This is a genomic window from Pseudomonas sp. NFACC13-1, from assembly GCF_900104425.1.
Lineage (GTDB): Bacteria > Pseudomonadota > Gammaproteobacteria > Pseudomonadales > Pseudomonadaceae > Aquipseudomonas > Aquipseudomonas fluorescens_AA.
Genome location: NZ_FMXV01000002.1, coordinates 286,422 through 495,133 on the forward strand (window position 1 = coordinate 286,422; position 208,712 = coordinate 495,133).

198 protein-coding genes and 4 pseudogenes (1 of these 202 only partly in view) are annotated in these 208,712 nt (G+C 61.3%); 100 read left to right on the forward strand and 102 right to left on the reverse strand.

All coding sequences use genetic code 11. The annotated features are described in order from the left end of the window. The 3 genes from BLQ55_RS03700 to BLQ55_RS03710 all read left to right on the forward strand — a co-directional run. On the forward strand, positions 1-127 hold the 3' end of the coding sequence (locus BLQ55_RS03700) for a LysR family transcriptional regulator (RefSeq protein ID WP_092252440.1). 758 nt of this gene lie to the left of the window's left edge; only the last 127 of its 885 coding nucleotides appear in the window; its start codon lies beyond the left edge, outside the window; its stop codon occupies positions 125-127. 145 nt (positions 128-272) lie between these two features. Continuing rightward, positions 273-2,132: an ABC transporter ATP-binding protein gene (locus BLQ55_RS03705; protein ID WP_092252442.1), complete on the forward strand. Its 1,860-nt coding sequence runs from the start codon at positions 273-275 to the stop codon at positions 2,130-2,132. Positions 2,133-2,235: 103 nt separating this feature from the next. Next, complete coding sequence (locus tag BLQ55_RS03710) at positions 2,236-3,129, forward strand: LysR family transcriptional regulator (protein WP_092252444.1); 894 nt, start codon at positions 2,236-2,238, stop codon at positions 3,127-3,129. Here the strand turns inward: BLQ55_RS03710 and BLQ55_RS03715 are convergent. The 11 genes from BLQ55_RS03715 to BLQ55_RS03765 all read right to left on the reverse strand — a co-directional run bounded on the left by BLQ55_RS03715 (position 3,117) and on the right by BLQ55_RS03765 (position 15,363). Further along, positions 3,117-4,328 (reverse strand): (R)-mandelonitrile lyase, encoded by a 1,212-nt coding sequence (locus BLQ55_RS03715; RefSeq protein ID WP_256326519.1) that lies wholly within the window; start codon positions 4,326-4,328, stop codon positions 3,117-3,119. The two genes, BLQ55_RS03710 and BLQ55_RS03715, sit on opposite strands and share 13 nt — an antisense overlap. 122 nt (positions 4,329-4,450) lie before the next feature. Continuing rightward, on the reverse strand, positions 4,451-4,969 hold the full coding sequence (locus tag BLQ55_RS03720; RefSeq protein ID WP_092252446.1) for a hypothetical protein: 519 nt from the start codon (positions 4,967-4,969) through the stop codon (positions 4,451-4,453). A gap of 246 nt (positions 4,970-5,215) precedes the next feature. Beyond that, positions 5,216-7,996 carry a cystathionine beta-lyase gene (metC, locus tag BLQ55_RS03725; RefSeq protein WP_092252448.1) on the reverse strand — a complete coding sequence of 927 codons (2,781 nt, stop codon included), beginning with the start codon at positions 7,994-7,996 and terminating at the stop codon, positions 5,216-5,218. A gap of 46 nt (positions 7,997-8,042) precedes the next feature. Next, positions 8,043-8,642, reverse strand: coding sequence for a cysteine dioxygenase family protein (locus BLQ55_RS03730; protein WP_092197935.1), 600 nt, complete (start codon positions 8,640-8,642; stop codon positions 8,043-8,045). A gap of 11 nt (positions 8,643-8,653) precedes the next feature. Then, a complete protein-coding gene (locus BLQ55_RS03735; RefSeq protein ID WP_060741888.1) occupies positions 8,654-9,490 on the reverse strand; it encodes an amino acid ABC transporter ATP-binding protein in 837 nt (278 codons plus the stop codon). Next, positions 9,477-10,265, reverse strand: coding sequence for an amino acid ABC transporter permease (locus tag BLQ55_RS03740; RefSeq protein WP_092197932.1), 789 nt, complete (start codon positions 10,263-10,265; stop codon positions 9,477-9,479). Before BLQ55_RS03740 ends, BLQ55_RS03735 begins: the two co-directional genes overlap by 14 nt. Next, positions 10,255-10,989, reverse strand: coding sequence for an amino acid ABC transporter permease (locus tag BLQ55_RS03745; RefSeq protein WP_092252450.1), 735 nt, complete (start codon positions 10,987-10,989; stop codon positions 10,255-10,257). Before BLQ55_RS03745 ends, BLQ55_RS03740 begins: the two co-directional genes overlap by 11 nt. After that, positions 10,986-12,197 carry an aminotransferase class I/II-fold pyridoxal phosphate-dependent enzyme gene (locus BLQ55_RS03750; RefSeq protein WP_092252452.1) on the reverse strand — a complete coding sequence of 404 codons (1,212 nt, stop codon included), beginning with the start codon at positions 12,195-12,197 and terminating at the stop codon, positions 10,986-10,988. The genes BLQ55_RS03745 and BLQ55_RS03750 overlap by 4 nt, the downstream gene beginning before the upstream one ends. After that, a complete protein-coding gene (locus tag BLQ55_RS03755) occupies positions 12,194-13,618 on the reverse strand; it encodes an FAD-binding oxidoreductase (protein WP_092252454.1) in 1,425 nt (474 codons plus the stop codon). Before BLQ55_RS03755 ends, BLQ55_RS03750 begins: the two co-directional genes overlap by 4 nt. After that, the gene (locus BLQ55_RS03760; protein WP_092252456.1) at positions 13,615-14,466 is read right to left on the reverse strand and encodes a transporter substrate-binding domain-containing protein; all 852 of its coding nucleotides are present in this window, start codon (positions 14,464-14,466) and stop codon (positions 13,615-13,617) included. Before BLQ55_RS03760 ends, BLQ55_RS03755 begins: the two co-directional genes overlap by 4 nt. 54 nt (positions 14,467-14,520) lie before the next feature. Continuing rightward, a complete protein-coding gene (locus tag BLQ55_RS03765; RefSeq protein WP_092252458.1) occupies positions 14,521-15,363 on the reverse strand; it encodes a transporter substrate-binding domain-containing protein in 843 nt (280 codons plus the stop codon). Between the two features lie 242 nt (positions 15,364-15,605). Here BLQ55_RS03765 and BLQ55_RS03770 point away from each other — a divergent pair, with 242 nt between their 5' ends. Further along, positions 15,606-16,463, forward strand: coding sequence for a LysR substrate-binding domain-containing protein (locus BLQ55_RS03770; protein WP_092197917.1), 858 nt, complete (start codon positions 15,606-15,608; stop codon positions 16,461-16,463). 35 nt (positions 16,464-16,498) lie between these two features. On the opposite strand, the gene BLQ55_RS03775 is transcribed toward BLQ55_RS03770, so the two are convergent. The 11 genes from BLQ55_RS03775 to BLQ55_RS32395 form a co-directional block, all read right to left on the reverse strand. Then, on the reverse strand, positions 16,499-16,942 hold the full coding sequence (locus tag BLQ55_RS03775; RefSeq protein WP_092197914.1) for an HIT family protein: 444 nt from the start codon (positions 16,940-16,942) through the stop codon (positions 16,499-16,501). 258 nt (positions 16,943-17,200) lie between these two features. Continuing rightward, the gene (locus BLQ55_RS03780) at positions 17,201-17,602 is read right to left on the reverse strand and encodes a response regulator (protein ID WP_092197911.1); all 402 of its coding nucleotides are present in this window, start codon (positions 17,600-17,602) and stop codon (positions 17,201-17,203) included. Further along, positions 17,599-19,782, reverse strand: a complete 2,184-nt coding sequence (locus BLQ55_RS03785; RefSeq protein WP_092197908.1) for a PAS domain-containing sensor histidine kinase — start codon at positions 19,780-19,782, stop codon at positions 17,599-17,601. The genes BLQ55_RS03780 and BLQ55_RS03785 overlap by 4 nt, the downstream gene beginning before the upstream one ends. 110 nt (positions 19,783-19,892) lie before the next feature. After that, complete coding sequence (locus BLQ55_RS03790) at positions 19,893-20,723, reverse strand: amidohydrolase family protein (protein WP_092252460.1); 831 nt, start codon at positions 20,721-20,723, stop codon at positions 19,893-19,895. Between the two features lie 28 nt (positions 20,724-20,751). Further along, on the reverse strand, positions 20,752-22,041 hold the full coding sequence (locus tag BLQ55_RS03795; RefSeq protein WP_092252462.1) for an MFS transporter: 1,290 nt from the start codon (positions 22,039-22,041) through the stop codon (positions 20,752-20,754). A gap of 122 nt (positions 22,042-22,163) precedes the next feature. Continuing rightward, entirely contained in the window at positions 22,164-22,895 is a 732-nt protein-coding gene (locus BLQ55_RS03800; RefSeq protein ID WP_092252464.1) for a GntR family transcriptional regulator, read from the reverse strand. A 159-nt stretch (positions 22,896-23,054) separates the two neighbouring features. After that, positions 23,055-24,071: an alpha/beta hydrolase gene (locus tag BLQ55_RS03805; RefSeq protein ID WP_092252466.1), complete on the reverse strand. Its 1,017-nt coding sequence runs from the start codon at positions 24,069-24,071 to the stop codon at positions 23,055-23,057. A gap of 56 nt (positions 24,072-24,127) precedes the next feature. Continuing rightward, positions 24,128-24,880, reverse strand: coding sequence for an SDR family oxidoreductase (locus tag BLQ55_RS03810; RefSeq protein ID WP_092197893.1), 753 nt, complete (start codon positions 24,878-24,880; stop codon positions 24,128-24,130). Positions 24,881-24,944: 64 nt separating this feature from the next. Beyond that, positions 24,945-25,466 carry a DJ-1/PfpI family protein gene (locus BLQ55_RS03815; RefSeq protein WP_170847556.1) on the reverse strand — a complete coding sequence of 174 codons (522 nt, stop codon included), beginning with the start codon at positions 25,464-25,466 and terminating at the stop codon, positions 24,945-24,947. A gap of 743 nt (positions 25,467-26,209) precedes the next feature. Continuing rightward, entirely contained in the window at positions 26,210-26,515 is a 306-nt protein-coding gene (locus BLQ55_RS32390; protein ID WP_371128512.1) for a LysR substrate-binding domain-containing protein, read from the reverse strand. 11 nt (positions 26,516-26,526) lie between these two features. Beyond that, positions 26,527-27,195, reverse strand: a complete 669-nt coding sequence (locus BLQ55_RS32395; protein WP_371128516.1) for a LysR family transcriptional regulator — start codon at positions 27,193-27,195, stop codon at positions 26,527-26,529. A 189-nt stretch (positions 27,196-27,384) separates the two neighbouring features. Here BLQ55_RS32395 and BLQ55_RS03825 point away from each other — a divergent pair, with 189 nt between their 5' ends. Together BLQ55_RS03825 and BLQ55_RS03830 are read left to right on the forward strand one after the other, a co-directional pair. Beyond that, positions 27,385-28,293: a LysR family transcriptional regulator gene (locus BLQ55_RS03825; protein ID WP_092252468.1), complete on the forward strand. Its 909-nt coding sequence runs from the start codon at positions 27,385-27,387 to the stop codon at positions 28,291-28,293. Between the two features lie 221 nt (positions 28,294-28,514). Next, positions 28,515-29,858, forward strand: a complete 1,344-nt coding sequence (locus tag BLQ55_RS03830; RefSeq protein WP_092252469.1) for an OprD family porin — start codon at positions 28,515-28,517, stop codon at positions 29,856-29,858. Between the two features lie 78 nt (positions 29,859-29,936). Here the strand turns inward: BLQ55_RS03830 and BLQ55_RS03835 are convergent, their stop codons facing one another. After that, on the reverse strand, positions 29,937-30,197 hold the full coding sequence (locus BLQ55_RS03835) for an Lpp/OprI family alanine-zipper lipoprotein (protein ID WP_092197880.1): 261 nt from the start codon (positions 30,195-30,197) through the stop codon (positions 29,937-29,939). A gap of 277 nt (positions 30,198-30,474) precedes the next feature. On the opposite strand from BLQ55_RS03835, the gene fnr reads away from it, so the two are divergent. Further along, positions 30,475-31,227 carry a fumarate/nitrate reduction transcriptional regulator Fnr gene (gene fnr / locus BLQ55_RS03840; RefSeq protein WP_092252471.1) on the forward strand — a complete coding sequence of 251 codons (753 nt, stop codon included), beginning with the start codon at positions 30,475-30,477 and terminating at the stop codon, positions 31,225-31,227. Between the two features lie 378 nt (positions 31,228-31,605). Beyond that, entirely contained in the window at positions 31,606-32,145 is a 540-nt protein-coding gene (locus tag BLQ55_RS03850; RefSeq protein ID WP_092252473.1) for an Hsp20/alpha crystallin family protein, read from the forward strand. 340 nt (positions 32,146-32,485) lie between these two features. On the opposite strand, the gene BLQ55_RS03855 is transcribed toward BLQ55_RS03850, so the two are convergent. Beyond that, entirely contained in the window at positions 32,486-34,858 is a 2,373-nt protein-coding gene (locus BLQ55_RS03855) for a phosphoketolase family protein (protein WP_092252475.1), read from the reverse strand. Positions 34,859-35,019: 161 nt separating this feature from the next. On the opposite strand from BLQ55_RS03855, the pseudogene BLQ55_RS32400 reads away from it, so the two are divergent. After that, positions 35,020-35,127 (forward strand): annotated as a pseudogene (locus BLQ55_RS32400) (alcohol dehydrogenase); the annotation flags it as partial. A gap of 120 nt (positions 35,128-35,247) precedes the next feature. Then, positions 35,248-35,811, forward strand: a complete 564-nt coding sequence (locus tag BLQ55_RS03860; RefSeq protein ID WP_092197870.1) for a GNAT family N-acetyltransferase — start codon at positions 35,248-35,250, stop codon at positions 35,809-35,811. Here BLQ55_RS03860 and BLQ55_RS03865 read toward each other — a convergent pair. Beyond that, positions 35,789-35,995, reverse strand: a complete 207-nt coding sequence (locus BLQ55_RS03865) for a hypothetical protein (RefSeq protein WP_092197868.1) — start codon at positions 35,993-35,995, stop codon at positions 35,789-35,791. The genes BLQ55_RS03860 and BLQ55_RS03865 overlap by 23 nt on opposite strands. Before the next feature lie 258 nt (positions 35,996-36,253). Here BLQ55_RS03865 and BLQ55_RS03870 point away from each other — a divergent pair, with 258 nt between their 5' ends. The 3 genes from BLQ55_RS03870 (at position 36,254) to BLQ55_RS03885 (ending at position 38,319) form a co-directional block, all read left to right on the forward strand. After that, entirely contained in the window at positions 36,254-37,177 is a 924-nt protein-coding gene (locus tag BLQ55_RS03870; protein WP_092197866.1) for a universal stress protein, read from the forward strand. Positions 37,178-37,435: 258 nt separating this feature from the next. Further along, entirely contained in the window at positions 37,436-37,870 is a 435-nt protein-coding gene (locus BLQ55_RS03880; protein ID WP_092252477.1) for a YeeE/YedE family protein, read from the forward strand. 2 nt (positions 37,871-37,872) lie between these two features. Beyond that, the gene (locus tag BLQ55_RS03885; protein WP_092252479.1) at positions 37,873-38,319 is read left to right on the forward strand and encodes a DUF6691 family protein; all 447 of its coding nucleotides are present in this window, start codon (positions 37,873-37,875) and stop codon (positions 38,317-38,319) included. Between the two features lie 89 nt (positions 38,320-38,408). Here BLQ55_RS03885 and BLQ55_RS03890 read toward each other — a convergent pair whose 3' ends face one another. Genes BLQ55_RS03890 through BLQ55_RS03920 form a run of 7 tightly spaced genes read right to left on the reverse strand, consistent with a single transcriptional unit; the run spans position 38,409 to position 44,703 of the window. Then, positions 38,409-39,776 carry a sensor histidine kinase gene (locus tag BLQ55_RS03890; protein WP_092252481.1) on the reverse strand — a complete coding sequence of 456 codons (1,368 nt, stop codon included), beginning with the start codon at positions 39,774-39,776 and terminating at the stop codon, positions 38,409-38,411. After that, positions 39,773-40,435, reverse strand: a complete 663-nt coding sequence (locus tag BLQ55_RS03895) for a response regulator (RefSeq protein WP_092197858.1) — start codon at positions 40,433-40,435, stop codon at positions 39,773-39,775. The genes BLQ55_RS03890 and BLQ55_RS03895 overlap by 4 nt, the downstream gene beginning before the upstream one ends. 11 nt (positions 40,436-40,446) lie before the next feature. Next, complete coding sequence (locus BLQ55_RS03900; RefSeq protein WP_092197856.1) at positions 40,447-41,091, reverse strand: tetratricopeptide repeat protein; 645 nt, start codon at positions 41,089-41,091, stop codon at positions 40,447-40,449. Further along, complete coding sequence (locus BLQ55_RS03905) at positions 41,088-41,897, reverse strand: SDR family oxidoreductase (RefSeq protein ID WP_092252483.1); 810 nt, start codon at positions 41,895-41,897, stop codon at positions 41,088-41,090. The genes BLQ55_RS03900 and BLQ55_RS03905 overlap by 4 nt, the downstream gene beginning before the upstream one ends. Next, positions 41,884-42,558, reverse strand: coding sequence for an iron-containing redox enzyme family protein (locus BLQ55_RS03910; protein ID WP_092197852.1), 675 nt, complete (start codon positions 42,556-42,558; stop codon positions 41,884-41,886). Before BLQ55_RS03910 ends, BLQ55_RS03905 begins: the two co-directional genes overlap by 14 nt. Continuing rightward, complete coding sequence (locus BLQ55_RS03915) at positions 42,555-44,036, reverse strand: AMP-binding protein (protein WP_092252485.1); 1,482 nt, start codon at positions 44,034-44,036, stop codon at positions 42,555-42,557. Before BLQ55_RS03915 ends, BLQ55_RS03910 begins: the two co-directional genes overlap by 4 nt. Next, on the reverse strand, positions 44,026-44,703 hold the full coding sequence (locus BLQ55_RS03920) for a thermostable hemolysin (protein WP_092252487.1): 678 nt from the start codon (positions 44,701-44,703) through the stop codon (positions 44,026-44,028). The genes BLQ55_RS03915 and BLQ55_RS03920 overlap by 11 nt, the downstream gene beginning before the upstream one ends. A 245-nt stretch (positions 44,704-44,948) precedes the next feature. On the opposite strand from BLQ55_RS03920, the gene BLQ55_RS03925 reads away from it, so the two are divergent. Further along, positions 44,949-46,655: an amidase gene (locus tag BLQ55_RS03925; protein WP_092197846.1), complete on the forward strand. Its 1,707-nt coding sequence runs from the start codon at positions 44,949-44,951 to the stop codon at positions 46,653-46,655. 40 nt (positions 46,656-46,695) lie between these two features. On the opposite strand, the gene BLQ55_RS03930 is transcribed toward BLQ55_RS03925, so the two are convergent. Next, positions 46,696-47,550 (reverse strand): LysR family transcriptional regulator, encoded by an 855-nt coding sequence (locus BLQ55_RS03930; protein ID WP_092197844.1) that lies wholly within the window; start codon positions 47,548-47,550, stop codon positions 46,696-46,698. 74 nt (positions 47,551-47,624) lie between these two features. Here BLQ55_RS03930 and BLQ55_RS03935 point away from each other — a divergent pair, with 74 nt between their 5' ends. The 4 genes from BLQ55_RS03935 (at position 47,625) to BLQ55_RS03950 (ending at position 50,965) form a co-directional block, all read left to right on the forward strand. Beyond that, positions 47,625-48,563: a DMT family transporter gene (locus BLQ55_RS03935; RefSeq protein ID WP_092252489.1), complete on the forward strand. Its 939-nt coding sequence runs from the start codon at positions 47,625-47,627 to the stop codon at positions 48,561-48,563. Positions 48,564-48,626: 63 nt separating this feature from the next. Next, a complete protein-coding gene (locus tag BLQ55_RS03940; RefSeq protein ID WP_092252491.1) occupies positions 48,627-49,508 on the forward strand; it encodes an AraC family transcriptional regulator in 882 nt (293 codons plus the stop codon). Between the two features lie 216 nt (positions 49,509-49,724). Next, on the forward strand, positions 49,725-50,192 hold the full coding sequence (cynS, locus tag BLQ55_RS03945) for a cyanase (protein WP_092252493.1): 468 nt from the start codon (positions 49,725-49,727) through the stop codon (positions 50,190-50,192). A 113-nt stretch (positions 50,193-50,305) separates the two neighbouring features. Beyond that, positions 50,306-50,965 (forward strand): carbonic anhydrase, encoded by a 660-nt coding sequence (locus BLQ55_RS03950; protein ID WP_092197834.1) that lies wholly within the window; start codon positions 50,306-50,308, stop codon positions 50,963-50,965. Between the two features lie 15 nt (positions 50,966-50,980). Here the strand turns inward: BLQ55_RS03950 and cynR are convergent, their stop codons facing one another. The 3 genes from cynR to BLQ55_RS03970 all read right to left on the reverse strand — a co-directional run bounded on the left by cynR (position 50,981) and on the right by BLQ55_RS03970 (position 52,792). After that, positions 50,981-51,931: a transcriptional regulator CynR gene (gene cynR / locus BLQ55_RS03955; RefSeq protein WP_092252495.1), complete on the reverse strand. Its 951-nt coding sequence runs from the start codon at positions 51,929-51,931 to the stop codon at positions 50,981-50,983. An 88-nt stretch (positions 51,932-52,019) separates the two neighbouring features. Further along, positions 52,020-52,244, reverse strand: a complete 225-nt coding sequence (locus tag BLQ55_RS03960; RefSeq protein ID WP_092197830.1) for a hypothetical protein — start codon at positions 52,242-52,244, stop codon at positions 52,020-52,022. A 200-nt stretch (positions 52,245-52,444) separates the two neighbouring features. After that, positions 52,445-52,792, reverse strand: a complete 348-nt coding sequence (locus BLQ55_RS03970; protein ID WP_092165140.1) for a carboxymuconolactone decarboxylase family protein — start codon at positions 52,790-52,792, stop codon at positions 52,445-52,447. A gap of 110 nt (positions 52,793-52,902) precedes the next feature. Between BLQ55_RS03970 and BLQ55_RS03975 the strand changes: the two genes are divergently transcribed. After that, entirely contained in the window at positions 52,903-53,826 is a 924-nt protein-coding gene (locus BLQ55_RS03975; protein ID WP_092252497.1) for an AraC family transcriptional regulator, read from the forward strand. 3 nt (positions 53,827-53,829) lie between these two features. On the opposite strand, the gene BLQ55_RS03980 is transcribed toward BLQ55_RS03975, so the two are convergent. The 5 genes from BLQ55_RS03980 to BLQ55_RS04000 form a co-directional block, all read right to left on the reverse strand. Next, positions 53,830-54,741 (reverse strand): LysR family transcriptional regulator, encoded by a 912-nt coding sequence (locus BLQ55_RS03980; RefSeq protein WP_092252499.1) that lies wholly within the window; start codon positions 54,739-54,741, stop codon positions 53,830-53,832. Beyond that, positions 54,741-55,661: a LysR family transcriptional regulator gene (locus tag BLQ55_RS03985; protein WP_092252501.1), complete on the reverse strand. Its 921-nt coding sequence runs from the start codon at positions 55,659-55,661 to the stop codon at positions 54,741-54,743. The genes BLQ55_RS03980 and BLQ55_RS03985 overlap by 1 nt, the downstream gene beginning before the upstream one ends. Before the next feature lie 98 nt (positions 55,662-55,759). Continuing rightward, positions 55,760-56,389, reverse strand: a complete 630-nt coding sequence (locus tag BLQ55_RS03990; RefSeq protein WP_092252503.1) for a glutathione S-transferase family protein — start codon at positions 56,387-56,389, stop codon at positions 55,760-55,762. A gap of 129 nt (positions 56,390-56,518) precedes the next feature. Further along, positions 56,519-58,573, reverse strand: a complete 2,055-nt coding sequence (locus BLQ55_RS03995) for a 2Fe-2S iron-sulfur cluster-binding protein (RefSeq protein WP_092252505.1) — start codon at positions 58,571-58,573, stop codon at positions 56,519-56,521. Between the two features lie 174 nt (positions 58,574-58,747). Next, positions 58,748-60,355, reverse strand: a complete 1,608-nt coding sequence (locus BLQ55_RS04000; RefSeq protein WP_092252506.1) for an ATP-binding response regulator — start codon at positions 60,353-60,355, stop codon at positions 58,748-58,750. A gap of 100 nt (positions 60,356-60,455) precedes the next feature. Between BLQ55_RS04000 and BLQ55_RS04005 the strand changes: the two genes are divergently transcribed. The 3 genes from BLQ55_RS04005 to BLQ55_RS04015 all read left to right on the forward strand — a co-directional run bounded on the left by BLQ55_RS04005 (position 60,456) and on the right by BLQ55_RS04015 (position 62,384). Beyond that, a complete protein-coding gene (locus BLQ55_RS04005) occupies positions 60,456-61,094 on the forward strand; it encodes a response regulator (RefSeq protein ID WP_092252509.1) in 639 nt (212 codons plus the stop codon). 316 nt (positions 61,095-61,410) lie between these two features. Beyond that, positions 61,411-61,917, forward strand: a complete 507-nt coding sequence (locus tag BLQ55_RS04010) for a hypothetical protein (RefSeq protein WP_092197812.1) — start codon at positions 61,411-61,413, stop codon at positions 61,915-61,917. Between the two features lie 44 nt (positions 61,918-61,961). Beyond that, a complete protein-coding gene (locus tag BLQ55_RS04015) occupies positions 61,962-62,384 on the forward strand; it encodes a hypothetical protein (RefSeq protein WP_092252511.1) in 423 nt (140 codons plus the stop codon). Positions 62,385-62,446: 62 nt separating this feature from the next. On the opposite strand, the gene BLQ55_RS04020 is transcribed toward BLQ55_RS04015, so the two are convergent. Further along, complete coding sequence (locus BLQ55_RS04020; protein WP_092197810.1) at positions 62,447-62,836, reverse strand: hypothetical protein; 390 nt, start codon at positions 62,834-62,836, stop codon at positions 62,447-62,449. A 131-nt stretch (positions 62,837-62,967) separates the two neighbouring features. On the opposite strand from BLQ55_RS04020, the gene BLQ55_RS04025 reads away from it, so the two are divergent. Then, positions 62,968-64,605, forward strand: a complete 1,638-nt coding sequence (locus tag BLQ55_RS04025; RefSeq protein WP_092197808.1) for an ATP-binding response regulator — start codon at positions 62,968-62,970, stop codon at positions 64,603-64,605. Here the strand turns inward: BLQ55_RS04025 and BLQ55_RS32740 are convergent. The 3 genes and pseudogenes from BLQ55_RS32740 to BLQ55_RS04035 form a co-directional block, all read right to left on the reverse strand. Further along, the gene (locus tag BLQ55_RS32740; protein ID WP_371128517.1) at positions 64,586-65,200 is read right to left on the reverse strand and encodes a methyl-accepting chemotaxis protein; all 615 of its coding nucleotides are present in this window, start codon (positions 65,198-65,200) and stop codon (positions 64,586-64,588) included. The two genes, BLQ55_RS04025 and BLQ55_RS32740, sit on opposite strands and share 20 nt — an antisense overlap. Then, positions 65,174-65,941: pseudogene (locus tag BLQ55_RS32745) on the reverse strand (PAS domain-containing protein); the annotation flags it as partial. The pseudogene BLQ55_RS32745 and the gene BLQ55_RS32740, both read right to left, overlap by 27 nt. 85 nt (positions 65,942-66,026) lie before the next feature. Then, a complete protein-coding gene (locus tag BLQ55_RS04035) occupies positions 66,027-66,932 on the reverse strand; it encodes a transcriptional regulator GcvA (RefSeq protein ID WP_092252513.1) in 906 nt (301 codons plus the stop codon). 112 nt (positions 66,933-67,044) lie between these two features. Between BLQ55_RS04035 and gstA the strand changes: the two genes are divergently transcribed. Together gstA and BLQ55_RS04045 are read left to right on the forward strand one after the other, a co-directional pair. Then, entirely contained in the window at positions 67,045-67,644 is a 600-nt protein-coding gene (gstA, locus tag BLQ55_RS04040) for a glutathione transferase GstA (RefSeq protein WP_092198550.1), read from the forward strand. Positions 67,645-67,767: 123 nt separating this feature from the next. Next, positions 67,768-68,718, forward strand: a complete 951-nt coding sequence (locus BLQ55_RS04045; RefSeq protein ID WP_092252515.1) for a DNA/RNA non-specific endonuclease — start codon at positions 67,768-67,770, stop codon at positions 68,716-68,718. Positions 68,719-69,173: 455 nt separating this feature from the next. Here BLQ55_RS04045 and BLQ55_RS04050 read toward each other — a convergent pair whose 3' ends face one another. Further along, positions 69,174-70,121 (reverse strand): ABC transporter substrate-binding protein, encoded by a 948-nt coding sequence (locus BLQ55_RS04050; protein ID WP_092252517.1) that lies wholly within the window; start codon positions 70,119-70,121, stop codon positions 69,174-69,176. A 303-nt stretch (positions 70,122-70,424) separates the two neighbouring features. Here BLQ55_RS04050 and BLQ55_RS04060 point away from each other — a divergent pair, with 303 nt between their 5' ends. The 5 genes from BLQ55_RS04060 (at position 70,425) to BLQ55_RS04075 (ending at position 73,974) form a co-directional block, all read left to right on the forward strand. Continuing rightward, positions 70,425-71,417, forward strand: a complete 993-nt coding sequence (locus BLQ55_RS04060; protein ID WP_092252521.1) for an aliphatic sulfonate ABC transporter substrate-binding protein — start codon at positions 70,425-70,427, stop codon at positions 71,415-71,417. Positions 71,418-71,479: 62 nt separating this feature from the next. Next, entirely contained in the window at positions 71,480-72,325 is an 846-nt protein-coding gene (locus tag BLQ55_RS04065; RefSeq protein WP_092252523.1) for an ABC transporter permease, read from the forward strand. Between the two features lie 3 nt (positions 72,326-72,328). Further along, positions 72,329-73,042 carry an ABC transporter ATP-binding protein gene (locus BLQ55_RS04070; RefSeq protein WP_092204362.1) on the forward strand — a complete coding sequence of 238 codons (714 nt, stop codon included), beginning with the start codon at positions 72,329-72,331 and terminating at the stop codon, positions 73,040-73,042. A gap of 126 nt (positions 73,043-73,168) precedes the next feature. Continuing rightward, the gene (locus BLQ55_RS32115) at positions 73,169-73,330 is read left to right on the forward strand and encodes a hypothetical protein (protein WP_170847644.1); all 162 of its coding nucleotides are present in this window, start codon (positions 73,169-73,171) and stop codon (positions 73,328-73,330) included. A gap of 53 nt (positions 73,331-73,383) precedes the next feature. Continuing rightward, positions 73,384-73,974 carry a helix-turn-helix domain-containing protein gene (locus BLQ55_RS04075; protein WP_371128518.1) on the forward strand — a complete coding sequence of 197 codons (591 nt, stop codon included), beginning with the start codon at positions 73,384-73,386 and terminating at the stop codon, positions 73,972-73,974. A gap of 42 nt (positions 73,975-74,016) precedes the next feature. On the opposite strand, the gene BLQ55_RS32405 is transcribed toward BLQ55_RS04075, so the two are convergent. Further along, on the reverse strand, positions 74,017-74,526 hold the full coding sequence (locus BLQ55_RS32405) for a hypothetical protein (protein ID WP_256326521.1): 510 nt from the start codon (positions 74,524-74,526) through the stop codon (positions 74,017-74,019). A gap of 291 nt (positions 74,527-74,817) precedes the next feature. Continuing rightward, positions 74,818-75,774, reverse strand: coding sequence for a threonine dehydratase (locus tag BLQ55_RS04085; RefSeq protein WP_092252525.1), 957 nt, complete (start codon positions 75,772-75,774; stop codon positions 74,818-74,820). 94 nt (positions 75,775-75,868) lie between these two features. Here BLQ55_RS04085 and BLQ55_RS04090 point away from each other — a divergent pair, with 94 nt between their 5' ends. The 13 genes from BLQ55_RS04090 (at position 75,869) to BLQ55_RS04150 (ending at position 92,907) form a co-directional block, all read left to right on the forward strand. Beyond that, positions 75,869-76,684 (forward strand): helix-turn-helix transcriptional regulator, encoded by an 816-nt coding sequence (locus BLQ55_RS04090; protein ID WP_092204359.1) that lies wholly within the window; start codon positions 75,869-75,871, stop codon positions 76,682-76,684. Between the two features lie 228 nt (positions 76,685-76,912). Beyond that, positions 76,913-78,787: a 3-dehydroquinate synthase gene (locus BLQ55_RS04095; RefSeq protein ID WP_092252527.1), complete on the forward strand. Its 1,875-nt coding sequence runs from the start codon at positions 76,913-76,915 to the stop codon at positions 78,785-78,787. Next, entirely contained in the window at positions 78,784-79,674 is an 891-nt protein-coding gene (locus BLQ55_RS04100; protein WP_092165105.1) for a UbiA family prenyltransferase, read from the forward strand. The genes BLQ55_RS04095 and BLQ55_RS04100 overlap by 4 nt, the downstream gene beginning before the upstream one ends. Then, a complete protein-coding gene (locus BLQ55_RS04105; RefSeq protein WP_092252529.1) occupies positions 79,671-80,444 on the forward strand; it encodes an EboA domain-containing protein in 774 nt (257 codons plus the stop codon). The genes BLQ55_RS04100 and BLQ55_RS04105 overlap by 4 nt, the downstream gene beginning before the upstream one ends. 38 nt (positions 80,445-80,482) lie before the next feature. Then, complete coding sequence (locus BLQ55_RS04110) at positions 80,483-81,367, forward strand: TatD family hydrolase (RefSeq protein WP_060741816.1); 885 nt, start codon at positions 80,483-80,485, stop codon at positions 81,365-81,367. Continuing rightward, positions 81,364-82,593 carry a metabolite traffic protein EboE gene (gene eboE / locus BLQ55_RS04115; RefSeq protein WP_092252531.1) on the forward strand — a complete coding sequence of 410 codons (1,230 nt, stop codon included), beginning with the start codon at positions 81,364-81,366 and terminating at the stop codon, positions 82,591-82,593. The genes BLQ55_RS04110 and eboE overlap by 4 nt, the downstream gene beginning before the upstream one ends. Further along, a complete protein-coding gene (locus BLQ55_RS04120; RefSeq protein ID WP_092204354.1) occupies positions 82,583-84,028 on the forward strand; it encodes an alkaline phosphatase family protein in 1,446 nt (481 codons plus the stop codon). Before eboE ends, BLQ55_RS04120 begins: the two co-directional genes overlap by 11 nt. Then, entirely contained in the window at positions 84,007-85,149 is a 1,143-nt protein-coding gene (locus tag BLQ55_RS04125) for a hypothetical protein (RefSeq protein WP_092252533.1), read from the forward strand. Before BLQ55_RS04120 ends, BLQ55_RS04125 begins: the two co-directional genes overlap by 22 nt. 10 nt (positions 85,150-85,159) lie before the next feature. After that, positions 85,160-87,541, forward strand: a complete 2,382-nt coding sequence (locus tag BLQ55_RS04130; RefSeq protein WP_092252535.1) for a hypothetical protein — start codon at positions 85,160-85,162, stop codon at positions 87,539-87,541. Positions 87,542-87,756: 215 nt separating this feature from the next. Next, on the forward strand, positions 87,757-88,677 hold the full coding sequence (locus BLQ55_RS04135; RefSeq protein ID WP_092204351.1) for a hypothetical protein: 921 nt from the start codon (positions 87,757-87,759) through the stop codon (positions 88,675-88,677). A gap of 19 nt (positions 88,678-88,696) precedes the next feature. After that, complete coding sequence (locus BLQ55_RS04140; protein ID WP_092204350.1) at positions 88,697-90,001, forward strand: hypothetical protein; 1,305 nt, start codon at positions 88,697-88,699, stop codon at positions 89,999-90,001. Between the two features lie 3 nt (positions 90,002-90,004). Further along, on the forward strand, positions 90,005-91,819 hold the full coding sequence (locus BLQ55_RS04145; RefSeq protein ID WP_092252537.1) for a hypothetical protein: 1,815 nt from the start codon (positions 90,005-90,007) through the stop codon (positions 91,817-91,819). A gap of 32 nt (positions 91,820-91,851) precedes the next feature. Further along, positions 91,852-92,907 (forward strand): hypothetical protein, encoded by a 1,056-nt coding sequence (locus tag BLQ55_RS04150; protein ID WP_092252539.1) that lies wholly within the window; start codon positions 91,852-91,854, stop codon positions 92,905-92,907. Between the two features lie 59 nt (positions 92,908-92,966). Here the strand turns inward: BLQ55_RS04150 and BLQ55_RS04155 are convergent, their stop codons facing one another. The 5 genes from BLQ55_RS04155 to BLQ55_RS04180 form a co-directional block, all read right to left on the reverse strand. Continuing rightward, complete coding sequence (locus tag BLQ55_RS04155) at positions 92,967-93,731, reverse strand: SDR family NAD(P)-dependent oxidoreductase (protein WP_092204347.1); 765 nt, start codon at positions 93,729-93,731, stop codon at positions 92,967-92,969. Between the two features lie 279 nt (positions 93,732-94,010). Beyond that, positions 94,011-96,380: a CehA/McbA family metallohydrolase domain-containing protein gene (locus tag BLQ55_RS04165; RefSeq protein WP_092252541.1), complete on the reverse strand. Its 2,370-nt coding sequence runs from the start codon at positions 96,378-96,380 to the stop codon at positions 94,011-94,013. Between the two features lie 52 nt (positions 96,381-96,432). Continuing rightward, a complete protein-coding gene (locus BLQ55_RS04170; RefSeq protein WP_060741800.1) occupies positions 96,433-97,182 on the reverse strand; it encodes an ABC transporter permease in 750 nt (249 codons plus the stop codon). Between the two features lie 7 nt (positions 97,183-97,189). Beyond that, positions 97,190-98,191: an ABC transporter substrate-binding protein gene (locus tag BLQ55_RS04175; protein ID WP_072347757.1), complete on the reverse strand. Its 1,002-nt coding sequence runs from the start codon at positions 98,189-98,191 to the stop codon at positions 97,190-97,192. Next, complete coding sequence (locus tag BLQ55_RS04180) at positions 98,188-99,027, reverse strand: ABC transporter ATP-binding protein (protein ID WP_092252542.1); 840 nt, start codon at positions 99,025-99,027, stop codon at positions 98,188-98,190. Before BLQ55_RS04180 ends, BLQ55_RS04175 begins: the two co-directional genes overlap by 4 nt. Before the next feature lie 134 nt (positions 99,028-99,161). On the opposite strand from BLQ55_RS04180, the gene BLQ55_RS04185 reads away from it, so the two are divergent. Continuing rightward, on the forward strand, positions 99,162-99,905 hold the full coding sequence (locus BLQ55_RS04185; protein WP_092204342.1) for a GntR family transcriptional regulator: 744 nt from the start codon (positions 99,162-99,164) through the stop codon (positions 99,903-99,905). A 6-nt stretch (positions 99,906-99,911) separates the two neighbouring features. Here BLQ55_RS04185 and BLQ55_RS04190 read toward each other — a convergent pair whose 3' ends face one another. Further along, on the reverse strand, positions 99,912-100,877 hold the full coding sequence (locus BLQ55_RS04190; RefSeq protein WP_092252674.1) for a bifunctional helix-turn-helix transcriptional regulator/GNAT family N-acetyltransferase: 966 nt from the start codon (positions 100,875-100,877) through the stop codon (positions 99,912-99,914). A 124-nt stretch (positions 100,878-101,001) separates the two neighbouring features. Beyond that, on the reverse strand, positions 101,002-101,793 hold the full coding sequence (locus BLQ55_RS04195) for a GntR family transcriptional regulator (RefSeq protein WP_092204340.1): 792 nt from the start codon (positions 101,791-101,793) through the stop codon (positions 101,002-101,004). A 246-nt stretch (positions 101,794-102,039) separates the two neighbouring features. Here BLQ55_RS04195 and BLQ55_RS04200 point away from each other — a divergent pair, with 246 nt between their 5' ends. From BLQ55_RS04200 to hisM, 5 genes are all read left to right on the forward strand, one after another. Continuing rightward, entirely contained in the window at positions 102,040-103,053 is a 1,014-nt protein-coding gene (locus tag BLQ55_RS04200; RefSeq protein WP_092252544.1) for an SIS domain-containing protein, read from the forward strand. 2 nt (positions 103,054-103,055) lie between these two features. Further along, on the forward strand, positions 103,056-103,910 hold the full coding sequence (locus BLQ55_RS04205; protein ID WP_092252546.1) for a PfkB family carbohydrate kinase: 855 nt from the start codon (positions 103,056-103,058) through the stop codon (positions 103,908-103,910). Positions 103,911-103,971: 61 nt separating this feature from the next. After that, positions 103,972-104,742, forward strand: a complete 771-nt coding sequence (locus BLQ55_RS04210) for an ABC transporter substrate-binding protein (RefSeq protein ID WP_092252548.1) — start codon at positions 103,972-103,974, stop codon at positions 104,740-104,742. A gap of 24 nt (positions 104,743-104,766) precedes the next feature. Next, positions 104,767-105,456: an ABC transporter permease gene (locus BLQ55_RS04215; protein ID WP_092252550.1), complete on the forward strand. Its 690-nt coding sequence runs from the start codon at positions 104,767-104,769 to the stop codon at positions 105,454-105,456. Next, positions 105,453-106,154: a histidine ABC transporter permease HisM gene (gene hisM / locus BLQ55_RS04220; RefSeq protein ID WP_092252552.1), complete on the forward strand. Its 702-nt coding sequence runs from the start codon at positions 105,453-105,455 to the stop codon at positions 106,152-106,154. Before BLQ55_RS04215 ends, hisM begins: the two co-directional genes overlap by 4 nt. Before the next feature lie 10 nt (positions 106,155-106,164). Here the strand turns inward: hisM and BLQ55_RS04225 are convergent, their stop codons facing one another. Continuing rightward, positions 106,165-106,761, reverse strand: a complete 597-nt coding sequence (locus BLQ55_RS04225; RefSeq protein ID WP_092252554.1) for a TetR/AcrR family transcriptional regulator — start codon at positions 106,759-106,761, stop codon at positions 106,165-106,167. Between the two features lie 515 nt (positions 106,762-107,276). Between BLQ55_RS04225 and BLQ55_RS04230 the strand changes: the two genes are divergently transcribed. The 9 genes from BLQ55_RS04230 (at position 107,277) to BLQ55_RS04270 (ending at position 120,163) form a co-directional block, all read left to right on the forward strand. Then, the gene (locus tag BLQ55_RS04230; RefSeq protein ID WP_092252556.1) at positions 107,277-108,290 is read left to right on the forward strand and encodes an SDR family oxidoreductase; all 1,014 of its coding nucleotides are present in this window, start codon (positions 107,277-107,279) and stop codon (positions 108,288-108,290) included. An 80-nt stretch (positions 108,291-108,370) separates the two neighbouring features. Continuing rightward, positions 108,371-109,891: a class I adenylate-forming enzyme family protein gene (locus tag BLQ55_RS04235; protein ID WP_092204332.1), complete on the forward strand. Its 1,521-nt coding sequence runs from the start codon at positions 108,371-108,373 to the stop codon at positions 109,889-109,891. Then, positions 109,881-110,492 carry an HAD-IB family hydrolase gene (locus tag BLQ55_RS04240; protein WP_092204331.1) on the forward strand — a complete coding sequence of 204 codons (612 nt, stop codon included), beginning with the start codon at positions 109,881-109,883 and terminating at the stop codon, positions 110,490-110,492. The genes BLQ55_RS04235 and BLQ55_RS04240 overlap by 11 nt, the downstream gene beginning before the upstream one ends. Positions 110,493-110,495: 3 nt before the next feature. Beyond that, positions 110,496-112,259, forward strand: a complete 1,764-nt coding sequence (locus BLQ55_RS04245; protein ID WP_092252558.1) for an FAD-dependent monooxygenase — start codon at positions 110,496-110,498, stop codon at positions 112,257-112,259. A 119-nt stretch (positions 112,260-112,378) separates the two neighbouring features. Continuing rightward, entirely contained in the window at positions 112,379-113,458 is a 1,080-nt protein-coding gene (locus BLQ55_RS04250) for a phosphopantetheine-binding protein (RefSeq protein WP_092204329.1), read from the forward strand. Positions 113,459-113,532: 74 nt separating this feature from the next. Next, positions 113,533-116,943, forward strand: coding sequence for a beta-ketoacyl synthase N-terminal-like domain-containing protein (locus BLQ55_RS04255; protein ID WP_092252560.1), 3,411 nt, complete (start codon positions 113,533-113,535; stop codon positions 116,941-116,943). A 7-nt stretch (positions 116,944-116,950) separates the two neighbouring features. Continuing rightward, positions 116,951-117,472 carry an SRPBCC family protein gene (locus tag BLQ55_RS04260; protein WP_256326523.1) on the forward strand — a complete coding sequence of 174 codons (522 nt, stop codon included), beginning with the start codon at positions 116,951-116,953 and terminating at the stop codon, positions 117,470-117,472. Between the two features lie 56 nt (positions 117,473-117,528). Continuing rightward, the gene (locus BLQ55_RS04265; RefSeq protein ID WP_092204327.1) at positions 117,529-118,227 is read left to right on the forward strand and encodes an outer membrane protein; all 699 of its coding nucleotides are present in this window, start codon (positions 117,529-117,531) and stop codon (positions 118,225-118,227) included. Between the two features lie 280 nt (positions 118,228-118,507). Then, positions 118,508-120,163, forward strand: coding sequence for a sensor domain-containing diguanylate cyclase (locus tag BLQ55_RS04270; RefSeq protein ID WP_176814177.1), 1,656 nt, complete (start codon positions 118,508-118,510; stop codon positions 120,161-120,163). Between the two features lie 4 nt (positions 120,164-120,167). Here the strand turns inward: BLQ55_RS04270 and BLQ55_RS04275 are convergent, their stop codons facing one another. Then, on the reverse strand, positions 120,168-120,833 hold the full coding sequence (locus BLQ55_RS04275) for a LuxR C-terminal-related transcriptional regulator (RefSeq protein WP_092204326.1): 666 nt from the start codon (positions 120,831-120,833) through the stop codon (positions 120,168-120,170). Then, positions 120,820-121,620 carry a DUF3108 domain-containing protein gene (locus BLQ55_RS04280; protein WP_256326524.1) on the reverse strand — a complete coding sequence of 267 codons (801 nt, stop codon included), beginning with the start codon at positions 121,618-121,620 and terminating at the stop codon, positions 120,820-120,822. Before BLQ55_RS04280 ends, BLQ55_RS04275 begins: the two co-directional genes overlap by 14 nt. 225 nt (positions 121,621-121,845) lie before the next feature. On the opposite strand from BLQ55_RS04280, the gene BLQ55_RS04285 reads away from it, so the two are divergent. From BLQ55_RS04285 to BLQ55_RS04295, 3 genes are read left to right on the forward strand one after another with little or no spacing between them, the layout of a single operon-like run. After that, entirely contained in the window at positions 121,846-122,274 is a 429-nt protein-coding gene (locus BLQ55_RS04285) for a DUF1810 domain-containing protein (RefSeq protein ID WP_092252562.1), read from the forward strand. Further along, positions 122,267-122,746 carry a DUF4760 domain-containing protein gene (locus tag BLQ55_RS04290; protein WP_092252564.1) on the forward strand — a complete coding sequence of 160 codons (480 nt, stop codon included), beginning with the start codon at positions 122,267-122,269 and terminating at the stop codon, positions 122,744-122,746. Before BLQ55_RS04285 ends, BLQ55_RS04290 begins: the two co-directional genes overlap by 8 nt. Before the next feature lie 14 nt (positions 122,747-122,760). After that, positions 122,761-123,516, forward strand: a complete 756-nt coding sequence (locus tag BLQ55_RS04295) for an SIR2 family NAD-dependent protein deacylase (protein ID WP_092252566.1) — start codon at positions 122,761-122,763, stop codon at positions 123,514-123,516. A 105-nt stretch (positions 123,517-123,621) separates the two neighbouring features. On the opposite strand, the gene BLQ55_RS04300 is transcribed toward BLQ55_RS04295, so the two are convergent. The 4 genes from BLQ55_RS04300 to BLQ55_RS04315 all read right to left on the reverse strand — a co-directional run bounded on the left by BLQ55_RS04300 (position 123,622) and on the right by BLQ55_RS04315 (position 128,005). After that, entirely contained in the window at positions 123,622-124,149 is a 528-nt protein-coding gene (locus BLQ55_RS04300; RefSeq protein ID WP_092252568.1) for a GNAT family N-acetyltransferase, read from the reverse strand. 301 nt (positions 124,150-124,450) lie between these two features. Continuing rightward, entirely contained in the window at positions 124,451-125,695 is a 1,245-nt protein-coding gene (locus tag BLQ55_RS04305) for a saccharopine dehydrogenase family protein (protein WP_041476374.1), read from the reverse strand. Positions 125,696-125,720: 25 nt separating this feature from the next. Then, complete coding sequence (locus BLQ55_RS04310; protein WP_092252570.1) at positions 125,721-126,818, reverse strand: carboxynorspermidine decarboxylase; 1,098 nt, start codon at positions 126,816-126,818, stop codon at positions 125,721-125,723. A 251-nt stretch (positions 126,819-127,069) separates the two neighbouring features. Further along, entirely contained in the window at positions 127,070-128,005 is a 936-nt protein-coding gene (locus BLQ55_RS04315; protein ID WP_092204321.1) for a Ppx/GppA family phosphatase, read from the reverse strand. Positions 128,006-128,227: 222 nt separating this feature from the next. On the opposite strand from BLQ55_RS04315, the gene ppk2 reads away from it, so the two are divergent. The 6 genes from ppk2 to phnE all read left to right on the forward strand — a co-directional run bounded on the left by ppk2 (position 128,228) and on the right by phnE (position 134,349). After that, entirely contained in the window at positions 128,228-129,145 is a 918-nt protein-coding gene (gene ppk2 / locus BLQ55_RS04320; protein ID WP_092252679.1) for a polyphosphate kinase 2, read from the forward strand. Positions 129,146-129,212: 67 nt separating this feature from the next. After that, positions 129,213-130,832: an inorganic phosphate transporter gene (locus tag BLQ55_RS04325; protein WP_092252573.1), complete on the forward strand. Its 1,620-nt coding sequence runs from the start codon at positions 129,213-129,215 to the stop codon at positions 130,830-130,832. 283 nt (positions 130,833-131,115) lie between these two features. Continuing rightward, the gene (locus BLQ55_RS04330; protein ID WP_092204319.1) at positions 131,116-131,967 is read left to right on the forward strand and encodes a putative selenate ABC transporter substrate-binding protein; all 852 of its coding nucleotides are present in this window, start codon (positions 131,116-131,118) and stop codon (positions 131,965-131,967) included. Then, on the forward strand, positions 131,964-132,764 hold the full coding sequence (locus tag BLQ55_RS04335; RefSeq protein WP_092204318.1) for a phosphonate ABC transporter ATP-binding protein: 801 nt from the start codon (positions 131,964-131,966) through the stop codon (positions 132,762-132,764). The genes BLQ55_RS04330 and BLQ55_RS04335 overlap by 4 nt, the downstream gene beginning before the upstream one ends. Further along, a complete protein-coding gene (locus BLQ55_RS04340; RefSeq protein ID WP_092204317.1) occupies positions 132,758-133,585 on the forward strand; it encodes a PhnE/PtxC family ABC transporter permease in 828 nt (275 codons plus the stop codon). The genes BLQ55_RS04335 and BLQ55_RS04340 overlap by 7 nt, the downstream gene beginning before the upstream one ends. Then, positions 133,582-134,349 (forward strand): phosphonate ABC transporter, permease protein PhnE, encoded by a 768-nt coding sequence (phnE, locus tag BLQ55_RS04345; RefSeq protein ID WP_092252575.1) that lies wholly within the window; start codon positions 133,582-133,584, stop codon positions 134,347-134,349. The genes BLQ55_RS04340 and phnE overlap by 4 nt, the downstream gene beginning before the upstream one ends. 80 nt (positions 134,350-134,429) lie before the next feature. Here the strand turns inward: phnE and BLQ55_RS04350 are convergent, their stop codons facing one another. Together BLQ55_RS04350 and BLQ55_RS04355 are read right to left on the reverse strand one after the other, a co-directional pair. Then, positions 134,430-135,089 (reverse strand): NADPH-dependent F420 reductase, encoded by a 660-nt coding sequence (locus tag BLQ55_RS04350; protein WP_092252577.1) that lies wholly within the window; start codon positions 135,087-135,089, stop codon positions 134,430-134,432. Positions 135,090-135,125: 36 nt separating this feature from the next. Beyond that, positions 135,126-135,851 carry an SDR family NAD(P)-dependent oxidoreductase gene (locus BLQ55_RS04355; RefSeq protein ID WP_256326525.1) on the reverse strand — a complete coding sequence of 242 codons (726 nt, stop codon included), beginning with the start codon at positions 135,849-135,851 and terminating at the stop codon, positions 135,126-135,128. 184 nt (positions 135,852-136,035) lie between these two features. Between BLQ55_RS04355 and BLQ55_RS04360 the strand changes: the two genes are divergently transcribed. Next, on the forward strand, positions 136,036-136,647 hold the full coding sequence (locus BLQ55_RS04360; protein ID WP_092252581.1) for a TetR/AcrR family transcriptional regulator: 612 nt from the start codon (positions 136,036-136,038) through the stop codon (positions 136,645-136,647). Between the two features lie 7 nt (positions 136,648-136,654). Here the strand turns inward: BLQ55_RS04360 and BLQ55_RS04365 are convergent, their stop codons facing one another. After that, on the reverse strand, positions 136,655-137,578 hold the full coding sequence (locus BLQ55_RS04365) for a LysR family transcriptional regulator (RefSeq protein ID WP_092252583.1): 924 nt from the start codon (positions 137,576-137,578) through the stop codon (positions 136,655-136,657). Positions 137,579-137,692: 114 nt separating this feature from the next. On the opposite strand from BLQ55_RS04365, the gene BLQ55_RS04370 reads away from it, so the two are divergent. The 5 genes from BLQ55_RS04370 (at position 137,693) to yghU (ending at position 142,561) form a co-directional block, all read left to right on the forward strand. After that, complete coding sequence (locus BLQ55_RS04370) at positions 137,693-138,688, forward strand: aldo/keto reductase (protein WP_092252585.1); 996 nt, start codon at positions 137,693-137,695, stop codon at positions 138,686-138,688. Between the two features lie 123 nt (positions 138,689-138,811). After that, positions 138,812-139,570: a substrate-binding periplasmic protein gene (locus tag BLQ55_RS04375; protein WP_092165057.1), complete on the forward strand. Its 759-nt coding sequence runs from the start codon at positions 138,812-138,814 to the stop codon at positions 139,568-139,570. 1 nt (position 139,571) lies between these two features. After that, entirely contained in the window at positions 139,572-140,915 is a 1,344-nt protein-coding gene (locus tag BLQ55_RS04380; protein ID WP_092204310.1) for a GGDEF domain-containing protein, read from the forward strand. A gap of 28 nt (positions 140,916-140,943) precedes the next feature. Continuing rightward, positions 140,944-141,678 (forward strand): substrate-binding periplasmic protein, encoded by a 735-nt coding sequence (locus BLQ55_RS04385; RefSeq protein WP_092252587.1) that lies wholly within the window; start codon positions 140,944-140,946, stop codon positions 141,676-141,678. A 43-nt stretch (positions 141,679-141,721) separates the two neighbouring features. Further along, on the forward strand, positions 141,722-142,561 hold the full coding sequence (gene yghU / locus BLQ55_RS04390) for a glutathione-dependent disulfide-bond oxidoreductase (RefSeq protein WP_092252589.1): 840 nt from the start codon (positions 141,722-141,724) through the stop codon (positions 142,559-142,561). A 451-nt stretch (positions 142,562-143,012) separates the two neighbouring features. Here the strand turns inward: yghU and BLQ55_RS04395 are convergent, their stop codons facing one another. The 4 genes from BLQ55_RS04395 to BLQ55_RS04410 all read right to left on the reverse strand — a co-directional run bounded on the left by BLQ55_RS04395 (position 143,013) and on the right by BLQ55_RS04410 (position 145,095). Then, on the reverse strand, positions 143,013-143,192 hold the full coding sequence (locus BLQ55_RS04395; RefSeq protein ID WP_256326526.1) for a hypothetical protein: 180 nt from the start codon (positions 143,190-143,192) through the stop codon (positions 143,013-143,015). A 117-nt stretch (positions 143,193-143,309) separates the two neighbouring features. Beyond that, positions 143,310-143,600: a DUF3077 domain-containing protein gene (locus BLQ55_RS04400; RefSeq protein WP_069970907.1), complete on the reverse strand. Its 291-nt coding sequence runs from the start codon at positions 143,598-143,600 to the stop codon at positions 143,310-143,312. Between the two features lie 574 nt (positions 143,601-144,174). Next, positions 144,175-144,597, reverse strand: coding sequence for a hypothetical protein (locus BLQ55_RS04405; protein WP_143011690.1), 423 nt, complete (start codon positions 144,595-144,597; stop codon positions 144,175-144,177). A gap of 207 nt (positions 144,598-144,804) precedes the next feature. Beyond that, positions 144,805-145,095: a DUF3077 domain-containing protein gene (locus BLQ55_RS04410; RefSeq protein WP_069970907.1), complete on the reverse strand. Its 291-nt coding sequence runs from the start codon at positions 145,093-145,095 to the stop codon at positions 144,805-144,807. A gap of 478 nt (positions 145,096-145,573) precedes the next feature. On the opposite strand from BLQ55_RS04410, the pseudogene BLQ55_RS04415 reads away from it, so the two are divergent. Beyond that, positions 145,574-145,816: pseudogene (locus BLQ55_RS04415) on the forward strand (transposase); the annotation flags it as partial. A gap of 524 nt (positions 145,817-146,340) precedes the next feature. Here BLQ55_RS04415 and BLQ55_RS04425 read toward each other — a convergent pair. The 4 genes from BLQ55_RS04425 to BLQ55_RS04440 form a co-directional block, all read right to left on the reverse strand. Next, the gene (locus BLQ55_RS04425) at positions 146,341-146,835 is read right to left on the reverse strand and encodes a hypothetical protein (protein ID WP_176814178.1); all 495 of its coding nucleotides are present in this window, start codon (positions 146,833-146,835) and stop codon (positions 146,341-146,343) included. Positions 146,836-146,997: 162 nt separating this feature from the next. Then, complete coding sequence (locus tag BLQ55_RS04430; RefSeq protein ID WP_176814179.1) at positions 146,998-147,261, reverse strand: hypothetical protein; 264 nt, start codon at positions 147,259-147,261, stop codon at positions 146,998-147,000. A 160-nt stretch (positions 147,262-147,421) separates the two neighbouring features. Beyond that, positions 147,422-147,781, reverse strand: a complete 360-nt coding sequence (locus tag BLQ55_RS04435) for a hypothetical protein (protein WP_256326527.1) — start codon at positions 147,779-147,781, stop codon at positions 147,422-147,424. Between the two features lie 409 nt (positions 147,782-148,190). Further along, entirely contained in the window at positions 148,191-148,385 is a 195-nt protein-coding gene (locus BLQ55_RS04440) for a hypothetical protein (RefSeq protein ID WP_092252599.1), read from the reverse strand. Between the two features lie 450 nt (positions 148,386-148,835). Here BLQ55_RS04440 and BLQ55_RS32750 point away from each other — a divergent pair. Continuing rightward, positions 148,836-149,942: pseudogene (locus BLQ55_RS32750) on the forward strand (FIST signal transduction protein); the annotation flags it as partial. A gap of 3 nt (positions 149,943-149,945) precedes the next feature. Further along, positions 149,946-150,863 (forward strand): methyl-accepting chemotaxis protein, encoded by a 918-nt coding sequence (locus BLQ55_RS32755; RefSeq protein WP_371128519.1) that lies wholly within the window; start codon positions 149,946-149,948, stop codon positions 150,861-150,863. Between the two features lie 172 nt (positions 150,864-151,035). Here the strand turns inward: BLQ55_RS32755 and BLQ55_RS04450 are convergent, their stop codons facing one another. Next, the gene (locus tag BLQ55_RS04450; RefSeq protein ID WP_092204865.1) at positions 151,036-151,431 is read right to left on the reverse strand and encodes a DUF4280 domain-containing protein; all 396 of its coding nucleotides are present in this window, start codon (positions 151,429-151,431) and stop codon (positions 151,036-151,038) included. 195 nt (positions 151,432-151,626) lie between these two features. Between BLQ55_RS04450 and BLQ55_RS04455 the strand changes: the two genes are divergently transcribed. The 3 genes from BLQ55_RS04455 (at position 151,627) to BLQ55_RS04465 (ending at position 154,831) form a co-directional block, all read left to right on the forward strand. Beyond that, the gene (locus BLQ55_RS04455; protein ID WP_092252603.1) at positions 151,627-152,694 is read left to right on the forward strand and encodes a phosphotransferase family protein; all 1,068 of its coding nucleotides are present in this window, start codon (positions 151,627-151,629) and stop codon (positions 152,692-152,694) included. 23 nt (positions 152,695-152,717) lie between these two features. Next, positions 152,718-153,485, forward strand: coding sequence for an SDR family oxidoreductase (locus tag BLQ55_RS04460; protein WP_003180553.1), 768 nt, complete (start codon positions 152,718-152,720; stop codon positions 153,483-153,485). A gap of 230 nt (positions 153,486-153,715) precedes the next feature. Then, positions 153,716-154,831 (forward strand): Gfo/Idh/MocA family protein, encoded by a 1,116-nt coding sequence (locus tag BLQ55_RS04465; RefSeq protein WP_092252605.1) that lies wholly within the window; start codon positions 153,716-153,718, stop codon positions 154,829-154,831. A 213-nt stretch (positions 154,832-155,044) separates the two neighbouring features. On the opposite strand, the gene BLQ55_RS04470 is transcribed toward BLQ55_RS04465, so the two are convergent. Next, positions 155,045-156,484: an FAD/NAD(P)-binding protein gene (locus BLQ55_RS04470; RefSeq protein ID WP_092252607.1), complete on the reverse strand. Its 1,440-nt coding sequence runs from the start codon at positions 156,482-156,484 to the stop codon at positions 155,045-155,047. Positions 156,485-156,501: 17 nt separating this feature from the next. Further along, positions 156,502-157,077: a helix-turn-helix domain-containing protein gene (locus BLQ55_RS04475; RefSeq protein ID WP_371128513.1), complete on the reverse strand. Its 576-nt coding sequence runs from the start codon at positions 157,075-157,077 to the stop codon at positions 156,502-156,504. Between BLQ55_RS04475 and BLQ55_RS04480 the strand changes: the two genes are divergently transcribed. The 7 genes from BLQ55_RS04480 to BLQ55_RS04510 all read left to right on the forward strand — a co-directional run bounded on the left by BLQ55_RS04480 (position 157,078) and on the right by BLQ55_RS04510 (position 164,429). Further along, complete coding sequence (locus BLQ55_RS04480) at positions 157,078-158,082, forward strand: DMT family transporter (RefSeq protein WP_175497009.1); 1,005 nt, start codon at positions 157,078-157,080, stop codon at positions 158,080-158,082. Positions 158,083-158,359: 277 nt separating this feature from the next. Next, the gene (locus BLQ55_RS04485) at positions 158,360-161,284 is read left to right on the forward strand and encodes a monovalent cation/H+ antiporter subunit A (RefSeq protein WP_092204859.1); all 2,925 of its coding nucleotides are present in this window, start codon (positions 158,360-158,362) and stop codon (positions 161,282-161,284) included. Next, positions 161,284-161,628 carry a Na+/H+ antiporter subunit C gene (locus BLQ55_RS04490; RefSeq protein ID WP_003202835.1) on the forward strand — a complete coding sequence of 115 codons (345 nt, stop codon included), beginning with the start codon at positions 161,284-161,286 and terminating at the stop codon, positions 161,626-161,628. The genes BLQ55_RS04485 and BLQ55_RS04490 overlap by 1 nt, the downstream gene beginning before the upstream one ends. Continuing rightward, positions 161,625-163,310: a monovalent cation/H+ antiporter subunit D gene (locus tag BLQ55_RS04495; protein WP_092204858.1), complete on the forward strand. Its 1,686-nt coding sequence runs from the start codon at positions 161,625-161,627 to the stop codon at positions 163,308-163,310. The genes BLQ55_RS04490 and BLQ55_RS04495 overlap by 4 nt, the downstream gene beginning before the upstream one ends. Continuing rightward, complete coding sequence (locus BLQ55_RS04500; protein WP_092252611.1) at positions 163,307-163,795, forward strand: Na+/H+ antiporter subunit E; 489 nt, start codon at positions 163,307-163,309, stop codon at positions 163,793-163,795. The genes BLQ55_RS04495 and BLQ55_RS04500 overlap by 4 nt, the downstream gene beginning before the upstream one ends. Further along, positions 163,792-164,070 (forward strand): K+/H+ antiporter subunit F, encoded by a 279-nt coding sequence (locus BLQ55_RS04505; RefSeq protein WP_003202841.1) that lies wholly within the window; start codon positions 163,792-163,794, stop codon positions 164,068-164,070. Before BLQ55_RS04500 ends, BLQ55_RS04505 begins: the two co-directional genes overlap by 4 nt. Further along, complete coding sequence (locus BLQ55_RS04510) at positions 164,067-164,429, forward strand: Na+/H+ antiporter subunit G (RefSeq protein ID WP_092252613.1); 363 nt, start codon at positions 164,067-164,069, stop codon at positions 164,427-164,429. Before BLQ55_RS04505 ends, BLQ55_RS04510 begins: the two co-directional genes overlap by 4 nt. A gap of 194 nt (positions 164,430-164,623) precedes the next feature. Here BLQ55_RS04510 and BLQ55_RS04515 read toward each other — a convergent pair whose 3' ends face one another. From BLQ55_RS04515 to BLQ55_RS04525, 3 genes are all read right to left on the reverse strand, one after another. Further along, entirely contained in the window at positions 164,624-165,061 is a 438-nt protein-coding gene (locus BLQ55_RS04515) for a DUF3995 domain-containing protein (RefSeq protein ID WP_092204856.1), read from the reverse strand. A gap of 137 nt (positions 165,062-165,198) precedes the next feature. Continuing rightward, positions 165,199-166,209 carry an ABC transporter substrate-binding protein gene (locus BLQ55_RS04520; RefSeq protein WP_092204855.1) on the reverse strand — a complete coding sequence of 337 codons (1,011 nt, stop codon included), beginning with the start codon at positions 166,207-166,209 and terminating at the stop codon, positions 165,199-165,201. 152 nt (positions 166,210-166,361) lie between these two features. Further along, positions 166,362-166,811 (reverse strand): hypothetical protein, encoded by a 450-nt coding sequence (locus BLQ55_RS04525; protein ID WP_060741745.1) that lies wholly within the window; start codon positions 166,809-166,811, stop codon positions 166,362-166,364. A gap of 428 nt (positions 166,812-167,239) precedes the next feature. Between BLQ55_RS04525 and BLQ55_RS04530 the strand changes: the two genes are divergently transcribed. From BLQ55_RS04530 to BLQ55_RS04540, 3 genes are all read left to right on the forward strand, one after another. Next, positions 167,240-167,476: a hypothetical protein gene (locus BLQ55_RS04530; RefSeq protein ID WP_092252615.1), complete on the forward strand. Its 237-nt coding sequence runs from the start codon at positions 167,240-167,242 to the stop codon at positions 167,474-167,476. Positions 167,477-167,606: 130 nt separating this feature from the next. Continuing rightward, the gene (locus BLQ55_RS04535; RefSeq protein ID WP_092204853.1) at positions 167,607-167,837 is read left to right on the forward strand and encodes a hypothetical protein; all 231 of its coding nucleotides are present in this window, start codon (positions 167,607-167,609) and stop codon (positions 167,835-167,837) included. Between the two features lie 88 nt (positions 167,838-167,925). Then, positions 167,926-168,162: a DUF2789 family protein gene (locus BLQ55_RS04540; RefSeq protein WP_092204852.1), complete on the forward strand. Its 237-nt coding sequence runs from the start codon at positions 167,926-167,928 to the stop codon at positions 168,160-168,162. A 262-nt stretch (positions 168,163-168,424) separates the two neighbouring features. Here the strand turns inward: BLQ55_RS04540 and BLQ55_RS04545 are convergent, their stop codons facing one another. The 14 genes from BLQ55_RS04545 to iolC all read right to left on the reverse strand — a co-directional run bounded on the left by BLQ55_RS04545 (position 168,425) and on the right by iolC (position 185,541). After that, positions 168,425-170,092, reverse strand: a complete 1,668-nt coding sequence (locus BLQ55_RS04545; protein ID WP_371128514.1) for a methyl-accepting chemotaxis protein — start codon at positions 170,090-170,092, stop codon at positions 168,425-168,427. A gap of 116 nt (positions 170,093-170,208) precedes the next feature. Further along, the gene (locus tag BLQ55_RS04550; protein ID WP_003202859.1) at positions 170,209-170,613 is read right to left on the reverse strand and encodes a TraR/DksA family transcriptional regulator; all 405 of its coding nucleotides are present in this window, start codon (positions 170,611-170,613) and stop codon (positions 170,209-170,211) included. 327 nt (positions 170,614-170,940) lie between these two features. Beyond that, complete coding sequence (locus BLQ55_RS04555; protein ID WP_092204850.1) at positions 170,941-171,963, reverse strand: ABC transporter permease; 1,023 nt, start codon at positions 171,961-171,963, stop codon at positions 170,941-170,943. Between the two features lie 34 nt (positions 171,964-171,997). After that, positions 171,998-173,551: a sugar ABC transporter ATP-binding protein gene (locus tag BLQ55_RS04560; protein ID WP_092252618.1), complete on the reverse strand. Its 1,554-nt coding sequence runs from the start codon at positions 173,549-173,551 to the stop codon at positions 171,998-172,000. A gap of 74 nt (positions 173,552-173,625) precedes the next feature. Then, a complete protein-coding gene (locus BLQ55_RS04565; RefSeq protein ID WP_092252620.1) occupies positions 173,626-174,552 on the reverse strand; it encodes a sugar ABC transporter substrate-binding protein in 927 nt (308 codons plus the stop codon). Positions 174,553-174,603: 51 nt separating this feature from the next. Continuing rightward, positions 174,604-174,756: a hypothetical protein gene (locus tag BLQ55_RS32125; protein ID WP_170842345.1), complete on the reverse strand. Its 153-nt coding sequence runs from the start codon at positions 174,754-174,756 to the stop codon at positions 174,604-174,606. Positions 174,757-174,898: 142 nt separating this feature from the next. Continuing rightward, on the reverse strand, positions 174,899-175,951 hold the full coding sequence (locus BLQ55_RS04570) for a Gfo/Idh/MocA family protein (RefSeq protein WP_092252622.1): 1,053 nt from the start codon (positions 175,949-175,951) through the stop codon (positions 174,899-174,901). 283 nt (positions 175,952-176,234) lie between these two features. Further along, positions 176,235-177,245, reverse strand: coding sequence for a bifunctional inositol 2-dehydrogenase/D-chiro-inositol 1-dehydrogenase (locus tag BLQ55_RS04575; protein WP_092252624.1), 1,011 nt, complete (start codon positions 177,243-177,245; stop codon positions 176,235-176,237). Between the two features lie 29 nt (positions 177,246-177,274). Beyond that, the gene (iolD, locus tag BLQ55_RS04580) at positions 177,275-179,206 is read right to left on the reverse strand and encodes a 3D-(3,5/4)-trihydroxycyclohexane-1,2-dione acylhydrolase (decyclizing) (RefSeq protein WP_092252626.1); all 1,932 of its coding nucleotides are present in this window, start codon (positions 179,204-179,206) and stop codon (positions 177,275-177,277) included. A gap of 151 nt (positions 179,207-179,357) precedes the next feature. Next, positions 179,358-180,179 (reverse strand): TIM barrel protein, encoded by an 822-nt coding sequence (locus tag BLQ55_RS04585; protein WP_092204844.1) that lies wholly within the window; start codon positions 180,177-180,179, stop codon positions 179,358-179,360. Between the two features lie 32 nt (positions 180,180-180,211). Then, a complete protein-coding gene (locus BLQ55_RS04590; protein WP_092252628.1) occupies positions 180,212-181,714 on the reverse strand; it encodes a CoA-acylating methylmalonate-semialdehyde dehydrogenase in 1,503 nt (500 codons plus the stop codon). A 30-nt stretch (positions 181,715-181,744) separates the two neighbouring features. Next, entirely contained in the window at positions 181,745-182,554 is an 810-nt protein-coding gene (iolB, locus tag BLQ55_RS04595) for a 5-deoxy-glucuronate isomerase (protein ID WP_092252630.1), read from the reverse strand. Beyond that, a complete protein-coding gene (iolE, locus tag BLQ55_RS04600; protein WP_092252631.1) occupies positions 182,551-183,444 on the reverse strand; it encodes a myo-inosose-2 dehydratase in 894 nt (297 codons plus the stop codon). Before iolE ends, iolB begins: the two co-directional genes overlap by 4 nt. 150 nt (positions 183,445-183,594) lie before the next feature. Next, entirely contained in the window at positions 183,595-185,541 is a 1,947-nt protein-coding gene (gene iolC / locus BLQ55_RS04605; protein WP_092252633.1) for a bifunctional 5-dehydro-2-deoxygluconokinase/5-dehydro-2-deoxyphosphogluconate aldolase, read from the reverse strand. 313 nt (positions 185,542-185,854) lie between these two features. Between iolC and BLQ55_RS04610 the strand changes: the two genes are divergently transcribed. Both BLQ55_RS04610 and BLQ55_RS04615 read left to right on the forward strand, forming a co-directional pair. Then, entirely contained in the window at positions 185,855-186,778 is a 924-nt protein-coding gene (locus tag BLQ55_RS04610) for a MurR/RpiR family transcriptional regulator (RefSeq protein WP_003202885.1), read from the forward strand. 29 nt (positions 186,779-186,807) lie between these two features. Further along, the gene (locus BLQ55_RS04615) at positions 186,808-187,419 is read left to right on the forward strand and encodes a glutathione S-transferase (RefSeq protein WP_092252635.1); all 612 of its coding nucleotides are present in this window, start codon (positions 186,808-186,810) and stop codon (positions 187,417-187,419) included. Between the two features lie 225 nt (positions 187,420-187,644). Here BLQ55_RS04615 and hcnC read toward each other — a convergent pair whose 3' ends face one another. Genes hcnC through hcnA form a run of 3 tightly spaced genes read right to left on the reverse strand, consistent with a single transcriptional unit; the run spans position 187,645 to position 190,629 of the window. Then, positions 187,645-188,907, reverse strand: a complete 1,263-nt coding sequence (gene hcnC / locus BLQ55_RS04620; RefSeq protein WP_092204838.1) for a cyanide-forming glycine dehydrogenase subunit HcnC — start codon at positions 188,905-188,907, stop codon at positions 187,645-187,647. Next, positions 188,900-190,309: a cyanide-forming glycine dehydrogenase subunit HcnB gene (hcnB, locus tag BLQ55_RS04625; protein WP_092252637.1), complete on the reverse strand. Its 1,410-nt coding sequence runs from the start codon at positions 190,307-190,309 to the stop codon at positions 188,900-188,902. Before hcnB ends, hcnC begins: the two co-directional genes overlap by 8 nt. Continuing rightward, a complete protein-coding gene (gene hcnA, locus BLQ55_RS04630; protein WP_092252681.1) occupies positions 190,306-190,629 on the reverse strand; it encodes a cyanide-forming glycine dehydrogenase subunit HcnA in 324 nt (107 codons plus the stop codon). The genes hcnB and hcnA overlap by 4 nt, the downstream gene beginning before the upstream one ends. Before the next feature lie 276 nt (positions 190,630-190,905). Here hcnA and BLQ55_RS04640 point away from each other — a divergent pair, with 276 nt between their 5' ends. Both BLQ55_RS04640 and BLQ55_RS04645 read left to right on the forward strand, forming a co-directional pair. Then, on the forward strand, positions 190,906-191,589 hold the full coding sequence (locus tag BLQ55_RS04640) for a response regulator transcription factor (protein WP_053122824.1): 684 nt from the start codon (positions 190,906-190,908) through the stop codon (positions 191,587-191,589). Continuing rightward, entirely contained in the window at positions 191,567-192,952 is a 1,386-nt protein-coding gene (locus BLQ55_RS04645) for a sensor histidine kinase (RefSeq protein ID WP_092204835.1), read from the forward strand. The genes BLQ55_RS04640 and BLQ55_RS04645 overlap by 23 nt, the downstream gene beginning before the upstream one ends. A 34-nt stretch (positions 192,953-192,986) precedes the next feature. Here BLQ55_RS04645 and BLQ55_RS04650 read toward each other — a convergent pair whose 3' ends face one another. Continuing rightward, complete coding sequence (locus BLQ55_RS04650) at positions 192,987-193,232, reverse strand: DUF1652 domain-containing protein (protein WP_092204834.1); 246 nt, start codon at positions 193,230-193,232, stop codon at positions 192,987-192,989. A gap of 239 nt (positions 193,233-193,471) precedes the next feature. Next, positions 193,472-194,956 (reverse strand): PAS domain S-box protein, encoded by a 1,485-nt coding sequence (locus BLQ55_RS04655; RefSeq protein WP_092204833.1) that lies wholly within the window; start codon positions 194,954-194,956, stop codon positions 193,472-193,474. A gap of 340 nt (positions 194,957-195,296) precedes the next feature. Between BLQ55_RS04655 and BLQ55_RS04660 the strand changes: the two genes are divergently transcribed. Further along, on the forward strand, positions 195,297-195,755 hold the full coding sequence (locus BLQ55_RS04660; RefSeq protein WP_092252641.1) for an REP-associated tyrosine transposase: 459 nt from the start codon (positions 195,297-195,299) through the stop codon (positions 195,753-195,755). Between the two features lie 64 nt (positions 195,756-195,819). Here the strand turns inward: BLQ55_RS04660 and BLQ55_RS04665 are convergent, their stop codons facing one another. Both BLQ55_RS04665 and BLQ55_RS04670 read right to left on the reverse strand, forming a co-directional pair. Continuing rightward, the gene (locus BLQ55_RS04665) at positions 195,820-197,103 is read right to left on the reverse strand and encodes a Zn-dependent hydrolase (RefSeq protein ID WP_092252643.1); all 1,284 of its coding nucleotides are present in this window, start codon (positions 197,101-197,103) and stop codon (positions 195,820-195,822) included. A 151-nt stretch (positions 197,104-197,254) separates the two neighbouring features. Then, positions 197,255-198,733 carry an NCS1 family nucleobase:cation symporter-1 gene (locus BLQ55_RS04670; RefSeq protein ID WP_092252645.1) on the reverse strand — a complete coding sequence of 493 codons (1,479 nt, stop codon included), beginning with the start codon at positions 198,731-198,733 and terminating at the stop codon, positions 197,255-197,257. A 608-nt stretch (positions 198,734-199,341) separates the two neighbouring features. Here BLQ55_RS04670 and hydA point away from each other — a divergent pair. The 3 genes from hydA to preA all read left to right on the forward strand — a co-directional run bounded on the left by hydA (position 199,342) and on the right by preA (position 203,604). After that, a complete protein-coding gene (gene hydA / locus BLQ55_RS04675) occupies positions 199,342-200,781 on the forward strand; it encodes a dihydropyrimidinase (protein ID WP_092252647.1) in 1,440 nt (479 codons plus the stop codon). Between the two features lie 180 nt (positions 200,782-200,961). Next, positions 200,962-202,329 carry an NAD(P)-dependent oxidoreductase gene (locus BLQ55_RS04680; RefSeq protein WP_092252649.1) on the forward strand — a complete coding sequence of 456 codons (1,368 nt, stop codon included), beginning with the start codon at positions 200,962-200,964 and terminating at the stop codon, positions 202,327-202,329. Further along, positions 202,330-203,604, forward strand: coding sequence for an NAD-dependent dihydropyrimidine dehydrogenase subunit PreA (gene preA, locus BLQ55_RS04685; protein ID WP_092252651.1), 1,275 nt, complete (start codon positions 202,330-202,332; stop codon positions 203,602-203,604). It abuts the gene before it with no gap. A 143-nt stretch (positions 203,605-203,747) separates the two neighbouring features. Here the strand turns inward: preA and BLQ55_RS04690 are convergent, their stop codons facing one another. Further along, complete coding sequence (locus tag BLQ55_RS04690) at positions 203,748-204,368, reverse strand: TetR/AcrR family transcriptional regulator (RefSeq protein ID WP_092252653.1); 621 nt, start codon at positions 204,366-204,368, stop codon at positions 203,748-203,750. Positions 204,369-204,586: 218 nt separating this feature from the next. Here BLQ55_RS04690 and BLQ55_RS04695 point away from each other — a divergent pair, with 218 nt between their 5' ends. After that, positions 204,587-205,660, forward strand: a complete 1,074-nt coding sequence (locus BLQ55_RS04695) for an RHS repeat-associated core domain-containing protein (protein WP_092252654.1) — start codon at positions 204,587-204,589, stop codon at positions 205,658-205,660. Between the two features lie 216 nt (positions 205,661-205,876). Then, positions 205,877-206,920 (forward strand): RHS repeat-associated core domain-containing protein, encoded by a 1,044-nt coding sequence (locus BLQ55_RS04700; RefSeq protein ID WP_092252656.1) that lies wholly within the window; start codon positions 205,877-205,879, stop codon positions 206,918-206,920. Between the two features lie 94 nt (positions 206,921-207,014). Here the strand turns inward: BLQ55_RS04700 and BLQ55_RS04705 are convergent, their stop codons facing one another. Further along, positions 207,015-207,383: a DUF6124 family protein gene (locus BLQ55_RS04705; RefSeq protein ID WP_092252658.1), complete on the reverse strand. Its 369-nt coding sequence runs from the start codon at positions 207,381-207,383 to the stop codon at positions 207,015-207,017. An 814-nt stretch (positions 207,384-208,197) separates the two neighbouring features. Here BLQ55_RS04705 and BLQ55_RS04710 point away from each other — a divergent pair. Next, positions 208,198-208,712, forward strand: a 515-nt coding sequence (locus BLQ55_RS04710; RefSeq protein ID WP_143011691.1) for an OprD family outer membrane porin, incomplete at its 3' end; no start/stop codon positions are given.

The window sequence follows — 208,712 nt, forward strand, 5'->3', positions numbered from 1 at the left end:
CCGGATCGTCATGCGGCCATTAAAGCCCTTGTTGTGGCGTCAACTGGGTATCGCCCACCGCAGTCTGGACATCGAGAGGCCTACGCAACATGTACTGGATGTGTTGTGGGAGTTGAGTGCGCAGTGATGCCCTCGAATGCGTCTGCGCACGGCGATCCGCCGCCGGATGAGTGCCAATCCCTGAGAGCGCTCGATTCGACCACAGCGCCACAGAACCCTCAAGGCAGCCTTTAAGTGGCAGAATCTCCTGATCGATCGTTTCGGAGACCCCCATGCTTCGCGTATTTGAACAAAGGCTCGACCCTTTCCCGCCCGACGAGGTACCGCCGCCGCCCGAAGGCCTGGCTCGGTTTCTCTGGGCCTGCACACGGGGCGCCCGCGGTTACATCCTCGCGTTTGCACTGCTCAGCGCCGGTGTGTCGATCTATGAAGCCTGGCTGTTTTCCTTCCTCGGCCAGGTCGTGGACCTGCTCTCGACCTGGCAGGCCGGCGGTGAGGCGGCGGCGCAGGAAAGTCGCGTGCTGTGGGGCATGGGCCTCGTCATGCTGGCCAGCATCGGGCTGGTAGCGTTGCGTACCATGGTGCAGCACCAGATATTGGCGATCAATCTGCCGTTGCGGCTGCGTTGGGACTTTCACCGCCTGATGCTGCGGCAAAGCCTGTCGTTTTTTTCCGACGAGTTCTCAGGCCGGGTCACCACCAAGGTGATGCAGACTGCGCTGGCCGTGCGTGACGTGCTGTTCACCCTGATCGAGATCGCCCCCGGAATCGGCGTGTATTTCATCGCGATCATCGCATTGGCCGGTGGCTTCGCCCTGAAACTGATGCTGCCTTTCGTGGCCTGGATCGTGCTGTTCGGGCTGGCCATGCTCTACTTCGTACCCCGCCTGGGGAAAGTCGGGCAGGAACAGGCCAATGCGCGCTCTTCGATGACCGGGCGTATCTCGGACGCCTACACCAACATCACGACCGTGAAGCTGTTCTCCCATTCCAATCGTGAAGCGCACTTCGCCCGCGCGGCCATGGAGGATTTCAAACAGACCGGCTTTCGCCAGATGCGTCTGGTCAGCCAATTCGAGATCGTCAACCAGGCGTTGGTGGTGGGCTTGATCATGGCGGCAGGCGGTTATGCCCTCTGGCTGTGGCACCAGGGCGACGTCGGCGCCGGTGCCGTGGCGGCGATCACCGCCATGGCGTTGCGTATCAACGGCATGTCGCACTGGATCATGTGGCAAATGACCTCGCTGTTCGAGAGCATCGGCACCGTGCAGGATGGCATGGCCACCCTTACCCGCGGCCCCAAGGTGCAGGATGCGCCGGACGCGGGGGTGCTGGTGACCTCAGGCGGAGCGGTCACCTTCGACAATGTGAGCTTCAACTACAATGGCGAACGCCAGGTGCTCGATGGCTTGAGCCTGAACATTCGCCCGGGGGAGAAAATCGGCCTGGTGGGCCGCTCCGGCGCGGGCAAATCCACGCTCATCAACTTGCTGCTGCGCTTCTATGATGTCGACAGCGGGCAGATCCGCATTGACGGGCAAGACATCGCCCGCGTGACGCAAGACAGCCTGCGCAGCGCTATCGGCATGGTCACCCAGGATACGTCCCTGCTGCACCGCTCCATTCGCGACAACATCGCCTATGGCCGACCCGATGCGAGCGACGCACAAATCCGCCGTGCCGCAGCCAATGCCCAGGCCGATGAGTTCATCAGCCAACTGAGCGACCGCCAGGGTCACACCGGCTACGACACCTTGGTCGGCGAGCGCGGCATCAAACTGTCGGGCGGCCAGCGCCAGCGCATCGCGATTGCCCGAGTGATGCTCAAGAACGCCCCGATCCTGCTCCTTGACGAGGCGACCAGCGCGCTGGATTCGGAAGTCGAAGTGGCCATCCAGGAAAGCCTAGATGAAATGATGCAGGGTAAAACCGTCATCGCCATCGCCCATCGGCTGTCCACGATTGCGGCGATGGATCGACTGATCGTCATGGATGATGGACGCATCATCGAACAGGGCACCCACACCGAATTGCTCGCCAAGAACGGCATCTATGCGCGGCTGTGGCACCATCAGAGTGGCGGGTTCCTGGGTGAGGACCGGTGGGTGAGCGAGGCGATGGATCAGGTATGAGCATGGATGGCCCGGAGAGCAGCGTTCACTTCACCCCGATGGCCCCAGCCGATGACTGGCACCAGTGCCATAATCCCTCCCTGCTCATGCCAGAGACGGATCAATGACCACCGAACGCTACGACCAACTCGCCATCTTCGCCGCCGTCGCCCAGGAGCGCAGCTTCACCCGCGCAGCGGCCAAGCTGGGCATGTCGCAACCGGCGCTGAGCCGGGCGATGCGTCAGTTGGAGGAGCAGCTGGGGGTCAGGCTGCTCTCGCGAACCACGCGAAGTGTCGCCCCGACCGAAGCCGGTGAACACCTGCTGCGGGTGGTCGCGCCGCGATTCGAAGAAATCGATAACGAGATAGCGATGCTCAGTGAGTTTCGCGATAAGCCGGCGGGTAAGTTGCGCATCACTGCCGGTGAGCACTCCGCGATCACGATCTTGCAATCCGTTCTCGCCAGGCTGCTGCCAAACAATCCCGATCTCAATATCGAAATCATCGTCGACTACGGTTTTACCGATATCGTCGCGGAGGGTTTCGACGCCGGTGTACGGCTGGGCCCACAGGTCGCCAAGGACATGATCGCCATGCGTATCGGCCCTGACATGCGCATGGCGGTTGTGGGCTCGCCAGCGTATTTCGGCCGATATCCCAAGCCAGTCATCCCTGACGACCTCACGGCGCACAATTGTATCAACCTGCGCTTGCCGACCCATGGCGGCCTTTACATCTGGGAGTTCGAGAAAAACGGTCAGGAAGTGAAAGTCCGGGTGGAAGGCCAGTTGGTGTTCAACACTATCGCGATGCGCCTGAAGGCAGCCCTTCAAGGTTTGGGACTGGCCTTCATGCCGGAGGACCTGGTGCAGGACGCTGTCGCGCAAGGCCGGTTGATTAGGGTGCTGGAAGATTGGTGCGAGCCGTTTTCCGGCTACCACCTCTACTATCCCAGTCGCCGCCAAAGTTCACCGGCCTTTACGCTGCTGCGCGAAGCCTTGCGCTACGTGGGCTGATTGGCCTGGACGGTGTCCAACGCTTCACTGGCACGCTTGGCCGCGGCGGCGTCGCCCTGCTCGTCCAATAGCTGGATCAATTGCCGCAGCTGTGCAGCGCTCAAGCCGACTCGCAGGCTGGCGGCCATGTGCGAGCGCAGTTGCGACTCCACGCCGGGAGTGACCGCCAGCGCGGCGACTGTCGCCAGCTCGCGGCTTCGCCAGTCCAGGTTGTCACGCTCGAAAATGTCGCCGAACAGGTGCGCCTGCAAGTACTGGTTGATGACCGGGACGAAGTCGAACAACGGCCCCTGGACGGGCGCACCGGCAATGCGCGTCTGATTGGCCGTGCCCGCCGCCAGCAGCGCATCGCCGGTAGGAATCAGGCGAGCGGGCTCGCGTCCCGGGTCGTCCTGGACGCCGCGTTGCTTGCGGGCCTCGACCACTTTCATCAATTCACCGAGGGCGTTGAGGCTGCGGGGAAAGCCGCTGTAGGCGTAAAGCTGCACCAGGATTTCCTTCGCCTCGCTGACGGTGAGGCCGGCATCCAGCCCTTGATTCAAAGCCGTATCGAGGCCGGGCATGTTGCTCGTCGCCATGGCGGCGGCAATCAACGGGATGGCTTGCTGCTTGGCTGATAGGGTTTGTGAAACCGCCACGGCATCCGGCTTGGCCGTTGTCGTAGACGTTCCAGCGGCGCCGTACTGTTCTTCGCTGACCTTCTCCATCCACTCCACGTTCTTGCCCTCCACCGTACCAGTGACGGCCAGGTGGGTCATGGCGCTCGTCGGCGCGGCGCCATGCCAGTGCTTGACGCCTGGCGGACAAACGATCACGTCGCCCGGACGGATCTGCTGCACGGGTTTGCCCCACTCCTGCGTCAGGCCGACACCGGAAATCACCACCAAGCGTTGTCCGGCGGGATGGGTATGCCAGGCCGAGCGCGCGCCCGGTTCGAAGCTGACGTAGGCGCCGGAGGCATTGAATTCATCGGTGGCGGGGAACAGAGGATCTACCCGTACTCGCCCGGTGAAATAGTCCGCCGGGCCTGCGGCGGCGGCCTGGCTGCCGGCCCGGCTGATCTGCTGCGAAACCCGGGATTCGCTGGAGCTTTGCGTACTGGCGGCGTCGGCAAAAGGCGCCGCCGCGCATAGCGCAAAACAGAGGCTACCCGCCTTGGCTGCGGCGGGTACTTTCGGTGGGGTCGAACGCAAAGTCATTTGGCTTTCCTCTCGATTGATATCGCAGAGAAGCAAACTACCCTTGCCGCATTAATCGATAAACCAGGCCAGTTAAATAGCACTCATATCGCAATCGCATAAATACGACTGGACAAACCGGCTTACCTTTTCTCAACCAATCGCAGCGACTGCGCCCCCTCCAGCGATAGGTGAATCACAGCAGCCCTGCTCGGGAAGTTCGGCGCATCGTCATCGGTATTTTCCATCACAGGAATGTCGATCAGCGTCTGCTCACCCGTCGGGTCGCTGACCAGCCTGGCATCCAGTTTGTCGATGGCACGCCAGCTGTCGCCCCCGATGCGCATCACGTCCAACAGGCTGTAGTGCGGCACGCCTTCTTCGTTCTCTTCGGGCGTAAAGGCCGCCAGGTATTGGCTGTAGTTGTTGCCCATACCGAAACCCTCGATGGTGAAGACCGCGAGGGTGACCTGGCTGTCCTCACCAGTGTCCAGCGTCTGCACCAGCGTCGCTTCCGGGTAGCCGGTGGCATAGCTGTCCTTGATCAGCGCTACCAAGTGCCCGATCTGTGCTTCCAGGGCTTTCGGAACGGCTTTCGATTCAGCGGCGTGAGTCAGGGTGCAGGTGAAAAACAAGGCAGCGGTCAGCAGGCGCAATTTCATGAAAGTGAATGTCCAGGGGCGTCGGGAGGTCTGCGCCCAATGGTAGCGGTTGCCAAGGGATTTGGTAGCCCAGTGTCGATAGGTTTTGTGCTTGGGTGCACAACCTTGCTCACCAAAACCCTGGGTCAGTATGTACTGCCGCCATCGCAAGCAAGCTCGCTCCCACACTGGATTTGTGGTGCTGCACAGTATTTGAAACCTGTGCAGGCCCCTTGTGGGAGCGAGCTTACTCGCGAAAGCGGTGGATCAGTTCGCAATCGATGTTGGATTCGATGCGCTGGCAGCAGCCTGCGCAAACCCCCGCCGCAAGTCCTCGATCAACACCTCGACATCCTCCAACCCCACATGCAAGCGCACCACCGGATTCAATGCCCGGTCCTCGGCGCGTTGCCGATCCTGGGTATCAGCAACGGTCACCAGGCTCTCGAATCCCCCCCAGGACGCGCCCAACCCAAACACTTGCAACGCGTCGATGAATCGCTCCAGGTAAGCGTCGTCATGTTCGCGAAGCTCAAAGGACAGCAGCCCATTGCTGCCCTTGAAATCCCGCAGCCACAACCCGTGGCCGGGATGCTCGGGCAGCGCGGGATGGAAGACCCGCTTCACCTGCGGTTGCGCCTGCAACCAATGGGCGATTTCCAGGGCCTGGCGCTCATGGGTGTCCAGGCGGGGCACGAGGGTGCGCGCGCCACGCAGGACCAAGTAGGCGTCGTCGGGGCTGACGGTGTTGCCGAAGCTGTCGCTCATGGCCGCCAGTGCCGGCCAAGCTTCCTGACGCGTACACACGCTGCCCATGACCACGTCGCTGTGGCCGCTCAGGTATTTGGTCAGGGCCATGATCGAGATGTCGGCGCCTAATGCCAGTGGCCGGTACAACACGCCCGAACCCCAAGTATTGTCCACCGCCAGCAAGATGCCGCGCGGCTTGCAAAGTGCGGCGATGGCCGGCAAGTCGCAGAGCTCGTACAGCAATGAACCGGGCACTTCGGTGTAGACCATTTTGGTGTTGACCTGCAACCGTCCGGGCAGGTCGCTGCCGTCGGGGGCGAAGTAGTCGACGGCTATGCCGAAGGCCTCGAGGAAGTCCCGGGCCACACGCCGTACCGGGGCATACACCGCATCGGTGATCAGCACATGATCGCCAGGCCGCAGGTAGGCCAGGAAGGTTTGCGCCACGGCAGCCAACCCGGTGCCAAACAGCCGAGTGCGGTAGCCACCTTCCAATTCAGTGACGAGGTCTTCCAGGGCGAAGGCCGTCGGATTGCCCCGGGCGCCATAACTCAGGACTCGCTCGCTGTCGCGCCGGGCACGGGCGTCACGCATCTGGGCCAGGTTGTCGAACAGCACCGTGCTCAGGCGGCTGACCGGTACGTTGACGGGCCTGGCACCGCCGCCCTTTGCGGTGCGCGCGCCATGGACCAGACGAGTCCGCAGCCGCTCAGCGACAGTGCTTTGAGGCAGTCCCTGCAATGGCTTGAGACTGGCGACCTCCTCCTCGCTCATTTGCGCCAGCAGACCGATTTCCCACGCCAGGTATTGGCGCGCCGCGTCTTTGTTGCCAGCGTGGCGGTCGTGGGTGAAGAACAGGAAATCGATGCACTGTGCATCCGGCAATGTATCGGCGCCTTCTTGCAGCGCCAGGCCCACCCGGCGCCAGGCATCTGGACCGCCGTCCAGCAAACGGACCTCCGCTTGAGGCAGCTCCAGTGCCGCCAGGGCGGCGAGTCGATCGTCATCGGCCACCAGCACCAGCGGCCGCTGCTCACCCGCCAGCGCACGGGCCAATAATGGCCGGATCGACCAACGCGCCCCGGCGATATGACCTTTGCGATACGCCCGGCTCGAACGCAGGTCGATCAAGGCCACTGCGTCATCCTTCAGGGCATCGGCCAAGGCCTGCACGCTGATCAGCGACAGCTTTTCAGGCGCGACGCCGGCTCGTGCCGGTAATGCCAGGCCACTGCTCAACCCACCGGACAACACAAAGGCCTCGTGCCCCAGCTGCCGCAACCAACTGGCGATGATCGGTGCGCGTACACCGTCGTTGTCGAACAACACCACCCGCGCCTGGCGCACGCCCACGTACAGATCGGTGGATTGAATCAACTGCCCGCCCGGCGTGTGTTGCGCGCCCGGCAACGTGCCAGCGGCGAACTCTTCGGCGGTGCGCACGTCGCAGAGGAACAGACTGCGCCCGCCCTCCGCGGCCCACTGCTCGACCTGGGCAGCCCCGACGGCGGACGCTCCGGCCCGCTCGGCCAGGCGTGCCGCCGCCAGGCGCTGCCCCGGCAACGTGCTGCTCGACACCTCATCGGCATAGCGACGCTCGCTGCCGTGTTCCAGTTGAAGATCTTCCAGGTGCCAGCCTTGCGTACCGTTTTCCAGGGCATAGATCGGGTTTTTCAGACCCAGGTCGATCAACGTCTGCGCGCCGATGATGCTGCGGGTCCGGCCGGCGCAATTGACCACGATGGGGGTCTGCTCGTCCGGCACCAGGTCGTGCACGCGGTAGCCCAGTTCGCCATTGGGGCAACAGATCGAACCGGGAATGGTCATCTTGCGATACTCCTCCAACGGTCGGCCGTCGAGTATCACCAGCGGCTCACCCCGGGCCTGCCACTGCGCCAGTTGACGGGCGCTGACGTGAGGCGTGTGACGGACCGCTTCCACCTGCTCGCCAAAGGCCTTGGACGGCACGTGCACACCAGCGAACAGCTGATAGCCGGCGGCCTGCCAGCCATCGGCGCCGCCCTCCAGGATGTGCACATTGACATAGCCCAACGCTTGCAGGCGTTGCGCCGCACGGGCCGCCAGATCCCCGCCATCCTGATCATGGAGCACCAACCGCACCTGGAGGTTCGGCGCCAGCCGCCACACTTCCAACTCCAAACGGCTATAGGGCAGGTTCACCCCGAAAAACAGATGGGCTTCGCCATATTGGCCGTGCTCACGCACATCAAACAGGGCGATTTCCTGCCCGTCGAACAACCACTGCTGCAGTTGCTGGGGAGTTAGGGTCTGGCTCATGGGAGTCCCGCTGGAAAAATGGAGTGACTGGAACGCAAGGTTGGCGTCAGTGGGCATAGGCCTTGATCGAAGGGGCCATTTGCGAGGCGTTGTAATTGAGGATGCGCCCGTCGGCTTCGACGCCGTAACGGCCGTTGAGTGACTCCAGCGGCAAGCCATAGAGATGGAAATGCAGGGTCGGTTGCTCGCCTGCGACCCGAATGCCATGCAGGTCCTCACCCAGGAACGCGATGGATGTACCGGGCTGCACAATTACCTCTTTTTCCAGGTGCAAGGTGGTGTATCCCGGTTCGCGACCTTCGTCATCGCGTTGATAGACGTAGTTGATTTCCTGGCCTTCAATGGCGCTGATGATGGCCCAGGTCTCGTGGTTGTGGGGGATGGTGCTTTTGCCCGGTAGCAGCGAGTTCAGGTACAGCGTCGGGGTGTCGCCGTCGTCATTGAGGCGATAGCGAAACGCGGTGCTGCCCTGCCCCGGCTCCGGTGCCGGAAAGGCCTCGAAGTTGAACAGGTCGCGGCGCTCGGCCAGGGCTTCCAGCAGCACGACAATCTGCTTGAGCGCGGCTCGGTCGACGCCACGCTGGTGAATGACGCGCACTTGCTTGAGGAAGTTCTCGATGATATCGGCACGATCAGGGGGGGTCATGGCAGGCTCCTTTAGACGGACAGGCTGTAGCGACTCAGGTTGGTCAACAGGTAAGGATCATCGGCGATGGGCGGCCGTCGCCCCGGGTCACCCAAGGCATGGCGCAGAAACTCCCGGGTGCGCTCGCTGGTGGGGTGCTGGAAAATCCGCGCGGCGCTACCGTGCTCGACAATCACGCCATTCTCGGTGAAATAGACGACATCGCTGATCTCCTCGGCGAAACGCATTTCGTGGGTCACCAGCACACAGGTCATGCCCTCTTCGGTCAGCTCGCGAATCACCGTCAACACCTCGCCGACGGTTTCCGGATCCAGGGCCGAGGTCACTTCATCGAACAGGATCAGCTCTGGTCGCATCGCCAGGGCGCGGGCAATCGCCACCCGTTGTTGCTGGCCACCCGAGAGTTGTCCCGGATAGGCATCGGCCTTGTGCTCCATGCGCACCTTGGCGAGCAAGGCGCGGGCATCTTTCTCGGCGTCGGCCCGATTGCGCCCCAGGACCTTGCGCGGCGCAATCACTAGGTTCTCCAGCACCGACAGATGCGGGAACAGGTTGTACTGCTGGAATACGAACCCCACGCGCTTGCGCAATTCGATGCGCTGGGCTTCCTGGGCCAGGGTGTGAACCTCGGTGGCACCGACACGGATGCTGCCCCGCTGGGGTTGCAACAGGCCGGTGATGCAACGCAGGATCGTCGATTTGCCCGAGCCGGACGGGCCGATGATCGACACCGCTTCGCCACGGCGCACGTCCAGGTCAATGCCCTTGAGCACCGGGTTGCTGCCGAACGACAAGTGCAGGTCGCGCAGGCTGACCAGGGGTTCGGCGACGGTTTCAGTAGAAGGCATAACGTCGCTCCAGGTATTGGGTAAGGCGGGAAATCGGGTAGCAATAAGCAAAGAACAGCACCAGCAGACTCAGGTAGATCACCACGGTAAAGCCGGTCAGGTTCACGGTGTTGCTGGCGATCTGCGCGGTGTCGATCACGTCGTGCACACCCACCAGGGAGGCCAGTGCGGTGCCCATGGTGATCACCGCGTAGAGGTTCATCCACGGCGGCAACATGCGCTTGAAGCACTGCGGCAGGATGATCGAGCGGAAAATCTGCCCACGGGTGAACGCCAGGGAACGCGCCGCCTCCCATTGGGTGCTGGGAATTGAGGCGATGGCGCCACGGAAGATTTCCGCGACATTGGCGCTGGCGGGCAAAGCCAGGCCGAGGGTGACCTTGACCCAGTCGGGGAACGCGACGTAGGCACTGCCGATACGAACCTCGAACGGGAACACATACGTAGTGAAGTAGATCAGCACCAGCCAGGGCGCGTTGCGAAAGACCTGCACCCAGATCCGCGCCGGCCAGCGCAGCAAGCGCAGGGGCGACAGGACCATGGCGCCAACCAGCAGCCCCGCCGCGGAACCCAGCCCAATGGCCAGCAGGCTGATGAGAATGTTCTGGCCGAACCCCGCGGCCAGGGCCGGCGACCATTGCAACAAGGCCTTGAACACCGGACTGTGCGGGGCGACATACACCAGCCAGGACAACGTCGCCAGCCCCAGCAGCACTTTGCCGAAATGTCGCCGCGGCCAGGCCAGTGGCGCGATGACGGACGAATCAATGGCCATAGCCGGGCATCCTCAGGCGCGCTTCGAGGTAGCGCCCCACGCAGTTGACGGTGAAACTCAGCAGGCCGAAAAAACCCAGGATCAGGATCATCAGCTCCAGCACGTTATCGCTCTGGGTCCAGATCATGATGGCCGCATAGGTGATGTCGCCCACGGCGATGGCCGAGGCCACGGCGGTCATTTTCACCAGGTCGATCAGGTTGTTGATCAGCGACGGCAAGGCAAAACGCAGGGCCAGGGGCAGTTGAACGTTCCATAACAATTGGCGGCTGTTGAAGGCCAGCGAACTGGCCGCCTCCAGGGTCACCGTGGGCACGGCCTCGATACCGGCCCGCAGCGCCTCGGCATGGAACGCGCCCTTGTGCAACGAGATCACGATCACCACCCAGGCGAAGGGGGTCAGCGGGTTGGCCGCACCGACGGCCTCGGTCAGCAGCATGTTCAGCACCAGGAAGGCGCAATACAGCTGCACCAGGGTCGGCGTGTTGCGCGTGACTTCGACAAACATCCGCGCAGGCCTTGCAAGCCAGGCCTTGCCCGACGTCAACAGCGCCGCCAGGCCGACGCCCGCCAGCAGGCTGCCGACGATGGTCAGCAGGCACAGCAAGACCGTGGTCAATGCGCCCTGCTCCAGCGTGCCGCGCTGATAGGCATCGAGCAGAAAGTTGTAGTTGAGGCCGAGGCCGGCGCTCCAATGGACGAATTGCTCCAGCCAATGGGTCATGGTTCGCCCCTCAATTGGCCGCAGGCGTGGGCAATGCGGCGGCCCGCTTCGGCGACGGTTTCGGTCGCCGTGGCGATGGACAGGCGAAACCACGGCGACAAACCATAGGCACTGCCCGCAACGCCAGCCACGCCCTCGTCCAGCAGGTACGCAACGACATCGGCATCGTGCTCCAGCCGCTGACCGTCCGGGCGATAGCGCCCCAACAACCCGGTGCAGCACACAAAGACGAAAAAACCACCGTGAGGCTCGAGGACTTCAAGGCCCTCGACATTGCGCAAGGTGTTCACCAGCACATCACGGCGCTGACGATAGGCCGCGACCTGTTCCGGCAAGAAATCCAGCCCGCCCTCGAACGCCGCCAAGGCCGCCGCCTGGCCGACCGAGGACGCCCCGGAGGTCGATTGCGATTGCACCACGGTCATGGCATCGGTCAGCGCTTGTGGCCCGGCACCGAAACCGATGCGCCAACCGGTCATGGCATAGGTTTTCGACACCCCGCCCACCAGCAGGCAGCGCGATTGCAGATCCGGCGCGACGTTGAGCAGGTTCTGGGACGGGCGCCCGTCAAAGCGAATATGTTCGTAGAGTTCATCCAGCAGAATCAGCACGTGGGCATGCCGGCGCAGCACCTGGGCCAAGCCTTGCAGTTCTGCCTCGCTGTACACCGCGCCACTGGGGTTGCCGGGGCTGTTGAGGATCAGCCAGCGCGTGCGTTCGCCGATGTGCCGCTCCAGTTGGCGAGGCGTGAGCTTGCAGCCTTGGTCCAGCCCACATTCGATGAACACCGGCTCACCACCGTTGAAGCGCACGCTGTCCGGAAAGGACGGCCAGTATGGCGTCGGTACCAGCACTTCGTCGCCGTCATCGAGGGTCGCGGCGAAGGCATTGAAGATGATCTGTTTCGCGCCGTTGGCCATCGCAATGGATGCCAGCGGATAGTCCAGCCGGTTTTCGGTGCTCAGCTTGCGTTGCACCGCCACTCGCAAGGCCTTCACCCCCGGCGTCGGCGTGTACTTGGTGGCGCCGGCGGCAATGGCGGCATAGGCGGCCTGCTTGATGTGCGCCGGCGTATCGAAGTCCGGCTCACCGGTGGTCAGGTCGAGAATGTCGCGACCGGCTTCACGCAGGGCCGTGGCCCGGGACTTGGCGGCGGCATTGGCGGACAGCGAGACACGCTGCACGCGCTTGGACAGGTAAAGCGTCATGGCTGCATTTGCTCCAGGACCTTGCCCGGATTGAGCAGATTGCGCGGATCCAAGGCCTGCTTGATCCGGTGCATCAGGTCCAGTTCCACGGTACTTTTGTAGCGCCCCAACTCGTTCGCCTTGCGCTGGCCGATCCCGTGTTCGGCACTGATCGAACCGCCATGGGCGTGGGCGCTGTCGTGGACCAGTCGGCTGAGGGCGGCGTAATGGGCCATGTGCGCGTCGACCGTGGAGTCCAGCGGATGGGCGACGTTGTAATGCAGGTTGCCATCCCCCAAGTGACCGAAGGTGTAATGCCGCACGCCGGGAAACCGCTCCTGCAACAGCGCGTCGGTATGGGCAACGAACGCCACGACCTGGGAAATCGGCACCGAGATATCATGCTTCATGTTGCGACCGGCACGCTTTTGCGCATCGCTCATGTTTTCCCGCAGTTGCCAGAATGCCTGGCTCTGGACGAGGTTTTCGGCAATCAGCGCATCGGCCAGCAGGTGCTGCTCGAAGGCTTCACCCAGTACCTGCTCGAAGACTTCCCGTGCATGGCTTTCACTGCGGTTATCGGACAGTTCCAACAGCGCGAACCAAGGCTGGCGAGCACTGGCGAAGGGGCGCGGGCCGTCGGGAAACTGCTCGCGCAATAGCGCAAGGCACTCGGTACTGAGCAACTCGAAGGCCGTCAGGCTGGCACCAAAGCCGGCGCGGGCATGGGACAACAAGGCCACGGCCTGCTCCAGGGAGTCGAACGCCAGAAGCGCGGTGGCCTGGGCCTTGGGCAGCGGAAACAACTTCAGGGTCGCGGCGGTGATGATGCCGAGCGTGCCTTCACTGCCGATAAACAGGTCCCGCAAATCGTAGCCGGTATTGTCCTTGCGCAAGCCGCGCAGGCCATCCCAGACTTCACCCTGGGCGGTCACGACTTCCAGGCCCAGGGTCAATTCACGGGTATTGCCGTAGCGCAGCACCGCGGTGCCGCCGGCATTGGTGCCCAGGTTGCCGCCGAGGGTGCAACTGCCTTCGGCACCGAGGCTCAAGGGGAACAAGCGACCGGCTTGGCGGGCAACGTCCTGGACGGTTTGCAGGATGCAGCCCGCCTCGACGGTCAGGGTGTCGTTGTCGGTGTCCACTGCGCGTACCCGATTCATTCGGTCGAGCAACAGCAACACGGCACGGCCGCTGGCGTCCGGGGTGGCGCCGCCCATCAGCCCGGTGTTGCCGCCCTGCACCACCACCGGTGTGTCAGCCGCGGCGCAAGCCCGGACCACCGCCGCGACCTCTTCGGTACTGGCCGGGTGTACTGCGGCAATCACCTGGCCGACGTAGCGGCCCTGCTTGTCGGTCAGGTACGGTGCGGCCTCCTCGCTGCCCTGCACATGCCTGGCGCCGACCAGTGCCTGTAACGTCAAAAACAACGACTGGCTCATGGTTGCGCGGCCAGGGGGGCCGCATGGCTGTACTTGGCATGCAGATCGCGCAGGGCCTGGGACGGCGCCATGCCGGTGCGCTCGCCCAGTTCGATCAGCCAGCCGCTGCGGTGCCAGTCGCGCACGATGGCATCGAGTCTGGCCTGGGTGTCGTGCTCGCCCTTGCGCAGCCAGATCACCGAATTCGATGGGATCAGATCCCCCGGCAGCGGGATTTCATAACCGGCCCATTCGGCTTCGCTCAACAACGCATGCAGGGTCGGGCTCACATGGACCGCTGCCACGCAGCCATTGCCGCGCAACGACAGCAGCGACTCGGACTGGCTGCGAAAAGCCTTGATCTGTGCGCCGTAGGTTTCCTGCAGGGGCTTGATGAAGTTGCTGCCCTGGGACACGCATACCGGCTTGCCTTTGAGGTCGGCCCACTGGCTGATGCCGGAACCCTTGCGAATCAGCGCCGCCCCACCGACCTCCTCATAAGGCGTCGGCACGTAGTCGAGAATCTCGCCACGCTCTTGGGTGAACTGCATGTTGGCGATCAGGATGTCGACTTTGCCCTGTTGCAGGAATTGCACACGGTTTGGCGCCAGCACCGACACGGTCTGGGTCTCCACGCCCAGCGCCTTGCCGATGCCCTGGGCCAACTCGACGTTGTAGCCCAGGTGCTCGCCTGTCTTGGGATCGATGGTGCCGAACGGCGCGCCACTGAGCATCACCCCGACGCTGATGGCATGCCGTTGCTCGATCCGGTCCAGCGTGGCATCGGCGTGGGCCAGGCCGGCCGCGCAGCCGACGGACCACGCCAGGCACAGGCTGACCAGGGTTCGTGGGGCGAAAAATGAAATCATGGGCAATGACCTTGAACGTCGGTGGTTGAAGATAGAAAACAGGCGCGACGATCCTCAGGCGCCGTTGGCCTGGAACTGTTTCTGCAGCTCCACCAAGGCGGGTGACGCCGGGGTGATGCGGTTACGGGTCTGGGCCTCGATCAGCCAACCGCTGCGGTGCAATTGCTTGATGATCGGGTCGAGCCTGGCCTGGGTATCGCTTTCACCCTTGCGCGTCCAGATCACCGAGGGCGCCGGGTTCAGCTCCGGGCTCAGGGCGCGGTAACCCTGCCATTCGGCGTTGTCGGCAATCAGTGGATTGATCAGCGTGGCATCGTGCACCGCCGCGACGCAGTTATTGCCACGCAGTGCCAGAAGTGATTCCGAGGAGCTCTTGAAAGCCTTGATCTGGACGCCCAGCTCGGTGAGCGGCTTGATGTAGCTGCTGCCCTGGGAGGTGCACACCGGTTGATTCTTCAGGTCTTCCCAGCGGCTGATCGTGCTGTCCTTGAGCACCGCCGCGGTGCCACCTACACGGTAGAACGGCGTGGGTACGAACCCGAGGATTTCACCGCGCTCGGCGGTCCATTCCATATTGGCGATCAGCACATCGACTTTGCCCTGTTGCAAGAACTGCACGCGGTTGGCGGGCAATACCGGCACCAGTTGCACCTCGGCGCCCAGTTGCCGGCCCAATTCCTGGGCGAGCTCGACGTTCAAGCCGCGCGGTTTCTGGGTGGCGGGGTCGATGCTGCCGAACGGGCCACCGGACAGCAGCACACCCACCGCCAGTTCGTGGCGCTGTTCGATCTTGTCCAGGGTGGCATCGGCCTGGGCCATGTTGACGGCTGACAACGAAATCAAGGCGCCCAGCATGACAGGCAGCAATCGTTTTATGGGTGAGCGCTCGAGCAACATGGATTTCCCCTCATGGATGGCCGGCGTCCCCCGACCTGATGAATGGGCATCCTAGGTAGCACTTGGAGGCAAAGGAAATTCAAATATCTAATATCGTTATAACTCTCAGGGTTTGGTTTCCAGGCGAAAAACTTATAACCGCTGTTTTACTGGCCTACAGTCAAGCACCCGCCGCAATGCTCCCATCAACTCATAAAAATCTGTAATGTTTAGGTTTACACCCTTGATGTGAAACAACCGCCATGTCGACCCTCGATCTCGAATTACTGCGCACCTTCATCGCCGTGGTCGATCACCACAGCTTTGCCGAAGCCGGCGCCCAGTTGTCTCGCACACAATCTTCAGTGACCCAGCACATGCAACGCCTGGAGCAGCAAGTCGGGGTCAGCCTGTTCGAAAAACGCGGACGGCAAAAACAGCTCACGGAAGCCGGCCGGCAATTGCTGCGGCATGCGCGACAGATGCTATCGCTCAATGACGATGTCCTCAGCTCCCTGCGTGAGAGCAGCCTCAGTGGCGTGCTGCGCATCGGTTCGCCCCACGACATCGCCGACACCATCCTGCCCCCGATCCTCAGTCACATTGCCCGCTCGGCCCCGCGCTTGCGCCTGGAAATCGATGTCGGACGCAGCCCGTTCCTGATGGACGACCTGCATCGAGGCAAGGTCGACATGATCATTTCTACCCGCCAGGATCCGAGCCTTGAAGGCTTCGCCTTGCGCACCTCGCCGGTGTGGTGGATCTGCTCGGCCCAGTACCTGCACAACCCCGGCGAACCGTTGCCGCTGATTCTGGTGGATGAGCCCAGCATCTATCGCCGCTATGCCCTCGAGGCGCTCGAACGCGCCAAGATTCCCTGGCGCCAGGCCTACCTGGCCTCGAACCTGATCGGCATCAAGGCCGCGACCCGCGCGGGTCTAGGGGTGACCCCACGCAGCATGGAAATGCTCGGCCCGGACATGCGGGTGTTGGGGGAAAACGATGGTTTACCGCGGCTCCCGGACGTGACTTATCACCTGTGGATTCGACCCAATACCGTCAACCCATTGGTACGCCGGGCTTACGAGTTGATCCGCAGCAACCAGGGGCACGGGAACTGATACGCCCGTGCCCCTTCGCAGGACTTTGACCGGCGTCAGGCCCCTGAGCGAATGCGCTCGACCAGGCGAGCCTGGAGTTTTTCCAGCTCCTCGGGATCGGCCTTGCCCCGGCCATGCACACCCGGCTCCTCGCCTTCCCAGCGAGGAATGATGTGCATGTGAATGTGAAAGACCGTTTGCCCGGCCACAGCACCATTGAACTGCGCAACCTGGACCCCGTCCGGCTGCAACTCTTCCACGATGATGCGCGTCAGGCGCTGTACGGCAGACATCATCGCGCCCAGGACAGCGGGCTCGACTTCGAGGATGTTGCGCGCCTGGGAGGCTTTGGGGATGACCAGCACATGGCCGCGCGATTGAGGAAAGATATCCAGGAAGGCCAGCACATCGGCGTCTTCGTAAATCTTGTAGCACGGCGCATCGCCGCGAAGGATCAGCGCAAAGATGTTCTGCGGATCGTAGTGACCGTGGAGACTCATGTTCACTCCTTGAATGGGTGTGGAGAGGTGGGTTGCCGGTAAGAGATTTAGCACAGTCCAGTGGCAACGTCTCGTAGAGGCCTGCTTGAACGTCAGAACTGGGGTTGCTGGGGAGGGTGTCGTATCCGTCGGTATCGGTGCTGGATGCCGGACCGCTATCGCGAGCAAGCTCGCTCCCACAGGGGATTTTCGGGGGGCACTCCATCACGGTTCGCCGCCGGCCATTGTGGGAGCGAGCTCGCTCTCGATGGCGGTGGGTCAGTGGGCGTCAGGGCTGGTTGCCGGGTCACTTTCGCGGGCTTCCTTCAGCGTAACGGCAATTTTCCGCTGCAATTCACTTTCCGAAAACGGCTTGTGCAGAACCGGCCGCGCGGCGTACTCGGCCGGCAGCCCGCTGGCGCCGTATCCGGTGCTGAACAGGAAGGGGATTTGGCGACCGCGAAGAATGTCGGCCACCGGGAACACACGCTCGCCGGCCAGGTTGACGTCCAGGATCGCCAGGTCCACCTGCACCGAGCCGGCGATTTCACATGCAGCAGCGAGCCGGGCGACCGAGGCCACCACTTCGCATCCGAATTCTTCCAGCATCTCCTCGATCAACAGGGCGATCGCGCCTTCGTCTTCGACGACCAGCACCCGGATTCCAGCCAATGGGCTCATGCCCCGCTCGCTCCAATCGGGAACGAAAAGCGACAGTAAACGCCTTGTGGGGCATAGGTGAGGTCAAACGTGCCACCCAGGTCGCGCTCGATGCAGCGCTTCATCAGGCGTGAACCCAGCCCTTCCCGTTCCGGCGGGGATACCTGCGGCCCTCCACGCTCCTGCCAGTCGAGGGTCAGCCATGTTCCGTCCGCTTGGGTCTGCAGGTGCCAGGTGACAGCAAGCGTCCCCGTCTCGACCGACATGGCCCCGTACTTGAGCGCGTTGATCGCCAATTCATTGAGGGTCATCGTCAGGTTGAGCGCCACGCGGGTGCCGATGTCCACGCAAGCGCCCTCGATCGCGACACGGCCAGGCTCATGCCCAAAGACCGGCAGCAGCACTTCATGGGCCAGGGTGTCGAGTGGCGTCTGCCCCCAATGGCGCTTGGTCAAGAGGTCATGTGCACGGGACAATGCCAACAGCCTGGCTTCGAAACGCCTGTAGCCGTCCTTCGCATCCTCTGCATTGCGCGCGGTCTGGGCCGCCAGCGATTGCACCGTGGCCAGGGTGTTCTTGACCCGGTGATTGAGCTCGTCGATCAGCGTTTTCTGCCGGTTCTCCGCCTGTTTTCGCTCGGAAATATCGACCAGCATGTTGATGGCGCCCACCAGGTTTCCATCGGCGTCATGCAACGGCGTGGGAAACGGCGTGAACGGTACATGGCTGCCATCCGGCCGCTCCGCGATGGCCTCGACCCCGCGTATCGGCCGGTTTTCCTTCAGCGCCACCGCCATCGGGCATTGATCGTGGGGAAGCGCGGTTCCGTCCGTATTGAACAGCTTCCAGGTCACACACCACATGTCGCCCAACTGCGGGGTGCGCCCCGACAGTTCGACAGCGGCGCGATTGTAGAACGTGATGCGACCCTCGGCGTCGGTGGTGTACACCGCGGCAGGCAATGCTTCGAGCAGATTGCGCATGTGCCGTTCGCTTTCGCGGATCTGGTTTTCCATCCGCCGCGCCAGCGTGACGTCCTGCAGCACCCGCACGCCATAACGAAACGCACCGTTGGCGTCCCTCACCGACGAGCTGTGGATGTCGAGGTAGACCACCTCGCCATCGGGCTTCAGGGCGCGCTTGCGCAGCACGTAGTTATCCAGTTCGCCAGCCACCTGGCGGGCGTACAACCCCGCATCCTGCGCGATGCAGTCCGGGTGGGTGTAGTCCAGGAACGTCATCGACAGGAGCTCCTCCCGCGACCGACCCAGCATGTTGCACAGAGCGTCGTTCACCCGGAGCAAGCGACCGTCGATATCGACCTCGGAAATTCCGATGGTCACCGCCTCATAGGTCGCCGAAAGCCGCTCATCGCTCTCCTGGCGCGCCACCTCGGCCGCATGGACACAGCTCCTGTCAATCGTGAAGCAACGGGTGTTGAAAAGCCTTCCGTCCTCGAAGCGCCCGTTCGAAGTGATGGTGACATGCTTGATCGAGCCGTCTTTCGCCCTCAGCCGCGCCGGATAACTCTCCAGGCAGTCGCCACTGCCCAGCTTGGCGAGGATGTCGCCGATAACCGGTTCGTCGACATGAAACTCGGTGATGTGCCGCCCGATGTATTCCTCTGCCGGATAACCCAGCAGCGCCAGCTCCGCCTTGTTGGCACGCAGGATGATGCCCTCGCCACTGACGATATGCAGGCCCACGGCGCTGTTTTCGAAAAAGTCTTCCAGGTCGGCACTCTTGCGCCGAAGCTCCTCGGCCATGGCATGGTGCGCCGAAACATCCTGGAAGCAGTTGATCACCCCTTGAATGACGCCCCGCCGATCCCTGAGGGCGCGGATGTTCATCAGCGCCACGAACCGCGAGCCATCCGGGCGTTGGATGATCACTTCCTGGTTGCGCGGCGCAATGCCTGTATTGAGCGCCGTAGCCGTCGGGCAGTGTTCGAATGCCAGCGGCGTGCCATCGGCCAGGAACAATCGATAGGCACCGCAAAAACGGTCGCCGCGCTCACCGAGTGCCGGCGCCCTTCCCCACAGCTCGGCCGCCTCGCTGTTGTACCGGACAAGCCACCCCTGGTGATCGCAGAGGTACACCGCACCTGGAATGGCATCGAGCGCGCTCGTCCCCATTGCGATCAAGCTTTCGTATTCGCTCGGCGCATGGGTTTGCGTGGGTAGCTCTTCAATGTTCGACATCTGTCATCCTCAAACCGCCTGGCTGAAACCTTTCGCAGGGGCATCAATGGAGTCTAGATCCCTATTCATCGAACGAGTTCAGCAAAACTCGACACCACAACCTCCGCGCCTCAAAACTTGAAGAGCGCCTGGGGTGTCTGGACCATTAACGCATGCATCAGCGACGCCGAACACTCCAACGCGCGCAATTGCGCGATGACCGTCTCGAAGCCGACATGCGCTTCATGCTGAGTGTGTGGCCAATCGCTGCCCCAGACCAGGCGTTCGGGGCCGAAACTGCGTTCCAGCAGCGCCAACGAGGCGCGGGCGAATTCAAGGTTGCGCGGGGCCGTTGCGCCCAATCGATAGATACCGGACACCTTCATCCACACCTGCCCGCCCTGCCCCAGCGCCATCAATTGGGCGAAGCCAGGCTGATCCAGCCCCGAACGCGCATCCGGGCGGCCGAAATGATCGACCACCAACTTGATGCCCAACGGCAACAGCTGAGCCATCAACCCCGGCAAGTCCACCAGATTGGCATGCAACTCGACATGCCAATCGAGTTCCGCGATGTGGCCCAACAAGCCGCTCCAGGCGATGTCACGAAAATCAGGCAAGGCTTTGCCCATCAGGTTCAAGCGCACACCGACCACGCCCGACCGGGCCATGTCCTCCAGCTCGGCGCGGCTGACGTCTCGCTCCACCACCACGACCCCGCGCAACTGCTCTGGTGCTTGCCGTAGCGCGGCCAGCAGGTAGCGGTTATCGGTGCCGAGAAAGCTCGGCTGCACCAACACGCCATGGCTCAAGCCATGGGCGTGCAAGTGGCCCAGGTATTGAGCGAGCGTGGCGTCATAGTCGGGTGTGTAGCGCCGGACAGCGGCCAGTTCCAGCTCACGAGTGAACACGTGGGCGTGGCAGTCAATGCCGGTCATCGGTTTGGTACAGGTATCAACCATGGGTTTCATCTATCGACAATAAGGGAAATCAGGCCCGGGCGCTTTGGCTGTCAGGCTCAACCACAGGCGCCGATGCAGCGGTGGCTTCCAGGGTGCGGCCGCGGGTTTCCGGCAGGCACAGCGCCGCGATCACCGCCACGCCGTAGGCAATCCCGGCGTCGATGCCAATGGCCGAGCCCAAGGACATGGAATCGCTCATGTGGCCGACCAGGAACGGGAACACCGACGAGAGCACCCGGCCGAAGTTGTAGCAGAACCCCACACCGGCGCCGCGCACATCCGCCGGGTACAGCTCGTTGAAAAACGCCCCGAGGCTCGCCGGAATACCGGCCGCGAAGAAGCCGAGCGGGAACCCCAGGAACAACATCTGGGTGTTGGTCAACGGCAGGAACACATAGCACTGCACAGTGACCACGCAGCACAGCGCGAACAACACGATGTTCTTCCGACGTCCAATGCGATCGATCAACAGGCCACTGACTACGCAGCCGCACCAGAAGGCGAAGATGATCACCGCCAGGTAGCCGCCGGAGTTGAGCACCGACAGGTTGCGCTCGGTCTTGAGGAAGGTCGGCAGCCAGGTCATCACGGCATGGTAACCACCGTGCGCCCCTAGCCCCAGCAACCCGCCAAACAAGGTCACGCGGATCAACTCGGGGCGAAAGATACCGGCCAGGGACTTGAAGAAACTTTGCGGGATGACGTTGTCTTTTTTCAGGCGCTGGAAACTGTCGGGCTCTTCAACGTTGCGTCGCACCCAGATGATCAGGAACGATGGCAGCAGGCCCACGACGAACATCACCCGCCAGGCCATGTCCTGCGGCACGAGGGAATAGATCAAGGTAAAGACGCCGACCGCCAGCCCCCAACCCACCGCCCAGGCGCTTTGCACCGTACCCATGACCTTGCCACGGTACTTGGGGTTGATGGTCTCGGCCATCAATACCGCGCCGGCGGCCCATTCCCCGCCAATCCCGAAGCCTTGCAACGCCTTGACGATCAACAGCTGGTGGAAGCCCGTGACGAACGCCGACAGGAAGGTGAAGAACGAAAACCACATGATCATCCATTGCAACGTGCGCACCCGACCGTAGCGGTCCGACAGCGTGCCGCCGACCCAACCGCCAATGGCCGAAGTGACCAGGGTCACACCGCTGACCAGCCCGGCATCGCCCTTGGTCAGGGCGAACGCGGCGATCAATGCCGGTATCGCCAGGCCGAACATCTGTACTTCCAAGGCGTCGAGCGACCATCCGCCGAAACAGGCCCAAAACGTTTTGCGCTCCCGCGCAGTGACTTGGCGATACCAACTGAACATGATTCTTATCCTTGTAAGTGGAACGAAAGGCAGCCGAGAGCGAACCGCGCCGCTACAGGGCCAGTCATGACAAACAAAACGGTAAGGACAGCGGCGATCGACTCGCCGCTAGCCGGGTCGGGTCAGCGAATTTCCACGCGGTAGCGGAAGTGCTCGGCATGCCCGCGGGAGCGTCGCCACTCCAGGGGATTGCCGGCGTAATCCCGTGCCAGGCGCTCGATCACCACCACCGGGCTGTTGACCGGCACCTGCAGCAATCTTGCGTGCACCTCATTCACCGATTCGGCGGTGAGGGTTTCTTCGGCATAGGCGACAACCTGGCCGCAAACCTCTTCATAAATGGGGTAAAGCAACGGGCCCTTTTGGCTCAGGTCGATGTCGAGCAAGGTTTGGAAGCGGCTACGGGGCAACCAGATTTCTTCGGCGAGCACCGGCTCCACTTCCAGCAGACGCACCCGCACCAGGCGAATCACCGGCGCATCCACCGGCAACCCCAGCGCCTGGGCCACCGCCGATGGCGCGGCCACCGGTTCCACGGACAAGATCCGGCTCTCGGGGACCCGGCGTTCACCAGAAGCGCTTTGAAAACGGAAGAAACGGAACAACGACGACTGAAACTGCGGCCGGCGAATGAAAGTACCGCGCCCCTGCTGGCGCTCCAGGATGCCCTCGCTGACCAGCGCATCGATGGCCTTGCGCACTGTGCCGGTCGACAACTGGTACTCCGCTGAAAGGACGACCTCGGTCGGAATCGCCTCCCCCGGGCGCCAGCGGTTATTGGCGATCTGCTCAGCCAATTGGTCACGCAAACGTTGGTAAAGCGGCAGACGGACATCGCTGGAGAGAGAGCTCATTGACCTTATTCACCTTGTTATCTAGTCATATATATGAATATGAGCGACGAGTATTTACCCAGGCTCGATGGCTGTCAAGAAGTGCCAGGGTGTCTCGTTGACGAATGGTGAATCCAACTACGCAGCCGCCCGCAATCTGCCGGGCGGCGTGCGGCCAACTCAGTTGAGATGAGCCTTGAGCTCAGCCCCGGCCTGCCTCATCGCGGCCTTCACTTCCGGTACCTGGCTCAGCGGATTGAGCAAGCCATAGTCATGAATCATTCCGTTGTAACAAACCGCCGTGACCTCCACGCCGGCAGCATCGAGCTTGCGGGCATAGGCTTCGCCCTCATCCCGCAGAACATCGAGCCCTGCGGTCTGCACGAGGGCCGGTGGCAGCCCTTCCAACTGATCGAGGCTTGCCTTGAGTGGCGAGGCATGAATCTGCGTACGCTCGTTCGGGTCTGCCGTGTAGCTATCCCAGAACCAAGTCATCATGTTCCTGGTGAGGAAGTGCCCTTCGGCGAATTGCCGGTATGAATCGGTATCGAAGCTCGAGTCGGTTACCGGCCACAGCAGCAGTTGGAAGCGAAGCTTCGGCGTGGCTTTTTCCTTCGCCATCAGGCTCACGACCGCCGCCATATTGCCTCCGACGCTATTGCCGGCCACGGCCAATCGCTTGCCATCCACGTTGATCTCCTGACCATGCTCGGCGACCCATTTGGTCGCGGCGTAGGCTTGGTTTATCGCGGTAGGGTAATGGGCTTCGGGAGACGGCGTGTAATCGACATACACCGCGACGGCGCCCGAAGCGACGACCAGGTCGCGAATCAATCGGGCATGGGTCGGGTAATCCCCCAACACCCAACCACCGCCATGAAAAAACATGAACACGGGCAGCGGCCCCTTGACCTTCTGCGGCCGTACAACCGTCAACTTGATCGCCTTGCCGTCGGCCATGATCGTTTTGTCACTGACCTCGATGCCCGACATATCGACCTGAACCGACTTCTGGGCGCCGGTCAGGACCGCACGCGCCTCCTGCGGGCTCAACTGCTCGAGAGGTTTGCCACCCCCTGCCGCCAACGCGCTCAAGAACGCCTGGGTCTGATGCTCAGGTACCGGATTCGCGGCAGCCATGGTTGCCCCCACAGACAGCGCGATCATTGCGGGCACAGCTTTCGATAGATGTTTCATGTTTGCTCCTGGAGCGATGGGTTTTATGTGAAGCGATTGAGGTGGCCTTCCCTGACTCAAACCAGGCGAGCTCCACCGTCAACATTGATCGTGGCGCCGTTCATGAAGCCGTTGCTCATCAGGAACACCACCGCCGCACCTGCTTCGTCAGCGGTCCCCAGGCGATGCAGCGGCAGGGTCCGCTCAAGTGCAGCAACGAAGCCATCGCGCGCGTCCCCCATGGCCTTAGCGAGGATGGGGGTATCGATCGGACCGGGTGACAGCGTATTGACGCGGACAGGCGCCAGCTCCAGGGCGAGACCACGGGCAAGGGCTTCCATGGCGGCAGATGCGGCGGCAAGCACGGCGGTACCGTAGGCATTCGGGCGATCCGCCAGAGAACCGGAAATGAAGGTCACCGAACCATCCCGGGAGAGGCGATCCCCCAGGGCCCTCAAGACATGGATCGCGGCCCAGATTCGCTCGTCAAAGGCGCGACGCAGGTAGGCAATGTCCGCATCCAGGGTCTTGCCAGCCACAAAGGTTCCGGCCAGGAGCACCAGGTGGTCCACTTTTTCGATATCCGACAAAGCGTCATACAGGGTTTCACTTTGGGTGACGTCCGCAACCCGCCAGCTTTCAAAACCATGCTGCGCAGCAATCTTTTGCGCGCGGACGGCGTCCAGGCCCACTACACGGACCTTGCCTCCAGATTGTTTCGCCTGGATGGCAGCAGCCAGACCGATCCCGGAGGTGCCGCCAAATATGACGATACTCTTACCCGTCAAGTCGCCCGCTCCGCTTATGTTTGTCGAAAGAATGGATTTCATTTGATTTTCCTCATGCACGGGTTATCAGATTGAGCAACTTGCCAATCTGCTTCGAATAACCTCACTAGTTACCTGATCGGTTGCGTAGCCAACTGGATACTGCCTGGGCAAATGCTTCAACGTCTTTTCCGCTACCGGTAATGATCCACTTCAACATCACGACATCATCAGGGACGAAAATCGCCCCATAACTTGCCAACTTAACCATCAACTCGACCGACTCACCGCCTGCGGCCTGTTTACCAACCAGAACACCCGATTGAGCGAGAACAATGGCGCCCAGCCCTAGCCCCGCAATTAACTTGCGCGCCTTGTCGAAACGTTGAAGTTCAGCGATGACTTTTATATCGTCCCACAGGTAGTCTTTTGTACCGACCCCATCCATGACCGCCACCGCATCGAAACATTCGCTGTGCAGCTCTTCCAGATCCTCGGCTTTAACATCATCGAATGTCATTACACCGACACGGCAAGTGTCGGCAGAAAAAATCCTGAGGTCATATTCCTTACGCCACACCCCCATACAGGTCACCAACATCGCGACGTCAAGCCGCTGTGGCGGGACAATAATGGCTAAACTTTTCATCATGGTGTCCTTGCAAACGCAGCCCTGACTGGGCGTGCCACTTAAGAAGCACGTAGGCATCGGGTAACGCTGCCCCTTTCAGCCACTGCGCCGACTGCCGGGGTTGAAAGAGCATTGACCAGAGGACTTTTAAAATACAGCCGCCCAAGGGCTTAGGAGCTAAACCGTAGCGGTTTAAATGGTTCCAACCCAAGACTGCCAGGGCCTGATGTTACTTACGCAAATTTTGTGCAAGTGTTAAACCTCTCGGCCTATTCCTTTTCCGGCGATCAAGCAAATATGATCAAGCCGCGCAGTGAGTCGCGCACGACGCCTTATATGTAACCGGTTTTTTCAACCAGCGGCGCCGTTCCAATCAACTACATTACGCCTGCGGGGTGTTAAATGGACAGGACCATGGCGAGGCATCGGACCTTATACAGTTACAATCAAATCAGTATTCGCTTCCCTATTCTCCCCCCGCTGTCTTGTCCAGAAATCCAAGCAGCCCTGGCACATATTGCACTTCTTCCCGGATGTCTTGATTACGCGCTGACGTGCCGGGAACAAGAGGTCTTCCAGTGGTCGATTTCAGGCATTTGGGTGAACGAAGAGGACCGGCACCGTCATTATCGCAGTGAGCAGATACAAGTCTTGTTTCGCTGCCTCATCCAGCGAAACGCTTCGTTGATCTGCTGCAGCGAGGGCCAAACTGAACATCTCTGGTCAACCTGCCTTGGCAAACAGTTAGCCGTAAGGCAACGCTAGCGATGAACATCCCTGACCACTTCGATCAGCGAATCCCAAGGCGTGGGTGCAGGGAATATCTCCTGCAGGAATTCCAAAAATGCCTTGACGTTCGGACTGCCCCGTCGGCTCTCTGGCCAGAGAGCGGTAATGGTGAACCTGTCCACGGCGAATTCCGGGAATACGGGGACCAGTTCGCCCCGCTGGACATAAGGTGCAGCCACGTAGGTCGGAGAAATGCCTATGCCTGCGCCTGCCGCGAGCACCACGGCGACAGCATCGCTGACATCAATGATCATGCTGGCGTTGGGCGTAATCTCCACCACGCGCTCCCCTACCTGAAACGGCCAGCGCAGGGCCTGCCCAGTGCTTTGATAGCGAAGTTGACGCAGTCGTGATTGACCAGATCGTCGATGCTGCGCGGCATGCCTTTCCTGGCAAGGTACGCTGGCGAAGCGAAGGTGCAGATTCGATGAGGACCGAGCGGCCTGGAAACAAGCCTTGAATCAGCCAGGTTTCCGACGCGAATCGCTACGTCGATGCCCTGTTCGATGATGTCTGCAAATTGATCGCCTAAACGCAAGTCCACCGTCAGTTCAGGGTAGCGTTCACGGAACGCCGGGAGCGCTGGCGCGAGGATGTTGACACCGATGGGCAGGGGCGCAGTCACCTTTAACGTCCCGGACGGTTCTCCTCGCGCTGCAACGGCGGCCTGCTCGATCTGTTCCACTTCGCGAATCACACGCAAGGCACGCTCGTAGAGCTCGCGCCCTTCCGGTGTCAGGACCAATGCACGGGTGGTGCGACTGAAAAGCCGCAGTCCAAAGTGTTCCTCCAATCGTTGGACACTTTTACTGACGGCCGAAGGCGATACGGAGAGATCCCGGGCAGCAGCCGAGTAGCTACCCAAGGATGCCGTGCGTGCAAACGCTATGAGACCGGTCAATCGGTCTAGACCCATTTGTGCTTTCATGGAACAAGAATACGCATTGCAACGCCCCATTATCAAACTGGTCGCAGGGAAGCCTTCGAAACACGACTCCCACCCATTTGTGCCATTGCGGCACGTCTGATTTTCCGTTGAAGCAGGTTTCAACGACCTGCGTAAATCCCTATGTTGTCGCCGTGCGCCATGCCGTCTTTGCGGGTCTGAAAGCGCCTCTGTGGATACCAGGCAAAGGGTGCTCGGGAAATGATAAGAATTAATGACCTCGCCATTTTTGTGCGAGCGGCGACCGTTGACAGTTTTTCGGTCGTGGCACGGGAAATGGATTTGTTTCCTGCGCAAATAAGCGCCGCCATCAAGCGCCTGGAGTGCGAGCTCGATACACGCTTGTTTGCCCGCTCCACTCGCAGCCTTCGACTCACCGCTGAGGGGGAACGCTACCTGCCCTATGCCCGGGACGTTTTGAATACGCTGAATGAGGGAAAAGCGGGACTGCAGCAAAGCGACCCGCAACTGCGTGGGGTCTTGCAAATCGCCAGCGCCTCGGACTTCGGAAGAAATGTCCTGCTGCCCTGGCTGATCGATTTCCGGCGGGACAACCCTGGCCTGGTTCTTCGAATCATGCTTTCAGACCAGGTTTCGGACATATTCCGCGATCCGATAGACGTCGCGGTCCGCTATGGCACCCTACAGAATGCGGACTTCATCTCCATGCCGCTGGTACCCGCCAACCGCCGGGTAGTTGCAGCCTCACCTGCCTATCTGGATGAGCATGGACGGCCTGAGACCGTGCAGGATTTAATCGGGCACGCTTGCCTGCGTTTTCATTTGAACGGCAAGCTGTACGACCGGTGGATATTCCCCAAAGAGCCGCAGAGCGATTGCATCATCATCAACGGTCCAGTGCTGAGTGACGATGCGGATGTCATTCGACGATGTGCGATCGCGGGAGAAGGCATCTTGTACAAATCGTGGCTGGACATTTGCGAGGACGTACGGGCTGGAAGGCTGGAGGTCTTGCTGCCTGACGTCGCGGGCGAGCCTTATCCTCTCAACTTCGTTTGCCCCCATCGAAAGCAATTCACTCCCGCCATACGCACGCTGCACGCCTACTTGAAGGACCGGTGTGAAATGCTGTTGAAGGAACCTTTGTAGCCCTGTGCTGAGTGAGTGCAGCGTCCGGTGCCGCACCTGAGCGCAATTAACAACGTTTAACTCGCACGCTCGCGCCCCGCGCCCAAGAATGAAGCCCTCTGCCAAGACCTGTTTTCTCAAGCGGGGAGCTGCCGGCCCATCTTGCGGTGCGCCGGACATTTCCCTGCTGGCTACGGGTAGTACCGCCCCTTCGCCCGCCCAATTTCACATGGAAATGAAGCATGTTGCCTGCACCCCATCACTCAACCGCCGCCCTGAAGCCACTCTGGCTGCTTGCCCTGCTCACAGGCAGCGCCGCACCGGCGATGGCAGCGGAACTCGCGCAAAGCACACCCGGCTTTCTCGACGGGGCGACGCTGCAAGTCCTCAGCCGCAACTTCTACCTCAACAATGACTATCGCGCCCCGACCCCGGCAGGCAAAAGCTACAAACAGGAATGGGCCCAGGGCTTCATCGCCTCGTTCGAGTCCGGCTTCACCCCCGGCACGATCGGCGTAGGCATCGATGCCCACGGGTTCCTGGGGTTGAAACTGGACGGCGGCAAGGGGCATTCCGGAACGGGATTATTGCCGCTGGATGAGGATGGGCGAAGCGAGGAGCATTACTCCAGCGCGGGCGGCACGCTGAAATTCAACACCTCACGCACCACCCTGGCGGTCGGCGAAATGACCGTGCAGAGCCCGGTATTCGATACCGCAGACAAGCGCCTGCAACCCGAATACGCCAGCGGCCTGCTGCTCTCCAGCCGCGAATACAACGGGCTCGACCTGCAGGTGGGCCACTTCAGTGCGTTCAAGAATCAGGACGCCTCGACCAGCAAGGGTGATTTTTCCGGGTACGGCGCGACGACGCGCAGCAGCGCCATCGACTTCATCGGCGCCGACCTGTTTACCGGGCAAGCCCTGGGCGGCGCGCTCTACGCCTCCGAACTGAGCGATACCTGGCGCCAGTACTATGCCAACCTGCATGCCACCCTTGGCGAACTGTTCCTTGACGGCAACCTGTACCACACCCGCGACTACGGCAAGGCCAACGCCGGGGCCATCGACACCACGGCCTATAGCCTGAGTGGCAAGTACCGGCTCAACGCCCAGGCGTTCACCCTGGCCTATCAGAAAATCAACGGCGACACGCCCTTCGATTTCGTCGGCGGCGACTCCATCTACCTGGCCAACTCGATCAAATATGCCGACTTCAACGGCCCGGGCGAGCGCTCATGGCAAGCGCGCTACGACCTCGACCTGGACACCTTGGGCATCCCTGGCTTGAGTTTCATGGCCCGCTATGTGACTGGACGCGGGATCGACGGCAGCCATGCCCCCCAAGGCGGTGCCTACAACCCGTTCGATACCGACACCGGCACTTACAGTCCGCAACAAGGTGCTGGCGGACGCCATTGGGAGCGCGACCTGGACCTGCACTACATCGTGCAGTCAGGTCCGGCCAAGGACCTGTCGTTGCAACTGTCCCATGTCACCCATCGCGCCAACAGCGCCCAGGCCGGAGACGACATCGACCGGCTGTATATCGTCATAGAGTACCCGCTCAAGCTGGGGCCGTTCTGACCCTCGCACGTCAGGAAACCGAAGGTCGACGAACCCGCTCAGCGCCAGCCTCTTGCCCATGTTCCATACATCCGCGAATTACTTGCGCGAGGCCTTCTCGGTCATCCGAGTGGCACGTATGCTCGCCTCTTCGGCGGTACGTTGCGCCTGCTCGGCCATTATCTGCGCCTGCTCAGCCTTCCTGTAGGCCTCATCCGCCCTGAGCCTTGCCGTTGCGGCGTTATTTTCCGCCGATTCCAGTCGGGCCTCCACTTCCTGGGCAAGCTTATTGCTGCACCCGGCGGTGGTTGCCAGAAAAAAAATCATTAATACGACAGGCAAATATCTATTCAGGGCCATGGTTATTTCCTCGGTCTAGCGCTGCAGGAAAAACGTCTAACAACTGGCTTGAGTATCTGACACCCCCCCTTGCCCACTCTGATCTTTGTCAACTGTATGGCTCGTCCAACGCCGCACATGGGTTCACTTCGTCCTGTAGACCGATAGTGAAGGTATGCAACCCATCCATTGCGCCCCCACTGCGCCAATCGACAATCGGTATCGCTTTAGGCGACAAAAAACAGGAATGGACGAGTTGTTCTTCTATGCTTGCTCTCCTACTAAAGGAGTTTTCCCCATGGACGAGTCCGAACCCCGACTCCTGGGGGTGCATGCCCTCAAGACCCCTTGCTCGAACTGCAGCGTGCTTGAACTGTGCCTGCCCATTGGCCTGACGGGGGGTGAAGTCGAGCGCCTCGACAGGCTGATCACCCGGCAGGTGAAGGTCAAGAAAGGCGCAGCGCTGTATCGCACCGGCGACCCACTGCGCTCGCTGTATGCAGTGAGATTGGGCTTCTTCAAGACCAGCGTCCTTTCGGTAGACGGTCGCGAACAGGTCACTGGTTTCCAGATGCAAGGCGAAATGCTTGGCCTGGACGCTATCAGTACCGATCACTACGCCTGTAATGCCATTGCCCTGGAAGACAGCGAAGTCTGCCCGCTGCCTTTCAACCGCCTGGAAAAACTGGCCCACGACTTGCCGTCGTTGCAGCACAACCTGAACAAACTCCTGAGCCAGGAAATCGTGCGCGACCACAGCATGCTGTTGATGCTCGGCAACATGAACGCCGACGAACGCCTGGCGGCGTTTCTATTGAACCTATCCCAGCGGCTCAACATGCGAGGTTATTCCTCCAGGAAATTTGTGCTGCGCATGAGCCGCGAAGCCATCGGCTCCTACCTGGGCCTGCGCCTGGAGACCATCTGTCGGGGAATCGCCCACCTGCGCCAGGAGGAGCTGGTGGACATGCATGGGCGCAATGTCACGATTCTGGATTTGCCTGGTCTCAAGCAAAAATTCGCCGGTTGTCATCGTCATTCGGAACGGTGATACCTGCTCTGCATGACATCTGATCTACATCAATACCACTCAACGCCTCCAAGCCGAAATTAAGACTCAGCGTTCGAACCTTTGCATCGACGAAGGTTACCGAACCTCCCGTCTCATGGAGGCCTTGATCATGGCAACGCACCTGCAAGGTACAAAACCGGTCATCCCGACCGTCACACCTCACCCTTCGGCCGACAGCTTGCGAAAGGTCGAGGCCAGACGCCTGTCGCTGGGTTTGCCGATCGCTCGCTCAACGGGCCATGACGGGACGGGTCGTCAATGGTTTGGGCTGGAGCCTGCTGCTGGTGATCTGGGTGGCTCCGGTACCTGGTCATCAGGCCAAGTACCCGCCCGGACATCACCAAAGAGGAAAATCAAATGTCCAATTCAGTGAAAAAAATGCCGGTCAAAACCGAAGAAAACGCTCCGCATCCCGCCAAGGCTCAGCTCAGGCATCCATTTGAAAAGCTCCGCCAGCAGGTGGATCGCCTGTTCGATGACTTCAACCGGGGCACAGGGCTTTCGCCCTTCAGTCGCGGATTGTTCGATGTCGAACCCTTCTGGCGTAGCGAGTTCTTCACCAGCAGCCTGCCGGCCGTTGACATCAGTGAGAAGGAAGAGGGCTTTGAACTCACCGCCGAGTTGCCCGGCATGGATCAGAAAGACATCGAAATCCGTCTGGCCAACGGCAACCTGATCATCAAGGGGGAGAAAAAAGACACCAAGGAAGAAAAAAGAAAGGGTTATCACCTGTCCGAGCGCCATTATGGCTCCTTCGAACGCGTGTTCAACCTGCCAAAAAGCGTCGACAGCGACAAGATCGAAGCCCAGTTCAGCAAAGGCGTGCTGACGCTGACACTGCCTAAAAAACCGGAAGCACTGAAAGCGGAAAAGGTCGTGTCAATCAAGGCCGATTGATCGCTTTGAACCCTGCCCCTCGCCGGCCAACGACGAGGGGCTTTTCTTGCCTGTGCTTATTTCAGGCCGAATGCGTCGTTGAAGCTGCCAGCCCCATTGCCTGGCGGATGATCCGGTCATTCAGCTTCAAGCAGCGAAAGAATGTCCAGCGAGGTATCGAGGCGGTGACATGCAAGTGCACCCCACGGGCCGCCGCCAGGGCTGCGGTGTGATGCAGGGCGAATGACGTTGTGCCAGGTTGAGAATCAGCAACAGGCTGTGGGTACCGGCTCATGATGGATCTTCCAAGTCGGGCTCGAACGCCACGGCGCAACGTCGATGCCATGAGGCATGTTGGCCGTCATAGCGGCGTCGGCGTCCAGCGCCAATTCAAGACTTCGGGTATGTCCTGCCCATGCTCGATGAGGTACAGCTGGTGCTTTTCCATGGTTGCCCAGTAGCGATCCCGAGCGCTGTCCACCAGCGGCTGCAACCTTGGCACACGCTGGATGACATCGAGCGCCAGTTGGTAGCGGTCCAGGTGGTTGATGACCGCCATGTCGAACGGCGTAGTGGTGGCGCCCTCCCCCATGAAACCGCGGACATGAAAGTTATCGTGGCCGCGACGCTTGTAGACCAGCCGATGGATCAGCGACGGATAGCCGTGGAAGGCGAAAATCACTGGCTTGTCCACGGTAAACAACCCATCGAACTCGGCGTCCGGCAACCCGTGGGCATGCTGTTGCGGCGGTTGCAGGGCCATCAGGTCCACGACATTCACTACCCGCACGCGCAGGTCGGGTACGTATTCACGTAGCAGCGTGACAGCGGCCAAGGTTTCCAACGTCGGCACGTCACCGGCACAGGCCAGCACCACGTCCGGGTCTTCGTCGTTGTTGCAAGCAAAGGCCCAGCGGCCGATCCCGATCGAGCAATGCCGAATGGCCGAATCGATGTCCAGCCACTGCCATTCCGGCTGCTTGCCGGCCACGATCACATTGATGTAATCGCGACTCTTGAGGCAGTGATCGGCAACGGACAGCAGGCAATTGGCGTCTGCTGGCAGGTAGATGCGCACCACATCGGCGCTCTTGTTCGCCACCAGGTCGATGAACCCCGGGTCCTGGTGGGAAAAGCCATTGTGGTCCTGGCGCCAGACATGGGACGTGAGCAGGTAATTGAGCGAAGCAATCGACGCGCGCCACGGGATCTGGGCTGCGGTCTTGAGCCATTTGGCGTGCTGATTGAACATCGAATCGACGATATGGATGAATGCCTCATAGCAGGAAAATAGCCCATGTCGACCAGTCAGCAAATACCCCTCCAGCCAGCCTTCGCACACTTGCTCGCTGAGGATTTCCATCACCCGGCCATCGCATGCCAAGTTCGTATCGCTTGCCTCCAGGGCCGCCATCCAGGTTTTGCCACTGACCTCGTACACCGCATCAAGGCGATTGGAGGCGGTTTCATCGGGGCCGAACAGACGGAAATTGCCTGCCCGCAGGTTGTGCTTCATCACATCACGCACGAAACCACCCAATACCCGGGTAGCCTCTGCCTGCACGCTGCCGGGCGCGCAGAATTGCACGGCGTAATCGGTAAACCGTGGCAATTCCAGGGGTTTGAGGAGCACGCCACCATTGGCATGGGGATTGGCGCCCAAGCGCCGATGTCCCGTCGGGGCCAACGCGGCAATATCCGGCAACAACGCACCGTTGTCGTCGAACAATTCCCGCGGTCGGTAACTCTGGAGCCACTGTTCCAGTTGCGTCAAATGCATGGGCAGCTCGAAGTGGCTCAGCGGCACCTGGTGGGCCCGCCAGGTGCCCTCAACCTGCTGGCCATCGACGAATTTAGGACCGGTCCAACCCTTGGGCGTGCGCAGCACCAGCATCGGCCAGAGCTGGCGTTCCAGGGTACGTTCCGACGAATCCGTGCGGGCCATGCGCTGGATTTCGCGAATCTTGAGCAACATGCCGTCCAGGGTCCTGGCCAGCTGTTGGTGCACCGCTTGCGGATCGTCGCCTTCGACAAAATAAGGATCGTAGCCGTAGCCATACATCAGGGCCGACAGCTCGTCTTCACTGATGCGCGAAAGCAGCGTGGGGTTGGCGATCTTGAAACCGTTGAGATGAAGAATGGGCAGCACGGCCCCATCACGCCTGGGGTTGAGGAATTTGTTGGAGTGCCAGCTCGCCGCCAACGTGCCGGTTTCGGCCTCACCGTCGCCGATGACGCAAGCCACGATCAGGTCCGGGTTGTCGAACACTGCGCCATAGGCATGGGCCAGGGAATAACCCAACTCCCCACCTTCATGGATGGAGCCGGGAATCTGCGCAGAGACATGGCTGGATAAGCCATAAGGCCAGGAAAATTGCCGGAACAGGCGCAGCATTCCGTTTTCATTCTGCTCCACCGAGGGGTAACACTGGGTGAAGCTGCCCTCCAGGTAACTCTGGGCGACGATGGCGGGGCCGCCATGACCGGGGCCGGTGATCAGGATCATGTTCAAGTCACGGGCCTTGATCAGGTGATTGAGGTGCACGTAAATCAGGTTCAGCCCCGGCGTCGTACCCCAGTGGCCCAGCAATCGCGGCTTGACATGATCGCGTTGCAGCGGTTTGCGCAGCAACGGGTTGTCCTTGAGGTAGATCTGCCCCACAGCCAGGTAATTGGACGCACGCCAGTAGGCGTCAATGCCTTCCAGCTGGTCAGGGCTGAGAAAATCGCTCATCACGTCCTCCGCAAAAAACAGGATTGGCTGGTAGAGCCCGTGCCCTGGGCTGATTCCATTGGCGGGTCACTTGAACCGTTATTCATGCCTGATTCTGGAGCGCGGAAACAAAGGTGACTTGATTTACATCAGAACCAGGGACACTAAGTTCGTACCAGCCCTTGCAACTGGAAGAGCGCCCTCAACCGACGCCAGCTGCAGGGCATTGCTTGATCAAGATGCAAGCCAGCGGTGTGTGCCGTACCGACTTACATCTGTTCGACGGTGAAGACGACGGATACGCGGGCACTGATCCAGATCAGAATCGATCGCCATGGCGGGCGTAGAACTGTACCGAATGCATAGCTTTTTCTCGCACCGCACGCGTACATCCGAGAGAGGATCGCACCATGCTCACTGTCAAAGACCACAACGAACGCGCCGCTGCCCTGTATGCCAGCATCAGTGGCAAACACTGGATCCAGGCACTCAAGGACGGCCGGCATGTCTTGATCCGCCCGCTAAGGGAGCAGGATCGCCAGCGCGAATACGACTTCATCATGCGCCTGTCACCAGAGTCCCGGCACATGCGCTTTCTGGCGCAGATCAATGAGCCAGGCGCGGCGTTGCTCGATCATTTGATGGACGTCGACTGCAAGACACGCATGGCCTACATCGCCCTGGTCCATGACAACGGCGAGTTGATCGAGATCGGAGTCAGTCGCTATTGCGCGACCCAGGAACACGAATGCGAGTGCGCGGTGACGGTCGCCGACCCTTGGCAACACCTGGGGCTGGGGACGTTGCTGATGGAGCACCTGATCGACACCGCGCGTAAAAATGGCTACCGCCAGATGTACTCCGTCGATGCGGCCAGCAATGCCCCGATGCGGGATTTGGCCCATAGCCTGGGTTTTGAAACCCACAGCGATCCCGACGACACCCGGCAGGTCATTCACCGGCTCTACCTTTAGCTCCGGACGCTGCACGGGGCCTTGGTATGGCCTGCCCCAGCGCACCCACCGCCATCAGCATGACGGTGAGCGTGCACAGGTTGCGCAGGTTGATTGCGTCATAAGGCCCGAGGAATCGATCCGGCGCCAGCGGGAGCACGACCAGCGCGGCGGCGGCATTGGCGAAGGCCAGGGTTTCAGTCATGGTTACGGCTCTCTGGCACTGCCTGCGGTTGTCACTCAATCCAGAGGTCCGAGCCGGTTCTCGCTCCTGCCCTGAGGCGACTGATCATGTCCAAACATAGCGCGATTGCCGCGCCGTTGCCGCCTTCGGTGCAACGCGTTGAAGCGTGTTTGATGCAAATCAAGTTACCGGGTGCCATGACGCTCATGATCGATGACAGACACCACGCCGCGCGAAATGTCGCCCGGCGCCAACAGGTCCTTGCCCGGGAGGTTTGTCATGTCTACGCAATCACGCTTGATGCTGGTCGTCTCGTCACTGATGGAACACAGCCCGGCGTTCGACCGGGCCGCCGCACTGGCCAGGGCCGAAGGCGCGGCGCTGCATATTGTCGCGTTTGACTACCTCGAAGGCCTGGCCACGGCGGGCCTGGTCAACGAGCAAGCACTGGAGCAGATGCGCCTGGGCTACATCGAGCGCCATCGGCAGTGGCTGGAAGAACAGGCCAGGCCCCTGCGCAACCTCGGTATCGAGGTCACGACAGAAGTGACGTGGGTCGAGCGCCCCTTGCAGGAAATCCTGGTCCACCTCAAGGAAGCGCCTATGGAGGCGCTGATCAAGTCGGTGGACCCTGAGTCATGGTTTTCCCGACTGATGTTCACACCGCTGGACGTGCACCTGCTGCGCGAATGCGCAGTTCCACTGCACTTCGTCAACAAGGTCAACCACGCTCGTCCGCGCAAGATCATGGCCGCCATCGACCCGTTCCATCAGGACGGACACTACGAAAGCCTCAATGACCGTATCCTGAGCGAAGCCAACAAGCTGGCCACCCGCTGCGACGCGACGCTGGAAGTCATCTACGCCTATGACCTTTCGTCCATTACCGCCGCCGAATACGGTTTCGGCAACGGTTCGATGTTCTTCTCCTCGACCCTGGCCCGCCAGCTCTACGAATCCCAGGGCGCCGCCTTCGATGCATTGGCCGAACGTAATGGCATCGCTCCGGACCAGCGACGCATGATCATGGGTGACCCGGCCAAGGTGCTGGCGAGCTACGCCGCGTCCCGTGACATTGATGTCATCGTCATGGGGCGCGTGCGCTACGGCAGCCTGGACAAGCTGATCGGCAGTACCGTGGAAAGCCTGCTGTACAAAATGCCCTGCAGCCTGTGGGTGATTGCGCCGCAGCGAGTTGGCTGAGGCACAACTGCGCGCCAACGGTACACCAATCTGACCACGCAATCGGTGCTCGCCACGTCGCTGACCGTTATCGCTTTGGTTGCCCTGCCAGGGGTGCTGGCGAGCTCGGCGGGCGCCTGGTCGTTGCCAGGTTGCCGGAACCCATCTGCAAAGATGGCTTCGTCCTTGTGTCGACGCTGGTAGCGGCCGTGCTGCTGGTAAAAGCCCTGGGTTGAATCGCATAGTGGGATATCAACGATTGTGTACCGGAGAACGCTGATGAATCTTGACTGGCTCAACTTTACGCCTTGGTCATCCCTTGCCGGCGGTATGTTGATTGGCTTGGCGGCCAGCCTGTTCGTGGTCGCCAACGGCCGGATCGCCGGCATCAGTGGGCTGATCGGCAGCCTGCTGCAGCGTGGCAGCGAAGGGCTGGGCGAGAAGGCTCTGTTTCTTCTGGGCCTGCTCGTCGCGCCGCCATTATGGGGCGTGTTTGCCACCTTGCCGCCGATCGAGTTCCAGAACGGCGGGTTCGGCCTCACTGTCGCGGGCCTGTTGGTGGGGGTCGGCACTCGCTACGGTTCGGGCTGCACCAGTGGCCATGGCGTGTGCGGCCTGTCACGACTTTCACCGCGCTCGATGGTCGCCACGGCGTGTTTCATGCTCAGCGGTTTCGCCACGGTATTCGTCCTGCGTCACGTGATAGGGGTTTGAACATGCGCAAACTGACGGCATTCATCGCCGGCCTGCTCTTTGGCTTCGGGCTGCTCCTGGCAGGCATGGCCAACCCGAAAAAAGTATTGGGTTTCCTGGACCTGGCCGGCGCCTGGGACCCGTCCCTGGCGCTGGTGATGATCGGGGCGATTGGCACCGCCATCGTCCCCCTGGCCTGGGCGCGCCAACAGACTCAGTCGCTGCTGGGCAGCCCCATGCAGTTGCCGGTCAAGCGAGAACTGGACCCACGCCTGATCGGTGGCAGCCTGGTGTTTGGTATCGGCTGGGGCATCGCCGGCATCTGCCCCGGCCCCGCGGTGGCCATCCTGCTGACCGGACACTGGCAAGCCTTTGTCTTCATGCTGGCCATGTTGGCGGGCATGTTGGTGTTCAGCGCCCTGGAAAACCGCGCGGCCATTGATCGGGAGGCAGCACGGCCGACGAGATAGTCGCCTTTCTCGCCGGACAATCTACGACCGATGCGCCTGCTTGAAGCACCCTACGAGGCCGGCCACCGGTCATGGCACCGGGTAATCGCTTAGAAGCGCCCTATTTCCATGGTCGCGCACAGCCCACCCTCAGTACGATTCTCCAAGCGTATGTGCCCCCCCAGTTGATCCGCGATGGTGCGCACGATCGTCAGCCCCAACCCGGCGCCCTGGTCGTTGCCACGACTGTAGAAGCGTTCGAAGAGCCGCTCACGCTCGGCCTCGTCGATACCCGGCCCCTGGTCTTCGACGGACAGTTCGTAGTGATCGCCCTTCCTGGCCAGGCGTACGGTGATCGTGCCGTTGGCCGGCGAAAAATTGGCCGCATTGGTCACCAGGTTGTTCAAGGCGATGTCCATAGCCACCGGGTCGATTCGAACCGGACCGATGTCATCGCTGACATCCAGCACCGGCTCGAGCCCCTTGCTCAACAACCAAGGCGTCATTTGCACCAGGCTCGCCCGAACCGTGGTGGCCAGGTCGATGACCGCAGGCGTCGGAACGCCTGCCTGCGGTTCGAGCCGCGCCATGGTGAGCAATTGGTTGACCAGGCGCGTGGTGCGGTCGACCCCGGCAATCAGGTGTTCCAGGGACTCGCGACGGCTTTGCTCGCTCCCCGCCTCCATCAGGTTCTGTGCATGCACCCGCAGTACGGCCAAGGGCGTACGCATTTCATGGGCGGCGTCGGCGATGAAACGCCGCTCACGGCCCATCACCTCCTGGATCTGCGCCAAGACACGGTTGAGTGCCGCCTGCATGGGCTCAAGCTCCGTAGGGAGCGGCATCATTTGCAAGGGTTCCAGGGAGCCGGGATGCCTGGCGCGCAACTTCGCCGCCATATCGACCAGGGGCTTGAGCCCCCAGCCGATGGCCAGCCAGATCACTGCGGCAAGCACCACGCTACCTATCAGATTGGGCACAACGGTGTGACGAACAATGCGGTCGACCAGGTCGGCACGCACGTCGTCGCGCTCGCCCACCCAGATCTTCAAGCCGTATTGCGCGTCGTCCAGGACAAACGCCCGCCACTTACGGCTCTTCTGGTCCACGATGTCACTGAAACCGGGTGTGCCCGGCGGTGAGGTGAACGACGGTGCGCTGGAGGTATGAACCAGCACCGAACCTTGTGAGTTCCAGACCTGGAAAGCGATCTTGCTTTCATAGGGATGACCGTCGACTTTAGGCATCGCCTGCCCCAACGCCGAATTGAACGCCTGATACAGCTCGGCGTGTTCCTTGCTCGCCATCGGCATGCGCATCACACCCTGCAGCAGCCGGGCATTTTGCGCCAATTGGGCATCGTAGACCTCGGCGATTTCGTGGTTGCTGTCATGCAGGTTGAATACCGTGATGATCAACAGGCCAAGGAATAGCAAGCCGAGGATCAACGTGAGGGTACGCCGCCGGATCGAACTCATCGACGCTCCTCCACCAGGTAACCGACACCGCGAATGGTACGGATCAGGTCGGCGGAGAATTTCTTGCGCAGGTGATGGATGTGCACTTCCAGCGTGTTGCTCTCGGCCTCCTCGCTCCAGCCGTAGAGCAACTGCATCAAATGATCGCGAGTCATGACGCGGCCCGGCGGCGAGAGCAGTTCATGGAGCAGCTGATATTCCTTGGGCGTCAGGGCCACCGGCTTGCCCTGGTAACTGACTTGCTGGGTGCCGGGGTTCAGGCTGATGCCGGCGTGTTCGATCAACGCCTGGGCGCGGCCGGCGCTGCGGCGCAACAAGGCCCGTAGCCGGGCCTTGAGCTCCGCCAGGTCGAAGGGTTTGACCAGATAGTCGTCAGCCCCGGCGTCCAACCCGGCGATGCGATCCTCGGTGGCATCCCGGGCGGTGAGGATCAGCACCGGCAGGTTGGAACCACTGTCACGCAAGCGCCGCAACACCTGCAGGCCGTCCAAGCGTGGCAAGCCAAGGTCAAGCACCGCCAGGTCGAAAGTCTCACTGAGCAGCGAATGCAAGGCGCTGCTGCCGTCCTGCAACCAGTCGACGGTATAGCCTTCGCGACTCAGGGCCTGATGGATGCCCTCCCCCAAGGCCACATCATCCTCGATCAGTAATAAACGCACACGCGCTCCTGTCAGTTCAGTTGCTTGTTCACATCCACCAGTAACGCGTCGATCTCCTTGCGGCGCCCGGCATCGGCCGTTTCCCGACCCGGCCGCGGCGCCGCCTGCAAGGCTTTTTGCAGCGCTGCCTTGGCTTCGCTGTAGCGCTTCTGACGGTAGAGGTGATCGCCCCAAAAGTACAGGCTGTCGATGCCGTTCGGGTTGAGTTGCAACGCTTGCTTGAGCAATTGCTCGGCCTTGTCCGAGTCGCCGAAACCCAGGGGCCAGCCCGGCACCCGGTCGTAGAGTGCGCCGAGGCTGGTGTAGGCCGAGCCTTGCAGGGCCTTGGGGTCCAGGGTCAGGGCTTTTTCCAGGTCGCCCTTGGCGTCCTTGACCTTGCCCAGCGCACCGAGCCCACCCTTGGCACCGGCCCAACTGCTGTTGACGATGCCGGACCAGATCCATGCTTCGGCCACCGATTGGCGCTCCTGCTTGAATGCCGAGGCCTGGGTCGCGAGTTTTTCGAACGCGTCGGCGCGTTGGCCTTCGGGCACTTCATATTGAATGTGGGCCCAGCGCTGCTGGATGTCGCTGAGACGTTGCTGGTCGGCCGCCTCCAATGCCCAGACGCTTTGGCTCAGGGTGCCGATCAATAGGCAAGCGAGAATTTTTTTCATGGCTTGAGGTGCTCGTTTTCAGGTTTGCGACTGAGGCGGCGCACCAGTGGCAATTGCTTGCGCAAGCCACGGTCCACCAGATTGGGCAACAGGCTGTTAAGACCGACGAAAAAGCGTTCAGGCCAGCCCAGATACAGCTCGCGCCGGTCGCCGATAATGGCGTGGATCACCGCCGCCGCCACGGTTTGCGGGTCGTCGACGCTGGCCTTGAGGGCCTGGTTGAGCGCGTCGGCTGCCGGGCTGTTCATCGAGGTTCGGGTGGCCCGGGGCGCCACGTAGAGCACTCCGACACGGGTGTCGGCCAACTCCCGACGCAAGGCTTCGGAAAATCCGCGCAAGGCAAACTTGCTGGCGCAGTAGCTGGCGTAGCCCGGGTAGCCGATTGATCCATAGGTCGAACCGACGTTCACCACCATCGCGCTGTCGGCGTGCTTGAGCAGCGGCAACAGTATTTTGGTCAGGCAGATCGGCGCACTGATGTTCAGCGCCAGCATGGCGTTGATCTCGCTGTCGTCGAGCTGTTCGAGCATGGCGAAGTGGTTCACGCCGGCGGCATTGATCAGCAGGTTGAGGCCGCCCTGGGCCTCGGCGGCGACCAACACTTTGCGTCGGTCAGCGAGGAAGGTCAGGTCGGCTTCGACCCAGCTCAAGTGCTGCGGATAACGCTCCAGCAACGGCTGCAAGGCTTCGCGATGCCTGGCCACGGCCAGCACCCGCGCGCCACTGGCGCACAGGGCAGCGGCAATGGCCTGGCCGATTCCACCGCTGGCACCCGTCAGCACGACACGCGCATCACACAGGCGCATGTTGAGGCTCCCCGTCACGAGGCAGGCCCCGGAACATATCGGTGTACAACCGGTACACCACCTTGGAGGCATGGATCACCGCAGCCTGGTCCGCCGGATCGTCCAGGCGGTTCATCAGGCCGCGATAAGTCTGCATATGCTCGATGTCGAGCGATCCATGGGAGCTGAGGTAACTGAACGCCGTGGGCGGCAGTTCCAGGCGCTGGCGGATGCTGTCGGCGGCATGGGTCGCCAGGGCGATACTGGTGCCTTCCAGCACATTGACCATGCCGAACAGGCCCACCGGGTTGCCTCGGGCGATCAAGTCATAGAGGTAACTGACCATCAGTTCGATGGGCAACGATGGCTGGCCGTTGCGCACCGCCTCCTTATCGCCACCGCACACGGCAATGTCATCCAGCACCCATTGCTCATGGCCGTACTCTTCGTCGATGTATTCGCACACGGCCTTGCGCAGCCATTCCAGGTGCGTTGGCAGGCGCGCCCCGCACGCCATCATCAACGGCACCGTATGGCGCACGTGGTAATACGCCTGAATCAGGAAGCCCCGGTAACTGGCCAGGCTGACCTGGCCGTCGAGGGCGTCGCGGATGATCGGCAGATTGAACAGGGTCTGGCGCTCTTGCTGGGTGGCTTCTTGCAACGTGTCAAAAAAACTCATGATGAGGATTCCTCGGACAAGACAGATGAAGTGAGCTGCGCGCGGTAATGCTCGACGATGGCCTCCCGGCGTGGTCGACCATTGGCGGTGAGCATGCCGTTGGCAGCGCTGAAGGGTTGGTCCAGGCGCGTCCAGCGATGGACCCGCGCGTAGTCGGGCAGCGTGTCGTTGGCCTTGGCCACGGCCAGCTCCAGCGTTTGATCCGTGCAGTCGGCACGGGCGGGCCAGAGCAGAGCATGGTTGTGCGGCAAGGCTTCGCCATAAACGAAGGCCTGGGCAATGTCACCGCCCTGGGTGAGTTCGGCTTCAACCCATTCGGGGTTCACATTGCGACCGAAACTGGTCACGAATTGGTGTTTCTTGCGACCGCGCAGGTAAAGGAAACCGTCCTCGTCGAACGCCCCCAGGTCGCCGCTGGGCCACCATTCGCTGGCGTGCGGTGGCTCACCCAGGTAACCGAGCAGCGTCGAGCCCTTGATCAGGACTTCGCCGTCATCGGCCAAGCGGACCTCCACATGGGGCAGCGGCTGGCCGACACTGCCGGCACGATGAGCCTGTGGCCGATTGAGGCACACCACCGAGGCGCATTCCGACAACCCATAGCCTTCAAACACCGGCAGGCCAACACGCTGGGCCCGCTGCAACAAATCGTGGGACACCCGTGCCCCGCCAACGGCGGCGAATCGCACGACGTGCGGGTTGAACATCTTTTGTTCGGCAGCCATGACCAACATCAGCAGCAGCTGCGGAACCAGGATCAGGCTCTGCGCCCGGCGCTCGGCCAGGCATCCCAGCAGCCGCGTCGGGTCGACCTCGCTGGCGCCCTGAATGCCGAGCGTCCTCTGGCTGGGCAGGCTCAGCATGGCACCGGCATACAACGCCGCGTAGCAGCCAAGGTTTTCCAGCAGAATCGCCAGGGGCAGTAACGCCAGGTGATGCCTGGCCTCGACCGGTTGGCTGGCCTGCTCCAGTTCGCGAGCCACCCGCAACAGGCTGTCGGCGCTCAGGCAGACGCCCTTCGGTGTGCCGGTGGTGCCAGAGGTGAACGTCAGCTTGGCGGTGCCTGCCGGCAGACGGCTCGGTCCGTCGAAGTGCCGTCGCCAGAACTCGCCACCATGCTGGTATCCGGCGGCTTGCAGTTGCGTTTCGAACGCAGGCTCGGCGATCACCCGCTCGGCCTGGCTCTGCTCCAGGCAGTGCCGACGTTGAGCCTGGCTGAAAAAACCGGGCAGGATGACGCAGGCCAGCCCTTCGAACAGCGCGGCAAGGTCCCATAGCATCGCTTCGATACCATTGTCCAGGGCCAGGGCGACAACGCTGATGTGTTCATCGCGCAGGCGTTGCTGGCGGTACACCACTTCGGAATAAAGCGTCGCGTAGTCGAGCTGCGAACCGTCGCCCCACAGTGCCACGGCATGGCCCCTGCGCTCGGCATGACCACGCAGAGTGCGCTTGAAGCGTTCCAATTCAGGCGACATGGCTGGTTTCTCCGAGGTCCGTCGGCAGTCCCAGGCGATTGAACACGCCGGTATTGCGCAGATGAATGAAACCGGCGCGGATGTTTCCGACATGAACCCACGGCTGGCTTTCGTAGTAACGCCCCCAGAGGTGACGCTCCTCGCCAAGGCGCTGCGGGTCGGCCGGGCACAGGGTCACGGGCTTGAGGCCCAGGCGATGGAAGCTGTTGACCAGGCCGATATTGCCAGTGAAGGCAACCCACTCCAGGCCGCCCATGGCCAACAGATAAGTGATCGCGATGATGCTCAGCCGGGCGCTGCCCGTGTCGCTGGCGGCCAGGTTGCCAACCTCGACGATGCCAGCGCGGTCCACCATTCGATCGGCGGCGGCACTGATCAAAGGCTCGATGGGGCTGTCCAGATAATGTTCGAGGAACAGCGCCCCCTGGGCGGCCCGGCGCACGCCAGAGGCTGCGCAGAGCGTGCCATGGACATCGTCGAGCCCGAACAGCTCCGGCATGAAGTGACGAATATCGGCACCGTGGACCTGGCGAAAACGCTGCTGGATGAACGCCTCGAACTCAGCTCGCCGGGCTTGTCCCGGCAACGCCCGGTGCAAGTGCCGAACCGGCGGGCCGGCATCGCCGAAGGCCAGCGGCAAGTGGATGTTCCAGTCAAAATCGGGCATGGCGCAACGTTCTCCCTCGGGCTATTGGGGAGAAGTATCGAGGCCGTTTCTTAACGAAGTCTGAAGATGGGAAGCTTGCGCATGCTTGAGAAATAATCCGATCAAACCTGGGCTGCCCTTGATCGTTCTTCCGTAGTACAGTAGGCAAAACCCGATAAATATCCACCTTTAGATGACCTGAAGTGCCAGGCCCCAATGTCAATGGACCCGCACAGCCGTCATCCTTCCACCGCGGCGGTAACTGCATGATCGACATCACCGAAGTTTCCATTGCCCAACTGCGCGCCGCGCTGGAATCGGGCCAGACCACGGCGGTAGCGCTTGTCCAGGCCTACCTCGCCAGGATCGATGCCTACGACGGCCCCGACACCCCCACGGCCCTCAACGCCGTGGTGGTGCGCAACCCGGATGCGCTGAAGGAAGCGCAGGCCTCCGATGCCCGCCGGGCCAGTGGCCAGACCCTCGGCCCGCTCGACGGCATTCCCTATACGGCCAAGGATAGTTATCTGGTCAAGGGGCTCACCGCCGCCTCCGGAAGCCCGGCGTTCAAGGACTTGGTGGCCTATCGCGATGCGTTCACCATCGAACGACTGCGCGCCGCCGGGGCCATCTGCCTGGGCAAGACCAACATGCCGCCCATGGCCAATGGCGGGATGCAGCGCGGGGTGTATGGCCGTGCGGAAAGCCCGTACAACGGCGACTACCTCACCGCGCCCTTTGCCTCCGGCTCCTCGAACGGTGCGGGCACGGCAACCGCCGCCAGTTTCGCGGCGTTCGGCCTTGCCGAGGAAACCTGGTCGAGTGGACGCGGCCCGGCGTCGAACAACGGCCTGTGCGCCTACACGCCGTCGCGCGGGGTGATTTCGGTGCGGGGCAACTGGCCGTTGACGCCGACGATGGACGTCGTCGTGCCCTTCGCCAGGACCATGGCCGACCTGCTCGAAGTGCTGGACGTAGTGGTCGCCGAGGACCCGGACACCCGTGGCGACCTGTGGCGGTTGCAACCCTGGGTGCCGATTCCGAGCGTCGAATCGGTTCGTCCCGCCTCGTATCCGAGCCTTGCCAGCAACCCGACGGCGCTGGCCGGCATTCGGTTCGGCGTGCCACGGATGTACATCAATGCGGACCCTGAAGCCGGCACCGCCGAAGCCCCCGGCATCGGTGGCCCGACCGGGCAGCGAATCGTCACCCGCGCCTCGGTGATCGACCTTTGGGAACAAGCCCGCAAGGCCCTTGAGGCTTGCGGCGCCGAAGTGATCGAAGTGGATTTCCCGCTGGTGTCCAACTGCGAGGGCGACCGTCCCGGCGCACCGACGGTGTTCACCCGCGGCCTGGTTTCCAAGGAGTTCCTGCACCATGAGTTGTGGGACCTGTCGGCCTGGGCATTCGATGACTTCCTGCGGGCCAACGGTGATCCGAAATTGAATCGCCTGGCCGATGTCGACGGACCGAAGATCTTCCCCCACGACCCGGGCACCCTGCCCAACCGGGAGGACGATCTGGCCGCCGGCATGGACGAGTATGTGAAGATGGCCCAGCGCGGCATTACGCCCTGGGACCAGATCCCGACGCTGCCCGACGGGTTGCGGGGGCTTGAAGCGACACGCCGGATCGACCTGGAAGACTGGATGGAGCGGCTGGGCCTGGACGCGGTGATTTTCCCGACCGTCGCCGACGTCGGACCGGCGGATGCGGATATCAATCCGGAATCTGCCGATATCGCCTGGAGCAACGGGGTCTGGGTCGCCAACGGCAACCTCGCCATCCGCCACCTGGGCGTACCCACGGTCACCGTGCCAATGGGCGTCATGGCGGACATCGGCATGCCCGTCGGGCTGACATTCGCCGGGCGTGCCTATGACGATTCGAAGCTGTTGCAACTGGCGTCGGCGTTCGAGTCGATTGGCTCCAAGCGCCGGGTCCCGCCTCGGACACCGCCATTGTCGGCTTGACCCGGTCCTTAGGGCTGCGCAGCGGCGCCCGACTCCATGCCTACAGCCGGAAATACTGCTGCATGGCACGGGCCAGCAGGCTAACGGCTTCGTCGTTGCGTGATGCCTGGGCGCGCATGAACACCACTTCATGCTCCGCGATCACCGGCAGGCCTTCGAGGATCCGCATGGCATCCGTCACCCGCCCACGGTCGATCAGGCTGATCGCCAGCCCGGCCTCCACACAGGCCTTGACGGCCTGGTTGGAGGGGCTTTCCAGGACGATGCGGGTCTTGCGTCCGCTTTGCCTGAGGGACTCCAGCATCGCTTGTCGATAAGGGCATTGCGCCGCATGCACCGCCAGCGGCAGCGGCTCCATCGAGGCCGCCGCCGTGTGGGCCGGCCCGACCCAGACCGGCGTGGTGGACACCAGCACTTGCACCTCTGCATTCGCCTGCCCCTTCGGCTGGGCGACCACCGCCGCCTGGAGCTTGCCGCGCTGCACCAGGTCGCGTAGCGCGTAACTTGGCGCAGTCTTGAGCTCCAGCACCACATTGGGCCACGCGGCGGCGAAGGTCGGGAGGATGTCGCGGATCACATGGTCTGCGTACTCATCCGGCACCCCCAAGGTGATACGTCCCGCCAAACGGGTTCCGTGCAGGTCGGCCAGCACCCGGTCATGGGTGCTCAGCAGCTCTGTCGTCGCCACGAGCAAACGCTGGCCCAACGCGGTGAGGGATACCGATTGATTGTCCCGGTTGAGCAACCGCCCGCCAGCGACCGCTTCCAAACGCTGGATATGCACGCTGACCGCCGCCGGGCTTTTGTGCAGTTGGTCTGCCGCCGCACTGAACTTACCGATCCGCGCCACCGCATGAAAAGTACGTATCAAGTCGATATCGAGTATGGCCGTCATGATTCAATCTTCGTGAACAACTGATGCATTACATTTTGATTTATTAGATTAGCCGGGTTTCGTAGCCTGTGGCCATGAACCCGAATAAGTCGATGACCTGCACTTCCCTGCCCCGGCCCGCCTGGTACTGGCTGATTCCATTGCCGTTGCTCGAAGCGGCATTGCTGGTGTCGTGGAGCTCGGGTTTCGTCGGTGCGCGCTTTTCCATCGATTACGCGCCGGCCCTGCTGGTGGTCTTCTGGCGGTGTGTCGTGGTCACGCTCGTCCTGTTTCCCTTCGTCGCCAGGTCGCTACGCCGGACCTCGCCCATCGCACTTTTGAAGAATGCCGGCATCGGCCTCCTGGCGATGGCGGGCTACCTGGGCGGCATCACCCAAGGCATTGCCCTGGGCGTGCCGGCGGGCCTGGCCGCGCTGGTCGCCGACCTGTTGCCGATGGGCATGGCGCTGCTGGCCGCAGGCGTACTCCGGCAACGACTGGCCTGGCAGGTCTGGACGGGGCTGCTGATCGGCCTGCTCGGCGTCGTTCTGGTAACCCAGGGCGCACTGGCGTGGGGCAATGCGCCCTTGTGGGCCTATGGCCTGCCGCTGCTTGGCATGCTCTCGCTCGCCGTCGCGACCCTGTGGCAGAAACACTTGCCCGCCGAACAATCGCTGGGGCTGCTGCCCAACCTGTGGCTGCAGTGTTGCGTGTCGGGCCTGGCCTTCGCCCTGGTCGAGGGCGCCCATGGCAGCCTGGCCCCGCTGCCCAGCACAGGCTTCGCACTGAGCGTATTGTGGACCGCGGGCCTGTCGACCATGGGCGGCTACGGCCTCTATTGGTTGTGCCTGCGTCGCGCGACCGCCACCCGCGTCGCCAGTGTCCTGTACCTCAGCCCGCCCATTACGATGCTCTGGGCCTGGGCCATGTTCAACGAACCGCTTTCCTGGCAGATGGTGGTGGGGATGGCGGCGTCCGGGATCGGCATCTGGCTGGTCGTTGGCTCCGAGACCCGGCAGGCTGCGAGAAGATAGCAAGATCGGTCGAGCGCATTGTGCTCGCCGGCCTCATGCTGGTGGCCTTTACTGGGAAAGACCATGACCGACACAAAAAAGCATTACCAATCCCGCATGCAGAAGGTGCTCGATTACATCGACCTGCACCTTGATGACTGCCTGGACCTGGACACGTTGAGCGGCGTTGCGGCTTTTTCGAAATACCATTTTCACCGGCAGTTCATCGCGACGTTCAGCTTGCCCTTGAATCGCTACGTCCAACTCGCGCGCCTGAAACGCGCCTCCTACAAACTGGCGTTTCGCGAACATGAAACGATTACGCAGATCGCCATGGACGCCGGTTACGCAGCGCCTGACGCCTTTGCCCGTGTATTTCGACAACGGGTGGGACAACCGCCTTCGCATTTCCGCAAGTCTCCCGACTGGCAGCGCTGGAACACCCTTTTCACGCCATTGCACACTGCGAGGAACCGCCTCATGCCCACGCCCTATCAGCCCAGTGACGTACGGATCCGTACGGTTCCTGCAACCCCCGTCGCCATCATGGAACACCGAGGCGATCCCTCGACGATCGGTACGACCCTCCAACGCTTCATTGCCTGGCGGCGAAGTGTCGGCCTGATCCCCTCGATCAGCCCGACGTTCAATGTATTTCACTCCGACCCGCGCACGACGCCGCCGCAAGACTATCGCCTGGATTTATGCGCGGGGACGGGCCGACCTGTCGTGCCGAACGGAGAAACGATCAAGGCTGGCAGTATTCCCGCCGGACGTTGTGCAGTGCTGCGGGTCGAAGGGGGCGCAGACAACCTCGAGCCCGCCGCGCTGTACTTATACAGGGACTGGTTGCCGGCCAGCGGTGAGGAGCCAGGAGATTTCCCCCTCTACTGCCAGCGTATTACGTTCTTTCCGGACGTTGCGGAGAACCAAGCCATTACCGAGCTCTTTCTGCCACTCAGGTGATCGGAAGCGGCGAACATCGCTTGTACGATCGGTAGGTCGGCCTTCAAGTGCAGGTCAACAATTACAGGATTTATACCTCGACAACGTGGGGCTCCAATTCATAGGCAACACCAATACATTGCATTGCATATCGGTCTTGGACGCTATAACCAAAGCGGCAGATGATGGCTTCAACCAAGCGACATCAACCCGATCCAAACCGATAGGAGCTACGCCATGCAACAGTCCCACGCCTACAACGACATCAGCCTGGCCCTGACCACCGAAGTACTGGATGCCAAGGCGCGCAAGCACCTTTCCTGGCAGGACTTGGCCGATGGCACCGGCCTGAGCCTCGCCTACGTCACCGCCGCCCTGCTCGGCCAGCATCCATTGCCGGAACGCGCGGCGAAGGTGATTGGCGGGAAGCTCGACCTGACCGCTGACTCGGTCGCCCGCCTGCAGATCATTCCCCTGCGCGGCAGCCTCGCTGGCGTGCCGACCGATCCGACGATCTATCGCTTCTACGAAATGATCCAGATCTACGGCACCACCCTCAAGGCACTGGTTCATGAGCAGTTCGGCGACGGCATCATCAGCGCGATCAACTTCAAGCTCGACATCAAGAAAGTCGAGGACCCTGAAGGCGGCTCGCGTGCGGTGATCACACTGGACGGCAAGTTCCTGCCCCTGCGTCCGTTCTGACCTGTCGCGATTCCCAAGGTGAAACCCACATTCCTGAATACAGCCTGGTCGGCGACAGCTGCACGAACTGATACTCGGCTGGGCAAACAACCCATTCATTGGAGGCAAGCAGCATGAAAGCGCTGATCGAAGGTTTCCTGAAGTTCCAGCAAGAGGTCTTTCCACAACGCACGGACCTGTTCAAACACCTGGCCACCACGCAACACCCGGGCACGTTGTTCATCACCTGTTCCGACAGCCGCGTTGTACCGGAGCTGCTGACCCAGCAGGAACCCGGCGAACTGTTCGTGATCCGTAATGCCGGCAATATCGTGCCGTCCTATAGCCCGCACCCGGGCGGTGTTTCCGCGACGGTGGAATATGCCGTCGCGGTGCTGGGCGTGAGGGATATCGTGATCTGTGGTCATTCCGATTGCGGTGCCATGACCGCCGTCGCCAAATGCGCCTGCATGAATCACCTGCCAGCGGTCAGCGGTTGGCTGCAACACGCCGAGTCGGCACGGGTCATCAATGAGTCACGGCCTCACGTCGATGACGCGGCGAAAGTCAGTTCGATGGTGCGTGAAAACGTCATCGCCCAATTGGCGAACATCCAGACGCACCCGAGTGTGCGGCTGGCCCAGGAGAAGGGCTTGCTCAACCTGCACGGCTGGGTCTATGACATCGAGACCGGCTCCATCGACGCCCTGGACGTCGACAATCGCAGCTTCAGGTCCTTGGCGGACAACCCCCAGGCGTGTGCCGTACCGGCCCGGACGGCGACTGCCGCGTGAGGGTCGCTGTTTTGTCTAGGGCAACTGCCCACCTCGATCACGGTGGCGAGGGCGCTTGCTCCCGCTGGGCTGCGCAGCGGCCCCAAAGCCATCCATCCCGTGCAACAGTGTCTCCATGAAAGCCACGGACGCCGCGCTGTGATAGTTGTTCTTGCGCCGCAACAGCGAAGCTCCACGCCGTGGCGCCGCGTCCTGCAGCGCCAGCTTGCGCAGTGCGCGCTCCTGGGTGGCGATGGGTTCCGGAAGAATGGTGGCGACGGACGAATGCCCGATCACTTCCAGCAACGTGCTGACCGAGTTGACCTCAATGCTCACCTTGGGCGTGATCCGAGCCTGGACGAAGTAGTCATCGATGCACGTACGGGTGGCAAAGTCCGGGCTCAACAAGGCGAACTCCAGTTGCCCGACCTGCTCAGCCGTCAGCGCGGCCTGGCAGTCATACAACGGGTGATTGCGCCCCACCATCAGCCCCAGGGTTTCGGTGAACGCCGGGATCGATTCGATATCGGCGCTCCTGACCTGATCGAATGCGATGGCGATGTCTAACGTGTCATTCGCCAAGCCCTCCTCGATATCAACCATCGACAATTCGAAGATTTGCAGATGGATATTCGGGTATCGCCCGCGGTAGTCACGCACCAGCGGCCCGACCAGGTAAGCCATGAACGTCGGGGTCATGGCCAGCCTCAAGCTGCCGCGGGACAGGTCCTTGACGTCATGCAGCGCGCGCTTGCCGGCGGCCAGTTCCACCAGTACCCGCCGGGCGCATTCGATATAGGCCGCCCCGGCGTCCGTGGGCCTGACCGTGCGAGACGTGCGGTCGAACAGACTCACCCCGAGGGTTTCTTCCAGTTGCCGGATCTGTTGCGACAGGGTCGGCTGCGACACGTGCAGCACCTCGGCGGCACGCGTGAAACCGCCGTGGTCAGCGACCGCCAACAGATAGCGCAAGTGACGTAGCAACATCGGAACCACCACCTGGAGCTTGGGTAATTGCGATGCATTGTATAGGGGACATGCCGCATCCACATCCGCCACGGGCTCAGCGTTGTGTTTAGCGGGTCGGCGTCAGCCTCAGCACCCGCATCACAAAAGCGCCCGCCTTCGCCAGCATGGCGCCGCTCGTACTGGGCTGGCACACGGCGTTCGAAACCGGTGCTGCGGACTCGCTGGCCAGGGCGCCCATCAACTGGGGCAGCAGGAATCCGCCTTCGTATTCTGGGTGAATCGCGACAGAGGTGTCCGACCAAGGGTTGCCGGTGCAGGTGACGTCGATCATGGGAAATCTCCTGGAGAATGGAGAACGCTGCGACGGCCCGAAACGGTCGATCGCTTCTGGGATCAGTTTCACTGGCGAACGGTTTTTAGAGAATGCCCAGGAGTCTGATGACTCGATTGCGTTATCTGAAACAATCGCCCCGGGCAGCCAAAAAAGCCCCGGAACCGTTGAGGGAACCGGGGCTTGGGACCGGCTATAAGTCACGCCGGCTTTTGCAGCGTGTCGTACGCTTCAAGCGAGCGCAGCGAGTAGATGTAGGCAGCCCCCGCATTCAACGAAATCGCAGTGGCCAGGGCCGCTGCGACCTCCTCACGGCTCGCCCCCGCCTTGATCGCCGCATCCGTGTGGGCGGCGATACAACCGTCGCAACGGGTGGTCACGGCGATGGCGATCGAGATCAGCTCGCGGGTCTTGGCATCGAGCACGTTGTTTTCGCTGGCGGCTTCCCCGAGCGCCATATAGGCCTTGACCATTTTCGGGTTGCTGCGGCCCAGCGCGCCAAACGCTTTCTGAATGGTGGGCAACAATTCGGACCAGTTATTGAACATGGCATTAACTCCTGAGTGGGTTGGGTGTACTGTTTTGACGCCCTCAGTTTTTCACCCTGGCGCCACTCGGTTTTGCTCAATCCGCTCAGTTTTTTTGGCGAAACGCTCAAATGAATGCGATCGATAAACTCATCAGCCTGGCCAACGTTCGCGGCAGCCTGGACCTGCGCTGTCAGTTCCAGGGCGACTGGGCCCTGGAACACGGCCAGCAGGCCCTGGGCACCGCGCCCTATCACATCGTGCTGGCCGGCGAAGGCCGCGTCGAGTTTGCCGATGGGCAGCGCTTGCCCATGCGCGCCGGTGACATCCTGCTGCTGCCGCGAGGCGCCCCGCACCTCATGCACAGCCCTGGGAAAATGGTGACGCCGACCTTACCCCGGATCGTGACCGGGGGCGCCCTGCCGATTCACCGCATTGGCGGTGCCAGTGCGGAGCTGGACATGCTTTGCGGTGGTTTCCATTTCAATCGGGCTTCGTTGCTGTTCAGTGCCCTGCCCGACTACCTGGTGATTCCCAGCGGCGCATTACCGGCCAACGGACCTTTGCCGGCGTTGGTGGAAATCCTTCGCGGGGAAGCGGATGGGAACCAGCCCGGCGCTCGCTTCTTGCTCGACGCCTTGTCCCAGGCCCTGTTCACCCTGATCCTGCGTGCGCACCTGGCGAGCCATGGCCAGGACAGCGGCTCGCTGGCCCTGCTCGGCGACAAGCGCCTGGGCCGGGCCTGGCAGGCGATGCTGGCGGCCCCTGCACACGAGTGGACCATTCAGGGCCTGGCGGACCTCGCGAGCATGTCCCGGGCCAATTTCATGCGGGCATTCGTCAAGCTGGCCGGCGTCTCGCCGTGGGTACTGTTGACGCAAGTGCGAATGGAGCTGGCCTTCAGTCTGCTCAGCCACTCACACCTGGGGCTGAGCGATATTGCCGTACAGGTCGGCTACCAATCCCAGGCTGCGTTCAGCAAGAAATTCAAGGAAATCTACGGCGAGGCGCCAGGGCGGGTGCGGCGTGGGATCCAGGCCCCGAATGCGCGCTGACAATCAACAGATATCCGCTCGCAGGGCCGGGTGCTCGCGCAGGTGCTCGACGATGTAGTCCACGAAACTGCGCACACGCATCGGCGCCTTGCGTCTTTCACGGTAGACCACATGCACGGGCATGGAGGGCGGCTCATAGGCTTGCAAGACCCTGCGCAAGCGTCCGCTGCTCAGATAGTCGTACAACGGATAGCTCAAGCAGCGCGTCAACCCGGCCCCATGAGCCGCAGCGTCGATGGCCGCCTGTAGCGTGGCGCAACTGAGGCGCGTGCGTGCCTTGAAGCCGTTGGCCTCGCCCTGCTGTTGAAAGGACCACTGGACCCAGTCCTGGTTGGCCTGCGTGGCGATCAGTCGGTGATCGTGCAGATCCTGCGGCACAACCGGCTCACCATGCCTGGCCAGGTAACCAGGACTGGCGCAGACGAGCGAGCGAACACTGCCGACAGGCCGTGCGATCAATGAGCAACTGGGCAGATGCCCGACCAGCACCGCGACATCCAGCCCTTCCTCATGCATGTTCGGGAAACGATCATGGTAGTGGGCGAATACCCTGATCTCGGGAAAGTGATCCATGTAGCCGGCCAATACCGGGGCCATGACATAACGGCTGAACAACGTGGGCAACAGAATCGTCAAATTGCCCTGCGCCTGGACATGCCAGCCCCTGGCCGATGCTTCAGCCTCGTCAACGGCCTTGAGAATGCGTGAACAATCGACCATGAAGCCGACCCCGGCTTCCGTCAACACCACCCCGCGCGTGCTTCGTGACAGTAACTGCACCCCCAGCCGCGCTTCCAGTCGAGCGACCGCACGCATCACGGTCTGTCCGGAGACGTTGAGGCGCTGGGCGGCCGAGGCAAGGCTGGAGCACTGCGACAGCGCGTGGAATACCAGCATTTCATGGTGGCGCGCCATCAGCCGGTGCCTTTCACGACAGGCTTGAGCGTGACGTCGTTCCCCAGCCGATCCGCGAGGAAATCCACGAACGTACGCACCTTGGCCGGCACTCGATTGCTCTTCTGATACACCACGTGAATCGGCAACGCCGGTGGTTCGAAAGCCTTGAGCACCACTTCCAGTTCACCGGCGGCGACCTGCCGGGCCACTTGATAAGACAATACCCGGGTAACGCCCCAGCCTTGGCGGGCGATATTGATCGCAGCCTGATTCGCGGTCACCACCAGGCGTGGATCAACCCGCAGGCTCAGCGAGTTTGCTTCGTCCATGAACTGCCAGTGGCTCAGCAAATGACTGGCCGAAGACATCACGACATTGGCCTTGCTCAACTCACCAGGATGGGTTGGCCGTCCATGGCGCTGGAAATAGGCCGGGGCGCCGCAAATCACTTGGCGTACCTCACCGACCTTGATGGCGTGCTGATTGTTTTCCTGCAAATGGCCGATGCGGATCGCCACATCGATGCCCTCGTCCGCGATATTCACCACACGGTCGACCAACAAGGCATTGAGGTGCACCGAGGGAAACTGATCCAGGTAATCCGTCAGCAAAGGCGCGATGTACAACTCGCCAAACAGCACCGGCGCGGTGACCGTCAGATACCCGCCCGGGATCGAGTAGCTGCCGGCGGCGGCCTCCTCGGCCTCTTCGAGCTCACTCAGGATCCGCCGGCAATCTTCCAGGTAGCGTTGCCCCGCCTCGGTCAGGTGCACATTGCGGGTGGTACGGGACAACAGCTGGGTGCCGATCCGTTCTTCCATCGCCGCAATGGCTCGCGTCACGCTCGGTGGCGAAATGCGCAAGCGCCGGGCGGCAGCGGCGAACCCTTCCTCCTCGGCCACCACCATGAAAATCTGCATTTCCTGAAAGCGATCCATGGGTGATCCAGCCTTGCTTGAGGGAGATTGAACATACGTGGCGGTTACGGCCTCAAGGCTTGCCGGAAGATGGCCCCGGCAAGCGCCTGCGGTTTGACTCAGGCTTGCTGCAAGCCCTTGGCGGTGCGCTGCATGCCGACGAAATTCGGCAAGGCTTCGATGCTGCCCAGCCAGGCACGCACGTTCGGGTAGTCGGTCAGCGCGACGTTGCCTTCCGGTGCGTGAGACACATAGGTGTACGCGGCCACGTCAGCGATGGTCGGTTGCTCACCGGCCAGGAACCGGCTTTGTCCCAGCTCCGTCTCCATCACCTTCAACAGGGCGTGGGAACGCTTGATGGCGTCTTCGGCGTCATAGCCGGCGCCGAATACGGTGATCAATCGGGCGTTGGCCGGCCCCTGGTTGATCTGGCCCGCGGCCACCGAAAGCCAGCGCTGCACCCGGGCCTGGGCGAGCGGATCGCTGGGCAACCACTGGCCCTTGCCGAACTTGGCCGCGAGGTAAACCAGGATCGCGTTCGAGTCGGCCAGCACCACACCGTTGTCATCGATCACCGGCACCTGGCCGAAGCTGTTGATGGCGAGGAACTCCGGGGTCTTGTGCTCGCCTTTCATCAAGTCCACGAATACCAGCTCGGTCGGCTGGCCCAGCAGCGAGAGCATCAGCTCGACACGATGGGCGTGACCCGACAACGGGTGGCGATAAAGTTTGATCGCGTTCTCAGGCATGACGTACTCCATGTTGTTTGGGCTCGAAGCGGTGATCGCGTCGATGGCGCTATCCTCTGCTCCTGCTCCGGACAGTGGAATAACCAGCTTTTACAATCCAGCATTTCACCCCGTGAAACGATCGCAAGCCTAGACCTCAAGCACCAACGGCTCGCTGCCTTGGGCCGGCACCGCGCAGCAGATCAGCACTTCGCCTTCGCCAACCGGTTCGGCCGGCTGGCTCAGGTAATGCACCTGGCCGCGGCTCAAGCGGGTTTTGCAGGTGCCGCAGGAACCGCCGCGGCAGCTGAATTCCGGGTTCAAGCCGCGCGCTTCGGCCAGTTCCAACAGCGTTCCGCCGCCGGGTTCCCAACGGGCCTCCTTGCCGGAACTGGCGAACAGGACCTTCACCGCTTCAGTCGCGGCCGGCACTTGCTGGGGCGCCGGCATGCTGACTTCGACATCCCGCACAAGGGTGGACGGACCGAAGGTTTCCGCGTGGATGCGATCGTCAGGGATGCGCAATTTGCGCAGCCCGTCGTACAGCGCCTGGGTAAAGCTGCCCGGCCCGCACAGATAGAAGTCGTAGTCGTTGAGCGGCAGCAGTTTCTTCAGCAGTTCCACATCGATCCGGCCCGCCAGGTCATAGCCTTCACCGACCTTTGCTTCGGTGGGCGGTTGGCTGACCATGCGCACAACCTGGAGCTTGTCGCCGGCACGGGCGGCCAGTTCGTCGATCTCTTCACGGAACGCCAGGTCGGCCACCGAGCGGGCGCTTTGCACCAGCCAGACCGGGCGCATGCGGCTGATGCGTTGCCCCTGGTAAACCACCTCGCGCAACATCGACAACAGCGGCGTGATGCCCACCCCCGCGGCCAGCAATACCAACGGACGCCGCTCGGTGGCCTGGACGGTGAAATGGCCCTGGGGCGCCCGCGCTTCGATCTCGTGCAGCGCCCGCACCTGCTCATGCAGGTGGGACGACACCGATCCATCGCGCTTGACGCTGATGCGCAGGAAATCATCCGACGGTGCACTGGAAACGCTATAGGTCCGGATCGACGGCGCTTTCTGCCCCTCCAGCTGGATCCGCACCGGCAAATGTTGCCCGGCTTCAAACCGGGGCAAACCCAAGCCATCGCTCGCCTGCAGGTAGAACGAACGAATGTTGTGGCTCTCATCCACGACTCGCGCAACCCGCAACGAACGCCAGCGGCTACGCAGCGCCTCGGCCTGCAAACGCTCGGCGGCTTGCTCCCAACTGCCGGTCATCAATGAATTGGGCGAGTCGCCTTCCTCCTGATCCTTCCAGCGCAGCGCGATGGCGGCCGGACGATAGACGATGCGTTGCGGTGTGAAGCGCAGCAGCCGCTCGGCGCCCTGGAAGGCATTGATCTCGGGATCGTCCAGCAGGACTTGCGCCGAGCCACTCATTTGCAGCAGATCGCCGGTCTGGAAATCGACGAACACCAGCCCGGCCCGTGGGTTGAGCAGGATGTTGCCCAGGGTGTTGAAAAACAGATTGCCGGAAAAATCCGGAATGGTCAGCGACCCGTCTTCATCCATGCGCACGAACCCCGGCTTGCCGCCACGGTGAGAAGCATCGACCTGCCGCTCGCCATCGCGCACCACGTAGGTGGCGATGTAAAACGAATCGGCCGCCGTCACCAGGCGCCGCACCAGCGGGTCTGACACGCTCAACTGACGCGGCGCGACCGCCTGTGCGTCGACAAATTGATACTGGCGCAGGTTGATGTAGCGAGGGCAGTTGCCATAGGCCTGGCTCACTGCGATCTCCAGCCCTGGGGCAAGCTGACGGCGCACGACGCCATTCATGCGATTACGCCGACGGGTGTGCAATTCGATCCCCAGCATGCCGATGGCATCCCCCTCGCCCATGCCCTCCTGGGCCGGATCGTTCGGCTCGGGCTCGAGGTTGATGTGCAGGGTCTGCGGATCGGGCGAATTCATGAAACCTGGCTGCCCCGTGCGCAGGGTCGCCCACACGTCGCCTTGCCGATCCACCGCCCCCAGCACCACGAAAGGCAACTGGGCGTAGAACTCCCGGTGCTGATCCGGCATCCACGTACGCGCCAGTTGCCGTTGGCCGACACTGGCCATCATGTCGACCGCGCCGACGGAGCGCTGCAAGGTCAGCTCTCCTTCGTGCCAGGGCGAGTTTTTTGTTTGCAAGGCTTCGTCCATCAGCTACTCCTCGCGCTCGCAGCATGAACGCCTGCGCCAGTGCGCTACGGTTAGGGATTCTCCGCCACTTTCTGCACGGGTGTGCAAGTGGCTGGGGTCATCTTCTGCCCAAAGCGGTTGCGCAGGAATACGCACAAACTGCAATCCACCGTTTCATAAAGTGGAATGGTGAGCTCATGGCCTGACACTGGCGAAATGCTTGGTCAATTCGAGCAAGGTCGCCCGCAACTCCGGAGGCCGCACGGGCTTGGCCAGGATCGAAATGTTCATGTGGTGCAGCGCGTGGCGAATTTTTTCGATTTCATGGCCGGTCATGATCATGGCGGGGACTTCCCAGCCCCGCTGTTCGCGAATGGCGGCGATGCATTCGGCGCCCGAGACTTTCGTACCCAGGTCGAAGTCGGCAATGATGATGTCGCAGTCACTGGTCACACCCACCCCGTCGCTGTGGGTTTCCACTTCGCATCCCCACTTCTCCAACAGCGCAGACGTCGCCATCAGCACGTTGGCGTCATCCTCCACCAGGCACACCCGCAAGCCGTGCAAACGGCTTTGCGTGGGCACCGGTCTGTCCACCACTGTCCTTGGCGCGACCCTTTCCAGCCCTTGGATCATGGCGCGCGTGCCCTGGCCGAGCCGGGAGTGCAGCTGGATGTCCAGGTTGATCAGGTGGCTGATCCGCTTGACGATGGACAACCCCAGGCCCAGTCCCTCGACATCCTTGTCACGGACGTGGCGTACCCGATAAAACTCCTTGAACACCTCAGGCAGATGCTCGGCGGCAATGCCCCGGCCCTTGTCGTAGATGACGATGGCCAGGCCACTGCCTTTCGGACGTACACCGATCAACACCGGTTGGCCGGGGGCATATTTGAGCGTATTGGAGACCAGGTTCTGCACCATGGTCGCCAACAAACCGGCATTGACACTGACCCAGTGCCGGCAAGGCCGCAGGCGCAACTCGACACCGGCCCAGCGGGCGGCTTCGGTGTTCTGCTTGACCACGTCCTGGAGCAACGCGCCCAGGTGCACGGGTTCGGCTTGCGGTTCAAGCTGCCCGTTGTCGAGGGTGTAGATGTCCAGGATCGAACGGAACAGCTGCGACACGATGTGCAGCGAACGGTCGATGTTGTCCACCAGTCGCAGTTCTTCCTGTCCCAGCCGGGCATCGCGCAGGCAGGCGGTGAACAGGCCGATCGAGTGGATCGGCTGGCGCAAGTCATGGCTGGCCTGGGCCAGGAAGCGGGATTTCTCCTGGTTCGCGGCAATCGCCTCTTCCGAAGCGATGCGGGTACGGGTCAGCAGGATATGCGCATAGGCCGGCACCACGATGGTGGTGACGATCAACGTCAGGAACAGATAGGGCTGGCCACGCCAGAACGGCGTGAGCATGAAAATCACCCCCAGGGTCGACAGCGCCAGAACGGTTGCCAGCGCCAGGTAGCGCGAGCCGAAGCGCATGCCATTGCCCAACGTGACCCAGAGCACTGCCGCGTACACCGGCAGCGTGCCCTCTCCACCGACGATCAAGGCAAAGGCGAGGCTGGCATAATCCAGTGTCATGGCAAAAAGACGACGCAGGAAAAAGTGCCCGGGCCAGCGCTTGACCGCCATGCGCAGCGGGACCGCGGTGCCGAAGAAAAAAACCATGTACCACAGGATCGGTACATAGGTTTCGAAGTCGCTGGCCAGAAAGGCCACCACGATGACGTAGAGCGCAGTACACGCCCCGACCGTCAATCTCAATGTAGCCTGATCAAGCTCGCTATTCTTTTCCGTCATATTCACAGGACTATTCCAACATGAAAGTTTGTTTCAAACTGAAATCCGAGGGGCAGTTTGGGTTACGATGCGCGAACTTGAAGTCAGAAGGATCTGAAGCATGACGTGCAGAGTCATTGTGGCAGATGACCATCCTTTGTTTCGTGAAGGGATGTTGAGAACCATCGAACGGCTTCTGCCGACAGCCATCATAGAACAGGCGGGCAATCTGGATGAAGTATTGGCGCTGGCGCGTTCCGGGGTGGAAGTGGACTCCCTGATACTCGACTTGCGCTTTCCCGGGATCAAATCGCTGCAAGTCATAGGCCAGTTGCGCAGTGAATTCAAACGGACCTCCATTATTGTGGTTTCAATGATGGATGACATCGATGTTATTTCCCAGGTGATGGCGCTGGGCGCCGACGGCTTCATCGGCAAGAATATCGACCCCTCCGATATTGCCGACGCCATCATGGCAATACGCGAAGGCGAAGTGGTGGTGAAGTATCAAGCCGAAAGCTCGGTACTGGACGACGCGCTTTCCCAGCTGACCGTGCGCCAACGGCAAGTGCTTGGGTTGATCGCGGCCGGCAAGACCAACAAGGAAATAGCCCGGGACCTTGGCATTTCCCCCTTCACGGTGCGCATCCATGTCTCGAGCCTGCTCAAAGCCCTGGGTGTCCCCACGCGCGCGGCGGCCGCGGCGCAATTTTCCAACTTTCCAAACAATGGAGGATGGTCGGAAAAACAAGACAATTAAATGTATGACGGCCGCCAATATTCATTGAGCGTTACCCTCCCTGCTCGCCTCCCAAGCCATAGCACACTTGTACTATAGCTTCGCCCAGTACTCTCCCCCTAAGCTGTGGGCGTTCCATACAAAGGCTGTTCGAACAGCCAATCATAAAGAAAGCCAACGCGCCATTCGCCGTGCAGTATCACTGTGCCTATCGAAACGTCATGGCGTGCGAAGCCTATGGATTAAATAAGTCCACAGGCGGCGCAATGCTGGGTCAACTTCACCGTCTGCGCGGTTGAAATGGAATGGTCCTGACATTAACTCAAGGTAAGTCATCATGTCCTTCGAATATGGAAAAACACTTAGAAATGGATTGGCGCTGTGCGTGCTGGCGGGCGTACTCAACGGTTGTGCAAACACCGGTGACTTGGGCAACTTGGGCAACTTGATGGGCTCCTTGAACCAGGGCGCCAAAAAATACGACGTCTCTTACCTCAAGCAAACGATCATTCCGGGCAAGACGACAAAAAGCCAGATCACCCAAATGTTCGGCGCGCCGACGAATGAAGAGCTCAATTCGACCAGCACCAGCAACGAGTCGAACTGGACCTACGAAAAGAGTGATGAGGGCCTGGATAAATACATGAAGCTGGCCAATAAGTACGTGTCGCCCGAGACGCGCCTGAAGATGGCCGACACCTCGACACAACTGTCCAAGGCACAGACCGTGGCTAACGACGTCAGCAGCGTGACCGGCGGGAAAACAGGCCAAAGCCAGACCCAGGGTTCGGTATTGACCATTTATTTCGTCGATGACGTGGTCAAGTACTACCGGGTCTACTAAGACCCTGGCGTCAGTGATCGGTGGCTTGAAGAGAGGCGGTCTTGATGCGTAGATACAATGGGCGTTGGCTGTGGGTATTGGCATTTGCCAGCACCCTGCTGACCGGATGCGGCACCACCGGTGGCCTGGAGGAGATCATTGCCCGGCAAATGTGGCGTGGCAAGACACTGGCCGAGGCCATGGACATTTATGGTGAGCCTGATCGGCAGTCGGTCTCCGACGCCACTGGAGAGAAAACGCTCCAGTGGTTCATGAACGGCTCTTATCGGAGAAACATCTATCTGGGCAGCGAAACCCAGATGCAGAACGGTGTAATGGTCACGACCAACCATTGGGACACGTCGATCAGACCGGGGACGTGTGTCATTACACTGACCTTTGACAAAAACAACGTCGTTACCAACTTCGATGCGAACGACGGCTTCAACCGGTTCGCCCACACCTGCGTCAACAAGAGGTCCTATTGATCGTTGGGGACGGCATCGAGCCTGTCCCCAACCCTCATGCAACAACGACCGTGATGCTCGAACTACTCCTTCCAGGTCCCTCCACTCAACGCGCAACTCTTGCGGGTGCTGTCCAACAGCTCAGCGGTACGCTTGTAGTAGTAAAAGTCCACGCCCTGCCCGTTCACATTCACACAGGTGCCCTGGGGATTCTCCGGGCAGGTTTGCGAGTAGGTGATCCTGCCCGCTTCGCCACCAAGCGCGACCGGCATGTTGGCGAAGGATTCACAGCTGGAGCGGAACTTGGCCACCGGTTGCTTATCGCTCGCCTGCACGCAGTCTTTCGCCTCGATGTGTTGCCCCATGACGGTCATTTCACCTTCCATCGTGCACGCCTGGCTACCTGCATAGGCCACTGAAGCGCACAGCATCGTGGCGCTGATCACACTGAAAAAACGAACGACTCCGTTCATGTACTCTCCCGACGTCCTGAGTGGTCATACCTCCTGAAGTATCCTGACTCGGGCAACAATTCTGAATAGCACAGATGGGCTAGCCGCTACGCTTGCCCAAGGCACCAGAGACACATGAGGTTCGAAAGCCAGTGGAAAAGAACAGTGAACTCGACCAGGCCACGTTGCGCCTGATCGTCAGCGCCTGTGCGCTGTTGTACATCGTCGTGTTGGCCAGCCTCCATCCCGGCGGTGCCACAGGCTACGTGCCCATCATCATTTACATCGTAACGTTTATCGTCGCCTCGGTATTCCTGCGCATGATCATCAAGCGTTGGCCAGGACACTTCTTCTGGCGGCGCCTTTTCTCGATGCTGCATGACTACACGGGCATCGCTTTCGCCATGGTGCTGGGCGGTGAAAGCGCCCTGCCGATCTACGCGGCACTGCTCTGGGTCACCCTGGGCAACGGCATGCGCTTCGGCTCGCGCTACCTGGCGCTGGCAACCGTTATCGCGCTGTCGACCCTGGTGCTGATTTTCTGGCTCAACCCATTCTGGCGTACCCAGCCCTACATGTTCCTGATGCTGATCGTCACCACCATCGTGGTGCCGGCCTATGCGCACATTTTGCTCAAGCGCACCCGCATTGCTTCGGAAGAGGCGATTGCCGCGAACCAGGAGAAATCCCGCTTCCTGGCCCAGGCCAGCCATGACCTGCGCCAACCGATCCACTCCATCGGCCTGTTCACCGCCTGCCTGCGTGACGCCAGGCTGGGCCTGGAGGAATTGCGGCTGGTGGACAACATCGACCGTTCGCTACACACCGTGTCGCAGCTGTTCCGTTCGATCCTCGATATCTACACCCTGGACCATGGCCAACTGATGCCGAAGGCCGATACCGTCCACTTGGGCGCGCTCCTACAGGACGTCGTCAAGCAGAACACCGAGGCGGCTCGCTGGGCCGGGGTCGAACTGCGCCTGCGCGCCAGCCCTTACTGGGTCAGCGTCAATCCAGGCATGCTGACCACGATGGTCCAGAACCTGCTGTCCAACGCCCTCAAATACGCGCCCGGCCAACCGGTACTGATCGGCGTGCGCCGCCAGGGCAAGCGCCTGGCCGTGGTGATCTACGACAAGGGACGCGGCATTGCCGCCGAACATTTGCCCGAAGTGTTCAAGGAGTTCTACCGCGTGCGCCATGTGCGCGACAAGGATGTCGAGGGCCTTGGCCTGGGCCTGTCCATCGTCAAGCGCATCAGCCAGATACTCGGTGTCGATATACACATCCGCTCCACGGTCGGACAAGGCACCAAGGTGGCGATCAGCGGCCTGGAACTGGCGGCGCCGAGGGCCATGGAACCCAAGGTGTCGCCCGTCCAGAATCGCTTGGACGGATTACGGGTGTGCCTGGTGGAAGACGACGCCAACGTCCTGATGGCGACGTCGGCGCTCCTGGAAAAATGGGGTTGCGAGGTTGAGGCCCACAGCGACGGCGAGGGGCTGACCAGCGATTGCGATATCGTCATCGCCGACTTCGACCTGGGCACGAAAGTCTCGGGTGCCGAATGCATTGCCGCGATACGCGAGCAGCGCGGCTGGCAAGTCCCGGCGCTGGTCATCACCGGACACGAGATCGAGCGCATACGCCAGTCATTGCAAAGCCTGAACATCTCGGTGCTGGCCAAGCCCGTGCGACCGCCGGAGCTGCGAACAGTCTTGCTTGAACTGCTCAAGTCCATGGATCGCCAGGGCGAGGGCTCAGCTCACCTCAACCCACCCAGCCGATAGCCGTCTTGGGAATCACCTCGGACTCATCGAGCTTGGAGGCGAACATGCTCACCGCATCGAGGGCATCGGTGGTCCCGTTCCGGATCTGCACGATGACCGATCCGGCCTGGTCTGCCAGGGTGACACCGCGCAAGGCGCCCTCGTGGGTCACGTTCATGCTCGCGACGGCATCGCGGGTTTCGGAGAGGATCATGCCGATCATTTCGGCAATCTCCGAGGTGGAACGACTGGTGCGCCCGGCCAGTTGCCGGACCTCGTCGGCCACCACCGCGAACCCCCGCCCCTGATCGCCGGCCCGCGCAGCCTCGATGGCCGCGTTGAGGGCCAGCAGGTTGGTCTGGTCGGCAATGCCGCGAATGGTATTGACGATGGCGGTGATCTCTTCCGAACGTGCGCCCAGTTGCCCAACGAGGCGCGCGGAGGCGCCGATGTTGTCGGCGATCTCGCGCATCTCCTTGGCGGTCTGGTGGATCACCTGGGCGCCCTGCTCGGCCACGCGTTCGGTCTCGGCGGAGATGTGGTACGCGCGGGAGGCGCCGCGCGAGTCCTCTTCGAATTTCTCTACCCGTTCGGTGATGTCACTGGCGAACTTCACAATCTTGCACAATTTGCCTTCGGCGTCGTAGACCGGGTTGTAGCTGGCTTCCAGCCAGACAACTTTGCCGTTTTTGCCGAGACGCTTGAATTGCCCGCTGAAAAACTCGCCGGCATTGAGTCGACGCCAGAAATCACTGTACTCCGAGCTACTCACCAGGCTCGCTTCGCAAAACATCCGGTGGTGCTTGCCCTTGAGGTCTGCCAGTGAGTAATGCATGACATTCATGAAGTTGTCGTTGGCGGTCAGGATGTTGCCACCCAGGTCGAACTCGATGACCGCCATGGCCCGGTCGAGGGCCGCCAGCCGGCCGCGTGTTTCGGCCTCGGCGGTCACCTTGGCGGTGACATCGAGTGCGTACTTGACCACCTTCACGACACGGCCTTGTTCGTCCACCACCGGGTTATAGCTGGCTTCCAGCCACACGTTCTGGCCTGATGCGCTGCGGCGCTGGAACGTGCCGGATACGAATTGACCGGTGCGCAACTTGTTCCAGAATTCACGATACTCGGCGCTGCCCGCCAACGCAGGGGGGCAGAAATCCCGATGGGACAGGCTGGCCAATTGTTCCGCACGGTAGCCCATCGTGCTCAGGAAATTCTCGTTCGCCCGAAGGACCTTGCCATCGGGGCTGAACTCGATAACAGCCATCGACCGCTCCAGAGCGCCGACCAGCCCTTTGTAAGTTGCCAATTCGGCCGTCCTAGCCGTCAGTTCATCTTTTAGTTTTTTATTAAACATGACGTACCCTCTGGTGAACCCTGAAAGTAACCGGACCTTTATAGGCTATCGGCTGGTTTGCCGGGGGCTGAACGGTACGGCGTAATTATGTTTCGGCGCCAAAACCCACCGAATCCATCAACCAGGTTCTAAAGGCCTGCACCTTTGGGACATCGGCCAGTTCATGTGGGGTGACGAAATAAAACCCCAGGTCAGACTTCAGTCGCAGATCGAAGGGCGCAACCAAGCGGCCCGCCTTCAGGTCGTCCTCGACATACGTTGAGCGGCCGATGCACACCCCCAGGCCGTCGACCGCCGCCTGCACAGCCATCATGGCCAGGTCGAAGGTGAGCCGGCTGCCTTCGGCCAGTCTGTTCGGTTGGCCAGCGGCACTCAACCACGAACGCCAGTCGTCACGGGTCACCCCGCTGACCTGCAACAAGGTGTGCCGGGCCAGATCGCCGGGGTCCTGCAGGGGGGTAGGGCCTTGCAACAGCCTGGGACTGCAGACCGGGAAGATTTCATCGGCCATCAGCCAGTCGGCCCGCACGCCCTTCCAGTCGCCGACCCCGTAACGGATGGCCGCATCGACGCCGCCCTTGCGAAAATCCACCCGTTCGGTGGATGCAGTGACGCGCACATCGATATTGGGGAACGCCTGCTGGAAGGAGGCCAGGCGCGGCAGCAACCATTTGGAGGCAAACGAAACCAGGGTGCTGATCGTCAAGACACTGTTGTTGCGGCTTTCCAGCAACATCTGCGTGCCATAGCGCAGTTCATGGAAGGCGGCCCGAACGCCTGGGAAATAGGCCTGACCTTCAGCGGTCAGGGCCAGGCCGTCCTTGAGCCGCAGAAACAAGCGCACGCCCAGTTCCTCTTCGAGCCGGCGGATCTGATGGCTTATGGCTGTTTGAGTGACGTTCAGCTCTGCTGCGGCGTTGGTAAAGCTCATGTGCCTGGCGGCTGACTCGAATGCTTTAAGGCCATTGAGAGAAGGAATTCGGCTGGCCATGGAGGTTTGCTGCACTCATGAGATTTTGTCATACGCTAGCACTGAAGATGTCCTTTGAAAATGTTCCGCGCCTCACCGATTCTGGCGGCCCGTCCCCGCCTGTGAGGAAACCATGAAACTGTACTTTGCCCCCATGACCTGCTCGTTGTCCCCGCACATCGTGCTGCGGGAATTGGGCCTGCCCTTCGAATTGATCCGGGTCGACAACAAGACCAAGCGAACCGCCGACGGGCTCGACTTCCTGAGCATCAATCCCAAGGGCTACGTGGCCGCCCTGGTGTTGGAAAACGGCAGCGTGCTGACCGAGGGTCCCGCCATTGTCCAGTACCTGGCCGACCTGGCTCCCGGCAACATGCTAGCCCCGGCCAATGGCACCTGGGAGCGGGTTCGCCTGCAGGAGTGGTTGAACTTCATCAGCGCCGAAATCCACAGCGGCTGCGCCCCGCTGTTCAACGCCGACATCGCAGAGCCCACCAAGGCGATCTTCAAGGCAAGACTGTTCAAGCGCCTGGACTACCTCAGCCAGGCCCTTGCTCGACAGGACTACCTGATGGGCAGCTTCGGCCTGGCCGACGGTTATCTGTTTACCGTTTTGAACTGGCTGCCGTCGTTCGATATCGAGATCGGGGACTGGCCGGTGCTGGCGTCGTTCATGACCCGAGTCGCCGCACGCCCCAGCGTCCGGGCGGCCATGGCGGCGGAGGCGGCCTAGCCACCGGCCAGCGATCAACTTCGCGGTTTTGTCCGCAAGGCAGCATCATAAAAAATTCATGGTGCCGGAGCATGATCACTACGTTTGCTGATTACTTTCGTTCCCATTCAGCGAGGCAGGATCATGCCACCACAAGGACTCCCGGTGGACTTCGCCCATCGACCACGGCTTGCCGATCTGCAGCCCCTGCAGGAACCCGTCAGGCGCGTGTCCGGCACACTGGGCAAACAGCCAGAGCCGCTCGTCACACCGGCGGTGCAGTTGCAAGACCGACGGGGATACGACAGCGGCTTTCTCGGCGACTTCATCGTGCCTTGGCCGAGCGTAGCAGCGGCGTTGGTCGATGACGTCTACCCGACCGGCACCGTCGACAATCGCCTGGATTATCAGCACTTCTCCATCGTTCTGTCGCGACGGCGACGCCTGGCCCTGATGGCGGGCGTCAACATCGATGGCGCCAGCAGTGTCGAGATCGCCCGGGGTCGTGATGCCTGGGCATACGACGGTCGAATCCCCAGCGATGCCCAGATTGGAGAAGCGCTGTACGCTGGCAATTTGCTGGATCGCGGTCATCTGGTCAGACGACAGGATCCCAATTGGGGCTCCGATGCACAGACCGCCAACAACGACACCTTCCACTTCACCAATTGCTCGCCACAGATGGCAGCCTTCAATCAAAAGACCTGGCTCGAGCTTGAGGATTACATCCTCGATAACACGCGCCGGTGGAAAGCCAGGGCGACGATATTTACCGGGCCTTTGTTCCGGGACGATGATCAAACGTACAGAGGCGTACAGATCCCCACTGCGTTCTGGAAAGTCGTGGCCTTTCTCGGTGACGACGGTAAACCTTCGGCCAGTGCCTACATGATTGACCAGCGTCAGGAGCTGGAAAAATTGGAACTTGTGTTCGGAGCGCTCAAGACCTACCGACGCAGCGTTGATCAAATTGAAGCGTTGACCGGTATCCGCTTCGGCGACCTGGCCGACTACGACGGTTTTTCCAATGAAGAACGACTGACAGGTACGAGGATTGAAGCGCCGATCAGAGGGCCTGAAGACATCCGTCTTTGAAAACGGTGGGAGCTGCATGGGATGTTGGTGAACGACTCAAAAAACGGTGGGAGCGAGCTGGCTCGCGATGACGGCAGCACAGTCAACATCCCCGCAAGCTGACCCACCGCTATCGCGAGCAAGCTCGCTCCCACAGGGGATTGAAGCTGCATGGGATGTTGGCGAGCGACTCAAAATACTGTGGGAGCGAGCTGGCTCGCGATGACGGCAGCACACTCAACATCCCCGCAAGCTGACCCACCGCTATCGCGAGCAAGCTCGCTCCCACAGGGGATTGAAGCTGCATGGGATGTTGGCGAGAGACTCAAAAAACGGTGGGAGCGAGCTGGCTCGCGATGACGGCAGCACACTCAACATCCCCGCAAGCTGACCCGCCGCTATCGCGAGCAAGCTCGCTCCCACAGGGGATTGAAGCTGCATGAGATGTTGGCGAGCGACTCAAAAAACGGTGGGACTTATTCGCTCAAGGCTTGGCTGAAGGATGTGTCGATCATCCCGGCGGTGGCCAGCGGGGCCGACAGCGCCTTGACCTTGAACAGGAAGTCCGCGGTGCTTTGCAGGTCGGCGGCGGCCTGTCGATCCACCGGGCCGACGCTCATGTGGGCCTGGCGCAACCAATGGCGTGAGACGTTCTGGTCGAGGTTGGCCTTTTTCGCCCACAAGTCCGCGTATGAGTCGGTGTGGTTGTCGACCCAGGTGCGGGCGTGTTTCACGCGGCCGAGGAAGTCGGCGATGGCTTCGCGCTTGCTGTCGATGGCCGGCGTCGAAGCGGCAATGGCGCTGAGACCGGGCATGAGGTTTTTCGCCGTCAGGATCGGCCGGGCGCCGGAGAACAGGATCTGTTGCGAGATGTAGGGTTCCCACACCGGAAAGGCATCGATGCTGCCCTGGGGCAAGGCCGCCGCCGCGTCGATCGGCATCAGCTTGATGAATTCCACATGGTTCTCCGGCAAGCCGGCCTGCTCCAGGGCGCGCAGGGTCAGTTGCTGGCTCCAGGCGCCGGGCCAATAGGCGACCTTCTTGCCCTTGAGGTCGGCGATGGTCTTGACCGGTGAGTCCTTGGGCACCAACAGCGCAATGGTGTCCGGGTTCTGCCGCGAAACACCGATCAGTTTCACCGGTGCCTGTTTGGCAGCCAGGAATAGAAAACCAGAATCGCCGAGGAAACCCAGGTCCAGGTCGCCGGTATTCAGCGCCTCGGCCAGGGGCGCGGCGGCTTGGAAGTGTTTCCAGTCGACGCGGTAGGGAGCGCCCTCAAGCACCCCCGAGGCCTCCACCGAAGCCCGCACGTTGTAGTAGTTCTGGTCGCCAACATGCAGGACCAACGGCTCACTGGCCTGGAGCCAAGGAGCGACGAACAATGTGCTGAGGAGCAGACGGCGCAGGGATCGGGCGAACTTCATGAAGGCATTCCTGAATGAATTTAATAGAACATAACGCTCTTGCAATTCACATTCGAAATTCTTTTAACGCATAAGCTCATAGTCACAAGCAGCCACTGTCCATGATCCAACAGTGCCGCAACAGACTGCTGCCCGGGCAACATTTCCTTGAAGCCTTCACCCCATGGCAGCACCCCGGAAACCGCCCTTTCGCCGGCCATGGCACAGAGCCTGCAATATTCCTTTCAAGCGCGATTCTCTTCCGCGCTCCGATCTTTCGGAAATAAGAACATTGCCTTCTCGCCACCTTGCTGGAGTTGCTCCATGAAACCCGATTTCCGTTTTTCACTGGCCCTCGCCAGATCCCTGATCGGTGCCTGTGCCCTGGCGTTGAGCCTGCCGACCCTGGCCCAGGCCGCAGAAAGCCCTCCGGCCGAAGTGCACCTGGATTACGCCTATTACTCGCCGGTCAGCCTGGTGCTCAAGCACTTTGGTTACCTGGAAAAGGCCCTGCCCCAGACCAAGGTCAGCTGGGTCCTGAGCCAAGGCAGTAACCGCTCCCTGGAATACCTCAACAGCGGCGGCGTCGACTTCGCTTCGTCCGCCAGTCTCGCCGCGGTGCTGAGCCGGGCCAATGGCAGCCCGATCAAGTCGGTGTATGTCTACAGCCGCGCCGAATGGACCGCCCTGGTGGTGCGCAAGGATTCACCGTACCAGACGGTCGCCGACCTCAAGGGCAAGAAAATCGCCGCCACCAAAGGCACCGATCCCTACCTGTTCACCCTGCGCAGCCTGCAACAGGCCGGCCTGAAGAAAGACGATGTGGAGCTGGTGCACTTGCAGCACCCGGATGGTCGCACCGCCTTGGAAAAAGGCGATGTCGATGCGTGGGCCGGTCTCGACCCGCACATGGCCGCCAGCGAAGTACAAGCCGGGTCGCGCCTGCTGTATCGCAACCCCGCCTTCAACAGCTACGGCGTGGTCAGCGTCACGGAGAAATATGCCCAGGAGCATCCGCAGACCATCGACACCGTTCTTGCGGCCTACGAACAGGCCCGGGCCTGGGCGGTGGAGCATCCGCAAGAGCTGGCCAAATTGCTGGCCGACGAATCCGGACTGCCGCTGGAAGTCGCCCGGCTGCAACTGTCCCGCACCGACCTGGGCAGCCCGCAGTTGAGTGCCAAGGATGTGCTGGCTTCCAAGGCTGCCGCGCCGATCCTGGTCTCGGAAGAATTGGTTCGTCGCGGGGTGAATGTGGACCAGGTGATCGATCAATTGCTCGACACCGGCCGCCAGCAGGCCGTGGCCCGTCAATAACCCTTGCCCAGGCGACAGCCGATCCGCGCCTGGCGCGGATTCGGCGTTGCCGGAGGAACGCCATGAGCAGTGACAGCAAAGACCTTTCCAGCCCCCATTTGGCCCTGCCCGCATCGGGCAAAGCGCCCCTGTTCGATCCCGACCGCTGGCGGCTGCGCCTCAAGGGGCTGGCCCTGCCGGTGCTGATCATCGTGTTCCTGGAGATCATCGTGCGCATCGGTTGGCTGCCCGCCTACCAGATGCCGGCCCCCAGCGAGATCGCCCTGACCCTCGGCAACCTGGCCGAAGGTGCGCTCTGGAAACATATCAGCGCCAGCCTGTTGCGAGTGCTGCTGGGCTTTGCCATCGGCGCCAGCCTGGCGTTGGTCTTCGCCGCCTGGGTTGGCTTGAGCCGGGAGGCCGAAGCCTATCTGGAGCCGACCTTCGCCGGCCTGCGCTCGATCCCCAGCCTGGCCTGGGTGCCATTGCTCCTGCTGTGGCTGGGCATCGACGAAACCTCGAAGGTGGTGCTGATCGCCATTGGCGCGTTCTTTCCCGTGTACCTCAATGGCGTGGCAGCGATTCGCGACATCGACCGCAAGCTGGTGGAGGTCGGCCAAATGTACGGCTTCAGCCGCCGCCGTCTGGTGCGGCGGATTCTCCTGCCCGCCGCCCTACCCGGCCTGTTCACCGGGTTGCGCGGCGGCATGAGCCTGGCCTGGATGTTCCTGGTGGCCGCCGAGCTGATCGCCGCGACCAAAGGCCTGGGCTATCTGCTTAGCGATGGCCGCGAAACCTCGCGTCCGGACATCGTGCTGGCGGCGATCATCGTGCTCGCCCTGCTGGGCAAGCTCAGCGACGGCATCCTCGCCGCCCTGGAAAAACATTTCCTGGCCTGGCGCGACACCTTTAATGGCACCGAGGAGTGAGCCATGACCCAAGCCCTGCTGGACATCCACGTCGAGCGCAAGACGTTCGCCGACACCACCGTGCTCAATCATATCCACCTGCGACTGCAACCCCGCGAAACCGTGTGCCTGCTGGGCCCCAGCGGCTGTGGCAAGAGCACCTTGCTGCGCATCGTCGCCGGTCTGGAGAAAGACTTCGAAGGGCAACTGCTCAGTCACACCGAACACCTGGCCTTTGTGTTCCAGGAACCGCGCTTGATGCCCTGGCTGACGGTGCAACAGAACATCGGGTTCAGTGATGACGACGATTACGACAAGGCCTGGGTCGCGCAGTTGATCGAGGAAGTCGGCCTCAGGGGTTTTGCCGACGCGTTGCCCAAGGCGTTGTCAGGCGGTATGGCGCAGCGGGTGGCGATTGCCCGCGGCCTGTATGCGCGACCGCAGGTGCTGTTGCTGGACGAGCCCTTCAGCGCCGTGGATGCCTTCACCCGCATGAAATTGCAGGATCTGTTGCTGCAACTGGCCGAGCGGCACGGGATCGCCTTGTTGCTGGTGACTCACGATGTCGACGAGGCGCTGTACCTGAGCGACCGGGTGTTGGTGATGGACAACCGCCCCAGCCGCATTCGCCAAGCGTTGACGGTGCAATTGGACCATCCGCGAGACCGGCGCGACCCGTTGCTGGCCCGACTCAAGGCGCTGGCCCTGACCGAACTGCAGCGCGCCCATGTGATTTGATCAAGGCGCTTCACTAAGCACTTAAAAGCATTAACAAATAAACAATCAGTATTTATGGTTATAAACATAACCACGTACTCTCAGCTCATCCCGTCCCATTGGTCACGACAGTGAAGTGCCTTATTTATGAAACCGACTGACAACGTTATCGACTTCGTCCAGTTCCGCAAACGCAAGCAGGCTCAGCAACTGGCCCGGGCCATGTGGGAAATGTACGCGCGTAATGCCGGTTACCAGGCGTTCCAGTGGGTCCAGGCGTTCCAGCCGACCAGGACGTACCAGGCGTGAGCGCCCAGGAACCCTCGCGCTTTTTGGCGAGTGCCGACGAACCCGAAGTGGATCTGAACAACCTGGAAACCTTGGATGAAGATCCGATTTGCGAACGGGTCGCGCAGAACCTGCAACGCCTTCGCGGCAAGCGCCACCTGTCCCTGGACGCCCTCGCCCGCCAGTGCGGGGTAAGCCGGGCCATGCTGGCGCAGATCGAGTCAGGACGCAGCGTGCCCTCGATCAAGGTGCTGTGCAAAATCGCCAAGGGCCTGAAGGTGTCGGTTGCCGCGTTCCTGGAACATCGGGCTTTCGAGGGGGTGGCGGTGCTGTCAGTCAGCCAGAGCAAACGCCTGGTCAGCGCCAGTGGCGCCTTCGTCAGCCGTGCCCTGTTCCCGTTCGATGTGGCACGCCAGTCGGAATTCTACGAGCTGCGCCTGAGCCCGCTGGGGGAGGAACACTCCGAAGGGCATGGGCCTGGTGTCCAGGAGAACCTGGTGGTGTCCCAGGGTGTGCTGGAGATCAGCGTCAACGACGAGCGCTACCTGCTCTCCACCGGTGACTCGATTCTGTTTTATGCCGACCAACCACACCGCTATCGCAACCCGGCCGACAGCGAAGCGGTGGCGTATCTGGTGGTCACCTACCCGGAACGCCTGGACTGACCTCGCCACGGGGCCAGTCTCAAGGATGTTGCCCGGCGGTAATCAGCAGGTGCAGCACATCATCGGCATGCCGTTGCAGCTCATCATCATCGGCATGCTGCAGTCGTCCATCATCTTCATCATCAAGGCGCAGCAGTTCTTCATCATGTCCATGTTCATGCCCGCCATCGGCATGACTTTGCACATCATGCAGTCCGCCATCACCGTGCATTCCATCACGCACTTCATCATCGGCATCGGCATGCCCATCATCGGCATTGGCATCATCATGCTCGCCATCGGCATGGCCATGCTCGACTGGGACATGCACATCATGCTCATGTTGCCGCAGTGCATCATCATCGGCATGCCGCAGTTCATCATCATCTGCATCATGTCGGCGCTGTTCTTGAACATGGCCATGTCCATGCCGGCGGCGGGCATCATCTTGCACATCATGCCATCGTCCATCATTTCGCAGGTCATGGTCGCCATCATCATCGGCATGCCCATCATTGGCATCATCGGCATGTTGGCGTTCATCGGCATTGGCATCTGCATGGCGTTCATCATGGTGGTGTTCCCTGTAAGGTTCGAGAGTCGGACAAGCTGATGGGGCGGATTCTAAGCATTGACCCGGACCCGACAAGATGGCGATCGAACAGCAGGAATGAACGTTCAGACAGGCTTACCGGAGCGACACACGCCAAGTCGTCTGCTGCTGCATGCACTACGATTTCATTGCAGATACTTTCCAAACGGCAGCTTCGATTCTTCGGTCATGGATATTCCATCCAAACCTATATCAATAACCGTAAGAAATAATCGATCTAAATATCCCCCAGCGTTTCCCGCCACGAGAGCTCAGCCAATCAACCGGGCATACACCGGCCGGTCGATATTCCCACCGGACAGAATGACCCCCACCTTTTTCCCCTGCATCGCTTCACGCTCCTGCATGAGTGCCGCCAAGGCCGCGGCACCTGCGCCCTCGGCGAGGTTATGAGTGTCGGTGTAATACACCCGCATGGCCTCGGCTATTTGCGCGTCGCTGACCGCGACGATCCGCGCCGCAGCGGCCCCATAGATGGCAAAGGCCTCGGGAATGGGTCTACGCACGGCCAAACCGTCCGCAAAGGTATTCGCCGAAGCGGTCTCACACAGTCTTCCCGTTTCAAATGACAACTTCGCCGCGACGGCCTCGGTGGACACCACGCCCACCACCTGGGTTTTCAGCCCCAAGGCATCGCGGGCGGCAATGACTGCGCAAATCCCCGACCCACAGCCTATCGGCACGTAGACCGTGTCAAGGTCCGGCACCGCCTTGAACAGCTCAAGCCCATAAGTCGCCACGCCCCTAACCAACTCTGGATGGAACGGCGGCACCAGGTAGAGCCCCTGAGCGTGGGCCAGGCGTGCTGCCTCTTCCCGGGCCTCATCGAAATCGCGGCCATGTTCGACCACCTCGCCACCAAAGCCACGCATGGCATTGTTCTTCTCCACCGAGTTACCTTGCGGCACGACGATCAACGCTTTCAGACCCAAGGCAGTGGCCGCCAGCGCCAGGCTCTGGCCATGGTTGCCGCGCGTCGCCGTGACAATGCCTTTCGCCTCGGGATGCTCGCGCCTGAGCCAATGCACGAAGGTCAGGCCGCCGCGCACCTTGAAGGCCCCGGTCGGGGTGTGATTCTCGTGCTTGACCCACACCGTGCACCCCAACCGCTCAGCCAGCAACGGCCAGGCGTATTGGGCCGTGGCGGGCATGAATTGATAGAGATGGCGGGCAGCGTGTTCAATGTCGTCGCGGGTCAGTGTGAGCATGATTGGGCCTCCTGGTTTTGCCCAGTCTAATCAGCGCGACGGCGACGGGGCTTTCAGAAAACTGACCTGACTTTCAGGCCCGCTCTTCATTACTATGCTGTTCATGAACCCGCGAAAGCATCCACCACCGCCCCTGTCTGAACCGGTCCGTCGTATCGAGGCAGGGCCCTGGGCGATCGAATTGCTTCCCGGCTGTGCCTACGCGACTCGCTACGTCGCGCCCCAGTCGGCGATCGGTTTTGCCTTCGACAGTCAGCGCGGCCGGCACGCCATCGGCAGCGACCGCGTGTTGCCCTTCGAGGCGCTGCCCAACGGCCTGGCATTCGTTCCCGCCGGGTGCGACGTGTTCTCCGAATCCCCCCGGGGCGGTGAATACCTACGGATGGTGCGCACCGACGGCCTGGCGTTGCCGGCGAAACATGCGTTCAACAATCGTATTGACCCGCAGGCCATCACCCTCGCCTTGAGAATGCGCAGCGCACTGCTGCGTGCCACGGCAGAGGACGATTGGGAAGCCTGGGCGCTCGGGCTGGCCGAGCGAGTGAAGGACCACAAGCGGTTTTCGGCACACTCCCACGGCTCGATCACGGGCGGCCGGATGCGCCTGCTCGATGAATTCATCGACGCCGGTCTCGACGGCCCGCTGGGGGTCAAGGAAATGGCGGGGCTGCTGGGCTTGTCCGAAGGTTATTTCATGCGGGCTTTCAAGCAGGCGACTGGCAAAAGCCCACACAGCTACCTGATCGACCGACGCCTCGCCAAGGCACGGGCGCTGATGCGCGATTCAACCGCCCGACTGACCGACATCGCCCACATCTGCGGCTTCAATTCCCAGGCACACATGACCACGCTGTTCAAGCAACGCCTGGGCGCCAGCCCGGCGCAGCTGCGCGGGTATTCGAGGCCCTGAACCCCCTGGGCAATGGGTTGAGACGGGAAATGGCGCCCCAAATCAAATTGCCATCAGATGGCCTTGCAAAAACACCCTGGCCGTCTAGATTCAAACCTGTCTCCAACCAGATCTTCAACCACACCTGACAGCCCCTCGGGCGAGAGCGTCTATTGGCCTGAAAAACACACTTGGCGTTGCTTTCAATTACTGACACGGAATCAGTCATATCAACAAGAGGGATGCTTGATGAAGCATGGCCGTGGGTATCGTTCGCGCTCGCAAAAAGGACCAGCCGGACATTTCTGGCTGTCATTGGTTTGCTTTTCAGGCCTGGTGATCGCCAGCTTCCTGTTGTTCGAACAACAGATCCAGGATTTCCTGACCCATCTCAACCTGTACCTGCCCTCGACGCCCGCGCAGAAACTCAACCTGGCCTTGCTGCTGATTGCCCTGCTGGCGCTGGACGTGGTGTTGCCGGTGCCGTCGAGCATGGTCGCGCTACTGGCCGTGGCGATGCTTGGCAGCCTGGGTGGATACCTGGTGATTTTCGTCGGCCTGTGCCTGGGGGCCGGGTTGGGTTATGCGCTGGGAGCCGGTTATTTGCGCCTGCTGTCTGGTCGCCTGGGCCTGCATCAACGCCAGCCGGGGCAACTGGCCTACCGGTTGGGCACGCTGTCGTTGATCTGCCTGCGCGGCGTCCCGGTGCTGGCGGAAACCTCGGTCGTCGCCGCCGGCATGCAACGCTACCCATTGCGCGCGTTCATCCTGGTCACCACCCTGGCCAATGCCGGCCTCGCGTTGGCCTACAGTGCCATCGGCACCTTTCTCGTCGAACAGAACGCGCTGTTGGTGACCCTGCTCGCCAGCATGGTATTGCCCGGGCTGTTCATCGCCGGGTACAGCCTGTTCAAGAACATTCGCCGACGCGACACGGAGCAACCGTTGCACGGGCGCTTCAAGGTCAGCTACGACTACCCGGTGGTGTTCACCGATCATCTGTTCGACCCGCTCAATCCCTGCCTGCATCGTCAGCTCACTGCCGGACACCGCGGCCAGGTAACGGTGCTGGTGTTCGCCGATGAACAACTGCTGCACAGCGCTCCGCACCTGCTGGCACAGATCAATACCTACTTCGCCAGCCATTTTCCGGACTTGCATTTGCAGGCGCCCCCCATCGCGGTCCCGGCCGGCGAATCGAGCAAGGATTCCCAGGTGTTGCAGCAGTTGTACAGCGACATGCTGCAACATGGCCTGGACCGGCATTGCTATGTGCTGGCCCTCGGTGGCGGCGCGGTACTCGATGCGGTGGGCTACGCCTGCGCCACCTTCCACCGCGGCATTCGCCTGATTCGCATCCCCAGCACCGTACTCGCCCAGAACGACGCCGGCATCGGTGTGAAAAACGGCATCAACGCCTTTGGCCAGAAGAACCTGCTGGGCGCCTTCTACCCCGCCACCGCGGTCATCAACGACTTTCAATTGCTGACCAGCCTGAGCCGACGCGACCAGATCGCCGGGCTGGCCGAGGCGGTGAAGGTGGCGCTGATCAAGGACCAGGCGTTCTTCCAGTGGATGGAGCAACAGGCCGACGCCCTCGCCCACTTCGATCACGCGGCCAGCCGCTACGCGATCCGCCGCTGCGCCGAACTGCACCTGGCGCACATCACCGGTGCCGGTGATCCCTTCGAACGCGGTAATGGGCGGCCATTGGACTACGGGCATTGGGCCGCCCACAAATTGGAAAACCTCAGTCACCACCGACTGCGCCATGGTGAAGCCGTCGCTGTGGGCATGGCCCTGGATGGCCTCTATGCCAATGCCCTGGGGTTGTTGAGCGACGCCGACAGCGACCGGGTGCTGCACCTGCTGCTCAAGCTCGGCTTCTGCCTGAACCCGCCGGAGTTGACCTTGAAAGATGCACAGGGACGCTCGCAGGTTCTGCTCGGGCTGGAAGAATTCCGCCAGCATCTGGGCGGGCAGCTCTCCATCCCCATGCTCAGTCGGATCGGCGAGTCGGTGGACGTGCATGAAATCGATACCGCACGAATGGAGCGGGCGCTGCAACGGCTCTGCACTCAGGCCGACCCTGCACTCGCACTGAACGAGAGCTGTGCGCAATGAACCCGTCGTCGCCGGACCTCAAGACCTGGATGACCCTCGGGCGCGTGTCCAACCTGCCCACGGTGTGGACCAACACCCTGGCCGCCGCCCTGCTCGCCAGCAGCGCAGGGGCCCTGGCACCGCCGTCGTCCCTGGTGTGGCTCCTGCTGCTGGCGGCACTGTCGCTGCTGTACCTGGCCGGCATGCTGTTGAATGACCTGCTGGACGCCGACTGGGACCAACGCCACCACAATCCGCGCCCTATCACCCTGGGCCTGGTCAGCCGCCAGCAAGTGCGGTTGGCCACGGCGCTGCTACTGGTGCTGGCCGCGGCCGCGCTGCTGGGCCTGAGCCGGTTGATCGAACAACCGCACTGGCTGCTGGGCAGCGCCACGCTGTTGGTGGGTTGCATCCTCGGTTACAACCTGCTGCACAAGAAATACGCCCACAGCGTCTGGCTGATGGGGGCCTGTCGCTCGGCGCTTTACCTCACCGCGGCGGCCAGCCTGGCGATGCCCCCCGAACCGATCTGGCTCTGCGCCCTGTTGCTCGGCGTCTACATCAGCGGCCTGACCTACCTGGCCCGCCAGGAACACCGCAATCAACTGATCAGCCGTCTCCCGCTGCTGCTGATGTTGAGCCCACTGGCGTTGGCGATCTACGCAGACAACGCCTGGTTCTGGCCAGTCCTGCTGATATGGCTTGGCTGGTTGGGCTGGCACTACTGGCGCAACCTGGCCAACCCGCGGCAACGGCAGGTCCGCGCCTTTATCGGTGCGGGCCTGGCCGCCCTGCCGTTGTTCGATGCCCTGGTGCTGGCCGTCGCCAACCAGCCGCTGGGCAGCCTGTTATGTGTCCTGGTGTTTTTCCTGCTTCCTCATTTCCAACGCTGGATCAAACCCACATGAACACGGACGTTACAGCATCGGCATCGGCAGCCCTCGACATGCGCCAGGACTGCCTGAACGAACAACGCCGGCATTTCATCCAGTCACTCGATGAAACCGAACGGCAATGGTGGCTCTCGGCGCAGGCGCAACTTGCCCAACGCCCGGACGCCAACACCGCGGCGCTCCTGAGCGGCCAGTGCAAGCGCCACCTCAAGGAGCGTGCCCAGCCCGGCACCGACGGCTGGAGCAATGTCCAACTGGCGCGGGCATTGCTGCTGGCCCAGGTCCTGGAACTGCAACCCGGCACCGGGCAAGTGCCCTTGCTGCGCCAGTTGTTCCTGTGGGGCGACGACCAGGAAAAGATCGCCACCTTGAAAGCCCTCGACTGGCTCGACAGCGGTGGCCTCTGCGTCGGGCTAGCACTTCAGGCCGGGCGTACCAGCAACAGCCAGGTGTTTGCCGCCCTCGCCCTGGACACCGCCTACCCATCGCGTCACTACGACGAACGGGCCTTCAACCAACTGGTGTTGAAAGCCCTGGGCATGGGCCTCGATGTAGGGCGCCTGGTCGGCCTGACGCAACGACAAGGCGTCACGCTCAACCAATTGGCCCTCGACCTGCTGGACGAACAACTCGCCGCCGAACGCACGGTGTCCGCCGGACTGCCCCACGTGATTGCCTTTGCCTTGCTGAGCCCGGCGCAACGTCAGCGCCTGGCCGGGCTGGCCCGGCAACAACGCTTGCCGCCGCCATGGCAGGCGCACCTGGGCGGCACCTTGCCGAACTGATACCCGCTCCTCCCCTGCCTTTTTGACGAGGATTCACCATGCTCAAGTACTTCGACCCGCATATCCATATGGTCAGCCGCACCACCGACGACTACCAGAACATGGCGGCCGCCGGCATCACCGGCGTGATCGAACCGGCCTTCTGGCAGGGCCAGGCCAGGACCAGCGTCGGCAGCTTCATCGACTACTTCGACACGCTGTTGGGCTGGGAGCGTTTTCGCGCCAGCATGTTCGGCATCCATCACTTCTGCACCATCGGCCTGAACCCCAAGGAAGCCAACGACCTGTCGGTGGCCAATGAAGTGCTGGAGATCCTGCCACGCTACCTGGTGAAAGATGGCGTGGTGGCGGTGGGTGAAATCGGCTACGACGACATCACACCGGAAGAGGATCGCTTTCTCGCCGCCCAATTGGAGCTGGCCAAACAATTCAACCTGCCGGTGCTGGTGCACACCCCGCACCGCGACAAGATCGGTGGCACCAAGCGTACACTCGCGGTCATTCGCGAGGTCGGCATTGCCGAACACCTGGTGATCATCGACCACCTCAACGAACTGACCCTGCCCCTGGTGCTCGACAGCGATTGCTGGCGCGGCCATTCCATCTACCCCAACACCAAGATGTCGGAACAGCGCATGGTCGCGCTGCTGCAGCAGTACGGCACAGAAAAAATGGTGGTCAACAGCGCTGCCGACTGGGGCATCAGCGACCCACTCAAAGTGCCCAAGACCGGTCAGGCGATGCTGGCCGCCGGCTTCAGTGAAGCCCAGGTCGAACAGGTGCTGTTCCACAACCCGGTGGACTTTTTTGCCCAGAGCGGCCAGCTGGACAAAACCCTGGTCAGCACGCCCCTGCCCATCGACCAGCGGCGACAGTGGCAAGACAACTCTGCCTTGCGGGGCCAGGAGCCGGTGATCAAATGAGTGCCCACACGGGTTGGACGGCCACGCAGATCGGCTATTGCAGCAACGTGCACCCGACCCATGACCTGGGCGGGCTGCGCGCTTCCATCGAACGGCATTTCCAGACCGTCCGTACACTGCGCGGGCTCGACACCCAAGACAGTGGATTGTGGATCAGCGCCGTCGCCGCCGCCGAGCTCCAACAGGCGTCCGCCCGTGCGGATTTCCTCGACCTGCTGCAACGCAACGGACTCCGCCTGACCTCACTCAACGGTTTCCCCTACGGCCAATTTCACCAGGGCGCGGTGAAAGCCGACGTCTACCTGCCCAGTTGGGCCGATCCGCAGCGGCTGGCGTACAGCCTGGACCTGGCTCGATTTCTCGCCCAGGCCCTGCCAGCCGACTGTGCCCAGGGGGTGATCTCCAGCCTGCCGCTAGGCTATGCCGCCCACTGGAGCCCGACGTTGCAGCAACGTGCCGAGCAGCAACTGCGCGAGCTCACCGCCGCGCTGGCCCGGTTGCAACGGGAGACGGGCAAGAAGATCGTGATCTGCCTGGAAATGGAGCCCGATTGCGTGCTGGAAAACACCGACCAGGCCATCGCCTTCTTTCGTCACTGGCAAGCCACGGACCCGCACCATGAACACCTGGCGCTGTGTTTTGACGTCTGCCATCAGGCCGTGATGTTCGAAGACTGCTATCAGTCACTGGACCGATTGCGTCGGGCCCGGGTCCCCATCGGCAAGATCCAGCTATCCAATGCGCTGATTTGCCGCCTGCCTGAGGATGCGCAGCGGCGCGAACAAGTGCTCAAGACATTGGGCGGTTTTGCCGAACCCACCTACCTGCACCAAGTCAAAGCCCGCGCTGGACAGGACCGGTTATCAGCCTGGGCCGACCTTCCCGCGGCCCTGTACGAGTGTGAGCAGGACGGCCACGCCCCTCCCGAGCTGAGGATCCACTTCCACATTCCGTTGTTCAGCGAACACCTGCTGTTGCCCGAACTCAGCGGCAGCCAGGTCGCCCTTACACAGACCTTCGATTTTCTGGCCGACCATGGAGATTTTCGCCCGGTACTGGAAGTGGAAACCTACAGCTGGGGCGTCCTGCCCAGCCAGTTGCGACCCACCACCGAGTACGCCCAACTCCAGGGCATCGCGGCGGAGTTGCACTGGGTCGAGGATCAGTTGCAGCAGCGCCAGTTGCTGCAACCCCAAGCGCTGGAGGCCTGTGCCGATGTCCTCTGAGCCTGCGCGCCAGCCGTTGCTGCTGATCAACGTGGTCGGCCTGACGCCCGCACTGCTGGGGGCCGCGACGCCCTGCATCAATGCCCTGTTGAAAACGGCCAGGATGGCCACGCTGCAACCGGTGTTCCCGGCGGTCACCTCCACGGTGCAAGCCTCGATCCTCACGGGCCAGCCACCGTCGGAGCACGGCATCGTCGGCAACGGCTGGTATTTCCGCGATCAGGCCGAAGTGCGTTTCTGGCTGCAACCCAACGCACTGATCCAGGGGGAAAAAGTCTGGCAGACACTCAAGCGCCAGTACCCCGGGTTTCGCTGCAGCCAGTTGTTCTGGTGGTACAACATGTATGCGGACGTGGACGCCGCCATTACCCCGCGGCCGCATTACCCGGCCGATGGCCGCAAGATGTTCGGCCTGTATTCTGCGCCGGCCTCGTTGCACGAGCGTATCGAACAGCAGATCGGCGAATTCCCCTTTCCAAGCTTCTGGGGCCCGGCGGCCGGCATCGCCTCGAGCCGCTGGATCGTCGATTGCGCCATCGCCGAATTCCAGCTCGACCGCCCCGACCTGCAGTTGATCTACCTGCCCCATCTCGACTACAGCCTGCAACGCCTGGGCCCCGATCATCCGTCGATTGCCGACGAGGTGCGCGCCATCGACAGCGAAGTCGGGCGTCTGCTGGACTTTGCCCAAGCACAGGGCGCGGCGGTGATGCTGCTGTCCGAATACGGGATCGAAGCCGTCACCCAATCCGTTTCCATCAACCGGTTGCTACGCGCCGAAGGCTTGTTGCAGGTCCGCCAATCGCTGACCTGGGAGTTGCTCGATCCCGGTGCCAGCGCGGCATTTGCCGTGGCCGACCATCAGGTCGCGCACATCTACGTGAAGCAGGCGCGCGACATCCCTCGCGTCAAGGCGCTATTGCAGCGCCAGGCCGGCATCGAGCAGGTGCTGGATAAAACCGAACAACGGGCCTGGCACCTGGATCATCCGCGCAGCGGCGAGCTGGTGGCCGTGGCCGCCGCCGGTTGCTGGTTCGATTACTACTACTGGTTCGACGACCGCAAGGCCCCCGACTTTGCCCGCACCGTGGACATCCATCGCAAGCCAGGCTACGACCCGCTCGAGCTGTTCATCGACCCGGCCATTCGCTTCCCGAAATTGAAAGTGGCGCGCCGCCTGCTCCAGAAAAAACTCGGCTTTCGCTACTACATGGACCTGATACCACTGGACACCCGCCTGGTCCGCGGCAGCCACGGACGACTGCCCGCGAGCGAGAAGACCGGCCCGCTGCTCATCACCAATTGTGATCTGTCGTTGCCGCAGCACCTTGCGGCCACGGCGGTGAAGCAACTGCTCCTGGAACACTTCCGGGGGCACCCTCATGCCGATACGGCGAATGCCAAGGAGCTTCCATGCGGCGAGCCATTTCCATAACCGTTCTCGGTGCCCTGGCCGGTTTGGCCCAGGCACAGGACACCAACAACTTCGATTGCAGCAACTTCCTGCAGTTTGGAGCAGACATCAACAAGACCCGGACCGCGTTTGCCCAGAGTCCCGAGACCATGGCCTGGAACTGGTTCGTCTGTTTGAACCAACCCAGCACCGCGCAAAGCAGCAATCTCGTGTGGGAGACGATGAAGCCTTCGGACCAGGTCTACCTGCCCAACGGCGCACCACCGGGCACCTATGACAGCTCAGCGCCGCTCCCGGCCGCGGTGGTGACGCAAGCCAAGGCACAGGGCATGGACCTGTCCCGATCCTTTCATAACATCAATGCCACCCAACAGGTCGATGGCCTGATCCTGCAAATGGGGGGTGCCGTGCCCGATGCCCAACAAGGCCAGCCCGTACGCTTTCAGTTACTGATGGGCAAGGACACGTTCGATTACATCGTGAAGAAGCAGGTCTACAACGTGAATGGCCAGGCCGCCCTGGCCAACGACCTGAACTTTCCACCCACCGCCTGGGAGTTGAAAGCCGCGTGGCTGTGGATCGGCACGGACACGACCTACCGACAAACCCTGGTGAACGACGGCTACTACATTGCCCAGGCCTACTACCAGCAGGACGACGGTACCTACCAGGTCGGCTATGTGGCATTGAGCGGCCTGCATGTCGTCAACAAACTGAACGCCGACTGGGTCTGGACCACCTTCGAAAACATCAACAACAGCAAGTACACCGTAACCAATGCCCCGACGCCGGCGCCGATGACCAACACCACCGGGCCGACCGCGGCCGCCAAGCCGGTCAATGCCAGCTTCCAGGCTAATAACCGGAGCCTGTCGAAGTACGAGTTGATCGGGGTCGAGTTCCAACCCATCACCCAGGTACTCGCCAATTCGCAACTGGAATCGGCGTTCCAGAACACCTCGTCCTGCCTGGCCTGCCACGGCACCGCCGCCTACTCGAACGACAACGGCTACTTCAATTTCGCTCTGAACCAGGGGGGCGGCATCGTCTATCCCACCACTCCGCTGCCGCCCTCGGCATTCGACGGCTACAAAAAACTGGACTTTGTCTGGTCGCTGAAACGCGCCCAGTGGCAACGCTAAGGAGCATGACATGAGCGTATTGAATTTCCCCCGTATCTACCTCAACGGCCATATGTTCTGGAACCCACCGACGGCCAACAATAACGACGTGTTTCCGCTGTATGACGCGGTCAACGCGGACATCAACTGGCCGTTCATGAGCCACTTCGGCATCAACGCCACGAACGCCCCCACCCAGTTGATGCCCTGGGCCATCAAGCCCTTGGCAATGGCAGACCTGCCAACCTATGTGCTGCAGGTGCCGACCAATGCCAACCCGAACAACTACCCGTACATGCCCGCCGAATGGGATCTGTTTGGCGACAATGCCTGCGGCACGGTGAGCTACAAGGGGACTCGCTCAACGATCATTGGCGGCGAGCTGCAGGCCAACACCTACATCACCGAGGATGCGCTGGTTGGCAGGGACTACCAATTACTCGGCAATCCCTTTGGCAGCAACACTCCGACGGCCGCGCGCTTCGTGGACGTCAGCCCGTGGCAGAACACCTTCACCGCGTTGTACTTCGACAAGCTGATGCTGGGGGATGCCACGTGTGGCCTGACCCTCAATCGCCAGTATCGGATGATGGATCGCTTCCTGAACTTCAATTGGGCCAGCACCTTCCGGGGCCTGGTGTATGTCACCACCACCTGGCAGACCTGCTTTCCCCAGGAAAACCTGGAATGGGTCATCGGCGATTCGGCGTTGCTGAATAACCTTCAGCAGCAGATGAAGCTGCAAGGTGCACAGGGCCTGATGTTCAGGTTCTCCACCTACCTGACCTGCTATGACAGGAACGGTGTTTTCAACGACTTCCCGTACGTCAACACCCGTTCCAACGCCCCCTCGGATACGGCTCGTCTGCAAGCGATGTATCAGCAAGGCCTGGACAACGTTTCCGGTATTTTCTTCAACCCGGCCTACAGCCGCACCGCCGCCACCCTGGGCCTCTGGTTCGCCGACGAATACCCCACCGCCCCCGCTGGCCGGCGCCTGGTGCCCGCGCAGGCCGTCGCCGTCGCTAAGCCAGGCGCGGCGGCCCAAAACACCAAGCTGGGCGTGACCTCGGTGCAGATTACCGGCAACACCCTGTCCCTGGATCTGGCCAACACATTCCCGTTCTATCCGATAGAGCCCAATGCCCCTATCCTGATCGCCGAAAAATTCCAGGCCGGCGACTATCAACTGGGTGTACGCCAGAATGACGTATTCACCCCGGTGGTCGACTTCGGTTTCGCGCAGTATCAACAGTCAGCCTTCGACCAACGCTCGGGGCTGCTGGACTTCACCCTCAGCGACGCGGACAAGGCGACCTTGCAATCAGCGCCGCTGGAGCTGCAACAACAGGGCCCGGCCCCGGCGGCCCCCGTGGTAGCCGCCACTGCGCAGACGTGGACCGCCGAGGTCATCGAAAGCGGCAGTTTCATCGACGTGGGCGACCACAAGACGTTGACCATCATGGTGCAGAACAATGGTGTGCCGGCCGCCAACACCACGTTGTGGGTCGCGGAATACGGCAACCCCTACATGGTGACGACCAGCGACTACTACCTGGCATTCAGTAATGCGGCGAACTTCACGCTGTTTTATGACGATCCGACAGACCGTAACCTGAACCACGCCAACCTACCGCAGTTCAATGATGCGCCCCCCGTACCGAATTACCTGGCCACTGGCAGCGGCCGCCGGCTTACCGACCTGCAGAACATGCATCGGCCGACGAGCACACCGGTTGGGTACCAGGATTTCCTCAATGGTCCGGGCAAACCGATTGCGGTCAACTTACGCCCTTGCCTGGCATTCGACGCCGGCGTCTACGTCACTGGAACACTGAGCGACTACCCGACCACCCAGGTGGATTACTCCTATGTAACGACGACTACCGACGCCAACGGCATCGCCCAAGTGAGCTTCAGGGCCGTGGCCCCGGGCTTCCCGACCTTGCGTTTTTTCGTCAAGGACGGCGACAGCGATCCGGTCATCCCCTTCAGCTTCCCCGTTCCCCAAGCCTATATCGACTTCCTCGCCCCGCTCCGCGTCCTGCCCTTGGACGTGCAACTGCAACAGGACTTCATCAACTACTGGAACACCGTCTACAAGGATCAGAACGCCGCCACGCAGCTGTGGGAGGGCTTCCTCTACCCACGCATCCTGCAGACCTTCTATTACCTGTACCCCATCATGAACAAGTACATGCCGCTCAACTCCCAGGCACGCGTCGAAGGCGCCATCGACCAGTTGATTGTGCTGATCAGCAAGCCCTACCAGGAAGAAAGCACGCTCTCGATGCCCATCACCCGTGACATGTCCCAGAGCCGCCGCGCGGTATTGGAGCTGTGGGCCAAGAAGCTGGTGAAGCGCAACTATCCGCCACAACAACTCAAGATGAGCGACTACGACAACCTCTGACCGTAACGCTGTTCACCCAGGAAAGATAAACCACTGTGGGAGCGAGCTTGTGTAGGAGCTGAGCCTGTGGGAGCAAAGCTTGCTCGCGATGAACGATAACGCGGTCATTCGAAAGACCGAGGTGCCTTCATCGCGAGCAAGCTTTGCTCCCACACAGGCTTTGCACCCACAGGCTCGCCCACAGTGTCACCCGGTACTTTTCAAAGGAATGACCTATGAAAACCAGTATCTTGAACCGGCTGTTGCTGTTGATCCTGCTGTCCAGCGCTCCGCTGTTCGCCCAGGACAGCGGTGCCGTCTACTTCACCATGGGCGTGCACAACACCGAGGGGTGCAACGAACAGAACGGCAACTGCATCGCCAAACGCGCCCCGGGCGACCCTTCCGATCCGTTCTTCCCGGCATTCTGGATCAGCGATTGGACCATGTACCGGGTGATGCACAACTACGAAAAAAACCCGCCGCCCTACAGCAATCCGCCCTCCACCCTGACCCCGGCGGACTACACCGTCTCCCGAGGCACCAGCTACTACGACACGGCCTATATCCCGGCCGATGGCGACGGCTTCGGGGCGATGATGGAGCACTATGAGAAGTACTGCCTGCCGATCTTCCCGATCAAGAACAACAACTACACCTGCTCCTTCGTATCCCTGGGCAACAAGGCGTACTTCCTGACCTACCCGCAGGATCGCCCCAAGGACATGCCGGCCTGCTGCATGTTCTCGCCGATGAATCATCCGCCGCGCCAAGACTTCATCCAGCACCTGCCCTACAGCGCCGAGCGCAGCCAAAACCTCGACGCCAGCGTGCAGGCCTACGCGCTGGACCTGCAATCGCCACAGGGGCCGATCCTGTTCGGTTATGCCTTCTACAAAAAGATGTCGGGACAACCGCCCTACCGGCAGCCCCAATCGTTCTTTTTCTCCGGCGACACCAGCGTCGCCAATGCCCCCATCGTCAGCCAGAACTACACCCATTTCCGCATCGCCAGACCGGACCCTGCCCAGACCTGGGCGCAGGTGGCCGCGATGTGCCCGGCGAATCCACCGCCCTGCCAGTTGTTCGAGCCACCGGCGTCCCAGAGCAACGGGCAAAAGGCGCAGTGGAACAAGCTCATGCAGCGCAAACCCTGAGCAATGACGGAGAATCGCCATGAACATTTCACTGCGTTTCACCCTGGTACTACTGGGTCTGGCCAATCTTCCGGCCCTGGCCCTGGAGCAATCCCAGGAACAAACCATGCCTCGGACGCAGGCCTCCAGCCTGAATTGCCAGCCCCCCAGCACGGCGCCGGCGGCCAACGCCAGCCAGGACCTGTTCGATCAATACAGCTGGCAGCTGTTCATCGCCGTGAACTGGCCCGCCCAGGCAGGGCAGCGCGGGGATCCCGACTGCAGCAAGCAACCGGGGGACCCTGGCTACACCGTCTGGCAGACCTACAAGACCGTGGCAGAAACCTTCCTGCCACGGGGAGCCGATCCAGGCCCCTGGAACACCCCGCAACTGGCCAAGAGCCTGGGCATCATCAACATCGCCGCGCTGAAGAACAGCTCCCAGGTAAATGCCGTCGACCAGGCCGTCGGCGGCTGGCTGATCGACCAGGCCGGCAACCCGACCTACTACGACATCTCGGCCAACGAGACCTCCTACAACTACATCGTCGCCAACCAGTTCTATAACGCCGACGTGGTGTCCAAAGCCAACAACATCAACTTTCCCTACGGGGTCATCGAGGTCAAATCGAGCTGGCGCATCCTCACCCCCCATGACAATGCCAGCCGCTACCTGACCATGCTTGCGCGCGTAGCCACGTTCGACGACCAAGGCCAGCGCACCGGCGTCACCGAGGCCTACCTGGGCCTGGTGGGGTTGCACATCATCACCAAGGTGAACGGTTATCCGCAGTGGATCTGGTCGACCTTCGAACAGATCGACAACGTTGCGCCCAAAGTGCTGGTAAACGGCGTATGGGTCGACCAGCCGGCAGCCGGCACGGCCTATTCCTACTTCAACCCCAACGCGCCAGCAGCCAGCCTCAACCAGTCACCCTGCGACTGGCAGACCCAGGGCGCGCACCTGGTCTGCGTGCCCAAACCCGGCACCACCTTCCAGACCCCAAACCCGTTGAACCGGTTCACCCCGATCGCCGAGGTCACCAACCAGGTCAACGCCCGTTACCGCAGCGACCCGGACCTGCAACGCAGCGTGTTGAAGTACTACCAACTCATCACCACCCAGCGCCCGCTGATGCCGGACAACCCCAGCAATCCACTGGGCCAGCCGACCCCCGCCCTCTCGGCCAACGTGACCATGGAAAGCTACATCCAGCCCAACAGCAGCTGCATGAACTGCCACTCCATGGCGACCCCGGTCAAGAGCCCCTACAAGTCCGATTACTCCTACCTGTTCAAATTCGCCAATTCGCCTGTCGGCAAAACCATCAAGGACGAGGAATAACTCATGAGCATCCTGAACGGACCACGGCTGAATTTCTGGGGCGGCATCCGCACCGACGTCAGCCTGCCAAACAACTCCCCGACCATTCCCTACGATGGCAACGATGACTGGCCGCTCTTCGACCTGACCACCTCGACCCTGGCACCCGGGGCCGAGTCCTACACCGACGACCAGTTGAACAACATGATCAATGCCCCCGCCCCCATCGGCAATCGCTACACCGCCGGTGGCTGGAATCACTACGGGCAGCATGTCGTCGACATGCAGAACGCCCTGATCAGCTCCCAGGGCATCCCCGGCAGCATCAACACCACTGGCGACCTGGTGGGCCAGGCCGTCTATCTGCTCGGCTCGGTGGACCCGGTGACCGGCCAGGGGCCCGTCTCCGGCCCGATGATGGTGGACCTGGACCCCACCTCCTCGACGACCACCCAGATCTTCGTCGGCGGCCTGCAAATCGGCGGCAACGACAACATCCAGTTGCTGATTCGCAGCGACACCGTGTGCAGCAGTTTCGACGTCGCGGGACGTGTGCTGTTGCCGGCAAAAATGGATGCGCCGGGCTCTTTCCACGCCAGTGGCACCTTTCAACTGACGTTCCCCTTGAGCAGCATCGTCAGCTGGAACCAGAACAGCAGCGGCCTGCGCGCGATCATCCAGGCACCGAATGCCACGGGCATTGTCCTGCGTTTCGTCATGTTCGAAATGTGCCCCACAATGACCACCGAACAACTGGACGCCGACTACGCCGCCGGCAAGTACACCCCCAACCCGAGCATCGGCAGGGTCATCGGCACGCTGGCCCCGGCCTTCGCCGACGAGCCGCTAAACTGCCAGCCGGGGCGGCAACTGGTCAACCAGAGCACGCTCAATGCGGGCTATGCCGACCTGGGCAATACCGGTTACCTGAGCATCGACATGGTGAACGTCATTCCGAAGGAGACCTTCCGGGCTGTCAGGGACGACATCACCAGCCCGATCGGCCCCAACGCCAATTACGGGACCGTGACCATCAGCGCCGGCGCCACCACCCTGACGACCCTGGAGCCGACCAGCCGCTTTTTACTGGACTACTACGTGTACGGCGGCATCGTCGACCTGCCCCTGACCTTCGATCAGCTACAGGCAGTACGGTCCTCTGCCTTGGCGATCAACGCACCGGGCAAGGTCGCCGGTACCACGTTGCAAGCCACCGAATCGACCTATCGGATCTATGCCGACCAGCGTAACGTCTACTTGGAGGACTACCCCAACGGCCTGTCGATCACCCTGCAGGTCCGGCACCTGGGCGGCGCGGTGACCAGCACCACCGAAATCGGCCTGAAGGCGGCGGCCCCCGCGGTCTATGATCAACCGCAATACTGGGACTTCCTCGACTTCCCTGATTCGTTGACCGTCGACAATGGCCAGCTTTCCGTCAGCTTCCCGGTCACCCTCAAGCCGGGCAGCGCCGCTCAAGCGGGGTTTGTTGCCCTGACCTGCACGGTCAACAATTTCCCCAGCAGCGCTTACTTCACCAACTTTCGCAAATACGCCCAGACCGACTTCGGCATCCCCCAGGGCACGACCATCACCTGGCCGCTGATGTACCCCAACGTGCTGCGCTTTCACTACCTGGCCTTCCCCGCCATGTCGCGCTATATCCCGCTGAATCAGCCCGACGCCATCATGGGTGCCAAGAACCCCATCCTGGCCCGCACCTCGGATGCGTACAAAGGCACCACGCTGTTCATGCCGGTGGTGCGCTCGATGTCGCCCTGCCAGCGGGCACTGCTGCGGGCCTACCTCACCGGTGAACCGTGGCAACCGCCGCAATGACCGCGTCCCCCTTTTGTTCACGGAGAGAGCCTATGTCAGTTCCCCTTCAGATCCCCGCACACCCGGAGGAAAGCCTGCGCCCCAGCACCCTTGTCGCCGAGGACCTGCTGAACCCTCGTGGCCTCTGCCTGCAAGCCGACGGTAGCCTGCTGCTCACCGAAGCAGGTTCCGGGTTGCCCGACCAACCTTTCAGCGGCCGTATCAGTCGACTGCGCCCGGATCCGCAGCGACCCGGCGCCTACCTGCCCCGCGAAACACTGGCGCAAGGGTTTCGCGCCATGAACATGCAGGCACGCATGCTGCGCGATGAAATCATGGGGCTGTCGGACATCGCCTGCGGTGACGGACGCTGCCTGGTCAGCCAGACCGATTACGTCGCAGGTTCCAAACTGCTGGACCTGCAATTCACGCCGCCCGAGCCGGTCTTCCATAGCCGCGGCAACCTGAATGCGCTGTGCTACCACCCGACCCGCCGCAGTTGGCTGGCCGTCAAGCCCGATACCAATCAGTTGGTGGAGTTCGTCACGGGCCAGCAAGAGCGCGTGCTGGCCCAACTGCCCGAACTGGATCAAGGCCAGGAAGCCGTTCCCGTGACCCTGGTGTACGAACCGGCGACAGACGCTGTGCTGATCAGTCTGTTCTCGGGGGAACTGCACGGCGACCCGAGCCGCAAGGGCATCGACTTTGCCGAAAAGGCCGGCCAGGTGATCCGGGTCTGGACCGCCAGCGCCGAGATCGACATCCTGATTCGCGGCCTGCAGCTGCCCACCGGGCTGGTACTGCGCCCCAACGGCCAGTTGCTGGTGCTGGAACTCTGCGAGCGCTTGCAACAACCCCTGCTCCCCGACTGGAACGGCGAACCCCTGCATGGCGGCTTCACCCGGTTCAGTGGGCGACTGCTGGGCTGCGACTTGCAAACAGCCCAGGTCACGGTGCTTGCCCGAGGCTTGGATACCCCGTCCAACCTGTGCCTGTTACCCGACGCGGTACTGGTCAGCGAAGGCATGGGCCTGGTCGGGCGGCCACTGCCCACGCCAGAGGAAAACGTGGTGCCGTTACGCGGCAGGCTTCGTCGGGTGCATCTCTGATAGAACACCGGCCGGGTGCACAGCCCGGCCGGTGACCCAGGTGCCATCCAGCACTCGATTCAGCCTGCGGTAACGGTCATGCCGCCGTCGGCCATGACCACCGCACCGACCACAAAACTCGCGCGATCGGAGGCCAGGAACGCAACCACCTCGGCAATTTCTTCCGGCCGTGCGGCCCGGCCGATGGGCGCGGCTTCACCGTGCTGGGCGAGGAACGCCGGACCGTCCTCGACCACGTCATTGAGGATGTTGGTGACCACATCGCCAACACCGATGGCATTGACGCGAATGCCATGCTCGATGACTTCCAGTGCCAAGGTGCGCGTCAGTTGCGCCAGGGCACCTTTGGACGCGGTATAGGCGGCAATGGTCGGGAAGGCAAAATAGGACGCGTAGGACGCAATGTTGACGATGGCCCCCGCCTTATTCGGCATCATCGCCTTGACCGCTTCGCGTGAATGCAGGAAAGCGGCCGTGGCGTTGACCGCCTGGATGCGCTCCCAGTCCTGGCGCGTCATGTCGATGACGAGTTTATTGATGATGATCCCGGCATTGTTGACCAGGATATCCAGCCGGCCGAACTGCTCGACGGCCAGGCCGACAGCGCGCTCGGCGGCGCCATCCGCGGTGATGTCGGCCTCCAGCGGCACCAGCCCGGGACGGGCCAGCTCATGGACGGCGGGGTTGATATCTTCGGCGATTACCTTGGCGCCGCGGGCATGCAACAGCAATGCGATGGCCTTGCCGATGCCACTGGCGGCGCCAGTGACCAGTGCAACCTTGCCTTGGACTTCGTGGGGAATGTTGTATTGGATATCGGTCATGATCGCTCTCCTGCGTGAGCGGGCAGACGAGACATTCGCCCGCCCGGCGCCCGTGGGCGCTGTCGTTATCGACGACTTCACTTTCTCGCAATGGCGACGGCCAGGCTTTCGCAGGCTTGCTGGGACTGTCGGGGTTTTGCGCAAATGTGACCATAGAGAGCTCTCGCCGGGCTCTGTAGGCGCTGGCGAAGCCTGCGATCTTTTGATCTTGATCTTGATCTTTCACTTGAGATTCAAGTGTCTGGGGAAAGATCGCAGCCTCGTTGCACTCGACAGCGCCTACAAGGTCAGGAACAGCGCGGAGGTCCAGACCCGTGACTGATCCCGCTGGCGGGCACAGATGAACAAGGGGTGTTCACGCCCTGGATCAAGCCCCAGACGGGCCAGGTCTATGCGTCCCTGCAATTCACGGGGTAACGCCGCAGCGGTCATCCGTTCCAGGGACAGCTTCAACTCCGCGCCCGGCAACTCTTCGACCACTTGCGATTGCGCCAGCAACTCATCGCCGGACAGCGCCATCACCACCGTCGGTGCGTGTACGTAAGGTTGCGGTTCGGACGGGTCGCCGACCTTGATGTAATTGTCGATACGGCTGTGGATCTGCAGCGTGGCGCCGGCCAGTTGCGACAGGTCGATTTCGATGCTGTCGGTATCGCCGTTGGTGTCGGTGCGAAACGCCAGGACCGTGGCGTCCTTGCGCCATACGGTCTGCTCGGGATGGTCGAGGCCCAAGGCGCGAAAACCATTGATGACCGCGCCGGTGATGCGGATTTCGCCAGTCCAGTACGCGCCGCGATAGCGGTCCTTGATCCGCGCACCACCCAGGCGCAGGCGAATGCGTTGGGCGCAGAAACCCAGTTCCTGGTGCAGGTTGCGCGACCAGATCAACTGGTCGCCATCGAACAGATCGACCTGCTCCCACCCTGCCTCCCCCAGCAGTCGATAGTCCAGGGAGGTATTCGAATCGGCAGTGAAGACTTCACCCATGAAGTGCTTGCCCTGGCGCAGGCTGGCGAACGTACGCTCACCGGTCGTGGCGAAGGTACGGCGGGCGCGCAAGGCCTTGCCGACGCCGGCGCGGTCGAAAGCCTCGGCGACCACACCCGTCAACCCGCCACGGGAGCCGAACACCGCCGTGGCCGGAACGCCGCCACCGCAGCGGCCCTGGTGCTCATCGCTGTTCGCCGCGGCGCCAACCCGATAGCCACGCTGCAGCGCTTCGGCGTAGACCCAATGGAACTGGCCCCAGGCCGAACCCACCTCGATCAACCGCTCGAGTTCCGGGTGATGCCAGTCGAGGTTGCAACGGCGTCCGCCGACATGGGGCATCATCAGATGGCCTTCGGGGTCCTTGGCATAGGCGGCGTACAACTCGTCAACCGGCCAGGCGCCAGGCTTGATGGTGCCGGCGGTGAACTCGTTCCATTCGAAGGAACGCACCAGTCGCCCTTGATTGTCGAAGGGGAACTCGGGTTTGCGGTCATGCAGGAATACGACGTTGCGGTCGCCGCCCGCACAAGAGTTACCGCACCATTCGGTTCCGGGATAACACACGAATCGGCCCGGCTCATTGAGCTCGTGGATCAGCTTGACCGCCTGGTCCCAGCGTTGCTCGGTGATATTGAAGTCATTGGCGGTGTACCCGAGGACGTCGAGCCCGGCGACATCGCGACCGTAGCTGAGGTTGTACAGCGTGTCGTTGGTGCCCACCGTGTCATCGGAGTGCACATGCAGGTCGGCGTAGAGCGGGCGCAACGCCGTACCGGCCGGGTCGACAGTGACGAAGGCCTGGGCCCCGTCGACAAAAGGCGCCGCCACGCTGGCGGACAAACGCCACTCGCCCACGGCGCCGAGGTCAAGCGCCTCGAGCCGGGCCGTCGCCCAACCTTCGGACGCCAGCGTGAACGGCTGCCGACGCTCGCCGCCCTCCGGATCGACCAGGGTCAGTACACCCTCGAGCGGCAGGTTTCGGCAGGTGTTGCCCCAGGCATCATCCACCCGCAAGAGGACATCGAAGGCTTCCCCGGCGCTGACCAGTCGAGGCACGATCAGTTGCACGCGCTGCGCCGGTCCCGGCACGATGTCCAACAAGGGATCGCCCGGCACTTCGGCAAATTTCGAACTGCCCAGCGGGTCGATGAACAGGCGGAAACGGAAGTCCTTCTCGACGAAACTCTGCACCCGCGTCCCCGCCCCGCCCTGGCGTCGGTCCCCCAGACGAATGATGACTTTATCCCCCGGGTTCAGGTACCCGTCGATGATGTCGATGATGATCGCTTTCTGAAATGGCCGTTCATGGCCCTTCTGGTCGAAGCGCACCTTCAAGTGCTGCACCGTGGCCTGGCTCTGGCCGGGGACCAGCTCCCCGGCCTGGTATTCGGCGCTGACATAGTTGGGGCCGGCCGGGTTCGAGGTCTGGAACAAGGCCCAGTCGGAATAGAACTTGAAGGCCAGCTTGAGCCACGCGCCGTCGGCCAGGCCGCTGCCACCGACCTCGTAGACCAGGGTGATTTCATCCCACTGCCCGGCGACCAGCGTGTCACGGTCGCAGTGGACGCTGCCCAGGAACGGACGTTTCTTGTTGCGTTCGTACAGGCCTTGTGGGGCGATGTAATGCCCGGCTTCGCGGGGATCGAAAACGTTACTCACATGACACCTCGTGCAGTGGTCCACTGAAGGGTTCGAATACGTGGGGCGATGCTTATTGCACGCGCCATTGCTGGTAGTGACGCTCGATGCGCCGGAACACAAAGCTTTCCATGAGCCAGGCAATCAAGCCGATCACGACAATGCCCAGCAGCACCTGGCTGCTGTTGCCGATCTGCCCGCCCGTGGCGACCATCCAGCCGATGCCTCGGGAAGCGCCGATCATTTCCGCCGCCACCAGTGCCCGCCAGCCCTGGCTGAAGCCGATGCGCAAGGCGGCGGTCACGAACGGCAACGAGGCCGGCAAATAGACGTGGGCCAACAGTTGCCAGGCGTTGGCGCCCAAGGTCCGTGCCGCGCGAACTTCACCGCCGCGGATGCTCTGCACGCCCTCCTGGATGGTCACCGCCATGGGAAACATCGCGGCAATGAAAATCACCAGCACGATGGAGACATAACCCAGGCCGAAAATGATCATGATCAGCGGCGCCCAGGCAATCGGCGGGATGGCCATGAACAGGCTGTTGAGCGGCGAGATGAAATCGCGAAAGCGCGAGGACAGGCCCGCGGCCGTGCCCAGCAGGAGCGCAACGATCACTGCGGCGCAAAAACCACCCAGCTCCTCCAGCACACTGGCCTGCAGGTGCTGCCACAGCGAACGGTCACCCAGCCAGCGCAGCGCCTCGCGGGCAACGTCCCAGGGCTGCGGCAGGATGTAGGTGGGAAAGCGGCTCGCCAGGGCGATCCAGATCAACAACAGGAATGGCAGCGACGCCCATCCCCAATTCGGTTTTGGCAAGGACATGACGGACTCAGTGCGCGGCTTTTTCCAGGTAGGAGGTATCCACGATCTGTTCGGTCTTGAGCGTGGTGTCGATAAAACCCAGGTCGTGGGAGTAATCCATCAGGCGCTGGATGAACTGGATGTCCGCCGCCTGCAAGTCCGCCGACCAGCCCAGGCGGGTCCGGGCCTGGGCGACGATGGCTTCGGGGGCGATGGTCTTGCCGTCCGGGCCTTGCACCGCTTCGAGCTTGAACGCCTCGGCGATGAGCCGGTTCGATTCGGCGGGATGTTCGTTGAGGAAAGCGATGGCCTTGCGATGGGCGCGCAGCAGCTTCACCACGTCATCCGGGCGCTCCTGCAAGGTTTTCGGCAAGGCGATCACCACGTACCACGGGTACTGGGGCAGCGCCTGGTTGACGTCCAGCAGGATCCGGCTCGAACCGCGCAACACCGACTGGCTGACGAAGGGTTCCCAGGAAAATGCCGCGTCGACGATGCCACGCTCGAGGGCGGCGTTCATGTTGCCCGGCGGCATGTCGATGATGTCCAGGTCCTTGTCGGGATCGAGCCCGGCCTTTTCCTTCAGGACATAACCGCGCAGCAGCACATCCATGCCACTGCCCTTCTTGACCCCGGCGAGTTTTTTCCCCTTGAGCGCTTCCAACTGGGTGATCGGACTCTTGGCGTCGACGATCACCGCGGCCTGGCCGTAATTGACCTTCGCCAGGATCCGGCTTTGCAGCCCGCGGGAAAACCACTGGTACACCGGTGGGGTGCCGACATAGGCCACGTCCAGTTCACCGGCGGCCAGTGCCTGCTGGATCACCGGGCCATCGCCCAAGGCCTTGAGGTCGACGTTCAAGCCTTCTTCGCGGTAGTAACCTTGTTTGTCGGCGATCAGCGCCGGGGCGTTGGCCATGGCGAAGACATAACCCACGCGCAAGGGTTTCGCCTCGCCCGCCACGGCGAATGCGCTGCCTGCCAACGTGGCGGCAGACAATGTGAGGGCAAGCAGCGAACGTTTGATCATGCTGTCAGCTCGAGTCGATGGGTGGGGTGAACCGTGGTGTCGCAGGCGTCCATCACCTGGGCAATGCGCGTCATCAGCTCATTGCGGTAATCGAGGAACCCCGGCAGGCGACGGGTTTTCAGGTTGCTGCGGGGACGCGGCAGGTGGATCTCCAGCTCGCTGTGAATGCCCCCGGGGGCGATGTTGAGCACGATGACCCGATCGGCCAGGAACACCGCTTCATCGATGTCGTGGGTAATGAACAACACCGTCTGGCCCAGTTCGGCCCAGATGCGCAACGTCTCTTCGTTCATGCTGTTGCGGCTGATGGCATCGAGCGCGGCGAACGGCTCATCCATCAGCAATACGCTGGGTTCCAGTGCCAGGGTCCGGGCCAGGGAGACGCGCTGCTGCATGCCACCGGAAAGCTGGTGCGGCAGCCGATGCGCCGCACTCTCCAAGCCGACCAGGCGCAGGTACTGCAATGCCTGTGCACGCTGCTGCGCTTCGTCGGTGCGGGCGCTCATCCGCAGACCAAAACGGACGTTCTCCAAGGCGCTCAACCAGGGAAACAATTGCGGCGCCTGGAACACATAACCCAACTCCGAACGCTCCGGGCGTACCGCTGTCTGGTTGATGGTGATGCGGCCACTCTGCGGTTGCACGAACCCTGACAACAGGTTCAGCAAGGTGGTTTTCCCGCAGCCGGATGGCCCCAGGATCGCGACGAACTCGCCGGGCCTGGCGTTCAGGCTGAAAGAAGAAAACACGCGGTGCCCATTGGGGTAGCTGAAGCTGATGTCATCGACCGTCAGAGCGTCGGCTTGCGGCTGCGGGTAAGGGAGGGTTTTGAGCATGGCAAGTGTCGTCAGGTCGTTTACAATGGGAATGCCTGACATAATACGTATTAATACAAGTTGTCCCAATAACCTATTTTTATAACCTTAGAAGTGAAGGCACCCTGCCCCACTCAAGGCCATGGAAGCTGACAGTGTCCACCTCCATTCTTCGCGACAGCACCACCTCGCTCTACGAGCAGATCGCCCATCAACTGCTGGAAGAAATCCAGCGCGGCGACTACGAACCCAGCGGCAAGCTTCCGTCAGAGGCGCAGTTGGGCGAACGGTTCGGGGTGAGCCGCGTCACGGTTCGCCTGGCGGTGGGCAAGCTCAGCGACGATGGCGTGGTGGAACGCAAGCAAGGCAAAGGCACCTTCGTGGCGGCCAAGCAGGTACGCCATGGCCTGGATGCGCTGCGCAGCTTTCATGAGGCGTTGTTGCTGCAAGGGCTGCAACCGAGCATGCAGGTGCTCAGCCATGCCCTGCGGCCTGTCCCGGAAACCCTGCGGGGTCTGTTTGAGCAAGCCCACGACTGCCTGCTTCTGGAGCGACTGCACTTGGTCGATGACGAACCCATCGCACTGGGACGCAGCCACCTGCCGGCAGAGTTGGCCAGCGTGGCCTGGGCTGAGGTCGAACATCAGCCGATCTATTCCATTCTCGAGTCGATCACCGGCCTGGCGGTCAGCCGCGCCGACCTGGCCATCCGTGCACAGGAAGCCGACAAAAGCCTGGCCAGTGCGCTGCACGTCAAACGCGGTGCCGCGCTGCTGGTCATGGAGCGCACGTCCTATTTCGCTGATGGCCGTTGCTGCGACCGCACGACGTTTTTCATCCGCCCGGAACGCTATGCCTTCGTGCTCAGTGGGGTGTTCAAATCCAATAGCGCCAATTGATAGGATTCAAATTGGCGCAACGGTTGGGCCCGGCCTGACAAAACACTGTTCTGTAACCGGTCGCCCCCATTGCTGCCCCTCTTGCTCCTGCTCCAACCTGAAACCGAACGCTTCATACAGCTTGCGAGCAGCGTCGAGCCCCTGGAACGTCCAGAGGATCGTTGAACTAAAGCCCCACTCGTCGCAGAACTTCATCGCTTCGGCCAATAGGCGCCGGCCAGCGCCCTTGCCGCGCGCCGAATCATCCAGGATGAAGCAGCGCAGCACCGCACTGCCGCCCTCGCCTTCACCGTCGATGGCAATCGAACCGACTATTCGTTCGCCATCCAGGACTACCCAGACCTCATTGCGCGGATTGTGCAGGCGCCCCATCAGCTCGGCCATGTCCGATGCAACCAGGCTCTCGAACGACTGGCCGAAGTTCGAATGCCTGGCGTAATAGTCCGCATGCATTTGCACAATGCGGCCAATGACGCCAGGACGGTAGCCACGCGCAATCTCCAACTGCGCCGGCGCGGGCGGCGCTGTACCGAGCCGATGGGCGTGTAGCGCGCTGGCATAGCTGGCAATCCCCTCACTCACGGCCTGACACTGCCCATTGGATAAGTGAGACATGGCCGCGACAACCTGCTGCGTGGCGAAAGCATCGATGGTTCGGAGGGTGTTTTGCCCCTGGGCGGTGAGTCGCAATCTCTTGGCCCGCGCATCCAGTTCATGGGCAATTTCTTCGATCTCGCCGGCCTCGATGAGTTTGCGGACCATCCGGCTCACGCTGGATTTTTCCAGGCCGAGCATCTCGACAAGCTCGCCCGCGGTCAGGGATTGGCGATTGCCGAGCTCCACGATGGTGTGCACCGACGACGGCGGATAACCCGTCGCAGCCAACGTGGTATTCATGAACCCCAGTTCCCGCACCATGAGACGCGACGCCGAACGGATTTTCTCAATCAGGGCTGGTGGGCAATGGTTCATGGGGACCTCGGATGCGATGGGCATTTAGTTGTACCGCACAACTAAATACCCATCCGTGCGTTCAGTCAAGCTTTCCAGCCCGGATCCCAGGACAGCCACGCCGCGTATCGAATGGAGCATGGACCTAATGATCGCTATGGATGCTATTGACCCGACTGTCCGCCAGTTTGAACACCACGCGCTGGGGGTGGTTGATCGAGACCAGGTATTCCACGGGCTGCCCTTGGCGGTCGAAGATCACGCCCCGGTAGACCAGCGCGGCCGTCCCGGGCTCGACGTCGAGCAAACGGGCCTCCTGGTCGTTCATCGTGGCGATGCTCAGCGTGCCCTCGTCGCTTTCTATTTCGATCTGGTAGCGCGATAACAGCAATGCATACAACGAAGCCCCCTCGACCAGGTCTTCCGCCACCAGCTCCGGTGCCCGGGCGGCCGGGATGTAACTGGTCTCGATGCAGAATGGCTTTTGATCCACGGTGCGCAGGCGCCTGATAGTCAGCAAGGTGTCGCCTTCCTGGATCTTCAGCAGTTTCGCCACACGGGCACTGGCGTGGGTTTGTTCGAAGTAGAGCAATTTACTGCCTGGCCGGGCGCCAGCCTGCTCGACCACTTCAGCGATACCTTTGCGCGCGACGGTATTGAGCGGCCGCTCGACACCTGGCGCCGTGACAAAGGTGCCACGATTACCCCGACGCTCCAGGACCCCGCGATCGATCAGCGTCTGCAACGCCTTGCGCAGGGTCATCCGGCTGATCCCCAGGTGCTCGGCAAGATCCCGTTCCGCCGGGATCCGTTCAGTGGGCCCGAATTCCGGGCGTTCCAGCATCTCCAGCAAGGCCTGCACAGCCTGCCAGGCCACCTGCTTGCGTTCGGGCGCCAACAGCGCAACGTCGGAAGACTTTGGAGGCGTTACTTTCATGGTCTACATCCTGGATTATTTTTTCGACACTGCATTGCGACTGTGGAACCCCAGAATAATGTCGCAAACCCGCCAGCTTGATCATAAGCGGCAAAACCGCCTCGCAGAACACCGTAGAAATCCCGTAGGAAGCCTATTAGACCATGGGGAAAAATCCTTGTAATGGTATTTTTCATGGTATAGCTTTTGGTCTAAATCGTGTTCATGACAGCAGCATGAACCCTTTAACAAGGCCCAGGAGTTCACATGGCGATCCAGTTCAACCGGGAAGCATTCATCAGTTCCTTGCAGCAATCCGTGCACATCGTCGACGACGCCCAGCAGTTTGGCCAGGAGTTGGCCTCGCGGATCGACCGCATCTATTTCGTCAGCTGCGGCGCTCCCAACCGCATCATGCTCGGCCTGCAATACTGGCTTGAACGCTACAGCCACACGCTGGAAGTGCGTCGTTATTTCCCGGCCGACTTCATGGACATCGATCCACCGCGCCTGGATGAACGCACCCTGGTGGTCCTGGCCTCCAAGTCCGGCACGACCCAGGAAACCATCGCCGCCGCACGCTTTCTGCAAGACAAGCCCTGCCTCACCGTGGGCGTGACCCAGACCGCCGAGCTGCCACTGGCCCAGGCCGTCCAGCATTGCTTCCTGCTGGGACGTACCGATGAGGCGTACTTCGGTTGCTTCATGATCCTCCAGGCATTGGTCGGCGGGATCCTGGCCAAGCGCGAAGGCTGGCCGCTGCTGGACAAGCTCACCCGCTCGCTCAAGGCATTGCCAAGGGCCCTGGCCGATGCCGCGATCAATAATGACCAACGGGCAACCGAAGAGGCACGCCTCTACAAAGATGACCGCGTCATGTATTTCCTCGCTTCGGGCCCCATGTTCACCACAGCCTATGTGTTCGGCGTCTGCGTGGTCATGGAAAGCCAGTGGTTGCATTGCCTGCCGGTGGAAGCCGCGGAGTTTTTCCATGGCCCGTTCGAAGCCATCGATGCCACCACGCCCCTGCTCCTGTTGGTGGGCGAAGACCCCAGCCGGGCACAGATGGAACGCGTCGTGCGGTTCTGCCAGCGCTACACGGAACGGGTCATGGTCTATGACGCCAAGGACTTCCCGATGGAAGGTATCGACCCGGAGATCCGCGCCATTGTCGCGCCCTACATTGTCGGCATCGCCGTGGAACGCATCGCCGCCCACCTGGCGGTCTGGCACCAGCAGCCGCTGACGACGCGCCGCTACATGTGGAAAACGGAGTACTGAGCATGGCCAGCCTGATCGCGGTCGGCGACAACACCCTGGATGTGTACCTGGACCGGAACATCGAATACCCCGGTGGCAACGCACTCAACGTGTCGGTGTTTGCCGCCCGGCTGGGGGCTCTCAGTGCCTACCTGGGCTGCGTTGGCGATGACCGGCACGGCCGGTACCTGCTCGATTGCCTGCAACAGGAAGCGGTCGATGCTTCACGCTGCCGGACGTTATCGGGTGCCAATGGCTGGGCGTGTGTCGACAGCATCGAGGGCGAGCGAGTGTTTCTCGGCAGCGATCCGGGCGTGTGTCGCCAACTGCGACTCAATGCCGACGACCTGGCCTATCTCGCAAAATTTCCGCTGGCCCACAGCAGCCTCTACAGCGGTCTTGAGGGTCAACTGGCTCAGATTCGCCAGGCCAGCGGCTGCCTGTCATTCGACTTCTCCGACAACTGGGTGGAGTTCGATTGGCAGGCACTGATCCAGCAGGTGGACATCGCCTTCTTCTCGGCGGCCGACCTGTCAGCCAGTGAAGCCCGTGACCTGGCGGATTCGATGCGGGCGATGGGCCCGACGACGGTGGTCATCACCCGTGGTGCCCAGGGCGCCCTCGCAGTCGACGCACAGGGCGTGCATGAGCAAGCCGCGCGGCCCTGCGCGGTCGTCGACAGCATGGGCGCCGGCGACGGTTTCATCGCCGCGTTCCTGCTGGCATGGCAAGCCAGGCACACCCTTGCCGAATGCCTTGCGCGAGGCGTCGATCATGCCGGCCAGGTGTGCGGCTGGGCCGGTGGCTTCGGCCATGGACGGACCGTGGACAGCCAACGCGCTCAACAACTGAAACACGCCTTGAACATTCAAGGCTGATGCGTACTGCCCCGGGACCCTCCCGGGACGGCTCTACCAACCTGTCGTGGATACCCTGTCGATGAAAAAATATCTGATCGGTTTGATGCTCGTGGCCAGCCCGCTGATGTCCTGGGGGGCCAACGAAGAACTGCGTTTCGGGGTCGATCCCACCTACCCGCCCTTTGAGTCCAAGCGACCGGACGGCTCCCTGACAGGTTTCGATATCGAACTGGGCGAAAGCTTGTGCAGCGAATTGCAACGCCGTTGCGTCTGGGTCGAAAACGCCTTCGACGGCATGGTCTCGGCCCTCAAGGGCAGGAAGTTCGACGGGATACTCTCTGCCCTCTCGATCACTGAAGCACGCAAAGCCGAAATTGCCTTTTCCAACACCCTGTACGACACCCCGGCACGCCTGGTGGCCCCGCAAGGCAGCCAATTGCAACCGACGGCCGAATCCTTGCACGGCAAGCGCATCGGCGTGCAGCAAGGCAGCGTGTTCGAGGTCTACGCCAAGCGGATGTGGGGCCTCAAGGGCGTGGAAGTGGTGCCCTATCAAAGCAGTGACTTGACCTATTCGGACTTGATCAACGGTCGGCTGGATGCGGCGTTCGACGATGCCATCGCCGTCTCCGAGGGCCTGCTGAAGAAGCCCGCAGGCAAAGGCTTCGGCTATGCCGGCGAGGTGGTCAAGTCACCGGAGATCTTCGGCCCGGGCACCGGCATCGGATTGCGTAAAAGCGATACCGCCCTGGCCGGGGAAATCAATCAGGCGCTCGAACGGCTCCACCGCAATGGTACCTACGAACGCATCGCCAGCAAGTACTTCGACTTCGACATCTCACCGAAGTGAACCAGCCGCGCGGAGCCTGAAAGCATGTTTCTCGAAGGGTACGGCTATCTCATTTTCCAGGGTGCGTGGCTGACCGTCCAAGTGGCCACGTGGGCCGCCTGCGTCGCCCTCGTGCTTGGCCTGCTCGGGGCCTTGGCGAAACTCTCGCCAGTGGCGCCGCTAAGGCTGGTCGCGACGGTCTACACCACACTCGTGCGCAGCGTCCCGGACCTGGTCCTGATGCTGCTGATCTATTACAGCGCGCAAATCGGAATCAACCAGATAGCCCAGGCGTTCGGCCGGGAATCGTTGCAGTTGAATCCCTACGGCACCGCCATCGGTACGCTGGGATTCATCTACGGCGCATACTGTGCCGAAACCTTTCGCGGCGCCTTCAGAGCCATCCCGTCAGGCCAATTGGAAGCGGCCCGGGCCTATGGCATGAGCCATTGGCAAGTCCTGCGGCGCATCCGCCTGCCGCAAATGATGCGGTTCGCATTGCCTGGCATCGGCAACATCTGGCAAGTGCTGTTGAAAAGTGCCGGCCTGATCTCGCTGCTGGGCCTCAATGACATGGTCCAGGTCGCCAAACAGGCGGGCAGCGCGACGTCAAGGCAGATGTTCTTCTATCTGGTGATTGCGGCGATCTTCCTGGCTTTTGCGGTCCTGTCCAGCCTGGCCCTCAAACACCTTGAACGACGCTACAGCATCGAACCGCAGCGGAGCGTGTCATGATCGAGATACTGAAAGAGTTCGGGCCAAACTTCCTCTGGTCCGACGGTTACCGCTGGAGTGGCGTGTCCGTCACCCTGTGGCTTTTAGTGACTTCCGCCCTTATCGGCCTGGCCGCGGCGATCCCCCTGGCGCTGGTTCGCACCTATGGCAATCGTTGGCTGGCACTGCCTGTCCAGATTTATACCGTGGTGTTGCGCGGCACGCCGTTGTTCGTGCAACTGCTGATCATCTACAGCGGCCTGGCCAGCCTGAGCCTGATCAGGGAATCGCCGAGTCTGTGGTGGTTCTTCCGCGATGGCATGCATTGCGTGATCCTGGCGCTGGCCTTGAACACCTGTGCCTACACCGTCGAGATTCTCGCCGGCGTACTGCGCACCACCCCTCGCGGTGAGATCGAGGCGGCGCTGGCCCTGGGCATGACCCAACCCCAATTGTTCATTCTGGTACTGATACCGAGCATGCTGCGCCGGGCACTCCCGGCCTACAGCAACGAAGTGATCTTTGTCCTGCACGCCACGGCAATCGCCTTTACCGCGACCGTTCCTGACATCCTTAAAGTCGCGGCAGATGTCAACGCTGCCACCTTCAAGACGTTCCAGGCCTATGGCATTGCCGCGCTGCTCTACATGTTGCTGGCGTGCGCACTGGTGGGTGTCTTCCGATTGGCTGAACGCCGATGGCTGGCCTATCAGCGATAACGAGGAAGACCTATAGAGGCTCCGCAGTCTGGATGAGCGAATTGAGCACCAGCTTTATTTCAATCGCCGGATCTTTATGCCCTTGCAATATCAAGCCTTCGGACAGGGCGGTGAAGGTCTTCGCAAGCGCGGCATGGTCCAGCGGCGGTTTCTTGCCAGCATGGTTGAATATGATGGTAATCAACTTGCCCAGGGCTTCGCTGTTTTCCTCATGCAAGTCGTAGTAATGCTGTGAGAATTCTTCATCACGCAGGGCGATCAGTTGCAACTCGGCATCAAGGATCGCACAGCGGGTATTGTTCTTCAGGGTGTCGATATAGGCATTCAAGCCATGGCTCAACTGCTCCGCCGAATAGCCCGACGCCAGGGTCGCGCTCAAGCGATCGATTTCAACTCGCTTGAAGCGTTGAGTCAGTTGCAGGAGCAAATCCGATTTACTGGAAAAATTGGAAAAGAAGGCCCCTTTGGAAAAGCCCGCCTCCTCGGCGATAACGTTGACGCTGGCGGCATGAAAGCCTTTGCTGATCATCAGCTCAGTGGCGGTGTCGAATAATTTATCTCTTGTTACTTGCTGGCTCTCTTCTCGACCTAGTCTCTTTTTAATCACGCCCTCGGCTCCTTTGGCCAGTGAAAATATGTACATGTAACTAAATGCGACGAAGCGGCTACTCACTGTATGGAATCCATCTTCGCCATCATATCTTATACGCACCTCGTTCAATCATTTACATTTTAACTTTCATCCCGTGCCATGTATGTGCCATGTAACCGGGACAATCTTGGGGCACACGCAAGATGACTGCACAGTCACTTTTTTGCCAGGGTCCAGGCAAGTCAAAACCGTTGTGGTCTTTGCCTGAGCAGCGGGATGAAGCGCCTCCTGCCCACCTCAAAGCGGCATTTTTCCCGCGGTCCCACGGCACACCACAGGGGTAACAAAAATCTGCGTAAGGCCCGGTTTAGAGCCACTGATTTGCCATTACTACTAAATACCACTTGATTCTCAGATACCGAATGGTTTTTAATTGCGCCGTTGGTGGAGCCCAACGCCTGATCCAGGCATCGCGTCCGTGACACGGGTCTCGATGCAATGGCAGGTCATCTCACAGGAGCGGTACTTTAATGGAATATGCCTTCGTTACAGGCGCTACTGGCCTGCTCGGGAATAATATCGTTCGTGCGCTGTTGAAACGAAACATCAAAGTAAAAGCACTGGTTCGTTCCGCAGAGAAAGCCAAGAAACAGTTCGCCAGCCTGCCCGTGGAATGGGTCGAAGGCGACATGCTCAATGTCGATGCCTTCAGCCATGCCCTGCAAGGGTGCGATGCCCTGTTTCATACGGCAGCCTATTTCCGCGACAGTTACAAAGGCGGGAAACACTGGCAAAAACTCTATGACACGAATGTGACCGGCACCGAGCGATTGTTGCAAGCCGCCTATGCCGCCGGTATCCGTCGTGCCGTCCACACCTCTTCCATCGCCGTGTTGAAGGGCAATAAAGATCAAGTGATCGATGAAACCATGTCTCGCAGTGAACAGGAGGCTGACGATTACTACTTGAGCAAAATATTGTCCGAACAAAAGGTCCAACAATTCCTGTCGCAGCACCCGGACATGTTCATTGCCATGGTCTTGCCAGGATGGATGTTCGGCCCGGGGGATATTGGCCCGACCTCCTCAGGCCAGTTCCTGCTCGACTTTGTCGGACAGAAATTGCCCGGCGTACTTCCCGGAAGCTTTTCCGTCGTCGATGCCCGGGATGTGGCCGAACATCAAATCGCGGCCATCACCCGCGGCAGGTCTGGAGAGCGTTACCTCGCCGCCGGCAATCACATGGACATGAAAAGCATTTTCCAGGCGCTGTCCAGCGTCAGTGGCGTGAAAGCCCCGGAACGAAAAGTGCCCTTGTTCATGCTGCGAATCATCGCGCTGATCTATGAAGGTTATTACCGGATTACCAAGAAACCGGTACTCATCAGTACTTCCACGGTCAAGCTCATGGCGCAAGAACAAGGCCGTACCCATTTCAGCCACGACAAAAGTTCAAGGGAGTTGGAATGCCAGTTCCGCCCTGTCGCTGAAACCCTGACCGATACCCTGACCTGGTATCGAAATAACAACTACACAGATGCTTGATTGAGACACCTCATATAAAGCCTGCCTCTGTAGTACTTTTTTGACGCGCCCTATATCCAAGGATTGAAAGAGGTTGGTAAATGAAAAGCCTTTCATATAAAGAAGGTTTTCTGCATCGCTTTGTCGGTTTTTCGGAATCGTTCCCCGAACAAGTTGCTATCCGGCACCTGGATACGGAAGAAGAGACCGTCACTTACCGCGAGCTGCGCATCAAGGCCGAAGCCTGCAACGGTACCCTGACGGCACTCGGTGTATTGCCAGGCGATAAAGTAGCGCTGGTGCTGCCCAACGGGGTGGCGTTCATCGCTTACTACCTGGCGATTATCGGGCGGGGAGCCATCCCGGTCATCCTCAACTACAAGTTGACTCCCTTCGAAATGAACAGTGTCGTCAGCCTCGCCAGGCCGACGCTGGTGGTCACGACCGAAACGTTGTGGGGACAACACAGCGAGGTATTCCAGCCGGACAATGGCGTCAGGCACTCCCTGGTGCTGGACGGTGCGAGCGAACCGTCATCGCCCCTGCCCACCAATGCAACGGCCGCCTCTGAACTTCCTCGACAGCTCGAACCCTTGTCGTTGCCTGAAGGCAATCCGATCGTCTCGGTGCAGTTCACCTACCGTGGTATCGGCAGGCCCCTGGCTGTCGCTCACCGCTACCTCGACCTGACGCAATCGAGCGATGGCCTGCACGAGCACTTTCACCGGCAGGGCGTCGGCTCGGTGCACCTGGTGACACTGCCGCTGTATGCCATTTTCGGCCTGTCGGTGATGATGGTCTTCCCATTGAGCGTGGGCGCCACGTTGCTCATGACCAACACCCTGCTCAATCGCGACCTGGCCGAAGTCTTGTCCGAGCATCAGGTTACCTTTGCCTGCCTGGTGCCCGATGTCATCCGCTACTTCAATACGCGCCTGGCCAAACGCAAAGGCACGCCGTTGCCGCTGCACCCGCAACTGATGATGTATTCCGGCGGCAGCCACCTGCCGGCCGATGAAGCCGAGAAACTGGGCAAGCTGCTGGGTTGCAGTCCCGTGCTGCAAGGCTATGGCCTGACCGAGAGCATGCCGGTCATTGTCCAGAGCTCGATCGGCGAGGTCCATCGCGGCGCCATGGGCCAGCCGATCGACGGCGTGGAACTGCGCGTCGTCGATGCCGAGGGCCAGGACGTGGCACCCGGGCGCATCGGTGAATTACTGATCCGCGGCGCGATGGTGATCGACGGCTACAACGATGCCGAGGACAGCAATGCCCGGTTCTTCCGCGAGGGCTGGTTCCACAGCGGTGACCTGGTCTGGCGGGACGACGATGGGCATGTGTTTTTCTTTTGCCAACGCCTGCGGATCTCGAAGATAAAGGCGCAGATGGTCGACCTGGTGGAAATCGAATCCATCGCCCTAAAGCACCCCGACGTGGTGCGGGCCAGGGCCTATATCGTCCCGGACCACAAGGAAGTCAACGTGCTGCACCTGTGCGTCGAAGGGAGCGGCGAGCTGACCCAGAACGCGCTTTGCACCCTGCTCTCGCGCTACCTGTCGGGCTTCAAGCTGCCCAAGACCATCGAGATCATCTCGCTCAAGGAAGAGGCACATGCACGCTAACAGCACCCAACCGGTACTGGCCGTTTTCGACTTCGACGGCACATTGACCGACCGGCACACGTTCTGGCGCTACATGCGTTTTATCGTGGGCACCCGTTCGTTCTGGCTCAGGATCATTCCCCTGCTGCCCAAGATGCTCAGCGTGATCCTGGGCATCACGCCGCTGATGCAAGCGCGCCTGGCCTTCATCGCCTGTTACCTGGGCGGGCTCTCGGTGGAACAAGAACGCGAGCACGCCAAGTACTTCATCAGCGAACAGCTTCCGCGCTGGCTCAGGCCCGAGGCGTTGCGGCGGCTGCAATGGCATCAATCCATGGGGCACGTCACCGCCCTGGTCAGCAACTCGCCGGAAAACTACCTGATTCCCTGGGGCCGGGTCGCGGGGTTCGACTATGTGTGCGGCACCCGCCTGGCCACGGCGAAGAACAAACTGACTGGCGGGATAGCCGGTACCAACTGTGTAGAGCGAGAGAAAGTCACGCGGCTCAAAGGCTGCCTGAACAACCTGGATGATTTTTACATTTATGCCTACGGCGACTCGTCAGGCGACGATGCCCTGCTCGGCATTGCCAACTCTCCCTTCTACAGAAACTGGTACTGATCGATGAACACTCTGAGCACGTTGGCCCCCCAGCATTTCAAGCGCCCTGGCAGCGCCCCGGCCGTCATGATCGTCGGTGCCGGCCCCATTGGCCTGTCCCTGGCAATCATGCTGAAAAAATGGGGCGTGGCGTTTCGCATCATTGAAAAGAACGCCGGCCCCTCGACGGCGACCAAGGCCATGGCGATCCACTCCCGGACCCTGGAAATCTTCAGAGACCTGGGTGTTGCCGAGCAAGCCATCAACGACGGCTTCACGATCAACCAATTCTCCGTGCAGTCGAACGCCAGGCGGGTGCTGAACTACAACTTCTCCTACCTGGACGCGACCTATCCCCTGCTCTTGAGCCTGCCACAGCCGCAAACCGAGAAGATTCTCCTGGAGCGATTGAAGGAACTGGGCGCAGAAGTGGAGTGGAGCACTGAACTGGTGGACATCGAAAACCTGCCGGGTTCGGTGCGCATGACGCTCAAGCATGCCGACGGCACCGACGAAACCTTCACCAGTCGCTGGGTAGCCGCCTGTGACGGGGCTCGCAGCAACATCAGAAAACGCCTGGACATGACCTTCGAAGGTTCGTCCTACGACCGCTTCTTCATGCTGGCCGACGCCGATATCCAATGGTCCGGCAGCCAGGATGAGGGCGCGTTCTTCCTGGGTGCGCAGGACGGTTATGTGGCCGTCGCACCGATCAGCGCCCAGTCCCGTTATCGGCTGTTCATCGAAATGCCCTACAACCTGCCCCCCGAAGGCGAGCGCCCGTCCTTGAGCCTGGAGAACTTCCAGCGCCTGTGTGAAGGACGCGGGCAAAAGATGACGCTGTCCAACATCTCATCGACCACCATCGCCTCGTTCCAGCATCGCCGCGTGCAAACGATGCAGCAAGGCTCGGTGTTCCTGCTGGGAGACTCGGCGCACATCGGCAGCCCGATTGGGGGTCAGTGGATGAACCTGGGGGTTTCCGAGGCCTATAACCTGGCCTGGAAAATCGCTTATGTCGCCCAAGGCCTGGCGGCCCCATCCTTGCTCGACAGCTACAACGAAGAGCGTTATCCGGTTGCCCTGGAAGTCGAGAACACCGCACACCGCCTGACACGGCTGATTACCGTCCGGCGGCGTGCCCTGGTCTGGCTACGCGACCATGTCCTGCCGCTGTTGAGCAACCGGAAAAAGGTCCAGCGCAGGTTGCCGTCGATGATTTCCGGTCATCAGTACCACTATGGCAAGAGTGACTACATCCAAGAATCGCTGACAAAGAAGCAGCGCAAAAACTGGAATAAAAAAGGGAAAAAACCCGAGTTCCAGACCGCCGCGCCCCGCGCCGGGCAACTGGCGCCGGATGTCGAGTTGTGGCAACTGCAAGGGCTGCCCACGAAGCGCTTGATCGACCTGTTTCATGGCACGTTCACGTTGTTGATCTTCAGCGCGGCCGATCAGTTCTCGCCGTTATTGCCGGGCTACTACGCCTTGGCCGAGTCGGTGGAAAAGGACTACCCGGGCATCAAGGCCTATTGCGTGATCGACGCCTTGAGCAGCGCCGGGCTACCGGCCTGGCACTCGACACTGCTGGACCCCGATTGGCGGCTGCACAAGCGCTACCACGCCAAGGAAGGCACGTTGATGCTGATTCGCCCTGACGGCTACATCGCTTTCCAGAGCGCCGATGCAATGACGCTGGTGACCTATCTGAACGTAAGGTCCGGGTTGCTCAAGGGCGCCAGAAAGACACTGACTCGCGAGATCGACGCAGTGGAACTCCAACTTTAAGTCGCTCCATGGCTACTGCCAGTTTGCTTCATTGATATAAACACGGCCCATTCCCGGGCCGCGATTTCTGATCTTTCTTCTGTATAGAAATATCCACCGACTTTGGTTAGGAGAACCTTATGCGCATGCAACTTAACGATGTGGTGCAGGAATTCATCGTGTCCAATGGAAGAATAGCCCACAGCTATTTCTCTCTGTCCGAAAAGATCATTGAATCATTGTGCGAATCCAATATCGCCAAGGAAGCGATATTGCTGCGGGTGTTGGAACAGGCCGAATCCGTCACTGCTCACTATTTCAATGCTCATCAACAAGTGCTCGAGGGCGTTTATGCCCATGGGATCGCCGCCCCCGGCAGCCAGAATATTGCGGTGCTGGAGCCTGTTCACTCGAACCCGACAATACTGGCTCCGGTGCCCGCCGCCGAAACCGTCGAACAGGCCACCGCACTCAGCTACGGGCAATGGTTGCGCAGCGAAATAAGCACGGTGACCGGGTTCCAGGCACAACAGATCGACTTCGATCAGAGTTTCGAAAGCCTGGGGATCGACTCGCTGGGGCTGGTGGATATTTTCGAATCCCTGGCCCAGCACTTCCCGGAAAAGAAAGCACTCACTTCGCAGCTCTTCGATGCCCCGACCCCGACCGCCTTGCTGGCACGGCTCGAAGCCGATCCGCAGGCATCGGCGTCGGATGTCCAAGGGTGGGTACTCGACCAGTTGGCGGCGATCACCGGCTTTACGGTCGAGCAGATCGACCCGACACACAGCTATGAAAACCTGGGCCTGGATTCGCTGGTGCAGCTGGATTTCCTGGAGTCGGTAGTCGCCCAGTGGCCGCAGCTCAAGGCTCACAGTTCCGAACTGGCCAATGCCAAGTTCCCGCAGGCAACCATCGCCCTGATTCAAGCGACCCTGGCCGATCCCCAGCCACAAGCGGCGCCTTCCCCTGCCGCGGCAGCCACTCAAGGACAGGAGGAAAACCTGCTGCTCAACGCCCTGTCGCCATTGATCCCGGACGCAGCGCAGGCGATCGATATCCAGACGCCTTTCGCACAACTGGGTCTCAACGGCTTTGCCCGGGAGGCGCTCTGCCAATCCATGGCGCAGCAATGCCCGGCCAGCGAGTTTGCCGGTGAAGCGCTGATGTCCCGTCGCACGCCCCAGGATGCCTTGTCGCTGCTGGCCAGGCTGAGCTGAGCCCAGCAGCAACAGGAATGGAATCCGGGTGACCGAACAGGTCACCCAGCATTTTGGCGATCAGGAGACAGGGTATGAGTGGCGCAGTAACGACAGCGGGCGATTTTTGCTTCAGTGCGATGGCGGGCGAGTTTCCGGGGGCACCGTCAACGGAGGCGCTCTGGCAGTTGCTCGCCCAAGGGCAGGTCGCACCGATGGAATCGATGCCGACACGCTGGGAAGTGGACAAGGCGTCGATCTATTCAACCAAGGCCGGCGAGAAGGATCGCACGTACCTGGACAGCGCTTTTTGCCTGACCGATGACGCTTCGATCCCGTCACGGCACGAAGGGAGGCAGGTCGCCATCGGCAAGAAGGTGCTTCGGACGCTGCTGACCCAACTCGCCGCACAAGGCTCGCCATTGAGTGGCGAACGCACGGCGCTGGTGGTCGCGACGTCTTGGAGCGACGAGAGCTATTTCGTCACCGGCATGTCCGGAAAAACCGCTGCGCCACCGGGTTTTACACCAGGTGAACAAGTGGCGGCACTGGCCGCGGCCTTTGCCTTGGGTGGCCCGGCGTTATCGGTGGACACGGCCTGCAGTTCGTTCCCTTACGCCCTGGATATGGCCCAGGCGCTGGTCAACAGTGGCCAGGCGGACAACGCGGTTGTCATGGCCCTCAACACCGTGCTGCCTCCGGCGCTGTTCCTGGGGTTCTCGCAGTTGACGGCGTTTTCCGCGCGGGCGCGGATGGAAGCCTTCGGCCAGGACGCAGACGGCATCGTGCCGGGCGAATGTGCGGTCGCGTTTCTGGTCGAACCCGTCGCCCAGGCCCTGACGGCGCAGCGCCGTCCCCTGGGGGTCTTGCGCGCCGTGGGCATGTCCGCCGACGGTGCCGAGGGCTCGGTATTCGCCCCCGGCAAACAGGCCCAGTACTCGGCTTACCAACGTGCCTATCGCGGTCTCGATCCAAGGGACGTGGACTACATCGAGACCCACGGCACCGGCACACCGCTGGGAGATGCGACGGAGTTGGCCTCGTTGAACAGCTTCTTCGCCCCCCATCGCCCGGACGACCGGAAAATCACCATCGGTTCGATCAAGTCGGTCATCGGCCATCCCCTGGCCGCCGCCGGCGGCGCGTCGCTCGCCAAGGCCTTGATGATACTGCGCCACAAAGGCATTCCACCGCAGCCCGGCTACCGCCCCAGCACCAAGGTCGACGACACCTGCCTGCGACTCGCCACCCAGCAGGTACAGCCTCTGCAAGCGCGTCCGTCGGCGATCCGGATTGGCATTTCCAGCTTTGGTTTTGGCGGCGCCAACGCGCACCTGGTGGTGGACGAATACCTGCCCGGCGACCACCCTGCCGCAGCCCCCGCAACCACCTCCGGCGTGCTGATGCTGGACCTTGCCATTGTCGAGGCTGAAGCCGCGCTGGGCAGCCACCGCTCGTTGCAAGCATTCCAGCAACAGCTCGACCAACCCGCCGCACCTTCGGTCGTGTTTCCTTATGGGCGCTTCGTTGACTACACCCCGGCTCCCGGCCAGCCTTTGCTGGGCAAATTCCTCGCCCAGGACCACGTCATCGATATCGACGGCTTCGGCATGGGCCCCAAGCCACTGGCCCACGTCGATCCGTTCAAGCTGTTGATCACCGATCGCGTCAATCACTTGCTGCGGCGCTTGCCGGGCGTGGCCGGTTCGCCCGGCACCGCGATGGTCATGTGCTGCAACATGGGCGGCGAGCGCTTCAGCAACGCCTATAGCAGCGCCCACAACTTCTATTCCCGGGCACAAGGCGCGGCGCCGGGCGTCGAGGTGACTGACGTGGCAACCATGCTGCCAAACATGCTATCCGGCTACCCGGCGCAGATTTTCGACTTCAAGGGTTTCCATCAGACCCTGGTCGGCACGGCGGGCCTGTTCTGGCAGACCTTGCTGGCCTCGCCGCAATGGTTCGACAACGGCATCACCACGCTCCTGCTCGGCGCCGGGCGTTTTTTCAGCGGTGAAATCGAGGTCGAGCGCGCTCGGTGCAACGCGACCCAGCAAGGTGAAGGCCTGGGGTTGATCGCGCTGCGTCGCTATCAACCCCAGGCCACTGACAAACCCTTGCTGGTGATTCGCGCCGCGGTCCTCGCCCATGCGGCGGGCACACTGGAAGAGGCCTGCCGGTTGTTGGGCAAAGCGCCCGGCCACTCTTTGCACGTTGAAGTCTGCGAGTTGCAGCCGGTTGCGACGCCTGCCAGCGGATCGCTGCAGGAAATCACCGGTTTCCTCGCCGAAGCCAGTGGCATCGAAACCCTGCTGGCGGTGATGTTGCGGGACGCGACCCATACCGTGATCGAAGTGCGCGACGCCGGCAAGGCGGTGATGTGGCTGTTTACCGAGCAGCTTCGCCAGTGGAACCCGACCACCGCCGAGGTCAACTCGCCCATCAAGCATCCGTTCATGTTGCGCTTTGCCCATTCGTCATCCCAGGAACTGCAGCAAGTCATCACGCCTGTCAGCCTGGTCCGCGAGCCGCAGAACGATGGCGTCGACGTGCAGCAGCTCAGCGACATGCTCACCAGCACCCTGCTCTCCGGGCTGCGGGTACGGGTGCGCGCCATGGAAAGCCTGTTCACCCTGCACCGTGGCGATACCGCCCAGCAACCGGCGCACTGGCAGCGCAGCGCGGAACATAGCGTGATAACCAATGCCCTGCGCACCCCTCAGTCGCTGCACGCCCAACTCGTGGTGAATGAAGCGCACCCGTACTTCTTCGATCATCCCCTGGATCACATCCCGGGCATCTTGCTCCTGGAGGGCGTGCTGCAACTGCTCGAACTGGCCATGCCGCCTCTGAGCGGACGGGTCGCCTACATCAAGACCCTGACGATCAAGTTCCAGCACTACGTACAGAAGCAGGGCACGGTCGATCTGCACGTCGAACAAGGCGAAGACCCCCAGGTGTTCAACGCGAAAGTCATGCAGGCCGGAAAAGTGATGTGCACCTGCGTCCTCGCCATGGCCTACAGCTCGGCATTCGAGACCTCACCGTCCGGCGAATTCAGCGCCACGCCCTGCCGCGACAAGGCGCTGTTGCACAAGGCCAGGGCGGAAAACGTCATCGTCAGCGACATGAGCGGCGTCGCCCAGGGCCTGAGCGTGGACACCGTGAAATTGCCAGCGGAACACTTCTTCCAGGCCGGCGATCCCCAGCACTATTCGATGGTGTATTTCCTCGAAGTGGCTCGCCAGTGCTACATGCAAATCGCCCACAGCCACCTGCGGATCCCGCTCAATACCCCGATGAACCTGCTGGCCTTGAGTTTCACCCTGGACCGGCCCATCCCCAGGAACAGCCCGCTGTCATTGGCGCCGCAAGCCGGTTTCGATGCGTCGCTCCAGGCCTTCAAGACCAACCGCATCTATATCGACCTGTTCAACCGGGGCGAAAAAATCGGTCAAGCCAGCATTACCGCCCAGGTGCTGAGTCAATCGGAACCGGCAGCCTGAGCATTGAATGGACCTGCCTACCCAGCATGACCGTGCCCCCCACATCCAAGGTGTCGCCGTGAACGATGTCAACGTGCAAGTCATAGTCAAATCGCCCCCTTCCGAAATCTGGAAGCTCTGGAGCAATTTTCCCGAAGCGCCGCTCTGGGATACCGACGTCCGCCAGTGTCAACTCGACGGTCCGTTCCAGGCTGGAACCCGCGGCAGATGTGTCCTCAAGAATGGCTTGAAGATGCCTTTGAAACTGGAAGCCGTGAGTCCGCACGAAAGTTATCGCAACAGCGCCCGGCTGCTCTGGATCGACCTCGAATTCGATCATCGGATGCGCAGGCTCTCTGCTGATGAAACCCATGTCATCCATAGCGCGAAGATCTCGGGCCCGTTGGGTTTCCTGTACCGCGGGATGCTGCGCAAAGCGCTGACCAAGGCGATGACTACCGCACTGGACAACCTGTGCAGGCTGGCTGAACAACGGGCCATCGACACATCGGTGCACGGGAAAACCGCGACGCCCTTGCACCTCGTATGAACGTCTTCGGACACGCTTCGCCTACTTATCGATAACAGCAATATTTCGGATCTAGCATGAACCTACAGAAAAACCCCCGGTATCTTGTCATGGGCATCATTGGCCTGTGTGTTACCGCCCCAGCGTCGAGTTTCGCCGACACCCTCGGCCCCTATGTCACTGGCATGGGCGGCGTGAACTGGGTCGCTGAGCAGGACCTTAACCAGAACGACCTTGACTTCGTCGAGATGGAATTCAACCAACCGTTGCATTCCGGCTTCGCCACCGGCCTGGCACTGGGCTGGCGATTCCCGGTCGGGCTAAGGCCTGAAGTGGAACTGAGCTACCGCCGCAACACCCTGACCCAGTTCAATCACCGGGTCTACGAAGGTGGCGGCAGCATCGACGGCAAAGGCGAAGAGCAAGCCACCAGCCTCATGGCCAACCTCTGGTATGACGTCACGAACCTGCCAACCCCCTTGAGCCGGTTCACGCCTTATGTTGGCGGTGGCCTGGGCTACGCCGTGCTGACCATCACCGGCCTGGAAGCCGGCGGCGTCAAGTTCGGCGACACCCATCGCGACACCGTCTCGGCCTGGCAACTCGGCGCCGGGGTCGCTTACGAGCTCAGCGAGCACTGGTCCATGTCCCTGGATTATCGCTATTTCAAGACCGGCGAAGCGCACTTCGGCAACATCCAGGGCCTGCCCCAGGGCGATGTGCAAACGGAGTACAACGCCCAGTCCCTGATGCTGGGTTTGCGGTACTGGTTGTAAGCGGTAGAGGGCGCGGCGCCTTGCCTCATTCGCAGGGCGTCCGGTCGGTGTATCTTCAGACCTTTCAAGCGCCGTGATCAGTATCCATTCACAGCCACAAGGGCATCGCTCCCCCGCTGTCTGACAGCAGCGGCGTAAAAGGCCGGTAGCGACATTGCGCTTTTTGTCGCGCTCAGCGGTGACCGGACCGATACCCCAAACTGGAAAATTTTGAGAGGATGCAGGCCAAGAACGCCATGGAATACAGGCTTTCCAATTTCCATCTCCGTGGCGGCCCGACATGTACATCCCTCTCTTCCAAAGCTTACGGGCACGCTTCGCCATCGTCGTGGCGCTGGTGGTGCTGCTCCTCAGTTGCATCTTCGGCACCGTTATCGGCGAATCCTCCATTTCGCGGCTCAAGGAGCAAACCGGGCTGCAACTGAGCGAATATGCCTACTCGATGATCGATCGCCTCGATCGCGACATGAGCAACCGTTCAAAAGCGCTTACGGTCCTGAGCAAGCTGGAAACCCTGCGCAACACGGCGAACCCCGGCGAAGCACGCGCCCTGCTCGACCACCTTAGCCAGCAATTCCCGAACTATTCCTGGATCGGCCTCACCGACGCCCACGGCAAAGTGGTCGCATCGACCAACGGGGTGCTCGCAGGCGCCGACATCTCGCAACGGCCGGTCTTTGCCAATGCGCGGGAAAAGACGTTCATTGGCGATGTCCACGAAGCCGTCCTGCTGGCCAAGCTGCTGCCGAATCCTTCCGGGGAAGCGATGAAATTCGTCGATATCAGCATGCCAATCAAGGACGTCGCCGGAAATCTCACGGGGGTGCTCGCGACACATCTTTCCTGGGAATGGGCTGCGGAAGTCGGTCGGTCGCTTTTCGACCCCTTGCAGGAGCGCCTGCCTGGCCTGGAGTTCCTGGTCATCAGCAAGGACGGCACCCTCTTGCTGGGCCCCAAGGACATGATCGGCAAGCCCGCCGGGATCACGCTCGATGGGCGCGGACAAAGCTGGTCGGTCGAGCGCTGGCCGGACGGCAAGCTCTATCTGGCAGGTGCGGCACAAAGTGTCGGCGTCGACGACTATCCCGGCCTGGGCTGGACCGTGGTGACACGCCAGCCCGCCGAGATCGCCTTTGCGGCTGCACGCGAGATGCGCAATGAAATACTCCTCTGGGGCGGCCTGCTGTCCATCCTGTTCGCGGTCATCGGATGGATCATGGCAGGTATTCTCACCGGGCCGGTGAACGTCATCGCCGAGGCTGCCGCGCGCCTTTCCGAAGGCGCCGATGTGGGGATTCCCTTGCTCAAGGGCACGCGCGAAGTCGAAACGCTGAGTGTTGCGATCCGGCACCTCGTTGACAGCCTCACCCGAAAAAGGGGGCAGTTGGCCGTGGTCGAGGGTATCGCCTACCGCGATGTCGTCACCGGCCTGCCGAATCGGGCAGCCTTGGAAAAGTACATCGAGGCGGTACGCAGCGAGGTCGACGTACAGCCTGGCTTCGGCGTGCTGTGCCTGGATCTGGACGGGTTCAAGCCCATCAACGATTGCTTCGGCCATGCCGTTGGCGATGCATTGCTCCAGGAGGTCGGCCTCCGGCTCCTGGGCGCTGTGCGCGATGGCGACATCGCTGTGCGCCACGGCGGGGATGAATTCGTATTGCTGCTGCGCCTGCGTACCGGAGAATCCTTGTCCAGCATGCAGGGCGCCGCCCAGCGCATCATCGCAAAACTGGCCGAGCCGGTCGTGCTGACCGGGGAGTCGATCACGGTCGGCTGCAGCATCGGCGGGACGCTGTGGACCGGCGGCGAGTTTGCCGATGCGCTGGCCCAGGCCGATGAAGCACTCTACCGGGCCAAGCGTGCGGGCAAGTCCCAGGCGAAATTCCATGACACCTCGCACACCGACGAGGCTGCACAGGCCAGTTCGAAGGTCTGAGGCGCTAGCGCAAGGTCTGAAGCGCCTCGCGCCCGGCAAAACGAGCAGCGGCCACCGCCCTGTTGGGAACGTTAAGCGCACGGATCAACGAAGAGACATGAATGCGCACGGTGAAGGGAGAGATCTCAAGCGCTGAGGCGATTTCCTTGTTGGTCTTGCCTTCGGCGATCAATTGCCAGACCTCTCGCTGCCGGGACGTGAGCTTGCTCATGTCATCATCGGGACCGAGTGGCAGCGAGCCCGAAGGCTCATACTTGACCCGTACTTCGCCACGGCGAATATCGGCGATGGCCTGGCCGACCTGGTCGGGAGAAAGGCTCTTGCCGACAAACCCGTCTACACCGGTGGCCATGACACGGCCAATGACATCGCTGTCATCCAGCGTCGAAACCACAATCATCACGGTGTGCGTGAGTGCCTGGCGCAACTGCGCGAGCTCGCTGATGGAGCCCAGGCCGGGAAGACGTATTTCAAGAATCAGCGTATCGAGAGGTTGTCCATTCGTTGCCAGCGTCCGTACTTCCTCCAGGCTGCCTGCCTGTTCGATCACTGCGTCAGGTATCAGGCGTTCCAGCAACACCAGCATCCCCTCTCGGAACAGCGGATGCTCATCTGCCACGATTATCCGGCAAATCTTCCGACCCGAGACGCGTCTCTCATCGCGTCCCATACTGCATCTTGACGACTTCACTGATTCTCTGCGCAACGCCATTGAACGGAGGCGTGACGGATCGGATCGACTGACCGCGATAAGGTCCGTCCGCGGGAAACCAGTTCTGAACAACGACAACCTGTTTCGGCTGCCCGGCCGAAACCGGGCCCGTGGAGATTTCATTGGTGAACTTGCAGGTATCGAACGTCCCCAGGGCCGTCTTGATCGTTTCACGCCCGTTATAAGTCAGCTTCTCGACGACATCGAACTCGACCGCTCCCCCGGCGCTCACCGCTTTGTTCTTGTAGCTGACGGTGACGGTCTGCCCAGGTTGCAGATCAATCGGTGTGGAAGCGGGAGGCTGGTAGGTGGTGGTCACCAACGATGCCCCGGCACCATGGCGATCGCCGTAACGAACCAGCCGACCGTCCTTGATCTCGGCGAAGGTCGTCGTCAGGAAAAACGGCGCATTGTTCAGGAACGACGTGTGCACCGAAGCCACCGGATTGGCGCCGGCAAACGCCTCACGCCCGAGCGTCTCGGTTTTACCGCGACTGGTGGCTGGCGACAGGTTGTCGCGACTTTCATATTCCACCACCGTTCCGGCCTGGAAATCCGCCTCGTTGGTGCAAGCCGCAGAGGATGTCTCACTGGCAGTGGCAGCCGACGCACCGGCGATCAAAGAACCCCAGCCACTGGCGACAAGGGCCGAGACGGCGAATGCCGTTGCGAGGCGCTTGCGATAAGCCGGGCAGATGTTGGACTTTCTGGCGGGTGTGTTTTTCAAAAACAGATCCTTGTTCAAATAGGCTCGTTGCGGCCGGTCGAAAACCCGATAGCGCTCATAGGTTAGGGTCGAGTGCCGACCGGCGCTATAGCGCAAGTGTGCTATAGGCTTTGCCCTCGTTCTGAATGGGGGTGATGATCGAGACTACCGATACGCGCCAGACCATGACATCATAAAGCCACTATTTTTGATCGAGCCTGACGCGCTTCATTCTTCAGCCTTGAAACCGTATCAGAGGCTCGCATGACCGAATCACTGGAGCGCTTTGTCCAGGCGCAAGCGTCAACCTATGACCAAGCTTTGCTCGAGCTACGGCGCGGCCGCAAGGAAGGCCACTGGATGTGGTTCATCTTTCCCCAACTACGCGGCCTGGGTGTCAGCGAGAACGCCACCTACTACGGCCTGCGCGACCTGGAAGAGGCGCGCGACTATTTGCATCACCCGCTTCTGGGACCGCGACTGGAGTGCGCAGCCCGCGCCGTCTTGGACTCGGAAGTCACGGTAGAGAAACTCCTGGGGACACTCGACGCCATGAAATTCGCGTCCTGCATGACGCTGTTCGCAGCGGCCGCGAACGAACATTGCGTGTATGCCCGGGCGCTGGAGGGTGGGGTGAATGTCGACTCAAGAACACTGGAACTACTTAAGGAGCAAGAGAGAAAAAATGTCTAATTACGAAACATGGACGTTGGTGGTCCAGGTGGCCGTGGCCCTGGTGGCCCTGCTGTCGATGTACCTGGTTGTTCGCCAGGTGGTCATCCTGACGGCACAACTGAAGGCGACTCAACAGGCTTCCGAGGCCCAGAGCATCATTTCGATTGTCGAGTTCCTGCAAGCCAGCCAGGCCCGCGATGCCCGGCAAGCGGTTCGCGCCACGCTGTCGACCCTGCATCATGACCAATGGGACGCCACCCATGTCCAGCACGCCTCGCTGACCTGTGCGAACTACGACGTCGTCGCGGCGTTATTGCGTGCCGACCTGATCAAGAACAAGCACATCATCATCGAAAACTGGGCACCGAGCATCAAGCACTGCCACCAGATACTTGCCCCTTTCATTGAGACAAAACGTGCCCAGCCCGGCGGCGACCGAAAGTACTGGAGCAACTTCGACTGGCTGCGCGACCAGTGCTCTCAGGTCTGACGGGGGTTGAGACGATGAATTCAGAAGTCATTTTCGCTGAAACGGTGAAACGCCTGCGAGCGGCCAGGCACCTTGCCATTTTTACCGGTGCCGGCCTTTCCGCACAAAGCGGTATCTCCACGTTCCGTGATCCCTCGACCGGCCTCTGGGCGTGTTACGACTCAAAGAAACTGGCCACCCCCGCCGCCTTCGCCAAAGACCCTGCGCTGGTATGGGCATGGTACAGCTGGCGCCGAACGCTGGTTAACGAAGCGCACCCCAATGACGCGCACCGGGCAGTCGCCAGGCTGACCCAGAGCTTGCCCCGCGTGACCGTCATCACACAGAACGTCGACGACCTGCTCGAACGCGCCGGGTCCAAGGAGGTGATTCACCTTCACGGTGATCTGGCCAGCGCGCGTTGCTTCCAGTGCAATCGTCCCTACCTGGGCGCGTTGCCCGTGGATGTCGGGCCGGACTGCGACAGCCTGGAACCCCCGCGCTGCCCGCACTGCGACGGCCGGATCCGCCCCAATGTCGTCTGGTTCGGCGAGGGAATGCCGGAACGGGAACTGGACCTGGCCTTCAGCGCAGCCCGCGACTGCGACGTCATGCTCTCCATTGGCACTTCTGGAGAGGTCTACCCGGCAGCACGGATTCCAACACTGGCAACCGAGCATGGCGCCTGGCTGGTGCATATCAATATCGAACCGATGGGGGCCGCTTCCGATAAAACGCTGGTGGGCGATGCGACCCACTGGTTGCCGAGGCTGGTCGAGGCGTTGGGCTGAGAAATCGCCTGCAAGGCTTGCCCGACATCGCTGAACTGAACCAGGATGTCGCCGCCCAGGCCGATCATGAATTGCCGCAGTCACGCTGTAACATTGCGTGAGGCCTCAGGACTGGATCGTCGGGAGTTCTACTTGAATGGTTTTACACCATCTGGAAGAACTCCCGGCTTGATGGTCACAAGACAGCGCTTCAGGCACAAACCCGCACCGCTCAAGGACCTTCCTTGAGCCGATGTTGTGCTCATAGACATAAGCCACCAGTTGCGTAAGCCCCCAGCGCATCCGCGCCGCCTCGATCAGATGTTTCAGGGCCTGCGTCGCCAGCCCTTGCCCGCAAGCGCGTTGATCGATGCGATAGCCCACCTCGGCGCAACCGCATGGTGAATGGATGCCTTTCAAATTCGCCCGCCCCACTATTCTCCCGCTGGCGTCTTCGATCACAAACGGGTGCCAGACGCCCACGGCGAAATCGGCCAGATAGCCTTCAATGTGCTCGGTGACACCCGTCCATGAATAAAACGCAGGGGCCCGTGCGTCGATCTGCGACTCGAACCATTCACGGTTATGGGTTTCGAAGGCCAGCAGCGCTTGCACATCGGTCATTTGCAGCTCGCGAATTCTGAAGGGTTTCACTGATGGCTTCTCCTGGGGCCGTGAAGCGCATCGTAAGGTCGAGTGTTCGTTCATGGCGAGGGTTTCTTTGGGGCCGCTGCGCAGCCCAGCGGGAGCAAGCGCCCTCGCCGCGGGGTCATTTGATGGGGGCCCTAAACGAAAAATGCTCCGTACCTTTCGATACGGAGCATTTCTTCAAGGCTTCCCGCAGATTGCCAGGTAGTCACGCGCCGGTGAATCTCCTGGTTCAATCGCCTGCAGAATCCAGAGCGATTCTGCAGTTCCTACCGAGGGAGCCAGGATGGAACCTGCCTGGAGTCCTTCAGGCGTTTTGGTTCCAGGGACGGTCGCCATGCTCGTCCTTGATGCGCGTCGGCAGGCCCATCACATCGAGCGCCTCGAGGAACGCCTCGGCAGGCAGCTCTTCGACGTTGACCATGCGCTGCACGTCCCACTCACCACGGGCCACCAGCAAGGCCGCGGCCACGGGTGGCACGCCGGCGGTATAGGAAATGCCCTGGCTGTCGGTTTCGGCGTAGGCGTCCTCGTGGTCGGCCACGTTGTAGATGAACATCTCGCGCGGCTGGCCATCCTTGACGCCCTTGACCAGGTCACCGATGCAGGTCTTGCCGGTGTAGCCCGGCGCCAGCGAGCTCGGGTCAGGCAGCACGGCCTTGACCACTTTCAGCGGCACGACTTCCAGGCCTTCGGCGGTCTTGACCGGTTGCTCGGACAGCAGGCCGAGGTTCTTGAGCACGGTGAACACATTGATGTAGTGCTCGCCGAAGCTCATCCAGAAACGCACGTTGGGCACGTCGAGGTTCTTCGACAGCGAGTGCACTTCGTCGTGGCCGGTCAGGTACAGGTTCTGCGAGCCGACCACTGGCAGGTCGTCGGTGCGCTTGACCTCGAACATGGTGTTGCTGGTCCACTGGCTGTCCTGCCAGCTCCACACCTGTCCGGTGAACTCGCGGAAATTGATTTCCGGATCGAAATTGGTGGCGAAATATTTGCCATGGGAGCCAGCATTGACGTCGAGAATGTCGATCGAATCAATGCGGTCGAAATGCTGTTGTTGCGCCAGTGCCGCATAGGCATTGACCACACCCGGGTCGAAGCCCACGCCGAGAATGGCGGTGATGTTCTTTTCCTGGCACTCCTGGAGATGGTTCCACTCGTAGTTGCCGTACCAGGGCGGCGTCTCGCAGACCTTGCCCGGTTCTTCGTGGATGGCGGTGTCCAGGTAGGCCACGCCGGTATCGATGCAGGCACGCAGCACCGACATGTTGAGGAAAGCAGAGCCGACGTTGATGACGATCTGCGACTCGGTTTCGCGAATCAGCGCCTTGGTCGCTTCGACATCCAGAGCGTTCAGTGCAAAGGCCTTGATGTCGGCGGGTTGCTTGAGGCTACCCTTGGCCTTGACGCTGTCGATGATGGCCTGGCATTTGGAGATGTTGCGCGACGCGATAGCAATACGACCGAGTTCGTCGTTGTGCTGCGCGCACTTGTGGGCCACCACCTTGGCGACACCTCCTGCACCAATGATAAGTACGTTCTTCTTCAATTTCTTTATTTCTCCTTCCGCCAACTCAAGAGAGGCTGGACAAGTAGTCGTCGTAAACAAACTCGCGAACCATCTCGACGCTGCCGTCGAGTTGCTTCACAACGATGGACGGCATTTTAAGGCCGTTGAACCAGTTTTTCTTGACCATGGTGTAACCTGCTGCGTCGATGAACGACAGCCGATCGCCGATCGCCAGCGGACGATCGAATTGGTATTCGCCAAAGATGTCTCCAGCCAGGCAGGATTTGCCGCACACCATGTAGGTGTGTTCACCCTCGCTCGGTGCCAGCTTGGCGTCCAGGCGATAGATCAGCAGATCGAGCATGTGTGCCTCGATGGAGCTGTCCACCACGGCCAGGTGCTTGCCGTTGTAGAGCGTGTCGAGCACGGTGACTTCCAGCGACGCGCTCTGGGTGATCGCGGCCTCGCCCGGTTCCAGGTAGACCTGCACGCCATACTTGTGCGAGAAGGCCTTGAGCCGTGCGCAAAAGGCGTCCAGGGCGTAGCCCTCGCCGGTGAAATGGATGCCGCCACCGAGGCTGACCCACTCGACCTTATGCAATAGATGACCGAAACGCTCCTCGATCGTGCCCAGCATCTGGTCGAACAAACCGAAATCGCCGTTCTCGCAGTTGTTGTGGAACATGAACCCGGAGATATGCTCGATGACCTGTTCGATTTTCACCGGATCCCATTCGCCCAGGCGGCTGAACGGGCGCGCCGGGTCGGCCAGCAGGTAATCGGAGCTGCTCACTTGCGGGTTGACCCGCAGGCCGCGGACCTTGCCGGCCGACGCCTCGGTGTAGCGCTGCAACTGGCCGATGGAGTTGAAGATGATCTTGTCGCAGTTGGCGAGCATCTCCTCGATTTCATCGTCGGCCCAGGCCACGCTGTAGGCGTGGGTCTCGCCCGCGAATTTCTGCCGGCCGAGCTTGAGTTCATACAGCGACGACGACGTGGTGCCGTCCATGTACTGCTGCATCAGGTCGAACACCGACCAGGTGGCGAAGCACTTGAGCGCCAGCAAGGCCTTGGCCCCGGACTGCTCACGCACATAGGCGATCTTCTGCATGTTCGCCAGCAGCTTTTGTTTGTCGATGAGGTAGTACGGCGTTTTGATCATTTTCGAGGCCTCCGGGCAAGGCGAGCCAAAAAAGGATGCGCATTGTGCCTTCACTGACTGCAGATCGAAAGAGCGAAAAGCCCCGTTCGCGCAATCATCCTGATCCGGATCGACGCTTTGCGATCACCGGACATACCGGCCGCCCAGGCGACCAAATGCTGAATCTGGCAAAGGGAGGATAACCAAAGGGCGCTGACGCTCGACCTTGAGCCGTCGCGGGTAACCGGCCTTGCACAACAGGCCGTTGATGATCAGTGTTTATGCATCAGGTCATGCAGGACACCAAACCTCAGGCCCGCTTCGCAAACGATCATGTCTGTAATGCCGAAGACCTTGAACGCCGCCAGCATGATCGCCAGGCCACCGGGCAGGATGCCCAGGCGATGGCTCTGCAAGCCGGCCAATCTGAGGCGGTCGACATGGCCGACTTCCAGCAGCCGCAACGACAGGCGCAACAACCCGCTGTAGGTAATGCCGCCTTGTCCAACGTCATTAAGACCATTGGCCTTGAGCACTTTGGCCAACATCCGCGCCGTACCGGAAGAGCCGATCACCTGCTGCCAGCCCTGCGCGCGATAACGCGCCGCCACCGCTTCAAACTGCAGGACCGCCACGCGTTCAGCCTCCAGCAGCGCTTGAGCGGTGATGCGTCCGCCCGCAAAGTAACGCGCGCCAAAGGTGCCGCTGCCGATGGCAATGCTTTCCGTCATCAGCGGCTGAGCGCCCTGCCCCAGAATCAGTTCGGTCGAGCCACCGCCGATGTCCACCACCAGTCGTGTCCGCTCGACACCGGGCACCGCATGGGCGACACCGGCATACACCAGCCGGGCTTCCTCATGTCCGGACAGCACGTCGATCCGAAACCCCAGGTGCCGCTCGGCACTGGCCAGGAACAATTGGGCATTGGCCGCTTCGCGCACGGCACTGGTCGCCACCGCCCGCACCCGTCCGGCTTCGAAGCCTCGCAGCTTTTTGCCAAATCGGGCCAGGGCTTGCCAGCCTCGATCCAGCGCCAGTTCGTCCAGTGCCCCGGCTTGCAGGCCCTCAGCCAATCGGACCGGCTCGCGCAAGGTTTTCACTTCCTGGATCACCCGTTGTCGATTGCGCTTGACCGACTGGCCAATCATCAGGCGAAAGGCGTTGGAGCCCAGGTCAATGGCCGCGAACAGGGGGGCGTCGCCTTTCATAGCGGTGTTCCTTGATTCATCAGCCAGCAGGCACAAGCGCTGCGGGCATTCCACGATGGTTTGTGAAGATCCTGCCATGGGTTCGATGACACCTGAATGACACCCCTTGCGCCCCAGTAACTGTTTTAGCCAAGGGCAGCGCATGAAGCACAGATGACCGTCACTACTATGTAACAAATTGCAACTAGCGTGGATGGCGCCTCCACGACCGAGTTTTCCATCATGCTTTCAACCCAGGACACCTTGGTACAGCGCATCCACCGCGAATTGCTCGATCACAGCGACGAAGAACTGGAGCTGGAGCTATCCGAAGACGGGCATGACCTGAACGCCTTGTTCGACGAACACGCCCCGGATAACAGCGAGAAAGAAACCCGACGCCTGTATTTCAGCGAACTGTTCCGCCTTCAGGGCGAACTGGTGAAGCTGCAAAGCTGGGTGGTCAAGACCGGACACAAGGTCGTGATCCTGTTCGAAGGGCGCGACGCCGCCGGCAAGGGTGGCGTGATCAAGCGCATTACCCAGCGGCTCAATCCCCGGGTGTGTCGCGTCGCCGCCCTGCCCGCTCCCAACGACCGTGAACGGACTCAATGGTACTTCCAGCGCTATGTTTCACACCTGCCGGCGGCGGGCGAAATCGTGCTGTTCGACCGCAGTTGGTACAACCGCGCCGGGGTCGAGCAAGTCATGGGGTTCTGCACCGACGAACAGTACGAAGAGTTCTTTCGTACCGTGCCGGAATTCGAGCGGATGCTCGCCCGCTCCGGCATCCAGTTGATCAAGTACTGGTTCTCCATTTCCGACCAGGAGCAGCACCTGCGCTTCCTCAGCCGCATCCATGACCCGCTCAAGCAATGGAAGCTCAGCCCCATGGACCTGGAGTCCCGCCGGCGCTGGGAGGCCTATACCAAGGCCAAGGAAATCATGCTCGAACGCACCCACATCGCCGAAGCGCCCTGGTGGGTGGTGCAGGCCGACGACAAGAAAAAAGCCCGGCTCAACTGCATCCATCACCTGCTTGGGCAAATGCCCTATGAAGAGGTGGAGCTGCCGACCATCGAACTGCCGCAGCGGGTACGCCAGGAAGACTACTCCCGCAGTCCGACGCCACCGGAGCTCATCGTGCCCCAGGTCTACTGAAACCCGCCAGGCAGGGACGCCCGGCACCGAGCCCCCACTTCCACCGCTCACTGAGCCGGATTTCATCATGACAAACCAGACCCTGGCCATGGACTCCTCGAGTGCCATCGCCCCCAGCTCGAGACCGCAACTCAACCGCAAGCCAAGCGTGCTCACCCTGGTGGTGTTTTTCGCGGTACTGGGCAGCGGCCTGCTGTTTACCGCCTACAGCCTGATGCACGACATGAACGAACTCGGCACCGTGGTGACCACCTGGACGCCATTCCTGCTGTTAGGCGTGGCGCTGGTGATTGCCCTTGGCTTCGAATTCGTCAACGGTTTCCACGACACGGCCAACGCCGTGGCCACCGTCATCTACACCAACTCCATGGCGCCGAACGTTGCCGTGGCCTGGTCGGGCTTCTTCAACTTCCTCGGGGTGCTGCTCGCCAGCGGCGCGGTGGCCTTCGGTATCATCGCCTTGCTGCCGGTTGAACTGATCCTGCAAGTCGGTTCCTCCGCCGGCTTCGCCATGATCTTCGCCCTGCTGATCGCCGCCATCCTCTGGAACCTGGGCACCTGGTGGCTGGGCTTGCCGGCGTCGTCGTCCCACACCCTGATCGGTTCGATCATTGGCGTGGGCGTCGCCAATGCCTTGATGCACGGGCGCGACGGCACCAGCGGCGTGGACTGGGCCCAGGCGACCAAGATCGGCTATGCACTGCTGCTCTCGCCACTGGTGGGCTTCGGCTGCGCGGCGTTGTTGTTGCTGGCGCTGCGGGCCTTCGTCAAGAACCGCTCGCTGTACAAGGCCCCGGAAGGCAACACCCCGCCGCCCTGGTGGATTCGCGGCATGCTGATCCTGACCTGCACCGGTGTGTCATTCGCCCACGGCTCCAATGACGGCCAGAAAGGCATGGGCCTGATCATGCTGATCCTGGTCGGCACCCTGCCGATGGCGTATGCGCTGAACCGCACCATGCCCGCCGACCAGGCCCTGCAGTTCGCCGCTGTGGCGCAAGTCACCCAGCAAGCCCTGGTGAAGCACTCGCCGCTACCGGCCCCGACGGACCCGCGAGCGATCCTTACCACCTACGTTGGCAGCAAGGAAGCGACGCCTCAATTGGTGCCGGCCCTGGCCGCCATGACCGGCAGCATCGGCGCCGAGGTCAAGGGCTACGGTTCGCTGGCCAAGGTGCCGGCCGAAGCCGTGGGCAACGTGCGCAACGACATGTACCTGACCAGTGAAACCATTCGCCTGATGGACAAGAACAAGGTCGGTCATTTCGACGCCGACACCAGCGCCCAGCTGCAATTGTTCAAACAGCAGATCGACACCTCCACCCGCTTCATTCCTCTGTGGGTGAAAATCGCCGTGGCCATCGCCCTCGGCCTGGGCACCATGGTCGGCTGGAAACGCATCGTGGTGACGGTGGGTGAAAAAATCGGCAAGACCCACCTGACCTACGCCCAAGGTGCCTCGGCCGAAACCGTCGCCATGCTCACCATCGGCGCCGCCGACATGTTCGGCTTGCCAGTGTCCACGACCCACGTGCTCTCCTCCGGCGTGGCCGGCAGCATGGTCGCCAACGGCTCTGGCCTGCAGATGCGCACCATCCGCAACCTGTTGATGGCCTGGGTACTGACGCTGCCTGCCGCCATCCTGCTGTCGGGCAGCCTCTACTGGTTATTCACCAAGCTGTTCTGACCTGCTGTCCGCCGGGGCCTCGCCTGACAGAGGCCTCGGTTCTCCCGTCCACCACAGCCCCCGTGGGAGCGAGCTTGCTCGCGATAGCGGAGGATCAGTGGCAAGGTTCGTGACTGACACGCCGCTATCGCGAGCAAGCTCGCTCCCACAGGGAACGGGGTGAGTTCATAACCAGAAACGGTTAACATCCCTCTCCTTCGTCTACCCTCACAGAACGGCGTACCGCCATCCATGTGGGCGTGATGCTTCGACATTCCTTGCCTTTCTCTACCGGAGATCTTCCATGCTCAAGCCTTCCCTGGCATTGGCCGCTGGTGTTGCCCTGTCGTTTTGCAGCTGGCTGGCGCAGGCCGCCGACACCCTGAAAGTCAGCGCGATTCCCGATGAGGCCCCCACCGAGCTGCTGCGCAAGTTCAAGCCGCTGGGGGCTTACCTGGAACAGCAAACCGGCATGAAGGTCGAGTTCGTCCCGGTGAGCGACTACCCGGCCGTGGTCGAGGCGCTGGCCACCGACCGGATCGACATGGCATGGCTGGGGGGCTTCACCTTCGTCCAGGCGCGCCTGAAAACCGGCAACGCCATCCCGTTGGTCCAGCGCGAACAGGACGCCCAGTTCACCAGCAAATTCATCACCGCCGACCCGACCGTCAAGTCCCTGGCCGACCTCAAGGGCAAGACGTTCGCCTTCGGTTCGGTATCGTCGACATCCGGCAGTCTCATGCCGCGCTATTTCATGCTCCAGGACGGCATCAAGCCAGAGAGCTACTTCAGCCGCGTCGGCTATTCGGGCGCCCACGACGCCACCGTCGCCTGGGTCCAGGCCGGCAAGGTCGACGCCGGGGTACTGAACGCCAGCGTCTGGGAAAAACTGGTCGCCGCTGGCAAGGTCGACACGAACAAGGTCAAGGTCTTCGCCACTACCCCAGCCTACTTCGACTACAACTGGACGGTGCGCGGAACCCTCGACCCCGCGTTGGCGGCCAAGATCAAGGCGGCCTTCCTCGCACTTGACCCGGCCAACCCGAAGGACAAGGAAATCCTCGACCTGCAAGCCGCCAGTCGCTTCATCGAAACCAAGCCTGAGAACTACAAGGGCATCGAGGAAGCCGCACGCGCCGCCGAACTGCTCAAATGACCCTGCAACTGACCCAGGTCAGCGTTACCCATGCCAACGGCGTCCAGGCGCTGCGTGGCGTGGACTTGCACATCGGCGCGAACGAACAGGTCGCCATCATCGGCCCGTCCGGCGCGGGGAAATCCAGTTTGCTCAATGTACTGGCCACCGCCCTGCAACCGGATAGCGGCGACACGCAAATATTGGGCGAGCGCGCCTGGCAATTGTCTGCCCGCCAGCGCCAGCGCTTACGGGCGCGTATTGGCCTGATTCACCAATCGCCGCCCCTGCCGCCGCGCCAGCGTGTGGTGACGGCGGTCCTGGCTGGAAAGCTCGGCCAGTGGGGCATCGGTAAAAGCCTGTTGAACCTGTTGCACCCGCTGGATATTCCAGGCGCCAGGGCGGCATTGGCCCAGTTGGACCTGGGCGACAAACTGTTCGCGCAATGCCAGCAGCTGTCCGGCGGACAACTGCAACGCGTGGGCATTGCCCGGGTGTTGTACCAGGCGCCGGAGGTGTTGCTGGCCGACGAACCGGTTTCGGCCATGGACCCGGTATTGGCCGAGCACACGCTTTCGGTGCTTTGCCGCCACGCCCGGGAACACAACGTCACCCTGGTCGCCAGCCTGCATGCGGTGGAACTGGCCTTGGCGCACTTTTCCCGGGTCATTGGCCTGCGGGACGGGCAGATCCTGTTCGACCTGCCAACCGAGGCGGTCGACCGTCCGTTGCTCGACACGCTCTACGCCAACGAACAGCTGCAGTCTTCACCAACAACGCCCCCCGCGTCCTTGAGCGTGCAGATTCCCCGATGCTGACACGCGATACCCGAGACCCCGCCACCCGCCCTCGCCTGCTGCTCAGTCTGCTGGCCCTGGTGTTGCTGTGGCCGGGCATCCAGTTCAGCGAATTGGACCTCGGCGTGCTGCTCAAGAGTGACAGTCAAAGCGAGATGGGCCGTTTCGTGTCAGCCTTCTGGCCGCCGGCCCATGGCGAGGAATTCCTTGCGTTGCTCTGGCAGGCCACCCTGCAAACCCTGGCCATCGCAACGGCCGGCATGGCTCTGGCGTTGCTGCTGGCGGTGCCCGCCAGCCTGTTGGCCAGCCGTGCCCTGTCGCTGTCGGCAGCCTCCCGAGGGGGCCACCCCGGCCCCGGCGGACAGTGGCTGCGCTGGCCGGTCCGTGGCCTGCTGATCTTCCTGCGCAGCGTCCCGGAAATCGTCTGGGCCCTGCTCTTCGTGCGTGCGGTCGGCCTCGGCCCGACGGCGGGCGTATTGGCCATTGCCATTACCTACAGCGGCATGCTGGGCAAGGTCTATGCGGAAATCTACGAGTCGGTGGACCAGCGCCCGGCCCACGCACTGTTGCGGTCAGGCAGCGGTCGGCTCGCCGCCTTCTGCTATGGGATCCTGCCCAATGTCGCCGCGGAACTGGTGTCCTACACGGTTTACCGCTGGGAATGTGCCATCCGCGCCTCGGTGGTGATGGGTTTCGTCGGCGCCGGCGGCCTGGGCCAGCAAATGGACCTGTCGCTGCGAATGTTCGCTGGTGGCGAAGTGGCCAGCCTGCTGTTGACGTTCCTGTTGCTGGTGCTGCTTGCCGATCAACTCAGCCGGCTTCTGCGTTGGAGGCTGGCATGAATCGCCTGTTCAATCTGGTGCTGCTCCTGGCCATCGGTGCAGCCGTCATTACATCGTTCCTTTACTTGGGCATCGACCTGGGCACGCTGGGCGACGACGGCAACCTGGCGCGGATGGGTGCTTATGCGCAGCGTTTTCTCAGCCCGGACCTGAGCCCCGGCCATCTGAAAGCAATCGGTCACGGAGCCCTGGAAACCCTGGCCATGTCCGCCCTCGGCACCCTGCTCGCGGCGGTGTTCGGTCTGCTGTTGGCCTTGCCTGCGGCCGGACGCTTCGGCTGGCCTATGCAGAGTGCCTCGCGCCTGATACTCAATGCCTTGCGCGCGGTTCCGGAGTTGGTCTGGGCCGCACTGATGGTCCTGGCCGCCGGGCTCGGTCCCAATGCCGGCACCCTGGCGCTCGCCCTGCACACCACCGGCGTACTCGGTCGCCTGTTCGCCGAGGCGTTGGAAAATACCCCTTCCGAACCGGCCGACGCCATCCGTTTGCAAGGCGGCAACGCCGTATTGGCGTTCTGCTACGGGACACTGCCCAACCTGATGCCGCAACTGCTGGCCTACGTCCTGTATCGCTGGGAAAACAACATCCGCATGGCCAGCGTGCTCGGCTTTGTCGGTGCCGGAGGGCTTGGGCAAATGCTTTATGTCAGCCTCAGCCTGTTCCAGGAGGCCCAGGGCAGCACGGTCATCCTGGCGATGCTGCTATTGGTACTCGGCGTCGATACCTTGAGCGGCTGGAGCCGCCAGCGTTGGGTCAAGGCTTGAATAGCGCGGGCGCGCTCAATACCCTGGGCAGCCGCGCGAACACCCGGCCGCCCAGGCGTCCGAGGTGTTCATCGGTACGTTCACCCAACGGCAGAAGCCTTGACGAGACGCGCCTTGGCAAGGTTGGCGATCAGCTCGGATCGGCTCTGGCGCTCCTGCTTCCATGCCGGCTGTCCGGGGGCACTGCGCCAGGACTCGCTCAACGGGCTGTTATCCACCGTGTCGAAACCGAACTGGTCGTACAGGCGCGTGACGATCTCCAACGCATCGACATAATCGCTGGAAGCTGACAGGGCCAGCCGGTCGGGAGAGCCGGCCGGCCTGCCCCACGTGAGGATCCGCGGCGCCTGGATGTGGGTGAACGCCTTGACCACCCGGGAAGTGGGCAGCTGCTCCTGGCGAAGTTCATGGACGGTCTTTTGCCCCGAATCGATGACCGGGATATGGCCGTCACGCCAGACCATGTAGTTATTCGTGTCGAGCACGACCTTCCCTGCAAGCGCCTCCACGGGCATATCGTTGTCGACCTTGAGCGGGACGGCCACGATGACGAAATCGCCCGCCGCGGCCGCGCCTGCAGCCGTCGCCGCACGCGCCGACGGCCCCAGCGCTTCGACCAGCCCGCGCAACGTCTCGGGACCTCGCGAGTTGGCAATGACAACCTCATAGCCGTTCGCAATGGCCGCTCGCGCGATATGGCTGCCAACTTCGCCAGCCCCGATGATGCCGATAGTGGTCATGAGTCATTCACCTCAGTGTTGGATTGGGGGCGGGGGTCAGATGCTCAAGCCGCCAGCCACATCGATGGCGCTGCCCGTGATATAGGCGCCGTTCGGCCCGGCCAGGAAACACACCGTGGCCGCCACTTCTTCGAGCGTGGCGATGCGGCGGATGGGGTGCAGGTCGAGGATCGCCTCGGGCACGCCGTCGCCGAGCACTTGTGCCGCCATGTCGGTCGGCATGATGCCGGGCTGGACGACGTTGACCGTGATATTGCGCGGCCCCAGATCCCGTGCGACACCCTTGGCATAGCCGACGATGGCCGCCTTGGTCCCGGCATAATCGGCCGCCCCGGCGAACGGTACGTGACCGCCCAGGAGCGAGCCGATGAAGATGATCCGACCACCGTCCGCCAGCACCGGAGCCGCCGCACGCGTGGTCGCCACCGCGCCCATGACGTTGACCTGCCACTGGCGATCGAGATTGACGGTGTCGAGATCGGGATCATCGACCGTCTTGCCCTGGACGGCGATCGCCGCGTTGTTCACCAGGATGTCGAGCTTGCCGAAATGCGCGATCACCTCGTCGATCAATGGCTTGGCCGCCGTGCTGTCGGCCTGGTCGCTCTGGATGGCACGGGCACGGACGCCTTGCGCCTCGAGCTTTTCCACCACGGCCCTGGCCTTCTCGGCCGAGGCCACATAGCTGATCGCAACATCCGCCCCTAGTTCGGCGAGCGCCTGCGCGAGGGTCGCACCGAGCCCTCGGGAACCACCTGTCACGAGCGCAACCTTTCCTGCCAGTAATTTCTGCATGGGTAAATCCTCTTCATGAATGCCTGAACGCCCTCGCCAAGAAGGCACTTGCCAACCGTAACGAGCGTTAGCGTAACGAACAGTATGAATTTGGACAGAGACCGTCAAGCAGTTTAATATCGGTCGTTATGAAAAAGCCGGGGGTGATCTGATGGGGCGTCAACGCGAGTTCGACGTGGATACGGCGCTGGACGCGGCGCTTTGCGTATTCTGGCGCAAAGGCTACGAGGGCGCGTCTTACACCGACCTGACGCAAGCCACCGGAGTGGAACGCCCGGCGCTCTACTCCGCGTTCGGCAACAAGGAATCGCTGTTCCGCCGGGCACTCGAGCGCTACTACGCGCACTACCTGGATTTCTTTCCGGCAGCGCTGGAACAACCCACTTCACGCGACGTTGCCGCCTACATTCTTCGCGGGGCTGTCGAGGTGAATACGCGCTACCCGGACCGCAAGGGCTGCCTTGGCATTCATGGCGCGTTGGCCTGCTCGGACGATGCCGAGCCCATCCGCCAGGCCTTGATCGACGCACGCGCAGCCGGAGAAGCGTCGCTGCGGGAACGCTTCGAACGGGCGAAAACCGAGGGTGACCTGCCGGAATCGGCCAACTGCACGGCGCTGGCCGCGTTCGTGATGGCCATGACCCACGGAATGGCCGTTCAAGCCAAAGCTGGGTTCACCCGCGAGATCCTGGAGGCGGTTGTCGAGCAGGCGTTGTCGACCTGGCCGTCCAACCCTGCAAGCGAACCCAGGGCAAATCAATGATTGGCCGTCAGACTCGCACCATCAACGCCGGCTGCGTATCCGCCACGCCATGCAATAACTCGATCACCCAATCGATAAATACCCTCACCCGTGGCGACAGTTGCCGATGGGGCGGGTACACCGCCGATATGGGCCAGGTCGGCACGCGGTACTTGTCCAGCACTTCAACCAGGCGGCCCTCGGCCAATTGCTGTTGCACGTGGTAACGCGGCACCTGTATCAAGCCCAATCCCGCTTCGCAGGCGGTCACGTAGGCATCGGCATTGTTGACGGTCAGTTCACCGCTCAATGGCCATTCGTGCACCTGCCCCGCCACCTCGAATTCGAACGGGAAGAAGCGGCCATTGCCAGTCGCAAAACAGATGGCCCGATGGGCCGCCAGGTCGTCCAACCCCCGGGGCGTGCCCAAGCGTGCCAGGTAGTCGGGGCTGGCACAGGTCAGTTGATGCAACCGCACGATAGGCCGGGCCACCAGGGCCTGGTCAACGACATGCCCGGCGCGGATCGCGCAATCCACGCCTTCGCGCTGCAGATGAACCTGGCGATCGTGGAAACCGATGTCCAGTTGCAGCGCCGGGTAGCGCCGGTAGAGGTCCGGCAGGCGCGGCAGGATCCAGGTGCAACCGAAAGCGATCGGCATGTCTACCTTCAACGTACCGCGAGGCTGGCTCCTTTGCGCCGACAACGAGCTCTCAAGGTCAGCGAGGTCGTCCAGCAACTGGCCGCTGCGTTGGTAATACGCTTCACCGTCCAGTGTCGCGCGCACCTGGCGGGTGGTGCGCTGTAGCAACTGCACACCGAGGTGAGCCTCCAACTGCTGGATCAACAGGCTGACGGTGGCACGGGGTAATCCAAGGTCATCGGCCGCCTTGCCGAAGCCGCCCAGCTCCACAATGCGCCGGAACACCTGCATGGCATGTAGTCGGTCCAATGTGCGCCCCACTATTCAGGAATCACGAATAGTTAAACCAATATTTGTGTATTTATCCAGAAAAACGCTTATCAGACACTGAACGGGTCGTTCATATCCAGGAGTCAAAACATCATGAAGACCCGCCAACTCGGCCAATACGGCCCTAACGTTTCGTCCATCGGCCTGGGCTGCATGGGCATGTCGGACTTCTACACCACGGGTGTGGACGAGGCAGAAGCGATTGCCACGCTCCACCGCGCCCTGGAATTGGGCGTGACGCTGTTCGACACCGCCGACATGTACGGGCCCTACACCAATGAGCAATTGCTGGGACGAGCCCTGCGGGGCAAGCGGCAGAGCCTCTACCTGGCCAGCAAGTTCGGCCTGGTGCGCAGCAGCGATCCCCATGCCCGGGGCGTCAATGGCCGTCCCGAATACGTCCGGCAATCGATCGAGGGCAGCCTCAAGCGCCTCGAAACCGACTACCTCGATCTTTACTACCAACACCGCATCGATCCCGAAGTGCCTGTCGAGGAAACCATCGGCGCCATGGCCGAGCTGGTCAAGGCCGGCAAGGTCCGCCATCTCGGCATCTCGGAGGCCAGCGCCGAGACCATCCAACGGGCCCACGCCGTGCATCCGCTGGCGGCGGTGCAAAGCGAATACTCGTTGTGGTCCCGCGAGCCTGAACACAATGGCGTGCTCGATACCTGCAAGCGCCTGGGCATTGCGTTCGTTGCCTACAGCCCCTTGGGCCGAGGCTTCCTGACCGGCGAACTGAAATCGCCGGAAGACTTCGCCGCCGACGATTACCGCCGCTTCAGCCCACGCTTCCAGGCCGACAACTTCAAGCGCAACCTGGCGCTGGTCGAACGGGTCAAGGCCTTGGCCGCGGACAAGGGCATCAGCGCCTCGCAACTGGCCCTGGGTTGGGTATTGGCCCAGGGTGACCACGTCATCCCGATCCCGGGCACCAAGCAGCGCAAGTACCTGGAGAGCAATGTGGCGGCGGCTTCAATGGTGTTGGGCGCTGATGAACTGGCCCATCTGGATGGGATTTTCGCAGGCGAAGGCGTGGTGGCGGGCGATCGATACCAGGCGCAGACGATGACGCTGTTGAACGGTTGATCCTTCGGCTGGGCTGTCGGTTTCGACAGGCCGGACTCAAGCGGGCGCCAGCCCAGCCGATAACCCTATCAATAATAGCCCCAGGCTTTGCCGGGCTCTGCCAGTTGCATAGGGTAACGATCAATGAGTTTGCCGCTGAATCGCCTGCTGACGTGGGGCGTCCTGATGTTCCTCGCTGCAAGCGCTTGCGCGGCAGAGACACCCCTGCGCATCGTGACGGAGGAGCTGCCGCCCTACAACATGACGCAGAACGGACGCGTGACCGGCATGAGCACCGAAGTGGTCCAGGCCGTGCTCAAGGAGGTCGGCATGGACGCGCCCATCCAGCCCATGCCCTGGGCCCGGGCCTACGAGCTGGCGCTCAACGAAAGCAATGTGCTGATCTATTCGATCGTCCGCACGCCTGCTCGCGAATCGCTTTTCCAGTGGGTGGGCACCATTGGCCCGACGCAGTGGTACATCTACTCGCTGGCGGACCGACCGGTAAAACTCGACTCGCTGGCCGACGCCCATGGTCACCAGATCGCCACGGTCAATCAGGACGTGGGCGAGCAATACCTGGTCTCGAAGGGTTTTCGCATCGGCGAGGAACTGCAGTCGAGCACCAAGTACGAACACAACTACCGCAAGCTCAAGGTCGATCACGTGGAGCTGTGGATTTCCAACGAGCTCAACGCGCTGTACCTGACTCGCCAGAATGGCGAAGACCCGGACAAGGTGCTGATCCGCTCGCTGGCCCTTCCCGAACTGAGCAGCCCAGACGGCCTGAGCATGGCGTTCAGTCGCAAGACGCCGGCCGAGACGGTGGAGAAATTCCGCGCCGGCCTTGAGACCATCCGTCGCAATGGGGTCTACGACGCCATCCTGCGCAAATGGTTATGACATGGGGGACTCTTTCCGCACGGCGGCGTCCCAGCCACCACCGACCAAGGCGTTCAGCTCCCTGGGCCGGCGCCTGGTGCTGGCAACGCTGTTGTTCTGCCTGTTCTTTACCCTGGCGATGGTCACCTGGCGTACCTGGCTGGCCTGGGAAAACAACCTGGCGGAAATGAATTCGGAGCTGGCCCTGATCGATCAGGTGTTCCAGAACACCTTGGCCTACGCCATTTGGGAACTGGACCGCGAATCCCTCGACCAGCAAATCACCAGCGTCGCCGCGGCGGCCCCCGTGGGGCGCGTGGTGTTGAACATCCTGCGCCCCGGGCAAGCGCCGGAAGTCATCGAACTCAATCGATACGCCGTCGGTCAATCGGGCGTGGTGCCAGTGCTGCATCGCCAGCTTATCGCCGAGCCCTACGCCGGGGCCCATGAGAAAGTCGGTGAGCTGACCATCGAAGGCGACAACAACCTGCTGTGGGAGCGTCTCTGGAGCGAAGCACGCAGCATCGTCATCACCCAGCTCATCCAGTCCCTGCTGCTGGCCGGGTTGGTCATGACCATGTTCAACCGCCTGGTGACCGTGCATGTGGTGCATATCGCCCGTCACCTGGGCGAACTCGCGCCGCATACCCTCAAACATCACCTCAAGCTGCAACGGGCGGTGAATCGCCAGGACGAACTGAGCCTGCTGGAATTCCAGGTCAACGAACTCCAGGACAATCTGTACGCCCACCTCGAACGCCAGCATTCGGACGAACTGGCCCTGGCCGCCAGCCGCGATCAAATGGCCGAACTGGTGGAGGCACGCACCGCGGAACTGAAAGCGGCCAACCAATCGCTCGAAGCGCTGTCCCGTCACGATGCCTTGACGGGCCTGGCCAATCGTCGCTACTTCGACGAACTGAAGGAAATCGAGTTTCGTCGGGCAATCCGCCACAACACCCCGCTGGCCGTGCTCATGTGCGACGTCGATTTCTTCAAGATCTACAACGACACCTACGGCCACATGCAGGGCGATCTTTGCCTGAAAGAAATCGCAGAGGCCCTGCGCAGCGTGTTCGGCCGCTCTGGCGAACTGACCGCCCGCGTGGGCGGCGAAGAGTTCGTCGTGGTCCTGCCCAATGTCGACGCCGCACAGGCCTGCCAAGCGGCTCAACGCTTTCGCACCAGCCTGGCGGAGCGCGAGCTGCCCCACAGCGGCTCCAAGGTCTCGCCTTTCGTCACCGTGAGCATCGGCGTTGCCGAACTGGACCCGGAGACCATGGACCATTTCGATCAATTGCTGCAACGCGCCGACCAGGCGCTGTATCGGGCCAAACACCAGGGGCGCGACCGCGTTGCCCTGTAACGACTACCGCGCGCCATGAGGTCTGCATATGCACATTCGCCTGACACTCTGCTCATGCCTGCTACTCGCCTCGATCTGCCTGGCAAGCCACGCCGACACAATCGAAGTCGTCACCGAAGACTCCCTGTACGCCTATCAGCGTGACGACAAGGTCGTCGGGCCGGGCATTCGCATTGCCGAGGAGACACTGAGAAACGCGCAGCTCACCGACTACAGCCTGTCGCTGTACCCGTGGGCCCGGGCCTACGAAAAAGCGCTGCACGAGCCCAACGTACTGATCTTCCCGCTGGACCGCACCCCGGCCCGGGAGACATTGTTCAAATGGGTGGGTGAAATACATCGGGTGGCGAGCCGGCTCTATAAACTGCGTGATAACCGCGACATCACCGTCAGCAGCCTCGAGGAGGCCAAGCAGTACAGCATCGGCGTGGTACGAAACGACGCCAAGCAGATTTACCTGCAGCAGCGCGGGTTCACCCGGCTGGTCATCTCGGCCAACAACCACGACAACTTTCAGAAACTGCTCAATCGCCAGATCCAATTGCTGCCGATGCCGGAGAACACCGCACGCCTGATGAGCCAGGATGCGCAAGTGGATTTCGCTTCGCTGGAAGAGGTCTATATCCTCGACGAACAACCCCACAGGGTCCACTTGGCCTTCAGCCTGAGCACGCCGGATGAAGTCGTCGCCAAGGCCCAACGCGCGTTCGAAGAACTCAAGGCTTCCGGTGAAGTCGCACGAATCATGAACGAACAGCGGTAGACTCTGGGGGATCACACCGCAAGCAACGATGAGGTATGTCCCGATGAGTAAAGCGTCCTACGTTCCGCCCAAGGTCTGGAAAAACGACGCCCCGTCTGGCGGCCATTTCGCCAGCATCAACCGCCCTGTCGCCGGGCCGACCCATAACAAAACCTTGCCGGTTGGCAAGCACCCGCTGCAGCTCTATTCCCTGGCCACGCCCAACGGCGTGAAGGTAACCATCCTGCTGGAGGAACTGTTGGCGCTGGGTCATACGGGCGCGGAGTACGATGCCTGGCTGATCCGCATCAACGAAGGCGACCAGTTCTCCAGCGGCTTTGTCGAGATCAACCCCAACTCCAAGATCCCGGCCCTGCTGGACCGCAGCGTGGAACCCGCCATTCGGGTCTTCGAATCCGGCTCGATCCTGCTTTACCTGGCGGAAAAATTCGGCGCCTTCCTGCCCACCGATCCGGCGGGCCGCACCGAAACACTGAACTGGCTGTTCTGGCAGATGGGCTCTGCCCCGTACCTGGGCGGTGGCTTCGGGCATTTCTACGCGTATGCACCGGAGAAACTCGAATACCCGATCAATCGCTTCACCATGGAAACCAAGCGTCAACTCGACGTCCTGGACCGCCGCCTCGGCGAAAGCCAATACCTGGCAGGCAACGACTACACCATCGCCGACATCGCGGTCTGGCCCTGGTATGGCCAACTGGTGCGCAACAACGTGTACGGCGCCGCCGAATTCCTCAGTGCCCACGAATACACCCATGTGCAGCGCTGGGCGGAAGACATTGCCAAGCGCCCCGCCGTCCTGCGCGGACAGCGGGTCAACCGCACGTGGGGGGATGAGGCGAGCCAGGTGCCGGAGCGGCATGAGGCTGGGGATTTGGGCTGAGGCCAGGTCGCACGCCGGATCGGTGATGAACCTGAATTCCTCAACTGACACAGCCCCCTTGTGGGAGCGAGCTTGCTCGCGATAGCGGTGGATCAGCTGGCCTCGATGTTGAATGTGCCGACGTCTTCGCGAGCAAGCTCGCTCCCACATTGGATCGGGGGATGAACCTCAGTTTATCGACTGGCCCAGCCCCTCCTGTGGAGCAGCTTGCTCGCGATAGCGGTGGATCAGTTGGCCTCGATGCTGAATGTGCCGACGTCTTCGCGAGCGAGCTCGCTCCCACATTTGGATCGGGGGATGAACCTCAGTTTATCGACTGGCACAGCCCCTCCTGTGGGAGCGAGCTTGCTCGCGATGGCGTCGGATCAGTTGGCCTCGATGCTGGATGTGCCGACGTCTTCGCGAGCAAGCTCGCTCCCACAGTTTTTTCCCACAGTTTTTCGTCAATTGTTCAGCGGTTGGCTTCCAGCTTGTACCTATCCCCCGCCGACGCCGGAGTCGTCTCATTGGCCAGGGCAAAAACACACTCGTCCAGATAAGGCCTGACATCCGCCCACTTCTTGCGATCGGCGATAAACCCCCGCAGCTTCTTGCCGGCATCCACAACATCCGGCTCATGGGCCATCAACATGGGGAACCGGGGACAGACCACGATTTGAGTTTCTGTAATCGGTCCGCCCCATAATCGTGGTCTACCCCGTTTTTCCCCGTTCCGGCGAATCTAATGCTTGCTGTCTCGATGTGTCCGTTAGCTATTGGAGTGTTTTGATCCCTCAGGCCTAACCGTCATGACTTTCACTACATCATCAATCACTGCTTTGCTCATCTCCATTAGATAATGAGCGGCCCAGGCATGGCGGTCCGTTTTCCTTTCGAAAGTGGCGTCCTCTGCAAGGCGGTAGGCGAGATGCAAAAGATCTGACGCTTGTTGCAACGCTTCATTTAACGGGACACCGCCGTTAACGCGGAACAGCGGACGGTCGGAGCAATAATGGAATGGGGTGTAGCCGATAGTTTTTGCTTCTGCCTGTTCGGTCATTTGCTATCTCCACTGACTGAGATGCAGCGGGGCCGCGATACAGAGCTACAGAGAAGAAGAGGCCGTTTTCTTGATCTATCGATATGCATTGTTCAACTCCCTTGATTCGAAGAGCTGCCGCATCCGTTACCAAGCGAATGGGTGGCAGCTGTGCGCAGGTTGGTAAACCGGGGAATCAAGGAAACCGGCACGTCAGAAGACGTCCCACGCACAGCTGCCATAAAACAAAATCGCAGGCCTGAAAGCCTGCAATCCTGTCCGTGCACTGTTACGCCTTATTCCACCGGGTTACCAAGCCCGGTCGCTGAATGTGCAGCGACATCCAGAGCGTAACGCGACAGAAAATCTCCGGCGAGAGGCTTAAGGCCAGAATAGTGCTTTTGGTGGGATTTTCAGACGTTTCCTACGTGAGGTTCCAATGCTCGCAGTACATCGCGGACAGACACGTTTTGTGGACGCGGCTCAAATTCTCGGAGAACCTTGGAGAGACTTGAGCGCCCGTTGTGAGAAGAGGTATATCAAGAGGCGCAGGCATTGGAGTAGATTTGTGGGGATCCATTAGGGTTTGTCCCCGTTATCCTGATACCTCCGACTGGCAAAACCTATCGGTCACCGCAGTGTCGATGATGATCTCGAAATGATCTTTGTCATGCTTGACTACCGGTGAAACTGAGCTGATTAGCTTGAGCTCAACGAGTTCCCCACATATCTTGATCTTTTGACGATTGAATGACCTTAGCTTATCTTCATCACTGCGATTTCCGACATACGAACTGAAAACTTCTCGCTCACTTCCTCCACCCTGGACCACGTTAGGACAAGACGCAGCTTCGAAGTCTTCACAGTAAGCTATTGGCACTGCAAGTTTATTTACAATGCGCAACTCATATAAAAAAACCTGCTCTTCCAAGTTGCGCGCTAGAAAACAGCCAGACAACACCAGCGGCAAACCCAACATTCCAAGGACGCTTAGAGATATAGATAAGATTCTGGACATCACTCTCACTCGCAATTGATCGGTAAAATTTTATCCTAACGCTATCGGTTTCGTAGTATTTCATCAAATTCATTTCACCAGTTTTTGGGGATCCCTCAGGGACAGACCACAATTTGAGCTCATGTAATCGGTCCGCCCCATAATCGTGGCCTACCCCGTTTTTCCCCCGTTCCGGCGAATCTAATGCTTGCTGTCTCGATGTGTCCGTTAGCTATTGGAGTGTTTTGATCCCTCAGGCCTAACCGTCATGACTTTCACTACATCATCAATCACTGCTTTGCTCATCTCCATTAGATAATGAGCGGCCCAGGCATGGCGGTCCGTTTTCCTTTCGAAAGTGGCATCCTCTGCAAGGCGGTAGGCGAGATGCAAGAGATCTGACGCTTGTTGCAACGCTTCATTTAACGGGACACCGCCGTTAACGCGGAACAGCGGACGGTCGGAGCAATAATGGAATGGGGTGTAGCCGATAGTTTTTGCTTCTGCCTGTTCGGTCATTTGCTATCTCCACTGACTGAGATGCAGCGGGACCGCGATACAGAGTTGCGGAGCAGATGAGGCCGTTTTCTTGATCTATTGATATGCATTGTTCAACTCCCTTGATTCGAAGAGCTGCCGCATCCGTTACCAAGCGAATGGGTGGCAGCTGTGCGCAGGTTGATAAACCGGGGAATCAAGGAAACCGGCACGTCAGAAGACGTCCCACGCACAGCTGCCATAAAACAAAATCGCAGGCCTGAAAACCTGCAATCCTGTCCGTGCACTGTTACGCCTTATTCCACCGGGTTACCAAGCCCGATCGCTGAATGTGCAGCGACATCCAGAGCGTAACGCGACAGAAAACCTCCGGCGAGAGGCTTAGGGCCAGAATAGTGCTTTTGGTGGGATTTTCAGAAGTTTCCTACGCTAGGACCCAATGCTCGGATGAAGCAAGGCTCGGGGAAAACGACGGATCCCTCTGGGCCTGTCCCGTTTTCTCCAGCGGGTAAGCCCTCTGCGATCCATGAAGCGCGAACCCAAGCCCGGCTTGGGCTTGCTTCGCTTCTTCGATCGGCCAAAATACCGGCTGCGAAACATCATCGAACGCATGTTCGGCTGGCTGAAAGAAAGCCGCCGCATCGTCACACGCCTCGACAAGCTCGCGAAAAGTTATGCTGCGATGGTCTCGTTAGCTTTTGCTATGCGGTGTTTGCGACATTCCTTTTCGTACAGAGCCTAACTCTTCAGGAAGACCTCGACGTTGACCGCCCCAGTCTTGCGATCAACTCGGGTTCGACTAATCACCTTTGCGTCCAACGGCTGCTCGGAAGGTATGTATATTTCAAACACGCCCTCGCCCTCAGTTTCGAATTTCCCCAGCGTCCAATTGGACTGATCCTCATTCGACGGTTCCGGATACTCACTTAACGCCTGACGCGTAGCCTCCTTAGCGATTGGCTCCATTTCATCCAAGCTCATCAACCTCTTCATCACCATGGCTTCCACCCATTCAAGCTATCACCGTTCGGAACAAATATGCCTCGTTGCCCCATAGAATTGAACGCAAGGGTACGCCAGGTATCGAGACGCATGCTCTGCGTGGCATATGGAGAGTCCTTTCGTACAAGTCGGACCAAAAACTTAGTCAACTCCAGAAGAGACAGCACCCTTTTTTATTCCCTACTACTTCAGTCAATTAAAATACATCACAGAAGACTTGGTCTGCCCGCACTGCCCCAAAGCTGCCAACGAAACTGGTTTTCGCTATATAACAGACTGCAACGAAACCGCCATCTCTAATGCAACCTTCGAATAATTCACACCACCATCAGCAGCCGGCTGCTGCTTCAACTCATCTAACGCATATACAACACTAGCTTTGTAACCAGGCCGAAACAACCGAACGTCTTCCCTGTCATTGACATAAATACCAACAGCTCGCACCGAGCCGTCTTTTAGCTCTAAATCAAGCATATTATTCGCTTGATACTTATCTTGCCCCGCAACATAGGCCCGCAAAATGACGCCAGAAACGAATAACAGCGGCATTTGTCCTTGGCGGATGCTATCCCACCAATCTACTGATCCGAAAAGCCCATAGGTTCCTTTAAGACCCATAAGCGGGCGAGTTCTATCCAATGTTAAAGCTTGAGCCAAAGAGACTCTTTCGCAATCTCTTTCCAAGTCATGTTGAAGACGATAAACCAACATCATCGACTTATCATCTTCGCTCAAGCTAAAAATAATTGGAGAAGTCATCTACCAAAACCTCAAAAAATTTTTTTGCCAAACTCGGCACCTATTTTTGCGCAATGTTTTTTTACCCAACAATGGTTAGCATTCTATTTATCCTTTAAAGAGCGTGATAACACCACTTCAAGTTAGTTAGAATCTTACCCACCCCATTAAGCCCTCTTGATCTTATTCTAAGACCAATTGCCAAGCTCCACTTCTTGCCTCTTCTCGCGACAGCTCCACAACATCTTTTGCTTCAAAAACCCTTTGATCAAGTTTCGACTGTTTATTTAACATCTTACGCTCACAAACTATCGTCAAAGGCTGTCGAATTTTATCACCAGAAACCGGATAAAACCGCTTGCCGACGACATCAATATTTGAGTTGCAGCCTTTACAGGCGAGGATCGTAACTCCACCTGATAGCTCAAATTTTTCGACTACGCTCATTGCAAACCTCATCTATTAGAGCCCCTTTCTCTCTGTTGCCTTCTGACTTCTCAAGCGTGCTGGTCGCCGTGATCCAATCCAGAAATTTCGTTATTTGCAAAATCTATCGCTGCCACCCATCAATAATACTCTTAAAACAATCCCCATCACGCTTGACATGTTAGTAGTCAATTCGCCGCTCACCTCGCGTGCATAAGTTAACAATGCGGGCCAACTGAAACCCCATTGGAAGTACCTTATCTCGAATCAACTGAGAAACCGCATCTTCCAGAGCGTCAAGTGTAACCACGTCCGCTGAAATGTGAATCCAATATGGTACGTCTTCATGCGCATTTTCGTCTGAAATAGCGACGGAGAAAATCATGCCACCAAGGGAGCCCTTCAAATAACAACCATCAATGTAGTTATCGCTCTCGCGCTCTTCTCCATCATTAACGCCTAGGGCTTCGAAGAATGTTTTCGCAAATAGTCGCAATTCCACGCAACCAGGGTGCATCCCAAGCAGATTTACATATTGCATTGGATTCAACCTCCAGTAACGATTGGTTTCACAACAATTGACAGCTGGGATCCCTCCAGCCCTCCGAGACAGACCAAATTTTCTACACAATTGGTGGTTTTTTAAGCACCTAATGGGTTGGGGAAACAAGGCCGGCAAAAATAGCCGTTGACGGGTGTTTCCGCCAGCACCTAGTTAGCAGGTGCAACATCCTTTACAGGCCCTACGGACTCCATAGTTAAAGCCCTCTATCTCTGCGCAACTGCCATACAGCCTGATCATCAATATCGACGGCTTCCCAGCCGTCGAGTCATTAATCAGCCTTATCACAAAAACGGGGGCACACCACGCTTTCTATAAAAAACACAATAACGATAGAGCTATTTGGGTTCCACTATAGAGATACTCAGCACCCTAACTCACTACTCTGTCATTTCGGGATGAATTTCGGATTCGAAATAAAGTCCCCAACAATGAGTCCTTCCTCATTAACTTTCCAAGCGCCCACAATAGCTTCAGATGGCACTGCATCGTTCACCCCAAAGTGACCATACATTCTATATACCCAACCGTTTGGATTGCGCGTCGCCTCTTCGATCTCGAGGCTCAGGTAGTATTTTTTCATTATTCATTACACAACAACCTCAGCCATTCGCTAAAAAATTCGATCTATTGCTCAACAACGAGAAAACCTGGACAGATCACGATTATGAGACAGGCCGATTACAAGTGAACTCAAATCTGCCCCCGTTTTTCTCCTCGTCTCCTCAAGGACGATGACGAGTAAGTTTCCGTCTCTCGCCAAAAACTGCTTGTGGCGGGCAAGGTGAGTAGCAAGAGGCCATCATCAGAGCATAGCCGGTGTCTTTTTTTCATCCAAGGGTCAGGGCATGTTTTTTCATCGAGCTCCCTATACGAAAGTCGCTATCCAACAGACGGAGCAAACCCCAACCAAAAGCCCCTATGGACCGCCCCCGCAATTAGCACAAGCTCACGCCCATACCGCCCCTGCCGTGACCGCTACAGAAGCCCCCATACCTCGTACGCGTCACGTCGCGCTCAACCGAGTCCTGCCATGAACCTATCGAATCTCTTCAACATAGCCCGAGCCCGCACACAAGGGGCGGTCAGCGTGGCCTGCACGTTGAGCGAACTGGACCAGGCGCTGGCCAACGTACGCATCACACCGGTATTGATCGCCGGGTTTGTCTCCCCTCACCTGGACATCGACCGGGTCGCCGCCAAGGTCAAGCAGCGTTTTCCCCAAAGCGCCATCAGCCTGTGCACGACGTCGGGTGAACTGTGCAACGCTGCGAACGCGCTGTACTGCCAGACCGGCGAGACCTGGGACCGGGTGGTGCTGCAGCTGTTCGACGCCAGTGTGATTGCATCGGCCGAGGTGGTGATGGTGCCGCTGGAGTGCGAGGACATTCGCGGTGGCGGCAAGCGCCTGGCCATGCGTGAGCGAATCGCTCGGTTGGTGAGTAACATCAAGCAGGCGCAGGTGAGCACGCCCATTGACCATCGCGATACCTTGGCGTACGTGGTGTTCGATGGTCTTTCGGCTTCCGAGTCGTTCTTTATGGAGGCGCTCTATGAATCAGGCCGTTTCCCCTGCCTGTTCGTTGGTGGCTCAGCCGGTGGCAAGGCGGATTTCAAGAAGACTCTGATCAGTGACGGGCAGCGCAGTTACCAGAACCATGCGCAGATCGTCTTTCTGAAAACCGCGGCGGATGTGCGCTTCGGGGTGTTCAAGAGCCAGAATTTCCAACCTGCCGGGCTGACGTTCAGCGTGCTGACCGCGTCGGTCGAAGACCGCACCATCGATCAGGTCATCGACAGCCGTGGAAACATCAAGAGCATGGTCCAGGCGCTGTGCGAGGCCTTCGAGTGCAGTGCCCAGGCGCTGGAAAAGAAGCTGGCCGATTATTCGTTCGCTATCCGCGTGGGTGATGAGCTGTTCGTCCGTTCCATTGCCCGCATCGACCATCAGCAGCAGATCATCCAGTTGTTCTGCGACGTGGCGCCCGGCGAAGAGCTGGTGATGGTCAAGCGCACGCCCCTGCGCGAGGCGACCCGGCTCGACTACGAGAAATTCCTCAAGGGTAAAGGTGGCCAGCCGGTGGCCGCCATTCTCAACGATTGCATCCTGCGCCGGCTCAACAACAGCAGCGACCTGGGCAGCATGACCGGTATTTTCGGGGATGTGCCTCTGGCCGGCTTCTCGACGTTTGGTGAAATCCTCGGTTTGAACCTTAACCAGACACTCACGGCGATTTTCTTCTTCAGGGTCACCAAGGGCGCCGTTTTTGTTGATGAGTACGTCGATCACTTCATCGCCCACCATGGCGAGTTCAAAGCCTTTTTCCTGCGCCGCCAGATCAAGAAGCTGGCGGGCCTGAACCATGTCGTGGTCAAGCAGATCATGGCGTTCAAGATGAATGACTTCAGCAGCGCCTTGGACACTCGCGGCCTGGACCAGACGATCTTGCCGGTGTTCGACGGCCTGACGGACCTGGGCCAGGTATTGGCGCAGGCCAGCCAGCAACAAGCGCTGATGGCGACGCAAATCAAGCATTACTCCGGCGAACTGCACCTGTCGATGGATGACCTGACGGGCACGATCGACCGGCAAAACAGCGTGGCCGAGCAGGCCGGCACCACCGTCGAGCAGCTTGCCACGCAAGCGGGTGAAGCGGTGGTCGGTGCCCGTGCGCTCGCCAGCTCGAGCTTGCGTATCCAGTCGATCGTACAGGTCATCCAGCAAATCGCCGGTCAGACCAACCTGTTGGCCCTCAACGCTGCCATCGAAGCAGCGCGGGCCGGTGAGATGGGCAGAGGCTTTGCGGTGGTGGCCGATGAGGTCCGCAAGCTTGCGGAAATCACCCGTCAGAATGCCGCGGAAATCGGCGTGGACATCGATCTGCTCTCGACGGAGATCCAAGGCGTCGCCCAACAGATCGAAGACCAATCCGTTGCCGTAAGCGCCCTGCGGGAGATGCTCGATGCCCTGGAAGACTCCAGCCGTACCACCGAAGGCACGGCACAACGCACGAAGGCCATCGCCGACACCTTGACCGGGCTGACCCACGCCAATGCTTGAGGCCGAGTCGCCCCGATGATGGATCGAAATTGAGCGATCAGCACACGTCCCCTTGTGGGAGCGAGCTTGCTCGCGATGACGTCGGCACAGTCAATCACCGCAAACTGATCTACCGCTATCGCGAGCAAGCTCGCTCCCACAGGGAGTTTGTGGTTGTTCACAGGCGTCACCGTCAGGGAATCAACATCTGCACCTGCCCCGGCACGACGATCTTGATCACCCCGGCCCAGGAGCACATCAAGGTGCTGTTGGCATCGATGGCCGGCATGTTGCCCAGCAACAGGGTCGGGGCGCCGCCAGGGATCCATGGGGCCGCAGTGGCCGGGATGCAGGGCATGGGGGTCAGCACGCCCAGGGCCGCCGCGGTGGCGGCGGCCACGGTGGGGTTCGCCAGGCTCATGCACATGCCGAAGGTGGTGATGTTTACCAGCGGGATGTGATCCATGATGTTCGCCGCCGGCATCCCGCCGGTCAGCAGGCGATTGACCGGCAGCACATTGAGCACCGCCGGGGCGGCGCCGAAGCTGCATTGCAGGGTCGCGGTGCTACAGACTTGCGGGCATCCCATCGCGGTGGCTCCTTTGACAGCGACTCCCCGAACCATAGCTCGCCCGCTTCCGACGCGCACGCCGCCATGCATCAAGCCCGCTGATTATCCAGCAACACGCTAACCTATAAGACCCTGGCGTGCTTGTGACGCCTCCCACGCGCCATTAGATTAGCCAATGATCGATGGCCTCCAAAATAAGCAGAAGGGATAAGCATGGCGTTTACTGATCAGTCCACCCGCGTGCGCGACGGTGAAGAACTCGATGCCAACCTGATCGACCCGTACCTCAAGGCCCACATTCCCGGCCTCACCGGCCTGCCACGGATCAGCCAGTTTCCCGGTGGCGCATCGAACCTGACCTACCTGCTGGAATACCCCGAACAGGAATTCGTCCTGCGTCGGCCGCCGTTCGGCCACAAGGCCAAGTCCGCCCACGACATGGGCCGTGAGTTCCGCATCCTCAACCAATTGCGCGAAGCGTTCCCGTACTGCCCCAAAGCCTATGTGCACTGCACTGACGAGTCGGTGATGGGCGCCGAGTTCTACGTGATGGAACGGGTCAAGGGCATCATCCTGCGCTCCGACCTGCCGCCGGAGCTGGGTTTCGACGCCGCCCGCACCGAAGCGCTGTGCAAGAGCTTCATCGACCGGCTCGTCGAACTGCACCGCGTCGACTACACCGCTTGCGGCCTGGCCGACCTGGGCAAGCCCGAAGGCTACGTGGCCCGGCAGATCCGTGGCTGGAGCGACCGCTACGAAAAAGCCCTGACCCCCGATGCGCCGAAATGGGAGACGGTCAAGGCCTGGCTCAACGACAAGATGCCCGCCGACCACCCCACCTCGAGCATCGTCCACAACGACTATCGCTTCGACAACGTGATCCTCGACCCGGAGAACCCGATGCAGATCATCGGCGTGCTGGACTGGGAATTGACCACCCTGGGCGACCCGTTGATGGACCTGGGCAACAGCCTCGCCTACTGGATCGAGGCGGACGACCCGGCGCCGGTACAACTGATGCGCCGCCAGCCGAGCCACGCCCCCGGCATGCTGACCCGCCGCGAATTCGTCGATTACTACGCCGAGCGCGCCGGGATCCGCATCGACAACTTCGACTTCTACTACACCTACGGCCTGTTCCGCCTGGCCGGGATCGTCCAGCAGATCTACTACCGCTTCTTCCACGGCCAGACCCAGGACAAACGCTTCGCGCAGTTCGTTCAGATGAACAAACTGCTGGAGCAGATGAGCCTGCAGGTCATCGGTAAATCCACGCTCTGAGCGCCCCATCACAAGGAAACAGCATGTCCAAGACCCAGTTGTTCGACCTCGACGGTAAAATCGCCTTCGTTTCCGGCGCCAGCCGCGGCATCGGCGAAGCCATCGCCAAACTGCTGGCCCAGCAAGGCGCCCATGTGATCGTGTCCAGCCGCAAGCTCGACGGTTGCCAGCACGTGGCCGATGCGATCATCGCCGCCGGCGGCAAGGCCACCGCCATCGCCTGCCACATCGGGGAAATGGAGCAGATCAGCCAGGTGTTCGCCGGTATCCGCGAACAGTTCGGGCGCCTGGACATCCTGGTGAACAACGCCGCCACCAACCCGCAGTTCTGCAATGTCCTGGACACCGACCTGGGTGCGTTCCAGAAAACCGTGGACGTGAACATCCGCGGCTATTTCTTCATGTCGGTGGAAGCCGGCAAGCTGATGCGCGAGAACGGCGGCGGCAGCATCATCAACGTGGCGTCGATCAACGGCATCTCGCCGGGGATCTTCCAGGGCATCTATTCGGTGACCAAGGCCGCGGTGATCAACATGACCAAGGTCTTCGCCAAGGAATGCGCGCAGTTCGGCATCCGCTGCAACGCCCTGCTGCCGGGCCTGACCGACACCAAGTTCGCCTCGGCGCTGGTCAAGAACGACGCCATCTTGAAAACCGCACTGGCGCAGATCCCTCTCAAGCGCGTGGCCGACCCGAGCGAAATGGCCGGCGCGGTGCTGTACCTGGCCAGCGATGCATCGAGCTACACCACGGGCGTGGCGTTGAATGTGGATGGTGGGTTCCTGTCCTGATAGCGAACGCCATGGCAGACTTGTGAGAACCCTGTGGGAGCGAGCTTGCTCGCGATGGCGGAGTGTCAGTGAAAAAGATCTTGGCTGACACTCCGTCATCGCGAGCAAGCTCGCTCCCACAAGGGATCCTCTGCGATCGTAAAATGAATATTTATTCCAACATTTGCAATTTGAGAATATTTATTCCATAAAGAGCCCTCTGAAAATAACAATTCAAAGGGCTCTTTCTCATGCGTGAACTCGGCATCGGTCTGATTGGCACCGGCTTCATGGGCCGTGCCCATGCCTTGGCGTTCCACAATGCCAGGGCGGTGTTCGACCTCCCCCTGAACCTGACACTCGCGGCCCTGGCCGACGCCGATCCACAGCGTGCCCGGCAGTGCGCCCAGAGTTGGGGGTTCGAGACGGCCCACAGTGACTGGCAACAGCTGATCGACGACCCCAAGGTCAACCTGATCGCCATCACCACACCCAACCACCTGCACTTCCCGATGGCCATGGCGGCGTTGGCGGCGGGCAAGCCGGTCTATTGTGAAAAGCCCCTGGCGGTGTCCCTGGAGCAGGCCGAGCAGATGCGCCAGGCGGCCAAGGCCGCGGGGGTGGTGACGCGGGTCGGCTACAACTACCAGCACAACCCGATCATCCAACTGGCGCGGGACATGATCCAGCGCGGCGAACTGGGACAGATCATCAGCTTCCAGGGTGAGTTCAGCGAAGACTTCATGGCCGATCCCGCTTCGCCGTGGTCATGGCGTTGCGAAGCGACCCACGCCGGTGGCGCACTGGCCGACCTGGGCAGCCACTTGCTGGCCATGGCCCGGCACTTGTTGGGCGATGTCGAGGCCGTGTGCGCCGACAGCCAGACCGTGCATCACCAACGCCCTGCCAGCGCCGGCAATGCCGAACAACGGGCCATCGCGGTGGACGACCACATCCACGGGCTGCTGCGTTTCGCCAATGGCGCCCGAGGCACGGTGAGCAGCAGTTGGCTCAAGCATGGCTACAAGAACCATCTGAGTTTCGAGATCAGCGGCACCCTCGGCACATTGGCCTTCGATCAGGAACGGCTCAATGAACTGCGCCTGTGTCGCGCCGGCCAGCCAGGTTTCCAACGCCTGCTGGCCGGTCCGGACCTGCCCGGCTATGCCGCATTCAGCCCCGCCGCCGGACACCAGTTGGGCTACAACGAATTGAAGACACTGGAGGTGCAGGAACTGATCATGGCCCTCGCTGGCGAAGGCGGCAGCGGCACGGACTTCGACGAGGCCTGGGAAGTGGAACGGCTGGCGGCAGCGATACGCATCGCGGCGCGGGAGGAGCGTTGGGTCAAGGTCAGCGAGTTATAACCGCTCACTTCAGCGAACACCTTTGTGGCGAGGGAGCTTGCCCCCGCTGGCTGTCTAGGAGCTGTGTAGGAGCTGCCGAGTGAAACGAGGCTGCGATCTTTCCCAAGACACTTGAATCTCAAGCAAAAGATCAAAAGATCAAAAGATCGCAGCCTTCGGCAGCTCCTACCGCAACCCAGCGGGAGCAAGCTCCCTCGCCACGGGGGAGCGCGTTCACTGGGTTTGCAATTGAACCAACCGCCCCGCCAACGCCTTGGCCTGGCTCGCCACGTCGGTCACGGCGGTGCTTTCCCACCACATCCCCCGCAGTGGCGGGCCCATGGCGAACAGGCGCTCGGCGGGTTCGCCTCGAGCATCCAGCACCGCACCATCGGCGCGGGCGGCGATGCCCAAGGCCAGCGGCCCCGGCTGGATCAGCCCCCGGGCCAGCAGTTGTTGCGGCAACGGCCGTGCAACGCGGCGCCAGTCATATTCAATGCCACTGGAGTTGATCAGCGCGGCGCCCTGCACCACTTCCAGTCCTGCCTCGCCCCGGCGACGGATGCGAACACCCACTGTGCCCTCGGGAGACGACGCCAACCCCTTGAACGACGCCGCCTGGATCCGCAACCGCCCTTCCCCATGCAAACGCGCCACCAACTCCGCACTCAACGGTGGCGAACGATGGTGATGACTCTCCCACCACGGCCGCACATGCCGCACGAACTGTCGGCGCTGCAGGTCACTGGCCTGGTTCCACAAGCGCCCGATATGCGCACGCACGGTGTCCAGCGGCGCTTGCCAATCGATGCCTTGAGCTTGGGCCTGGCGGCATTGCTCACGCAGGGCGCGCATCAACTGGCGTGGCGAACGCAGGCCGTGATCTTCGGCGAGGAAATCCACCCAGGCCGGCGGCTGGCGGCGCACGTGTGGCAACAGCCCATGGCGGGAAAACACTTCGATGGGGCCACGGTGCCCGGCCTGTTCCAGGGACACCACGGCATCGACCATGGTCAGGCCCGAGCCGATGATCAACACCGTGGACTGCGGGTCGAGCTGGCGCATCGCAGCCACATCCCAGGGATCCAGGGCTGCGGCATTCAAGCCGCTGGATTCGGTTTGCGGGGTGCGCGCCGCCGGGAACATGCCGGTGGCCAGCACCGCGAAACCGCCTCGCAAGACTTGGCCGTCGGCGAGCGTAACCATCACGGCATCGTCGGCAAGCCGCAGGTCCACAGCCTCCCCGCGCACATGCTCGGCGGTCGAACCGTTTCGTGCGCCCAACTCACGGGCCTCGGCCAGGCGTTGCTGCACATACAGGCCAAAGATTCCCCGGGGCGGGAACAACTCGCTGATCGGCACGTGCTGCTGATCCGACTCGGGCCAGCCGCCAGCCTCGATGAATGCGGTGAGCCATTGGGTCAGGTCGTCGGCGTTGTCCGGATCGACGCTCATGCGCGCCGCATTGCCGTTCAAGGTGTGCCCCAGTTCCACGGCACTGTAGGCCTCGCCCCGGCCCAGCTCGCTGCGCGGCTCGACGATCAGCACCTCGCGCCGGCCCGGCAGGCGCAGCAATTGCGCGGCCAGCATGGCACCGCTCAGGCCGCCACCGATAATCAGGATGTCGGCTTCGCGGATGAGGCCACTCCCCTGTCGTTCCAGCGCTGTGTCCATACCGCTCTCCCCAGGAATCAAATCACCACGTTGCGTACGAATCTCGCCGCCACCGGGCCATCGTTGCGATAGGCATGGGGCTGGTTGCTGGCGAACATGAAAAACTCACCGGCGCCAATGCGGCGCTCCTCGCTGCCCAACAGCAGGGTCAGGCAACCCTCGAAGACATAGAGCTGCTCGCTCCAGCCGTCGGCGTCAGGCTCTGAGGGGTAATGCTCGCCGGGCTCCAGGCGCCATTCCCAAAGCTCGACTTCACGGCTGGCGGTGGCCTTGGCCAGCAATACGGCCTTGCTGCCGGGGATGGTGCCGGCCCAGGCCAGTTCGTTGATGCGGCTCGGGTCACGCGCCTCGGGGGCCTGGATCAGATCGCTGAAGGCCACGTCGAGGGCTTCGGCGACACGGTCGAGGGTGGTCAGGCTGACGTTCTTTTCCCCCGCCTCGATGGCCACCAGCATGCGCCGGCTGACCCCGGACAATTCCGCCAGCGCGGTCTGGCTGAGCTGCGCGGCATGGCGCAGGCGGCGGATGTTCTGGCTGACGTGTTGCAGGACGGACGCCCGCTGGCCAATATTTCTGTGCACTATATTGCTCACATGCTAGGGCTGCGCATTATACTGCCCAACTTCGGACGCATTGTGCGTCCGCCTCAAGTGGCGCGCAAGGTCATGGCATCGGTGAATTCTCCTCAAGCTTCCTCCCGGTTCTCCCGGTTCAGCAAGGCCGAATGCGTGCTGGTGCTGATCACCATGATCTGGGGTGGGACGTTCTTGCTGGTACAGCACGCCATGACGGTCAGCGGACCGATGTTTTTCGTCGGCCTGCGCTTCGCGGCCGCCGCCGCGTTCGTCGCACTGTTTTCCTGGCGGCACCTGCGCGACCTGACGCTGTTCGAACTCAAGGCCGGGTGTTTCATCGGTGTGGCGATCATGCTCGGCTACGGTTTGCAGACCGTCGGCCTGCAAACCATCCCCAGCAGCCAGTCGGCGTTCATCACCGCGCTTTACGTGCCGTTCGTACCGTTGCTGCAATGGCTGGTGCTGGGCCGTCGCCCTGGGCTGATGCCCAGCATCGGCATCATGCTGGCGTTCACCGGCTTGATGCTGGTGTCGGGGCCGGCGGGCGCTTCATTGAATTTCAGCCCCGGTGAAATCGCCACGTTGATCAGCGCCATCGCGATTGCCGCTGAGATCATCCTGATCAGCGCCTATGCCGGCCAGGTCGACGTGCGCCGGGTGACCGTGGTGCAACTGGCGAGCACGGCGGTGCTGGCGTTCCTGATGGTGGTGCCGACCCAGGAAGCGATCCCGGATTTTTCCCTGTTGCTGCTGGTCAGTGCCGTGGGCCTGGGGGCCGCCAGCGCCGCGATCCAGGTGGCGATGAACTGGGCGCAGAAAAGCGTCTCGCCGACCCGCGCCACGCTGATCTATGCCGGCGAACCGGTGTGGGCCGGCATCGCCGGGCGCCTGGCCGGCGAGCGGCTGCCAGCGATCGCGTTGTTCGGCGCGGCGCTGATCGTGGCGGCGGTAATTGTCAGTGAACTGAAGACCCGCAGAAAAGATGTCGTCGAGGTGGGTGAGGTGCTTGAGCACGAACAGTGAGGCCGGGGGCGTTTGAGCCTGTGTAGGAGCTGACGAGTGCAACGAGGCTGCGATCTTTCCCCAGACACTTGAATCCCAAGCGAAAGATCAAAAGATCGCAGCCTTCGGCAGCTCCTACACAAGCCCGGCGGGAGCACGCTCCCTCGCCGCGGATGATGTTTAGCGCGCAAAGTCAGAAAACTCAATCTACCTTGTAGGATTCTGCGACACCCTCACGGTTGGTGATCGGGAATACGCCACGTATGATCCCTCACAACCTCCCGCCGAATAGAAGCCTATGTCACTGATAGTTCTATTGCTTTTGCCCTTCATCGGCAGCTGTGTCGCGGCGCTGCTGCCGCATAACGCCCGTAACGCCGAATCACTGCTGGCCGGCCTCGTGGCCCTGGCCGGCACCGTTCAGGTGGCCTTGCTGTACCCGCAGATCGCCGACGGCGGCGTGATCCGCGAGCACTATGCCTGGTTGCCCAGCCTGGGCCTGGATTTCGTGCTGCGCCTGGACGGGTTCGCCTGGCTGTTTTCGTTGCTGGTGCTGGGCATCGGTACGCTGGTGTCGCTGTACGCTCGCTATTACATGTCGCCGGACGATCCGGTGCCGCGCTTCTTCGCCTTTTTCCTGGCGTTCATGGGGGCCATGCTCGGGCTGGTGATCTCCGGCAACCTGATCCAGATGGTGTTCTTCTGGGAACTGACCAGCCTGTTCTCCTTCCTGTTGATCGGCTACTGGCACCACCGCTCCGACGCGCGGCGCGGTGCCTATATGGCATTGATGGTAACCGGTGCCGGCGGGCTTTGCCTGTTGGCGGGGGTGATGCTGCTCGGCCATGTCGTGGGCAGCTATGAGCTGGACAAGGTCCTGGCCGCCGGCGACCTGATCCGTGCCCATGCCCTCTACCCCATCCTGTTGCCGCTGATCCTGATCGGCGCCCTGAGCAAAAGCGCGCAATTCCCTTTCCACTTCTGGCTTCCCCACGCCATGGCCGCCCCCACGCCGGTTTCGGCGTACCTGCACTCGGCGACCATGGTCAAGGCAGGGGTGTTCCTGCTGGCGCGGTTATGGCCGTCGCTGTCGGGCAGTGAAGAATGGTTCTATATCGTCAGCGGCGCGGGGGCCTGTACCTTGCTGCTGGGCGCCTACTGCGCCATGTTTCAGAACGACCTCAAGGGTTTGCTGGCCTACTCCACCATCAGCCACCTCGGGCTGATCACCCTGCTGCTGGGCCTGAACAGTCCACTGGCGGCCGTGGCGGCGGTGTTCCATATCCTCAACCATGCCACCTTCAAGGCCTCCTTGTTCATGGCCGCCGGGATCATCGACCACGAAAGCGGCACCCGGGACATTCGCAAGCTCAGCGGCCTGGTGCGGCTGATTCCGTTCACCGCCACCCTGGCCATGGTCGCCAGCGCAGCGATGGCCGGGGTGCCGCTGCTCAATGGTTTCCTGTCCAAGGAGATGTTCTTCGCCGAGACGGTGTTCATTTCCGCCACCGCCTGGGTCGAGCTGGCCCTGCCGATCATCGCCACCATCGCCGGGACGTTCAGCGTCGCCTACTCCCTGCGCTTCACCGTGGATGTGTTCTTCGGCCCCACCGCCACCGACCTGCCTCATACCCCCCACGAACCACCACGCTGGATGCGCGCACCGGTGGAGTTGCTGGTGTTCACCTGCCTGTTGGTGGGGATTTTTCCGGCCCAGGTGGTCGGCTCCTTGCTCGCCGCCGCCGCATTGCCCGTGGTGGGCGGCACGCTGCCCGAGTACAGCCTGGCGATCTGGCACGGCCTGAACGCACCGATGATCATGAGCCTGGTGGCGATGTCCGGCGGCATCGTCCTGTACCTGTTGCTGCGCAATCAGTTCCGGCAAGGCCACATCAAGCACCCGCCGTTCATTGGCCGACTCAGCGGCAAGCGCCTGTTCGAGCGCTGCCTGGTGCTGATGATGCGCCAGGGCCGGCGCCTGGAGCGACGGATCAGCACCCGCCGCCTGCAGGCCCAGTTGTTCTGGCTGGTCCTGGCCGCCGTGCTCGCCGGGCTGATCCCGATGCTGCACAGCACGCTGGTCTGGGGCGACCGGCCGAAGATCCCCGGCTCCATCGTTTTCGTCACCTTGTGGCTGCTGGCAATCATCTGTGCCTTGGGGGCGGCCTGGCAGGCCAAGTATCACCGGCTCGCGGCCCTGACCATGGTCAGCGTTTGCGGCTTGATGACCTGCGTGACCTTCGTCTGGTTCTCCGCCCCCGACCTGGCCTTGACGCAACTGGTGGTGGAAGTGGTGACCACGGTGCTGATCCTGCTGGGCCTGCGCTGGCTGCCACGGCGGATCGAGGACGTCTCGCCACTGCCCAACAGCGAGCGGCGCGCGCGCATCCGGCGCCTGCGGGACTTGCTGCTGTCCATCGCGGTGGGCGGCGGCATGGCGTTGCTGTCCTACGCCATGCTGACGCGGCAAACGCCCAACGACATTTCATCGTTCTACTTGAGCCGCGCCCTGCCCGAAGGCGGCGGCAGCAATGTGGTGAACGTGATGCTGGTGGACTTCCGCGGCTTCGACACCCTGGGGGAAATCACCGTACTGGTGGCGGTGGCCCTGGCGGTGTTCGCCCTGCTGCGACGCTTCCGCCCGCCCAAGGAAAGCATGCAACTGCCGGCGCAACAGCGCCTGCTGGCACCGGACGTGGTCACCGACCTGGTCAACCCGCGCCATGCCAGCGACACCGCCTTGGGGTTCATGATGGTGCCATCGGTGCTGGTGCGCCTGCTGCTGCCCATTGCCCTGGTGGTGTCGTTCTACCTGTTCATGCGCGGCCACAACCAACCCGGTGGCGGCTTCGTGGCCGGGTTGGTGATGTCCGTGGCGTTCATCCTGCAATACATGGTCGCCGGCACCCAGTGGGTCGAGGCGCAGATGAGCCTGCGACCGCTGCGCTGGATGGGCACCGGGCTGTTGTTCGCCACGGCCACCGGCCTGGGGGCGATGGCCGTGGGTTATCCGTTCCTGACCACCCACACCTGGCACTTCGAATTGCCGTTGCTGGGTGACATTCACCTGGCCAGCGCGCTGTTCTTCGACATTGGCGTGTACGCCGTGGTGGTCGGTTCCACCCTGTTGATCCTCACCGCCCTGGCTCACCAGTCGGTGCGCGCCCATAAGCCGGGCCTGCAAGCCAAACCCATCGCCCCCGTCAAAGGAGCCACCGTCTGATGGAAGAAGTCATCGCAATCGCAATCGGCGTACTGGCCGCCTCCGGCGTCTGGCTGGTGCTGCGGCCACGGACCTTCCAGGTGGTCATGGGCCTGTGCCTGCTGTCCTATGGCGTCAACCTGTTCATCTTCAGCATGGGCAGCCTGTTCATCGGCAAGGAACCGATCATCAAGGACGGCGTGCCCCAGGACCTGCTGCACTACACCGACCCGCTGCCCCAGGCCCTGGTGCTGACCGCCATCGTGATCAGCTTCGCCATGACCGCGCTGTTCCTGGTGGTGCTGCTGGCGTCCCGGGGCCTGACCGGTACCGACCATGTGGACGGTCGGGAGCCCAAGGAATGATCGTGACGCCCCATCTGATCGCCGCACCCATCCTGCTGCCGCTGCTGACCGCCGCGGTGATGCTGATGCTGGGCGAGAAGCACCGCCCGCTCAAGGCCCGGATCAACCTGTTTTCCAGCCTGCTGGGCCTGGGCATCGCCGTGCTGTTGCTCTACTGGACCCAGGACCAGGCCTTGCCCGCCTCCATTGGCGTGTACCTGCCCGGCAATTGGCAGGCGCCGTTCGGCATCGTCCTGGTGGTCGATCGCCTGTCGGCGCTGATGCTGGTACTGACCGGCATCATCGGCGTCAGCGCCCTGCTCTTCGCCACGGCCCGCTGGGACCGCGCCGGTGCCAGTTTCCATGCGCTGTTCCAGATCCAGTTGATGGGCCTCTACGGTGCCTTCCTGACGGCGGACCTGTTCAACCTGTTCGTGTTCTTCGAAGTGCTGCTGGCGGCTTCCTACGGCCTGATGCTGCACGGCTCGGGCCGGGCGCGAGTGTCGTCGGGCCTGCATTACATCTCCATCAATCTGCTGGCCTCATCGTTGTTCCTGATCGGCGCGGCGCTGATCTATGGCGTCACCGGCACATTGAACATGGCCGACCTGGCCCTGAAAATCCCGCTGGTGCCGGAGGCCGACCGCGGTTTGCTGCACGCCGGGGCAGGGATTCTCGCGGTAGCGTTCCTGGCCAAGGCCGGCATGTGGCCGCTGAACTTCTGGCTGGTGCCGGCCTATAGCGCCGCCAGCGCACCGGTGGCGGCGCTGTTTGCGATCATGACCAAGGTCGGCGTCTACACGCTCCTGCGCCTGTGGACGCTGCTGTTCTCCGGCCAGGCCGGCGCCTCGGCGTATTTCGGCGCCGACTGGCTGGTCTACGGCGGCATGGCGACCATCGTCTGCGCCGCCATCGCCATTCTCGCCGCCCAGCGCCTGGAGCGCATGGCGAGCCTGAGCATCCTGGTCTCGGCCGGGATCCTGTTGTCGGCCATCGGCTTCGCCCAACCGAACCTGGTGGGTGCGGCGCTGTTCTATCTGGTGAGTTCGACCCTGGCACTGTGTGCGCTGTTCTTGCTGGCCGAACTGATCGAACGTTCGCGCTCGGCCAATGAACTGTCCCTGGACGACGACTTCGATACCTTGCCGCGACCGCTGGAATCCTTGCAGCCGCCCAAGGGCATCAACCTCGATGACGAGCAAAAAGCCGTGGTCGGGCAGGTGATTCCCTGGACCATGGCCTTCCTTGGCTTGAGCTTTATCTTCTGCGCGCTGTTGATCATCGGCATGCCGCCGCTCTCGGGTTTCATCGGCAAGTTGAGCCTGCTCAGTGCCCTGCTCAATCCCCAGGGGCTCGAGGCCAGCGCCGGGGCGCCGGTGTCGAACCAGGCGTGGGGCTTGTTGGCGTTGTTGATCCTGTCGGGGCTGGCCTCGTTGATCGCCTTCTCGCGCCTGGGCATCCAGCGCTTCTGGACGCCGCAAGAGCGACCCTCGCCGTTGCTGCGGCCGTTCGAATGCCTGCCGATCGTCGTGCTGCTGGGCCTGGGCATCGCCCTGACCTTCAAGGCCGAGCCGTTGCTGCGCTATACCCAATCCGCTGCCGATGCGCTGAACAATCCGGAACATTACGTGATGTCGGTACTTGCCACCCGCGCCGTGCCCAGCCCCGAAACCCGCGCCGCGTTGCGGGAGGTGCAGCCATGAAGCGCCTGTTTCCCGCCCCCTGGTTGTCCCTGGCGCTGTGCTTGCTGTGGCTGCTGTTGAACGTGTCCCTCAGCGCCGGCCACCTGTTGCTGGGCGCTGCCCTGGGGTTCCTGGCTCCGTTGATGATGCGCCCATTGCGCCCGCGACCGATCCGCATCCGCCGGCCGTGGGTGGTATTGCGGTTGTTCCTGCTGGTAGGCCGCGACGTGCTGGTGTCCAACCTGGCGGTGGCCTGGGGAGTGCTGAACGCTGGCCGGCGGCCACCCCGCTCGCAGTTCATCAAGGTGCCGCTGGACCTACGCGATGCCAACGGCCTGGCTGCGCTGTCGATGATCACCACGGTGATTCCCGGGACCGTCTGGTCGGAACTGGCCCTGGATCGCAGCATCCTGTTGATGCACGTGTTCGACCTAGCCGACGAGGCGTCCTTCATCGCGCATTTCAAGGCCACCTACGAGCGCCCGTTGATGGAGATTTTCGAATGAGCCCGTTGCTGTCCAATGCGATCCTGTTGAGCCTGTTCCTGTTCTCCCTGGCGATGGTGTTGACCCTGTGGCGGTTGTTCAAGGGCCCTTCGGCCCAGGATCGGGTACTGGCCCTGGACTACCTGTATATCGTGGCGATGCTGATGATGCTGGTGCTGGGCATCCGTTATGCCAGTGACACCTATTTCGAGGCGGCGCTGCTGATCGCCCTGTTCGGCTTTGTCGGCTCGTTCGCCCTGGCCAAGTTCCTGCTGCGTGGCGAGGTGATCGAATGAACGGCGAACTGTCGATGTGGGTTGAAATCCCGGTGGCGATCCTGCTGGTGCTCAGCAGCCTCTTCGCCCTGGCCGGGGCGATCGGCCTGGTGCGCTTGAAGGATTTTTTCCAGCGCATGCACCCGCCGGCCCTGGCCTCCACGTTGGGGGCCTGGTGCGTGGCGCTGGCCTCGATCGTGTATTTTTCGGCACTCAAGTCCGGGCCGGTGTTGCATGCCTGGCTGATCCCGATCCTGCTGTCCATCACCGTGCCGGTGACCACTCTGCTGCTGGCCCGGGCAGCGTTGTTCCGCAAGCGCATGGCCGGGGATGATGTGCCGGCGGAAGTGAGCAGTAGACGGACAGAGGACGGTATCTAACCCGGTGAGGTAAAGCTAAGCCCCTGAGCCGGACACAGTTGTGGCGAGGGGATTTATCCCCGCTCGAGTGCGCAGCGCTCGCCAGACTCTCGATTCAAATACAAAAATTTGGGGCCGCTTCGCAGCCCAGCGGGGATAAATCCCCTCGCCACAAACCACCGCATCACTCAAACCCATTTGCACCGCACTGCCGTTCAAGCCCACGCCACCGTCAGCAACCCCGCCCCGAGCACCACGCACAACGGCGAATAGACCCAGGTGTCGAGCCTGGCGAACGTCGAGCCCTTGACCTCCTTGAAGAAGCCCACCAGGTTCGACTCGCCAATGGCCCGGGCGAACATCAGCAAGGCGATCGCACTGATCAGCCACTGCAACGCCCGATGGGTGACCGGCTGGGCCAGCAGGCCGCCACGCAGGCACACCAGCAGCGCAATCATCAATAGCGCCAGGGCGACCAGCAACGTCAGCCAGCCCGAGGGGTCGAACGCCGGTCGCAGCGCCTCCCCCTGCCTCACCGGCACCTGGGGCACCACCGCCAGGGCTGCCCACCGCCCACCCAGGGCCCAATACAAATGAATCAAGCTGATGGTCGCAAACACTGCGACCAGCGACCGAGCCAATAAAAGCGTCATTCGCCAGCCTCCTGAAAAAGGTTGAACAATCATCCTAGCTCGAATTTGGCATTTCGCTGGACGGGCGCAGGTTGCCAGTTTCCAGTGAATGATTCATTGCCCAGGATCAAGCGTTCAACCCGCTGGCACATGCGCGCCTAGAGGCTGGCGGACACCTTGTCGGCGACCTCCTTGGGCAACCAGGCCTGCCAGACCTCAGGATGGGCCTTGAGGAACGCCTCGGCGGCTTCACGGGGTGGCGTGCGCTTCTCGCTCATGTCGGCCAGGGTCTTGTTCAACGGCTCGATGGGCAAGTCGACCTTGCTGAAGAACTCGGCAATCTCCGGGTACTGCTTCTGGAACGGCGCCGAGACACCGATCGACAGCTTCGAGGCCAGTGAACGGGTCGGCTTCGGGTTGGGGTTATCGGCGTCGGTCAGGGTCTTCCAGGCCTCGGCATCGAACGGCGGCTCTTGCAGCTGCACCAGCTTGAAACGCCCGAGCAGCGGCGTGGGCGACCAATAGTAAAACAGGATCGGCTTGCCCCGGCGGATCGTCGAGCTGATTTCCGCATCCAGCGCCGCCCCCGAGCCGCTGCGAAAATTCACGTAGCTGTCCGACAAGCCATACGCCTTGAGCTTCTGTTTGTTGACCACCTCGGAGGTCCAGCCGATGGGGCTGTTGAGGAAGCGGCCCTTGTCAGGGCTCTCCGGGTCCTTGAACACGTGTTTGTAGCGCGCCAGGTCTTCGACGCTGCGCAGGTCCGGCGCCAGGGGCTTGATGCCCTTGGCCGGGTCGCCCTTGATGACGTACTCGGGCACCCACCAGCCTTCGGTCGCGCCTTTGACCGTATCGCCCAAGGCGACCACCTTGCCCTCGGCCTCGGCCTTGACCCACACGGGGCTGCGGCCGGCCCATTCTTCGCCGATCACCTGTATGTCGTTGTTGGCCAGGGCGGTTTCCAGGGTAATGGTGGTGCCGGGCAATGTATCGGTCTGCAATCCATAGCCCTTTTCAACGATGACTCGCAGGATATCGGTGATCAGGCTGCCACTTTCCCAGTTCAAGTCGGCAAAGTGGATCGGCGCTGTGGCGGCCGACACCGGAAGGGGTGAAACCAACACAGCGAAGGTGGCCCAGGCAGCCAGCCACTGTCGAACTCGTTTCATGCTTTGCACCTCATGCCAGATACAGCAATAGCTGAACGGCCCTGCGTAACCGAACGCAAGCCCCTGAATAGTTCAGTCAATTGACTGTAGCCGAGGTTCCAGCGAGTTCTTGCGAAACTGTCAGTGGTTTGGGCGCACGGGCTCCAAAACGGTCACTCACTGGCCTTGAAAGTCACCAGCTCGCCCTTGCGCCACTTGGCGGCCTTGGCGGTCACCGCCTTCAAGGTCTTGGTCAAGCCTTCCTGCAACTGCTCGTTGGCCGCAAACACGGTCACCACGCTGTGGCCTTCCTTGAACAGGATGGCGTGGCCACCCGGGGTCGTAACGAAGGCGTAATCGCCCAGGCCATAGACCGTCAGCTTGATTTCGCGAAAGCGGATTTCAAACTTGCCACCTTCGCGGCTGGGCAATACCGCTGCACGAAAATGATCACCGACCTTGAGCTCGAGCCTGGGCTTGTCATCGACCACCAGGGCCGACTCGGTGTCGATTTCGGCGACATAAATACCTTCGGCGGTCTGCTCGGTGATGTAGACGAAACGTGATTGGAATTGTTTGACCAGTTTTGCCCGCAGGTCACCAAGTACAAACAACGCATGCATGTCGAGATTACTTACTGCCAAGGAAACATCCCCATTTTTGAAAAAGACCCGCCCTGCGCAAAGGACGGACCACGAGAACCCGTACCGACTGTAGTGTCGTAATGGACCTGTCACTGAAATTCGAAATGAACGGCGCGCCCCTGTCCCGGGCCGAGAGCAGACTAAAGGTTGCCGCTCTCGCCGTCTTTCCCGGGGGGTCGCCAGAGGCTGAAGGAAAACACCACTCTGAGCATCGGAAAAGATGGGACTACTAACTTTAGGGAAATTTCTCACTTAAAAAAGCATTTTTCTGACATCGAGCCCAAAAAAAATTGCTTTAGATAGGCGCAACCGTCCACACGACGCTGCCGATTCTAGAGTAGCCGAAGGCGTGGAGACTACTCGAAGTACCCGGCAATTCGTCGGTAAACCATGAAAAGGAATTCACAATGGCCACTTTCACCACCCAAGCCCTCCCCGCCGCCCCGTGCATCGTTGAACCAGCCAACAGCCCTGACGGAGCCGATTGCCTGCCAATTTCGTTGATTCAACCGCGTTATCGGGTGGTCTTGGCCGGCAAGTGTTTTTTTCACATTGAAGAAACATCGACTGGACGTGTAAGAGGATTCCGCACCGACCATAACGAGGCCTGCTACCTGGCCAGACGCCTCGAAAACAGCGCCTGAAACGCTTTCGTGCCCGTCCATGCGTTAACTCAGCCGCCGACGGGCAACTGCTGCCATACTGCCCGCCCAGCGAAGACCGTCTTAAATCGGCGGATCGCGCACCCATAATGGTTCGAGGAGAAGGCGCGACGTGACGGAATTTGATATTGGCGAGTTTTTTATCCGGGGCGAAGCCAGAGAAGTCGAAGGCGAGTTCCAGGCCGTCATCGTGATGCGTGCCAAGCCACCGTTGACCACCGTCAGTTGCCACCAGGTGGAAAAGGATCGCTGGTTCAAGACTTCGCTGCTCGCGGCCGAGGCGGCCAGGGAAGCAGCCAGGGCGTTGAAGGCCGCCGTGGATGAAGGGGCGTTGAAAGCCTGATTCCAATCGAACTCCTGGTGACCGCTTGCCTCAGATAAAGGTAAGCCCCGAGGCGCCACGACGGCGCCCCCACCCAAAGGAGACTTCCATGGAACAACCTTCCCACGAACTCAGCACTCTGTTCGACCAACTCGGCCTGCCCTCGGACGGCAAAGCCATCGACGATTTCATCGTCGCACACCCATTGGCGCCGGAGATCAAGCTGGTGGAAGCCGACTTCTGGTCGGACCAGCAAAAAGACCTGCTGCGAGAATGGCTGCTCGCCGACGGCGAAGAGGCAGTGCTGGTGGATCAACTGAATGTGCGGCTGCACGACGGTAAATAGCCGCCAGACCTTTGGCCACGGACAAGACTGCTATGGCAGCCAGGACCTTTGACTGAGTGCAAGGCTGCTCTTGTGGCCTACCAAAGGATGCATGTGGCGAGGGGATTTATCCCCGCTCGGCTGCGCAGCAGTCGCCCTCAAGCGCTGTTGGCTCGGTGTGTCAGGCTAGCTGCGTCCAGCCTTTTTTAGGGCTGCTGCGCAGCCCAACGGGGATAAATCCCCTCGCCACAAAGGCGTCCTGCCACATCGATGCCGTTCCGGCCTAACGCGGCTTCTCGGGTTTGTAGCCCAACCGCAAACCACCCCAATGACGCCCCTTGAGCATGATCGGCACGGAAAGATCGTGCATCAGTTCTCCCGTGTCGCGGGTGTAGGTCTGGAGCAATACAGGTTGTTGGTGGCTGCCACAACGAATCCCGGTGCGATCGGAAAATTTGCGCTTGGTGCGGTTATTGAGCGTATCCACCTGGGGATCGCCGGTCAGTGGCTGGCTGAACGCCTTGTTGTGGGTCGGCACGTAGCCCTGCTGGGTGCAGGCAATCGCAAACACCAGCCCCTCGTGGCGGGCCAGCAACGGCTCCTGGATCGCCGGCAGGACCTGGTCGGTGTAGCGGTCGAAACGGGTCTGGAATTTGGCCGGTTGGGTATTGGGGATCGGCTGGTAATTACGGTCGAACAGGTCCTCCAGGCTGACACGGCCCTGGTCGATGTCGGCCTCGAACTGCGCGGCGATCTGGCTCGCCCCTTCCCGCGCCAGGTCGTAGACCCGCTGGTGATAATCGTCGAGCCCCACCTCGGCCAGGCGTTCGCTGATGGTTTCGGCCTGGCCTTCCATCTGCACCGCCGCCTCGGCCAGGCGCTGGGTCTGCTGGTCGCTGATGGACAGGTCGCTGCGCATCTGCTCGATGGCGTGGAACAGGCTGTCGAGTTGTTCGCGGTTGGTGTCGGTACCCTGGGCGATGGCGCTGACCTGGGTCTCGACCCCTTCTGCAAGCCTGGCAATGTTTTCCAGGTGCTGGCCGGTGTGCTCCACCTGCTGCACACCGCTGTCCAGGTCAGCGGCCAATTGACGGATCTGCTCCACCACCTGGGTCGTGCGCTGCTGGATGTCGGCCACCATCACCCCGACTTCGCCGGTCGCCGCGGCGGTGCGCCCGGCCAGGCCGCGGACCTCATCGGCCACCACCGCGAACCCACGGCCATGCTCACCGGCGCGAGCCGCCTCGATGGCTGCGTTCAGCGCCAGCAGGTTGGTCTGGCTGGCAATCGATTGGATCACCAGGCTGACTCGCTGGATTTCATCGCTGCGTACACTCAAGGCTTCGATCAACTCACGGCTGTCATTCGCGCGCTGGCTGAGCTGATGCATGCGGCTGATCGACTCTACCAGTTCGCTACGCCCGGCCACGCTGCTGCGATGGGCCTCGCTGGCAGCGCTCAAGGCCTGCTGGCTGAGTTGCGAAGTGGCCTGTTCGGTGGCGATCATCGATTCGGCATTGCTGACGATCTGCGCCGCCGCATCGAGTTGGGATTGGACCTTGCCGGCCAGTTGCTTGACCGAATAGGCAACGCCGGCCGCCGACAGCGCGTTATGGCTGGTGGTGTAGGACAGATCGCGGGTCAGCTCGGCCAATGGGTCGGTCGTGGATGCGGGGGCCACGGCCACGCGCGAACGCAGGCGCGGCAACCAGACGATGAGCATGACCAGCGGCAGGCCCAGGTACAGCGACCAGCCACCCAGGGCCATGCCGCACAGCAGCAAGGCCAGGGAGAGGCTCTGCAAGGTCGGCGTCAGCCAGCGCGCCGCGCTTTTTGTCACAGGTTCCGAGGCCGGCACCGCACCCGCCAGCGTTCCGTCTGTCGCCATGTTCGTCACCCACACTCTCGTTGTTATGACCTCATTAAACGCCACTACCGAGCCATTATCCATGGTCCATTAGTCGTGTTCTTGCAGTAGGTCAACGGAAGTAGACGAACAGGCACGGGCGAAAGCAAAAGATCGCGGCCTTCGTCAAAAGGTCGCGATCTTTTTTCGGAAAACGCGAATCAGGCCTGACGCTGGTGCTTGTCGATCTGTTCGTGACGTTCCTGGGCTTCGATGCAGTACTTGGTGGTCGGGCTGATCAGCAGGCGCTTGAGGCCGATCGGCTCGCCGCTGTCGTCGCACCAGCCGAAGCTGTCGTCGTTGATACGGTCCAGGGCCTGCTCCAGTTGAGGCAGCATGCGCTGGTCGCGATCGATGGCGTTGACCAGCCAGGTACGCTCTTCTTCTACGGAAGCAGCGTCCGCCGGGTCGGCCGGAGTGTCCAGGCTTTCAATGGCGATTCGGTTCTGTTCGATGCGCTCGTGGGTTTCGACCTTCATGTTCTGCAACAGCTTGGTGAAGAAAGCCAGCTGCTCGGCATTCATGTAGTCATCCGCCGGCATGGCCAGCAACTTTTCCTTTGTCATTGATTTCTCTATAAAAAAACGTGCATTAAGGCGAATTATGGAGCGTCCCGCAGCGCAGCTGCCACGCTCATCGGGAAAGGCGCCGTCTATTCCAAGCGCCACCCGGCACTCAATTTACGAGGGGCGGCAGTCTAAGGCCGAGTCGAGGCCTCAGCAACTGAAAACATAGGGAAAATGTCCGACAACCCCCTCAAATGTTCTCTGACAGGCTTTTGGCAGTCATCGGAGTGCGTTTATAACAAGAAATTCGCTGCAATAGCTGTATTAAGAAGACAAATGGCAACGCCACGCGGGTCAGGCGTGGCGCTTTGTCGCAACACCAGGGGATCAGCGCTTGAGTTTACGCTTGTTGCGGTACTGGTCGATGACCACCGCCACCACGATGATCAAGCCCTTGATGATGTCCTGGATATAGGCATCGACGCCGACGAAGGTAAAGCCGCTGGCCATCACCCCGAGAATCAGTGCCCCGATCACGGTCCCGGTGATGCGCCCCACCCCGCCTGCCAGGCTGGTGCCGCCGATCACAGCCGCCGCAATCGCATCCAGCTCGTAGGACATGCCCATGCCCGCCTGCCCGGTCGCCGCTCGCGCCGAAGCCACCACGCCGGCCAGGCCCGCCAGCAGCCCGGCAATGCTGTAGACGATCACCAGATGGCGCTTGACGTTGATGCCCGAGGTCCGCGCCGCCTGCATGTTGCCGCCAATGGCGTAGGTGTACTTGCCATACTTGGTGTAGCGCAGGGCGATGTGGAAGATCACCGCCACCACCAGGAAGATGATCACCGGCATGGCGCCATGGCCGATGGCGGTGTAGGAATCGGACAACATGCTCACCGGCTGGCCTTCGGTGTAGTAGCGCGCCAGGCCACGGGCCGAGACCATCATGCCGAGGGTGGCAATGAATGGCGGGATGCCGGTAATGGCAATGATGCTGCCGTTGATCGCCCCGGCCAGCAGCCCCACCCCGAGCCCCGCCACCACCGGTATCCACACCGGCAAATCCGTCAGCGAGGGAAACACCGCCCGGGCGAAGTCCGACGTCTGGGCCAGGCTGGCGGCGATCATGGCCGACAGTGCCAGCACCGAGCCGGACGACAAGTCGATACCGGTGGTGATGATCACCTGGGTCACGCCAATGGCCAGCAGGCCGATGATCGATACTTGCAGGATCATCAACACCAGGCGCTGGGAGTTCATCAGGAAACTCTGGTCACGCATGATCCAGCCGAACATTTCGAACACCAGGCCGATGCCGATCAGCACCAGGAAGATGCTCAATTCCGTCGGCAGGCGCCGCCGGGACCTGGTCGATGCGGCCGCGGGTTTGTTTTCCAGTATTGCGTTCATAGCCACTTACCTTTTTTATCTGGACTGACGAGCATCAGGACAGGCCCGAAGCCAGTTGCATCACTCGTTCCTGGGTCGCTTCGCTGCGGTCGAGGGTGCCCATCAGGTCACCTTCGTGCATCACCATCACCCGGTCGCTCATGCCCAACACTTCCGGCAGTTCCGAGGAAATCATGATCACCGCCATGCCTTCGCTGGCGAGGTAGGAAATCAGCCGATAGATTTCGGCCTTGGCGCCCACATCGATGCCGCGGGTCGGCTCGTCGAGAATCAGGATGCGCGGGTTGGTCATCAGCCAGCGCGCCAGCAGCGCCTTCTGCTGGTTGCCGCCGGACAAGGTGTCGATGCACTGTTCCAGCGACGGGGTCTTGACCCGCAGCTTCTTGCACATGTCCTCACACAAGGTGCGCAGGGCTTTCTGCTGGATGAAACCGTTGCCGACGTAATGGGGCAGCACCGCCATCTCCATGTTCTCCAGCACCGACAGGCACGGGAACAGGCCGCTGAGCTTGCGGTCCTCGGTCAACAGCGCGAAGCCCTTCTCGATGGCCATGTGGGGGTCGCTGATGCGCACGGGTTGGCCGTCCAGCCGGATCTCGCCGCCAGTGCTCGGGGTCACGCCGAAAATCGCCTCGGCCACGTTGGTCCGGCCCGAGCCCATCAACCCGGCGATGCCCAGGATCTCCCCCGCGTGCAGGTCGAAGGACACACCTTTGAAAATGCCGTCCAGACTCAAGTCGCGCACCGACAGCACCAACTCACCGATGGGTTGCTCCCGCACCGGGAACAACTGGCTCAGTTCGCGCCCGACCATCATCGAAATCAGGCTATCGCCATCCATGCTGTCGGCCCGTTGCAGGCCGATGTAGGCGCCGTCGCGAAACACCGCCACTTCATCGGCGATGGCGAACACTTCGTTCATCTTGTGGGTGATGTAGATGATGCCCTTCCCCTGGGACTTGAGGTCGGCAATGATCGAGAACAGGTGGGCGACTTCGGTCTCGGTGATGGCCGAGGTCGGCTCGTCCATGATCAGGATGTCGGAGTCATACGAGACGGCCTTGGCAATCTCCACCATCTGCCGCTCGGCGATGCTCAGGTTGCCCACCTGCTCCTCGGGATCGAGCTTGATGCGCAGGCGTTCCAGCAGCCGGGCGGTGCAACGGTGCATCTCGCCATGGTCGACCATGTGCAGGCCGTTGAGCTGCTCGCGGCCGATCCAGATGTTTTCGGCGATGCTCATGTGGGGCATCAGGTTCAATTCCTGATGGATCATCGCAATGCCGGCCTGCAACGCCGCGAGCGGCGTGTCGAACGTCACCGGCTTGCCGCGTAGGCGCAGTTCACCGGCGTCGGGCTGGTAGATGCCGGCGATGATCTTCATCAAGGTGGATTTGCCCGCACCGTTCTCGCCCATCAGGGCCAGCACGGAACCGGGGCGTACCCGCAATTGGACATCGGACAGGGCCACCACACCGGGAAAGCCCTTGCTGACATTGACGACTTCCAGCAGGTACGGCTCATCAAGTGATACATCCGGCCGGAAAGTCATGGCCGGGGCGCTCGAAGCAGTCGCTGAAGCGAACATGATCAGGTACTCCCTCGGCAAGGTCGGCGTTGCGACCTTGCCTGCTTATTATTGTGGTGGGGCCGGGTTGAACGTCACTTGAACTGATCGACGTTTTCCGGTGTGATCAGGCGGTACGGCACCCAGACGGCCTGCTCGACCGGCTGCTTCTTGACCATTTTCACCGCCGTGTCGATCGAGCCATCGGCCTGGCCCTTGGCGTCCTGGAACACCGAGACCGCCATTTCGCCTTTCTTGATGGCGTTCAAACCGTCCGGCGTGCCATCGACCCCGGCGATCAATACCGTACCCGGCTTAGTGCCCGCTTGCTTGAGTGCCATCGCGGCGCCAATGGCCATCTCGTCGTTGTTGGCCACCACCGCCTGGAACTCGGTGCCCTGGGTCAGCCAGTCGCCGACCACATTCATACTCTTGTCCCTCAACCAAGTGGCAGTCTGCCGTTCCTTGAGCTTGATATTCGGGTAATTCTTCAACACGTCCTCAACGCCCTTGGTGCGGTTGGTGGTGGAGTTGTTGGCCAGGTCACCCAAGAGGATCACGATGTCGCCCTTGCCGCCCATCTTGTCGGCCAGGTATTGCATCTGCATGCGACCGGCTTCCAGGTCGTCGGAGGCAACGGTGACCACGCCTGCCGGCAGTTTCAGGTCGTCGGGGCGGCGATTGACGTAGACCAGCGGGATGCCGGCGGCCACGGCGGCCTTGGTGATGCGCTGGGTCGCGGCGGTGTCCACCGGGTTGACGATGATTGCGTCGACCTTCTGGCTGATGAAGCTTTCCACCTGGCTCAGCTGCTTGACCACGTCGCTGCGGGCATCTTCGAACTGCAGGGTCACGCCGTCCGGCAGGGACTTGGCTTTCTTGTCCATGGATTCGCGCAGGTAGGTCAACCAGGTGTCATCGAACTGGGACATGCTGACGCCGATCTTCAGGTCCGCCAGGGCAGCGCCGCTGGTGAGCATCAACGACAGGGCCAGCGAGGCGATACGGGTCTTGGTCTTCATGAACGGTCTTTCTCCACTTTTTTGTTGGTTTTATGGATAAGGCGTAGCGGATCAGGAACGGGGCAAACGCACGATGGGCGCGCCGGGCATGCAACAGACCACGGCGCCGTTGCGCTGGATACACAGGGATTCGAACAGGGGAAAGACTGCGGACAGGCGCAGCAGACGTGGCAGGTGAAACGCAGAGCGGCTGAAGGTTTTCATCGACGGTACCTAGCTGTGTTTCTTGTTTTTGTTTCGTCTGTCATCCGTTCAAGGCTGGCTTGGCGGAAGATAAACAGGGTTGTCGGTAACCTGGAATCGACTTTATTGGAAAATATTTTCCATATCAACTTATTTTAGAATTTTATTCGTTTTTTATTCCATGACCCACCGGCGTGGACAACCGCACCACTTCGCCCTGCCCGGCACTCTGCCTGGCGGCGTCGAGAATGCGGGTGGTCGCCAGCGCATCGCGGGCCTCCACCGGCAGCGGGCCAGTGCCCTGCAACGCGGTTTGCAGGTGTTGGTAGAACGCCAGCCAGCAGCCACGCTCCGAGGTCACCCGCTCGCGCTCGGTGCCGTGTTCGAACCAGCCCCAGCGCCGATGTTCTTCAGCCCCCCAGCGCTCGCCCTCGGTCGCCGGGCTCAACCCGGCCAATGCCTGAGCCTCCTGCCCGTCCAAGCCCTCGACGGTGTAACAGCCCTGGGTGCCGTTGACCCGAAAGCGCGGGCGCGGTGCGTTTTGCACGCAATTGCCGCTCAAGTGGGAGATTACGCCGCTGGCATGGGTCAAGGACATGAAGAAGCCGTTGTCGAACACCTGGTCCGCCTGCCGGTAGTCCAGCTCGGCGTAGACCCGCACCACTGGCCCGAACAGTTGCAGCGCCTGGTCCGCCAAGTGGCTGCCCAAATCCCGCAGAAACCCACCACCGCTGCCTTTGCCTACCGAGGTTGGCGAATAACGTTCGACACTCGACTCAAAACGAATGACTTGCCCCAGAGCCCCGGAGGCCAACAGTTTGCGCAGGGTCAGGAAATCCGAATCCCAGCGGCGGTTCTGGTACACGCTCAAAGGCACGTTGCGACGCTCGGCGGCCAACACCATCGCCTCGGCCTGCGCGGCGTCAGGGGCGAACGGTTTGTCGCTGACCACCGCCACGCCGAGTTCGATGGCCTGCATCACAATGGCCGGGCGACCGTCCAAAGGCGTGGACACCACCACCGCATCGACACCGGCCGCCACCAATTGTTCGAGGGTGTCAAAGGCCTGGGCCTGCGGGTGATCGCTGGCCAATTGTTGGCGGCGCTCGGCGGACCGGGTCACCACGCCGACGAACGTAGCCCCCGGCAGACTGCTGATCAGCGGCGCATGAAAGAACCGCCCGCCCTTGCCGTAGCCGACTAGCCCGATTCGCATGAAAGCTCCTTGTTAATCACTGAATGAATGCAATCCCTGTGGGAGCTGAGCTTGCTCGCGAAGACGGCGATACATTCAACATTGATGTCGACTGACACTACGCCATCGCGAGCAAGCTCAGCTCCCACAATTTGACCGAGTACCTTTGAGGGAACGCAGTCGACTGTGGGAGCGAGCTTGCTCGCGATGACGGCGGATCAGCCTGCATCATGTCGACTGACCCACCGCTATAGCGAGCAAGCTCGCCCCCACCATTTGACTGCATACCCAAAGGGGATTGGGGTTAGCCGTAGAAACGCGGGCGCTCGGGCAGGTCGATCTTGACGATCTGCCCACTCTGCTGCGCCTGGATACAGGCATCCGCCGCCACCGCCGCGGCAAACCCATCCCAGGCCGAGGGCCCGCCCACTTGCCCGGCGCGCACGCCGTCGATGAAGGCCTGCAGTTCGACGTCATAAGCGGCGATGAAACGGTCCTTCCAATCCATCAGGATCGCATTGGACAGCTTGGCGCCGCTGCGCAGTTGTACCTGGGACGGTTCCGGCAGCTTGGCGATGCCGGTCTCCCCCACCACTTCGCACTGGATGTCATAGCCGTACTGGCAATTGACGAACACCTCGACGTCGATGCGTGTGCCCCGGACGGTTTCCAACAGGACGATCTGCGGGTCCCGCAAGTGAGCCAGGGCCTTGCTGGTCTTGCGTGGGAACACGACCTGCACCGACACGTAGTCATCGGCCAGCAACCAGCGCAACACGTCCAGCTCGTGGATCAAGGTGTCGGTGATCGCCATGTCGGTCTTGTAGTTCTCGCCCACGCGCGGGTTACGGTGGGCGCAGTGCAGCATCAGCGGCTCACCGATCTGGCCGCTGTCGATCACCGCCTTGAGCGCCCGATAGCCTTCATCGTAGGGCCGCATGAAACCGACCTGCACCAGGCGCTTGCCATGGGCCACTTCGGCGTCGACGATCGTGCGGCAACCTTCGGCCGTGACCGCCAGGGGCTTTTCGCAGAACACCGGTTTGCCCGCCGCAATCGCCGCCAGCACGAATTCTTCATGACTCGGGCCCCAGGAGGTAACGAGGATCGCCTCCACGTCCGGCGCCTTGATCAACGCATGACCGTCGGGGTAGACCTCGGCGGTCAGCTTGAGATCGGCCACGACCTTGGCCGCCTGTTGCAGGTTGATGTCGGTCACCGCCACCACCTGGCTATTGAGCAAGGTCTGGCTGCAACGACGGATATGGTCCTGGCCGATGGCCCCGGTGCCAATGACGCCCAGCTTCAAAGACATGTGGAACTCCTTTCGTAGGGTTGGGGCAATCAGTATTGACGGGCCTTGGCCAGTCGTTCATTGAGGGTCTTGGCGACGGCATCGGTGCGGGCGCTGGTGGAGACTTGCGCCACGCCCACCCGCCACCACGACAGGTAGCTGTGAATCATGGTCTTGGGCAGGACCTTGATGTCGATCAAAGTGGAGACCGTCTGGCGCCGCGCATCCGCCAGGGCCGCGCGCAGTTCCTCCAAGGTCGTCGCCTTGTAGGTCTTGCAGCCGTAGGCCGCAGCACTCATGGCGAAGTCCACCGGCACGAAGGCGCCGTCGAGCTTGCCGGTGTCCGGGTTGCGGAAACGGAACTCGGTGCCGAAGCTGTCCATGCCATTTCCCATCTGCAAATTGTTGATGCAGCCGAAGGCCATGTTGTCCAGCAGCACCACGTTGATCTTGCGTCGCTCCTGGATCGAGGTCGCCAGTTCCGAGTGCAGCATCATGTAGGAACCATCGCCCACCAGGGCGTACACCTCTTTATCGGGCTCGGCGAGTTTCACACCCAAGGCCGCGTTCACCTCATAACCCATGCACGAATAGCCGTACTCGACGTGATAGGTGTTCACGCCCTTGCTGCGCCAGGCGCGCTGCAAGTCGCCGGGCAAGCTGCCGGCGGCGGCGACGATAATCGCATCGTCGGCCAGGGTTTCGTTGAGGGTGCCCAGCACGCGGCTCTGGGTCAGGCAGGAACCGGTGAGTTCGATAAATTCGCGAAACACCGCCGGGTCCATGTGGTCGTCGATTTCCGGGAGGAACGCCTCGGCTTGATAATCGGCCTGGTAGATCCGATCGACCTCGGCGCCCAACTGGGCCTTGGCGTCGGCGATCTGCCCGCCCCATTCAGCGCGATAGTCGCCCAGCGCTGCGGACAGTGACTCCAGGCCCGAGCGGGCGTCGGCCAGCAGCTGCACGCCGTCGAGCTTCAAGGCGTCGCAGGGGCTGACGTTGAGATTGAGGAACTGCACGTCCGGGTGCTGGAACAACCATTTGGAGCCGGTGGTGAAGTCGCTGTAGCGCGTCCCGACGCCAATGACCAGGTCGGCGTCCTTGGCCAGCAGGTTCGCCGCCAGGCAGCCGGTCTCGCCGACGCCACCGACGTTCAACGGATGGCTCGACACCACGGCGCTCTTGCCAGCCTGGGTTTCGGCGAAGGGAATGTCGAAACGCTCGGCGAAGGCCTGCAACGCCGCATTGGCCCCGGAATACCGCACGCCGCCGCCACAGATGATCAACGGTCGGTGCTTGCCTTTGAGCAGCGCCAGGGCGTCGCCGAGCATTGCCTCGGTGGCCGGGCGACGGTCGATGCGGTGCACGCGTTTTTGCAGGAAATAATCCGGGTAATCGTAGGCTTCGGCCTGTACGTCCTGGGGCAGCGCCAGGGTCACCGCGCCGGTTTCGGCCGGGTCGGTGAGCACGCGCATGGCCTGGATCGCCGCAGTCATCAACTGCTCGGGGCGGTTGATGCGGTCCCAGTATTTGCTCACGGCCTTGAAGGCGTCGTTGGTGCTGATGCTCAGGTCGTGAAACTGTTCGATCTGCTGCAGCACCGGGTCCGGCTGGCGACTGGCGTAGACATCGCCGGGCAATAGCAGCAACGGAATGCGATTGGCCGTGGCGGTGGCCGCGGCGGTCAGCATGTTCGCCGCACCAGGGCCCACCGACGCGCTGCAGGCGTAGATCTTGCGCCGCAGGTGCTGCTTGGCGAACCCGATGGCGGCATGGGCCATGCCCTGCTCGTTGCGGCCCTGATGGACCACCAGGTCGCCGCTGTCCTGCTCCAGCGCCTGGCCCAGGCCCAGCACGTTGCCGTGGCCGAAAACGGTAAAGACCCCGGCGACGAATTTGCTCTGGACGCCATCGACCTCGACGTACTGGTTATCGAGGAATTTCACCAGGGCCTGGGCCATGGTCAGTCGTGTTGTGGTCATGCTTGCACCTTTTCAAACGCAACTCGGTCAAGTGTGGGAGCGAGCTTGCTCGCGATAGCGGTGTGTCAGGCGACGCATGTATTGATTGGAGCGCCGTCATCGCGAGCAAGCTCGCTCCCACAAGGGGTTCTCCATCGTTCAGGAAGTCGGGTCAGGCCTGTGAGCTTTGCAGGTGATTCATGCTCGCCCCCAACGCCTGGCGGATATCAGCCAGTTCATGGACGCTCTCGGCAAACGGTTCGAAGGACAGGTAGCCCTCGTAGCCACCGGCCCGCAGCGCCTCGATCTGCCCGGCATTACCCAGAATGTCGGCCGCGCCCACCAGCACCCGGTGGCCGTCGCGAATGGTCGCCAAGGGCGCCTGGGCATCTTCGACGCCGGAGATGTGCACCAGCCCGGTCAGTTCGGGAAAGAACGCCTGCTCCCCCGCCAGATGATGGTGAAAAGTGTCGTGCACCAGGCGGAACACATCCAGCCCGCCGATGGCCTGGATCGCGTCCACGGCGGTACGCTTGCGGCGCAACGAGCACTCTTCGAAACCCAGGGGTTCGATGAAGCCGTAGATGCCGAAGGCGCGCAGGATCGGCGCCAGTTCGCTGAGGGCGGTACGCAACCCCGCCGCCCGTTCAGCCTCGCTGCGCGGGTCGGCCCGGTCGTTGAGCGGACACATCACCAGCCCTTCGGCACCGCATTCGCGGGCGTAGTCGGCCAGCCTCACCGCTTGGGCACGGCGTTCCTCGTTCCACACATCGAAGGGGTAAAGGGCATTGATCGATAGCACCTTGATGCCCCTTTCCTCACACAACTCACGCACACGGCCGGGCGCCATGCCGTCCTCGATCTCGACGCCCTTGAGATCGTTGCGGATCTCGATGGCGTCGGTTCTCAACGCCAGCGCCAGGTCGATGAATTCGGGCAGCGACAGACGCGGGGCAACCATTCGATTCAAGGCAAAACGCAGGGGTTTGTTCATTGTTGTTCTCCCTCCGGCACTGTAAAAACGGGTTATTGGGCAGTCGGCATGCTGAATTCAGGACCCTTGGCGATGCTGTCGGGCCAGCGCTGCATCACGCTTTTGTAGCGGCTGTAGAAGCGCAGGCCTTCTTCGCCGTAGGCGTGGTGATCGCCGAACAGCGAACGCTTCCAGCCGCCAAAGGAATGCCAGGCCATGGGCACCGGGATCGGCACGTTGATGCCCACCATGCCGACCTTGATGCTGCGGGCGAACGCCCGGGCGATGCCGCCGTCACGGGTGAAGCACGACACGCCGTTGCCGAACTCATGGGCATTGATCAGCGCCACCGCCGTGGCGAAGTCCGGCACACGGACAATCCCCAGCACCGGCCCGAAAATCTCTTGCTGGTAGATGCTCATCTCGGTGGTGACCTGGTCGAACAGCGTCGCGCCGACAAAGAACCCCTGCTCGGCCCCAGGCACCGTGAAACCACGGCCATCGACGATCAGGCGCGCGCCCTCGGCCACGCCGGCGTCGATGAAACCTTCCACCTTGGCCTTGTGCTCGGCGGTGACCAGCGGTCCCATGTCGGTGCCGGGCTGCTGGCCGTTGCCGATCTTCAGTTGATCAATGCGAGGCAACAGTCTGGCAATCAATTCATCCCCCACATCCCCCACCGCCACGGCGATGGAAATCGCCATGCAGCGTTCGCCGGCCGAGCCGTAGGCCGCACCGATCAACGCATCCGCCGCCTGGTCGAGGTCGGCATCGGGCATGACGATCATGTGGTTCTTCGCCCCGCCCAGGGCCTGGACGCGCTTGCCGTGCGCCGTGCCCTGCTGGTGGATGTACTCAGCGATCGGTGTGGAGCCGACAAAGGAAATCGCTTCGATGTCCGGGTGCTGCAACAACGCATCCACCGCCACCTTGTCGCCTTGGACGACGTTGAACACGCCATCCGGCAGGCCGGCTTCCGTCAGCAAGCGGGCCATCAGCAAACTGGCGGACGGGTCGCGCTCCGAAGGCTTGAGGATGAAGCAGTTGCCGGCGACCAGCGCCAGGGGAATCATCCACAAGGGCACCATCACCGGGAAGTTGAACGGCGTGACCCCGGCGCAAACACCCAGGGGCTGGCGCAGGTTCCAGTTGTCGATGCCACCGCCGATGTTGTCGCTGAAATCGGTCTTGAGCAGGTTCGGCGCACCGCAGGCGTACTCGACGATCTCGATGCCCCGGGTGACTTCACCGTGGGCGTCGGACAGCACCTTGCCGTGTTCACGGCTGATGATCTGCGTCAGTTCGTCGTGATGCCGATCGAGCAATTCCCTGAACTTGAACATCACTCGCGAACGGCGCAGGGACGACTGCTCGGACCAGGCCGGGAACGCCGCCAGCGCCGAAGCCACCGCCGCGTCGACGGTACTCGGTTCGGCCAGGGCCACCCGGGCCTGCACCGCGCCGGTGGCCGGGTTGAAGACATTGCTCAGGCGCGCGCTGTCGCTGGCCTGCACTCGACCGTCGATGTAATGGCCTACTACCGGGGCGTTACTCATTGTTCTTGTTCTCCGTGGAAAGTGTGGCATTCAGAGGTCGAGCAGCCAACTGTGCTGCGGGTCGTTATGGAACTGCCAGACCCGCTTCGGGCCGGCCATGACGTTGAGGTAATACGACTCGTACCCGTAGGGCACGCTGACCGGGTGATAACCCTTGGGCACCACCACCAGGTCACTGTTTTCCACCGCCATGGCCTGGTCGATGCTGCGGTCGTCGGTGTAGACCCGCTGGAACACGAAGCCTTGGGACGGGTTGACCTGATGGTAATAGGTCTCTTCGAGGAAGCTCTGGTGTGGCAGGTCGTCGGTGTCGTGCTTGTGCGGCGGGTAACTCGAGGAGTGCCCCGACGGCGTGCGCACTTCCACCACCAGCAGTGAGTGGGCCGGTTCGCTGTCCGGCAGAATGTCGCAGACATAACGGGTGTTGGCGCCCTTGCCGCGCACGCTGCGCTTCATGCTCTCCGGGCGGATCAACCGCGGGCCGTATTCGCTACGCGCCGAACCCGGCGCGGCACACACGGCGATCTGTACATCGCTGAGGGCGGTGACCTGGGCCTGGCTGCCGGGCGGCAGGTACGCGGCATAGGGCGACTTGTCCTCGAACACCGACAGGCGATCGCCAAGGTTGTCCCAATCGAAGGCCCCCTGCCCCGGCGCTTCGCCCTTGAGGCTGATGCGACCGCTGAGCAGCACGAGGCACAGTTCCTGGTCCCCGGCGGCCACCGGCAGGGTTTCACCCAGGCTCAGGCGGTAGGCGGCGAACCCGACGTATTCCAGCTCGCCCGCTGGCAACTGGACCATGGTTCGGCCGCTGGAATGGCTCTTGATCAACAGGCTCATGACGCACTCCTTTCTTGCAGCAAGGCGCGCAGAGTGTCGTAGCCTTTCTTGGCGTAGGCATAACTCGGCGCTACGGCGGGATCCTGCTCGGCTTCCACCACCAACCAGCCCTGGTAGTCGGCGGCCAGCAGCACATCGAGCAACGCGGCGAAGTCGATATCGCCATCCCCCGGCACGGTGAAGGTGCCGTTGATGATGCAGTCGGGGAAGCTCCAGAGGTTATTGCGCGCCAGTTGCACCACCGGTTTGCGCACGTCCTTGAAGTGCACATGGCAGACCCGTTCGATGTGCTTGCGCAAGACATGCAGCGGTTCGCCCCCGCCCATGTAACAGTGACCCGAATCGAACAACAGGCCGACTTCGCTGCCGGTCAGGGCCATCAATTTGTCGATGTCCGCGGGCGACTCGACATAGGCGCCCATATGGTGGTGATAGGCCAGGCGCACGCCTTGGGACAAGGTGAAGCGCGCCAGTTCGGTGAGTTTTTCGGCGTAGGCTTGCCAGGCTTCGTCGGTGTGAAAACGCGGCCGCTCGACCAATGGAATGCGTTGGCCTTGAATGGAGTCGGCGACCTCGCCGTACACCAGCACGTTGGCGCCGTTCTGGGCCAACAGCTCGACGTGGCTGGCGATCGCATCGATCTCCTGCGCCGCCGAGCGCCGGGCCAGGCGGCTGGAATACCAGCCGGAGACCAGCGCCAGGTCGTACGGTCGCAGCACATCGCCGACGCCCTTGGCGTCCTTGGGGAACTTGCCGTTGAGCTCGAAGCCTTCGTAGCCGATGGCTTTGCCTTCACTCAGCGCCGTACTCAACGGCGTCTCGCCGCCCAACGATGGCAAGTCGTCGTTGCTCCAGGAAATCGGGTTGATGCCAATTCGAATAGCGGGCATGGCTGCACCTTTTATTGTTTTTTCATAACCATTGAAGACGGCAATGAACCCTGTGGGAGCGAGCTTGCTCGCGATAGCGGTGGGTCAGGCGACTGATTGTCAACTGTCAGTCCGCTATCGCGAGCAAGCTCGCTCCCACAGGTTCAGTATTCACAATGTCTGACTTCGCGCAGCACGCCAGGCCTCGATCAACTCCACAAACCTGCCCTGCACCTGTTGGATCAGCGTTTCATCATCGATTTCCCCGGCCAGCCAGGCCCGGCTCGGTTCCTGGAAGATCGTGCGGCCCACGGCGAAACCGCGGCAGGTGCTGCTCTGGCTAGCCTGGCGAAACCCTTCGGCCAACGCGGCGGCCGGGGCGTTGAGGCCCAGCAGGACCACGCCACGGCAATACGGGTCGCGCTGTTGGATCAGCTCATCGAGCTGCTGCCATTCATCCGCGCCCTGGGCTTCGATCTTCCACCACGCCGGAAAGATGCCCAGGTTGTAGAGGCGCTTGAGGGCACGATAGAGCACGTCCGGGTGCGGTGACGGATGATCCTTGGGCGGAATGACTTCCAGCAGCAATTCATGGCCGCTGGCCTGGGAGGCCCTGTACAACCCCATCAATTGCGCCTCTTGCTCCAGGCGTAGCAGCGGTTCGTCGTCCGGGTGAAATTGCACCAGGCACTTGATGATCTGCTCCTGTGGCCAGGCGATCAGGTTGCTGCCAATGGAGCGCCCGTGCTCGAAGGCCAGTGGCCGCGAACCCTGCACTTCCACCGGCCGTGCCACCCACCAGCCGCGGCCGGTGGCAGCGTTCAGCGAATCCTGGCCGAAGCGCTGGTCGGCCAGCAGACCGACGTCAGCCTCGATGCCCTGGTGCCGCAGGTCGGCTTCGACCCGCGCCACCGCCTGAATGAACAGTTGCTTGAGTTCGCCGATGCTGCTCAACTCGCGGCCGCCCTTCTGGGCCAGTTCCACCAGTTGTCCGCGATGGTCGAAGGCGAAGATGAACAGCTGTTTCCAGGTCTTGCGGGGTACGCTGACCTGATGCAGGCGTTGCAGCACGACATCCTGGTCCGGCCGGGTGATGGGCACCGGGCTGTCGAACAAATAGTCGAGTTCAGCCCGGGTCGGCATCGCCGGGGCACAGGCATGGCGCGACACCACCAGCCCACCGCAGGCATTGGCCAACTGGCAGCAGCGTTCATCGCTGGCGTCCTCCAGCCAGCCGGCGAGAAATCCGGACATGAACGCATCGCCAGCGCCCAGTACATTCAAGACTTCGACCCGCACGCCCGGGTAAATGGCGCCGTCTTCGAGCCGGGCCGGAATGGCACCATGGATCACCGTGCAACCCTGGGGGCCGAGCTTGACCACCAGGGTCGCCGCCGTCAGCGAGCGCACAGTACGCAACGCAGTCAGCAGGTCTTCACTGCCGCCGGCGATGAGAAATTCTTCTTCGGTGCCGACGATCAGATCGAAACGCGGCAGGATGCTCTGCACGTGCTGGCTGACTTTCTGGTCGGCCACAAACCGCGTTTCGCCATCGGCCTTGCCCGCCAGGCCCCAAAGCACTGGCCGGTAATCGATGTCGAGGACCCGCTTGACCTGATGTTTTTGCGCATGGTCCAGCGCCTGGATACTGGCCTTGTAGACGCCGTCGGTGGAGAAATGCGTGCCAGTGATCAGCAAAGCCTTGCTGGAAGCAATGAAGGTTTCGTCGATGTCTTCGGCGCGCAGCGCCATGTCGGCGCAATTCTCCCGGTAGAACACCAGGGGAAAGGTTTCCCGGTCCTTGATCCCCAGCAAGACCATGGCCGTCAGGCGTTCGGGATCGACCTTGATGCCACTGACATCGCAGCCTTCGCGGGCCAGAGACTCCACCAGGAACCGGCCCATGTGGTCATCGCCTACCCGGCTCAACATCGCCGACCTGAGGCCCAGGCGCGCCGTGCCGAAGGCGATGTTGGCCGACGAACCGCCAAGGTACTTGGCGAAGCTCGAAACATCTTCCAGGCGCGCACCGACTTGCTGCGCGTAGAGGTCGACGCCCAGGCGTCCCAGGCAGATCACATCCAATTGACGCCCACTGGCAAAACGAGTCTGGCCCATGCTGGCTCCTGTTATTTTTATCAGCCTGCGCTTGTCGCCGACACCGGCGCCAACGCTGTTGGTGAATGCAGACTAAAACGAGCAGCGCGCAATAATCAATAATTATTCTATAAATTTTTTATGTGGAATATTTTTTCCAATACGCTATGACCACAGCGAACCAGACGCAGTGCATCGTTTCAGCACCTGCTGCAACATTTGTCCGCCCATGATTTTCCCTGCGCCTACGCTGTAGACTGCGACCAGCCAACCTATTGTCGAGGGCCGGCCTTTTCTCGGGCCGCCCTATAAGAACAAGCCAGAAGGATTTTCTATGACCCGCCCCGATGATCTGCCGGCGCCATCCGAGAGCGCGTCCGAACCCGCCCTCCCGAGCCCACCGATCAATGCCGAGCGCCTGCTGCAACTGATCACCGACGAATACGAAAGCCTGCCGCGCCAGCTCAAGCGCATCGCCAGCTACATGAGCCAGCAGAGCGACCGGATCATGGTCGACCGCATCAGTGACATCGCCCGGGAATGCGAAGTGCACCCCTCGGCCATCGTCAGGTTTTCCCAGCGCTTCGGCTTCAGCGGGTTCAGCGAAATGCAGGCGTTGTTCCGCGAGGCCTACACCCACAAGACCACGCCGGTGCAGAACTACCAACAGCGTATCCGCAGCATGATCGCCAACAAGTCGCAGAAAGCCAGCGGCGGCGACCTGGCCCGCGAGTGCGTCAACGCGACCCTGTCGGGCATCGAGCGCCTGGGGTTGGAGCTGGATGACCAGGCGTTCGAAAAGGCCGTGGACCTGGTGGTCAACGCCGACAATATCTATGTGGTGGGCGTACGCCGCTCGTTCGCGGTCGCCGATTACCTGGTCTACAACCTGCAACACACCAACAAACGCATTCACCTGGTGTCCGGCCTGGGCGGCAGCTATCGCGAGCAGATGCGCAGTGTGCGGGCCAATGACCTGGTCATCGCCATCAGCTTCACGCCCTACGGCAAGGAAACCCAGCACTGCCTGCGCATTGCCCAGCATCACCAGGCCAAGACCCTGATCATCACCGACAGCAACCTCTCGCCCCTGGCCAAGCGGGCCAACGCCGTGTTGCTGGTGAACGAAGGCAGTTCGTTCGCCTTTCGTTCGTTGAGCGCCACGTTGTGCCTGTGCCAGGCGTTGTTCATCGCCGTGGCTTACCGGCTGGAACTCAAGGTCGACGAAATCCATGAACAGGTCGGGTTCGAGGATTAACGCCCGCAGGATTTTCTGAAGGAGATGTCATGAAACTGATCGGCATGCTGGACTCGCCCTACGTGCGCCGCGTCGCCATTTCCGCCAAGTGCCTGGGGGTTGCCCTGGAACACGAGTCCGTTTCGGTGTTCAGGCATTTCGAACAATTCCAGCGCATCAACCCGGTGGTCAAGGCCCCGACCCTGGTGCTGGACGATGACGATGTGCTGATGGATTCCACGTTGATCATCGACTACCTCGAGGCCTTGGCCGCGCCGGGCAGAAGCCTGATGCCGGTCGACAGTGGCCAACGTCTGCGCGCACTGCGCCTGATCGGCCTGGCCCTGGCGGCGTGCGAGAAGTCGGTGCAGATCTACTACGAACGCAACCTGCGGCCGACAGAAATCCAACATGCCCCTTGGGTCGAACGCGTGGAAGGCCAACTGGCGGCGGCCTACGGCATGCTCGAACAGGAACTGGTGAAACAGCCCCTGGCCACCGACGGCACACTCGATCAGGCGGGCATCACCGTGGCAGTGGCCTGGAGCTTCACCAACCTGGTGGTGCCGGACCAGGTGCAGGACAAGTCATTCCCATCGATCAGCGCGTTCACCGCCTATGCCGAAGGGTTGGAGGCGTTTGTCAGCACGCCGATGGAATGACCGCAGGATTCCGATTCACCCTGGATCCCTGTGGGAGCGAGCTTGCTCGCGATAGCGGTGTACCAGTCAACAAGGATACTGACTGACCTGACGCCATCGCGAGCAAGCTCGCTCCCACAGTTTGTTCCCGGATGTCTGCGGGATATGCACTGACCGCAACTCCCACAGTTTGTTTTCGGGTGACTACGGGATATGTATTGATCACAGATCCCACACAGGATTTGCTCAGGCCAGTTCCACTTCCTTCGGCTCGACAACCCTCGGCGCCACCTCGAAGCGGTCCGCCAGGAATGGCGTGATGTCCAGCGGCAAGGGCTCGTTGTTGACCAGTTTGTCCAGCAACACGCCGGTGATGGCCGAGGTCAGGATGCCGGTGCGGAAATGGCCGCACGCGTTGAGATAGCCTTCCACCCCGCGCATCGGCCCCAGGATCGGCAGTTCATCAGGCGAACCCGGGCGCAGGCCGGCCCAGGTTCGTTTCAGGTTGATGTCGACCAACTGCGGAATGCAGCGCACCGCGCCTTGCACCAGCCCTTCGATCTCCGGATAAGTCGTGGTCACGTCGAAACCTTTGTCTTCGGTGGTGCTGCCGATGAGGATTTCACCGTTGTCTTTCTGCGCCACATAGCAGTCGCTGGTGGTCAGGCAGCCGTTGAGGATTTTCGGCATGCGCTCGGTCAGCAGGATCTGGCCCTTGACCGGCTTGACCGGAATCCGCACGCCGGTGGCCTGCTCGCTCAGGTCCGCCGCCCAGGCACCGGCCGCGTTGATCAGGGTCCGGCAGTGGAAGGTCCCCGCCTCGGCGGTTTGCACCCCGCTCACCCGTGTGCCGCTGCGCAACACCTCGGTCACGTTGGTGTTGAAGAACAGGTCGACGCCGTTCTGCCGGGCGCCTTCGGTGTAGGCGTCGGCCAGGCGGAACGGGCTGAGCTGGTGATCGCAGAGAAACTCCAGGGCGCCCAGGGCCTCATGGCTCACATTCGGCTCCGCTGCGCGCAAGGCCGCCTGGTCAAGCCAGCGCACCTGGTCCGCCAGATGAGGAATGCAGGCGACGATGTGCTCGGCGTACAAACGGTCTTCGTCGTCGTAGATCACGAACTTGAGCCCGGTCTCCTCGAACTTGAAATCCATGCCATGGCGGTCGATCAATTCGCGGTGCAACTGCGGGTACATCGCATTGGACTGCAAGGCGAACTCGAAGAACGACTGCGGCAGGATGTGCGGCGTGCTGGCATCCACCGCCACGGCGGCGCCCTGGGTCTGGCGCTTGCGGTTGGCCGACATCATGCGAAAGAAGATCACCCCGCAACCCAGGCCCACCGACTCACCGATGGCCCACAGCCCACCCGCCGAGGCGCGGGTCGCGTTGCCGGGGCGCTTGGCGTCGATCAGGGCGATCTTCAGGTGTTTGCGCTTGGACAGTTGATAGGCACACGAGGCCCCGATCACACCGCCACCGGCGATGACCACGTCGTAGTCCTTAATCATGGGAAACGGCCTCCGTGCCGGCGTTCTGGAACGCTGAAAAGGGTATCGGATCGATGGGGAAACGCGGCCGCAGCCAACCCACGTCGGCGCGCCCGGTGGCTTCGCGCAAGCGGTCGCTGCAGTAGCCGACGCACATCCGTCCCTGGCAATCGCCCATGCTCACGCGGGTGCGCATCTTCAGGCTGGCCATGTCTTGCACGCCCTGCTCCAGCGCCCGGTCGATGTCGGCGCGGGTGGCGTGCTCGCAGCGGCAGATCACCGTGTCGGCGGCTGGCAACGCGGTTTGCCCGGCACCACGCTGGGTGTAGCGATCCACGGCGGCGCGAAAGCGAATGATCCGCGCCAGTTGCGCCTGGTAGCGCTCCCGGTGGGCCAGTGCCGTGGACGGATCCAGCACGTTGCGTTGCATGAGGATCGACAACGCCGCGATGCGCCCGCTGAGCATGGCCGCTTCACCGCCACGGATCCCGCCCATGTCGCCGGCCAGGTGAATGTGCGCTTCGCTGCTTTGTTGCCAGGCATCGGACACGGCCCGCAAATAGCCGTCCTCGCTGAAACCGTGCTCCAGGCCCATCTGCTGGCTCAATTGAGTCCGCGGGATAAAACCGTAGCCGACCGCGAGGGTCTGGGCCGGCACCTGTTCGGCGCGTTTGAGGTCCGGCTCCCAGGTCGCGGAATAAGGCGCGACGGTGACGTGGCTCAACTCACCCTCGCCGTCAGCCTGCACCACGCCCCAGCCATAGCGCACAGGAATGCGATTGAGCTTGAGATAGGCCAGCATGCTCAGGCCGTCGAGGAACAACTGCGGCTTGTTCAGCAACGCCAGGCTTTCCTTGGCGATCCGGCCGAACCCACAGGCTTCGAAGACACCCGCCACCGCCACGCCCGAAGCGTGCAGCTGGCAAGCCACCAGCGGCAGCAACGGCCCCGTGCCGGCGATCACCACCGGGCTCGGTGGCCGGACCACGCCACTCTTGATCTGCAATTGCAGGCCCCCGAGCATCATCACCCCCGGCAGCGTCCAGCCAGGAAACGGCACGCTGCGTTCGTGACAACCGGCCGCCAGGACCAGATGGGAATAGGCGAGCTCGCCCAGGCGCTCGTCGGCATCCAGCAGCATCAACGCCCGGAAGCCTTCGGCACCGATGACACGGTTGCCCAATCGCACCTCGATCAACCCGGCGTGGCGCTGGTATTCTCCGTGGAGCTTTTCCAGGGATTCGCTGTAGCGCGGCCCCAGGTAATCCAGGCTGACGCCGTCGCGCAGCGGCCCGCGGTACACGACGCCGCCGAGGCGCGGCGCTTCTTCGAGCAAGGTGCAACGCACCCCGTGGGTGGCCAGCTCGATGGCCGCAGCCATGCCCGCCGGCCCACCGCCGACAATCACCGGATCGAGGCTCATGGCGCCTCCGTTTCGGTCAAGCGGTTGGCCCGGGTTTCGATCTGCATGCCAGGGCGCACCGGGGTCTGGCAGGCGCGGCGCTTGTGGCGGCCGTCGATCTTGACCAGGCAGCACTGGCATACGCCCATGCCGCAGTAGGCGCCGCTGATCTGGTCGTGGTCGTTGCGGGCGACCTGGCGTTGCCCCAGGGACTGGATGACGGTGAGGACGGTTTCCCCGTGGGCGGCGTTGACGACTTGCCCGTCCAGGCGCACCGTCATGTCGGCGCGGGTCAACGGTTGGATATCGAATGTTCGGCGTAGAACGTCTTGAGGTTGCATCATGCAGCTCTTCCTTGAAGGTTCAGTGAGGTTTCGGCTCCTTGCGGCACACATCCACCGATTCGCGTCGGTACCCGGCAACAGCGCACCGAGGCGGGGCAACAGACGCGACATGATAGTGCGAGCGAAATTCATGTTAGGGATAATTTGTGACCAAGTGTTGATCCAGGCCAGCGAATCGGCGTGCCGGTCCATGAACTTTTTTTCAGAAAGCCGACAGGTAATTTTTGGCAGAATGCTGCGCAATCGCTCCAACTTCCCCACACGGTACCGCCCATGAACCGCATCCTGACCATCGAAGACGACGCCGTGACCGCCCGTGAAATCGTGGCCGAGCTGACCCGCAACGGCCTGGACGTCGATTGGGTCGACAACGGTCGCGAAGGCCTGGAACGGGCGGTCAGCGGCGACTACGACCTGATCACGCTGGACCGCATGCTGCCAGAGCTCGACGGGCTGGTGATCGTCACCACGCTGCGCACCATGGGCGTGGCCACGCCAATCCTGATGATCAGCGCCCTTTCCGATGTGGATGAGCGCGTGCGTGGCCTGCGGGCCGGCGGCGACGATTACCTGACCAAGCCGTTCGCCACCGACGAAATGGCCGCCCGGGTCGAAGTGCTGCTGCGGCGCAACAATGGCACCCGCGAACCGGAAACCGCGCTGCGGGTGGCCGACCTGGAACTGAACCTGATCAGCCGCGAAGCCAGCCGCAACGGGCAGTTGCTGAGCCTGTTGCCCACCGAATACAAGCTGCTGGAATTCCTGATGCGCAACAGCGGGCAAATCCTCTCGCGCATGATGATTTTCGAGGAAGTCTGGGGCTATCACTTCGACCCCGGCACCAACCTGATCGACGTCCACATCGGCCGCCTGCGCAAGAAAATCGACCCACCGGGCCTGGAACCGCTGATTCGCACGGTACGGGGTTCCGGCTATGTCATTGCTGAACCCCGCTAAGGGCTGGCGCTCCTCCAGCAGCCGCCTGCTGGCGCTGTACAGTTCGCTGTTCGTGATCTGGAGCGCGATCCTGATGGGGGTGATGTATTACGAAGTGTTTGGCTACCTCGACAGCCTGGCCAAACACTCCCTGATGCAGCGCCAGCACCTGTTCGCCCGGATCCACGGCGATCAGCTGGAAGATGCGCTCATGGCCAGCCTGACGCTGGACGAGCGCGGTGTCGACGCCTACGGGCTGTTCGATCCGCAACTGCGCCATTTGAGCGGGCCGATCCTGCGGGTACCCGCCGACCTGCCCCTTGACGGCAAGATCCACATGCTCGGCGGCTGCGTCGACTCCGATGACCCGGGCGTGCCTTCCGACAGCTGCGACGCGGTGGCGACCCGGACTCAGGACGGACGCTGGCTGGTCCTGGCCCGGGACAACGGCTCGCTGTTCGCGGTGACACGGATCATCTTGCACGCGCTGTTCTGGGGCGTATCGCTGACCATCCTGCCGGGCATCGCTGGCTGGCACCTGCTACGCCGCCGACCGCTACAACGGATTCGCCAGTTGCAGGCCAGCGCCGAAGCCATCGTCGCCGGCGACCTGACCCATCGCCTGCCGCTGTCGAGCCGGCGCGATGAGCTGGACATGCTGGCGGCGATCGTCAATGCCATGCTCGAGCGCATCGAGCGCCTGATGAATGAGGTCAAAGGCGTGTGCGACAACATCGCCCATGACCTGCGCACCCCGCTGACGCGCCTGCGTGCCCAGCTTTATCGCATCCAGCAGCAAGCGCCGGACGGCTCCCCCGAGGCCTTGCAGATGGACCAGGTGATCGCCGAGACCGACACGCTGATGGCGCGGTTTCGCGGCTTGTTGCGGATTTCCGAACTGGAAGACCAGCAACGGCGCTCGGGCTTCGTACGCCTCGATCCGTTGCAGTTATTGCAGGAGTTGCATGATTTTTACCTGCCCCTGGCCGAGGAACGCGAACTGACCTTCATCCTGGAGGCGCCCGACGCCCTGCCCCTGCTCAACGGCGACCGCGCCTTGCTGTTCGAGGCCGTGTCGAACCTGCTGAGCAACTCCATCAAGTTCACCCCGCCGGGGGGCACAGTGATCCTGCGTGGGGTCGACCAGGGCGATAGCACGCGCATCGAAGTGCTCGACTCCGGCCCGGGTATCCCCGAGGCGGAGCGCAAGGCGGTGTTCCGCCGTTTCTACCGTGCAGAGGGCAGCAGCCAGCACGGCGGATTCGGCCTGGGCCTGTCGATCGTCGCAGCGATCGTCAACCTGCACGGGTTTACGTTGGAGGTGGGCAGCAGCGAACACGGCGGTGCGCGGTTGGTGCTCGATTGCCGGGGGCCATTGTTGTAGCCAAGGGTGGGAAGTGGGGGGTGATCTTTATCTGTCAGAGCTCACTGCGATGCAGCGGGGTGTTTTGCAGTTCATAGCGCAGCTCATCGATCAACTTCGCGATACTTTCTTCCGAACGGACGCTGTCGACACTCATGCCGCTCACCACCAAATCCACCTCGCCGCTTTCACGGTGATACAGACGCACGGTGAGGGTGCCGTCGCCATTGAGGCTGCATTCGCAGGCCAGCGGCGTGAAGCTTTCTTCGAGACGGGCACGCAAGGGGGCCAAATGGGTCATGCGATGCACCTCAGCCCTGAAGGGACAAATGAACGGTGGACAGCACCGACCTCCTGGTCCGAATAGATATCCTGTCGCGCTCGTATCGGGTTCGTTCACTGCACATCGTGGCATATTCCTTGAGTGTTTCGCGGGGACGCGACATCACGAACGATGTCGCACCCCCATAGCCTAAGGAACCGCCCCCCCATGCAAAACCCGAATTTGCACCAGTACGCCCGGTGCATTTGCACTGGCTATCATGGTGCCTTCATTCGCCATTCGCCGGAGAACAAACCCCGCTCTCGCGCCCAGACAATCGCCTCGCTGCGGCTGTGGACATCCAGCTTCGAATACAGGGTCGCCACGTGATTGCGCACGGTGTTGGGCGCCAGCTTCAGCCGCGCGGCGATTTCCTTGTCTGCCAGCCCCTCGCAGATCAGGCCCAGCACGTCCCGTTCCCGGGCCGTCAGCTCGGTGAATGACACGCTCGGCACCTGGGCGTTGATGCTCTTCACGTTGGCCAGTTTTTCAATCAGGGTCCGGCTGAACCAGGACGCGTCTTTCATCACCTCCTCGATGGCCGCCACCAGCTCCAGCTCCGAGCGCTTGCGTTCGGTGATGTTCATCAGCACCAACAGGTAACAGGGCTTGTCCTGGATAAGCACCGTGTCGGCGGCGACCTCACAATCGATGAGCTCACCGCCCTTCTTATGCACCTTGACGTCGATACTGGAGACCGCGGCGGCCTTTTCCAACCGGGCAAACAGCGCGGCGCCGGCGTCCGGGTCGAGAAAACCGATCTCCTCCACGGTCTTACCCAGCAACTCTTCGCTGGCGTAACCGGTGGTCTGGAGGAACGCTTCGTTGATTTCCAGCAATTGTTGTTCGGCGCTGCACACCAGGGTGGGCACGGGCGACAGGCGGAACGACTTGGCAAAACGCTCCTCGCTCTGGCGCAGCGCCGTTTCCGCCTTGCGGCGCGGCTCCATGTCCATGAAGGAAAACAGCATGCAGTCTTCGTCATGCAGGTCCAGGGGCTGACCGGCGACGACCACCTGCTTGCTGGTGCCATCGGGCAATTTCAACTCGGCCTGCATCTGCGGAATCGTCGCGCCCTGGCCCAGGCGCTCGACAGCCAGGTCGCGCTTTTCGGCGGCTTCGAGCACATCCAGTTCATACACCGAACGCCCGATCACCTGCTCGCGGCTGTAGCCGGTCATCTCCAGGAACCCCGGATTGACCTTGATGTAGCGCAGGTCGCTGAGGCGACAGATCACTGCCGGCGCCGGGTTGGCCCCAAAGGTTTTCTCGAAACGCTGCTCGGCGCTGGCCCATTCGGTGGCATCGCTGAGGATCAACACGAGCAGTTCCGGCTCGCCGTTGCGGTCGGCCAGGACCATGCTGCGGATCCGATGCACCCAGGTGCGATCCGGGTCGGCCTGGGGCGTGACTTCCACCAACACATCGCTGAACTCATCGCCACGGGCAACCCGGGCGATGGGGTAGTTGTCTTCTGTCAGCGGATGATTGTTGCGGTAACGCAAATTGAACCGCTGGGCGTATTGCCGGGCCGTGGCGCCCAGTTCACTGAGGTCCTCGACCCCGTGCATGGTCAAGGCCGCCGCGTTGGCCCAGGCAATGGTCTGGTCGACCTCGATCAACATCACCCCGTCGGACAGTCCGGCAATGATCTGCAGTAATTGACGACGGTTGGTATCGGTGGTCGGGACTTGCTGATTCATTGGGTCTCCATGTGATTCAGGCGCGCATGGAAGTTACGACCACCCCCAGTGATGACACGTTCCCTGTAGCAGCGGCGTAGGAACCGTGTAGGAGCTGTCGAGTGCAACGAGGCTGCGATCTTTCCATTACCAATTGAGTCGAGAGCGAAAGATCAAGATCAAGATCAAGATCAAGATCAAGATCAAGATCAAGATCAAGATCAAGATCAAGAGATCGCAGGCTCCGCCAGCTCCTACAGAAATCTATGCGCACTGAAATATTGCGCAATTGCTTTTTCAAGCGTCCTTCGTCGCAACGACTAATTTTTGATGATCTACCTATTTTTTTGGAGATCACGCAATGCCCACCGCAGCACATGGATGTCGTTTGCGTAAAGGTCGAGTTAGTGAGCACGACCGAATCTATCTATTGACCGCCGTTGTGTACCAGCGCCAGCCTATTTTTAGAGATTGGCAACTGGGACGGCTACTCGTCGATCAGTTGCGCAGTGCCGAAGAAGTCTCAATGGCAACCTCCCTTGCCTGGGTAGTGATGCCGGATCATGTACATTGGCTAGCACAATTGCACAGTGGCAGCCTGGCCGAGTTAATGAGCCGCATCAAATCTCGCAGCAGCCGAGCTGTCAATCTTGCTCGTTACCAGCATGGCCGACTATGGCAGCGGGGCTACCATGATCGTGCGCTACGCAAAGAGGAGGATCTGAAAGATGCTGCAAGGTACATCATCAGCAATCCGTTGCGTGCCGGATTGGTGAGGCGTATTGGTGACTATCCCCTGTGGGATGCCATTTGGGTTTGAAGAGTAAAAAGATCGCAGGCTTCGCCAGCTCCTATATAAACGTTCAGCTGCGATCTTCTACCCTTCACGCCGCCATGCGCCCCTCGGCAATCGCCTGGGAGGCCGCCAGCATCGCTCGCAGCAACACCGCGCAGCCGGCGGCGAGATCGTCGGGGGCGGCGTTTTCGATTTCGTTGTGGCTGATACCGCCTTCGCAGGGCACGAAGATCATCCCGGCCGGGCCCAGTTCGGCGAGGAAGATCGCGTCATGGCCGGCACCGCTGACGATGTCCAGGTGGGACAGGCCCAGCCCTTGGGCGGCCCCGCGCACGGCGTCGACGCAGCCTTGGTCGAAATACAGCGGTGGGAAGTCGGCGGTGGGTTTCAAATCGAAGGTCAGGCCGTGCTGCCGGCAGGTGTCTTCGATCACTTGCTTGACCTCGACGATCATCGAATCCAGGCGAGCCGGTTCGAGATGACGGAAATCCAGGGTCATGCGCACCTCGCCGGGGATCACGTTGCGCGAGCCCGGATAGGTCTGCAGGCAACCGACCGTGCCGCAGGCATGGGGCTGATGACCGAGGGCGGCGCGGTTGACGGCGCCGACGATGATCGACGCCCCCACCAGGGCGTCCTTGCGCAGGTGCATCGGGGTCGGGCCGGCGTGAGCCTCGACGCCCCGCAAAGTCAGGTCGAACCACTTCTGCCCCAGGGCGCCCATCACCACGCCGATGGTCTTGCCCTCGTCCTCGAGGATCGGCCCCTGTTCGATGTGCGCCTCGAAATACGCCCCCACCGGATGCCCACTGACCGGGCGCGGGCCGGCATAGCCGATGGCATTGAGCGCCTGGCCCACGCTGATGCCCTCGGCGTCGGTCTTGGCGAGGGTTTCTTCGAGGGTGAATTTCTCGGCGAACACCCCGGAGCCCATCATGCACGGGGCGAAGCGCGAGCCTTCTTCATTGGTCCAGACCACCACCTCCAACGGCGCTTCGGTCTCGATGTTCAGGTCATTGAGGGTGCGCAGCACCTCCAGGCCGGACAGTACGCCAAAGCAGCCGTCGAACTTGCCGCCGGTGGGTTGGGTGTCGATGTGGCTGCCGGTCATGACCGGTGGCAGGTTCGGATTGCGCCCCGGGCGACGGGCGAAGATATTGCCCACCCCATCGATGCTGACGGTGCAGCCCGCCGCCTGGGTCCATTGCACGAACAGGTCGCGGGCCTGGCGGTCGAGGTCGGTCAGGGCCAGCCGGCACACACCGCCTTTGACCGTGGCACCGAGCTGGGCCAGGTCCATGAGCGACTGCCACAGGCGGTCGCGGTTGATGTGCGGGTGGGTGGATTGCAGGACGTCGATGGCTGCGTTCATGGGAATCTCCATTTTTTCAGGCATGTTTTCGGTGTACTTGAGGCCGCTATCGCGAGCAAGCTCGCTCCCACAGGGGATCTGTTGTGAACACAGACTTTGCATCCACCCAAATCCAATGTGGGAGCGAGCCTGCTCGCGATGAGGCCCTCCCTCACACCGCGGTTTTAGCGACGGACGGGCTCGTTCGCAGACTGCACAACCCGTAATAAATCACCCCACCCAGCGCCGAGCCGGTGAACCAGCCGTAGCTGTAGAACCAACTGAACGCGTCGCTGCCCAGGGACAACAAGGTCAGCACCACCGGCACGCCAAAGGCGATGAAGCCGTTCCAGTTCCACGCCGGGTAAATGTCGTCGCGGTACAACCCGGCCAGGTCCAGTTGCTGTTTCTTGATCAGGAAATAATCCACCACCATAATCCCGGCAATCGGCCCCAGCAGGCTGGAATAGCCCAGCAACCAATTGGAATAGACCGACTCCAGGCTGACCTCGGAGACGATCAGGCCGAGTTTCTTCAACAGTTCGTGGGCCATCAGCGCCAGCCCCACCAGCCCGGTGAGCATCACGGCCTTGGTGCGGCCGATCAGTTTCGGCGCCAGGTTCTGGAAGTCGTTGGTGGGCGAAACGATGTTGGCGGCGGTGTTGGTCGACAGCGTGGCGACGATGATCAGCACCATGGCCAGCGCCACCCACACCGGGCTCTGGATGTGCCCGATCAAGGTCACCGGGTCGGAGACGGTCACCCCCACCAGTTTTTCCGAGGCGGCGGTCATGACCACGCCAAGGGAGGCGAACAGGAACATGGTCAACGGCAGGCCGATGATCTGCCCCACGACTTGGTCTTTCTGGCTCTTGGCATACCGGCTGAAGTCTGGAATGTTCAACGACAGGGTGGCCCAGAAACCGACCATGGCCGTCAGCCCGGCGAGGAAATAGCCGGTCACCCCCGCGCCTTCGGGTCGCTTGGCCGGGACCGCCATCAGTTCAGTCAATGAAACGTTGGGCAATGCCCACACCAACAGACCGACGCCCACCAGCACCAGCAGCGGCGCAGACAAGGTTTCCAGCCACTTGATCGACTCGGCGCCGCGCAACACCACCCACAGGTTGATGACCCAGAACACCATGAAGCCGATCACTTCGCCGGTGCCGCCCAGGTTTTTCCAGCCGTCGAACACCGAGCCGAGAAACAGGTGGATCGCCAGCCCGCCGAACATCGTCTGGATGCCGAACCAGCCGCACGCCACCAGGGCGCGGATCAGGCACGGCACGTTGGAACCGATGACACCAAAGGACGAGCGCAACAGCACCGGAAACGGAATGCCGTACTTGGTCCCGGCGAAGGCATTCAGGGTCAGGGGGATCAGCACGATGATGTTGGCAAACAGAATCGCCAGCAGCGCCTCGCCCACCGTCAGGCCGAAATAGGCGGTGAGCACGCCGCCTAGGGTGTAGGTCGGCACGCAGATCGCCATGCCCACCCACAGTGCGGTGATGTGCCATTTGTTCCAGGTTCGCTCGTGCACCTTGGTCGGCGCGATGTCGTGGTTATAACGGGGGCTGTCGAGGACGTCGCTGCCGGCTTCAAGCTCGAACAATCCGTCGCGCTCGGTCACTGTTGATCTGGTCATGTCCGCTCCACTGTTTTCATTATTTTTGCTCATCGACGGGCGATGGCCGGAGTACTTGCACGCGTGCTACCGACCACCCCGCCAGACCCACGACGGCACTCAATAACCGTGCCGGATAATGCGCCGAGCTGACCGGATGATCGATATAACCCTTTCAACCTTTTGATGTTTAACGTTTTAACGCCACGTTATTGCCTTGTTTCACTCCCTGCTTACCGCCCTTGAGGCTAGATGACCTTCACGCCCTGTCGAGTGGGGGATTCAAAGTGGTGCACCCCGGATCGACGCGAGGTGTCTAGACCGCACTTGCAACGCTTTCAAGCCGCTGATTTACCATGACAAATCTCGCTCAAATAACGATCCTGTCAAGTGCGTCAAAATGGTGAGCAGCCTCACCATTTTGGTGAATCAATAAATTAATCCTTTAATTTCAATATCTTAATTAACGCATAAGCTTATAAAAAATAATCTTGCTCATTTCATAAACTCCAGCTAGCGTCTAATCCTGACAGTTGTGACAAGAATATAAACCGGCACGACTTTACCTACCGTGATCGATAAAACATAAAGAACCGGCAACAGTCGGTCATGCCTGCGAGGAACTCGGAATGTCTCTGTTGATCCGTGGCGCCACCGTTATTACCCATGATGAAAGTTATCGCGCCGATGTGTTTTGCGCCGACGGCGTGATCAAGGCCATCGGTGACAACCTGGATGTTCCCGCCGCTGTCGAAGTGCTCGATGGCAGCGGTCAATACCTGATGCCCGGCGGCATCGATCCCCATACGCATATGCAGTTGCCATTCATGGGCACGGTCGCCAGTGAAGACTTCTTCAGCGGCACGGCGGCGGGTCTCGCCGGCGGCACCACCTCGATCATCGACTTCGTGATTCCCAACCCCCAGCAGTCGTTGATGGAAGCCTTTCACCAATGGCGCGGCTGGGCCGAAAAAAGCGCCAGCGACTACGGTTTCCACGTGGCGATCACCTGGTGGAGCGAACAGGTCCGCGAAGAAATGGCCGAACTGGTCAGCCATCACGGGGTGAACAGCTTCAAGCATTTCATGGCCTACAAGAACGCAATCATGGCCGCCGACGACACCTTGGTGGCGAGCTTCGAGCGCTGCCTGGAACTGGGCGCGGTGCCCACCGTGCACGCCGAGAATGGCGAACTGGTCTACCACCTGCAACGCAAGTTGCTGGCCCAGGGCATCACCGGCCCCGAAGCCCATCCGTTGTCACGCCCTTCGCAAGTGGAAGGCGAAGCCGCGAGCCGCGCCATCCGCATCGCCGAAACCCTGGGCACGCCGCTGTACCTGGTGCACGTGTCCACCAAGGAAGCCCTGGACGAAATCACCTACGCCCGCAGCAAGGGCCAGCCGGTCTACGGTGAAGTACTGGCCGGGCATCTGTTGCTGGACGACAGTGTCTATCGCAATCCCGACTGGCAGACCGCCGCCGGCTACGTGATGAGCCCGCCCTTCCGCCCACGCGGGCATCAAGAGGCACTCTGGCACGGCTTGCAGTCCGGCAACCTGCACACCACCGCCACCGACCACTGCTGCTTCTGCGCCGAACAGAAGGCTGCCGGGCGTGACGACTTCAGCAAGATCCCCAACGGCACCGCCGGGATCGAAGACCGCATGGCGGTGCTCTGGGACGAGGGGGTCAATAGCGGCAAATTGTCGATGCAGGACTTCGTCGCCCTCACCTCCACCAACACCGCGAAGATCTTCAACCTCTACCCACGCAAGGGGGCGATTCGCGTCGGCGCCGATGCGGACCTGGTGCTCTGGGATCCCCAGGGCAGCCGCACGATCTCAGCCAAGACCCATCACCAGCAAGTGGACTTCAACATCTTCGAAGGCAAGACCGTGCGCGGCGTGCCCAGCCACACCATCAGCCAGGGTCGGCTGGTGTGGGCCGACGGCGACCTGCGGGCCGAGCGCGGCGCCGGGCGCTACATCGAACGGCCGGCGTACCCGGCGGTGTTCGATTTGCTGAGCAAGCGGGCGGAGTTGCACAGGCCGGTTGCCGTGAAGCGCTGAACCCAGGCCTTCGGCCAATCGCGAGCAAGCTCGCTCCCACATTGGATTTGAGTGAATGCGAAAGCCATGGGCACTGCAGATCCCCTGTGGGAGCGAGCTTGCTCGCGATAAGGCCAGTCCAGACACCGAAAAACCACTGCCCACCAGAGGCAGCACCTCAAACACCGTGAGGCCCACTCCATGATCCAGCCCTTGAGTCACCTCCCCCACTCCCAGGAAGACCCGGCCACCCTCGCCGCCCGCTTCAGCGACCTGACGCCTCCGCTCAATGCACGCCAGGCCCACCTGGAAGCATCTCGCTGCCTGTACTGCTACGACGCGCCCTGCGTGAACGCCTGTCCGAGCGAGATCGATATTCCTTCGTTCATTCGCAACATCCACCACGACAACGTCCAAGGCGCGGCCCAGAAAATCCTCTCGGCCAACATCCTCGGCGGCAGTTGCGCCCGGGTCTGCCCCACGGAGGTCCTGTGCCAGCAAGCCTGCGTGCGCAATAACGCCCATGAGTGCGCGCCGGTATTGATCGGCCAACTGCAACGCTATGCAGTGGACAATGCCCACTTCAGCGAACACCCGTTCAAGCGTGCCGCCACCACTGGCAAGCGCATCGCCGTGGTCGGGGCCGGGCCGGCGGGACTGGCGTGTGCACACCGCAGTGCGATGCACGGCCATGACGTGGTGATTTTCGAAGCCCGGGACAAGGCCGGCGGTCTCAACGAATACGGGATCGCCAAGTACAAACTGGTGGACGATTACGCCCAACGCGAGCTGGATTTCCTGCTGGGCATCGGCGGCATCGAAATCCGTCACGGCCAGAAACTCGGCGAGAACCTGAGCCTGAGCGACCTGCACCAGCAGTTCGACGCCGTGTTCCTCGGCCTCGGCCTGGCCGCCAGCAAACAACTGGGCCTGAGCGACGAGCAGGCGCCGGGGCTGCTGGCCGCCACCGAGTACATCCGCGAACTGCGCCAGGCCGAAGACCTCAGCCAGTTGCCGCTGGCCGACCGCTGCATCGTGCTCGGTGCCGGCAACACCGCCATCGACATGGCCGTGCAGATGGCTCGCCTCGGCGCCCGGGACGTCAGCCTGGTCTACCGTCGCGGCCTCGAGGACATGGGGGCCACCTTGCATGAGCAAGACATCGCCAAGGCTAACCAGGTGCGTCTGCTGACCTGGGCCCAACCGCAACAGGTGTTGCTCGATGACGCCGGGCATGTGCGCGGCATGCGCTTTTCCCGTACCCATCTGGAAAACGGTCGGCTGGTCATCGGTGCCGAGACCTTCGACCTGGCCGCCGACGCTGTTTTCAAAGCCATCGGCCAAGCCTTCGATGACCACGCACTGGTGGACCCACTGGCCCGAGAGCTCAAGCGCCAGGACGGGCGAATTCTGGTGGACGAACACCTGCGCACCAGCGTACCCGGTGTCTACGCCGGCGGCGATTGCACCAGCCTGGACCAGGACCTCACCGTGCAGGCCGTGCAGCACGGCAAGCTCGCCGCCGAGGCGATCAACGCTCAACTGATGCTTAACGTGGAGGCTGCGTAAATGGCCGATCTGTCGATTGTCTTCGCCGGCATCAAAGCGCCCAACCCGTTCTGGCTGGCCTCCGCGCCACCCACCGACAAGGCCTATAACGTCGTCCGCGCCTTCGAGGCCGGCTGGGGTGGCGTGGTCTGGAAAACCCTCGGTGAGGATCCAGCGGCGGTGAATGTATCTTCGCGTTATTCGGCCCACTACGGTGCCAATCGCGAGGTGTTGGGCATCAACAACATCGAGCTGATCACCGACCGTTCCCTGGAAATCAACCTGCGGGAAATCACCCAGGTGAAAAAGGACTGGCCGGACCGGGCGTTGATCGTGTCGCTGATGGTGCCCTGCGTCGAAGAATCCTGGAAACGCATCCTGCCCCTGGTGGAAGCCACTGGTGCCGACGGCATTGAGCTGAACTTCGGCTGCCCCCACGGCATGCCGGAACGGGGCATGGGCGCGGCGGTCGGCCAGGTGCCGGAGTACGTCGAGCAAGTGACCCGCTGGTGCAAGACCTATTGCTCGCTGCCGGTGATCGTCAAGCTCACGCCGAACATCACCGACATCCGCGTCGCCGCCCGGGCGGCCCATCGGGGCGGTGCGGACGCGGTGTCGTTGATCAACACCATCAACTCCATCACCAGCGTCGACCTGGACCGCATGGTCGCCCTGCCCAGCGTCGGCAGCCAGAGCACCCATGGCGGTTACTGCGGTTCGGCGGTCAAGCCCATCGCCTTGAACATGGTCGCCGAAATCGCCCGCGACCCGCAGACCCAAGGCTTGCCGATCTGCGGCATTGGCGGCATCGGCAGTTGGCGCGACGCGGCGGAATTCATCGCCCTGGGCAGCGGCGCGGTGCAGGTCTGCACGGCGGCGATGCTGCATGGTTTTCGCATCGTCGAAGAGATGAAGGATGGCCTGTCACGTTGGATGGACAGCCAGGGTCACGCCAATCTGCAAGCGTTCTCCGGTCGCGCAATGGGCAACACCACTGACTGGAAGTACCTGGACATCAACTACCAGGTCATCGCCAAGATCGACCAGGAGGCCTGCATCGGTTGCGGGCGCTGCCACATCGCTTGCGAAGACACCTCACACCAGGCCATCGCCAGCCTCAAGCAGGCGGACGGCACGCGTAAATATGAAGTGATCGATGAAGAGTGCGTGGGTTGCAACCTGTGCCAGATCACCTGCCCGGTGCAGGACTGCATCGAAATGGTGACGGTGGACACCGGCAAGCCGTTTCTGGATTGGAACCATGATCCGCGCAATCCCTATCATGTAACCGCTTGAAGGTTGGGGTGTCTGGACTGGCGCCATCGCGAGCAAGCTCGCTCCCACATCGGATTTTTGGTGAACACAAATTTTGTGTTAATCACCGGCCCCTGTGGGAGCGAGCCTGCTCGCGATGAGGCCATCAGCCTCACCAAAAATTCTCAAGGCTCCAACCCGATCCCCCGCAAAATCACCCCGGTCACCGTCTGCACCGCCCGTTCGAATTGCATGTCGGACAGCGGCTGGTGGTCGTTGAGGATATTGATCTGGTGGTCGAAGTCGGCGTAGTGCTGGGTCGAGGCCCAGATCATGTAGAGCAGGCTCGAGGGCTCCACCGGGAGGATGCGTTTGTCCTCCACCCACTGGCGGATTTTCGCTTCCTTCATCTTGGCCCAGTCATAGAGGCTGGCATCCAGTGCCTGGCCCAGGGCCGGGGCACCGTGGATAATTTCGTTGGCCCAGACCTTAGAGCCGTAGGGCCGGCTACGGGAGTGGTTCATCTTGGCGCGGATGTAGCTGCTGAGCACCACCCGCGGGTCGTCAAACATTTCGAAGCACAAGGCATCCTGCTTCCACACCTCCAGCAGATCGAACAGCACGGCGCTGTACAGTTCACTCTTGGTGCTGAAGTAGTAATGCAGGTTGGAACGCGGTAACTGCACTTCGGCGGCGATGTCGGCCATGGCGGTGCTGCCGAAGCCTTTCTCGGCAAAGACCTTCTCGGCGGCCAACAGGATTTTCTCGACGTTACTGCGACGAATCTCGATCTTGTGATTGCCCATGAGGGCTCCCTGGCAACAGCGTTGCTCAAGACTAGCATTCACCCACTTTTGATAACACTGGGGATCCCTGCGGGAGCGAACCTGCTCGCGATAACGTCATCAGCCTCACCTGAGTTATCTAATGCCCTCCTATCCCGGACTAACAGTTCTGCTAGTAGACGTCCTCCGAGAAATACCCGAGCCTGACACAGGCCGAGCGCGCCTAGGAGATCTAGTCCATGTCAGCTTCATCGAAAAACATACTGTGCCGCTATCACTACGATCCACTGGATCGCCTCACAGGCCTGACACCGCTGGGGCAGCCCGGTACACAACGCTTCTATCAGAACAACGAACTGGTCAATGAAATCGACAGCGAGGCACAGCTCACGATCGTGCGCAACGGGGAACAGCCGCTGGCTCAGCGGCTGAGTGTCATCGGTGTGACCGAGACGACACTGTTGGCGACGGATCAACAGCGCTCGCCGTTGACGGCGGTGACGGACGCAGATTTGCAACGGATGGCCTATACCGCCTACGGTCACCGTACGGGGGACAGTGGCTTGAGCAGCTTGCTGGGTTTCAATGGCGAGCGGCCTGAACCGATCACCGGGCACTATTTGTTGGGACAGGGTAATCGGGCGTTCAATCCGGTGTTGATGCGGTTCAATAGTCCGGATGAGTTGAGTCCTTTTGGTGATGGGGGGATCAATGCGTATGCTTATTGTGGGGGGGATCCGGTTAATTGGTATGATCCGAGTGGGAATATATTACAACCATGGGTGTCCAAACCTGTTTATTTTAGGCCATGGACAGACCCACCGGGGACACTAAGAACATTGGCCTCTTCGTCAAAAACTATTTCTCGCCCTCCTCGAAATTCGTCACATCACACCTCTGTTGCAGCCACTTCCGCTACTGACCCAAGCAATCGCACGCCAATAGCTCCTTCCGACGAAACACGTTGGAAGATTAAACTACCTCCAGAGGGAAAGCCTAGAGAGAAACAATCAAAAATTGTAGAAAGAAACAAGAAGCAGCAGCAAAATTATGATGACAAGACAAACCTTGCAGAAGATGCTCGCTATTATGATAAACATATGCAACCACACAGCCCGAGTCTGGGACACGAGAAGTATTGGGAAAGCTACTACTCACACAAAGATGCAGTAGAAAGAATTTACTTGAGAAACACACCTCGGAAGGACCTCGCTCTCGCAAAGAACAATATGAGCCACGCTTTAAAGCGCCTTAAGCAAAATATTGTGGAAATAACTTTCGCAGATAAGATAGAGAGACTTCGGAGACAATAGAAAAAATTCAGATCCGACTCTTTCATAGTCAAAAAAGCCAAGCATAGCAGTTATTCTCAGCTGAGTATGATTGGGGCTTAATGGCGACAAGAAAATCAGTGTTCTTGCCCCAACGCCGCCTGCTACACACTACGATGACTAACAGTTCTGCTAGTAGACGCCTTTCGAAAAATACCTGAGCCTGACACGACCGAGCGCACCCGGGAGACCCAGTCCATGTCAGCTTCGTCGAAAAACATCCTATGCCGCTATCACTACGATCCACTGGATCGCCTCACAGGCCTGACACCGCTCGGGCATCCCGGTACACAACGCTTCTATCAGAACAACGAACTGGTCAATGAAATCGACAGCGAGGCACAGCTCACGATCGTGCGCAACGGGGAACAGCCGCTGGCTCAGCGGCTGAGTGTCATCGGTGTGACCGAGACGACACTGTTGGCGACGGATCAACAGCGTTCGCCGTTGACGGCGGTGACGGACGCAGATTTGCAACGGATGGCCTATACCGCCTACGGTCACCGTACGGGGGAAAGTGGGTTGAGCAGTTTGCTCGGGTTCAATGGCGAGCGGCCTGAGCCGATCACCGGGCACTATTTGTTGGGACAGGGGAATCGGGCTTTTAATCCGGTGTTGATGCGGTTTAATAGTCCGGATGAGTTGAGTCCGTTTGGGGAGGGGGGGATCAATGCGTATGCTTATTGCAAGGGGGACCCAATCAATCGGTATGACCCAAGTGGACATTTTCCTATTCGACCCCGTCCCTCGACGGCGCCACTCACAAAGGCTCAAAAGCTACTAAATGCATCCAAGCATAAAATTGAAGCATTATCCTCTACATCCGTTGCCATCTCCCGCCCTGGTGGATCCACTAAACCCCAAAAATATTGGACAGAGTTGTACAATGCACCCCCTAGGCAATCGATGCTAACCGCTGAGCATCTCCCCGCCGCGAGCCTTATCCCTGATGACGCAGACTTTCCTGTTTTATTAAGACATTCGCTCCATCTTGACGAGCATATATTGAATAAGGGCCCTATTCAAATGAAGGTAGATGCAGAACTTCTAGAATCCCATCTCTCAACGTTAGGCCGCATAACAAAGCTTAATACTTCTACCGCCACAAGAGCGCAGATTTTCTCCGCACTGGCGGAATCCGACCGTGCCAGGCTTCTCCTTAAAGAGGATATATACACTAGAATCCAACTTGGAGAAGAGGTTGTAAACATTCGCACCCAAGGCAACTCACCTCCAAGATGACCTGCCGCCTTATCCAGAGCCCCGTTCAAGTCACCCATTGCGAGCTGGTTCGTCCCACACTTAATGGTGTTTCTGATGCTCCCTCACCACGGGGTTATGTCGGCTGACGGGTTTCGATGCTGTCCAGCGCGCGGTTGGCTAGCAGGCTGCCCAGTTCGATCAGTTGTTGGATGCCCAGGAGGAAATGTCGGCGTGAACCGTCCAGGTCGAAGGCCAGGTCATTGACCATGGCATGGGCCGAGGCCAGGGTTTCGCTGAGGTTGGCGAGCAGGCTTTCGGTGTCGATGTCTTTGTTGACGGTGAAGAGCTGGCCGGGGGCAGGATCCGTTTCAGGCTTATCCGGCTTGGGGTTCAGGTAATGGTCGAGGACGCGGTCGGTGACTTCGTCGTGTTTTTGGGGCTTGGTTTTTTTGCGCGGCGAGGCTGGATCGGTGTTCGGTGGGTTGGGAGTTACTTTGAACATAGTTGAAGCTCCGATGCTGTAGAAGGGAGCCAACACCCTCTCGCTACCAAACGAATTAGGGTGGCGGCCATACGAAGGTTGGTAGACCGGGCATCGGAGCCGGCGCCTCCGAAGAGGCCCTGCGCATGGCCACCAAAAAGCGAAGTGCGTGATTGCACTCGCAAGCGATGACACTATGCACCGACAGCCCGGGCTACCAAACCCGATCACTGATTCAATCAGCGACCCGGAAACGATAGAGCCCTGCCCCCCAGGCGCACAAGCCGGCGGATTCTGGCGCAGGTGTAGGTAATGGCGCAAGACGACGTAGCCCGATCCAGAACGATCCTACATCTGAATAAACACAGCCCTGTTTAGACTGGGAATAGGGTCAACCACACACCTGTGGCGAGGGGATTTATCCCCGCTGGGCTGCGAAGCAGCCCCAATTACTGTCGCAGCGGTGTGTCAGGCTGATTGCATTCAGCCGTCTTTAGGGCTGCTGCGCAGCCCAGCGGGGATAAAATCCCCTCGCCACAAGAGACCTCACCGTCCATGAGCGCGCGGGCATTCGACTAATGTCTTAGACCAGTCATCGCACAACCAAGCACCCTCCCCACTATCTTAAAACCACAAATCTGCCCGGCGCCACGGCCTGCGATCTTGACCTCGTCCAGCAACAGCCATTGAAACGCCTCATCTTGAAGCACAGCCGAGTTGGACAATTCCGATAATGGCCAGTTGACAATGAGCAGCCGCTTCCAAATAATCCCTCCCATGTTGTACGACGACGTATGACAAAAATAAAAACAACAAAAAAGTAGGGAGCGTCATAGTGAGCACACGTGTCCGTTTTTCGCCCGATCAACGTCCAAACCGCCGTACCCTTCTCAATGCCAGCCCCGCCCTGGTCCTGCTCGGTTGCAGCGGCCTTGCCGCCTTTCTACCAACGGCCGCCAGCGCCGAAGGCTTCGTCGATGACGCCAAGGCCACGCTGAACCTGCGCAACGCCTACTTCAACCGCAACTTCACCAACCCGAACAACGCCCAGGGCAAAGCCGAGGAGTGGACCCAGAACTTCATCCTCGACGCCAAGTCCGGCTTCACCCAGGGCGTGGTCGGTTTCGGCGTGGACGTGCTGGGCCTGTACTCGGTCAAGCTCGACGGCGGCCGTGGCACCGCGGGTACGCAGTTGCTGCCGGTGCATGACGACGGTCGTCCTGCCGATGATTTCGGTCGTCTGGGCGTGGCCCTAAAGGCCAAGGTGTCGAAGACCGAGTTGAAGGTCGGCGAGTGGATGCCGGTGCTGCCGATCCTGCGCTCCGACGACGGCCGTTCCCTGCCGCAAAC

Excerpts from the sequence above, each read along its gene's own strand:
- BLQ55_RS04450 (WP_092204865.1), bottom strand. The coding sequence starts at position 151,431 with ATGGGATGCCCGCAAGTCTGTAGCACCGCGACCCTGCAATGCAGCTTC.
- BLQ55_RS03775 (WP_092197914.1), bottom strand. The coding sequence starts at position 16,942 with ATGAGTCTCCACGGTCACTACGATCCGCAGAACATCTTTGCGCTGATC.
- BLQ55_RS04525 (WP_060741745.1), bottom strand. The coding sequence starts at position 166,811 with ATGCATGCGTTGTTTGTACTTGGTGACCTGCGGGCAAAACTGGTCAAA.
- BLQ55_RS03730 (WP_092197935.1), bottom strand. The coding sequence starts at position 8,642 with ATGACCCCCCCTGATCGTGCCGATATCATCGAGAACTTCCTCAAGCAA.
- BLQ55_RS03750 (WP_092252452.1), bottom strand. The coding sequence starts at position 12,197 with ATGACGCTTTACCTGTCCAAGCGCGTGCAGCGTGTCTCGCTGTCCGCC.
- BLQ55_RS04010 (WP_092197812.1), top strand. The coding sequence starts at position 61,411 with ATGTCCTTCGAATATGGAAAAACACTTAGAAATGGATTGGCGCTGTGC.
- hisM (WP_092252552.1), top strand. The coding sequence starts at position 105,453 with ATGATCGAGATACTGAAAGAGTTCGGGCCAAACTTCCTCTGGTCCGAC.
- BLQ55_RS04575 (WP_092252624.1), bottom strand. The coding sequence starts at position 177,245 with ATGTCTTTGAAGCTGGGCGTCATTGGCACCGGGGCCATCGGCCAGGAC.
- BLQ55_RS04135 (WP_092204351.1), top strand. The coding sequence starts at position 87,757 with ATGAAAACCAGTATCTTGAACCGGCTGTTGCTGTTGATCCTGCTGTCC.
- BLQ55_RS04360 (WP_092252581.1), top strand. The coding sequence starts at position 136,036 with ATGGGGCGTCAACGCGAGTTCGACGTGGATACGGCGCTGGACGCGGCG.
- BLQ55_RS04555 (WP_092204850.1), bottom strand. The coding sequence starts at position 171,963 with ATGAACGCAATACTGGAAAACAAACCCGCGGCCGCATCGACCAGGTCC.
- BLQ55_RS04485 (WP_092204859.1), top strand. The coding sequence starts at position 158,360 with ATGTCACTGATAGTTCTATTGCTTTTGCCCTTCATCGGCAGCTGTGTC.
- BLQ55_RS04690 (WP_092252653.1), bottom strand. The coding sequence starts at position 204,368 with ATGGGCAATCACAAGATCGAGATTCGTCGCAGTAACGTCGAGAAAATC.
- eboE (WP_092252531.1), top strand. The coding sequence starts at position 81,364 with ATGAGTGCCCACACGGGTTGGACGGCCACGCAGATCGGCTATTGCAGC.
- BLQ55_RS03765 (WP_092252458.1), bottom strand. The coding sequence starts at position 15,363 with ATGTTGCTCGAGCGCTCACCCATAAAACGATTGCTGCCTGTCATGCTG.
- BLQ55_RS04145 (WP_092252537.1), top strand. The coding sequence starts at position 90,005 with ATGAGCATCCTGAACGGACCACGGCTGAATTTCTGGGGCGGCATCCGC.
- BLQ55_RS04035 (WP_092252513.1), bottom strand. The coding sequence starts at position 66,932 with ATGGCCAGCCGAATTCCTTCTCTCAATGGCCTTAAAGCATTCGAGTCA.
- BLQ55_RS04350 (WP_092252577.1), bottom strand. The coding sequence starts at position 135,089 with ATGACCACTATCGGCATCATCGGGGCTGGCGAAGTTGGCAGCCATATC.
- BLQ55_RS04325 (WP_092252573.1), top strand. The coding sequence starts at position 129,213 with ATGACAAACCAGACCCTGGCCATGGACTCCTCGAGTGCCATCGCCCCC.
- BLQ55_RS04200 (WP_092252544.1), top strand. The coding sequence starts at position 102,040 with ATGGCGATCCAGTTCAACCGGGAAGCATTCATCAGTTCCTTGCAGCAA.
- BLQ55_RS04435 (WP_256326527.1), bottom strand. The coding sequence starts at position 147,781 with ATGCAATATGTAAATCTGCTTGGGATGCACCCTGGTTGCGTGGAATTG.
- BLQ55_RS03705 (WP_092252442.1), top strand. The coding sequence starts at position 273 with ATGCTTCGCGTATTTGAACAAAGGCTCGACCCTTTCCCGCCCGACGAG.
- BLQ55_RS04005 (WP_092252509.1), top strand. The coding sequence starts at position 60,456 with ATGACGTGCAGAGTCATTGTGGCAGATGACCATCCTTTGTTTCGTGAA.
- BLQ55_RS04470 (WP_092252607.1), bottom strand. The coding sequence starts at position 156,484 with ATGGACACAGCGCTGGAACGACAGGGGAGTGGCCTCATCCGCGAAGCC.
- metC (WP_092252448.1), bottom strand. The coding sequence starts at position 7,996 with ATGAGCCAGACCCTAACTCCCCAGCAACTGCAGCAGTGGTTGTTCGAC.
- BLQ55_RS03995 (WP_092252505.1), bottom strand. The coding sequence starts at position 58,573 with ATGGACGAAGCCTTGCAAACAAAAAACTCGCCCTGGCACGAAGGAGAG.
- BLQ55_RS03920 (WP_092252487.1), bottom strand. The coding sequence starts at position 44,703 with ATGCCCGATTTTGACTGGAACATCCACTTGCCGCTGGCCTTCGGCGAT.
- BLQ55_RS04235 (WP_092204332.1), top strand. The coding sequence starts at position 108,371 with ATGAAAAGCCTTTCATATAAAGAAGGTTTTCTGCATCGCTTTGTCGGT.
- BLQ55_RS04410 (WP_069970907.1), bottom strand. The coding sequence starts at position 145,095 with ATGACCGAACAGGCAGAAGCAAAAACTATCGGCTACACCCCATTCCAT.
- BLQ55_RS04460 (WP_003180553.1), top strand. The coding sequence starts at position 152,718 with ATGTCCAAGACCCAGTTGTTCGACCTCGACGGTAAAATCGCCTTCGTT.
- BLQ55_RS04465 (WP_092252605.1), top strand. The coding sequence starts at position 153,716 with ATGCGTGAACTCGGCATCGGTCTGATTGGCACCGGCTTCATGGGCCGT.
- BLQ55_RS04480 (WP_175497009.1), top strand. The coding sequence starts at position 157,078 with ATGCTAGGGCTGCGCATTATACTGCCCAACTTCGGACGCATTGTGCGT.
- BLQ55_RS04700 (WP_092252656.1), top strand. The coding sequence starts at position 205,877 with ATGTCAGCTTCGTCGAAAAACATCCTATGCCGCTATCACTACGATCCA.
- BLQ55_RS04180 (WP_092252542.1), bottom strand. The coding sequence starts at position 99,027 with ATGCTCAAAACCCTCCCTTACCCGCAGCCGCAAGCCGACGCTCTGACG.
- BLQ55_RS04510 (WP_092252613.1), top strand. The coding sequence starts at position 164,067 with ATGAACGGCGAACTGTCGATGTGGGTTGAAATCCCGGTGGCGATCCTG.
- BLQ55_RS03865 (WP_092197868.1), bottom strand. The coding sequence starts at position 35,995 with ATGACTGAAACCCTGGCCTTCGCCAATGCCGCCGCCGCGCTGGTCGTG.
- BLQ55_RS04060 (WP_092252521.1), top strand. The coding sequence starts at position 70,425 with ATGAAACCCGATTTCCGTTTTTCACTGGCCCTCGCCAGATCCCTGATC.
- BLQ55_RS03960 (WP_092197830.1), bottom strand. The coding sequence starts at position 52,244 with ATGATCGACGTCACCTGCACCGGCAACCCTTGGTCGGACACCTCTGTC.
- BLQ55_RS04240 (WP_092204331.1), top strand. The coding sequence starts at position 109,881 with ATGCACGCTAACAGCACCCAACCGGTACTGGCCGTTTTCGACTTCGAC.
- BLQ55_RS04000 (WP_092252506.1), bottom strand. The coding sequence starts at position 60,355 with ATGACGGAAAAGAATAGCGAGCTTGATCAGGCTACATTGAGATTGACG.
- BLQ55_RS04670 (WP_092252645.1), bottom strand. The coding sequence starts at position 198,733 with ATGACCAGATCAACAGTGACCGAGCGCGACGGATTGTTCGAGCTTGAA.
- BLQ55_RS03970 (WP_092165140.1), bottom strand. The coding sequence starts at position 52,792 with ATGTTCAATAACTGGTCCGAATTGTTGCCCACCATTCAGAAAGCGTTT.
- BLQ55_RS03980 (WP_092252499.1), bottom strand. The coding sequence starts at position 54,741 with ATGGCGCGCCACCATGAAATGCTGGTATTCCACGCGCTGTCGCAGTGC.
- BLQ55_RS04615 (WP_092252635.1), top strand. The coding sequence starts at position 186,808 with ATGAAACTGATCGGCATGCTGGACTCGCCCTACGTGCGCCGCGTCGCC.
- BLQ55_RS04110 (WP_060741816.1), top strand. The coding sequence starts at position 80,483 with ATGCTCAAGTACTTCGACCCGCATATCCATATGGTCAGCCGCACCACC.
- BLQ55_RS04310 (WP_092252570.1), bottom strand. The coding sequence starts at position 126,818 with ATGATCAAAACGCCGTACTACCTCATCGACAAACAAAAGCTGCTGGCG.
- BLQ55_RS04100 (WP_092165105.1), top strand. The coding sequence starts at position 78,784 with ATGAACCCGTCGTCGCCGGACCTCAAGACCTGGATGACCCTCGGGCGC.
- BLQ55_RS04520 (WP_092204855.1), bottom strand. The coding sequence starts at position 166,209 with ATGAAACGAGTTCGACAGTGGCTGGCTGCCTGGGCCACCTTCGCTGTG.
- BLQ55_RS03825 (WP_092252468.1), top strand. The coding sequence starts at position 27,385 with ATGATAAGAATTAATGACCTCGCCATTTTTGTGCGAGCGGCGACCGTT.
- BLQ55_RS04405 (WP_143011690.1), bottom strand. The coding sequence starts at position 144,597 with ATGTCCAGAATCTTATCTATATCTCTAAGCGTCCTTGGAATGTTGGGT.
- BLQ55_RS03715 (WP_256326519.1), bottom strand. The coding sequence starts at position 4,328 with ATGACTTTGCGTTCGACCCCACCGAAAGTACCCGCCGCAGCCAAGGCG.
- hydA (WP_092252647.1), top strand. The coding sequence starts at position 199,342 with ATGTCTCTGTTGATCCGTGGCGCCACCGTTATTACCCATGATGAAAGT.
- BLQ55_RS04515 (WP_092204856.1), bottom strand. The coding sequence starts at position 165,061 with ATGACGCTTTTATTGGCTCGGTCGCTGGTCGCAGTGTTTGCGACCATC.
- gstA (WP_092198550.1), top strand. The coding sequence starts at position 67,045 with ATGAAACTGTACTTTGCCCCCATGACCTGCTCGTTGTCCCCGCACATC.
- BLQ55_RS04645 (WP_092204835.1), top strand. The coding sequence starts at position 191,567 with ATGTCATTGCTGAACCCCGCTAAGGGCTGGCGCTCCTCCAGCAGCCGC.
- BLQ55_RS04070 (WP_092204362.1), top strand. The coding sequence starts at position 72,329 with ATGACCCAAGCCCTGCTGGACATCCACGTCGAGCGCAAGACGTTCGCC.
- BLQ55_RS04210 (WP_092252548.1), top strand. The coding sequence starts at position 103,972 with ATGAAAAAATATCTGATCGGTTTGATGCTCGTGGCCAGCCCGCTGATG.
- BLQ55_RS04585 (WP_092204844.1), bottom strand. The coding sequence starts at position 180,179 with ATGAACAAACCCCTGCGTTTTGCCTTGAATCGAATGGTTGCCCCGCGT.
- BLQ55_RS03930 (WP_092197844.1), bottom strand. The coding sequence starts at position 47,550 with ATGACGGCCATACTCGATATCGACTTGATACGTACTTTTCATGCGGTG.
- BLQ55_RS03720 (WP_092252446.1), bottom strand. The coding sequence starts at position 4,969 with ATGAAATTGCGCCTGCTGACCGCTGCCTTGTTTTTCACCTGCACCCTG.
- BLQ55_RS04105 (WP_092252529.1), top strand. The coding sequence starts at position 79,671 with ATGAACACGGACGTTACAGCATCGGCATCGGCAGCCCTCGACATGCGC.
- BLQ55_RS04140 (WP_092204350.1), top strand. The coding sequence starts at position 88,697 with ATGAACATTTCACTGCGTTTCACCCTGGTACTACTGGGTCTGGCCAAT.
- BLQ55_RS32405 (WP_256326521.1), bottom strand. The coding sequence starts at position 74,526 with ATGATGAACGCCATGCAGATGCCAATGCCGATGAACGCCAACATGCCG.
- BLQ55_RS04245 (WP_092252558.1), top strand. The coding sequence starts at position 110,496 with ATGAACACTCTGAGCACGTTGGCCCCCCAGCATTTCAAGCGCCCTGGC.
- BLQ55_RS04015 (WP_092252511.1), top strand. The coding sequence starts at position 61,962 with ATGCGTAGATACAATGGGCGTTGGCTGTGGGTATTGGCATTTGCCAGC.
- BLQ55_RS04230 (WP_092252556.1), top strand. The coding sequence starts at position 107,277 with ATGGAATATGCCTTCGTTACAGGCGCTACTGGCCTGCTCGGGAATAAT.
- BLQ55_RS04590 (WP_092252628.1), bottom strand. The coding sequence starts at position 181,714 with ATGAGTAACGCCCCGGTAGTAGGCCATTACATCGACGGTCGAGTGCAG.
- BLQ55_RS04655 (WP_092204833.1), bottom strand. The coding sequence starts at position 194,956 with ATGAATCAGCAAGTCCCGACCACCGATACCAACCGTCGTCAATTACTG.
- BLQ55_RS03760 (WP_092252456.1), bottom strand. The coding sequence starts at position 14,466 with ATGATTTCATTTTTCGCCCCACGAACCCTGGTCAGCCTGTGCCTGGCG.
- BLQ55_RS04150 (WP_092252539.1), top strand. The coding sequence starts at position 91,852 with ATGTCAGTTCCCCTTCAGATCCCCGCACACCCGGAGGAAAGCCTGCGC.
- BLQ55_RS04130 (WP_092252535.1), top strand. The coding sequence starts at position 85,160 with ATGAGCGTATTGAATTTCCCCCGTATCTACCTCAACGGCCATATGTTC.
- BLQ55_RS04610 (WP_003202885.1), top strand. The coding sequence starts at position 185,855 with ATGACCCGCCCCGATGATCTGCCGGCGCCATCCGAGAGCGCGTCCGAA.
- BLQ55_RS03755 (WP_092252454.1), bottom strand. The coding sequence starts at position 13,618 with ATGAGCCAGTCGTTGTTTTTGACGTTACAGGCACTGGTCGGCGCCAGG.
- BLQ55_RS03885 (WP_092252479.1), top strand. The coding sequence starts at position 37,873 with ATGCGCAAACTGACGGCATTCATCGCCGGCCTGCTCTTTGGCTTCGGG.
- BLQ55_RS32755 (WP_371128519.1), top strand. The coding sequence starts at position 149,946 with ATGACCGGTATTTTCGGGGATGTGCCTCTGGCCGGCTTCTCGACGTTT.
- BLQ55_RS03925 (WP_092197846.1), top strand. The coding sequence starts at position 44,949 with ATGATCGACATCACCGAAGTTTCCATTGCCCAACTGCGCGCCGCGCTG.
- BLQ55_RS04565 (WP_092252620.1), bottom strand. The coding sequence starts at position 174,552 with ATGAAGACCAAGACCCGTATCGCCTCGCTGGCCCTGTCGTTGATGCTC.
- BLQ55_RS03870 (WP_092197866.1), top strand. The coding sequence starts at position 36,254 with ATGTCTACGCAATCACGCTTGATGCTGGTCGTCTCGTCACTGATGGAA.
- hcnC (WP_092204838.1), bottom strand. The coding sequence starts at position 188,907 with ATGATTAAGGACTACGACGTGGTCATCGCCGGTGGCGGTGTGATCGGG.
- BLQ55_RS04500 (WP_092252611.1), top strand. The coding sequence starts at position 163,307 with ATGAAGCGCCTGTTTCCCGCCCCCTGGTTGTCCCTGGCGCTGTGCTTG.
- BLQ55_RS03835 (WP_092197880.1), bottom strand. The coding sequence starts at position 30,197 with ATGGCCCTGAATAGATATTTGCCTGTCGTATTAATGATTTTTTTTCTG.
- hcnA (WP_092252681.1), bottom strand. The coding sequence starts at position 190,629 with ATGCAACCTCAAGACGTTCTACGCCGAACATTCGATATCCAACCGTTG.
- BLQ55_RS03905 (WP_092252483.1), bottom strand. The coding sequence starts at position 41,897 with ATGCGCCTGTGTGATGCGCGTGTCGTGCTGACGGGTGCCAGCGGTGGA.
- BLQ55_RS04680 (WP_092252649.1), top strand. The coding sequence starts at position 200,962 with ATGATCCAGCCCTTGAGTCACCTCCCCCACTCCCAGGAAGACCCGGCC.
- cynR (WP_092252495.1), bottom strand. The coding sequence starts at position 51,931 with ATGTTGCTACGTCACTTGCGCTATCTGTTGGCGGTCGCTGACCACGGC.
- BLQ55_RS03985 (WP_092252501.1), bottom strand. The coding sequence starts at position 55,661 with ATGGATCGCTTTCAGGAAATGCAGATTTTCATGGTGGTGGCCGAGGAG.
- BLQ55_RS04370 (WP_092252585.1), top strand. The coding sequence starts at position 137,693 with ATGAAGACCCGCCAACTCGGCCAATACGGCCCTAACGTTTCGTCCATC.
- BLQ55_RS04400 (WP_069970907.1), bottom strand. The coding sequence starts at position 143,600 with ATGACCGAACAGGCAGAAGCAAAAACTATCGGCTACACCCCATTCCAT.
- BLQ55_RS04295 (WP_092252566.1), top strand. The coding sequence starts at position 122,761 with ATGAATTCAGAAGTCATTTTCGCTGAAACGGTGAAACGCCTGCGAGCG.
- BLQ55_RS04090 (WP_092204359.1), top strand. The coding sequence starts at position 75,869 with ATGCTGTTCATGAACCCGCGAAAGCATCCACCACCGCCCCTGTCTGAA.
- iolB (WP_092252630.1), bottom strand. The coding sequence starts at position 182,554 with ATGAGCCTGTTGATCAAGAGCCATTCCAGCGGCCGAACCATGGTCCAG.
- BLQ55_RS04660 (WP_092252641.1), top strand. The coding sequence starts at position 195,297 with ATGCCCACCGCAGCACATGGATGTCGTTTGCGTAAAGGTCGAGTTAGT.
- BLQ55_RS04545 (WP_371128514.1), bottom strand. The coding sequence starts at position 170,092 with ATGGATAATGGCTCGGTAGTGGCGTTTAATGAGGTCATAACAACGAGA.
- BLQ55_RS32125 (WP_170842345.1), bottom strand. The coding sequence starts at position 174,756 with ATGAAAACCTTCAGCCGCTCTGCGTTTCACCTGCCACGTCTGCTGCGC.
- BLQ55_RS04170 (WP_060741800.1), bottom strand. The coding sequence starts at position 97,182 with ATGTCCTTGCCAAAACCGAATTGGGGATGGGCGTCGCTGCCATTCCTG.
- BLQ55_RS04430 (WP_176814179.1), bottom strand. The coding sequence starts at position 147,261 with ATGAGCGTAGTCGAAAAATTTGAGCTATCAGGTGGAGTTACGATCCTC.
- BLQ55_RS04260 (WP_256326523.1), top strand. The coding sequence starts at position 116,951 with ATGGACCTGCCTACCCAGCATGACCGTGCCCCCCACATCCAAGGTGTC.
- BLQ55_RS03740 (WP_092197932.1), bottom strand. The coding sequence starts at position 10,265 with ATGGCCATTGATTCGTCCGTCATCGCGCCACTGGCCTGGCCGCGGCGA.
- BLQ55_RS03910 (WP_092197852.1), bottom strand. The coding sequence starts at position 42,558 with ATGAGTTTTTTTGACACGTTGCAAGAAGCCACCCAGCAAGAGCGCCAG.
- BLQ55_RS04315 (WP_092204321.1), bottom strand. The coding sequence starts at position 128,005 with ATGAAAGGCGACGCCCCCCTGTTCGCGGCCATTGACCTGGGCTCCAAC.
- BLQ55_RS03860 (WP_092197870.1), top strand. The coding sequence starts at position 35,248 with ATGCTCACTGTCAAAGACCACAACGAACGCGCCGCTGCCCTGTATGCC.
- BLQ55_RS04175 (WP_072347757.1), bottom strand. The coding sequence starts at position 98,191 with ATGATCAAACGTTCGCTGCTTGCCCTCACATTGTCTGCCGCCACGTTG.
- BLQ55_RS03830 (WP_092252469.1), top strand. The coding sequence starts at position 28,515 with ATGTTGCCTGCACCCCATCACTCAACCGCCGCCCTGAAGCCACTCTGG.
- BLQ55_RS04065 (WP_092252523.1), top strand. The coding sequence starts at position 71,480 with ATGAGCAGTGACAGCAAAGACCTTTCCAGCCCCCATTTGGCCCTGCCC.
- hcnB (WP_092252637.1), bottom strand. The coding sequence starts at position 190,309 with ATGAGCCTCGATCCGGTGATTGTCGGCGGTGGGCCGGCGGGCATGGCT.
- iolC (WP_092252633.1), bottom strand. The coding sequence starts at position 185,541 with ATGGGCCAGACTCGTTTTGCCAGTGGGCGTCAATTGGATGTGATCTGC.
- BLQ55_RS04560 (WP_092252618.1), bottom strand. The coding sequence starts at position 173,551 with ATGTTCGCTTCAGCGACTGCTTCGAGCGCCCCGGCCATGACTTTCCGG.
- fnr (WP_092252471.1), top strand. The coding sequence starts at position 30,475 with ATGGACGAGTCCGAACCCCGACTCCTGGGGGTGCATGCCCTCAAGACC.
- BLQ55_RS04340 (WP_092204317.1), top strand. The coding sequence starts at position 132,758 with ATGCTGACACGCGATACCCGAGACCCCGCCACCCGCCCTCGCCTGCTG.
- BLQ55_RS04705 (WP_092252658.1), bottom strand. The coding sequence starts at position 207,383 with ATGTTCAAAGTAACTCCCAACCCACCGAACACCGATCCAGCCTCGCCG.
- iolE (WP_092252631.1), bottom strand. The coding sequence starts at position 183,444 with ATGCCCGCTATTCGAATTGGCATCAACCCGATTTCCTGGAGCAACGAC.
- BLQ55_RS03735 (WP_060741888.1), bottom strand. The coding sequence starts at position 9,490 with ATGCCTTCTACTGAAACCGTCGCCGAACCCCTGGTCAGCCTGCGCGAC.
- BLQ55_RS03800 (WP_092252464.1), bottom strand. The coding sequence starts at position 22,895 with ATGAGCTCTCTCTCCAGCGATGTCCGTCTGCCGCTTTACCAACGTTTG.
- BLQ55_RS04440 (WP_092252599.1), bottom strand. The coding sequence starts at position 148,385 with ATGAAAAAATACTACCTGAGCCTCGAGATCGAAGAGGCGACGCGCAAT.
- BLQ55_RS04490 (WP_003202835.1), top strand. The coding sequence starts at position 161,284 with ATGGAAGAAGTCATCGCAATCGCAATCGGCGTACTGGCCGCCTCCGGC.
- BLQ55_RS03850 (WP_092252473.1), top strand. The coding sequence starts at position 31,606 with ATGTCCAATTCAGTGAAAAAAATGCCGGTCAAAACCGAAGAAAACGCT.
- BLQ55_RS04195 (WP_092204340.1), bottom strand. The coding sequence starts at position 101,793 with ATGAAAGTAACGCCTCCAAAGTCTTCCGACGTTGCGCTGTTGGCGCCC.
- BLQ55_RS03915 (WP_092252485.1), bottom strand. The coding sequence starts at position 44,036 with ATGTCGCCTGAATTGGAACGCTTCAAGCGCACTCTGCGTGGTCATGCC.
- BLQ55_RS04290 (WP_092252564.1), top strand. The coding sequence starts at position 122,267 with ATGTCTAATTACGAAACATGGACGTTGGTGGTCCAGGTGGCCGTGGCC.
- BLQ55_RS04085 (WP_092252525.1), bottom strand. The coding sequence starts at position 75,774 with ATGCTCACACTGACCCGCGACGACATTGAACACGCTGCCCGCCATCTC.
- BLQ55_RS04205 (WP_092252546.1), top strand. The coding sequence starts at position 103,056 with ATGGCCAGCCTGATCGCGGTCGGCGACAACACCCTGGATGTGTACCTG.
- BLQ55_RS04425 (WP_176814178.1), bottom strand. The coding sequence starts at position 146,835 with ATGACTTCTCCAATTATTTTTAGCTTGAGCGAAGATGATAAGTCGATG.
- yghU (WP_092252589.1), top strand. The coding sequence starts at position 141,722 with ATGAGTAAAGCGTCCTACGTTCCGCCCAAGGTCTGGAAAAACGACGCC.
- iolD (WP_092252626.1), bottom strand. The coding sequence starts at position 179,206 with ATGACCACAACACGACTGACCATGGCCCAGGCCCTGGTGAAATTCCTC.
- BLQ55_RS03990 (WP_092252503.1), bottom strand. The coding sequence starts at position 56,389 with ATGCCTGAGAACGCGATCAAACTTTATCGCCACCCGTTGTCGGGTCAC.
- BLQ55_RS03780 (WP_092197911.1), bottom strand. The coding sequence starts at position 17,602 with ATGAGCCCATTGGCTGGAATCCGGGTGCTGGTCGTCGAAGACGAAGGC.
- BLQ55_RS03900 (WP_092197856.1), bottom strand. The coding sequence starts at position 41,091 with ATGAAAAAAATTCTCGCTTGCCTATTGATCGGCACCCTGAGCCAAAGC.
- BLQ55_RS04375 (WP_092165057.1), top strand. The coding sequence starts at position 138,812 with ATGAGTTTGCCGCTGAATCGCCTGCTGACGTGGGGCGTCCTGATGTTC.
- BLQ55_RS04380 (WP_092204310.1), top strand. The coding sequence starts at position 139,572 with ATGGGGGACTCTTTCCGCACGGCGGCGTCCCAGCCACCACCGACCAAG.
- BLQ55_RS03815 (WP_170847556.1), bottom strand. The coding sequence starts at position 25,466 with ATGAAAAGTTTAGCCATTATTGTCCCGCCACAGCGGCTTGACGTCGCG.
- BLQ55_RS04530 (WP_092252615.1), top strand. The coding sequence starts at position 167,240 with ATGGCCACTTTCACCACCCAAGCCCTCCCCGCCGCCCCGTGCATCGTT.
- BLQ55_RS04270 (WP_176814177.1), top strand. The coding sequence starts at position 118,508 with ATGTACATCCCTCTCTTCCAAAGCTTACGGGCACGCTTCGCCATCGTC.
- BLQ55_RS04265 (WP_092204327.1), top strand. The coding sequence starts at position 117,529 with ATGAACCTACAGAAAAACCCCCGGTATCTTGTCATGGGCATCATTGGC.
- BLQ55_RS04050 (WP_092252517.1), bottom strand. The coding sequence starts at position 70,121 with ATGAAGTTCGCCCGATCCCTGCGCCGTCTGCTCCTCAGCACATTGTTC.
- BLQ55_RS04330 (WP_092204319.1), top strand. The coding sequence starts at position 131,116 with ATGCTCAAGCCTTCCCTGGCATTGGCCGCTGGTGTTGCCCTGTCGTTT.
- BLQ55_RS03785 (WP_092197908.1), bottom strand. The coding sequence starts at position 19,782 with ATGTCGAACATTGAAGAGCTACCCACGCAAACCCATGCGCCGAGCGAA.
- BLQ55_RS03710 (WP_092252444.1), top strand. The coding sequence starts at position 2,236 with ATGACCACCGAACGCTACGACCAACTCGCCATCTTCGCCGCCGTCGCC.
- BLQ55_RS04125 (WP_092252533.1), top strand. The coding sequence starts at position 84,007 with ATGCGGCGAGCCATTTCCATAACCGTTCTCGGTGCCCTGGCCGGTTTG.
- BLQ55_RS04275 (WP_092204326.1), bottom strand. The coding sequence starts at position 120,833 with ATGGGACGCGATGAGAGACGCGTCTCGGGTCGGAAGATTTGCCGGATA.
- BLQ55_RS04285 (WP_092252562.1), top strand. The coding sequence starts at position 121,846 with ATGACCGAATCACTGGAGCGCTTTGTCCAGGCGCAAGCGTCAACCTAT.
- BLQ55_RS04495 (WP_092204858.1), top strand. The coding sequence starts at position 161,625 with ATGATCGTGACGCCCCATCTGATCGCCGCACCCATCCTGCTGCCGCTG.
- BLQ55_RS03805 (WP_092252466.1), bottom strand. The coding sequence starts at position 24,071 with ATGAAACATCTATCGAAAGCTGTGCCCGCAATGATCGCGCTGTCTGTG.
- BLQ55_RS04155 (WP_092204347.1), bottom strand. The coding sequence starts at position 93,731 with ATGACCGATATCCAATACAACATTCCCCACGAAGTCCAAGGCAAGGTT.
- BLQ55_RS32115 (WP_170847644.1), top strand. The coding sequence starts at position 73,169 with ATGAAACCGACTGACAACGTTATCGACTTCGTCCAGTTCCGCAAACGC.
- BLQ55_RS04540 (WP_092204852.1), top strand. The coding sequence starts at position 167,926 with ATGGAACAACCTTCCCACGAACTCAGCACTCTGTTCGACCAACTCGGC.
- BLQ55_RS04250 (WP_092204329.1), top strand. The coding sequence starts at position 112,379 with ATGCGCATGCAACTTAACGATGTGGTGCAGGAATTCATCGTGTCCAAT.
- BLQ55_RS04215 (WP_092252550.1), top strand. The coding sequence starts at position 104,767 with ATGTTTCTCGAAGGGTACGGCTATCTCATTTTCCAGGGTGCGTGGCTG.
- BLQ55_RS04640 (WP_053122824.1), top strand. The coding sequence starts at position 190,906 with ATGAACCGCATCCTGACCATCGAAGACGACGCCGTGACCGCCCGTGAA.
- BLQ55_RS04095 (WP_092252527.1), top strand. The coding sequence starts at position 76,913 with ATGAAGCATGGCCGTGGGTATCGTTCGCGCTCGCAAAAAGGACCAGCC.
- BLQ55_RS03935 (WP_092252489.1), top strand. The coding sequence starts at position 47,625 with ATGAACCCGAATAAGTCGATGACCTGCACTTCCCTGCCCCGGCCCGCC.
- BLQ55_RS32395 (WP_371128516.1), bottom strand. The coding sequence starts at position 27,195 with ATGGGGCGTTGCAATGCGTATTCTTGTTCCATGAAAGCACAAATGGGT.
- BLQ55_RS04045 (WP_092252515.1), top strand. The coding sequence starts at position 67,768 with ATGCCACCACAAGGACTCCCGGTGGACTTCGCCCATCGACCACGGCTT.
- BLQ55_RS03795 (WP_092252462.1), bottom strand. The coding sequence starts at position 22,041 with ATGTTCAGTTGGTATCGCCAAGTCACTGCGCGGGAGCGCAAAACGTTT.
- preA (WP_092252651.1), top strand. The coding sequence starts at position 202,330 with ATGGCCGATCTGTCGATTGTCTTCGCCGGCATCAAAGCGCCCAACCCG.
- BLQ55_RS04190 (WP_092252674.1), bottom strand. The coding sequence starts at position 100,877 with ATGAACCATTGCCCACCAGCCCTGATTGAGAAAATCCGTTCGGCGTCG.
- BLQ55_RS03890 (WP_092252481.1), bottom strand. The coding sequence starts at position 39,776 with ATGAGTTCGATCCGGCGGCGTACCCTCACGTTGATCCTCGGCTTGCTA.
- BLQ55_RS04455 (WP_092252603.1), top strand. The coding sequence starts at position 151,627 with ATGGCGTTTACTGATCAGTCCACCCGCGTGCGCGACGGTGAAGAACTC.
- BLQ55_RS04650 (WP_092204834.1), bottom strand. The coding sequence starts at position 193,232 with ATGACCCATTTGGCCCCCTTGCGTGCCCGTCTCGAAGAAAGCTTCACG.
- BLQ55_RS03770 (WP_092197917.1), top strand. The coding sequence starts at position 15,606 with ATGTCGACCCTCGATCTCGAATTACTGCGCACCTTCATCGCCGTGGTC.
- BLQ55_RS04255 (WP_092252560.1), top strand. The coding sequence starts at position 113,533 with ATGAGTGGCGCAGTAACGACAGCGGGCGATTTTTGCTTCAGTGCGATG.
- BLQ55_RS03810 (WP_092197893.1), bottom strand. The coding sequence starts at position 24,880 with ATGAAATCCATTCTTTCGACAAACATAAGCGGAGCGGGCGACTTGACG.
- phnE (WP_092252575.1), top strand. The coding sequence starts at position 133,582 with ATGAATCGCCTGTTCAATCTGGTGCTGCTCCTGGCCATCGGTGCAGCC.
- BLQ55_RS04395 (WP_256326526.1), bottom strand. The coding sequence starts at position 143,192 with ATGTTGATGGCCCATGAGCCGGATGTTGTGGATGCCGGCAAGAAGCTG.
- BLQ55_RS04550 (WP_003202859.1), bottom strand. The coding sequence starts at position 170,613 with ATGACAAAGGAAAAGTTGCTGGCCATGCCGGCGGATGACTACATGAAT.
- BLQ55_RS03855 (WP_092252475.1), bottom strand. The coding sequence starts at position 34,858 with ATGAGCGATTTTCTCAGCCCTGACCAGCTGGAAGGCATTGACGCCTAC.
- BLQ55_RS04505 (WP_003202841.1), top strand. The coding sequence starts at position 163,792 with ATGAGCCCGTTGCTGTCCAATGCGATCCTGTTGAGCCTGTTCCTGTTC.
- BLQ55_RS03950 (WP_092197834.1), top strand. The coding sequence starts at position 50,306 with ATGAAAGCGCTGATCGAAGGTTTCCTGAAGTTCCAGCAAGAGGTCTTT.
- BLQ55_RS03975 (WP_092252497.1), top strand. The coding sequence starts at position 52,903 with ATGAATGCGATCGATAAACTCATCAGCCTGGCCAACGTTCGCGGCAGC.
- BLQ55_RS03940 (WP_092252491.1), top strand. The coding sequence starts at position 48,627 with ATGACCGACACAAAAAAGCATTACCAATCCCGCATGCAGAAGGTGCTC.
- BLQ55_RS03880 (WP_092252477.1), top strand. The coding sequence starts at position 37,436 with ATGAATCTTGACTGGCTCAACTTTACGCCTTGGTCATCCCTTGCCGGC.
- BLQ55_RS04120 (WP_092204354.1), top strand. The coding sequence starts at position 82,583 with ATGTCCTCTGAGCCTGCGCGCCAGCCGTTGCTGCTGATCAACGTGGTC.
- BLQ55_RS04695 (WP_092252654.1), top strand. The coding sequence starts at position 204,587 with ATGTCAGCTTCATCGAAAAACATACTGTGCCGCTATCACTACGATCCA.
- BLQ55_RS04335 (WP_092204318.1), top strand. The coding sequence starts at position 131,964 with ATGACCCTGCAACTGACCCAGGTCAGCGTTACCCATGCCAACGGCGTC.
- BLQ55_RS03790 (WP_092252460.1), bottom strand. The coding sequence starts at position 20,723 with ATGGTTGATACCTGTACCAAACCGATGACCGGCATTGACTGCCACGCC.
- BLQ55_RS04020 (WP_092197810.1), bottom strand. The coding sequence starts at position 62,836 with ATGAACGGAGTCGTTCGTTTTTTCAGTGTGATCAGCGCCACGATGCTG.
- cynS (WP_092252493.1), top strand. The coding sequence starts at position 49,725 with ATGCAACAGTCCCACGCCTACAACGACATCAGCCTGGCCCTGACCACC.
- BLQ55_RS03745 (WP_092252450.1), bottom strand. The coding sequence starts at position 10,989 with ATGACCCATTGGCTGGAGCAATTCGTCCATTGGAGCGCCGGCCTCGGC.
- BLQ55_RS04570 (WP_092252622.1), bottom strand. The coding sequence starts at position 175,951 with ATGCGAATCGGGCTAGTCGGCTACGGCAAGGGCGGGCGGTTCTTTCAT.
- BLQ55_RS04665 (WP_092252643.1), bottom strand. The coding sequence starts at position 197,103 with ATGAACGCAGCCATCGACGTCCTGCAATCCACCCACCCGCACATCAAC.
- ppk2 (WP_092252679.1), top strand. The coding sequence starts at position 128,228 with ATGCTTTCAACCCAGGACACCTTGGTACAGCGCATCCACCGCGAATTG.
- BLQ55_RS04385 (WP_092252587.1), top strand. The coding sequence starts at position 140,944 with ATGCACATTCGCCTGACACTCTGCTCATGCCTGCTACTCGCCTCGATC.